The 230,686-nt window shown below is 48.9% G+C and carries 192 protein-coding genes, 1 tRNA gene and 4 pseudogenes (1 of these 197 cut by a window edge); 104 read left to right on the plus strand and 93 right to left on the minus strand.

Annotated features, from left to right (window positions below):
* The first annotated feature begins 224 nt into the window (after positions 1-224).
* From H6F93_RS16710 to H6F93_RS16720, 3 genes and pseudogenes are all read left to right on the plus strand, one after another.
* Positions 225-1,241, plus strand: a pseudogene (locus H6F93_RS16710) (IS701 family transposase).
* A 270-nt stretch (positions 1,242-1,511) separates the two neighbouring features.
* Complete coding sequence (nuoB, locus tag H6F93_RS16715) at positions 1,512-2,312, plus strand: NADH-quinone oxidoreductase subunit NuoB (RefSeq protein WP_190682884.1); 801 nt, start codon at positions 1,512-1,514, stop codon at positions 2,310-2,312.
* Between the two features lie 23 nt (positions 2,313-2,335).
* A complete protein-coding gene (locus H6F93_RS16720; RefSeq protein WP_199313775.1) occupies positions 2,336-3,505 on the plus strand; it encodes a PAS domain-containing protein in 1,170 nt (389 codons plus the stop codon).
* Between the two features lie 138 nt (positions 3,506-3,643).
* Here the strand turns inward: H6F93_RS16720 and H6F93_RS16725 are convergent, their stop codons facing one another.
* The 3 genes from H6F93_RS16725 to H6F93_RS16735 all read right to left on the minus strand — a co-directional run bounded on the left by H6F93_RS16725 (position 3,644) and on the right by H6F93_RS16735 (position 6,319).
* Complete coding sequence (locus tag H6F93_RS16725; RefSeq protein WP_190682887.1) at positions 3,644-3,946, minus strand: septal ring lytic transglycosylase RlpA family protein; 303 nt, start codon at positions 3,944-3,946, stop codon at positions 3,644-3,646.
* Between the two features lie 303 nt (positions 3,947-4,249).
* Complete coding sequence (locus H6F93_RS16730) at positions 4,250-5,293, minus strand: hemerythrin domain-containing protein (RefSeq protein ID WP_190682890.1); 1,044 nt, start codon at positions 5,291-5,293, stop codon at positions 4,250-4,252.
* A 507-nt stretch (positions 5,294-5,800) separates the two neighbouring features.
* Positions 5,801-6,319, minus strand: a complete 519-nt coding sequence (locus tag H6F93_RS16735; RefSeq protein ID WP_190682893.1) for a hypothetical protein — start codon at positions 6,317-6,319, stop codon at positions 5,801-5,803.
* 261 nt (positions 6,320-6,580) lie between these two features.
* Between H6F93_RS16735 and H6F93_RS16740 the strand changes: the two genes are divergently transcribed.
* Both H6F93_RS16740 and H6F93_RS16745 read left to right on the plus strand, forming a co-directional pair.
* On the plus strand, positions 6,581-7,651 hold the full coding sequence (locus H6F93_RS16740) for an S-layer homology domain-containing protein (protein ID WP_190682897.1): 1,071 nt from the start codon (positions 6,581-6,583) through the stop codon (positions 7,649-7,651).
* 188 nt (positions 7,652-7,839) lie between these two features.
* Positions 7,840-8,925, plus strand: coding sequence for a class I fructose-bisphosphate aldolase (locus H6F93_RS16745; protein WP_190642099.1), 1,086 nt, complete (start codon positions 7,840-7,842; stop codon positions 8,923-8,925).
* A gap of 44 nt (positions 8,926-8,969) precedes the next feature.
* Here H6F93_RS16745 and hisIE read toward each other — a convergent pair whose 3' ends face one another.
* The 3 genes from hisIE to H6F93_RS16760 form a co-directional block, all read right to left on the minus strand.
* The gene (gene hisIE, locus H6F93_RS16750) at positions 8,970-9,620 is read right to left on the minus strand and encodes a bifunctional phosphoribosyl-AMP cyclohydrolase/phosphoribosyl-ATP diphosphatase HisIE (RefSeq protein ID WP_190682901.1); all 651 of its coding nucleotides are present in this window, start codon (positions 9,618-9,620) and stop codon (positions 8,970-8,972) included.
* A gap of 100 nt (positions 9,621-9,720) precedes the next feature.
* Positions 9,721-10,053, minus strand: coding sequence for a KGK domain-containing protein (locus tag H6F93_RS16755; RefSeq protein WP_190682905.1), 333 nt, complete (start codon positions 10,051-10,053; stop codon positions 9,721-9,723).
* Positions 10,054-10,127: 74 nt separating this feature from the next.
* The gene (locus H6F93_RS16760; RefSeq protein WP_190682908.1) at positions 10,128-10,571 is read right to left on the minus strand and encodes an Rrf2 family transcriptional regulator; all 444 of its coding nucleotides are present in this window, start codon (positions 10,569-10,571) and stop codon (positions 10,128-10,130) included.
* Between the two features lie 738 nt (positions 10,572-11,309).
* Between H6F93_RS16760 and H6F93_RS16765 the strand changes: the two genes are divergently transcribed.
* Complete coding sequence (locus H6F93_RS16765) at positions 11,310-11,708, plus strand: AbrB/MazE/SpoVT family DNA-binding domain-containing protein (RefSeq protein ID WP_190642103.1); 399 nt, start codon at positions 11,310-11,312, stop codon at positions 11,706-11,708.
* A 417-nt stretch (positions 11,709-12,125) separates the two neighbouring features.
* Entirely contained in the window at positions 12,126-12,773 is a 648-nt protein-coding gene (locus tag H6F93_RS16770; protein ID WP_190682911.1) for a class I SAM-dependent methyltransferase, read from the plus strand.
* A 64-nt stretch (positions 12,774-12,837) separates the two neighbouring features.
* Here the strand turns inward: H6F93_RS16770 and H6F93_RS16775 are convergent, their stop codons facing one another.
* From H6F93_RS16775 to chlP, 3 genes are all read right to left on the minus strand, one after another.
* Entirely contained in the window at positions 12,838-13,728 is an 891-nt protein-coding gene (locus H6F93_RS16775; protein ID WP_347277312.1) for a 3'(2'),5'-bisphosphate nucleotidase CysQ family protein, read from the minus strand.
* A gap of 654 nt (positions 13,729-14,382) precedes the next feature.
* Positions 14,383-15,264, minus strand: a complete 882-nt coding sequence (locus H6F93_RS16780) for a sugar kinase (RefSeq protein ID WP_190682913.1) — start codon at positions 15,262-15,264, stop codon at positions 14,383-14,385.
* A 116-nt stretch (positions 15,265-15,380) separates the two neighbouring features.
* Complete coding sequence (gene chlP / locus H6F93_RS16785; protein ID WP_524537961.1) at positions 15,381-16,640, minus strand: geranylgeranyl reductase; 1,260 nt, start codon at positions 16,638-16,640, stop codon at positions 15,381-15,383.
* 209 nt (positions 16,641-16,849) lie between these two features.
* On the opposite strand from chlP, the gene H6F93_RS16790 reads away from it, so the two are divergent.
* The 4 genes from H6F93_RS16790 (at position 16,850) to fba (ending at position 21,534) form a co-directional block, all read left to right on the plus strand.
* Entirely contained in the window at positions 16,850-18,019 is a 1,170-nt protein-coding gene (locus H6F93_RS16790; RefSeq protein ID WP_190682916.1) for a DNA double-strand break repair nuclease NurA, read from the plus strand.
* 88 nt (positions 18,020-18,107) lie between these two features.
* Positions 18,108-20,018 (plus strand): ShlB/FhaC/HecB family hemolysin secretion/activation protein, encoded by a 1,911-nt coding sequence (locus tag H6F93_RS16795; RefSeq protein WP_206755738.1) that lies wholly within the window; start codon positions 18,108-18,110, stop codon positions 20,016-20,018.
* A 152-nt stretch (positions 20,019-20,170) separates the two neighbouring features.
* Positions 20,171-20,242: transfer RNA gene (locus H6F93_RS16800), tRNA-Lys, on the plus strand.
* 212 nt (positions 20,243-20,454) lie between these two features.
* On the plus strand, positions 20,455-21,534 hold the full coding sequence (gene fba / locus H6F93_RS16805) for a class II fructose-bisphosphate aldolase (RefSeq protein WP_190642108.1): 1,080 nt from the start codon (positions 20,455-20,457) through the stop codon (positions 21,532-21,534).
* Positions 21,535-22,043: 509 nt separating this feature from the next.
* Here fba and rbp read toward each other — a convergent pair.
* Positions 22,044-22,340 (minus strand): RNA-binding regulator, encoded by a 297-nt coding sequence (gene rbp, locus H6F93_RS16810; RefSeq protein WP_190642109.1) that lies wholly within the window; start codon positions 22,338-22,340, stop codon positions 22,044-22,046.
* Between the two features lie 322 nt (positions 22,341-22,662).
* Positions 22,663-24,933 (minus strand): transglycosylase domain-containing protein, encoded by a 2,271-nt coding sequence (locus H6F93_RS16815; protein ID WP_190682919.1) that lies wholly within the window; start codon positions 24,931-24,933, stop codon positions 22,663-22,665.
* Between the two features lie 293 nt (positions 24,934-25,226).
* Here H6F93_RS16815 and H6F93_RS16820 point away from each other — a divergent pair, with 293 nt between their 5' ends.
* From H6F93_RS16820 to H6F93_RS16830, 3 genes are all read left to right on the plus strand, one after another.
* Positions 25,227-25,880: a DUF4439 domain-containing protein gene (locus H6F93_RS16820; RefSeq protein ID WP_190682922.1), complete on the plus strand. Its 654-nt coding sequence runs from the start codon at positions 25,227-25,229 to the stop codon at positions 25,878-25,880.
* Between the two features lie 381 nt (positions 25,881-26,261).
* Positions 26,262-27,635, plus strand: a complete 1,374-nt coding sequence (locus tag H6F93_RS16825) for an HlyD family type I secretion periplasmic adaptor subunit (protein ID WP_190682925.1) — start codon at positions 26,262-26,264, stop codon at positions 27,633-27,635.
* Positions 27,610-27,777 carry a hypothetical protein gene (locus H6F93_RS16830; RefSeq protein ID WP_190682927.1) on the plus strand — a complete coding sequence of 56 codons (168 nt, stop codon included), beginning with the start codon at positions 27,610-27,612 and terminating at the stop codon, positions 27,775-27,777. The genes H6F93_RS16825 and H6F93_RS16830 overlap by 26 nt, the downstream gene beginning before the upstream one ends.
* Positions 27,778-27,789: 12 nt before the next feature.
* Here H6F93_RS16830 and H6F93_RS34690 read toward each other — a convergent pair whose 3' ends face one another.
* Both H6F93_RS34690 and H6F93_RS16835 read right to left on the minus strand, forming a co-directional pair.
* Entirely contained in the window at positions 27,790-27,912 is a 123-nt protein-coding gene (locus tag H6F93_RS34690) for a hypothetical protein (RefSeq protein ID WP_277882860.1), read from the minus strand.
* Between the two features lie 99 nt (positions 27,913-28,011).
* A complete protein-coding gene (locus tag H6F93_RS16835; RefSeq protein WP_190682930.1) occupies positions 28,012-28,893 on the minus strand; it encodes an SDH family Clp fold serine proteinase in 882 nt (293 codons plus the stop codon).
* A 197-nt stretch (positions 28,894-29,090) separates the two neighbouring features.
* On the opposite strand from H6F93_RS16835, the gene H6F93_RS16840 reads away from it, so the two are divergent.
* The 3 genes from H6F93_RS16840 to H6F93_RS16850 are packed head-to-tail and all read left to right on the plus strand — an operon-like array spanning position 29,091 to position 33,081.
* Entirely contained in the window at positions 29,091-30,878 is a 1,788-nt protein-coding gene (locus H6F93_RS16840; RefSeq protein ID WP_190682933.1) for an ABC transporter substrate-binding protein, read from the plus strand.
* 13 nt (positions 30,879-30,891) lie between these two features.
* On the plus strand, positions 30,892-32,676 hold the full coding sequence (locus H6F93_RS16845) for an ABC transporter substrate-binding protein (RefSeq protein ID WP_190682936.1): 1,785 nt from the start codon (positions 30,892-30,894) through the stop codon (positions 32,674-32,676).
* A gap of 51 nt (positions 32,677-32,727) precedes the next feature.
* Positions 32,728-33,081, plus strand: a complete 354-nt coding sequence (locus H6F93_RS16850) for a zinc ribbon domain-containing protein (RefSeq protein ID WP_190642117.1) — start codon at positions 32,728-32,730, stop codon at positions 33,079-33,081.
* A 219-nt stretch (positions 33,082-33,300) separates the two neighbouring features.
* Here the strand turns inward: H6F93_RS16850 and H6F93_RS16855 are convergent, their stop codons facing one another.
* Both H6F93_RS16855 and H6F93_RS16860 read right to left on the minus strand, forming a co-directional pair.
* Positions 33,301-33,768 (minus strand): hemerythrin domain-containing protein, encoded by a 468-nt coding sequence (locus H6F93_RS16855; RefSeq protein WP_190682939.1) that lies wholly within the window; start codon positions 33,766-33,768, stop codon positions 33,301-33,303.
* Between the two features lie 381 nt (positions 33,769-34,149).
* Positions 34,150-35,127, minus strand: coding sequence for an SDR family oxidoreductase (locus tag H6F93_RS16860; protein ID WP_190682942.1), 978 nt, complete (start codon positions 35,125-35,127; stop codon positions 34,150-34,152).
* Positions 35,128-35,372: 245 nt separating this feature from the next.
* Here H6F93_RS16860 and H6F93_RS16865 point away from each other — a divergent pair, with 245 nt between their 5' ends.
* A complete protein-coding gene (locus H6F93_RS16865) occupies positions 35,373-35,792 on the plus strand; it encodes an ArsR/SmtB family transcription factor (RefSeq protein ID WP_190642120.1) in 420 nt (139 codons plus the stop codon).
* A gap of 187 nt (positions 35,793-35,979) precedes the next feature.
* Here the strand turns inward: H6F93_RS16865 and petM are convergent, their stop codons facing one another.
* Positions 35,980-36,084, minus strand: coding sequence for a cytochrome b6-f complex subunit PetM (gene petM / locus H6F93_RS16870; protein WP_190642121.1), 105 nt, complete (start codon positions 36,082-36,084; stop codon positions 35,980-35,982).
* A 71-nt stretch (positions 36,085-36,155) separates the two neighbouring features.
* Here petM and pdxA point away from each other — a divergent pair, with 71 nt between their 5' ends.
* Positions 36,156-37,301, plus strand: coding sequence for a 4-hydroxythreonine-4-phosphate dehydrogenase PdxA (gene pdxA, locus H6F93_RS16875; protein ID WP_190682946.1), 1,146 nt, complete (start codon positions 36,156-36,158; stop codon positions 37,299-37,301).
* A gap of 391 nt (positions 37,302-37,692) precedes the next feature.
* Positions 37,693-37,914 carry a DUF4327 family protein gene (locus H6F93_RS16880; RefSeq protein WP_190682948.1) on the plus strand — a complete coding sequence of 74 codons (222 nt, stop codon included), beginning with the start codon at positions 37,693-37,695 and terminating at the stop codon, positions 37,912-37,914.
* A gap of 119 nt (positions 37,915-38,033) precedes the next feature.
* On the opposite strand, the gene H6F93_RS16885 is transcribed toward H6F93_RS16880, so the two are convergent.
* The 3 genes from H6F93_RS16885 to H6F93_RS16895 all read right to left on the minus strand — a co-directional run bounded on the left by H6F93_RS16885 (position 38,034) and on the right by H6F93_RS16895 (position 40,046).
* Positions 38,034-38,420, minus strand: a complete 387-nt coding sequence (locus H6F93_RS16885; RefSeq protein WP_190682950.1) for a hypothetical protein — start codon at positions 38,418-38,420, stop codon at positions 38,034-38,036.
* 98 nt (positions 38,421-38,518) lie between these two features.
* Entirely contained in the window at positions 38,519-38,866 is a 348-nt protein-coding gene (locus tag H6F93_RS16890; protein WP_190682953.1) for a hypothetical protein, read from the minus strand.
* A 124-nt stretch (positions 38,867-38,990) separates the two neighbouring features.
* Positions 38,991-40,046, minus strand: coding sequence for a YcbK family protein (locus H6F93_RS16895; protein WP_190642126.1), 1,056 nt, complete (start codon positions 40,044-40,046; stop codon positions 38,991-38,993).
* A 534-nt stretch (positions 40,047-40,580) separates the two neighbouring features.
* Between H6F93_RS16895 and cdf31 the strand changes: the two genes are divergently transcribed.
* The 3 genes from cdf31 to tilS all read left to right on the plus strand — a co-directional run bounded on the left by cdf31 (position 40,581) and on the right by tilS (position 43,659).
* Positions 40,581-41,471, plus strand: coding sequence for a CDF family zinc efflux transporter Cdf31 (cdf31, locus tag H6F93_RS16900; protein ID WP_347277313.1), 891 nt, complete (start codon positions 40,581-40,583; stop codon positions 41,469-41,471).
* An 87-nt stretch (positions 41,472-41,558) separates the two neighbouring features.
* Positions 41,559-42,590, plus strand: a complete 1,032-nt coding sequence (ccsB, locus tag H6F93_RS16905) for a c-type cytochrome biogenesis protein CcsB (protein ID WP_190682956.1) — start codon at positions 41,559-41,561, stop codon at positions 42,588-42,590.
* Between the two features lie 22 nt (positions 42,591-42,612).
* Positions 42,613-43,659 carry a tRNA lysidine(34) synthetase TilS gene (tilS, locus tag H6F93_RS16910; RefSeq protein ID WP_190682959.1) on the plus strand — a complete coding sequence of 349 codons (1,047 nt, stop codon included), beginning with the start codon at positions 42,613-42,615 and terminating at the stop codon, positions 43,657-43,659.
* On the opposite strand, the gene hmpF is transcribed toward tilS, so the two are convergent.
* Positions 43,654-45,420, minus strand: coding sequence for a pilus motility taxis protein HmpF (gene hmpF / locus H6F93_RS16915; protein WP_190682962.1), 1,767 nt, complete (start codon positions 45,418-45,420; stop codon positions 43,654-43,656). The genes tilS and hmpF overlap by 6 nt on opposite strands.
* A 547-nt stretch (positions 45,421-45,967) precedes the next feature.
* Between hmpF and H6F93_RS16920 the strand changes: the two genes are divergently transcribed.
* The 5 genes from H6F93_RS16920 (at position 45,968) to H6F93_RS16945 (ending at position 58,478) form a co-directional block, all read left to right on the plus strand.
* Positions 45,968-47,260 carry a response regulator gene (locus H6F93_RS16920; protein WP_190642130.1) on the plus strand — a complete coding sequence of 431 codons (1,293 nt, stop codon included), beginning with the start codon at positions 45,968-45,970 and terminating at the stop codon, positions 47,258-47,260.
* Between the two features lie 111 nt (positions 47,261-47,371).
* Positions 47,372-47,737, plus strand: coding sequence for a response regulator transcription factor (locus tag H6F93_RS16925; RefSeq protein WP_190642131.1), 366 nt, complete (start codon positions 47,372-47,374; stop codon positions 47,735-47,737).
* A gap of 41 nt (positions 47,738-47,778) precedes the next feature.
* On the plus strand, positions 47,779-48,309 hold the full coding sequence (locus tag H6F93_RS16930) for a chemotaxis protein CheW (protein ID WP_190642132.1): 531 nt from the start codon (positions 47,779-47,781) through the stop codon (positions 48,307-48,309).
* Positions 48,310-48,351: 42 nt separating this feature from the next.
* Positions 48,352-51,174 carry a methyl-accepting chemotaxis protein gene (locus tag H6F93_RS16935; RefSeq protein ID WP_190682965.1) on the plus strand — a complete coding sequence of 941 codons (2,823 nt, stop codon included), beginning with the start codon at positions 48,352-48,354 and terminating at the stop codon, positions 51,172-51,174.
* Positions 51,175-51,410: 236 nt separating this feature from the next.
* Positions 51,411-58,478: a response regulator gene (locus H6F93_RS16945; protein WP_199313777.1), complete on the plus strand. Its 7,068-nt coding sequence runs from the start codon at positions 51,411-51,413 to the stop codon at positions 58,476-58,478.
* A gap of 2 nt (positions 58,479-58,480) precedes the next feature.
* Here H6F93_RS16945 and H6F93_RS34695 read toward each other — a convergent pair whose 3' ends face one another.
* Entirely contained in the window at positions 58,481-58,615 is a 135-nt protein-coding gene (locus H6F93_RS34695; protein WP_277882149.1) for a hypothetical protein, read from the minus strand.
* Positions 58,616-58,807: 192 nt separating this feature from the next.
* Between H6F93_RS34695 and hslO the strand changes: the two genes are divergently transcribed.
* From hslO to H6F93_RS16960, 3 genes are all read left to right on the plus strand, one after another.
* A complete protein-coding gene (gene hslO, locus H6F93_RS16950) occupies positions 58,808-59,716 on the plus strand; it encodes an Hsp33 family molecular chaperone HslO (protein WP_190642134.1) in 909 nt (302 codons plus the stop codon).
* 228 nt (positions 59,717-59,944) lie between these two features.
* On the plus strand, positions 59,945-62,041 hold the full coding sequence (locus tag H6F93_RS16955; RefSeq protein ID WP_190682968.1) for a coiled-coil domain-containing protein: 2,097 nt from the start codon (positions 59,945-59,947) through the stop codon (positions 62,039-62,041).
* Between the two features lie 184 nt (positions 62,042-62,225).
* Positions 62,226-62,960, plus strand: a complete 735-nt coding sequence (locus H6F93_RS16960) for a TVP38/TMEM64 family protein (RefSeq protein ID WP_190682971.1) — start codon at positions 62,226-62,228, stop codon at positions 62,958-62,960.
* A gap of 33 nt (positions 62,961-62,993) precedes the next feature.
* Here H6F93_RS16960 and H6F93_RS16965 read toward each other — a convergent pair whose 3' ends face one another.
* The 3 genes from H6F93_RS16965 to crtD form a co-directional block, all read right to left on the minus strand.
* Positions 62,994-64,982: a toll/interleukin-1 receptor and WD40 repeat domain-containing protein gene (locus tag H6F93_RS16965; protein WP_190682974.1), complete on the minus strand. Its 1,989-nt coding sequence runs from the start codon at positions 64,980-64,982 to the stop codon at positions 62,994-62,996.
* Between the two features lie 139 nt (positions 64,983-65,121).
* Positions 65,122-65,811: a Uma2 family endonuclease gene (locus H6F93_RS16970; protein ID WP_190682979.1), complete on the minus strand. Its 690-nt coding sequence runs from the start codon at positions 65,809-65,811 to the stop codon at positions 65,122-65,124.
* Between the two features lie 151 nt (positions 65,812-65,962).
* Positions 65,963-67,486, minus strand: coding sequence for a C-3',4' desaturase CrtD (gene crtD, locus H6F93_RS16975; protein WP_242043499.1), 1,524 nt, complete (start codon positions 67,484-67,486; stop codon positions 65,963-65,965).
* Positions 67,487-67,915: 429 nt separating this feature from the next.
* Between crtD and H6F93_RS16980 the strand changes: the two genes are divergently transcribed.
* Together H6F93_RS16980 and H6F93_RS16985 are read left to right on the plus strand one after the other, a co-directional pair.
* Positions 67,916-68,512 carry a Uma2 family endonuclease gene (locus H6F93_RS16980; RefSeq protein WP_190682981.1) on the plus strand — a complete coding sequence of 199 codons (597 nt, stop codon included), beginning with the start codon at positions 67,916-67,918 and terminating at the stop codon, positions 68,510-68,512.
* Positions 68,513-68,730: 218 nt separating this feature from the next.
* Complete coding sequence (locus H6F93_RS16985) at positions 68,731-69,558, plus strand: hypothetical protein (protein ID WP_206755739.1); 828 nt, start codon at positions 68,731-68,733, stop codon at positions 69,556-69,558.
* A 28-nt stretch (positions 69,559-69,586) separates the two neighbouring features.
* Here the strand turns inward: H6F93_RS16985 and glpK are convergent, their stop codons facing one another.
* The 9 genes from glpK to H6F93_RS17030 all read right to left on the minus strand — a co-directional run bounded on the left by glpK (position 69,587) and on the right by H6F93_RS17030 (position 81,187).
* Positions 69,587-71,083, minus strand: coding sequence for a glycerol kinase GlpK (gene glpK, locus H6F93_RS16990; protein WP_190682988.1), 1,497 nt, complete (start codon positions 71,081-71,083; stop codon positions 69,587-69,589).
* A gap of 164 nt (positions 71,084-71,247) precedes the next feature.
* Positions 71,248-72,777, minus strand: a complete 1,530-nt coding sequence (locus H6F93_RS16995) for a bifunctional orotidine-5'-phosphate decarboxylase/orotate phosphoribosyltransferase (RefSeq protein ID WP_190682990.1) — start codon at positions 72,775-72,777, stop codon at positions 71,248-71,250.
* Between the two features lie 57 nt (positions 72,778-72,834).
* Positions 72,835-73,494: a hypothetical protein gene (locus H6F93_RS17000; RefSeq protein WP_190642144.1), complete on the minus strand. Its 660-nt coding sequence runs from the start codon at positions 73,492-73,494 to the stop codon at positions 72,835-72,837.
* Positions 73,495-73,799: 305 nt separating this feature from the next.
* Positions 73,800-74,717 carry a glutaminase gene (locus H6F93_RS17005; protein WP_190642145.1) on the minus strand — a complete coding sequence of 306 codons (918 nt, stop codon included), beginning with the start codon at positions 74,715-74,717 and terminating at the stop codon, positions 73,800-73,802.
* Positions 74,718-74,760: 43 nt separating this feature from the next.
* Positions 74,761-76,953: a polyphosphate kinase 1 gene (gene ppk1 / locus H6F93_RS17010; protein ID WP_190682993.1), complete on the minus strand. Its 2,193-nt coding sequence runs from the start codon at positions 76,951-76,953 to the stop codon at positions 74,761-74,763.
* Between the two features lie 132 nt (positions 76,954-77,085).
* Entirely contained in the window at positions 77,086-77,394 is a 309-nt protein-coding gene (locus H6F93_RS17015) for an acyltransferase family protein (protein WP_190683677.1), read from the minus strand.
* Between the two features lie 90 nt (positions 77,395-77,484).
* A complete protein-coding gene (locus H6F93_RS17020; RefSeq protein ID WP_190682995.1) occupies positions 77,485-78,219 on the minus strand; it encodes a PEP-CTERM sorting domain-containing protein in 735 nt (244 codons plus the stop codon).
* Positions 78,220-78,578: 359 nt separating this feature from the next.
* The gene (locus H6F93_RS17025) at positions 78,579-80,195 is read right to left on the minus strand and encodes an ATP-dependent DNA ligase (protein ID WP_190682998.1); all 1,617 of its coding nucleotides are present in this window, start codon (positions 80,193-80,195) and stop codon (positions 78,579-78,581) included.
* Positions 80,195-81,187 (minus strand): ligase-associated DNA damage response exonuclease, encoded by a 993-nt coding sequence (locus H6F93_RS17030; protein ID WP_190683001.1) that lies wholly within the window; start codon positions 81,185-81,187, stop codon positions 80,195-80,197. Before H6F93_RS17030 ends, H6F93_RS17025 begins: the two co-directional genes overlap by 1 nt.
* A 58-nt stretch (positions 81,188-81,245) precedes the next feature.
* On the opposite strand from H6F93_RS17030, the gene H6F93_RS17035 reads away from it, so the two are divergent.
* Complete coding sequence (locus H6F93_RS17035) at positions 81,246-81,395, plus strand: hypothetical protein (protein WP_190683004.1); 150 nt, start codon at positions 81,246-81,248, stop codon at positions 81,393-81,395.
* A gap of 146 nt (positions 81,396-81,541) precedes the next feature.
* Here the strand turns inward: H6F93_RS17035 and H6F93_RS17040 are convergent, their stop codons facing one another.
* The 5 genes from H6F93_RS17040 to H6F93_RS17060 all read right to left on the minus strand — a co-directional run bounded on the left by H6F93_RS17040 (position 81,542) and on the right by H6F93_RS17060 (position 90,231).
* Positions 81,542-85,162, minus strand: a complete 3,621-nt coding sequence (locus tag H6F93_RS17040) for a hybrid sensor histidine kinase/response regulator (RefSeq protein WP_190683007.1) — start codon at positions 85,160-85,162, stop codon at positions 81,542-81,544.
* A gap of 71 nt (positions 85,163-85,233) precedes the next feature.
* Entirely contained in the window at positions 85,234-87,747 is a 2,514-nt protein-coding gene (locus H6F93_RS34080) for a methyl-accepting chemotaxis protein (protein WP_199313779.1), read from the minus strand.
* Between the two features lie 53 nt (positions 87,748-87,800).
* Positions 87,801-88,385: a chemotaxis protein CheW gene (locus H6F93_RS17050; protein WP_190683010.1), complete on the minus strand. Its 585-nt coding sequence runs from the start codon at positions 88,383-88,385 to the stop codon at positions 87,801-87,803.
* Positions 88,386-88,537: 152 nt separating this feature from the next.
* Positions 88,538-88,903, minus strand: a complete 366-nt coding sequence (locus H6F93_RS17055) for a response regulator transcription factor (RefSeq protein ID WP_190642155.1) — start codon at positions 88,901-88,903, stop codon at positions 88,538-88,540.
* 53 nt (positions 88,904-88,956) lie between these two features.
* The gene (locus H6F93_RS17060; protein ID WP_242043500.1) at positions 88,957-90,231 is read right to left on the minus strand and encodes a response regulator; all 1,275 of its coding nucleotides are present in this window, start codon (positions 90,229-90,231) and stop codon (positions 88,957-88,959) included.
* Positions 90,232-91,175: 944 nt separating this feature from the next.
* Between H6F93_RS17060 and H6F93_RS17065 the strand changes: the two genes are divergently transcribed.
* Together H6F93_RS17065 and H6F93_RS17070 are read left to right on the plus strand one after the other, a co-directional pair.
* Entirely contained in the window at positions 91,176-91,760 is a 585-nt protein-coding gene (locus H6F93_RS17065) for a YdeI/OmpD-associated family protein (RefSeq protein WP_190683683.1), read from the plus strand.
* A 36-nt stretch (positions 91,761-91,796) separates the two neighbouring features.
* Positions 91,797-92,411 (plus strand): Uma2 family endonuclease, encoded by a 615-nt coding sequence (locus H6F93_RS17070; RefSeq protein ID WP_190683012.1) that lies wholly within the window; start codon positions 91,797-91,799, stop codon positions 92,409-92,411.
* Positions 92,412-92,629: 218 nt separating this feature from the next.
* Here H6F93_RS17070 and H6F93_RS34700 read toward each other — a convergent pair whose 3' ends face one another.
* On the minus strand, positions 92,630-92,758 hold the full coding sequence (locus H6F93_RS34700) for a hypothetical protein (RefSeq protein ID WP_277882861.1): 129 nt from the start codon (positions 92,756-92,758) through the stop codon (positions 92,630-92,632).
* A gap of 136 nt (positions 92,759-92,894) precedes the next feature.
* A complete protein-coding gene (locus H6F93_RS17075; RefSeq protein ID WP_190683014.1) occupies positions 92,895-93,158 on the minus strand; it encodes a hypothetical protein in 264 nt (87 codons plus the stop codon).
* Between the two features lie 205 nt (positions 93,159-93,363).
* Here H6F93_RS17075 and H6F93_RS17080 point away from each other — a divergent pair, with 205 nt between their 5' ends.
* On the plus strand, positions 93,364-96,033 hold the full coding sequence (locus H6F93_RS17080; RefSeq protein WP_190683017.1) for a COR domain-containing protein: 2,670 nt from the start codon (positions 93,364-93,366) through the stop codon (positions 96,031-96,033).
* A gap of 108 nt (positions 96,034-96,141) precedes the next feature.
* Here H6F93_RS17080 and H6F93_RS17085 read toward each other — a convergent pair whose 3' ends face one another.
* A complete protein-coding gene (locus H6F93_RS17085; protein WP_206755740.1) occupies positions 96,142-96,624 on the minus strand; it encodes a hypothetical protein in 483 nt (160 codons plus the stop codon).
* Positions 96,625-97,200: 576 nt separating this feature from the next.
* On the opposite strand from H6F93_RS17085, the gene H6F93_RS17090 reads away from it, so the two are divergent.
* The 4 genes from H6F93_RS17090 to H6F93_RS17105 are packed head-to-tail and all read left to right on the plus strand — an operon-like array spanning position 97,201 to position 101,538.
* A complete protein-coding gene (locus tag H6F93_RS17090; RefSeq protein ID WP_190683023.1) occupies positions 97,201-98,541 on the plus strand; it encodes an ABC transporter substrate-binding protein in 1,341 nt (446 codons plus the stop codon).
* A gap of 12 nt (positions 98,542-98,553) precedes the next feature.
* On the plus strand, positions 98,554-99,468 hold the full coding sequence (locus H6F93_RS17095) for a carbohydrate ABC transporter permease (RefSeq protein WP_190683026.1): 915 nt from the start codon (positions 98,554-98,556) through the stop codon (positions 99,466-99,468).
* A 3-nt stretch (positions 99,469-99,471) separates the two neighbouring features.
* A complete protein-coding gene (locus H6F93_RS17100; RefSeq protein ID WP_190642164.1) occupies positions 99,472-100,377 on the plus strand; it encodes a carbohydrate ABC transporter permease in 906 nt (301 codons plus the stop codon).
* 45 nt (positions 100,378-100,422) lie between these two features.
* Complete coding sequence (locus tag H6F93_RS17105) at positions 100,423-101,538, plus strand: ABC transporter ATP-binding protein (RefSeq protein WP_190683029.1); 1,116 nt, start codon at positions 100,423-100,425, stop codon at positions 101,536-101,538.
* A 97-nt stretch (positions 101,539-101,635) separates the two neighbouring features.
* Here H6F93_RS17105 and H6F93_RS17110 read toward each other — a convergent pair whose 3' ends face one another.
* The 4 genes from H6F93_RS17110 to rimI all read right to left on the minus strand — a co-directional run bounded on the left by H6F93_RS17110 (position 101,636) and on the right by rimI (position 106,726).
* Positions 101,636-102,148: a hypothetical protein gene (locus H6F93_RS17110; protein ID WP_190683031.1), complete on the minus strand. Its 513-nt coding sequence runs from the start codon at positions 102,146-102,148 to the stop codon at positions 101,636-101,638.
* Positions 102,149-102,187: 39 nt separating this feature from the next.
* Positions 102,188-103,120 carry a phosphoribulokinase gene (locus H6F93_RS17115; protein WP_190683034.1) on the minus strand — a complete coding sequence of 311 codons (933 nt, stop codon included), beginning with the start codon at positions 103,118-103,120 and terminating at the stop codon, positions 102,188-102,190.
* A 242-nt stretch (positions 103,121-103,362) separates the two neighbouring features.
* Positions 103,363-105,840 carry an ATP-dependent Clp protease ATP-binding subunit gene (locus H6F93_RS17120; RefSeq protein WP_190683037.1) on the minus strand — a complete coding sequence of 826 codons (2,478 nt, stop codon included), beginning with the start codon at positions 105,838-105,840 and terminating at the stop codon, positions 103,363-103,365.
* A gap of 178 nt (positions 105,841-106,018) precedes the next feature.
* A complete protein-coding gene (rimI, locus tag H6F93_RS17125) occupies positions 106,019-106,726 on the minus strand; it encodes a ribosomal protein S18-alanine N-acetyltransferase (RefSeq protein ID WP_190683040.1) in 708 nt (235 codons plus the stop codon).
* A 101-nt stretch (positions 106,727-106,827) separates the two neighbouring features.
* On the opposite strand from rimI, the gene lysA reads away from it, so the two are divergent.
* The 5 genes and pseudogenes from lysA to H6F93_RS35295 all read left to right on the plus strand — a co-directional run.
* Positions 106,828-108,231 (plus strand): diaminopimelate decarboxylase, encoded by a 1,404-nt coding sequence (gene lysA / locus H6F93_RS17130; RefSeq protein WP_190683043.1) that lies wholly within the window; start codon positions 106,828-106,830, stop codon positions 108,229-108,231.
* 172 nt (positions 108,232-108,403) lie between these two features.
* The gene (gene cdaA, locus H6F93_RS17135) at positions 108,404-109,324 is read left to right on the plus strand and encodes a diadenylate cyclase CdaA (protein WP_190683046.1); all 921 of its coding nucleotides are present in this window, start codon (positions 108,404-108,406) and stop codon (positions 109,322-109,324) included.
* Positions 109,321-110,073 (plus strand): undecaprenyl pyrophosphate synthase, encoded by a 753-nt coding sequence (gene uppS / locus H6F93_RS17140; protein ID WP_190683049.1) that lies wholly within the window; start codon positions 109,321-109,323, stop codon positions 110,071-110,073. Before cdaA ends, uppS begins: the two co-directional genes overlap by 4 nt.
* A 54-nt stretch (positions 110,074-110,127) precedes the next feature.
* Positions 110,128-110,244: pseudogene (locus tag H6F93_RS35290) on the plus strand (DUF4351 domain-containing protein); the annotation flags it as partial.
* A pseudogene (locus H6F93_RS35295) lies at positions 110,225-110,314 on the plus strand (DUF4351 domain-containing protein); the annotation flags it as partial. The pseudogenes H6F93_RS35290 and H6F93_RS35295, both read left to right, overlap by 20 nt.
* Before the next feature lie 36 nt (positions 110,315-110,350).
* Here the strand turns inward: H6F93_RS35295 and H6F93_RS17150 are convergent.
* From H6F93_RS17150 to H6F93_RS17160, 3 genes are all read right to left on the minus strand, one after another.
* Entirely contained in the window at positions 110,351-110,623 is a 273-nt protein-coding gene (locus H6F93_RS17150) for a DUF3143 domain-containing protein (protein ID WP_190642173.1), read from the minus strand.
* Between the two features lie 10 nt (positions 110,624-110,633).
* Positions 110,634-111,413, minus strand: coding sequence for a J domain-containing protein (locus H6F93_RS35845; RefSeq protein ID WP_524537962.1), 780 nt, complete (start codon positions 111,411-111,413; stop codon positions 110,634-110,636).
* Between the two features lie 128 nt (positions 111,414-111,541).
* The gene (locus H6F93_RS17160) at positions 111,542-112,387 is read right to left on the minus strand and encodes a hypothetical protein (protein ID WP_190683051.1); all 846 of its coding nucleotides are present in this window, start codon (positions 112,385-112,387) and stop codon (positions 111,542-111,544) included.
* Between the two features lie 218 nt (positions 112,388-112,605).
* Between H6F93_RS17160 and H6F93_RS17165 the strand changes: the two genes are divergently transcribed.
* Positions 112,606-113,664, plus strand: coding sequence for an NAD(P)/FAD-dependent oxidoreductase (locus tag H6F93_RS17165; protein WP_190683054.1), 1,059 nt, complete (start codon positions 112,606-112,608; stop codon positions 113,662-113,664).
* Between the two features lie 321 nt (positions 113,665-113,985).
* Here H6F93_RS17165 and H6F93_RS17170 read toward each other — a convergent pair whose 3' ends face one another.
* Both H6F93_RS17170 and H6F93_RS17175 read right to left on the minus strand, forming a co-directional pair.
* Positions 113,986-114,180 carry an Asl3888 family RNA-binding protein gene (locus tag H6F93_RS17170; protein WP_190642176.1) on the minus strand — a complete coding sequence of 65 codons (195 nt, stop codon included), beginning with the start codon at positions 114,178-114,180 and terminating at the stop codon, positions 113,986-113,988.
* Positions 114,181-114,385: 205 nt separating this feature from the next.
* Positions 114,386-115,753 (minus strand): CCA tRNA nucleotidyltransferase, encoded by a 1,368-nt coding sequence (locus tag H6F93_RS17175; protein ID WP_190683057.1) that lies wholly within the window; start codon positions 115,751-115,753, stop codon positions 114,386-114,388.
* A gap of 173 nt (positions 115,754-115,926) precedes the next feature.
* On the opposite strand from H6F93_RS17175, the gene H6F93_RS17180 reads away from it, so the two are divergent.
* The 7 genes and pseudogenes from H6F93_RS17180 to H6F93_RS35310 all read left to right on the plus strand — a co-directional run.
* On the plus strand, positions 115,927-116,175 hold the full coding sequence (locus H6F93_RS17180) for a Ycf34 family protein (protein WP_190642178.1): 249 nt from the start codon (positions 115,927-115,929) through the stop codon (positions 116,173-116,175).
* 58 nt (positions 116,176-116,233) lie between these two features.
* Positions 116,234-118,204 carry a WD40 repeat domain-containing serine/threonine-protein kinase gene (locus H6F93_RS17185; RefSeq protein ID WP_190683060.1) on the plus strand — a complete coding sequence of 657 codons (1,971 nt, stop codon included), beginning with the start codon at positions 116,234-116,236 and terminating at the stop codon, positions 118,202-118,204.
* Positions 118,201-118,707 carry a DinB family protein gene (locus H6F93_RS17190; RefSeq protein WP_190683063.1) on the plus strand — a complete coding sequence of 169 codons (507 nt, stop codon included), beginning with the start codon at positions 118,201-118,203 and terminating at the stop codon, positions 118,705-118,707. Before H6F93_RS17185 ends, H6F93_RS17190 begins: the two co-directional genes overlap by 4 nt.
* Before the next feature lie 43 nt (positions 118,708-118,750).
* Positions 118,751-119,719 carry a CobW family GTP-binding protein gene (locus H6F93_RS17195; RefSeq protein WP_190683066.1) on the plus strand — a complete coding sequence of 323 codons (969 nt, stop codon included), beginning with the start codon at positions 118,751-118,753 and terminating at the stop codon, positions 119,717-119,719.
* On the plus strand, positions 119,707-120,765 hold the full coding sequence (locus H6F93_RS35305; protein ID WP_190683068.1) for a WD40 domain-containing protein: 1,059 nt from the start codon (positions 119,707-119,709) through the stop codon (positions 120,763-120,765). Before H6F93_RS17195 ends, H6F93_RS35305 begins: the two co-directional genes overlap by 13 nt.
* A gap of 79 nt (positions 120,766-120,844) precedes the next feature.
* The gene (locus tag H6F93_RS17205) at positions 120,845-121,075 is read left to right on the plus strand and encodes a hypothetical protein (protein WP_190642183.1); all 231 of its coding nucleotides are present in this window, start codon (positions 120,845-120,847) and stop codon (positions 121,073-121,075) included.
* Positions 121,076-121,144: 69 nt separating this feature from the next.
* A pseudogene (locus H6F93_RS35310) lies at positions 121,145-121,336 on the plus strand (ParE family toxin-like protein); the annotation flags it as partial.
* A 68-nt stretch (positions 121,337-121,404) separates the two neighbouring features.
* On the opposite strand, the gene H6F93_RS17210 reads toward H6F93_RS35310, so the two are convergent.
* A complete protein-coding gene (locus H6F93_RS17210) occupies positions 121,405-122,001 on the minus strand; it encodes a hypothetical protein (protein ID WP_190683071.1) in 597 nt (198 codons plus the stop codon).
* A gap of 594 nt (positions 122,002-122,595) precedes the next feature.
* On the opposite strand from H6F93_RS17210, the gene H6F93_RS17215 reads away from it, so the two are divergent.
* The 5 genes from H6F93_RS17215 (at position 122,596) to H6F93_RS17235 (ending at position 129,412) form a co-directional block, all read left to right on the plus strand.
* Complete coding sequence (locus H6F93_RS17215; protein ID WP_190683074.1) at positions 122,596-124,659, plus strand: S9 family peptidase; 2,064 nt, start codon at positions 122,596-122,598, stop codon at positions 124,657-124,659.
* Between the two features lie 204 nt (positions 124,660-124,863).
* A complete protein-coding gene (locus H6F93_RS17220) occupies positions 124,864-125,913 on the plus strand; it encodes an ABC transporter ATP-binding protein (RefSeq protein WP_190683077.1) in 1,050 nt (349 codons plus the stop codon).
* A complete protein-coding gene (locus H6F93_RS17225; RefSeq protein WP_190642187.1) occupies positions 125,914-126,711 on the plus strand; it encodes an ABC transporter permease in 798 nt (265 codons plus the stop codon).
* A 177-nt stretch (positions 126,712-126,888) separates the two neighbouring features.
* A complete protein-coding gene (locus H6F93_RS17230) occupies positions 126,889-128,595 on the plus strand; it encodes a GldG family protein (protein ID WP_190683080.1) in 1,707 nt (568 codons plus the stop codon).
* A 13-nt stretch (positions 128,596-128,608) separates the two neighbouring features.
* Positions 128,609-129,412, plus strand: a complete 804-nt coding sequence (locus H6F93_RS17235; RefSeq protein ID WP_190683082.1) for a DUF4340 domain-containing protein — start codon at positions 128,609-128,611, stop codon at positions 129,410-129,412.
* A 407-nt stretch (positions 129,413-129,819) separates the two neighbouring features.
* Here H6F93_RS17235 and H6F93_RS17240 read toward each other — a convergent pair whose 3' ends face one another.
* The gene (locus H6F93_RS17240; protein ID WP_190683085.1) at positions 129,820-130,053 is read right to left on the minus strand and encodes a hypothetical protein; all 234 of its coding nucleotides are present in this window, start codon (positions 130,051-130,053) and stop codon (positions 129,820-129,822) included.
* Positions 130,054-130,504: 451 nt separating this feature from the next.
* Here H6F93_RS17240 and H6F93_RS17245 point away from each other — a divergent pair, with 451 nt between their 5' ends.
* Positions 130,505-131,803 (plus strand): M16 family metallopeptidase, encoded by a 1,299-nt coding sequence (locus tag H6F93_RS17245; RefSeq protein ID WP_190683088.1) that lies wholly within the window; start codon positions 130,505-130,507, stop codon positions 131,801-131,803.
* A gap of 69 nt (positions 131,804-131,872) precedes the next feature.
* Here the strand turns inward: H6F93_RS17245 and H6F93_RS17250 are convergent, their stop codons facing one another.
* The gene (locus tag H6F93_RS17250) at positions 131,873-132,364 is read right to left on the minus strand and encodes a MarR family winged helix-turn-helix transcriptional regulator (RefSeq protein ID WP_190683091.1); all 492 of its coding nucleotides are present in this window, start codon (positions 132,362-132,364) and stop codon (positions 131,873-131,875) included.
* Positions 132,365-132,476: 112 nt separating this feature from the next.
* Between H6F93_RS17250 and H6F93_RS17255 the strand changes: the two genes are divergently transcribed.
* Positions 132,477-132,932 carry a DMT family transporter gene (locus H6F93_RS17255; protein ID WP_190683098.1) on the plus strand — a complete coding sequence of 152 codons (456 nt, stop codon included), beginning with the start codon at positions 132,477-132,479 and terminating at the stop codon, positions 132,930-132,932.
* 38 nt (positions 132,933-132,970) lie between these two features.
* On the opposite strand, the gene H6F93_RS17260 is transcribed toward H6F93_RS17255, so the two are convergent.
* The 5 genes from H6F93_RS17260 to H6F93_RS17280 all read right to left on the minus strand — a co-directional run bounded on the left by H6F93_RS17260 (position 132,971) and on the right by H6F93_RS17280 (position 136,977).
* The gene (locus H6F93_RS17260) at positions 132,971-133,321 is read right to left on the minus strand and encodes a DUF952 domain-containing protein (protein ID WP_190642194.1); all 351 of its coding nucleotides are present in this window, start codon (positions 133,319-133,321) and stop codon (positions 132,971-132,973) included.
* A 10-nt stretch (positions 133,322-133,331) separates the two neighbouring features.
* Positions 133,332-134,006, minus strand: coding sequence for an HAD family hydrolase (locus tag H6F93_RS17265; protein ID WP_190683101.1), 675 nt, complete (start codon positions 134,004-134,006; stop codon positions 133,332-133,334).
* A 248-nt stretch (positions 134,007-134,254) separates the two neighbouring features.
* A complete protein-coding gene (locus tag H6F93_RS17270; RefSeq protein WP_190683102.1) occupies positions 134,255-134,548 on the minus strand; it encodes a hypothetical protein in 294 nt (97 codons plus the stop codon).
* Between the two features lie 325 nt (positions 134,549-134,873).
* Positions 134,874-136,208: a pentapeptide repeat-containing protein gene (locus tag H6F93_RS17275; protein WP_190683103.1), complete on the minus strand. Its 1,335-nt coding sequence runs from the start codon at positions 136,206-136,208 to the stop codon at positions 134,874-134,876.
* Positions 136,209-136,731: 523 nt separating this feature from the next.
* Entirely contained in the window at positions 136,732-136,977 is a 246-nt protein-coding gene (locus tag H6F93_RS17280) for a hypothetical protein (protein ID WP_190683105.1), read from the minus strand.
* A gap of 401 nt (positions 136,978-137,378) precedes the next feature.
* On the opposite strand from H6F93_RS17280, the gene H6F93_RS17285 reads away from it, so the two are divergent.
* From H6F93_RS17285 to H6F93_RS17300, 4 genes are all read left to right on the plus strand, one after another.
* Entirely contained in the window at positions 137,379-139,385 is a 2,007-nt protein-coding gene (locus H6F93_RS17285; RefSeq protein WP_199313781.1) for a hypothetical protein, read from the plus strand.
* A gap of 238 nt (positions 139,386-139,623) precedes the next feature.
* Positions 139,624-140,262 (plus strand): lysophospholipid acyltransferase family protein, encoded by a 639-nt coding sequence (locus H6F93_RS17290; protein ID WP_190683108.1) that lies wholly within the window; start codon positions 139,624-139,626, stop codon positions 140,260-140,262.
* A 93-nt stretch (positions 140,263-140,355) separates the two neighbouring features.
* A complete protein-coding gene (locus H6F93_RS17295) occupies positions 140,356-140,652 on the plus strand; it encodes a DUF2288 domain-containing protein (RefSeq protein ID WP_190642201.1) in 297 nt (98 codons plus the stop codon).
* A 117-nt stretch (positions 140,653-140,769) separates the two neighbouring features.
* Positions 140,770-141,846, plus strand: coding sequence for an AI-2E family transporter (locus H6F93_RS17300; protein WP_190642202.1), 1,077 nt, complete (start codon positions 140,770-140,772; stop codon positions 141,844-141,846).
* Positions 141,847-141,982: 136 nt separating this feature from the next.
* Here the strand turns inward: H6F93_RS17300 and H6F93_RS17305 are convergent, their stop codons facing one another.
* From H6F93_RS17305 to H6F93_RS17315, 3 genes are all read right to left on the minus strand, one after another.
* The gene (locus tag H6F93_RS17305) at positions 141,983-142,609 is read right to left on the minus strand and encodes a YdcF family protein (RefSeq protein WP_190642203.1); all 627 of its coding nucleotides are present in this window, start codon (positions 142,607-142,609) and stop codon (positions 141,983-141,985) included.
* Between the two features lie 456 nt (positions 142,610-143,065).
* Positions 143,066-145,042: a molecular chaperone HtpG gene (htpG, locus tag H6F93_RS17310; RefSeq protein WP_190683111.1), complete on the minus strand. Its 1,977-nt coding sequence runs from the start codon at positions 145,040-145,042 to the stop codon at positions 143,066-143,068.
* Positions 145,043-145,181: 139 nt separating this feature from the next.
* The gene (locus H6F93_RS17315) at positions 145,182-145,712 is read right to left on the minus strand and encodes a GrpB family protein (protein WP_190683114.1); all 531 of its coding nucleotides are present in this window, start codon (positions 145,710-145,712) and stop codon (positions 145,182-145,184) included.
* A 25-nt stretch (positions 145,713-145,737) separates the two neighbouring features.
* On the opposite strand from H6F93_RS17315, the gene H6F93_RS17320 reads away from it, so the two are divergent.
* Genes H6F93_RS17320 through H6F93_RS17330 form a run of 3 tightly spaced genes read left to right on the plus strand, consistent with a single transcriptional unit; the run spans position 145,738 to position 148,572 of the window.
* Complete coding sequence (locus tag H6F93_RS17320; RefSeq protein ID WP_190683116.1) at positions 145,738-146,556, plus strand: response regulator; 819 nt, start codon at positions 145,738-145,740, stop codon at positions 146,554-146,556.
* A gap of 41 nt (positions 146,557-146,597) precedes the next feature.
* On the plus strand, positions 146,598-147,305 hold the full coding sequence (ubiE, locus tag H6F93_RS17325) for a bifunctional demethylmenaquinone methyltransferase/2-methoxy-6-polyprenyl-1,4-benzoquinol methylase UbiE (RefSeq protein WP_190683118.1): 708 nt from the start codon (positions 146,598-146,600) through the stop codon (positions 147,303-147,305).
* 31 nt (positions 147,306-147,336) lie between these two features.
* Positions 147,337-148,572: a DUF445 domain-containing protein gene (locus tag H6F93_RS17330; protein WP_190642208.1), complete on the plus strand. Its 1,236-nt coding sequence runs from the start codon at positions 147,337-147,339 to the stop codon at positions 148,570-148,572.
* A 3-nt stretch (positions 148,573-148,575) separates the two neighbouring features.
* Here H6F93_RS17330 and H6F93_RS17335 read toward each other — a convergent pair whose 3' ends face one another.
* On the minus strand, positions 148,576-149,187 hold the full coding sequence (locus H6F93_RS17335) for a rhomboid family intramembrane serine protease (RefSeq protein WP_190683120.1): 612 nt from the start codon (positions 149,185-149,187) through the stop codon (positions 148,576-148,578).
* Positions 149,188-149,215: 28 nt separating this feature from the next.
* Entirely contained in the window at positions 149,216-150,922 is a 1,707-nt protein-coding gene (locus tag H6F93_RS17340; RefSeq protein WP_242043501.1) for a TM0106 family RecB-like putative nuclease, read from the minus strand.
* Positions 150,923-151,156: 234 nt separating this feature from the next.
* On the opposite strand from H6F93_RS17340, the gene H6F93_RS17345 reads away from it, so the two are divergent.
* The 6 genes from H6F93_RS17345 (at position 151,157) to H6F93_RS34705 (ending at position 160,446) form a co-directional block, all read left to right on the plus strand.
* Positions 151,157-152,353 carry an aminotransferase class V-fold PLP-dependent enzyme gene (locus H6F93_RS17345; protein WP_190683122.1) on the plus strand — a complete coding sequence of 399 codons (1,197 nt, stop codon included), beginning with the start codon at positions 151,157-151,159 and terminating at the stop codon, positions 152,351-152,353.
* A gap of 79 nt (positions 152,354-152,432) precedes the next feature.
* Positions 152,433-152,669, plus strand: coding sequence for a 50S ribosomal protein L28 (rpmB, locus tag H6F93_RS17350; RefSeq protein ID WP_190642211.1), 237 nt, complete (start codon positions 152,433-152,435; stop codon positions 152,667-152,669).
* A gap of 765 nt (positions 152,670-153,434) precedes the next feature.
* Positions 153,435-157,943 carry a hormogonium polysaccharide biosynthesis protein HpsA gene (gene hpsA / locus H6F93_RS17355; protein WP_190683125.1) on the plus strand — a complete coding sequence of 1,503 codons (4,509 nt, stop codon included), beginning with the start codon at positions 153,435-153,437 and terminating at the stop codon, positions 157,941-157,943.
* Positions 157,944-157,979: 36 nt separating this feature from the next.
* Complete coding sequence (locus tag H6F93_RS17360; RefSeq protein WP_190683127.1) at positions 157,980-158,738, plus strand: type II secretion system protein; 759 nt, start codon at positions 157,980-157,982, stop codon at positions 158,736-158,738.
* A 51-nt stretch (positions 158,739-158,789) separates the two neighbouring features.
* Positions 158,790-159,812, plus strand: a complete 1,023-nt coding sequence (locus tag H6F93_RS17365; RefSeq protein WP_190683129.1) for a type II secretion system GspH family protein — start codon at positions 158,790-158,792, stop codon at positions 159,810-159,812.
* Between the two features lie 55 nt (positions 159,813-159,867).
* Positions 159,868-160,446 carry a prepilin-type N-terminal cleavage/methylation domain-containing protein gene (locus H6F93_RS34705; RefSeq protein ID WP_199313782.1) on the plus strand — a complete coding sequence of 193 codons (579 nt, stop codon included), beginning with the start codon at positions 159,868-159,870 and terminating at the stop codon, positions 160,444-160,446.
* 78 nt (positions 160,447-160,524) lie between these two features.
* Here H6F93_RS34705 and H6F93_RS17375 read toward each other — a convergent pair whose 3' ends face one another.
* Entirely contained in the window at positions 160,525-160,692 is a 168-nt protein-coding gene (locus H6F93_RS17375) for a hypothetical protein (protein WP_190642216.1), read from the minus strand.
* Positions 160,693-161,253: 561 nt separating this feature from the next.
* Positions 161,254-162,324: an undecaprenyldiphospho-muramoylpentapeptide beta-N-acetylglucosaminyltransferase gene (gene murG, locus H6F93_RS17380; RefSeq protein WP_347277314.1), complete on the minus strand. Its 1,071-nt coding sequence runs from the start codon at positions 162,322-162,324 to the stop codon at positions 161,254-161,256.
* A gap of 194 nt (positions 162,325-162,518) precedes the next feature.
* On the opposite strand from murG, the gene H6F93_RS17385 reads away from it, so the two are divergent.
* Together H6F93_RS17385 and H6F93_RS17390 are read left to right on the plus strand one after the other, a co-directional pair.
* The gene (locus H6F93_RS17385; protein WP_199313783.1) at positions 162,519-163,370 is read left to right on the plus strand and encodes a DUF8623 domain-containing protein; all 852 of its coding nucleotides are present in this window, start codon (positions 162,519-162,521) and stop codon (positions 163,368-163,370) included.
* A gap of 4 nt (positions 163,371-163,374) precedes the next feature.
* On the plus strand, positions 163,375-164,154 hold the full coding sequence (locus H6F93_RS17390) for an SDR family oxidoreductase (protein ID WP_190683132.1): 780 nt from the start codon (positions 163,375-163,377) through the stop codon (positions 164,152-164,154).
* 22 nt (positions 164,155-164,176) lie between these two features.
* On the opposite strand, the gene H6F93_RS17395 is transcribed toward H6F93_RS17390, so the two are convergent.
* Positions 164,177-164,743 carry a hypothetical protein gene (locus H6F93_RS17395; RefSeq protein ID WP_190683135.1) on the minus strand — a complete coding sequence of 189 codons (567 nt, stop codon included), beginning with the start codon at positions 164,741-164,743 and terminating at the stop codon, positions 164,177-164,179.
* Between the two features lie 326 nt (positions 164,744-165,069).
* On the opposite strand from H6F93_RS17395, the gene H6F93_RS17400 reads away from it, so the two are divergent.
* Together H6F93_RS17400 and glsA are read left to right on the plus strand one after the other, a co-directional pair.
* Positions 165,070-166,719: a CHASE2 domain-containing protein gene (locus tag H6F93_RS17400; protein WP_190683137.1), complete on the plus strand. Its 1,650-nt coding sequence runs from the start codon at positions 165,070-165,072 to the stop codon at positions 166,717-166,719.
* 165 nt (positions 166,720-166,884) lie between these two features.
* Positions 166,885-167,919 (plus strand): glutaminase A, encoded by a 1,035-nt coding sequence (gene glsA / locus H6F93_RS17405; protein WP_190642219.1) that lies wholly within the window; start codon positions 166,885-166,887, stop codon positions 167,917-167,919.
* Positions 167,920-167,946: 27 nt separating this feature from the next.
* Here the strand turns inward: glsA and thiO are convergent, their stop codons facing one another.
* From thiO to H6F93_RS17420, 3 genes are all read right to left on the minus strand, one after another.
* Positions 167,947-170,022, minus strand: coding sequence for a glycine oxidase ThiO (gene thiO, locus H6F93_RS35315; protein WP_190683140.1), 2,076 nt, complete (start codon positions 170,020-170,022; stop codon positions 167,947-167,949).
* 36 nt (positions 170,023-170,058) lie between these two features.
* Entirely contained in the window at positions 170,059-170,613 is a 555-nt protein-coding gene (locus H6F93_RS17415; protein WP_190683143.1) for a RodZ family helix-turn-helix domain-containing protein, read from the minus strand.
* Between the two features lie 167 nt (positions 170,614-170,780).
* A complete protein-coding gene (locus H6F93_RS17420; RefSeq protein ID WP_190683146.1) occupies positions 170,781-171,119 on the minus strand; it encodes a 2Fe-2S iron-sulfur cluster-binding protein in 339 nt (112 codons plus the stop codon).
* 178 nt (positions 171,120-171,297) lie between these two features.
* Here H6F93_RS17420 and cimA point away from each other — a divergent pair, with 178 nt between their 5' ends.
* From cimA to H6F93_RS17440, 4 genes are all read left to right on the plus strand, one after another.
* On the plus strand, positions 171,298-172,932 hold the full coding sequence (cimA, locus tag H6F93_RS17425) for a citramalate synthase (protein WP_190683148.1): 1,635 nt from the start codon (positions 171,298-171,300) through the stop codon (positions 172,930-172,932).
* Between the two features lie 145 nt (positions 172,933-173,077).
* Complete coding sequence (locus tag H6F93_RS17430; RefSeq protein ID WP_190683151.1) at positions 173,078-175,129, plus strand: FAD-dependent oxidoreductase; 2,052 nt, start codon at positions 173,078-173,080, stop codon at positions 175,127-175,129.
* A gap of 180 nt (positions 175,130-175,309) precedes the next feature.
* Positions 175,310-175,636 (plus strand): ATP-dependent Clp protease adapter ClpS, encoded by a 327-nt coding sequence (gene clpS / locus H6F93_RS17435; RefSeq protein WP_190642290.1) that lies wholly within the window; start codon positions 175,310-175,312, stop codon positions 175,634-175,636.
* 67 nt (positions 175,637-175,703) lie between these two features.
* Positions 175,704-176,051, plus strand: a complete 348-nt coding sequence (locus H6F93_RS17440; RefSeq protein WP_524537965.1) for a DUF2103 domain-containing protein — start codon at positions 175,704-175,706, stop codon at positions 176,049-176,051.
* Between the two features lie 15 nt (positions 176,052-176,066).
* Here H6F93_RS17440 and H6F93_RS34710 read toward each other — a convergent pair whose 3' ends face one another.
* The 6 genes from H6F93_RS34710 to H6F93_RS17465 all read right to left on the minus strand — a co-directional run bounded on the left by H6F93_RS34710 (position 176,067) and on the right by H6F93_RS17465 (position 183,115).
* Entirely contained in the window at positions 176,067-176,195 is a 129-nt protein-coding gene (locus H6F93_RS34710; protein ID WP_277882862.1) for a hypothetical protein, read from the minus strand.
* 524 nt (positions 176,196-176,719) lie between these two features.
* The gene (locus H6F93_RS17445; RefSeq protein WP_190683153.1) at positions 176,720-177,286 is read right to left on the minus strand and encodes a Uma2 family endonuclease; all 567 of its coding nucleotides are present in this window, start codon (positions 177,284-177,286) and stop codon (positions 176,720-176,722) included.
* 209 nt (positions 177,287-177,495) lie between these two features.
* Positions 177,496-177,699 carry a phycobilisome linker polypeptide gene (locus H6F93_RS17450; RefSeq protein ID WP_045054192.1) on the minus strand — a complete coding sequence of 68 codons (204 nt, stop codon included), beginning with the start codon at positions 177,697-177,699 and terminating at the stop codon, positions 177,496-177,498.
* 268 nt (positions 177,700-177,967) lie between these two features.
* Complete coding sequence (gene apcB / locus H6F93_RS17455; RefSeq protein ID WP_190683156.1) at positions 177,968-178,453, minus strand: allophycocyanin subunit beta; 486 nt, start codon at positions 178,451-178,453, stop codon at positions 177,968-177,970.
* Between the two features lie 48 nt (positions 178,454-178,501).
* Entirely contained in the window at positions 178,502-178,987 is a 486-nt protein-coding gene (gene apcA / locus H6F93_RS17460) for an allophycocyanin subunit alpha (protein WP_190642228.1), read from the minus strand.
* 720 nt (positions 178,988-179,707) lie between these two features.
* Positions 179,708-183,115, minus strand: coding sequence for a phycobilisome rod-core linker polypeptide (locus tag H6F93_RS17465; protein ID WP_190683160.1), 3,408 nt, complete (start codon positions 183,113-183,115; stop codon positions 179,708-179,710).
* A 433-nt stretch (positions 183,116-183,548) separates the two neighbouring features.
* Here H6F93_RS17465 and H6F93_RS17470 point away from each other — a divergent pair, with 433 nt between their 5' ends.
* Both H6F93_RS17470 and H6F93_RS17475 read left to right on the plus strand, forming a co-directional pair.
* On the plus strand, positions 183,549-184,808 hold the full coding sequence (locus H6F93_RS17470) for a class I SAM-dependent methyltransferase (protein ID WP_190683163.1): 1,260 nt from the start codon (positions 183,549-183,551) through the stop codon (positions 184,806-184,808).
* A gap of 217 nt (positions 184,809-185,025) precedes the next feature.
* Positions 185,026-185,220 carry a hypothetical protein gene (locus H6F93_RS17475; RefSeq protein WP_190642231.1) on the plus strand — a complete coding sequence of 65 codons (195 nt, stop codon included), beginning with the start codon at positions 185,026-185,028 and terminating at the stop codon, positions 185,218-185,220.
* Between the two features lie 193 nt (positions 185,221-185,413).
* On the opposite strand, the gene H6F93_RS17480 is transcribed toward H6F93_RS17475, so the two are convergent.
* On the minus strand, positions 185,414-186,496 hold the full coding sequence (locus H6F93_RS17480) for a DMT family transporter (RefSeq protein ID WP_190683166.1): 1,083 nt from the start codon (positions 186,494-186,496) through the stop codon (positions 185,414-185,416).
* Between the two features lie 173 nt (positions 186,497-186,669).
* Here H6F93_RS17480 and H6F93_RS17485 point away from each other — a divergent pair, with 173 nt between their 5' ends.
* The 3 genes from H6F93_RS17485 to H6F93_RS17495 all read left to right on the plus strand — a co-directional run bounded on the left by H6F93_RS17485 (position 186,670) and on the right by H6F93_RS17495 (position 189,553).
* Positions 186,670-188,019 carry an SGNH/GDSL hydrolase family protein gene (locus H6F93_RS17485; RefSeq protein ID WP_190683170.1) on the plus strand — a complete coding sequence of 450 codons (1,350 nt, stop codon included), beginning with the start codon at positions 186,670-186,672 and terminating at the stop codon, positions 188,017-188,019.
* Positions 188,012-188,842: a pentapeptide repeat-containing protein gene (locus H6F93_RS17490; RefSeq protein WP_190642234.1), complete on the plus strand. Its 831-nt coding sequence runs from the start codon at positions 188,012-188,014 to the stop codon at positions 188,840-188,842. The genes H6F93_RS17485 and H6F93_RS17490 overlap by 8 nt, the downstream gene beginning before the upstream one ends.
* 510 nt (positions 188,843-189,352) lie before the next feature.
* The gene (locus tag H6F93_RS17495) at positions 189,353-189,553 is read left to right on the plus strand and encodes a hypothetical protein (RefSeq protein WP_190642235.1); all 201 of its coding nucleotides are present in this window, start codon (positions 189,353-189,355) and stop codon (positions 189,551-189,553) included.
* Between the two features lie 3 nt (positions 189,554-189,556).
* Here the strand turns inward: H6F93_RS17495 and H6F93_RS17500 are convergent, their stop codons facing one another.
* Positions 189,557-193,171 (minus strand): response regulator, encoded by a 3,615-nt coding sequence (locus H6F93_RS17500; protein ID WP_190642236.1) that lies wholly within the window; start codon positions 193,169-193,171, stop codon positions 189,557-189,559.
* A gap of 721 nt (positions 193,172-193,892) precedes the next feature.
* Between H6F93_RS17500 and H6F93_RS17505 the strand changes: the two genes are divergently transcribed.
* Entirely contained in the window at positions 193,893-194,495 is a 603-nt protein-coding gene (locus H6F93_RS17505) for a GNAT family N-acetyltransferase (RefSeq protein WP_190683174.1), read from the plus strand.
* Positions 194,496-194,662: 167 nt separating this feature from the next.
* On the opposite strand, the gene H6F93_RS17510 is transcribed toward H6F93_RS17505, so the two are convergent.
* From H6F93_RS17510 to argC, 4 genes are all read right to left on the minus strand, one after another.
* Positions 194,663-196,726: a dynamin family protein gene (locus tag H6F93_RS17510; protein WP_190683177.1), complete on the minus strand. Its 2,064-nt coding sequence runs from the start codon at positions 196,724-196,726 to the stop codon at positions 194,663-194,665.
* A gap of 1 nt (position 196,727) precedes the next feature.
* Positions 196,728-197,051 carry a hypothetical protein gene (locus H6F93_RS17515; protein WP_190683179.1) on the minus strand — a complete coding sequence of 108 codons (324 nt, stop codon included), beginning with the start codon at positions 197,049-197,051 and terminating at the stop codon, positions 196,728-196,730.
* 201 nt (positions 197,052-197,252) lie between these two features.
* Positions 197,253-197,729: a Cys-tRNA(Pro) deacylase gene (ybaK, locus tag H6F93_RS17520; protein WP_190683182.1), complete on the minus strand. Its 477-nt coding sequence runs from the start codon at positions 197,727-197,729 to the stop codon at positions 197,253-197,255.
* Between the two features lie 12 nt (positions 197,730-197,741).
* On the minus strand, positions 197,742-198,800 hold the full coding sequence (gene argC, locus H6F93_RS17525) for an N-acetyl-gamma-glutamyl-phosphate reductase (RefSeq protein ID WP_190683185.1): 1,059 nt from the start codon (positions 198,798-198,800) through the stop codon (positions 197,742-197,744).
* A gap of 230 nt (positions 198,801-199,030) precedes the next feature.
* On the opposite strand from argC, the gene ribBA reads away from it, so the two are divergent.
* Entirely contained in the window at positions 199,031-200,746 is a 1,716-nt protein-coding gene (ribBA, locus tag H6F93_RS17530; protein WP_190683189.1) for a bifunctional 3,4-dihydroxy-2-butanone-4-phosphate synthase/GTP cyclohydrolase II, read from the plus strand.
* 110 nt (positions 200,747-200,856) lie between these two features.
* On the opposite strand, the gene H6F93_RS17535 is transcribed toward ribBA, so the two are convergent.
* Entirely contained in the window at positions 200,857-201,981 is a 1,125-nt protein-coding gene (locus tag H6F93_RS17535; RefSeq protein WP_190642243.1) for a site-2 protease family protein, read from the minus strand.
* 258 nt (positions 201,982-202,239) lie between these two features.
* On the opposite strand from H6F93_RS17535, the gene psb28 reads away from it, so the two are divergent.
* Together psb28 and H6F93_RS17545 are read left to right on the plus strand one after the other, a co-directional pair.
* Positions 202,240-202,575 carry a photosystem II reaction center protein Psb28 gene (gene psb28 / locus H6F93_RS17540; protein WP_190642244.1) on the plus strand — a complete coding sequence of 112 codons (336 nt, stop codon included), beginning with the start codon at positions 202,240-202,242 and terminating at the stop codon, positions 202,573-202,575.
* 13 nt (positions 202,576-202,588) lie between these two features.
* Entirely contained in the window at positions 202,589-203,101 is a 513-nt protein-coding gene (locus H6F93_RS17545; protein ID WP_190642245.1) for a MogA/MoaB family molybdenum cofactor biosynthesis protein, read from the plus strand.
* A gap of 179 nt (positions 203,102-203,280) precedes the next feature.
* On the opposite strand, the gene ctpB is transcribed toward H6F93_RS17545, so the two are convergent.
* Positions 203,281-204,624 (minus strand): carboxyl-terminal processing protease CtpB, encoded by a 1,344-nt coding sequence (gene ctpB / locus H6F93_RS17550; RefSeq protein WP_190642246.1) that lies wholly within the window; start codon positions 204,622-204,624, stop codon positions 203,281-203,283.
* A gap of 670 nt (positions 204,625-205,294) precedes the next feature.
* Here ctpB and H6F93_RS17555 point away from each other — a divergent pair.
* The 3 genes from H6F93_RS17555 (at position 205,295) to ndhD1 (ending at position 209,932) form a co-directional block, all read left to right on the plus strand.
* Positions 205,295-206,017 (plus strand): YdcF family protein, encoded by a 723-nt coding sequence (locus tag H6F93_RS17555; RefSeq protein ID WP_190683191.1) that lies wholly within the window; start codon positions 205,295-205,297, stop codon positions 206,015-206,017.
* Positions 206,018-206,206: 189 nt separating this feature from the next.
* On the plus strand, positions 206,207-208,297 hold the full coding sequence (locus H6F93_RS17560) for an NAD(P)H-quinone oxidoreductase subunit 5 (RefSeq protein ID WP_190642248.1): 2,091 nt from the start codon (positions 206,207-206,209) through the stop codon (positions 208,295-208,297).
* 48 nt (positions 208,298-208,345) lie between these two features.
* Positions 208,346-209,932, plus strand: coding sequence for a photosynthetic/respiratory NAD(P)H-quinone oxidoreductase subunit D1 (ndhD1, locus tag H6F93_RS17565; RefSeq protein ID WP_190683194.1), 1,587 nt, complete (start codon positions 208,346-208,348; stop codon positions 209,930-209,932).
* Positions 209,933-210,171: 239 nt separating this feature from the next.
* Here the strand turns inward: ndhD1 and H6F93_RS17570 are convergent, their stop codons facing one another.
* Both H6F93_RS17570 and dapF read right to left on the minus strand, forming a co-directional pair.
* The gene (locus tag H6F93_RS17570) at positions 210,172-210,891 is read right to left on the minus strand and encodes a PD-(D/E)XK nuclease family protein (RefSeq protein WP_190642250.1); all 720 of its coding nucleotides are present in this window, start codon (positions 210,889-210,891) and stop codon (positions 210,172-210,174) included.
* Between the two features lie 27 nt (positions 210,892-210,918).
* Positions 210,919-211,776 carry a diaminopimelate epimerase gene (dapF, locus tag H6F93_RS17575; RefSeq protein WP_190683196.1) on the minus strand — a complete coding sequence of 286 codons (858 nt, stop codon included), beginning with the start codon at positions 211,774-211,776 and terminating at the stop codon, positions 210,919-210,921.
* Between the two features lie 236 nt (positions 211,777-212,012).
* Here dapF and H6F93_RS17580 point away from each other — a divergent pair, with 236 nt between their 5' ends.
* Complete coding sequence (locus H6F93_RS17580) at positions 212,013-212,240, plus strand: Hfq-related RNA-binding protein (RefSeq protein ID WP_242042115.1); 228 nt, start codon at positions 212,013-212,015, stop codon at positions 212,238-212,240.
* On the opposite strand, the gene H6F93_RS17585 is transcribed toward H6F93_RS17580, so the two are convergent.
* From H6F93_RS17585 to H6F93_RS17600, 4 genes are all read right to left on the minus strand, one after another.
* Positions 212,237-214,585, minus strand: coding sequence for a cation:proton antiporter domain-containing protein (locus H6F93_RS17585; protein ID WP_190683200.1), 2,349 nt, complete (start codon positions 214,583-214,585; stop codon positions 212,237-212,239). The two genes, H6F93_RS17580 and H6F93_RS17585, sit on opposite strands and share 4 nt — an antisense overlap.
* A gap of 153 nt (positions 214,586-214,738) precedes the next feature.
* A complete protein-coding gene (locus tag H6F93_RS17590) occupies positions 214,739-215,545 on the minus strand; it encodes a pantothenate kinase (protein WP_190683203.1) in 807 nt (268 codons plus the stop codon).
* Positions 215,546-215,580: 35 nt separating this feature from the next.
* Positions 215,581-217,248 (minus strand): radical SAM protein, encoded by a 1,668-nt coding sequence (locus H6F93_RS17595; protein ID WP_190683206.1) that lies wholly within the window; start codon positions 217,246-217,248, stop codon positions 215,581-215,583.
* A gap of 432 nt (positions 217,249-217,680) precedes the next feature.
* Positions 217,681-217,824, minus strand: a complete 144-nt coding sequence (locus H6F93_RS17600; RefSeq protein ID WP_190683209.1) for a hypothetical protein — start codon at positions 217,822-217,824, stop codon at positions 217,681-217,683.
* Between the two features lie 56 nt (positions 217,825-217,880).
* On the opposite strand from H6F93_RS17600, the gene H6F93_RS17605 reads away from it, so the two are divergent.
* The 3 genes from H6F93_RS17605 to H6F93_RS17615 all read left to right on the plus strand — a co-directional run bounded on the left by H6F93_RS17605 (position 217,881) and on the right by H6F93_RS17615 (position 219,516).
* Complete coding sequence (locus H6F93_RS17605; protein WP_190683212.1) at positions 217,881-218,897, plus strand: tetratricopeptide repeat protein; 1,017 nt, start codon at positions 217,881-217,883, stop codon at positions 218,895-218,897.
* A 135-nt stretch (positions 218,898-219,032) separates the two neighbouring features.
* On the plus strand, positions 219,033-219,191 hold the full coding sequence (locus H6F93_RS17610; RefSeq protein ID WP_190683215.1) for a YqaE/Pmp3 family membrane protein: 159 nt from the start codon (positions 219,033-219,035) through the stop codon (positions 219,189-219,191).
* A gap of 34 nt (positions 219,192-219,225) precedes the next feature.
* Positions 219,226-219,516 (plus strand): GlsB/YeaQ/YmgE family stress response membrane protein, encoded by a 291-nt coding sequence (locus H6F93_RS17615; RefSeq protein ID WP_190683218.1) that lies wholly within the window; start codon positions 219,226-219,228, stop codon positions 219,514-219,516.
* A gap of 197 nt (positions 219,517-219,713) precedes the next feature.
* Here H6F93_RS17615 and speA read toward each other — a convergent pair whose 3' ends face one another.
* On the minus strand, positions 219,714-221,687 hold the full coding sequence (gene speA / locus H6F93_RS17620) for a biosynthetic arginine decarboxylase (protein WP_190683221.1): 1,974 nt from the start codon (positions 221,685-221,687) through the stop codon (positions 219,714-219,716).
* A gap of 199 nt (positions 221,688-221,886) precedes the next feature.
* Here speA and ndk point away from each other — a divergent pair, with 199 nt between their 5' ends.
* Complete coding sequence (ndk, locus tag H6F93_RS17625; RefSeq protein ID WP_190642258.1) at positions 221,887-222,336, plus strand: nucleoside-diphosphate kinase; 450 nt, start codon at positions 221,887-221,889, stop codon at positions 222,334-222,336.
* Positions 222,337-222,436: 100 nt separating this feature from the next.
* Here the strand turns inward: ndk and H6F93_RS17630 are convergent, their stop codons facing one another.
* Entirely contained in the window at positions 222,437-223,228 is a 792-nt protein-coding gene (locus H6F93_RS17630) for a MeeY/MeeF family manganese export membrane protein (RefSeq protein ID WP_190683223.1), read from the minus strand.
* A 238-nt stretch (positions 223,229-223,466) separates the two neighbouring features.
* Between H6F93_RS17630 and H6F93_RS17635 the strand changes: the two genes are divergently transcribed.
* The gene (locus H6F93_RS17635; protein ID WP_190683226.1) at positions 223,467-224,306 is read left to right on the plus strand and encodes a slr1353 family protein; all 840 of its coding nucleotides are present in this window, start codon (positions 223,467-223,469) and stop codon (positions 224,304-224,306) included.
* Between the two features lie 60 nt (positions 224,307-224,366).
* Here H6F93_RS17635 and clpP read toward each other — a convergent pair whose 3' ends face one another.
* Together clpP and H6F93_RS17645 are read right to left on the minus strand one after the other, a co-directional pair.
* Entirely contained in the window at positions 224,367-224,975 is a 609-nt protein-coding gene (gene clpP / locus H6F93_RS17640; RefSeq protein ID WP_190642261.1) for an ATP-dependent Clp endopeptidase proteolytic subunit ClpP, read from the minus strand.
* Between the two features lie 137 nt (positions 224,976-225,112).
* Entirely contained in the window at positions 225,113-225,505 is a 393-nt protein-coding gene (locus H6F93_RS17645; RefSeq protein WP_242043502.1) for a hypothetical protein, read from the minus strand.
* Between the two features lie 611 nt (positions 225,506-226,116).
* Here H6F93_RS17645 and H6F93_RS17650 point away from each other — a divergent pair.
* From H6F93_RS17650 to H6F93_RS17665, 4 genes are all read left to right on the plus strand, one after another.
* Positions 226,117-226,947, plus strand: coding sequence for a photosystem II manganese-stabilizing polypeptide (locus tag H6F93_RS17650; protein WP_190683229.1), 831 nt, complete (start codon positions 226,117-226,119; stop codon positions 226,945-226,947).
* 446 nt (positions 226,948-227,393) lie between these two features.
* Positions 227,394-228,188 (plus strand): RNA polymerase sigma factor SigF, encoded by a 795-nt coding sequence (locus tag H6F93_RS17655; protein ID WP_190683232.1) that lies wholly within the window; start codon positions 227,394-227,396, stop codon positions 228,186-228,188.
* Positions 228,189-228,647: 459 nt separating this feature from the next.
* On the plus strand, positions 228,648-229,085 hold the full coding sequence (locus H6F93_RS17660; RefSeq protein ID WP_190683235.1) for a GNAT family N-acetyltransferase: 438 nt from the start codon (positions 228,648-228,650) through the stop codon (positions 229,083-229,085).
* 1,022 nt (positions 229,086-230,107) lie between these two features.
* Positions 230,108-230,686, plus strand: the beginning of a protein-coding gene (locus tag H6F93_RS17665; RefSeq protein WP_190683730.1) for a hypothetical protein. Its footprint extends 1,101 nt past the window's final position; the window shows 579 of its 1,680 coding nt (coding positions 1-579); the start codon lies at positions 230,108-230,110; its stop codon lies off the right edge, out of view.

Below are 230,686 nucleotides of genomic sequence, written 5' to 3' on the forward strand. Positions count from 1 at the left end.
ACTGCTGTTTTGATAGCGAGTTTTTAATTCCTCACGACTGAGGTGTTTTGCCAGTGTAATTGTACGTCCCATCCTTCTATCTTATAGTGTTACTCCACAGCCGGATTCCGTATGAGATGAAGCTGAGATGAAGTAAAGCTATTTCTCTGACTAATAGGACTTACGCAGATGTGAGAAATGGAAGGGGTTCGCTTATGGAATAAAAAGACGGTAGAGTCATCGGTATGAGTGATAAATTAACTCGTCTCGATTACTGCCAGTACCTGCTGGTAAGCCAGGCGAACTATAGCTTGACTCATTTTGCCGAGCACAGTGGGTGGAGCCACGATGCCATCAATCGATTCTTGTAACAGGAGCGCATTACCCCTCGCTTGGTCTGGGAGAATGTCCGCTCTCAAGTTGATGCTGACGAGTACGGCTACCTCTTGTTCGATGATACGGTACTAGATAAACGGCACGCCTTTGAGATTGACTTGGTACGTCGTCAATACAGTGGCAATGCTAAGCAAGTGATCAAAGGCATTGGTGTGGTCAGTTGCGTCTATGTCAACCCGAACACCAACCAATTCTGGCTGATTGACTACCGAGTGTATGACCCGGATGGAGATGGCAAAAGCAAGCTCGACCACGTCAACGACATGCTGATCAATGTGGTGCACCACAAGCAGTTGCCGTTCCATGCGGTCTTGATGGACACCTGGTATGCAACCAAGTCTCTGTTGCTGCTGATCGAGTCACTGCAGAAGGTGTACTACTGTCCATTGAAGTCGAATCGTCTAGTCGATGATTCAGGTGGGGTACATCCCTATCAACACGTGGTTAGTTTGCAGTGGCATGAGTCTGAGTTGCAATCAGGCAAAGTTATTAAGATTAAAGGCTTTCCTAAAGACCACAAGGTGAAACTGTTCCGGGTTGTGGCGTCTTCCCGCCGCACGGACTACATCGTCACCAACGATTGGACTCAAGATTCCACTGAGGCAACACAAGAGGTGTGTGGCTTCCGTTGGAAGATTGAGCAGTTACACCGAGAGGGAAAGCAGACGACAGGATGGGAAAAGTGCCAGTGTCGCCGTGGACGGATTCAGCGCAATCATATTGGTTGTTCCCTACTCGTCTGGGTGAGACTACATGAGTTGGCACTGCAAACAGGACGCTCTCTCTATCAACTCAAGCAAGGGCTACTGGATGACTATCTCATTGAGCAACTCAAAAACCCCTCTATCAAAATGACGCTTGCGTAAGTCCTAACTAAAAATTCATTCTTTAGATATAAAGTAGTTCGTTGAACTAGCTCTCAAGATAGACCATCTGACTGGCAGCGATCGCTTGCGTAAGTCCTAACTAAAAATTCATTCTTTAGATATAAAGTAGTTCGTTGAACTAGCTCTCAAGATAGACCATCTGACTGGCAGCGATCGCTAAGGTAGATCAGACTAGCCCGTTCTACTGAAACCCCATCAAGTTCAGATTAGTTGGGCTGAGGCTACTGAGCAGAATCTTTGGAGAGCGTCATGACAAGTTACATTCCTGCTTCGGCAAACCCTCCAGGCGATCGCCAATCGCTTGAGCAAGAGAGTGCAATCATCAACCCAATCGAATATCCAAGTGTCACTCAGCAGCTTTCCGAAAATGTAATTTTGACTACAGTAGATGACTTATACAACTGGGCAAGGCTGTCTAGCCTCTGGCCACTACTTTATGGCACAGCCTGCTGCTTCATCGAATTTGCTGCTCTGATTGGCTCGCGTTTCGACTTCGATCGGTTTGGCTTAATTCCACGCTCTAGCCCTCGGCAGGCTGACCTGATCATTCTGGCAGGCACTCTCAACATGAAGATGTCTCAACCTACAATGCGTCTGTATGAACAGATGCCTGACCCTAAATATGTGATCGCAATGGGAGCCTGCATGATTACAGGCGGTATGTTTAGTGCTGACTCACCCACTGCGGTAAGAGGAGCCGACAAAATTTTGCCAATTGATGTTTACATTCCGGGTTGCCCGCCCCGTCCAGAAGCGATTATGGACGCCATCATCAAGTTACGTAAGAAAATCTCAGCTGAATCTCTACAAGAACGAGGCGAACGAGAGCCAACGCATCGCTTTTATACCATTTCTCATCAAATGAAGCCGGTAGAGCCTCCGTTAAAAGGTGTTTATTTAAATTCGCCCTCTCGTCAAGCTCCACCCGCTGAACTGGCAGAGGCATTAGGAATACCTGTCTCAGATGCCCTTCAAGCAAGGCAAAATAAGAGTGTAGAGGCTGCTGAAGAACGACAGCGTAATTCTCCAGGCTCAATGGGGTCATCATAAAGTTATCAGTAACTTTAAAGAGAATGGGACACTATAAACTGCCAGTTGACGTTTTAGTTCGACAATTAGAAGCTGCGTACGAACGTATCTTTGCGCTCTATGATGATGTCAACTCTACGCTTGTGCCTAGCGCTAGCATCTTGCCCTCGGCTCTTAAGGAATTAGGAATTGCATCGGAAGAATTGCAGGTAGCCGCAGAGGAATTAAACCAGCAAAGCGAAGAATTGGTCGCGACTAGAGCCATTGTAGAAGCAGAGCGGCAGCGCTATCAAAACCTGTTTGAATTTGCCCCAGACGGTTATTTTGTGACTGATCTTCAGGGCATGATTCACCAGGCAAATCAAGCTGCCGCTCAGTTACTCAATTTGTCACAGCAGTTCTTAACAGGCCGACCCATAGCAGGCTTTGTGTTAGAAACGGAGCGTCAGGCTTTTCGCTCTAAGCTAAGTCAGTTGCATCAGTCAAAACGAGTACAAAAAATTGAAACTGTTGTTCAACCCCGTTTAGAAGAACCCCTTAATGTAGCTTTGACGGTTGCTACGATTCAAAATTCAACAGGTGAGCCTGTTTCTTTGTGCTGGCTGATGCGAAGACTTGCCAAGCGCAGTTCCTCACCGGCTCAGGAAAAGGGCTATGACCCTAGCCAAGATTATCCTATCCATAGTTATGCAAAGGGTGAGACTGTTCCACTCAAACCTCAGGAGATTTGCCTAGTTAATCAGGGGTTGGTCAAGCTAAGTACCTTTTCAGGCAATGGCAAAGAGGTTCTAATGGGTTTAGCAGGGGCTTCGATGGTGTTTGGCTCTACATTGACGTCTCTAAGCATTTACCAGGCGATCGCCATGTCGGATGTGCAGCTTGTCTACATTCCTCAGGAGCAAATCAACACATCTCCTCGTCTGGCTAACCTGCTCATGCCCAAGATTGCTCAGCGGCTCAAGCAAACAGAAAAGCTATTGTTGATTGCTGGACAACCACGCGTCAAAGATCGTCTATGGGAACTGTTATTGCTGCTTAAGCAAGAGGTTGGAGAACCAGTCGAAGACGGCGTTCGCCTGAATGTACGTTTGACTCACGAAGATTTGGCGAGTGCTTGTTGTACAACTAGAGTCACTGTGACTCGCTTAATCACTCACCTTCTGCAAACTGGACAAGTTAGTTTGAATAAACACTACATTGTTTTGCACGATTAGCTGAGATGGCAGTCTCTCCAGGTTTCAACCCCTATAAGGGTAGGTTTAGCGTTGAACCCTCAGATGGAACAACGTTTTATTGGCTAAACCCACCTCTAAACATCAAAGGTATCTAGCAAGCTTCAGTGCCAAGATCCTTTAATAGTAAAGACAGACTTCCAGACTCAGTTTATCCCCACCAGGATCTAGTGCTTCCATCACAGCGGGCGTAACGTCAATAATTCCCCAGCCTGGATTGTAATCATTAACCTCAACAGTCACTTCTAACCCATTATCCAGGTTCTGAACAACAACATAGGTGCCATTAGGAATGTAGCTAGAAGCTGCAGTATACGCACCCGGATCAAATGATTCACCGCTACTAGTCACTTCGCCCGTGTCGTAATAAGTTGCAGTGCCGCACTCCTCCTCATGTGCTTGGATTGGCTCTATTAGCAGCACAATAGAGCAAGTTAGAACACTACTGGCTAAGATCTTCCTGAGCAGTTTTCTTGATAGTGAGTGGAAATGAGACTGCCAGCTGCAGCAATGTGAGGGGCAAACGACTGTACTAAGTCTGTGATCCTGCTTCATATCCTGACTCAATATGACAACATTACAAAGGGCTGAGAGCTATAGTACATGACTTAGCTCTCAGCCCTAAATAATTTGGTTCGCACCGCAGGTGCAACTCTTCTAACCGTTCTTACCTTAAGCCTCTCCCGCAGGAGAGGAACTTAAGGGACTGCTATTGCTATGTAGCTACTAGCGAACAGAAGAGGCCATTCTGTCTTGAATCCGGCTCTTGGACTGCTTAAAGCGTGTTGCCATCTGCTCTTGCTGGTCTTCAGAGCAGTTGTTGCGAATCGCAGAAAACATAGTGCTCTCTTCCTGACGGACGTGATCCATCACGATTTCTCGGAGGTTCTCCACCTTAGACTTAAACTCAGGTGAGGAAGTACTGGTGCTCTTGATGTCATCCAGGATTGCCTTCATCTGAGCCTGCTCGTCATAAAGCTCCTGAGTGTCACCCTCCCCGTAGAACGGACGCACAGCGGGGTAGACAACCTCTTCCTCAGCTTCAGAGTGAGCAGTCAAGTCTTTGTAGAGCTGCCCAAAGTATTCCTGAATTTTCTGAGGATCGTTGCTGCCTGCGATCTCCATAAACAGGGTGTTTGTTTTCTGGTGATCCATCCGGATGATGTCCTGGATGTTCATGTCGGACTTGTCAGAGGTTTGAGTGACAGCACTGCCTACGACACCGCTAAAGGCAGCGATCGCATCTTGAACACGACCCCACAGTCCTTGATCAGGCTCTTTGCCAGTCAATTCACGCACACCGATTACTTCGATGATGCCTTTAAGTTGCTCTTGGTGAGCGCGGTTCTCAAAGTTAACAGTGTTGAGCGGGGCGATCGCCGCTTCGATGTCTGCACCAACAACCTGAGCGCACTTGTGAACCAACAAGCCCATCATAGTTTGAGCATGCTTCAACAACTCATGCTGAGCTACCTTCTCTAGCATGGTTAGCTCAGAGCCTTGCATCAGCTGCCGAGTTTTTTCGATCATTTGCTGAGTCGTTTGCTTGGGCTCTGCTTTGTTGCCATACTGAACAACAACAGTTTCCAAAATCCCTTTGTTCTTCTGGTCGTCCTCAAGCATGTTCTGAAAACGCTTGCGAAGCTCACCGTCAGAAGCAGCGGTTAAAAAGTTTTGTTCATTAGAAATCAATAAATCCTGCATAGCCAGCATTTCTGCTAGCTTCATAGCAATTGCAGAGCGCTTTGTATCTTCTAAAGATGTTACCATCGTTGTTCTCCTTCTCTTGCACAATTAAAATGTGCGTTCTTATTAAAAAGTGACATTTGCTGATAGTAACTTCATCATCCTTTTGACTGACTGTCTTGTCAGCCTTTAGTCTCCTAAGTAAATGCTGAAAAGATTAGCCTGGAGCTTGCGATCGCGCTAGGAAAAGGCATTGGATCGGGATCTCAAGGTCTTCCTGCTAAATGCTTTTCTCTCGCAGAAGGCATTTTCTACTGCTCAAATACCTTCTGATTGCCTCTGCACATCCTGCCACAAGAATTTGTAGAATAGAGCCTTTACTTCACCCTCATGACAGATGTAAAACTCATTGCCCGGTTCCAAAGTTGGAAATTGATTTATGCTTACAAGAATATTAAAGGCTAATTTATAACCTCTGAGTATCCTTGTTTACGCTGCTTTTAAGTTCTCGCAATAATTCATTAATTAGGTGACTCAAACATTGCAAGTATTGCAATGTTTGTAACTTGTATAACTTGTTACTGGTGCCCTTCAAACGTCTTTATCAAGTTTGTTTGTTTCTTTGTTTAATTCAACGCTAGATTGAATTTCTGCAACCTTGGTTTCTGTTTCATCTGCTTTAGCCTGAGCGTCATTCGCTCGCTCTTGGGCTTCATCTGCTCTAGCTTGAGCCTGACTTGCTTGCTCTTGCAGTGCGGCAGCCCGCTCTTGGACTTGCTTAACCTGACTGTCATCAATATCTAGGTCAGCAGATTGATCAACAGCCTTCTGCTGAACTTCGTTAGCTTTCCCCTGAATTACGTTGGCTTGAATTTGAGCTGCGATCGCCATTTCCTGAACTTTGTTGGCTTTGATTTCAGCCAGCGCTGCTCTCAACTGAATAGCATTCTGTCTAAGTTCTTCAACATTGGTTTCAGAAACTTCAGCCCTAGTCTTGAGCAGTTGAATTTCCTGTTGAAGTTTAATGATTTCGCTTCGGGTTCTCTCATCTTCTGCAATCATGGAGCCTAGTTCAGCAACGATCGCATCTAAAAAACTGTGGGTGTCCATCGTTGAAGTCCTCGCGCCTGTAGTTTCAATTAATCATCAGAAGGTACTGCCATGATTTTACAGTTAGGGGTGCGTGCCCGTAGATTAACTGTAAAAGCGACTCAATCGAGTGCCCACAACGACTCTGTCAACCAACTCTGCCATTAGAGTAATTGAGAAGTGCTTTTAGAAGATGGTTATATAGAGAACAGCATGCGAGAAATGTGCGGTAAATCGCAAAAATTGGCAAAAAACGACTCAATTAAATAGGCAGCACCAGCAATGACAAACTCTCCTCCCCCGCCTCCAGGTTCTACCCCACCTTCTGGCAGACCGCTTGGCTTTGATGAGCTGATCAGCATTGTGATTGCTTTTCTAGTGCTTGGCACCGTTTTCTTCTGGTCAACCAGTCGCCGAGAACAGAGTTTTGTGCTGCTAGATCCACAAATTTTGCCCCAGCAACCGGATGCTTCTGAAGGCGATCGCCAAGAAGAAGATTCTGCGGAAGAGGTTGAACCCGAGCGCTTGGTTCCATTTGGCGTAGTGCCAGGGCTGGAGCCTCAAGGGGGTCGCCAAACTAATGTAGTGGTGATTCCGGTACCTGCTAGAGAAGCCGCCGAGAGCCGTAGAGCCGTCGTGCCGTTGGATGCAAGAGAGCCTTCAGAAGACTTGGATACACCGCAGGCTGGGGGAATTGTTCCCCTTCCGGTTGATCCTTCCCCCACCGCCACAACTCCGGACGCTTTACCCGTTGGCGAACCGATTGAGTTTACGGATGTGCCATCTGACTTTTGGGCACGACCGTTCATTTCAGAAATGTCTGCGCGAGGCATCATTAGCGGGTTTGATGATGGCACCTTCCGCCCCAATCAACCCATTACTCGGGCAGAGTTTGCTGCTATGTTGCGGGAAGCGTTTGGGCAAGAACCTGATAAGCGATCGGCTCCTACCTTTGGTGATGTACCTGCTGATTTTTGGGCCGCTTCAGCCATCCAAAAGTCTTATCAAATTGGTTATATCGAAGGCTATCCAGGCAATGTGTTTCAGCCGACTCAGCAGATTCCCAGAGTGCAGGCATTGGTTGCACTAGCGACAGGTCTAGGACTCAATGCGCCTGCCGACTCGACTGGAATTGAGCAAACCTACCAGGATGCTGAGCAAATTCCTGATTATGCCACAGGCAAAATAGCCGCTGCGACAGAGTCTAGATTAGTCGTAAATCACCCCAATCCACAGACCCTAGAGCCAAACCAGAACGCGACCAGAGCCGAAGTTGCAGCATTCATCCATCAAGCCCTCGTTCAATCAGGAAGAGTTGAACCCGTTGAGTCGCAGTTCATCGTGCAGCCATAGCATGAGGGTTGCTAAATACAGCAGTAGTCACTTACTCCTTTCCCACTAAAAGATCAGGGATGCACTCTCGCGACGCGGGGGTGCCCTTCCATCTGTAGCCTCTTTATTAGAGAAACCTTATTAGACGCATGATCGGGGGAAGCTTGCGCTAGCCTGGAGAAAATATAGAAGCTGTCGAGGAAACTGTTGTGGTTACTAGCTTATCTGCACCCCAGTCAATTGAAGCGGTTTTGGGTGACGAAGCAGAAGATTTACTCACCCATCGTGCCAAGGTTTCTAAGGATATGCTGCATCTACCTGGTCCAGACTGGGTAGACCGGATTTTTGCTCAAACCGATCGCTCTCCCCAAGTGCTTCGCAGCCTTCAACAGCTTTACTCGTCCGGACGGTTGGCTAACACAGGCTACCTGTCGATCCTGCCCGTTGATCAGGGGATCGAGCATTCTGCGGCAGCATCGTTTGCGCCTAACCCCATGTACTTTGACAGTGAGAATATTGTGAAACTGGCGATCGCCGCCGAGTGCAATGCTGTCGCTACTACATTAGGCGTTTTAGGCAGCGTCTCTCGCAAATACGCCCACAAAATTCCCTTTATCGTCAAGCTCAACCACAATGAACTGCTGACCTACCCCAACCAGTTTGACCAGATTATGTTCGCCTCTGTCGAGCAAGCTTGGAATCTAGGCGCAGTCGCAGTCGGAGCCACCATTTACTTTGGCTCACCTGAGTCAGCTCGGCAGATTCAGGAAGTCAGCAGAGCCTTTGCCCGTGCCCATGAGCTAGGTCTGGCAACCATTCTCTGGTGCTATTTGCGAAACAGCAGCTTCAAGCAAAACGGCACAGACTATCACCTCGCCGCTGACCTGACCGGACAGGCGAATCACATTGGCGTGACAATTCAGGCAGATATCATTAAGCAAAAACTGCCCGAAGTCAATAACGGCTACGGTGCAGTCGTTGAAGCTACTGGTAGCAGCTACGGCAAAACCGACAAGCGCGTTTACTCAGAACTCACCACCGACCACCCAATCGATCTGACCCGCTATCAGGTACTCAACTGCTACGCCGGGCGGATGGGGTTGATCAATTCTGGCGGTGCCTCTGGCAAAAATGATTTCGCTGAAGCCGTGCGGACAGCAGTAGTCAACAAGCGGGCTGGTGGCTGTGGTTTGATTTCAGGGCGCAAAGCCTTCCAGCGTCCGTTTGAGGAAGGCGTGAAGTTGTTCCACACCATCCAGGACGTGTATTTGTCGCCAGAAGTGACGATCGCCTGACCCGCAAAAGCAAAACTGGGGATGCTGAGCATCCCCTAGTCACCTTATCGTCGCCGCTCTTGCAGCTTGCGGTAAACATCTCGGATGTCTACTTTATGATGCGCCAGAGCTACGAGCGTGTGATAGAACAAGTCGGCTACTTCGCCCGCGATCGCCTCTGGATCGTCATCCTTGCAAGCCATTACCACTTCCGCAGATTCTTCTCCAATCTTCTTAAGAATCTTGTTGTCTCCCCCTGCCAACAGCTTGTAGGTATAGGAGTCGGGGTTGGGATGATCGCGGCGATCGCAAATCACCTCATAAACCTGGGATAACGTATCCGCAGGTGGAGCTTTCACTTCGCTATCCACTTGATGAAAGCAACTGCGCTCTCCAGTGTGGCAGGCAATGTCGCCGATTTGCTCCACGCCAATTAACAGCGCATCACTATCACAGTCATATCGCAGCGATCGCACCTGCTGCAAATGCCCCGAAGTTTCACCTTTGTGCCATAGAGATGCTCGCGATCGGCTCCAAAACCAGGTTTCTTCAGTGTCTAATGTCTTTTGTAAAGACTCTCGGTTCATCCACGCCATCATCAGCACCGTTCCATCCAGATAATCCTGCACAATCGCGGGTACCAGTCCCTGCTCGTTGTACTGAATTTGTTCAACGGGAATCGCTAAGGCAGGAGAATCAGATTGGCTCGCTAACATGGGTCTGTCAAATTTGTACAAGCTACCGCTTTATTATCCAACGTTGACAACCATAAGTTGACACCATAAAGAGCTTGCACAAAACTGACCGTTTCCAGAATTATTCAACTGAGTTGAACAGAAGTTGCCAAACTTCATTGAGCAGGTCTTCTGAAAGGTTAGGAGTGGGCTGATGGTCGTCTTGTTCGAGCAATTCCAGCTCTTCGCCACAAAACTCTAAAGCAATCCTGACCTTACCTTTGTGCAACCCTCGGTTAGGGCTCAAAATTTCGCACTCTATGCCTTTAAACCAGTTTTCGCTTTGCCCAATTTGGTTTTGCATAGCTTCAACCAACTCAGAAACTTCAAAGGTGGTGTAACCAGAAATTAACGTATCGCTTTCATTGATATAGACAATTGCGTTTTGTTCAAGCGGCTCAAATTCTCGATTCATATCAATCCTCAGTGCAGATTTCCAGGCTGGTTGAATTCAGTATTCCCAAGCCCGAAGAGCGATAGCAGTTCCGCCTAAACGACAAAGCTCGTTGCTTCTCCCTGAGCTGCCTGCCAGCTTCGAGCATCGTAGTAGAGATCTTCGAGGGAAATGCCGTAGAGGGCATCTTTTAGCTTTTGATGGAGTCGATGCCACAGGCTAAAGGTGACCCAGTCTTCGGCTTGTTCGGCTTCGGGCGAGTGACGTGACAGTGGTTCGACTGTTTCACCGACGGCTTCAAGGATTTGACCCAGAGAAATCTGAGCCGGCGATCGCGCTAACCTATAGCCCCCTTGAGCACCCCGAATGGATTCAACCAGTCCTGCCCGACGTAGCTCAATCAGCAATTTTTCTAGATAGGGAGCGGGTAGCTCTTGGCGCTGTGCGATCGCTCTGACTGAGGTAGCCCCTCGTTCGGGCTGCAAGCTCAGGTCAAGCATTGCCTTGACGCTATAGTGTCCGCGAGTTGTTAGCTTCATGCTAGCTTTAAACCTTCACACATCCTTTCAATCGCTAAGTCCAGACTACTTGATCTGCTCGTTCACAAACTGAGAATACTGTAGCCTTAAATGATTTGTGCAATGCCGCAATGTGCGACTTTTTTGAAGCAGGATTTAACGCAAAATCAAGGGGTTTAGACTTTTAGTTGCACGTTGCATAAATGGGTGATGTGTATGAGAGTGAGTACTTTTACAGATTATTTAGGACTGTAGCAACAGCCCTATTGCTGAACATTTAGCTTTAATCTGAATAAAAATCGAAGCGATAGCAATCCGGAATAGTTGTGAAACTCACTGCACTAGGCTACATCAGGAACAAGAATGGAGCCAGCGCTACTCTGCTTAAACCTTTCAACATCGACAAATGAACCAGCAAAATAGGTTTGAAAAGCTTAATCTACTGGAGTGCAGTATTCATAACCTGACTTGCATTGCTATAGATGAACATTCTGTCAGAACGAATTCCTTACCAGAATGTAAGCAACAATGCTGAATTGTAGGATGGCTTGACAGTCAGGAGTACTTCACATTTATATTCGGTTTAAGAAGACTCATCAAAAAGACAGCATTCCAATATAAACTCAGTGAGAAAATTGACTCTAGCAGTGTAATATAGTTTCAAAAGCTGAGCTAAAGCTAGGTTTGTAAATTCCTTGGCGATCGCCAGCTAGGGTACTGCTACGCTAACTCCTTGTTGATTAATTCAGATTTACGTTGATGAGTAAAAAGAAAAAGATCGAACCTCTGACTGGTGAAGTGCTTCTTGCTAAAGTCAAGGAGCTAGAACATCTGAGCAAAGAAGAAAAGGCTAGAGAATGCGGCTATTACACGGTCACTAAAAACGGTGTAGAGCGGGTCAACATGATGAAGTTCCTGAATGCTCTAATTGATGCAGAAGGAATTCAGCTTGACGGTAAGCAGAGCAATAATGGACGAGGTGGACGTAGCGCTAGTTACAGAATCAGCGTCCAATCTAATGGCAATTTGCTGATTGGCTCAGCTTATACCAAGCAAATGGATCTCAAACCTGGAGACGAATTTGAAATTTCTCTGGGTCGTAAGCACATTCGTCTGAAGCAGCTAGACGGAGAGTTAGTAGAAGATTTTGACGAGTAAGTTTGTCCTCGCTAGAGGAGATAGCTCATGGAAGCTTAAATCTTCTGGGGTTGCTCAGAATCCTCTCTTGATGACAATTTGCGATCGCTTGATAGAAGATTGGAGTAAGTCAGCGATCAGTTACAATTTGGCTTTGCTGCTTCAAGAGATAAGCTTGGGCATAGAGACAAATTTTGCATTCGAGGTTATCCTCCTCAGCAACGCCTAAAATTTTGTTATTGCTATCTTTAGCACTTCGAGAGATAAAAGCTTTGCTTTTACGTCCTAGCAAAACTGCAAATCAGCAACGCTGCATTTTACAGCTGTAGCCGTAAAGGTTAGGGCAAAAAAGAGGGGAGGGCAAAGCCTTCCCCCTTTTTTTACGTGAAGTGGATAGATGTTTAAACTGGAAGTGTAACGCTATGTTTCTTCCACGCTATGCCCCTACAGCCTGTTCAACGCACAAAGTTAGATGATTCAGACGATACGCTGTTTTATGACTATCCGCGCTTTGTCACCCACGTCGATGACAGCTTTATTCAGCAACTAACCGACCTTTATCAGCAGCGGCTCAAGCCCCAGACCCGCATCCTTGATATGATGAGCAGTTGGGTTTCTCACCTGCCTGAAGCGATGAAGTTTGAGCATGTCGAAGGGCATGGACTGAATGCAGAAGAGTTAGCGCGTAACCCCCAACTAGACCATTACTTTGTGCAGAATTTGAACCAGACTCAGGTGTTGCCCTTGCCTGACCAATCTTTTGATGCAGTTTTGAATACGGTTTCTGTACAGTATTTGCAGTATCCAGAGCAGATTTTTGCAGAAATTTACCGGGTGCTTAAACCGGGTGGTATCTGCATTATTAGCTTTTCCAATCGGATGTTTTATCAGAAAGCAATCCAGGCATGGCGGGATGGGTCTGAGGGCGATCGCGTCGAGTTAGTCAAGGGCTACTACGCATCAGTGCCAGGATTTAGCCAGCCAGAAGTTATTGCGAATCAATCTTCAACGCCTAGCTTTCTGCAAATGTTTGGTATTGCTGGAGCCGATCCCTTTTATGCAGTGATTGCTTCGCGTCAGGCTTAAGCCATGTCGAGCAAGTAAGCGAAAACCCATTGTAGGGGCGTTTCGCGAAACGCCCCTACAATACCTAGTTATCTACTTCATTCAGGATTTGAGTGGCGATCGCACGCAATTCTGTATGAAAAGTGCCGTTGCTGGCGATTAGACAGCCCCACTGATTTACGTCACCCGTGTTGTATTGCAAGGGCGTACCGTCAGCGTGGGTGAATTGTCCGCCTGCCTCGGTCAAGATTAGCTCTGGCGCAGCCATATCCCAATCTTTGGGAGCCGATTTGCCTGAAAGTGAGAGATAAACATCCGCTCGTTGTTCCACAATTGCCGCAATCTTGCCGCCGACACTGCCCACATAAACCTGGTTCTGGCAAGGAAGCTGCTGAAGCAGATTATTGAAGCGCTCGTCTCGATGGCTACGGCTAACGACCAGTTTCAAATCTTCTATCCGGCTTTGCTCCGATACTCGTAGGGGGCTGGTAGCACCATCGGGCGTTTCAACAAATGCGCCACCGCCTAAAGTTGCGTAATAAAGCTTTTCTAACTCCGGGCAAGTCACTACGGTCAACACGGGACGCCCCTGATGAGTCAAAGCCAGGTGAAAAGCATACTCTCCCGTCTTATCAATAAAGTCACGGGTGCCGTCGAGTGGGTCAATGATCCACACCCATTCGTTGGCGATCGCCGCAGCTTTGGCTTTGTAGGTTTCCTCACTGAGGTAGCCAAACGATTCTGTCCCTAAAGCCGCCTGCAGGTTGTCTAAGATATAGCTGTTGACGGCAAGATCTGCTGCCGTCACGGGGCCATCCTTTTTCTCCTGGACTTCTAAATCGCGCTCGGTGCCATCTTGCCAGGGTTCACCCCGATAGTATGACCGCAAAATGCGTGAGGCTCCCCAGCCCAGAGAACGGGCGATCGCCAAAATATCTTCAACCGGAGTTCCCGCAATCGATTGTAGGCTCTGCACTCAAATTTCCTCAGTCAGTGTAAAAGGGTTAGTGGCGATCGCTACGCCATTAAGGGTCTGAACTGCATCATTCCAATTCAAAACTGCATCATTCCTGTTTTAAACCCCATCATTCTAATTCCAAACTGCATCATTCCTGTTTTAGACTTCACCATTTCAGTTCAGAACTGCATCATTCCTGTTTTAAGTCGCATCATTCTAATTCCAAACCTCATCATTCCTGTTTTAGACTTCACCATTTCAGTTCAGAACCGGATCGTTCCAACTCCAAAGTGGATCGTTCCAACTTCAAACTCCATCGTTTCAGTTCAAAACCTGGTTGCTCAATAAAACTCCAAAACCATCAACAAAAGTAAGTTGGGTGCAGCAAAGCAGAACTCAACAGAATCCAGGAAGGTGTTGGGTTCTGCTTTGCTGCACCCAACTTACACGAAAAGATTTGTCAGCAATCAGGCTCCAAACTCCATCACTGAAGTCCGGAACTGCATCCTTGAGACTCTAGACTGCATGATTAAAAGAACCATCCAAAATCTTGTCTCAACTGAACCCTAAACTCAGCCAAACATCGCTGACTATCAGCTTGCAATAAAGGCAGATGACTAAGGATAAAGGCTCATTCTTCATCTCTCCCTGCTTACCCAGCATCGCGCATCCTTACATCCAAGAACGGGTGCCAAATGATTCACAGGCTTTAGCAGCGACGTTTGCTGAAGCGGCGATCGCCTGCTCAAAACTGAGCTGTAAGATGTAATGACAAAATGCGCCGTGAAAAATGTCTCCTGCCCCCAGGGTGTCTACAGGACGAATTTCAGGCACTGGAATTGAGCTGGCAGTGCCTTCGCAAAAAGCCTGAATTGGTTCTCCGCCCTGAGTGATGGCAATGTGAGGAACGCCCAAATGAGTTAGATAAGCTAAAACCTCTTTAGCGCTAGAGCAGCCTGGGGGATGGAAATTGCTGGAGCAGATTACATAATCCGCTAGGGGCAAAACTTCCTCAAATCCAAGCTTCCAGCTTCCGCCATCAATCACAACAGGAATTTGAGAAGCTTTTGCCCGTTGAGCAATTTCTCGCCCGACTTCCATCTGGTGCCCGTCAATCAACACAATATCAATCCCGGATAGGCTATCTGGGGGAATGCGATCGCCCAACGCCTGCTCCATTTGCTCCAGACCAGCCTGCGACCGGACTGCGTTAAGGGAAACGACCGCACGTTCTCCAGTTGCCTGAGTAACGATAATCGAAGAAGTGGGCAGAGGTTCCGATTGTTTGGGATTCAGGTCAGCGATTGCCACACCACATTGCTCTAAATCCGCTAGCACTAGCTGATTAATTGGATGAGCGCCAAAAATACTGAGTAACGTTGGGCGATCGCCCAAATAGCCAAACGTAACCGCCGCGTTTGTTGCCGGGCCACCCGCTGCCACTGTGTAATCCAGCGCCACAATCTTCTGATTTTGGGTTGGCAATGCCTCTGTCAGATAAATTAAATCCAGAGTTGCCAAACCTACAAATAAACCGTGTTTGCTGTCGGTCATCTGTCCTTTATCTCGTTAGCCAATGACCCATGACTCAATAAAAAACAGGGGACACTTCCTGTATCACAGGAGGTATCCCCGTTTCTTGTTAATGGGCGCTCGCCCTAATGTCTCGCTTAAGGAGCCAATGCACTGCCGCGCAGCAAGCTACCAATCGTTTTGGCAGTAATTTTAAGCTGCGTGATTGGGTTCGCAGGAACTACCGTCTTGTACAGATAGCTGTCAAACGTGAGTTTCTGCACATCCATGTCGGCGCACATTTCCACAAACGCTTCACGAGTCGCATCGGAGCGATAGAAGACCGTTTGCAGCAGGTCAAGTACCTTGTAGGTCAAGCCGTACATCTTATCCCACCGCTTCAGGTACACCTTCAGGTCAGCTTCCGTGGGAATGCGCTCACCATTTCTGGAAAACTCCACGATCGCTTCAGCGCACATCCGAGCAGACTTAGCGGCAAAGTAAATGCCTTCACCCGAAGACTTGGTGACAGTACCCGCTGCATCGCCCACTAGCGCTACCCGACCAACCACTCGGCGAGGTCTGGGATGCTCTGGAATCGGATGCGCTTCGACTTTGATGATTTCACCGCCTTCCAAGCGCTTTGCAGCACGGGCGCGGATGCCTGCCTGGAGCTTTTTGATGTCGGCTTTGTTCACCTTCATCGTGCCAGTGCCAACCGCAACGTGGTCATATTTGGGGAAGACCCAGGCGTAGAAATCGGTGGAGACATCATCTCCCACGTACATTTCTGCCAAGTCCTGGTAGTACGCCATCTTGTCTTCGGGCAACCGGATGCGCTCTTGGAAAGCGATCGCATAGTTGTAGTCACCCGCATCGATCGCCTTAGCAATCCGAGAGTTAGCGCCGTCCGCACCAATCACCACATCGACTTGCAGGGTTTTAGCAATACCCTCCAAGTTGCCGTTGGAATGATCGGCATAGTGGAGCGTGTAAGGATCAGTGCTGTTTGACGGAATTTCTAGCGCGTGAACAGTCCCATTGATCAGCTTTGCGCCGAGCTTATGGGCGCGATCGCGCAAGAACCCATCCAACACTTCCCGCCGACACATGCCGATGTACTCATCGTCAGTCAGCGTGCCCCCAATATTGACCTCGACGTTAGACGGCGAGATCATCTTCATCTTGCGAACGCGGCGGTCGATGATTTCGGGTGGAAGATCGAATTCGCTCACCATACACAGCGGAATGGCTCCACCGCAAGGCTTAGCGTTGTCTAACTTGCGTTCAAATAAATAGGTTTCAATTCCAGCTTTTGCTAAAGTCTCAGCAGCGGAAGAGCCTGCCGGACCCGAACCAACAACAGCAACCCGTAGTGCCAAAGGTTTTTCTCCCATCTCTAAGGCTACGCGATGCATCGTATCACGGACTTCCAGACGATTTTTACTTCGTCCTGGAGATGTAAGCAGATTGCAATAGAGCTTAATATATCGAAATGGGGAGCTAGGGCTGGAGGCTAGGGGCTAAAGAGACTTTTGAAGACCTTTTCTCGTTACAAGTGTTCACCCCCCCAACCTCACAATCCCCAATTCCCACCCCCCGATCCACTCATTTCCATCTCCCGCTTATGCCTCTCAAACCTTCCCAAGTTCGCGATATCTTAGATGCCAAACGCGAGCAGTTCAATGCGTTTGATCGTGAAACCTGGCAGTTTTTGCAGCAGTATCAAGCTGCCCTAGCAGAGTTGATGAAATTGCCACCAGCCAAACTCGAAAGTATGCTGGACGATTTTCCGTTTGAGGTGGGGGCGCGATCGCTAGAGCCTTTTGATGGTGCATCTAATGGCGTTTTGCCCTGCAAGCTAGTTTGGCAAAGTCGAGAGCAAAGTCTGAACTGGGTGCGCGATCGCCTGATAGGAATTTCCACCTTTGCAGTAGATGGCTCTCAAATCTATCCCGGCAAAGATTTGTCAATTCCCGTAGCGCTGGTGCAGATAGGTTGGTTTGAGAATCCGCATTTGCCTAGCGGCAGCTACAACAAAGACATTGCCCTGGATGTGATGACACCCAGTGAATTGCAGGTCGGCAACAGCGGTGAACCTGCTGACCGTAAGGTCAACTTGCGCCGCTTTCAAATGGAAACAGAGCGGCTGATCCAATACATTCAGGAACACCCCAACTCCAATGACTGCCTCGTGTTTTTTGACGGATCACTGGTGGGCACGTTCGCAGATGCCTTCGACCGGGATTTGCGCCAAAAATATCTCGATTGCTTCCTGGAATTACTCCGCGCCAGCGAGAAGTGCCGCGTGCCGCTGGTAGGTTACGTTGATACGACCTATGCGCGTGACCTGACCGTGATGCTGCAAAAGCTCTACAAACTGCCAGAAGTTGGGGCAATTCACGATGCTCAGTTGGTTAATCCGTTTATGGAGTGGGGCGATCGCACCCCTCTATTTCTCTGTCAGCGATTCGGCATCCTTTCAGATTACCAGGAACAGCGTGACAAAATTGCTTTCACTTACCTCAAAACGACGCGAGAAGGCTACCCTACCCGCATTGAGATGCCGCTATGGATGTACGAGGCAGGCTTGCTAGAGCGCGTCATGGACTGGGTACGAGGTGAAGTGATCATCGGCAGTGGCTACCCTTACGTGATTGAAACTGCCGACCAAACCGCTGTGCTGCAAGCCGAGGACCGCCAGACATTCTTCCGAATTTTGCAAGATTGGGCAGAGGCAGCTCAGCTAAACCTGCGCTTCTCACGCAAGATGGTGAGCAAAGTCCGTCGCCGCTGATCACCCATATCCTGTATCACCCATATTCTGTAAATAAACAGAAAATTGGAGGATCTTCCGGAATGGAGTTTAATAACTCTGGTAGTCTTTGCATGACCTTTCCGAGAAATTGGAGACGCAGGCGTTTATGCGCTGGCATTTCAGGCTTTTGGCATTTTGGTGTGGGGTTTCAATTCCAGGGATAACAGCTTGCCTTGCTTCGAGCGCGGCAGCTGTACCAAGCCCAATTGAAACGGCTCTCAATCCCGACAATCCTCAGGCTGAAATTCCTCAGGCTGAAGCTCCTCAAATTGACAGTCCAGAATGGCTGCAACTGGGACAAGTTCCTGCTGGTCCAGAAACTTTGCCCGACCCGGACGATCGCTTCTTGCAGCCAGCTCCTGCTCCAATTCCGGTCACACCTGAGGAAGAAACTCCGGTCGCACCCGTTGAGGGTACAGAGACACCAGAACCAGAAGCAACGCCAGAACCAGAAGCAACGCCACCTGTGCCAGATAACTCCTCAGTTGAAATTGAGGTACGTCAAATTGAGGTGGTAGGCAGCACAGTATTTGATGAAAATGACTTTGCGCCCGTCGTAGAGCCGTTTGAAGGGCGATCGCTGACCCGTGAAGAACTGATTACCGTCGCAGATGCAATTACTCAGCTCTACCTTGATCAGGGGTACATTACCTCCAGAGCAGTCGTAGCAGACCAGACCATCACCGATGGAGTCGTGCAGATTGTGGTGGTAGAAGGTTCGCTAGAAAGCATCGAAATTGAAGGCACTGAGCGCGTTAACTCATCCTATGTGCGCAATCGCGTTGAACTCGGAGCCAGCACTCCACTCAACCAAGCAGAACTAGAAGACCAACTGCGCCTCCTGCGGCTAGACCCGCTGTTTGACAATGTAGAAGCCAGCCTCCGAGCAGGAAGTGGCTTGGGTCAAAGCATTCTCACGGTGAGAGTGACCGAAGCAGACCCGTTTGTCAGCAGTTTCAGCATTGATAACTTCTCTCCCCCTGGCATTGGTTCTGAGCGACTTGGCGTTGACTTGCGCTATCGCAGCCCGACGGGGTTGGGTGATGAATTAGCGGCTGCGTATTATCGCTCAACGACAGGCGGCTCTAACATTCTTGACTTTAGCTATCGGGTGCCGCTCAATCCGATGAATGGCACGCTTCAGCTTCGCTACTCACCGACTGACTATCGCGTGACTGACCCAGAATTTTCATTTCTGAACATTGAAGGAAATTCTGATTTGTACGAAATCAGTTTCCGCCAACCGCTGGTGCGATCGCCCCGCGAAGAATTTGCCCTCTCCCTCGGCTTCACCCACCAGGACGGGCAAACGTTTATTTCTGATATTCCTACACCCTTCCAGTTTGGACCTGATGAGCAGGGCAGAAGCAGCACCAGCGTTATCCGCTTTGGGCAAGACTACGTGCGACGAGACGTGCGGGGAGCCTGGGCACTGCGATCGCAGTTCAGTCTGGGCGTTGACCTGCTTGATGCCACCATCAACCCTGAGCCAATCCCTGATGGGCGATTCTTTAGCTGGTTGGGACAGGCGCAGCGGGTACAGGTGTTAAATCCCGACAACCTGCTGATCATGCAGGCAGACATGCAGTTAACCCCCGATAGCTTGCTGCCCTCTCAGATCTTTGTGATCGGTGGCGGGCAGTCGCTTCGGGGCTATCGCCAAAATGCTCGCTCTGGAGACAACGGCTTCCGGTTTTCAGTTGAAAATCGCACTGCGCTTCAACGCGATGAGGCAGGCATTCCCATTCTCCAGCTTGCTCCATTTGCAGAAGTCGGCTCAGTCTGGAATTCTGACAACAACCCCAACCAACTTCCCGATCAAACCTTCTTAGCAGGAGTGGGTCTGGGGCTAATTTGGGAGCCTTTGCCCGATTTCGCCATTCGGCTGGATGCGGCCCTGCCCCTGGTTGACTTGAGCGATCGCGGCGAAAACGCCCAAGACTACGGCTTTTACTTCAGCATCAACTTCCGACCTTGAATCTGCACCTCGACAAATAGTGCTATTTTTTGCCGAAACTTTTCATTAACCTATACAACTTGACCAAAGGATGTGATATGTTGGTAAACGGCAATCAGGGAAGTAAATTTAACGCGAAAACCGTTAGATTTAGCTGATAAGCTAGTAGCGATGGGTCGCTAACTCAAAGGTAGAGTACTCGGCTTTTAACCGATTAGTTCCGGGTTCGAATCCCGGGCGACCCATATTTCTGAATAGTGTTTCTTTGAATAGCGGAATGGCGAACTTCTAAGTCAAATTAGTTGAAATTATTGTTTCAGTAAGAGCAGCTAATCAGGATTCCTAAAATCCGTTTCGCACTCGTCTAAAAAGTGCCTTAAGATTATCGTAAGATTTGAGACTGTTAAAAACTGTCTAAAAGCGATTTGATACCGACGAAGTATTAGGAGGATAATCTATGGCGCTCGTACCAATGCGGCTGATGCTCGATCATGCCGCTGAGAATGGCTACGGCATTCCTGCTTACAATGTCAACAACATGGAGCAGATTCAGGCAATCATGCAGGCTGCCCATGAGACAAATAGCCCTGTAATTTTGCAGGCATCTCGCGGTGCTCGCAAATATGCTGGGGAAAATTTCTTGCGCCACCTGATTTTGGCTGCAGTTGAAACCTATCCTCACATTCCCATTGCCATGCACCAAGACCACGGCAATGAGCCTGCGACCTGCTATTCTGCGATGCGCCAGGGTTTCACCAGCGTGATGATGGATGGCTCTCTGGAAGGAGACGCAAAAACCCCAGCCAGCTACGAGTACAACGTTGATGTGACTCGTGAAGTGGTCAAGGTAGCTCACTCCATCGGCGTTAGCGTCGAGGGTGAACTGGGTTGCTTGGGTTCTTTGGAAACCGGTATGGGTGACAAAGAAGACGGTCATGGTTTTGAGGGCAAGCTGTCTCACGACCAGCTATTGACTGATCCTGACCAGGCTGTTGATTTTGTTGAGCAGACCCAGGTTGATGCACTGGCAGTGGCAATTGGCACCAGCCACGGAGCTTACAAGTTCACTCGTAAGCCGACCGGTGAAATTTTGGCAATCAGCCGCATCGAAGAGATTCACCGTCGTTTGCCTAACACCCACCTGGTAATGCACGGTTCTTCCTCCGTTCCTGAAGATCTGATTGCGATCATCAACCAGTATGGTGGCACCATCCCCGAAACCTACGGTGTACCTGTTGAAGAAATTCAAAAGGGCATCAAGAGCGGCGTTCGTAAGGTGAACATCGACACGGACAACCGTTTAGCTATTACAGCTGCGGTTCGAGAAGCTTTGGCACAAAACACTAAAGAGTTTGACCCCCGCCACTTCCTTAAGCCCTCAATCAAGTACATGCAAAAAGTCTGCTCCGATCGCTACGAAGCTTTTGGAACAGCTGGTCAGGCAAGCGGCATCAAGCAAGTTTCCCTGGATGATTTTGCTGCTAAGTACGCCAAGGGTGAACTCAACGCCATCACCAAGGCTACTGTTTCTGTGTAGTTTGTTGATGGGGGCGCATTTTGTGTTGCAGGATGCGCTTCTGTCGATAAGCTGTTTTCTTTAAGCTGCCATTACTTAAGCTAAAAGCAAAGCGTAGGGGACTTGCCTCTACGCTTTGCTTTCTTGTCCAATTCCAAAAGTTAGGGACACAGATGGAAGAGCACCCCTCCCATCTGTGTCCCATTTTCAGAGAAACGTTATTATGTAACAGCACCTAAAGCTTCTGTGCTCTCGTTAGCTTCCACTCAAGAATGGGAACTCTACCATAAGCTAGAGGCAAGCCAAGCAAGAGTATAAGATGCTAGTAAAAGGGTACTTTGATGGAAATCGCTCCTAGCAGGCAGCGCTCTCCGTCAGCAACAGTCTGTTGCTTGGAGTCTTCGTTAATTAAACAACGCAAGAAATCCTTAGCAGCTAGTGGAGCCGGACACCAGAGCCGGAAATCATCCTAATTCTGCTACTTAGGTTCTCTACTGCGCTCGGCTGTAGAAGATTGAAGGGAAGTAACTTTAGCTTCTAGAAAAGCTTCCGCCGTTCTTACGGCCCACGTTGCCTCCTCCGCCTTCACGGGGTTTAGCCTTGTTGACTCTAATCTCTCGACCTAGCCATTCGGCACCGTCAAGCTCAGAGATTGCCAAGTCCTCTTTGGATTCGTCCTCCATCTCCACAAAGGCAAAACCTCTTTTTCTGCCTGTTTCGCGGTCTGTAGGGAGGCTGATCCGGCTAACCTTACCGTATTCAGCAAATACTTCACGTAAGTCTTCTTCGGTAGCCTGAAAAGACAGGTTGCCAATGTAAATAGTCACGATCCTCTCCAAACCAAGTGATGTAAAGGTGCCATTCAGAGCGATTTAGGGTAGTGCGTTTAATTCGGACATACCCCAATTCTGCTATTGAACTTGTTTCGCTGTGATCATAGCTGATCTCTCAGTCAATGACAGCAGCATGTCATAAAATCCTACCTATCTTTTTTAGGAAAGATTGATAAGAAGTATATCCAAAAACAGGCTTCTGTAAAGATGCGATGAACACCTTTCTACAGAAGCTGGGCTTGTATATTTCTGTACAGCTTTGCCAAAATACTGTCTAAGCCGAGTTTGACCCAGTTTAGGAAGCGACTTACCTGGTTTACTGCCTGACTTGGCTCATATAGTCACCCCAAATTTGAGCTGCTTGAGCGCTACTGCCAGAAGTCGGTGTGTTGTCATCGTTTCCTAACCAAACCCCTGTAACTAGTTCTTGTCTGGGAATGTAGCCGATAAACCAGAGGTCTACGTTGTCATTCGTTGTCCCTGTTTTTCCAGCCTCACCTCGTCCTACGGCTGCTCCGCGTCCCGTGCCACTCTGGATCACACCCTGGAGCAAATCGGTCATTGTATCTGCGACTTGAGGGTTTATGACAGGTAAGTTAGATTCAGCATCCTGTGCGTAGTCGTAGATCACTCGGCAGGTGCTTAAGTCCTCAGGGTTGCCACAATCACTGCTGTCGAGGATACGACCAATCGTATGGGGACGGTTTCTTTGTCCCTGGTTGGCAAAGACGGCGAACGCGCCAGTCATTTCTAGCAGGGTCGCTTCACTTTGCCCTAAAACCAACCCAGGGACTGGATTAAGTTCAGAGTCAACTCCCATTCGCCGAGCGACAGACACTACGTTATCTAGCCCAACTTCTTGAGCAATTCGGAGCGCAACCGCGTTTTCAGACAGAGCTAAACCTGTGTACATATCCATGCTACCTGCACCCGAACGGCAACCTGCGAAGGTTTGACCACCCCAATCTAGAGGAGCACAGGAGTAGGACTGTCCGGGTGAAATTCCGCGCTCTAGGGCAGCAGCGTAGGCAAATACCTTAAACGTTGATCCGGGCTGTCGCAGAGCCTGACTTGCGCGATTAAACTGGCTTTCCTGGTAATTGGTGCCACCGACCAGGGCAAGTACCTCTCCGGTGCTGGAGTTGAGCGTGACGATCGCCCCTTGAGAAAAGCCATAGTTTAATCCATCGTTTCCCACTGCACCCTGAAGGCTAGTTTCCGCCTGAGCTTGAATTTGGGGATCAAGGCTGCTTTCAACGATGAAGTTTCCCTCTTGCGCCAACTCTGCCCCTAAAAGCGTCTCCAATTCGTTAAAAACTTGACCATAAAAGTAGGGCGCGATTGTGCTTTCCAGTTCTTCGATCGCCTCTGGATTAATCTCGATGCGCGATCGCCTGGCCCGCTGAGCTTCTTCCTGGCTGACCATGCCTTGAGCTGCCATGCGAGTGAGGATGCGATCGCGCAGTTCCACAGCGGCTTGATAGTCCTGAACCGGGTTAAAGCTGTTGGGTGCTGGCAAAATTCCTACCAGTGTGGCGGCTTCAGACAGCGTCAGGTCAGCGGCAGATTTTCCAAAATAAAACTGAGCCGCATCCTCAAATCCATAGTTACCGTTACCTAAATAAACCCGGTTTAAGTAGGTCAGCATGAGGAAATCTTTGCTATGGAAAGTTTCCAGCTTTAGCGCAACGATCGCCTCACGAATTTTGCGACCTGCCGAGTCTTCCCGCCCGACATATTCCTGGAAGATGCTGCGAGCAAGCTGCTGAGTAACGGTGCTGGCACCTTCGCGAATTTCACCGCTAGAAACGTTCGTCACCAAAGCACGCAGGATGCCGATTGGGTCAACGCCCAGATGCCAGTTAAACCGAGAATCTTCAGAGGCAATGACGGCATCTGGCAGATAGGGCGAAAAGTTGGATAGTTGCTCTAGCTCCAGGTGTGCCTCATTCCGAATCGGCTGTAGAGGGGTTTGACCGTCGCGGGCTAGAACAACGACCGGACCTTGAACCGATTCGGGCAGGGGGCGAACGGAGAAACGTTGCCATTCCACCCCAATCCACATCGCGACAAGAGCAGTTGCTCCGGTTAGTCCATATAGCCCATACTGCGCTGTTTTGATGTACCAGGGAGACGGATAAACGTATTGAACGCGCACAGAAGCCGCTAACTCTGGCGGCCCCAACGTAAAAACGTCGCCATGGCGCAGGGTCGTCTCGGTGACTCTGCGTTTGCCGCGATAGATACCATTAGTGGAGTTTTCGTCCTTAATCTTGAAAGCGGCGTTGCCCTGTTTGCTGTCACGCGTAAGGGAGAGGTGAATCTGGCTGATCACCGGATTTCGCACCACGATGTCGCAAGATTTAGAGCTGCGTCCCAGCAGGTAGCGATCGCCCAGCAGTGGATAAACCTCAGCTTTGTCTGCGTCTGCCTCCTGCACCCACAGTTCTGGTACCTTTGCGTCTGGCTTCAGCGCAAGTTTAGAAAAATCGACCCTTGCCTGAACAGTTTGCACAGCCTGAGTGATAGCACCCAGCAAAGTTTTTGGTGAATTGGGTGGTTTTTGAGGCGACTGAGGAGGAGTCATGCGACGTTAGGGCAAAAGTTATACAGAAGATAAAAACAGCTAAATCTGCGAGGGTTTCGGACTGCACTTCCAACCATTCTACTTGTTGTATCAGGGTGGGCAAATCCAAACTGCTCGGTGACGCGTATATCTTTCTAGATTGGCAAGGGTAAGTTGGCACTTCACCCTGAGGGAAGCAGCTTTGCGGCTGTTCCTCTGGTTTTTGCGTTCGTAGTCTAGCTTGTCGTGAAGCCTGTCGAGCCTAAATCAATTATTTGCTTACCTGCTGAGTCTAGAGGAGAACTGGATCTATTATGACGAAAGAGAATTTTTTGCTGATTGGACCTACTTCCCACCGCAGTATTTCTCGACGGGGTGTGCTATTTGGGGGAGCGCTCGCCGGAGTATCAGGCGCATTGGGGCTATCGGCTATTACGGCCCGCCCTGCTCAAGCTGGACGCCGCCGCGATAGGGAAGTTTTGAACGGCGCACTCTATTATGAGCACCAGGCAATTTGGGCCTATGGCTTTGCCGCAGGTGCTTTAAGTGACACTGAAGTCGGTCAGGCAGTTTTGGCACTGGCGCTGAAAAACCAGGCTGACCACATGGTTCACCGAGATACTCTAACATCAGTGATTACCAGCCTGGGTGGAACTCCCGTGATGGCTGAGGAAAGCTATGACCTGTCTTCTTACCTGGAAGCCGGAGAAGGTGCTTTGGACTCGGATGTGAATATTGCCAAGTTGGCGCTAGCGCTGGAAGTAGATGCGGCGATCGCCTATGCCAACGAAGTCGCTAAACTCGGTGCTCCTGAATTGGTGACGGCAGGTGCCAGCATTGGCTCTACCGAAACAGCCCATGCCACTGCAATTCGTGCTGCCTTTGTTTCCTTGGGCGTTGACATCCCCTACGTTCCTGCTCCGTTTGTCAGTGCAGACACTCGTGAAGCCTGGATTCTAAAGGTCTAACGTTGAGTTGCACCTAACCTCCGCGTAACTGGATTTCTACAGGAACAACGCTTCAATTTTTCTCTCCAAGATCAGGAGGCATACAGCAATGTATGTCTCTTTTTTTAACGCTAATTCTTTTCAAGTCCGGGTATTTTGAGCGCGCCCTGCGTACACGGAGCACTCAAAATACTCAGCTTTATACAAAAAAGCGTGAATGGCGATGCGACTTCGCCACGCCACCATTCACGCTTCAAAAAAGATTCATGCAGGAAGCCTGAAGGTAAGGTCATGAGATTTACTGAAAAATTGGGAAACCTTAGATGAAGAAATAAATCTATCTCCGGGATAGCCACTAGGATCTAAACGTCAGAAAATCTGTTTGAACGAGATTGCTTAGATATGGATTCTTCTCAGCCGACTTCCGCCGCTCAAACTCGCCAGACCCGCCAGCAGTTTGTCAACCCCGAAGATTACCTATCTTACGAGTTGGGTAAAGCCGTTCGCCAATTGCCGCCTCTTTACACGCGGCTGCTAGCCGGAAGTATCAGCATTTTAGTCGTAGGGGCGATCGCCTGGGCGCATTACAGCAGAGTAGATGAGGTGGCGGTTGCTCAAGGAGAACTGATCCCCTCTACTCAGGTACGTCCGGTGCGATCGCTCGAAGGTGGCGTAATCCGTGAGATCAAAGTGCAGGAAGGCGATGAAGTAAAACAGGGAGACATCCTGGTTGAGCAAGACCCCACCCTGTCTCAAGCAGAAGTCGATCGCCTGCAATCAGCCGCAGAGCTAGTTCGTCAAGATCTGGCTCGATTGGAAGCTGAGCGGACAGGTGAAACATCGACTGGCAATGCCGTGCAAGATCAGCTATTGGCGGCTCGGCTAGGAGACTTTGATACGCGTCGGGGAGCGGCGATCGCCGATGCAAATCGTCAAGCAGCGGCAGTGAATGAAGCCCGAACCCAACTGGCTCGACTGCAAGAAAATTTGATTAACGCTAGAGAAACGCTGGAAAATGCTCGTGAACGAGAAGCCAGTCTGCGTGGTTTGGTGGAGGGAGCCATTCCCCGATTTGACTATCTGGAAGCTAAAGATCGGCTGACCGAAGCCCAGGACCGAGTTGCCTCACTAGGGCAAGAAATCGCGGGTCAAGAGCAAGCCATCCAACAGGCACAGCAGGCTTATCAAGCGGCACAGCAGACTGCTGAAAGCCTGGAATCACAGCGGCGCAGTGAAATTTTGACTCAACTTACCCAACGCCAGGAAGAGTTGTCAAACATTGAAGGGCAGTTGAATGAAGCGACCATCAAAACCGATGGACAAACTATTCGTGCGCCTATTTCTGGCAGAATTTACAACATCGAAACGACACTGGCAGAACGCACCATTGAACCGGGTGAAGAAATACTGTCCATCTTGCCCGCAGGCGAAGACCTGATGCTAGAGGTCAAGGTGCTGAATCGGGACATCGGTTTTATTGAGGAAGGAATGCGGGCAAAGATCAAAGTCGCAACCTTCCCATTTCAGGAGTTTGGCACGATTGAGGGCGAAGTCATGCAGGTTAGCCCCAACGCCACACTCGACGAAGACTTGGGTTTGGTTTTTACGACACAGGTCAAGTTAAACCGCACTTCTGTGGCTGTGCAGGGCAAGCCCGTTGAGTTGGTTCCCGGCATGGCTGCCACCGCAGAAATCGTGACTCGCCAAAAATCAGTCCTGACATTCCTGATTGAGCCTGTGACTCGTCGCTTTGACGAAGCCTTTTCAACTCGTTGATGGGGTCTTGATGCGATCGCCGACATCCTTAAGCAGCGCAAGACCTAACCGATTAAGCAATCTGCAAGTGCCTGTCGGTTTGAGAATAATTTTCCTGGCGCTGCTTCGGCTATTTCCGACGCGATCGATTGGCGTATTTTAGTTTTCCTAAAGCTTACTGGGAAATAAACCCAGTCAACAGCAAGGGCAATAGCAACAGCCCCACCACAATCGCTGTTAACGTAACAGCGTCCACTCTAATGATGTTTTTGTCTTCGTTCTGATTTGAATTGCTCATATTAATATCTCCATAAACTAGATTTAACCAACAGCTTAACGAGAAATTTTATGTAGGGGCGATTCGCGAATCGCCCCTACAGGTAGGCAGGTTAAACTCCTAGCGCTGCGGCTGAGGTGAAGTGCCTCCGGGTTCTGGCAGGCGGGGACGAGGCTCATAGGGCATGGGAATGTATTGCACACTGGGGCGACCGCCGCGTGGCTGAGGATACAGATCCATCAGTTGATAAATTGAGGTGGGCATATCGGTATTGATCGGCAAACCCATTTCTTTGGCTTCTTCGACCGTGATCGGATAGTCGTGAGTGACACGCCCCGTGGTAATTGCTTCAATGATCGAATCTATTTTTTCAGGCGAAATTTTCCTTTTAGGCACTTCATCTTCTAGCAAGGTGCGGACAAAACGCTGTACCTGAGCAATCGCCTTTTGAGCAATATCCGCCATAATCAGCGTCTGGTCATCCACCTCACCGATCGGCTTGTCTTGCCTGACCCGCAAAATGCTAGCGGCTGGAAAGTTACCTAACTGGGGATCAACCGGCCCCAGCACCGCATTTTCATCCATCACAATTTCGTCAGCCGCCAGTGCCAGCATCGTGCCGCCACTCATAGCATAGTGCGGCACAAACACCGTCACTTTAGAAGGGTGACGAATCAGCGCTCTAGCAATCTGCTCAGTTGCCAGCACCAAACCTCCGGGCGTATGCAGAATTAGATCGATCGGAGTTCCGGGCGGAGTCAGGCGAATTGCCCGCAAAATTTGTTCTGAATCTTCAATGCTGATAAAGCGCGAAAGCGGAATTCCCAACAGGTTAATAGATTCCTGTCGGTGAATCAGCAAAATAACGCGACCACCTCGTTGCCGTTCAAATTCTTTCAGTGCCTGCATACGTCGCAGCTCGACGGTTTGCCGCTGCCACGCAGGTTGAACAGAGGCGATCAGTAGCAAAATCCAGAAAATGTCGGAAAAGTTAAAATTCATGGGAGCAGTGATGAAGTGAGAGGCTATTCTTCGTAACTGTGATTCGTTGCAACTATGGGTAGTAACATCTGCCTCATTGTTTCATTGCAACCGTTTTTGCTGATCTACCTTTAGAAGAATAGACCGCCGCAGAATAGGCAACACTCACTTCAAGCCTCAGCGTTTATGATGCAAAGAAGTTCCGTTCAATCTGTTGGATGATTTCTGCTGTGTGGTCAAGAATTTCCTGGCGAAAGATGCTGGTGGTGCTGCTATCGGTGGTGGCGATCGCCCTCAGTTCATGCAGTCTCAACTCGTTCAAAACCGAAGCAGCCCAGGTTCCACGAATTGTAGTCAGCAGCCTCAGCGACCCCAAAACCTTTAACCCAATTATTAACACCGAGTCCAGCGACGTCCTGGCTTACATCTACGAAGGGCTACTCTCCCAAAACGGGCTAACAGGTGAGCTAGAACCGGGAATTGCAGAAAAGTGGGACATTTCAGACGACCAGCAAAGCATTATTTTCACCTTGCAGGAAGATTTGAAATGGTCTGACGGCGAGCCTTTGACGGTAGATGATGTCGTCTTTACCTACAACAGCATTGTCTTCAACGAAAAGGTCCCCAGCAGTGTTCAAGACATCTTTCGGATTGGCGAGACAGGAGCTTTTCCAAGCGTTAGGAAACTAGATGAGCGTCGGGTTGAGTTTCGCTCTCCTGAACCCTTTGCGCCCCTGCTACGGTTTGCGGGGTTGGGCGAAATTTTGCCTCAACACGCCTTGCAGAACTCCATAGAACAGACGGATTCAGAGGGCAATCCTTTCTTTCTTTCAGCTTTGGGAACAGATACCCCTCCAGCTGAAATTGTGGGCAGTGGTCCTTACTACATTGCGAACTATGCGCCAACTCAACGGATTGTGCTAGAGCGAAATCCTTATTACTGGCGTAAAGATGCCCAAGGTAACCCGCAGCCCTACATTGAACGAGTTGTGCTTGAAATTGTTGAATCAACGGACACTTCTCTAATGCAGTTTCGTTCGGGGGGATTAGACGTTGAAGCCATTCCGCCGGAATACTTTGCGCTGACCAAACGAGAAGAAAGAAGGGGTAATTTCACTATTTATGAAGGTGGCCCAGCGCTCAGTACAACCTTTTTGACATTCAACCTGAACAAGGGCAGCCGAAATGGAACACCTTTGATTGATCCGGTTAAGTCACGCTGGTTTAACTCACTGGAGTTTCGACGGGCGATTGCCTATGCAATCGATCGCCCCACCATGATCAACAACATTTACCAGGGGTTGGGCGTTCCTCAAAACTCCCCCATTTACATTCAAAATCCTTACTACTTGTCGCCAGAGCAGGGCTTACCCACCTACGAATACGATCCAGCTAAAGCAAAAGAGTTACTCGAAAGCGCCGGATTTAAGTACAACAGCGCAGGGCAACTGCTGGATGCAGAGGGCAATCGGGTGCGCTTTAACCTGATTACCAATGCTGGAAATAAAGTGCGTGAAGCGTTGGGATCACAATTTAAGCAAGATTTGTCCCAAATTGGCATTCAGGTTGACTTTCAGCCAATTTCATTCAACACCTTGGTAGATAAGCTCGATAACAGCCTTGATTGGGAGGCACTGATATTAGGCATTGGTGGAGCCGGGATTGAGCCAGATGGCGGCAGAAATACCTGGTCGGTCGATGGCAGACTCCACGTCTTCAACCAGGCACCCGCACAAGGGCAAACTCCTATCGAAGGGCGTGAAGTCACAGATTGGGAATTAGAGATTAGTCGGCTTTATGTTCAGGGCGGTCAAGAACTGGACGACGAAAAGCGCAAAGTCATCTATGGGCAAACCCAGCGCTTGGCACAGGAATATTTGCCGTTTATCTATTTAGTTAATCCGCTGTCTTTGATGGCTGTGCGCGATCGCATTGAAGGCGTAAAGTATTCTGCATTAGGCGGTCCGATCTGGAATCTCTACGAACTTCAAGTCACTGAAAATTAAGTTTTCTAGCTCAATGTTTTTTTCTGTATTCTCAAAAATTTCTCTACGTCAAGCAAGCCTGGTGCTGCTGTCAGTGGTAGCGATCGCCCTCAACTCATGCAGCCTCGATCGCTTCAAAGCTGAAGCCACTCAGGTTCCTCAAATGGTTGCCTCCGTTGGCACTGATCCCTCTACCTTTAACTATGCGCTCAACCAAGCAGCTCCTAATGTATTTGGCTACATCTATGAGGGCTTGATTACCAGTGATGGCATGACTGGGGAAATTATTCCGGCTCAAGCAGAATCGTGGGAAGTCTCAGACGACAACTTGAGAATTACGTTTACCTTACGCGAAGGGCTGAAGTGGTCAGATGGGGAACCGCTGACAGCAGATGACGTAGTTTTTACCTTCAACGACGTTTACCTGAACGAAGAAATCCCGGCTCCCACGCGAGACGTACTGCGAATTGGCGAAAGCGGGGCGTTACCGACTGTGAGAAAGGTGGGCGATCGCCAAATCGAATTTGTCTCCCCCGAACCCTTTGCGCCCCTTCTGCTCTACGGGGGCGGCGCACCTATCTTGCCAGCCCACAAACTGCGTGAAGCCGTTGAAACAAAAAATTCAGCCGGGGAACCGTTATTTCTCTCCACTTGGGGCACTGGTACCGACCCTGGAGAAATCGTCGGCAACGGACCCTATGTCATGGTCAGCTATTCCCCCGCAGAGCGGGTCGTCATGCGCCGTAACCCCTACTACTGGCAGCAGGATGAGCAAGGCAATCCTAAGCCTTATGTTGAACGGTTTGTCTGGCAGATTATTGAGAACACCGACACAGCCCTGCTCGAATTTCGCTCCGGTGGCTCCGATCTAATTGAAATCTCAGCCTCCACCTTTCAACTGCTGAAGAAAGAAGAAAACAGAGGAAACTTCAGTATTTATCAAGGCGGTCCAGACACCAGTGCGCTCTATTTCTGCTTCAACTTGAATCAAGCCAGCCGTAATGGACAACCAATCGTTGACCCAATCAAATCGCGCTGGTTCAACACCTTGGAATTTCGTCAGGCAGTCGCTCATGCGATCGATCGCCCCACGATGATCAACAACATCTTTTTGGGATTAGGTGAAGCTCAAAATTCCCCAATTCCAGTGCAGAGCGTCTACTATCTTTCTCCACAGGAAGGCTTAAAAACCTACGACTACAATCTAGAGCAAGCAAAAGAGTTACTGACCAGTGCAGGATTTCAGTACAACAGTGCAGGTCAATTGCTGGATGCAGAGGGCAATCGAGTTCAATTCACCCTTCTAACCAATTCTGGCGGCAGACGAATTGCAACCATCGGTGCTCAAATCAAGCAAGACCTGGCTCAAATTGGGATGCAGGTCGATTTTCAGCCAATTGACTTCAACACTCTGATTAACCGACTGGGCAATACCTTTGAGTGGGACGCTTACCTAGGGGGTATCACTGCAAGCACTGAACCTCACGGCTGGTCAGCAGTTTGGGCTTTAGACGGCAGCTTGCATACCTTCAACCAGGCACCTACCGCAGGGCAACCTCCCGTTGAGGGGCAACAGTTTGCCGATTGGGAACGCGAAATCGCTAACCTTTATGTCAAAGGGTCACAGGTTTTGGATGAAGCTGGACGCAGGGAAATCTACGCTCAGGCTCAGCAATTAATGCAGGAACACCTGCCATTTATCTATTTGGTTAACGCCTTGGACATGGCTGCTGTTCGCAATACAGTCCAGGGCATAGAGTATTCTTCTCTAGGCGGACCTTTATGGAATCTGCCTGACCTCCGAGTTGCTGAGAATTAGCTGGGCTAGGATTGGGGTAGCCCGCGTCCATTGACTATCCAGAGTTTGTTGATGTCTGAGTGTCCTCGTTGTCATCAGCCCGTTGAAGTGCAGGCGATCGCCTGCCCCCACTGCCGCTTGCCGCTCAAAGCCTTCGGGCATCCCGGTATCCCCCTACATCGTGCAGACGGGGGAGACTATCTCTGTCCAACCTGTCTTTATCATGCCGATGACACCTGCAACTTTCCCCAGCGTCCCTATGCTAAGGACTGCACACTCTATGTTGACCAGTCCCAGCAGATTCGGCAGGTCACACCCTACAAGCCAAAATGGACTTCTCTAGCAAGAAGCTGGTTTAGTCGCAACGCAGTTTGGTTCGTTGTAGGAACGATTCTACTAATTAGTATCTTGATTGCTCTGTCTTGATACTTTCTGAGTCGATTTCCAGGGAGGATTTGGAAGGTCCAATCTGTCTTTTAAAAACATCTGTTGTCCAAAAATAGTAGAGGAGCTTAGCATTCGGGCAAGAGTCTTCGGGCTATTTCATAGCCCGTCTGCCGAATGCTAAGCCCCTACGGGGATTTTCTCTGCTTATACCGTTTCTATGTGCAGCCTTAAAGAAGGTTGGTATTGCAGGGGTTACTGCTACTTGATTGCAGCAACAACCTCTCCTTCCAACTTCGCTTTTGCGTCTTGAAACTCTTTGCCTAAAGACTTCAGTTCGTCATCCTCCATGCATTCTCGGACGGCTTCAAAGATTTCACTTTCCTCTTCTTCGACGTGATGCTGAACTGCTTTTTTAAGCTGCTCAATCTTCGTCTTGAACTGGTCATCACTGGGGCTCATTGTCTTAATTTCTTCTAGAAGAACTTCTGCTTCTTCATGTTCTTCTTCTGCCTCTTCAATGAATTCAGCAGTTTCATCATATTCCCGCATAGCTGGATAAAAAACCAGCTCTTCAGCTTTAGCGTGTAGATTCAATTCCTTGTAGATTTGAGTCAAACAGTCGTAGGTTTTCTTGGAGCTTTTGCTTTTTTCCAGTTCTTCAAATAGCTCTTCAACCTTACGGTGATCAGCTTCAATCAGTGTCAAAATGTCTTTTGCCTTAGCCATGATGTTCTCCTATCCCAAAAAGTTATGAAAACTGTTTCATTTTTTTTAATCAGGTTTTGAGCCCGACTCTCTCAGATCATGGCACGGGAAATTTTTAGACTCATCACTCTTCTGACTGAGTCAAGAATCTACTAGATTTTAGAGAAACAATTCAGACTTTGGAGGTAGAAGAAATTAATCTGATTGAATTCGAAAATTAAGCAAAATAACTTAGTGAAAGACAGATTAAGGAAGCGCTTGAATACTTGGATAGTAGAAAGTATTCACTAAAAAAGCGTGGCATTTAGACGAAAACTCTTGGACCGTTCCAGAGTTTATCTGCCAAATGCCACGCCCTTATACATACCTATAGCTGAATGCTTTTTCCTTAGCGGTTTGCACTCAACTTTGCTTTTTGAATGGAGTTTTCTTTTTTGCTTTAGCTTTTTCTTTTTCGTAGTCCAACTCCCGCAGCTTCTTCATAATGCGGTTGAAATATTCCTGCATATAAGCTTCTAGAGTAGTGATCTCTTTGGGCTCAATTTCAAATACTTCGTAAGTGCGATCCATTGAAGCCTGTAGTGGCTTACCGGTGGCGATGACTTCGGTGAAGGCAAGGCGATCGGACAAGTTCCAACCCCATTGGAAAAATCGAGCAATTCGGCGGACAGCCCGCAGCAAGCCGATGGGCATTCGAGACACTTTTGCTTCTTGCCCAGATAGCCGTTCACAAAGGCGAATGATTTCGTAAGCTCCCCACGCACGTGAACCTACAACCGGAAAAGATTGGTTTGCGGTTTCGGGAACTTTGAGCGATTGCACCGCAAACTTGGCGATGTCTTGGGTATCCATGTAGGCGATCGGGGAGGTGTCACCCATCACCCAGACAGACTGGCGTTCCAAGATGGGGATGGCATATTGACCGATTAAGCCCTGTAAAAATCCGCAGGGGCGCAGAATGGTGTAGTTCAATCCTGATTCAGCCAGGAAGGCTTCGGTACAGGACTTGATCTGCATCAACGGCACATCAGGATATTTTTCTGCATCCAGAATTGAGAAAAAGATGAATCGTTCGACGTTAGCTGCTTTTGCTGCCTGAATCAGGGATACTTTGCCTTCCCAGTCAACCTGACTGATGCTAAGTGAATCAGTCGGACGGGTAGTTGCAGCATCAATAACAGCCGTTACCCCCTTGAGTGCGGCAGTAATACTTTCAGGATCACGCAAGTCTCCCTTCACCAGTTCAGCGCCCCATTCCTTCAGGAAGGCCGCTTTCTTAAAACCTCGAACGAGACAGCGCACTTCGTATCCCTCATCGAGGGCGCGACGGGTCACTTGTCTTCCCAAGGTGCCAGTCGCACCTACGATCAATAGGGTCATGAGAGATTCAATAAGAAGATCATTAACTTTTTATAAGATTATCAGAAACTACTCATTTATTCCGCATTCATTTGCCTGGGGTGATGAATTGGCAATCGCCAGATTAGAAGCATAGCTCTTTGTCTCAGTAGACAGCGATGATTCAACTCTCAGAGCGATCGCCCTCCTGTATAAAGCTGATAGGGTAGGTATAGAGTAGGGACTGTCCTCCGACAGTTGCCCTTGTTCTTCCTTTTGTACTCTCTATGGCTATCTCGGATTCTTCTACGGCTAAAACACCGAAGGCAAAGTTATCTCAGGCAGACCGCGATCTCAACTGCACGGTTCAGCATCCAGTTGATTTGAGCAATGTTCGCAATCTGCATCGAGATATTCTCAGTGTTGAAAAGTCTCAGCGGATGGCGGAGTTTTTTAGCTTGCTGGGAGACGCAAACCGTCTTCGGATTTTGTCTGCTCTGGCAATTCAAGAGCTATGTGTATGCGATCTGGCGGCGATCGTCAAGATGAGCGAGTCAGCCGTTTCCCATCAACTGCGGGCGTTGCGGGCGTTGCGGCTAGTCAGCTATCGCAAGCAAGGGCGAAATGTTTTTTATTACCTGAAAGATAGCCACGTTCTGAATCTCTACCACGAAGTGGCTGAACATCTGGATGAGCCAGAAGAATAGCTTCAATTTTAGAAATAAGTACCTTAGATCTGAAGTTAAGTTGCCTATGAGATCCGATGCTGTTTTAGAGAATTTTGGTGAACAAAACGTCTGTGGGGGCCGGTTTAGCAATAATGCCGTCAGCCAAGGGCAAAGATAGCAAAACCTGCCCCCACCAGAAGATAAAGTTCTTTTCTACAAGATCTCCTTATTCTTCGCCGCCTTGAATTCTCAGCAGCAGGAACCCCATTCCCAGTCCTACCAGAATTAGGGTAGAAGCCAATATTGCAGCATTAAAGATTTCGCCGTTCACTCAAGTTCTCCTGTATGCAGATGAATCGGATTTTCAAACCTATCTGAAGTATTCTAAAGCAGTTTGTAGCCATGTTTCTCACACCTACAATTCCAGTTTCCAGTACAGCGGCTCCGCGTCCTCGATTGGCGATCGCCCTGGGTGATCCGGCAGGCATTGGGGCTGAAGTTGTATTAAAAGCGCTTGTCGATCCAGCAACAACAAACTGTGATGTGACTGTGATCGGCAGTCGCAGACTATTACAAAACACTTACGAAACTTTACAGAAGTCCCTAATTTTTCAGGGGCAATCAGGTAACGATTTAGCAGATCCGCAAAACTTAACCATCTTGGACGTGCCGCTAGCTGAGTCGACCGAGCAGCAGATTGTACTGGGAACGGGCAATGCGGCGAGTGGTGCAGCCGGGTTTAGCTTCTTGGAAACGGCGATCGCCCACACACTAGCAGGAGACTTTCAGGGCATTGTCACTGCCCCGATCGCCAAATCTGCCTGGAAGGCGGCTGGACATCATTACCCAGGGCAAACCGAACTGTTAGCCGAACGGGCAGGGGTTGAGCGATTTGGAATGCTGTTTGTGGCGCGATCGCCCCATACGGGTTGGCTACTGCGAACGCTGCTGGCAACAACCCACATTCCACTACGACAGGTGCCCGATGCCCTCTCGCCTCAACTGATGACCGCAAAGTTAGACCTGCTGCTGCTGTGTCTGCGGCAAGACTTTGGCATTGTTCAACCGCGAATTGCGATCGCTGGGCTCAACCCTCACAGTGGCGAACAGGGGCAATTGGGGCACGAAGAGCAGAACTGGTTAATTCCCTGGATCAAAGAAATGGGCGATCGCTATCCTCATATCCAGCTGGAAGGACCCGTTCCACCTGACACCCTCTGGACGCGTCCTGGTCAAGCCTGGTTCGGGACTACTCAATCGTCAGCGCATGATGCATACCTGGCGCTTTACCACGATCAGGGGCTAATTCCGGTCAAGTTAATGGCGTTTGACCGAGCCGTCAACACCACCATTGGGCTACCGTTTGTCCGCACTTCTCCTGATCATGGCACGGCCTTTGATATTGCTGGACGAGGGGTTGCAGATGCGACCAGCATGAAAGCAGCTTTGCAACTGGCAGCAGAGTTAGTACAGCAACGCACCACTTTGTATCAAAGTCGAGCAGTTAAGTTTAAGAATAGTATCAGTTCTAGCAAAAGCAAGCTTTGAGGATCTAGAGTTAACGAGTTTTCCAGGGCATAGGCTGAGTTAGTCGGACATACGACTTAGGGAAGAAATAGCAATCACGCAATTAAATCAGCTAAACCCCCTAATCCATCTCTACAAACCATTAGGGGCTTTTCGTTAGATTACAGGAGAAGGGGAAAATGTCAGGACTTGATGACTTCCGTAATTTTTATTAATATAATCAGATAGTGTTTAGCTTGAAGATAAAAAAGATTCAGTATAGAGGGCTACAAAGTCAAGAGCTTGCTAGCTGAGCTGTTCAATTTTGTCTATTAATTTTGCCTTAATACGGCAATCTTCCACTTTTATTCATTTTTCGGTCAAAGCTCTCGGTCGTCACAGTTAATACGTTGGTAAAGCAGAGGGTGAATCAATGCTCCAATCCATTCAATACTCCATGGACTTCATTCGGGATGAAGCTCGTCAACTCGTTCAACAAGGAGTGATCAGCCGTCATCAGCCCATTTATGTTCTTTGCCAGTACATTCCCGCCCGGGAGTGGACTTGGGTTGAATGTGAGTTAGAAAAAAGCAGCTTTCTGCTCCGCGATCGCATTGGTGATCTGCTGGGGCGGGAAGATTGGGATAACGATTAGTCACAAAGCGAAGCTACAAAACAATCAGTCACCCTGACACGCGCTTGGCGATACTAGGCGATCGCCAGTGCAGCAAGTGTCAAAGTGAGTCCAGAATGAGCGTCAGGGACTTTTCGAGACTAAGATGGTGAATCTTGCTCTCGTAGTCTCTCAAGCTCTGCCCGAATCGCAGCAATTTGTGCAGTCAGCTCTTCTAAATCAAGCTGCACATCGGGTGGAGCGGCCGTTGCCGTACTGGAACTGTTAGGAGTGCTAGGGGTATCGCTGGAGTTTGTTTGAGCAGCGCGTTGAGACAAAATTGTGTCCACAAAGTTTCGTGCTTCTTGCTCCGTCATCTCACCTTTTACGGCCCATTCTTCAGTGAGTTGACCTAGTTCAGCTCTTAGCCTGTAAAGGTTTTCGTCACGACGTTGCGGATCTTGCAAGGTTTCAATTAATGATGCAGTCGCGCCCAGGGTAACGCGAAATCCTTTTTGGACAATTTGGAGAAGAGTGTCTGAGTTCATTAAGGTTTTTAGAGGCTAGGCGTTCTGTTGCCCCGATTCTACGCTTTCCAGTGAGGCGATCGCAATTGCCGGGGGCTTCCGATCCTGGCTGCGCTGGTTCACTGCTGTTCTAAATATTGGTTGATATCTTCGATCAGACGCGTCAACTCGGCTTCTGTGCTGAGACGAATTCGTTCATCCCGCAGCGTGATCAAAACTTTTGCTGAAAAAGGGCTAGACCATATATTGGGGTTGCAAAAGATTTCTAAAAAGACATCTCCGGTATATTGGTATTCCATTGGTTTTTGGGGATTAGGCTTCCCCCCGCCCGAAGTAGCGTGAGAGGCAGTGGCTCTGAGGCTATCCATTAGAGTGGCGATCGCCGCCTGAAGCGCTTTTGCTGCCTCTGGTGAAAAGTTAAACGAAACAGATCCCTCAACAAGATTCAGCCTGAGTTGGGAAGACATACAGCACTCCTCAATAAGTTAGTTATTAATAGGTCAAAAGATAATTGCAGGCAGAACTGTAGGGTGTGTTAGCGCAGGGAACACTATCAATCTTGCAGCATCCTGCACTGCGCTCAACACTTGCTCAAAAGCCCCATTTGCGTCGTCCGCCCACATCAAGGTGAACAATATGTCTGCGGTTGCCAGGGTAGACTCCCACACCGCCTGGCCACCAGGACATCACCGCATTTGCAACCTGCCGCCCAGAATATCCAGCAACAGAAATATCTGCAGCTCTGCCGCTTAAGTGCTGACTGTTTCTCACCCCACCCACCCGAGTGTTATAGGGCTCGGGGCGATACCAGGATGTAATTCTAAACGGTCTACCAATCTGGTTTCTGGCCCGCTGAAGCTGCCTTGCTAGAGCCAAAATGTTACTGACTTCTTGAGTCGTTTTAGGAATACGAGTGCCGCTTTTAGTCGCTTCCCCCCAAGTAAAGCTACCCCCCGGAATAATGGGTTGATCGGTGTAGAAAGTACTCTGGTTGCCAGGGAGTTTAAAGCTTCTCCCTTGAAATGGTCGGGGCGCTCCTGCTCCAGGGCTTGGTGTAGGCGATGGGGTAGAACTGGGAACTTGAGGAATGGGGTAGACCACATCGTTGTCAAACTCGACATGGGCGTGCTGTTCGTAGACAAACCAGGAACTCAACCCTCGGATGTAGTCTTCTTGGTTTTCTAACGCAAATTTAATGTGATTGTTAAAGTCTCCCTGAGCATTGGCATAGGCATAGGACTGAAGCTCAAAAGACGCACCTTTGGCGATCGCCTGCACTTCTTCAGCACTCAACTGCCCTGATTGAAGGGGACGACGCTTAAAGAGTGTATTTTCTGTCACTTTCAAAATAAAGCTGGCTGCCTGCTCTTCTTGCGGATAGACCACCTTGCCATCAAACTCAACCTGAGCATGGCGATTGTAAACATACCAGGTGTTCATACCGCGAATGTAATAAGCTTGATTGGCGATCGCAAACTTGATGTGACCATCAAATTCTCCGTTTGCATCGGCGTAAGCATAGGATTGAATTTCTAACGTAGCACCCGCCGATACGCTGTAACTTTCCTCTGTTTCTAGCTCTGAAGCCGAAACGGGACGACGCTTAAAGACGGTGTTTTGGGTCACTCTTAAGACCTGACGCACCATAGGATGATCCTCACTAAAACGGTTATTGGGGTGATATTTTTGGCATCACTTAGGTTCTTTTCAAAAGCGGAATCTAAGCTGCGACTGCCTTGAATTCAATAGCCTTGAGACTAAATAGCCACGTAGCTCAAATCCTAATTTAATGACATTCAGCTTAAGCTCCTTGTCTATCGTTTATCTCAAGATGCCTAAATTTGAAGTCTGGCCGCGTAATGACTATTTCGCCAGATGAAATTCGCCTTTCGTCAAATACTGTCATGAATTGAGTCGGGGAGGCTGATAGTCTTCAATCATACAGTTGCTTTTAACCGTTTGAGCAACCGTTTGACCTGCTTAAACCGCCAGAATTCGCGCTCATCAATCTCATACCGTTTCTAGATGTAGCTTCAAAGAGGATTGTTGTAATGTTCAGTTGCCCTTACACAGAATTTAAGAAATTGGAAAGATAGTTTTTTGTACACAATCTGTTTTTCTTGAGATGCCGTGATTTCCGTGTGATTTTGGTGAAAAGCATTATTGAAGTGAGACAAAGCCGTGGACTACCGCGCTCAGGTGCGTCGAGTATTGCTGATCACATTGCTGCTTAACCTGCTGGTCATGTTGATTAAAGCAGGAGTAGGTTGGTCGACAGGTTCACTCAGTTTGATTGCAGATGCGCTGCATAGCGTCACTGATAGTGCTAGCAATGTTTTAGGACTAATCGCCAGTAGATTTTCTTCACCTCAACCCGACCGGGATCATCCCTACGGACATCAAAAATTTGAAGCCGTCGGCGCGCTAGGAATTGCCGCATTTCTAGGAATTGCCTGTTTTGAAATTTTGCAGGGAGCGGTCGAGCGGATCTTTGCAGGTGGGCAAGCCGTAGAACTGTCGGCGATCGCTCTGTGGCTCGTGTTGTTTGTATTAGGAGTGAATATTTTTGTTGCCTTTTACGAGCGGCGGGTAGGGCAACGGTTGGGTAGCAATATTCTGATTGCGGATGCTCACCACACCATGAGCGACATCTGGATCACCATCACAGTTTTGGTGAGCTTGTTGGGCGTTTGGTTAGGCTACCAATGGCTGGATATTTTCTTAGCATTTCCAGTGGCGCTGCTGGTGTTTCGCAGTGGGTGGATGGTGCTACGAGCAAACTTACCCTGGTTGGTGGATGAAATGGCGATCGCCCCAGAAGCAATCTACCAGGTCGTGATGCAGGTACCCGGTGTGATCAACTGTCACGATATTGCTTCTAGAGGTCTATTAGGACGGCAAGTGTTTATGGAAATGCATTTGATCGTAGATGCTGAAGACGTAGCCGCAGCCCACCAAATTACAGAAGCCGTAGAAGCCCATTTAGAAGAGAGATATGGCCCTGTTCGTATTAGCATTCATGTCGAGCCACCTAACTATCAGTCCAGCCAGATTAGCTACAGCAAAGAGTGAAAAATGGAGGTTTGGATCAATCCATACGCCTATAGGCAGAGGAAGACCGATAGGATAGAGAGAGAAGTTTAAGGGGAGAAGAAACGCATGGATTTGGTTTCGCTTCAGGGATGGCTTGATAACGCCTCATTTGCCGTTCTGTTTGTCACCATGCTGCTTTATTGGGGCGGTACGGCGTTTCCCCGAATTCCCTACCTGGCAATTTTAGGAACGGGGGGAATGGCGATCGCCAATCTTTGCATCGCGACCCTTCTAGCCTCCCGTTGGATCGAAGCAGGTTATTTTCCCCTCAGCAATCTGTACGAGTCACTATTTTTTCTGGCATGGGGCATTACTGCTGTGCATCTGGTGGTGGAGAACTCGAGCCGCAGTCGCCTCGTTGGTGCCGTAACGGCACCTGTGGCGATGAGCATTACGGCTTTTGCAACGCTGACTCTACCCTCTCAAATGCAGAACGCTGAGCCATTGGTGCCTGCTCTCAAGTCAAACTGGCTAATGATGCACGTCAGCGTCATGTTGCTGAGCTATGCCGCGCTACTGGTTGGGGCACTGCTGGCGATCGCTTTCCTGGTCGTCACTCGCGGTCAAAACATTGAACTGCGCGGCAGTTCTGTCGGGACGGGAGCCTATCGCGATTCGCGCCGTCAACTCCGCAAACCCAGTGAAGCTAACCAGATGGCAGTCGTAGTTGCTGAAACGACCTCAGCCATCGAGAGTCAGGCTGTAGGCGGCACGGCTGTATTAGATGCTGTAGCAACCTCTGCTCCTGTTGCTACTGAACCTTTGTCTCCTCAACGCTTGAGTTTGGCAGATACGCTAGACAACATTAGCTATCGCACCATCGGATTAGGATTTCCGCTGCTTACGATTGGCATTATTGCTGGAGCCGTTTGGGCAAACGAAGCCTGGGGGTCTTATTGGAGTTGGGACCCGAAGGAAACTTGGGCGCTAATTACCTGGCTCGTTTTTGCAGCTTATCTACACGCCCGGATCACTCGGGGTTGGCAGGGTCGCCGTCCCGCGATCCTTGCAGCATCAGGCTTTGTCGTGGTCTGGGTCTGTTACCTGGGAGTCAATATCTTAGGGAAGGGCTTACATAGCTATGGTTGGTTTTTCTAGGGTTGCTCGTGGGTTATGACGCATGACCTGGACAGCAATTCATGCGTCAGTGCATCAAATCATTCGGGCTAGAGGTTTGTTGCAGAAGGGTCAACATCTGCTAGTAGCGGTTTCTGGTGGACAGGACTCACTATGTCTGGTGCGGTTGCTGCTCGATTTACAGCCTAAATGGAATTGGACATTGGCGATCGCTCACTGCAACCACCGCTGGCGATCGGATTCCTCAGCGAATGCAGATTACGTTGAGCAATTAGCTCAACAGTGGCAAGTTCCCTATTTTGGGGCGGTGGCGATCGCTCCACCTAAAAGCGAAGCCGCAGCACGAGAATGGCGCTATGGGGAGCTTGCTGAAATTGCAAGAAAACACGGTTATAGTGCCATTGCAACAGGGCATACGGCTAGCGATCGCGCTGAAACATTGCTCTACAACCTGATGCGGGGCAGCGGTGCAGATGGGCTGCAAGCCCTGATCTGGCAGCGAGAGCTAAGTCCTGGGTTGCATCTTGTCCGACCGCTGCTCGAAATGACCCGGGCTGAAACAGCCCAGTTTTGTGAAACGGCTCAGCTTCAGGTTTGGCAAGATGCAACTAATCAGGATCTACACTACGCCCGCAACCGCATTCGCCGGGAACTGTTGCCTTACCTCAAAACTCACTTCAACCCCCGAATTGAGCAAGCGCTATCGCAAACGGCGGAGCTACTGCGAGGCGACATCAATTATTTAGAAACAGCTACTACTGCCCTGCGACAGCAAGCAACCGCACTAAAGCCTTCCGCATCAAACCAGTCCCCTTCAAAGGAAGATTGCTCAGAGCATCGACTCAACCGATTGGTGTTAAAGTCGGCTCACCCAGCCCTTCAGCGGCGAGTCATGCGGCAATGGCTGCAACAGGTTTTACCCGAAGCCCCTAACTTTGACCAGATCGAAAAGCTCACTGCACTTATCTCTGCGCCGAATCGCACTCAAACAGACCCTTTTCCTGGAGGAGCGATCGCGGTTGTCCGGGGAGACTGGATCTGCCTGCACACTAGCAATTCATCAAACAATCCACAAAATGGCTGCTTATGAAGTCGCAAACTCTGGAGTCGGATTGCTCGTCAATTGCTCAATGGTTTGCTGCATTTCTGCGATCGCCTGAAGCTGATAGTCGCTGGCTTCCTGGAACTGGGCGGTGAGGTTGGCGATCGCCTCCAGCTTTTCCTTTACGCTATTGAGGTTGTCCTGAGTCGGTTGCAGCGTCTCCTGATATAAGTTGACCCTACCCCACAGTTCTGCTGCCTGAGCTTTTTGGGTCTGCCACTGCTGCTCTAGCTGCTTGATTTCATTGCGCTTTAGCTCTTGTTCACCCGCCTGATGATCAACAGCGCCCTGAGCTTGCTCAATTGCCGTCTGAATCTGCTGAATCTGTTCCTGAAGTTCTTTTAAGTCCTCTGCTTGCTGCTGCCGTAGCTCTTCAAGCTGTGTGATAATCGGCTCTAAATTCAGATTCCCTTCCCCAGAAGGCGAGTTTTCTACCGTTTTACCTTGGCGACGGTCTAAAACTGTTTGGTGTTGCTGCAGCACCTGTTCTCGGTCTCGATAGTTACGCCGCTGACCAACCAGCGTTTCATTCAACATCTTGTAGCGATCTTGTTCCTCGGCTAGTTCCGTTTCTAGCGCCATTCGGTCGTACTCACTAGCCTGCTGCATTCGTTCTTTGAGGGCGTCGATCGCCTCTTGTTGCAGCGTCAGTTCCTCTTCCTGCCCGTTAACAAACCGAAAAACCTTTTCTAAATCTCGCTGCAAATCTTGTACAACCTTTTGCAGTTCGTCAATTGACATTTGCTCCAGGGTATCAACGTCAACCCTAGTTCCAACCAAGACCTTGTCTGATCCTTCTGCAATTCGGCAAATCTGCCGATGCAGATCGTCCTGGTTTTGCGATCGCACCATCAGCGCTTGTGCCTGTGCCTGCTTCAGCGTCAGTGCATTTTGCTGCACCAATAGCTCAGAGCGCGATCGCTCCAAAGCATCCTGCGCCTCATGCCAAGCCTGCCAGCGATTTTGAATATCTGGAGTCTGCTGGTCTACTTCCAACTGAAGCTGCTGAGCCGAATTGCGCTGTTGCTCCAGATTTTGCCAGTGATGGTCGAGCGTTTGCTGATACTGAGAAATTGCCTCAAAAGAAAAGTTGAGCTGTTCCCGCACAGACTCCGTTGGTGCAACCGCTCCGGACAATCGACTCAACAATTCTTGGATGTGTAGAGCCTGTTCTTCATCCAGTCCGACCGTCTGCTGTAGCTCTGCCTGACGCTCCTCCAGCCTATGCATCTCTCCGTGCAGCTGCGCCCACGCTCCCTCTAGCTCCTGGTTCTTGCGGTCAAACTCTTCCCGCAGTCGATTCACTTCTTCACGGGTTGCTTCAATTTCTTGCTGCTGCTGCTCTAGCTTCTCAAACTCTTGCTCCATCTGTTCGAGCTGTTCGCGGCGGGTTTCCATCTCCATCTCTCGGAGATTTAACTCCTGGCTCTGGTAAGTAAGAGACTGCTTCCACTGCTCAATTTCTTCTTCCTGGGTTTTAAACTTCTCTTGTAAACGCGAGAAGTTTTGCAGAATGCTAACGAGCTGGCGACCTGCTTCACTATGCCGCTGCACCTGCTTGCCATTGGTCAAATCCACCATGACCAGTGCGCCCGCGTTGTATCCAGCGTCATCCGGTGCTGGAATGATTTCATCTCCCGATACGGCAGTCCAACATTGCTCAGACCGCTGACAGGCTAACAGCTTAAACTCAGCCTTGCCACCTCCAATCACTCTAGCCTTTCTCTGTACTTCTGCCAGATACAGCACGCCGATAATCCCCTTCCGTGTCTTAGCTTGATTCTGTTTCTATTAGCTTATTTGCGAACTCAGCTATCCAGTCTAGTTGGCTTAAATCTAGTTGGCTCAAATTCGATTGGTTTAAATCTAAATTAATTGAATCCAGTTTAAGGAGACAACGCTAGCAAAACAACCTGCTATAGCAATTTCTATAGCAATTTCACTGATTCAATTTCGCTTTCGACACCACAGTGACACCTAAACTCCACCAGATTTGTTACAGCAACATTGCCAAACTGAACCAAATAGCACCCCTGGAATCCATCAATGGTATCGTCACTTTAGGGCGGATTGCCAACAACACTGCTTCTTTTCTGATTGATCTCATTAAAAGGGAACTGAAACTTCTAAGAGGAAGTTATAGTTATATGACACATATTGCACCCTTGCCGAGTCAGTTGCTTTAGGATTGCAGTGATTGCCACAGTCAGTTACTTGGAAGTTGTGAAAGTTAGAGCGATCAGGTAGGCAAGCTTGACCCAGGTTTAGGCTGTTTTCAGGAGAGCATTTTGGCTACATGCAGGGCAAGTTGAGCGAAATCGATATCCGCAGCATTTTACAGCTCGTTGAGTTGGGTCAGAGAACGGGTGAGCTGTTTGTGGAAGCGTATGGAATGGGAAGCATTGTGGGCGATGCGGTCGGTAGCTCTGCCTTGCGACGTGCCTCTAAACGAATGAGCGATCGCTCCTGGTTTGTTTTCTTCATCAATGGTCAAATCATCTACGCTGGCGACAGCGGCGGTAATCTAACTCGGCTGCGCGACCATCTGCGGCGCTACAAAAAAACAGATAACGTCCTTGATAACATCAGCGTTTCCTCAATTGCTACCGTCAACGCACCTGAATATGGACACCTCTGGGCACTGCTAGAAAACCACATTCTCACACCCGCTCAGGGACGCAGCATCATCCAGAGCATGGTGCATGAGACCTTGTTTGATCTGCTCAGCTTTCACCAAGGCTCTTTCATTTTTGAAATTGGACCCGCCCTCTCTCCTCAACTCACCACCCTGGAGATTGGTCCGCTGCTGGTCAAGATTATTAAACAGGTGCAGGAATGGAAGCAGTTTCATCCTCACATCCAGTCGCCGGATCAGTGCCCTGTAATTTCAGACCCTACGCAGTTGCGTGAAGCTTTGAATGAGAATGCTTTCAAAATGCTAGGCAGATGGGTAGACGGGAAGACCTCCATCCGGCAAATGGCGCGCTACCTCAATCGGGACATTCTCACCGTTGCCAAAGCTATCTATCCCTATGTACAGCAAGGGCTAGTGCAGCTCTTGCACCTCACTTCAGAAGAATCTCTGTTTGGCAGACGTAACTTTGACCTGCAGCAGCAAGACAAGGTGCCTCGCATTGTTTGCATCGATGACGGAGCAACAATCCGCAAAGCAGTGGAATTTATCTTGAACGAGCAAGGTTATGAAGCCACTGCGATTAGCAATCCAGTTAGGGCGCTGAGTCTAGTTTTTCAGCTAAAGCCCGACCTGATTTTGTGTGACATCGCCATGCCAGAACTAGATGGCTACGAAATTTGCGCCATGCTGCGTAAGTCTACTGCATTCCGGCAAACCCCCATCGTGATGCTGACGGGCAAAGAAGGCTTTATTGACCGGGTAAAAGCCCGCATGGTAGGAGCAACGGACTATTTGACGAAGCCGTTTGGCGAAAATGAATTATTGATGCTGGTAGAAAAATATGTTGGGTTGGGGTATCCCGATCGCCCCCGCCCTGATCGCCTTCTCGCAGAAGCCTTGGAAGATGAGCTAGAAATTGATATTCCTTCCGCTTCTACTTCATCAAAACCTTAAGGTTAAATCCAGTTAATTATGATAAGGAGTACTTTACTTAATTTGATTAGACTCCAAGGTAGATTACAGTAGTTCTTTCCGTTGGCGATCGCGGTGAGCAGGTGGGAAGTTATGAGTACAGTTCTAGTGGTAGAAGACAGTGTGACGCAGCGGGAGATGATTACAGATTTGCTCAAAGGCAGCGGATTAGACGTAACGGTCGCCAGCGACGGAGTCGAGGCACTAGAGCAAATTCAGGGAAAATGTCCTGATTTAGTTGTGCTAGACATTGTGATGCCACGCATGAACGGATATGAAGTTTGCCGCAGGCTTAAAGCTGATCCAAAAACTCAAAATGTTCCTGTGGTAATGTGTTCCTCCAAAGGCGAAGAATTCGACCGCTATTGGGGAATGAAACAAGGAGCCGACGCCTACATTGCCAAACCTTTTCAACCGACAGAGTTAGTAGGTACGGTTAAACAATTGTTACGAGGGTAGAATTATTGCGATAAAAGCCGTTTCAAAAAATAGCAGGTGTGATGATAGGCAACCCAGATTTCTTAACAGGTAGAGGTCAAGACCAAGTTCCAGAATTTCAGGAATTAGAGAGTCCTGAAGGTGAACTGCATCTGAGGTTTTTTGTGCCTTCAGGAGATGAATTTGCCTTACCTGCAACTGGAATTCGCGAAGTCATCTCATCTTCTTCCGACCGAATTACTCCCATCCCGAATGTTTCTCCCTTATTGTTAGGTACACTAAACGTTCGTGGAAGAGTAATCTGGGTCGCGGATCTCGGTCAATTTTTAGGAGATCCAACTCCTTTAAGCACAGATAGGCAAGACATTTCAGTGATCGCCGTCGAAGATCAAGACGCTATGCTAGGCTTAGCAGTTGACCGGATTTTAGGAATGGACTGGTTGGATGTTGATGAAATTCAAATACCAACCAACGTCCCAGACGGGATGGCTCCTTTTCTTCGGGGAGAGTGGTCAACAGGAAAAGAATCTAACCGATTTCTTAGACTGCTCGATCAGATAGCAATTCTTCGATCAGCACGGTGGGCAGCATGAACTTTTAGCATAAGCGGGTATTGCACGGGCAGGAGAAGGCAAATGGGATCAGGCACGGAGTACGCACAGGAATATCAACAGGCTGAGAAAGCCTACATGCAGGGCAGCTATGAGGAGGCCGCTGCCATTGTCGATCGCCTGGTTGAAGATTACCCAGAAGACCCAAACGTGCGTCTTTTACGGGGGCACATCTACTGCTATGGCTTACAGCAATACGAGGTGGCACTAGAGCAATATCAGTCGGTATTGGGACTCACCTCAGATGCAGAATACCTTGACTACGCCAATAACGGCATGGCTTATGCAGGGCAGTTCATCGGTGCTGGAGATCTCGATGAGGACGACATCGATGACTTTGCTGCCGATGGATTTACAGATATTGATGAGGACTTCGACAGCACCATGGAGTCTCAAGCGGCGTTTAATTCCGCTAACTTTGGTGCGCCTGCTGACAACTGGCAAGATTCGCCCGACCAAAATTTTGGTAGTGACTTTGACTTTGCCAGCCTTGATGTAGATAGCTCCGACGATGTACCAGTAAGTTCTGGCTATGCCGCTGCTAGCAGCACCTCCCCGTTTGACGACCCCTTTGCTAGTGGCGGAACAAGCCATGTAGCGGGTGAAGCCGAAGCCGAAACCTTTGACGATTTTGGTGATCCCTTTACAGTAGACGAAGACTCTTTTGACTTCTCAGGCAATTCGGACAGTGTTGATCCAGATGCAGCAGATATGCCCAGCATCTACACCAGCAGTTCGGGTTATGCCAGCGATTCAGGCTTTTCGACTGGCAGTAAGTTTGCTCCTCCCAGCGGCTTTGATGAATCTGACTATACGCCGCCTGATTTTCAGGATTCATCTGGGTTAAACACGCGTCCACCCACCGATGAAGAGACTCTGTTTATGGCTGCGGAAGAATCTGCGGCGACCTTTAAGCAAGAAGAAACGTTTGGTTACGCTGATCCAGACTCAGGCGAGTACAACGGTAGTTTCTATGACGATGACGATCGCACCTTTGTCTCTTCAGAAGGAAACGGCTATTCAGAAGGTTTCGATGAAAGTGACTTTGCTACCAACGAAGAGGTCGCGTTTGTCAGCGATTCCTCCGCAGGTGTAGGCAGTCGCAGCAATGTAGACTTTCTCGACGAATTTGACGAGTTTGATGACTTAGGCAGCATTTCCGACTTTGATTTGTCTGATAACTCTGCTGGCTTTGCTAGCCCCAACATCAGCTCTGGCTTTGGCAGTTCTAACAACAGCGATGGTGGCTTTGACTTTGGTGACAGTAGCGATCACTCGGTCATCCGAGAGGATGAGATCTTTAGTATCTCTGGCAGCTCCGAGCAGTTGCCAACGTTTGCCCATTCTGATAATCAAAGCTTAGATACCGAGGTCAATGTTGAACAGGGCGCTCTCAGTTTCCTGGAAAATACACCACTGGGTGGGAAGAAGCTGGTGGTGGCGATCGCCACCGGTGTCGTTTCCCTCTTAACCGTAGCCTTTATCCACTACGGCTTTAGACTCGTTACAACGAGAAATCAAAGCCTTGCTCAGGAAACCCGCGTCCAGATTGCTTCACAGCTTGATCGGGCAGCCCTGGCAGCGAGCCTGGCTGCTGGATTGGTCGGTGGCACAACTGCCTTTATCCTCGCTGGAGCAACCAACAAGCAAATCAAGCGCACAGCCGACGATTTACAGGCTCAGTTTGAAGCCGTATCCCACGGCGATTTGAGTGCGCGAGCAACAGTCTATTCTAAGGACGAATTTGGTCAACTTGCCGCTGGGTTTAACCAAATGGCGCGGGTAATTTTAACCACTACCAGCGAAGCGCAGCGCAAGGCAGAAGAGCAAGAACAGGCTAAAGAAGACTTGCAGCGTCAGGTGATTCGCCTGCTGGACGACGTAGAAGGCGCAGCTAGAGGCGACTTGACCGTACAGGCAGAGGTGACTGCTGACGTGCTGGGCGCGGTAGCGGATTCCTTTAACCTAACCATTCAGAACCTGCGAGACATCGTACAACAGGTGAAGATTGCGGCACGTCAGGTTAATAAAGGTGCAACGGAAAACGAAATTTTTGCGCGATCGCTTTCCTCTGACGCTTTGCGACAGGCAGAAGAGCTAGCCGTGACGCTAAATTCTGTGCAGGTGATGACTGACTCGATTCAGCGAGTAGCCGAAAGTGCCCGTGAAGCCGAGGAAGTGGCGCGTTCAGCATCAGCAACCGCCCTTAAGGGCGGCGAAGCGGTAGAACGTACCGTATCCGGTATTCTCGAAATTCGAGAAACGGTTGCAGAAACCACCCGTAAAGTGAAGCGACTGGCAGAATCTTCCCAAGAAATTTCCAAGATTGTGGCATTGATTTCTCAAATCGCTTCTCGTACCAACCTGCTGGCACTGAACGCCAGTATTGAGGCGGCGAGAGCCGGAGAAGCGGGACGAGGCTTTGCGATCGTGGCAGACGAAGTGCGACAGTTGGCTGACCGAGCCGCAAAAGCATCCAAGGAAATTGAGCAAATCGTCCTGCAAATTCAGAGTGAGACGGGCTCTGTAATGACTGCGATGGAAGAAGGCACGCAGCAGGTGATTGAGGGTACTCGGCTAGCAGAGCAGGCCAAGCGATCGCTCGAAGACATCATTCAGGTGTCAAACCGAATCGATGTACTGGTGCGATCCATCACCGCCGACACCGTTGAGCAGACCGAAACCTCCCGCAACGTGGCACAAGTCATGCAGTCGGTCGAATTGACGGCTCAAGAAACCTCTCAAGAAGCCCAACGAGTGTCTGGTTCTTTGCAAAGCCTGGTTGGCGTTGCGCGAGATCTGCTCACGTCGGTGGAGCGATTCCGAGTAGAGGCAGACCCCAAATAAGCCACTGTTTAGGAGTAGCTGAGAACCCTAGATATTAAGATTCAGGTAGTGCAAGAGTAGATTTACTTAGCTTTGATGTCGATTTAAATAGAATCGGGTAAAGTTAATCAAACAAAGACTGAATTTGAAGCTCAGTTAAAACTGGGGGCACACCACACCTGAGGTCGTCGCTTTGTCCCCATTGAAATGCACTCTAGTCGAGGGGCTTTGCCCAGATTAATCAGAGGGACACTGCTATGCTGTCTGAACAACAACAGCGGATTATGGGGTACTTCATTGAGGAGGCGAAAGACCACCTCAATACGATTGAGCAGGGTTTGCTGAATCTGCAAAGTACGATCGCTGACCCAGAAATGGTCAATGAGATGTTCCGAGCGGCACATTCCGTCAAGGGTGGGGCAGCCATGCTGGGGCTAAACGGAATCCAGCAAACCTCTCATCGCCTGGAAGATTATTTCAAAGTCTTAAAAGAATGCCCTATTCAGGTTGACCAAAAGTTAGAAACTCTGTTTTTGCGGGTGTTTGATACGCTTCAGGAATTGCTTGAACACCTGCAAGGACCGTTTGGCTTAACCGATGACAAAGCTGAAGAGGTGATGTCGGACGTGATGCCCGTATTCACAGCACTCAACGAACATCTGGGTCGGCTTGTTAGCCAATGTGGATCGGTGCCCCCAGAAGATGTTGATCTGGGGCTGGAACAACCTGTCGCCGCTGCTCCTGCTGCCCCCTCAAGGATGCAACCTGTCTCTGAGGAAAGCGCTCTGAGACTAGTATTTCAAAGTGATGTTCCGGCTCAGTTGCGAGAGATGTTAGGACTGTTTAAGCAAACAGACCAGCCTGTTAGCCGTGAACAGCTTCAGTTTGTATGCCGTAATCTGGCCCAAGCGGGAGAACAGTTTGAGTTAGCTCAATGGTGTGAACTGCTGGAACTTGCTCGGCGGGCGATCGCCCACTCCGACAACAGCTACCGCACCCTCGCGCCAACCGTTATCAAAGACATTAAGCAAGCCCAAGAGCTTGTTCTGTCTGGTCGTTCTGCCGAAATTTGCTGTAGCGAAAGCCTTAGAGCCTTATTGCCCGCTGAACCTGAACCCGCAGAAGGTCTGGACGACTTTGCAGACCTGTTGGCTTCAGTAGACTTTGACCGCAGCGATAGCGAACTGGAGCTACCCGACTTCGCGCTTGACACGGATGACGAGCCATTGACCGCTGCAGAATCTACCGAGCCAGACAATCTGTTTGACCAGGATGATAGCTGGTTCACCGAATCAACTTTCGTTGATGAATCAACTTCTGCTCAACAAGAGAGCAAGTTCTCGGAAGCTGACCTTGGGTTTGGGGAACCCGCTCCAGAGTACAACGATCCAGGTACAGATCTGAATCTAGGGCAACCTTCCAGTCCGTCACGATTCGCAGATCATACGGGTCCAGAAGTCGGTGCGGCTGAGCTAAACAGTTTAGCTGACCTGTTTGAAGGGGAAGTTCCCGATTTGGGAATGACCTGGCAGGAGGAAGTCGTGATTGTAGATGCATCTGGGGATTTCTCAGATGCGCTTGATGCAGATGCTTCTAGCGACTTTTCAGACCTGCTGTTTGACCAGGATGCTCTGGACGACGACCTGTCGCTGCAAACCGAAATTCAGGACGATGACGACCTGTCAGGACTATTAAACAGCAGTGAACTCTTTGGCGATAGTTCTGGAATGAGTCAGTCGTCAGCCTTGGATGATCCAGGCGACTTGATGAACGAAATGCCTGACCAGCCAGAGGGCGATCTAATCGCGAACCTCAATGTTGAAGCCATAGTTGAAGTCACAGACGAACTGTCTCTAGATTTCCTGGAAAGCGAATTTGAAAGTTCGGATCTGTCCGATCCCTTTGCCGATGTGGAAGTAGACGAACCAGACACCCAAAGTAGTCTGCCTAAAGCAAGCGGTGACCTGGAAAACCTCACGGATCTGTTTGCCGATCTGGATGAGGATTTCACGGCAGAAGCTTCTGACCCTTTCTCGTTAAACCATTTAGATCAGGCGTTTACGGCAGAAGAACCTGAACTAGAGCAACCAGATCAAGCTCCTGAACCGTTTGCTGAGTTCCCGTTTGGTGAACTCCCTGATCCCTTCTCAGACGAAGACGAACTTTCAGAAACCCTGTCTACTAATCAGACAGATCAGGCAGATGATCTGGTTCTGGAGTTGGACGACGTTGACCTAAGCAGCTTTGAGACAGATGATTTCTCGATAGACACAATGGAAATGGAGAGCGATCCCTTGCGGGTATCCCTCGGAGATCGCCCCTCCTCCGACTCCCCCGAATCTGCCGATGCCGCTCAAGACTGGGAAATATTGCAAGATTCCAGTGGCGACGATTCTCTCATTGATGCCTTCTTACACGACGATGCACCCGTTACCGCAGCAGCTCAACCTGCAGAGGATCTGCTAATTGAAGAAGATTTACCTCTGGAAGAGGAACTGCTGGTAGACACAGAAACGCCGATCGAAACCTTAGCCGATGATGCATCGCTATTCGTCTCAGAGCCGGATAATACGTCGCTGTTTGTCTCAGAGCCCGAGGCTCCGCCTGCCACAGATATACCCAGCGCAGAGCAAACAGCTTCTTCCGTATTTGATCCTTGGGACGAGGAATTTGAGGAATTTACTCAAACTCAGGGACAACCTTCCTCAATTCACGATTTCGATGCGGACGACGACTTTTTTGACTCATTCTCAGGAGTCTCTGTCACTCAAAGCTCGAAAAAGAATCAGGCAGATGCAGATCTGTTTGCCGATCCATTTGACGACCCTATTCCGGCTCAACCCGTGACGTCGTCCCAACAGGTCGTGCCGGCCGTACCGCAAGCAGAACCAGAACTTGATTACGCTACAGAAGATGAGGCAACCTCTGAGGCTTTTGATGACGAAGTACTCGAATCAATGGCCGCAACAGATGCCGCTGCCCTAGGAGGGGTTGTTGTAGAGGAGCTATTTGTAGAGGGCTTCGTCATAGACCTATCCGAGTCTGAGGACGAACCTGTTTCAGAGCCATCAGAGCCATCTAACTTTGTGGAAGGATTTACTTCCGACTCGTCTGACTTTGTAGAAGGATTTGTCTTTGACTCGTTTGACACAGAGGAAACTGAATCTGAAGCAGAGTTTGACGGACTGTTTGAACCTGAAGCCAACTTTGCAGCAGAATCACTGGATCTCACAGCCAACCCGTCTGACCTAGAAGAAACAGGGGAAGACCTGGAAGGACTTTTTGGAGAAGGGGAAGAAGCGATCGCTCCCTCTCCAACATCCGATCTTTCAGACGCTCCTTTAGACAGCGATACTGGCTTTGACAGCTTGTTTGAGCCAGAGATCACCGAATCGCTTGAGCCAGCTACCTTCGACCTTTCCTCAGAGGGGGAAGAAGCGATCGCTCCTTCTCCAACATCCGATCTTTCAGACAATCTTTCAGACAACGATACCGGCTTTGATAGCTTGTTCGAGCCAGAGATCACTGAATCGCTTGAGCCAGTTGCTCTCGACCTTTCCTCAGAAGAAGATACAGAGTTTTCTAGCCTGTTTGGCGAGACGGACGATGAAGCCGGTTTGAGCGACTTATCTGCTCCAGATTCATCTGGAACTGACGATGCCCTTTTCGATCTTGGCACCATCGAAGACTCAACAGAACCTCAAGGTTTCTCAGAAAACTTATTTGATCTGGAAGACACTACGGGACTAAATCTAGATCTGACGGAATCTGCCGCCGATTTAGACTTTGACCTGGGCACAGAAACGGCTGAAACAACAAACTTCAACCTGGATGCCGAAGAAACCGAAGATTTAGGCTTCAACTTGGATGCTGATAGTGCTTCGGATCTGGATTTCAACCTGGATACCGATGATACTTCGGCTCTAGACTTCAACCTGGATGCTGAAGAAACCGAGGATTTGGGCTTTAGTCTAGATGCTGAAGGAACTGAAGATTTAGGCTTCAACCTAGATGCTGATAGTACTTCGGATCTAGATCTCAACTTAGATGCTGAAGAAACTGAAGATTTAGGCTTTAACCTGGATGCTGATAGTGCTTCGAATCTGGATTTCAACCTGGATGCTGAGGAAGCTGAAGAAACCGAGGATTTGAGCTTTAGTCTAGATGCTGAGGATTTGAGCTTTAGTCTAGATGCTGAAGAAACTGAAGATTTAGGCTTCAATCTGGATGCTAATAGTGGATCGGATCTAAATCTCAACTTGGATGTTGAGAGCACTGAAGATTTAGGCTTCAACCTGGATACTGAAGGAACTGGGGATTTGAGCTTTGATCTGGATGCTGATAGTCCTTCGGACCTAGACTTCAACCTGGATACTGATAGCACTGAAAGTTTAGAAGCATTGGATGAAGCGATGCTTAGTCTTGATGACGGTGCAGATGAGCAGGAACAGGATTTTTCAGCCATGTTCGGTGAAGAATCTGGGTTAGATTTCGAAACCGAACTCTCTGCGGCGCAGGACGTAGAAACTGATGAGGCGTTTAGTTTTGATGAGATGAACGTCGGCGAAGACGCAGGCATTCTAAACGAGGAAACTTTTGACTTTGACCTGTTTGGCGCAGACGAGGAATTGAGTGAGGAGGCAATCACCTCCAACGATGCGCTCGCCTTTGATGAGCTAACAGACACTCCCACCACTGATGCCAACGACCTCGACCTCGGCGACCTGTCCTTTGGTTCAGAAACCGATCTGGAAGAAATTACAGGCGTTCCAGAAATCAGCGAAATGACTGAAGTAGACGTTTTGCCTGACCTTTCAGACTCCAGCCCGGAAGCAGTCGGGATTACTGAAGCGGACGACTTTACTGATTTGGATGCGCTGCTGGATGACGCTGATGAAGTGGATGAGGCGATCTCAGAGAGATACCCGCAGGGGGTCGCCCTTGATGCTGAACTCGATGCGATCGAGTCTGATGACTTCGCCGATTTAGATGCCCTGCTGGAAGAATCCACTGCATCCACTGACTCGGTTAAAGAATCAGTCGCACCTCTGCAAGACGATTTCGCCGACCTGGATACGTTGCTTGAAGATCAAGTAGCTGAACCCATCTCCCTCGATTTTGATGCTTCATCTTCAGAAGCGGTAGACGATTTCGCCGATTTGGACGCACTGTTGGGTGATGATTTTTCAGCCATATCGCCATCTACCCATTCAGCGAACCCAGCAGTAGAAGCCGTTGACGAATTCGACGACCTGGAAAAGCTGCTGGAAGATGCCGACCAAACTCTAGGCGGTTCACCGACTAGCAAGAACGCCCGCCGTCCTGCACTCGCGCCCAATCGCCGCAATACTCGTCGAGGCGGCGGAGTTCTTAGCGACCAGACGATGAGAGTTTCGGTGAAAAACCTGGACAACCTTAACAACCTGGTTGGGGAACTCGTCGTTAACCGTAATAGCCTGGAGCAAGGACAGGAACGCCTAAGACAGTTTCTCGATAACCTGCTCTACCAGGTGCAGCAATTGAGTGATGTAGGGCAACGGATGCGCGATTTGTATGAGCGATCGCTCTTAGAAAGCTCCCTGCTCTCCAACCGTAAAAGCTATCAGCTTTCCTCTCCTGGCAACGGCGGCTCCGCCATAACCCAAAACAGCCACTCCACAGGCTTAAGCTTTGATGCCCTGGAGATGGACCGCTTCACCGGCTTCCATACCCTTTCCCAGGAAATGATCGAACTGATTGTCAGAGTTAGGGAATCCGCCTCTGACATCGATTTCGTCGTCGATGAAACTGACCAGGTAACGCGCATGTTCCGTCAGGTCACGACGCAGCTTCAGGAAGGCTTAACCCGTTCCCGCATGGTGCCCTTCGCTCAGACAGCCGATCGCCTTCCCAGAGCCGTACGTGATATCTCTCTTAAATGCGGCAAGCAAGCTGAGCTAACCGTCGAAGGACGGGAAACCTTGATCGACAAGATGATCTTGGAACAGCTTTACGATCCGATGACACACCTGGTCAACAACGCTATTACTCATGGCATTGAAACCCCAGAAGAAAGGATTGCAGCTCGCAAGCCGCCCGTTGGACGAATCACCGTTCGCACCTTCCATCAGGGCAACCAAACCGTCATTTCGGTCACTGATGATGGCGCTGGCATCAATCCTCAAAAAGTCAAAGCCAAAGCACTGGAAAAAGGCTTAATTACACCAGCCGAATCTAGAGAAATGACCGAATTAGATGTCTATGACCTGCTGTTTCATCACGGCTTCTCCACCAAGGATAAAGCAGACGACTTATCCGGTCGTGGAATCGGTATGGACGTTGTACGTACCAGCTTGAATGAAATTCGCGGTGTAATTAACATTGATTCCACTGTAGGCAAAGGCACCACCTTCACCGTTCGTCTGCCGCTCACCCTCAGCATCTCTAAAGCGCTCTGCTGCATCAGCAACCGTGCCCGCATCGCCTTCCCAATGGACGGGGTAGAGGACATGCTAGACGTACCCAAAGAGCGGATTCAAACCGACAGCGAAGGACGCTCCTGCATCCTCTGGCGCGATACGTTGCTACCCTTCCAGCCGCTGTCAGAATTGCTGAAATACAACCGCAGCCTGGGTCGCGGTAGTGTGTACGGCGGCAATCAGGAAGAAGACATCGTTTCAGTGGTCGTGTTACGTAGTGCAGGCAACTTCCTTGCCCTCCAGGTTGACCAAGTGCTGGGCGAACAGGAAATTGTAATCAAGCAGCTAGAAGGACCAGTGCCCAAACCCGTCGGTGTTGCAGGTGCCACCGTGCTGGGGGATGGTCGAATCATGCCGATCGCCGATGTGCTAGAGCTAATCGACCTCTCCGTTGGACGGATTCGTCGTGAGGCAGGCAATGCCCTTTGGGAGAAAGAGCAAGAGCCACCCGCCGAACCGCTAGTCATCAAGACCGACCCAACGGTGCTGATTGTAGACGACTCCATCACCGTCCGCGAATTGCTCTCAATGACCTTCAACAAAGTGGGCTACCGAGTCGAGCAAGCGCGTGATGGTCAGGAAGCCTGGGAAAAACTCCGTTCTGGACTGCCCTGCGACCTGGTCTTCTGCGACATCGAGATGCCGCGCATGGACGGTCTAGAATTGCTCTCACGTATTCAGAAAGACCCTAACTTGGCGCATCTGCCGATCGCAATGCTCACCTCCAGAGGAGCCGATCGCCATCGCCAAATGGCCGTTCAACTGGGTGCCAAAGGCTACTTCACGAAGCCTTACCTAGAAGAAGCGCTACTAGATGCGGCACAACGGATGCTCAAGGGCGAGGTACTTGTCACCGGGGATAGCTAGTTTCATATTGCCTGATCAGGTTTAGGGGTGGGGCGATCGCTCCACCCTAAAGACACATCCACAAAAGCGATATTCATAGTTCCTAGTTCCCAAGCTCCAGCCTGAGAATTACCTAAAGAAGCTACAGCTTTGGCCATTACCTAAAGAAGCTACAGCTTTGGCCTTCTCCAAATTGAGAAGAAAGCCGGAGCTTCCAGTTCGGCATTACTAAGCTTCAGCTTGGCAACGAGTAAACGGATATCCACCCACACGTAGTCCGTCTGACTTCGGCTATCAAACAGACACCGTAGAATGGAATAAGGGACTATTAAGAAGTATTTAGGATTTTCATGGCGGATCAGTTAGTTCGAGCGACGGCAGCAGATGGAGGAATTCGCACCGTCGGCGTAATCACCACACGTCTTACAGAAGAAGCCAGACAGCGCCACAACCTTTCCTACGTTGCGACTGCAGCACTAGGGCGAACCATGTCAGCAGGGCTTCTGCTTGCCTCCAGCATGAAGCGACCCGAATCACGGGTGAACATTCGGATCAATGGTGACGGTCCATTAGGGGGCATCCTAGTCGATGCCGGATTAGACGGAACCGTGCGCGGTTACGTCGATAACCCAACCGTAGAACTTCCTCCTAGCCCAATTGGCAAGCTGGATGTGGGTGCGGCTGTAGGTCATAACGGCTACCTATATGTCGTTAGAGATGTGGGCTACGGCTATCCTTACTCCAGTACGGTAGAGCTGGTTTCTGGAGAAATTGGGGATGATGTCACTCACTATCTCGTTAGCTCTGAGCAAACTCCCTCAGCTCTCGTTTTGGGCGTGTTTGTCAGTGCTGAAGGGGTAACTGCATCCGGTGGACTACTGGTGCAGGTAATGCCCAAAGCTGCCAGAGATGAAGCCCTGGTGCAACTGTTAGAATCTCGCGTTGCTTCTCTAGCTGGATTTACCCCATTACTCAAAGAGGGTAAATCGCTGCAACAGATGTTTGAGCAACTGTTGGGCGATATGAATCTGGAAATTTTCCCAGAAACCCAAATGCTGCGCTTCCACTGCGGCTGTTCCTTCGACCGAGTCTTAGGAGCGCTGAAGATGTTGGGCAAAGATGAACTGCGAGACATGATTGAAAAAGACGACGGAGCCGAAGCCACCTGCCATTTCTGCAACGAAGTGTATCAGGCTAGCAGCGATGAGCTAGAGCAGTTGATTCGAGACTTGCAGGCAGAAGCAGGGGCTAGGGGGTAAAGGGGGTAAGAGACCAGGAACTAGGGGGATGCAGGAGCTTCGCTCTGCTAATGTCTGGGGACATTCAATCTTCCATTCTCTAGCCCCCAGCATCTAGTCTCTAGCCCCCAGCCTCTAGTCTCTAGCCCCCAGAAAGTGGCGTTTTCCTCCATTGAGGAGTAGGATTGCAACTATTGCGTACTGCTGCTCGACGATCTAGGTTGCTGCGCCATTGTTGTGGGCTGGGATATGAGTAAAGATTGGGGAACACCGGAGCATCGTCCAGATTTGGGGCGAGCACATCGAATTCCTAAAAAGCTGCCTAAAGTACCTGCGTCTCGCAAACGTCCGTTGCCTCGGCAGGGTCCACCTATGCCAAAGTTGCCTGCGCCTGAGTCTTCTTTGTTGCGTCCAACTGTCCAACCGATGCCGGGAGGGCGGCGATCGCCCCGTCCGATTCCACCCGCTGAGCAGTTGCCCTACGCCCAGCTTACGACAGCGCAATCGCCTCATCTTCCTGGTGCAGACTATCCAGAAGACCCTCAACAGGCAAGACAGCATAGATTACAGTTGCCCAAGCTGCGAGTTCCAACCAGTCTCAAGTTTTGGGCGATCGCTTCTGTAGTCACGCTGACTGGAGTTAGCATCGTTTCGGTTGCGCTATTGCTGAAGCTGCCTGCGGTACCAAACTGTCCGTCGATTTTCTGGCCGACTGCATCAGCATCTTTGCGGCTGTATTGCGCTCAACTGGCAGCAAACAAGCAAACGGCAAATGACTTGCTGGAGGCGATTGAGCTAATCAACAGTCTGCCTGCCGACCATCCCCTACGTCCAGAAATCAACCGCCACATTGAGGACTGGTCGCAACAAGTTTTGGACTTGGCAGAGGAAGCCTTTGATCAGGGTAAGTTTTCAGAAGCATTGGATATTGCCAACAAAATTCCTGCTGACACCTCTGCTCGTGCCCAAGTACAGGAACGGGTCGATCGCTGGAACGAAATTTGGGCAGAAGCGGAGAAGATTTACAAAGAGGCAGAAGCCGCCCTTCGGCAGCAGGATTTGCGAAAGGCATTTGATATTGCGGTTGGGTTGTTGTCAATCGATAACACCTACTGGAAGACCACCAAATATGACGAGTTGAACGGGCTAATTAATGCGACTCGTGAGGATGCAGCGAAACTCGCTGAGGCAAGACGGTTTATCGATCGAGGAGGTCTGTCCAACCTGAGCGAGGCAGTCAAGCTGGCAGAAGAAATTGGTGATGGCAGCTATGCCTATGGTGAAGCCCAAAAGGTAATTACTGAAGCGGGCAAAGGAATGCTGGAGCTAGCAGAATCAGCGTTAGATCGTCAAGATGCAGATGAGGCGATCGCCATTTTGCGTCGCATTCCCGAACGCGCCAACTTGGAGGCAGAAGCTCAAGATTTGACTCATCTAGCATCCGCTTATTCCCAATCGTGGGGCGGTACGGTTGCCGATCTGGAAGCTGCAATCGTTCAAGCACAGCGGCTGCAGCAGGGTCGTCCACTTTATGGCAGAGCACAGGAATTAATCACCCAGTGGCAGGCAGAGATACAAGACATCATGCGGCTGGAAACGGCAAGACAGTTGGCGCAACCTGGCTCTGTGGGAGATTTGCGAGCAGCGATCGCCGAGGCAGAGCAAATTCCGCGTGGCAATCCACGTCGGGCTGAGGCGAGAGAGGCGATCGCCGACTGGACTCGTGAAGCTGAGACGATGGAAGACAGACCCATCCTAGATACAGCCGATCGGTTTGCTAATAGCGGTGATCTGACATCAGCCATTGAGCAGGCTAATCGAATTGGGTCGGGTCGGGCCCTGTCTGATGAGGCTCGTCAGCGGGTGCGAGATTGGACAGATCAAATTCAGCGCACTCAAGACCAGCCTTATCTAGATCGGGCGAGAGAACTAGCTACCCTGGGCAACTTACCAGAAGCGATCGCCCTGGCAGAGCAAATTGGTCAGGGACGCGCCCTCTACGACGAAGCGCAGGCAGATATTCGCACCTGGCGTAACCAGACTCTGGGGCAAGAGCGAATGCAGCAGGCCTACGAGGCAGCTAGCATTAGCACAACGACTGGGCTGCTTGCAGCAATTCGTACGGCCGAGCAAGTTCCTGAGGACAGCCCAACTCGCCCAGAAGCTGAACAGATGATCAACCTCTGGAGTCAGCAGATTTTGCAGGCCGCCCAGCAGCAGGCTGGATACGATTTAGAGGGGGCGATCGCCACCGCTGAGAGCATTCCACCTCGTACTGAAGCTTATGACGCTGCCCAACTCCAGGCTCAAACCTGGCGACAACAGCTAACGGGTGAAGAGCTTTAGGCTGGGATAGTTTGTGCTTGGCACTTACCTTGGCACTACCCTTTGTGTTTAGCACTACATAGAGGCGAGGCATTTTGTCTCTGTGAGGAATACCCATTGGGTTTCCTTGAGACAGATGGCAAAGTTTTGTGTCGTAGACTAAACCTTTAAAAGAGGCGCATTTACAAGTCTCTTAAAGCATTTTATGAAGGCATGGTTACGTCAAAGAAAGTCTCTACTGTTGGTTTTGCTTGGAGTACTAGTTGCGATACTCGTAGCGACAAGTGCGCTACCGCTAAAGGAATGGTCAGTTGGGCTAAATGAGTGGCTGCGATCGCTCGGCTGGTGGGCAATTCCCGCATTTATTGTGATTTACGTGCTGGTAAGTGTTGCAGGCTTGCCCAACATTGCGTTGATTTTAGTTGCAGGAACCGTTTTTGGTTTAGTCGTAGGCATTGCGTCTGCGTCCGTTGCCGATACGTTGGGTGCCGTTGTTTGTTTTGGTCTGGGTCGAACAGTTGCTCGCAAACGGGTGAAGAAACTGATGCAGCGCTATCCTACCTTTGGGCAGCTTGATCAGGCGATCGCCAAAAAAGGCTGGAAAATTCTACTCCTCAGTCGCCTTTCGCCGATCATTCCCTCCAACGTGCTGAACTATGGCTTTAGCTGCACCAAAGTCAATTTCTGGCAGTACTTCTTCTTTACCTGGCTGGGAATGATTCCGGTGATCGCGCTGTATGTCTACATCGGCTATTTCGGCACATCCATCATCGGTGGCGACAATTCTCCTCGCTCCCTGATTCTCCAAGGTGGAGGGCTACTAGCAACAGCAGGGGTCGCTATCTACACCACCCGACTAGCAAAAACAGCATTGTCACAGCCAGACGAGCAGAAGGAGGGAGAGAATGAGAAGAATGAGGATAAGAAAGATGATGGATGAGGAATGACAACTTCCTGCCCTAACCCCCCGCCCCTAGTCTCTTCCACAAAGCTGGCGATCGCTCTCATCAATCGCAGGATTAGTGTTCAAGTAGTCTTTTAGCCAATCGCATCCTTGCTGTAGAAAGGTGGTTAGGTCGGTATTAGAGAGCGATCGCACCGAGTCATCTTGATTCCCCATTACGCTTTCATTAGCCCTTCTAACGCTTAGTTCCTCCTGCTCCACTTCAAGTCCTGAAGCTTGGCGGCTAGAATCCCACAATCGCACAGCGCCATCCTCTCCTGCTGTCGCAAGCTGCTTTCCGTCAGGGCTAAATCGCACGACATTTACACCGCTTTGATGTCCTATGAATTTGGCTAGTTGCTGTCCAGAGAGATCCCAGAGTTTGATTCTGCCATCTTCTCCGGCTGTCGCAAGCTGGGTTCCATCAGAGCTGAACTGAATACTCGTAACTTCAACCGGGTGAGCTTTGAATTCTCCAATCTTTTCACCAGAAATATTCCAAAGCCAGACCGTGCCATCTTCTCCTGCTGCTGCAAGTTGTGTTCCGTCTGAGTGAAAATCGACACTGCTAAACTCACTTCCATCTCCTCTAAATTCGACAAGTGGCTTTCCTGACAAATCCCAGAGCCGTATCGTGTCATCTCTCCCAGAGGAAGCAATCTGAGTACCGTCAGGGCTGAAGCTGATACTGCTGACTTCTCCTGTATGTCCTTGAAACTGTCGGGACTGACCTGAAAAGCTCCACAGTCTAACGATCCCATCTCCTCCGGCTGTAACCACTTGTCTACCACCGGGACTGAAACTGACATCAGTAAGTCCGGTTGGGTAAATTCTAAGGGCAACCAGTTGTTGCTCAGCCAGATCCCAAAGCTGTAACATTCCATTTTCTCCGGCGATCGCAAGCTGCATTCCGTCAGGGCTAAAACTAATGTTGCTGACTTCGTCTGGGTGTCCGGCAATCTCGGCTAGCTTTTCTCCTGTCAAACTCCAGATCCGGGTCACGCCATCCTCTCCGGCCGTAGCAATTTGACCCCCATTAGGATTAAAACTGATGCCATTCACCTCACCGGGATGGGCTGGAATTCGATTCTGTTCTTGAATATTTTGCAGAATGGTTTGCAGAGCCAGCACAGGACTGAGTGTTGGATATTGCTCAACAGAACGATTCTCCACCACCGACTGCAAATATCGTCCAGCTTTGATTGCTTTCAACAGACCATCTAATTGAGATGAGTCAAATTGCTCCAACGCATCGTCTGTTTCTTGCTCCAATCGGTTGACTATCTTGGTATGGAGCTGTTGTTGAAACGCCTGAACTGTGACAACTGTTGCCGCCGCTAAAGTCACTAGAGCAATGCCCATGACCAGGGTGGCAATTCGGAGTCTACGCTTTGCTGTCTCATTTGCCTGAGCAATTCGCTCACTAAAATCTTCTGCCTCTCGACTTTTGCTAATGTAGTTTTTTTGCTGCTCAGTTGGCTGAGGATCTTTATTGGCACTCTGTTGCAACCATTGCTCTGCATCTTTGAGGTTGCTGCCGCGCAATAAAAAGCTGTCGTTGCGACCTTTGTCTTCCCATTCCAAAGTGCGAACGAGAATTTGAGTGTGAGTATGCAAATGCTCCAGGTCAGTATCGATCGCCTTGATTAAAGCTTGAAAGGCAGTATCAAAGTCATCATTCTCTCGAAAAAATAACCAGTTGTGACTCGCTAACGCAGGATGCAGCAAGGCTTGATTCAATTCTTCTCGATGCACAATCGGCACTAAACGCTTGTTGTGCAGCACTGCGTGCTCAACTTCCCGCCGACAAACAGAAGAAGTAATGGAATCTGGGCTGATGATAAAGACAAAAGTATTTGCCCCTTCGATACCGCGTTTGATCTCTTGCCACCAGTCAGCAGTGAGGGGAATGTCCTGCCAATCAATCCAGGCTTCTCGTCCTGTAGCTTCTAGCGCAGCATGAAGTAATTGGGTAAAGACTTTATCCTTGCGGGAGTAAGAAATGAAGATGTCGGTCATGCTGCCCCTGCTAAAGCGAGATCTGAACACAAGATACCTGTGCTTTGAGAAAAATTGCAGAGGAGTTTACTAAATTTCTTGAGCAGATAGATGGCGTGAAAAAGGCGACCCCCTGCGGGTATCTCTCCGAGATCGCCCCTTATTCTTCTGGCTCAATGCCAGCGGCGCGTAGCTGTGCTGCCAGTCGCTCTGCCCGTTGACGTTCCTGTTCTGCCCGTTGGCGCTCCTGTTCTGCTCGTTGGCGTTCTTGCTTCAGCGCCTGTGCCAATTCTTCAGAAACTAGTAGCTTTTCACCCGTGTCTTCGCGATAAAAATTAAGTAGCTGTGCTTCAACCTGCAAGCGCAGGGCTAACGGCTCACTACGCCCATCAGTAATTGATTCATAAATCTCACCCCGGAGGCGATATCCTTGCAACTGCCCCTCAATCCATTCACCTTTGGGGTCAAACAGCCAATATTCTCGTACCCCCATCTGTTCATACAGAGTTTTCTTATGGACCTTGTCCTGCTCACGGGTGCCTTCTGATGTGATTTCAAAGATGACGGAAGGCACCTGACCTTCCTCCCAAGCTTTATAGTTATCGCGAGGTCCAGGCACTACATCGAATATCACCATGACATCAGGAGCAACGCGCAGCCGGGGAAATCCTTCAGCAAAATAAAAAAACTGGTTGCTCAACACGATGACTTGCTGACCTTCCAGATAAAGGCGCAGAGCAGTGATAATCGCAATGATTGCATCTACATGAGTTGAAGTCTCTGCCAAAGGTTCACCGTCAGAACTGGGGTAGATGATTGTGGTTGGCTCAGTCGGGATGTAGGCAGTCATAAGAATTGCCGATTCTTAGAATTAGGGCTGGTAGTTAATCATTAGTCACCGATCATTGTCGTTGACCACTGGCTATTAGTCGTTAGGTGTTGGCTTACATGAATGACTAATAGCTAAAAACCTTAATCTTATTTTGCCTTCATCAGATGTCCTATGCCTCAATCTGCCGAACAACGGTAAGAGCAGAATAGCTTACCCCTGCGGTGCCTTCACCGGGATGAGTAGAGTCTCCAACCAGCCAGAGGTGCTTGACTGGCGTACGATTGGCAAACCCAAAAGGGCCAAAGGTGGGGATGCGTTGACCAATGCCGCCGACAATGCCGCGATCGCGCCCTGTAAAGTGAGCAAAGGTGCGTGGCGTTGCCGCTTCAATGTGAACCAGGTTTTCAGGAGTGAGGTGAAAGAATTGGGATAAGCGGGCGATCGCCTCTTCCGTATACTGCTGCTTCAATGACTCATAGTTGTCGCAGTGTGACCAGATTGTTGGATCAGTGAATGAGGAAGCAATTACCGTAGCCTTGCCCTCTGGTGCACGCCCATCTCCAGGATGGCTAACCGAGACAAACAAAGAATTGTTCTCACCAATTGGTCCGTCGTAGTCGTAGAGAAACTGAAGATGTGGTGGACAGTCAGCAGGAATAGCAGACTGGTCAACACCCAGATACACTACAAATGCACCCGATGCTGAAGGCAATTTTTCTACTCGTCGCTCATAGCCTTTGGGAGCTTCTGTGCCCAATAGCTGCATCAAATTTTGCACAGTGACGTTAGCGACGATGTGGTCAGTGGTTTCTGTCCAGGTTTCGCCTGTTTTTTGATTGCGAATGGCGATCGCCTTTGCCTGCCCATTCTCTGTATAAATCTGCTCAACGATGTGACGCATCAGCAGTTTGCCGCCATCCCGCTCTAGAGATGCAACGAGGCGATCGCTCAATACCTGCATACTGCCCTGCAAATGATAAAGTCCCTGTGGCTCCTGAGAAACCCCTAGCGCAGTTGCTGCATAGAGTAGCGCCGTGTCTTCTGCATCAACTTGAGAATAAAGCTTGAGCTGAAGGTCAAGAAATGTTTTGAGACGGCGATCGCTCCCCAACCCATACCAGCGCAATACCTGACCCACCGTTGAAAAAGTATGTGGCAGAGTAAACAGCGTTCCTAGACGAACCGCCTGAACAAGCTGCCCAAAATCCCACAGGTTACGCGGCGGCAACACCGGATCGCGAGACTGAAAGGCCCAGCTATAGCGAAACAAGTCTGCCATCAGTTGCCAAAATGGTTCACTGCCTGGGAACTGCCGCTGTCGCTCAGCCTGCCAGCGATCGGGGTCACGCCAAACGCTGATCGGTTGAGTTTCTCCTGGCAAATACACTGCACAAGCCGGATCGCAAGGAGTTGCTTCTGGCAAATCAATGTCTAATTCTGCAAAGATCCGATGGTGAATTCCTCCGGGTTCTAACCCTGCAACTTGAGTCGCACCAACATCAAACGTAAACCCGCGTCGCTTAAACGTCGAAGCACACCCACCCGGCACCAGCGCCTGGTCTAGCACCAACACCTGATAACCCCGATGCGCTAATAGCGCCGCTGCGGTCAGTCCCCCAATACCCGCCCCAATCACGACTACTCGTTTAGCTTTGGAATAGGTACGACTCGACATTGGAAACCTGCCAACCATGATTTACATTCCTTAATACTCTTATCATATTTCACCCTTAGAACTTTTGCTTGATAAGGTAAGAGTAAGCAAAACCTTGGTACTGCTATTTCAATTTGAGCTTGAGTACAGCGTGAAGATAGTAGGCAGCTTGTTCAAATCTCGCTTCTCCAATTACCCAGAATTAGAGCCACTGTGTACTAGAAGAAGAGAAAGGTGAAATTAACTCAGATGACATATGACTAGGTTTACTGGCACTTAAAGCCATTTTTGGATGAGTAAGCCATAGCGTAGGGGCAGTTCGCGAACTGCCCCTACAGGGACTTGTGGTTTATCTAAGTGGAGATTGCTGTATGCTCTATTTTTCGAAAAGGCTGTGATAAAAAGGTAGTCCATCACCCAAATCAGAAATCCCGAGTTAAACCGGATTCATCAAGACTAGAGAATGTTATGACCCAAGCAATCATTGCTCCCACTAAAAAGGAAGAACCTCTGCTGTTTGAGCCACTGACTTGGAGGGAGTTCAAAGCTGTTGAGCAGTTGTTAGACCGTCCTGGCTACCGACTGTCGTTTTTAGATGGAATATTGGAGATCAGACGGATGCCAGGAGAACCGCATGAAACAATAAAAAAAAGAATTGCAGCCTTGGTAGAACTTTATCTACTGATGGCAGGATACGATTTCATCCCAACGGGGTCAATGACAATAGAAAATGAAGCGACTGCCGTTAAACGCGAAGCAGATGAGTCTTATAAACTGTCTCCCGACCGATCGCGCCCTGACTTAGTGATCGAAGTTGTGTTTACCAGTGGAGGCATTAACAAACTAGAGGCATACAAGCGGCTGAAGATTCCTGAAGTGTGGTTTTGGGAGGACGGTGTGTTACAGGTTTATCACCTGCGACCAGAAGAGGATAGGCTTCGCTATGAGAAGATTTCCAGCAGTGAGGAATTGCAAGGAATTGATCTGGATTTGTTGATACGTTGCATCGGTATGACAAATCACGTTGAAGCGGTGAAGACATTTCAGCAGTCACTTCAGAAATAGCTGAGAATTGGCGATCGCCCTCTATCTCTCGCTACACTTCAACACTCAAGACTAGTAGGGTGAAGGCAAACGAAGCTTCATAAGTTAACTTTCGGACTATAGAGAGTTAAATAGTACGAACAAATAGCTTCTAGCAAATGCGTCAACCCCATAAGAATCAAGGAAGCCAAAGTTTTTACCAGATAAACCGTTCCTTTTCAGGACTACTATCAACCCGATTGAAGCGTAGAAAGTTTTTAGCGGGTGCAGGAGTTTTACTTGGTTTAGGCACTGCTCGACAACAGGGCTGGGCAACTCCTAACTCAAATTTGATATGGCGATCGCCCTCAGAACTGGTCGCCGTTGGGTTTGAGCGATCGCCCGTTGTGATGATGAACGAAGCCCACAACGGAGCTACTAGAAACATTCGCAGCCGTGAAATTGGACGACAAATTCTACCTGTTGCTCATGCGGCAGGAGTTCGCTATCTGGCGATGGAAGCGTTAACACAATCTGTCGCAACCGAGGCAAACCAAACTCGACAGTTGCCCAGACTACCAGAAGATGAAGCAAACTACCTGACTCATCCTGAAATGAGAGCCTTTGTTCAAGCAGCTTTGAGTTTAGGTTGGACGCTAATTCCTTACGAAATTGATTTTGAGGAATATCCCTCGTCTGACACGCTTTCGCTAGAATTTACAAACTTACGGGAGAGAGTTCAGGCAGAGAATCTAGTCAACGGCTTACAAAATCTGCCCACTAGTGCCAAACTGCTGGTCTGGTGTGGCAACAGCCATCACATCAAAATCACAACTGATGAATGGACTCCAATGGGTTATCACTTTGTCCAACTCAGCGGAATTGAACACTTTGCGATTGATCAGTCAATCACAGTCAACTGGGACGACAATCCAGAACGGCTACGCCGATTAGGTGAGTTTATGCCTGATTTGGTGAAGCAGGGCGGCACGGCTGGTTTTCTAATTGAAGAAGCGCCAAGCAGCTTACCCCTCCAAGAGAGCGGCATAGATGCAGTCATTCTTTCAACGCAAAACAAACTAGAGTAACCCCGTTTCTACATAAAGCTCTAAAGCTTTACGAAGCAGGGCTTTGCCAGCGGGCACGGTCAACCGCTTGATGCCATGAGGCGAGTAGCGTATGTCGTTGGTCATCACTCATGTTGGGTTCAAATCGACGTTCGACCTGCCACTGCTGAGCAATTTCTGCTTGATCTTGCCAGTAGCCAACTGCCAGACCTGCCAGGTAAGCGGCTCCCAAAGCCGTTGTCTCAGTAATTTTGGGACGCACCACCGGAACACCTAGCACGTCTGCCTGAAACTGCATTAGCAAGTCGTTTCGGGACGCGCCGCCGTCCACCCGCAGTTCTGAAAGCTCCAGGTTAGAGTCTTGTCGCATGGCAGTGAGTACGTCTGCCGTCTGGTAGGCGATGCTTTCCAAGGCAGCACGGGCGATGTGGGCGCTGGTGGAGCCACGAGTTAGCCCGACGATGGTACCGCGAGCGTAGCTGTCCCAGTGGGGCGCACCCAGGCCCACAAAGGCAGGCACCAGGTAAACGTCGCCATTATCGGGAACACTCATTGCCAGCGATTCCACTTCTGCACTGTTGCGAATGATGCCGAGTCCATCACGCAGCCATTGCACAACGGCACCCGCAACAAAAATGCTGCCTTCTAGAGCGTAGTTGATTCGGTGGTTCAGTTTCCAGGCGATGGTGGTGAGCAGTTTGTAACGAGAGAGAACGGGTTCCTCGCCAATGTTGAGTAGCACAAAGCAGCCTGTGCCATAGGTGTTTTTAGCCATGCCGCGATCGCCACAGACCTGCCCAAAAGTCGCCGCCTGCTGGTCACCCGCGATGCCTGCGATCGCCACTCTTGCGCCCAAGATTCCTTCTGCGGTGTGTCCATATACTTCTGACGAGGAGCGAACCTCTGGCAACACCGAACGGGGAATATCTAAAATCTTTAGATATTCATCATCCCACTCACAGGTGTGAATGTTAAAGAGCAAAGTACGGCAGGCATTTGTCGCATCAGTGATGTGAAGTTCTCCATCGGTTAGTTTCCAAACTAACCAGGAGTCAATCGTGCCAAAGGCGAGTTCACCCCGTTCGGCTCTCTGTCGGGCATCAGGAACATGATCAAGCAGCCACTTTAGTTTTGTGCCACTAAAGTAGGAATCAATAATCAACCCCGCTTTTTGCTGAAAAGTTGATTCATGACCCGCTGCTTTTAGAGCGTCACAATGTTTGGCAGTACGACGATCTTGCCAAACGATCGCATTGTAAATTGGCTGTCCGGTTTTCCTATCCCAAACTAGAGTCGTTTCTCGTTGATTGGTGATGCCGATCGCCGCAATATCTTTAGCGCGAATGCCAATGTGGGCGATTGCCTCATTTGCAACTCCAAGTTGAGACGACCATATTTCATTTGCATCATGCTCGACCCAGCCCGGTTGCGGAAAAATTTGGCGAAACTCCTTCTGGGCAATGGAGAGAATATCGCCACTGGGGTTAAACACAATTGCCCGTGAACTGGTTGTGCCTTGATCAAAGGCGAGGATGTATTGGGTCATTGGTCATGGGTCACTAGTCACTGGTCATCACCTTACAATAGACCTTCTGCGTGAAGGGTAGTGCGGCAGAGCCGCGCTACCCTTCACGCTTCAAAAAGTGATTGATGGCAGTCTAATGAATGATGAACAACAAATGACGAATAATGAGTAACCAATAACAAAAATTAAGAGTCCTCGGCTTCTGCCAATGCCTCAAACTGCTTTTGACTGATGCGCCCTGATTGATAGAGTGCCTCAGTCACTTCCGACAGCGTGATTACCGAGTGGGCAGTATACCCATTACTCCGCAATCTATCCTTTACGCCGCCTTCGTGATCCAAAAACACAACGATGTCGCGGACTTCTAACCCGGCGGATTGCAGCTTTGCGGCTCCTTCCATAGCGCTGTTACCGCTGATCAAAATATCATCTACGACGACTACTGTTTCTCCAGGCTCAAAATTGCCTTCGATCAGGCGACGAGTGCCATGCGCTTTTACTTCTTTGCGAGGAAAAATCATGGGACGGTTTAGCCGCAGGGATAGCCCTGTTGCGGTTGGCAAGGAACCGTAGGGAATGCCTGCGATCCGGTCGAATTCAAGCGTTGTGAGAATATCTGCGTAAGCATTTAGAATCTGGTGAAAGATCTGTGGATTCGAGATGATCTTACGCAGATCAATGTAATAGGGAAAAGTTTCGCCCGACGCCTGAACAAATTCGCCAAACAGGATGCAGCCAATATCATAAAGCTGCAAGATGAGTTCCAGGTGGGGCTGTTGCTCCAGGGTGCAAACATCGGATACCCAGAGGTCACAGGTTGCTCCTTCACGCACAGCTTTGGCTCTGGCTAAATTAACCTGATCTCGCAGCGATCGCACCGCTGTAGACAAATCAGTCTGACCCAGCCAGTCTTGAGGGATAGGAATCAGTAACCCCTCCCCATTTACATCTAGACCTGCCGCTAGCATTTGGGAGAGATCTACCCCCTCCTGCCAGATGCTTCGTGCCAGAATTAAGCGCTCTGGGGCGATCGCCCGCACACTGCTCAAGACAGAGGGAAGTGTAGTTCCCACTTCTAATCCCAACTGTTCTGGTGTTCCCCAGTTTCTCGATTCCTTGGCAACCTGGAGGTAGAGTGGCAAACCTAGATTGGGCTGAGTTTGCACAGTTTGGATTTGTGCAGTTTGGACTTGGATAGACTCTTGCACCGCCAAAGCAGATGGATTAGACGTACAGCAAAGCAAAAACACTGCCTTGCCGGGATACACCAAAAAAGGAGCAACTAGATCTTGCCCAACATAAGGGTTGAGCGTCACAGCATCGACCCACCACTGTTCAAACAGACTACGGGCAAAGGGAGTGCTGGTGTTTAAGTCTCCATGCTTGGCATCTAAAATAACCGGAATGTGAGATGGAATTGCTTGCAAAACTCGCTGCAACAGTTCCATTCCGGGGACACCTAATGCCTGATAAAAGCCCAACGTTGGCTTGTAGGCACAGACCAATTCACTCGTTTCGGCAATGATGAACTGTAACCATTGCCATAACCCTTCAATGAGAGTATCGCCAGGGTAAGGGCTATCAGTCCAGCGATACTCTGATGTTGTGGCTCTGTTAAATTGAGCGGGCAACAGTTCTGGGTTTGGGTCAAGTCCGACGATCAGCAAACTGGAATGGTGTGCGATCGCAGACTCTAACTTATTAAAAAAATGCATGGGCAAATGCAGGGAGACTTCCCAATAGCGTAAATCACCACTGGGTAAATCACCAGGTTAAGAAGCTAGATCAGCATTTGCGGCTTCTTTGGAGAGGCTGTAGTGTCCAGTTTTACCCCGATACCACTTATTGCTTTTCAAACCGGTTGAGAGAATGTTAGCAATCCGGGTGCTAGCTTTGCTCCGCATTTCTCTTGGCGTTTCATAAACAAAGATAGAGCCAATTACTTCTGGAATGCTTACCACTCCATCTTTTTGTCCTTCCAATACAGTTAGAACGGCCTGTGTGAGAGATGAACCACCAAACTCCGATCGCATGTAATTCTGCAAATCTTGTCCTCTACGAGAACCTTTGCGAGGCGCGGCAGCCTTTGCTTGAGTTGCACGAGGGCGACGAGCTTTTTTAGTTTTTTCTGCGGGGGCTGCTCCGTTTGAACCGTTTGATTCAGAAGAAGCGACAGCAGTTTGAACAGCAGAAGTGAGCAATTCGAGATCAGGTTCAGCCTGCTTAGCAGCAGATTTTTTATTGGCAGTGTCGGAACTGTTTGCTGGAGCTGAATCTGGTGAAAAGATGTTGATCACAGATTGCAAGCTGCCACGCTTTTCACGAATCGTTTCAAGTTGAGCAAATAGTTGCGCTTCTTGAGCTGCCAGATCGGATTCAACCTCCATTAACTTAGACAGGGTTGGATCATCGACACGGTTTGTCTTCGGCATTGTTAGAGATTCCTTGATTGACTGTAGCTTTAAGACTGAAATTGGAAGGTTGAAAGTTTCATGCAGGGCTGGTTTCACAGAAAAAAAGAACCTGCAGTTACCGCACTGTTGCTTACTCTTTCAATCCTTTCTTTCTCTATTAAAGTGCGAATTGGATAATTTATCACACTTGTCACATACAAATGTATATCAATATTTGGTGATTTGTGCAAAAAAGGGAAATGTCAGTCACTTAAGTTAGCCAAAAAAGAGTGGCAGGACTGAGTATTGCTACCTTTTTTGGCTACAACTATAGAGATGATGGATTATCCAAATAGATTAAGCTGTAATTCTTTTGATAAAGCTTCGATGAAGGCAAGACCTGCAACAGAATTTCCTACACTATCCAAAGCGGGACCGTAACAGGCGATCGCCCCTTGTCCGGGTACGACTGCCAGCAGCGCTCCACTAATTCCTGACTTCATCGGCAGTCCTATCCGAATGGCAAAGCGACTGGATGCTTCGTATAAACCACAAGTCAGCATGACTGCATTCACGATCTGGCGATGGAGCGGCTTTAGCCAATCACTTTCAATCGCTAGCAGTTTACCCAAGCGCGCCAGGTCTTTCACTTGACCTGACAAACAGCAAATCTGTTCATAAGCATCAAGTGCCACTTCCAAATTTTCTAAATATCCTGCTTCTGATAGGTAACGAGCAAGGGATTGATTGACTTCTCTGCCTGCCAAACGAACTGAGGCAAGCATTTCCTCATCTAGCCACAGTTGAGCATCCGATCGCTCGTTTAACCAGTCGCACAGGTTCTGGCAGCGCTGACTTGCGTTGTCTCCAGGTAACTTTTCGGTGAGGGCGATCGCCCCACTGTTAATCATTGGGTTACGAGGGCGACCCCGATCGACAATCAGTTGCTTTAAAGAATTGAAGGGAGCATCAGAGGGTTGAACCCCAATCTGTTGAAAGACCTCCTGTTCTCCCCAGCGCTCCAACAGATAGAGCAGCAGAAATGGCTTGATCGCGCTCATCAGCGGAAAAGTCAGCGTTGTGTTGCCACAGCAGTAACTATTGCCCAGCCCAACCTCAATCTGAACGGCAAACCAGCGCGCATCGGCTTGAGCCAATTGATCAATACGCTCGATGACTCGCCCGTGAACTGCCCTCTTTTGGGCACTCTCTGCCCATCTGATCAGCTGATTTTGGGTTAATCGGGCTAGTCCTGTTGTCATGCCAGTTGTCATGATTGAGGGTTGGGCGATCGCAATATCCTGATTACACTGATTTCAATGTTCCTACCGATTGCAATGCTTTTTCCATCAAGATAGTTTGAGCGTTGCACTCAGGCTCATCCTTGGTAGGGCGGCGCTGCACATATTCACCGCTAGGCTGAAGTTCCCAAGCTTGACGGTTATCAGATAAGAAAATATCCAATAATTCCTTTAACGTTTTGGCAATCTCTGGATCATCGATTGGGGTAACGGCTTCTACGCGGCGATCGAGGTTACGAGGCATCCAGTCAGCGCTACCGATAAACGTCTCCGGCTGACCATTATTGTAAAAGTAGAAGATACGCGAGTGCTCTAAATAGCGCCCCACAACACTGATAACCCGAATATTCTCACTCATGCCTTTCACGCCTGGGCGCAGACAGCACATGCCGCGCACAACGACATCGATCTCTACCCCTGCCTGAGAGGCTTCATATAAAGCGGCAATAATTTGCGGATCGACCAGGGAATTCATCTTGGCGGTGATGCGTCCCTGATCTCCGTTGCGGCTATGTTGGGTTTCGCGGCGAATCAATTCAGTCATGCGATGACGCAAATTGACTGGAGCTACCAGTAGCTTACGATAAGCGCTCTGTCGAGAACAGCCTGTAAGGTAATTAAACAAATCAGTCAAATCTGCGCCTAACTCTTCTCGGCAGCTTAACAAACCTAGATCGGTGTAGAGTCTGGCAGTTTTGGGGTTGTAGTTGCCCGTGCCAACGTGAACATAGCGACGAATGCGCGGGGCTATGCTATTCCCTTTGGGATCGCCCTCCTGGCGCACTACCAGCACCACTTTGGTATGCGTTTTCAGCCCCACTAGCCCATACACCACATGCACGCCGGTACTTTCTAACCGCCGTGCCCAGAGAATGTTGTTCTCCTCATCAAAGCGGGCTTTTAGCTCCACCAGGGCAACTACCTGTTTACCATTTTCAGCCGCAGCAATCAGGGCTTTGACAATTGGGGAGTCTCCTGAAGTGCGGTAGAGGGTCATCTTGATCGCCAGTACGTTCGGGTCAGCCGCCGCCTGTGTGATGAATTGCTGTACCGATGCCGAAAAAGATTCATAGGGATGGTGTACCAGTAAATCGCGTTGGCGAATCACCGAGAAAAAATCTTCGTGAGCTTCCTGGCTGAGGAGGTCATCGTGGGAGGCGATCGCCGCCTGCAAGCGAGGTGGGGCAACGGGAGCCCAGGGTTTGTCCTTTAGCTCAGGCAACGGTAACCCCATGAGAGCCATCAAATCTTTTAGATTGAGCAGCCCGTCTACCTCATACACATCATTCTCAACCAAATCCATTTCTCGCATCAGTGTTCGTCGCACCCAGCCAGGCGTGGAGGTTTGGATCTCTAATCGCACCACAAATCCGCCCATTCGCCGCCTGCGGAGCCCCTGTTCGATCGCCAGCAGCAGGTCATCTGCCTCATCCTCCTGCACTGCGATATCGGCATCTCGCGTCACCCGAAACAGATAATATTCCTGGATATTCATCCCCGCAAACAAAAACTCCAGGTTGTGGGCAATCACCTGTTCTAACGGTACGCCTGCCCAAACGGTGTGCTGTCCGTTTTGCCGCTGCAACTCCTCCGGCAACACCACAAATCGCGGCAAAATATTTGGCACCTTTACTCTGGCAAAATGTTCGGTTCCCGTTTCTGGATCTTTTGCCACCACGGCTAAGTTCAAACTGAGATTAGAAATATGGGGAAACGGATGCCCCGGATCGACTGCTAGCGGCGTTAATACCGGAAAAATTCGCTCTTCAAAAAAGTGCCGCAGGTAAAGCCGCTGCTCTTGAGTCAAATCCATATAGTTCAGAATATGGATACCTTTCTCCGCTAGTTTTGGACGCAGTTCTTGCTCAAAGTGACGGTGTTGCTGAGTCACCATTGGACGCAGATGCGGACAAATCAGATCAAGCTGTTCCTGGGGAGTGAGTCCATCGGGGGTCAATTTACTGACCTGAGCTTCAATCTGTTCTTTGATTGCAGCTACCCGCACCATAAAAAACTCATCCAGGTTCGTGCTAAAAATAGCAACAAATTTGAGTCGCTCCAGTAGGGGAACGCGAGAATCTAATGCCTCATGCAGCACCCGCTTGTTAAACTCCAGCCAACTCAGTTCCCGATTCAGATAACGCTGAGATAGGTCGCTCAAGTTCACTTCTGGAGTAATATTCTTCGCGGTAGTCATAGCTCTGCCTGAGAAAAGTTATTTAGGATACTCCCAGAAATAACCCTAAAGCGAAAGTCTTCCTGCAAACATCTGACGCAATCAGCAATAGGGTGCTGGTCCTTTTTTAATCTACATGCTGCTGCAATATTGCTAGAGAATCGTGCTGGCGATCGGCAATTTTCGGAGGTAGTGGCTAGACACAAAACACAGAAGTACCCCAATCAGGGTCACTCCAAAAAATTTAAGCAACGGTGGAATTGGCAGCGGGGCAAACCCAACTTGTAGTCCAATTACAATCACGACGTGAATGAGATAAACCACGTAAGCGTTATCAGACAACCATTGTTCCCACTTGCCTTGCTTGTTGAGGTATTCACGGAACAGCACCAAGATGCCAATACACAAGCCAATGCAAATGGTGGTTTCCCAAATACTCCAAACGAGCGATCGCCCAAAAATTCAAAATCCTCAAATTCCAAGAATCTGAGGACTTTAAACTTTCGTTTCTACTTATTCAAGGAATACACGACTAACACGCAAGCTTTCCGACTATGCTTGGCACAGCTTGCGACGACGGGTTGCAAATACACTACCAATCAGGCTTAAGCCGAGGATAGTAGCAGGCTCAGGAACCGTTACCTCATCATCATCGTCACCCGGCGTTCCACCAAGCAGCTTATCGCTCCCTTCTCCTGCATTCACTTGCTGGAAGCGAGCCGCGATGTCAATTCCATCTTTGGAATTAGAGTAGGCAGCAAAAAAATCTGCTTCCAATTCTGCTGCTGTCTTTCCGGGAGTAAAGCCAGCTACCACAAAGCTAATTTGAGATGTTGCTCCTTGAGGTAACGCATCGGTGGCTTGACCACCTTCAAAGTTGTTGTTGTCAGCAATTCCAATGCTGAAGTTGCCCGCAGAGTTGCTGAAAGGAGTGAAGTTGACTTTAGTTAGGAAGGTATCAAGATACTGGTCGCCTACGAATGAACTAGCGGTCAGACCAGGCAATAGATCGAGAGCGATTCCGGTCAGCTTTGAAGTGGTTGCGCCAGCCCCAAAAATTGAGTCGCCTGTGGTGTTTTCAATCTTGAGGTCAACTTTGATTGCATTGGAGTTGCCAACTACCTCGCTAAAGTCGAAGGTCAGTAGGGCTGAAGCACCTGTTGTCTGAGGGTTAGAAGATTGGCTGCTTGAGCCAAATGAAAAGGTAAATGCTTGAGCTGGAAGTGAAGCGGAGAGAGCGATCGCCAAAGCACCTACAGTAGTAGGCAGAAATGCAGTCATTTTCATGTTTAAAGCTTTCTTTTGAAGAAGCGGCGAGAGGTTGTTCACCTGTTACTTCTTCAGTATGTAGCATTCGCTACGTGCCGCGCGGCACTTCACGCAGACTTTAGCAAAAGAGTAGCAGACTTTACCTTTCATTAAGAAATAATAGGCTTTACCTCTGTGAATTTATTGGGCAGTGCTGAAAAATAAACATTTTAGAAAACCTGGAAGCTCATGCTGTTAAAAGCTTTCGCCTGAAAAATGATGTCTCTCAAGAGAGCTAATCAATCCTAACTTCGTCTTCTCTAAGAACCGATACATCGTGTCCGTACAATCCGACTGTGTGCTCAGTATTTTTTCGGAGAATGAACTCTATGACCCAATTAATTAGATTGCTCTATCGTTTTAAGCAATTCAAAGGCAGTCTGGAGCGTGTCTATTTCTTCAACGGGCTTATCTTTACGCCAGCGCAGAATTCGCGGAAATCTAACCGAAATACCCGATTTATGACGCTTTGACTCGGTGATGCCCTCAAATCCAATCTCGAAGACCTGGATCGGCTCAACCGAGCGAACCGGACCAAACTTTTCGATTGTATGTCTGCGAATCCATTTGTCTAGCTCGTTAATTTCGTCATTGTCTAACCCTGAGTAGGCTTTGGCAAAGGAGACGAGTTCTCCGTTGTGCCAGAGGGCAAAGGTGTAGTCCGTAAACAGGTTTGCTCGTTTGCCCGTGCCTGCCTGAGCATAAATCAGGACTGCATCTAACGACATTGGATTGACTTTGTATTTCCACCAGTAGCCGCGCTTGCGCCCAACCAGGTAGGGACTGTCTTTGGCTTTGATCACTAGCCCTTCTGCCCCTTGCTGGCGCGATCGCTCTCTCAACTCCTGCAAATCCAAGAAAGACGAAAAGCTTAGTGAAGTGGAAACGGTTGTCAGACTAGTAGAAAGGGATGTTAACAGCTCAGCCAGAAGGTTTCGCCGTTCGAGCAAAGGTTTTTCTCGAATATCCTGACTGTTGTGTTCCAGCAGATCATAAGCAATAAAGTGAACTGGGTTTTCTGCCAGCAGTTTTTTGGTGACTGATTTTCGCCCCAGTCGCTTTTGCAGAGCATTAAAATTCATGGGACGGTCGCCCTCCCAGCACAAAATTTCCCCATCCACCACATGCCCATTGGGAAGTAGCTGAAACCCCTCCACCAATTCTGGAAACTGCTGAGTAATCAGATCTTCTCCGCGTGACCAGATAAATACCTCATCCGCTCGTTTAATAATCTGGGCGCGAATGCCATCCCACTTCCACTCGGCTTGCCATCTAGCGGGTTCTTCTTCCTGAAAGCGATCCTCATCTAGTGGAGAAGCTAGGAAGAAAGGATAAGGCTGACTGGGGGCAAGTTCCTCATTGTCTGTTTGAATCAGTTGACGATAGAAGTTTATCGACGGCTCAAAGTCACCCATCAGCCGATGAGCCAAGACCGATTCGGGTAAGTTGTACTCTGCTGATAATGCCTTCACCAGCAGTTTCTCAGACACGCCAACCCGAAATGCGCCCGTCAAAATTTTGTTCAAGACAAAAATTTCTGTGTCTTCCAGGGAAGCCCACCAGGACACCACTAAATCCCGCAATTTCCCCTCAGATTGAACCGTTTTAACCTGAGGAATTACCTTTTCCATCCACTCGTGTAAGGGACGATCCACTTTCTCCTGAGACTCTAGGGGGCTGTGGCGCAGCAATAGGGCGATCGTTTCTGCTGAATCTCCTACATGGGCGTAGCAATCTTCAAACAACCACTCTGGAATATCAGACATTTGCAGGAAAACATCCCTCAACACTCGGGAGGTAATCAGCCGCTTGCGAGTTTTGCCCAAAAACAGATAGATTGCCCAAACTGCATTCTCAGGAATTTCATCATAGAAATATTGCCGCAACGCTCTTACTTTTTCATTCGTCGAGGTGGTTGCGTCAACCTGCTGAAACAGTTGAGAAAACCGTTTCATTAAATATCTCCTTCCCCTTCAAACAAAGTCTTTAAGGGCTGAGCATTTAAGTCATAGGTTTCATGTAAGTAACGGGAAAGAACTTCGGACTGCCCATGAGTCACGTACACCGTTTTAGCGCCCGTTTGCAAAATCGTATTGACTAAACCTGACCAGTCCGCGTGGTCAGACAGCACAAATCCCCGTTCGTAACCCCGTCTGCGTCGGGCACCTCGAACCGCCATCCAGCCTGATGCAAAAGCGGTTTGGGGCTGCACAAAGCGTTTCATCCAGCTGGAACGGTGCGCGGAAGGAGGAGCCAACACCAGATCGCCAGTGTATTTGTGGCTGCGAGGCATCTCAGTAGTGGAAATAGTTTCTAGCATTTTCACGCCGACCTGTCTGTAGATTTCGGTCAAGACGTGAACTGCACCATGCACATATACGGGGCGATCGCTAAATTTGCACAACTCACCCAATATCCGTTGCGCTTTCCCAAAAGAGTAGCAGAACAGTAGCGAAGGTCGTTCTAAATCACTTTGCCACCACTGGTAAATCTGGCGGCAGGTTTCCTCTCCCGTATCCCATTCATAAATGGGTAAACCAAAGGTTGCTTCGGTGATAAACACATCACAGGGAATGACTTCAAACGGGGCACAAGTCGGGTCTGCACAACGCTTGTAGTCTCCTGACACAACCCAAACCTGATCGCCACATTCCACTCTAATTTGAGCTGAGCCAAGCACATGACCAGCAGAGTGAAAGGAAACCCAGGTATTCCCTATCTTTAGTTTTTCCCCATATTCAACTCCCTGAAGGTTGATCTCATCGCCCAAACGTTTCCTCAAAATCCCTTCAGAGATGTGAGTAGCGATATATTGATTTGCACCAGAGCGGGCGTGGTCAGAATGAGCATGCGTAATCAGGGCACAGTCTACCGATCGCCAGGGGTCAATATAAAACCCTCCCTGCTCACAGTACAACCCTTCTTGACGCGCAGTAATCAGTGACATGGAGCCAATGACTCTTTACTAAGACGAACAGTTTTAGCTTAGCGTTTACCTCCTAGACATGGCGGGTGCGGATGGTCGAACGCTTGCCTTGTTTCTCGCGGATGCAAGACATGAAGGGCGCAAAACAATTCTGGCTGAGCGGCGAAAGCCGTTGCAAGCTGCAGTTGATTCGCTTACGGCTGATGAATCGCGATCGCTGCCCCGTTGAACAGCAATATTGCCGGATGGTAAACCTATGAACTTTAATTCAGTGGGTAGGAACCGGATTGATTATTGCATCGTCTTATTTTGCCAACAAGCTTCAGACAGTGTAATCGACATGAGCAATGCCAATCGAGTTTAAGCCCAGAAGTATTAAGTGGATTGGGCGATCGCAGCTAGCGCCTTACCCGGCACATCCAGCATATTTTTCAGAGTGGTAATAAATTCCTGTTCCAGATAAGGCTTTGTGAAATAGGCGCTAGCTCCTAGCTGGTTGGCAAGCCAGCGATGTTTTTCATTGCTCCGAGAGGTAAGCATGACGATGGGAATAGCCGCCAATTTTGGGTCTTTGCGGCGCTGACTCAGAAACTCAAAGCCATTCATGTTGGGCATCTCAATATCACACACGATGATCTGCACCGTGGCATGTTGCAACTGGGCGATCGCCTCTCGTCCATCTCTTGCCTGCGTTACCCGAAAGCCTGCCCTTTCTAAAGAGATTGCCGCTGTTCGCCGCAGCGTTACAGAGTCGTCAATGATCAAAACCGTTGGGCTTTGAGCCGTTTTAATCACGGGCGGTTTTTTGGCAGGAGATAATGCCTGCGGCTGTATAGTAGGCATTGGCTCATATTCTTCTGTGATCAACGTTGCGGTTGTCGGTTGATTGAGGCTCAGCGCCAGGAGCGCTGCCCCGTCGATCACAGGAATCAGGCTACCATCCCCTAAAATGGTGCAACCGTAAGCATAGTTGGGAGGGGCGATCGCCAATCCAAAGGGTTTAATCACGAGTTCTTGCTCTGTCACTAGGCGATCGACTTCCAGGGCAAAGATTTGCTGCTCTTGGCGCAACACCAGCATCGGTAGCGACCAATCTTTGGGCAGTGAAATGGTGGACAGAGCCTTGCTGGACGGATTTTCGGGCAACGGGCAACTGTAGCTGAGCAAGTCTGCTAAACGGTAAGTGGGAATAATTTGTTCTCGCCAGTTCAGGTAGCGCTGAGTGCCTGACCGTCGCACTTGTCCCGGTTGCGGATTCAGAATTTCTTCGATGCTGTCGGCGGGCAATGCCACGGCAGTGGGGCCAATCAGACAAATCACCAGTTTGGCAATGGTTAAGGTAAGGGGTAGATATAGGGTGAAAATGGTGCTCCGTCCAGGCGTAGAGGTAACGGTGACCGTGCCTTTGATCAATCGCAATTGCGATCGCACCACATCTAACCCTACACCTCGCCCCGATAACTCTGTCACCTGACGGGCAGTGGAAAATCCTGGTTCAAAGATGAGTTCATACAGTTGAGCAGGGTCTAGGGTTGCAGCCTGTTCTGCATCTATCCAACCCAGGGCGATCGCTCGACTCCGAATCCGATTTAAATCTAGCCCCTGACCGTCGTCCCTGACCTGAATAATTGTTTGATTGCCTTTGTGATAAGCCCGTATCTCAATTTGTCCTTGCTCTGGTTTGCCTCGCTGCTGTCTTACGTTGACAGGCTCAATTCCGTGGTCAAATGCATTTCGGAGTAAATGCAGCAACGGATCAAACAGTCTCTCTAGAATCGCTTTATCCACTAGCACTCCTGCTCCCGACAGCTTCAGTGCGACGGGTTTGTGATAGGTCGTGGACAAGTCACGAATCATCCGAGGAAAGCGATTGATCACCTCGCCCAGCGGAAACATCCTGGCCCAGATCAACTCATCTCGAAGCTGAGTCAACATGCTTCGCTGTTGATCCAAAATTTGGTTAGAGTGTCCAGCAAATAAAGAAACGTCGTCTACGGTTTCTTCAAGCTGTGCGATATCTTCTAAAATTTCCTGGATTTGAGTATGTAAAGCCCCATAGCTATCCATCTCTAGCGGGTCAAACTCTGCCAGGGCAGAAGTGACAGACGTAGCCGGAACAGGGTTAAACGCACGAGTTGGAAACTTTTCTGTTGGTTCTGTATTGGTTTGGCTGGCTGACAACGATTCCCAGCGAGAGCTGCGGCGCTCTGGCTCCACCAACATTTGGTCAGACAATTCTCGCAGATGACTCACGGTGTCTCGAAATCGAGCAAAGCGGCTTAGCAATTCCTTGAGAGAGGTCTGAAGCTGCTCATTTTGTAGGGAAAGACCATCTCGGTTGATTGCCAGTTCACCGACCAGGTTATTCATTCGTTCAAGTCGTTCTGAGCCAACTCGAACGGTGAGATTTGGCGTGATCACCGCTTCCCCTTGCTGAATAGGGGGGTGGGGTCTTTTGCTGAGGTTGGTGGCGATCGCCGTTCGCCGATCAGCAGATTTATTGGGAGCGATCGCGCTACTTTGATGGGGCTGAATTTGACTCGGTTGAATTGCCCCAGGGAGATCTACTGGTGAAGGAACTTGCAGTGCATTCGTTGAGGAATTAGAAGTTGGATCTGGCAAAGATTGCTCAGAGGACTGCATCTGGGGAAAGCGATCGAAGATCTGTTCAATCGATTGAATAGCAGACTCTATATTTTCAGGTACATTATCAGAGATATCACTCCGGAGTAGATCAACATTCTGTAGCTCTGGCAGGATAGAAGTATTGACAAAACTCTCGGTTGAAGCCTCTTCAGATGCGGTTTCCGTCGGCGTGAGTATGTCAGAAGAAGCCAGCGTTTTTGCTGACTCTGATAAATAAGCAACCCACTCAACATTCAACGGTTCCTCAAGGTTCATGGGGTTGGGGATACTGCGGGTCACCAGTTCCGCTTCACCCATCAATAGATCAACTTCACGAATTGTTTCGTAGACTGTTACCGGATCTATTGCATGATCTGTCTCTTGCAGATCAAAGTGATCATGGGTTTGAGTGATATCTGAGCGATCGCCAATAGCCTCCTGATTTGTATCTTGTGACTGAATAGGCAGATCAAACGGGCTAACTCCATCGCCAAAAATATCTTGGAGTAAGGGGATTGCCGCATCAATGGTGAGAGACTCAGTAGTGGAGACCGATGACACAACTGGCGCAGCAGGAACCGTCAGCTCTATCAAAGCTTTAGAGGGAGCGCCTTGACCCGACTCCAACTGATTTACTCCGCCAGCCAACACAGCTTGTCTGCTGCGTTCAAAGTCAGCCATTGCTAGTTTGGTAATTTCTAGCACTCGGTCAGGGTTAGCATTCAAAGCCGTTTGTACTATTTCAGCGATCGCCTCAAATTCCGACAGATTCATCAACTCAGCGAAACCCGCAAAAACTTCTACCTGAGCGCGCAATTCACCTGCGACTTCATAGTTTTGGGGATTGGCGACAACTGCGGCAAGCCGCTCTAATCCTTGCGCTACATCGATTTCTAGAATTGAGGAAATCATATCAACCCCCAAATCAGAAGAACTAGGAATGTAGTTTTCCGTTTGGGTGAGGGCATCGCCAAAGCGTTCCTCAATTTGACTAAAAACGGGTTCAGCGATCGCCAGGGCTTGCTCAGCATCAAAGGAACCCATCGTAATCCGCAACATCAGGGGCAATCGCAGGCAATCATAAGCCTGGAGCAACTGGTCTTCTAGCTCAGCATCAACGATTAGGCTGTCGCTGTAGAGCGCTTTAAAGATGTTTTCTAGACGATGTGCCAGGGTGGCGATCACTTCCAAGCCCACGCTAGCAGCACCTCCCTTAATCGAGTGGGCCGCCCGCATTAAGTTATGAACTTTGGTTGTATTGCGCTCCTGCTGCAACGTCAGCAACCCAGATTCAATCACCTGCAACAGTTCAGGAGCCTCTTGAATAAAAAATTGATAGGCTTGGTCGCGGATATCAGGGTTGATTGCCATGATGCAGGGTTGAGAATTGGGGATTGGAAAGTAGGTTGGGTGAAGCAAAGCGAAACCCAACAGAATGAGGATTAGCTAACTCTGAACTGACTCACTTCAATCTGGAGATCCTGAGCCACCTGCCGCAGTTGCTCAAACGAAGCAGCCACCTGAGCCGCTTCCTCTGAAGTACGGTTGGCAATCAGCACCACCCCTTGCATTGTTTGCGTCACCGTTTTAGATGCTTCCGTTTGCATCGTTGCCGCTTGTGCAATTGCTTTCACCTGGCGACTAATTTGAGCCGTGGCAGCCGTAATCTTGTTCAAGCTCTGTCGCGTTTCATCCACTAGTCGGGTTCCACTGACAACCTGCTCGGTGCCCGACTCCATCGTCGCGACCACTTCATTCGTCTCTGCTTGAATGCTCGCGACCAGCTTCCTGATTTCTTCGGTTGCTTCTGCTGATTGTCTGGCGAGCACTCGCACTTCTGCGGCAACAACGGCAAAGCCGCGTCCTTCTTCTCCGGCACGAGAGGCTTCAATCGATGCATTGAGCGCGAGCATGTTTGTCTGAGCGGCAAAGCTGCTAATCAACTCCACCACTGCTGAGATACGTTGCGACGACTCCCCCAGGTGCTTTACCTTCTTGGCAGTTTCAGCGACAGTGGCTCGAATTGCTTGAATTCCATCAACGGTGCGGTTCATTGCTGCATCGCCTTCATCCACCGTTTGAGCAGCTTGTTGAGCAGCAGCTTCGGCTTGTTCGGCACTGATGGCGACGGCTTGCACCACTTCGGACATTTCTTCAATGCGATCGAGGGCGGTGCTAATTTCAGCGGATTGCCGCAATGCTTCTTCTGAGAGATTTTGCACCGAGGCTTCGTTGTCGCGTGTTGCCTGGTCTACTTGAGTGGCAGCGGCTTGCACCTGTGCCACAATCTTCTGCAAGCTTTCCACTGTCGCGTTGTAAGAGTCGGCAACAGTACCAATCTCGTCAGCAGTGACACGAGCGCGAACGGTCAGGTCGCCGTGTCGAATCGGGTCTACTTCTTGCAACAGTTGCAAGGCGCGTTGCTGTAGCTCTTCTTTGGTTTGTTCGGAGAGTTCTTTGGCTTGGTCGGCAGTTTCTCTGGCTTGCTGCAGTTCGACGGTGCGTTGGACAACTCGTGCTTCCAGGGCTTGGTTGGTTTCTTCTAGGGCTTGATTAGTTTCTTCTAGCGTGCTGAAGGAGTTTCGCAGTTGCGCTGTCATTTGGTTGAAGGAGTGGGCTAACTTGCTCAGTTCATCCACGCCTTTTACCTGCACAACCTGGTCTAGATCTCCTTGCGCGATCGCCCTTGATGCCTGAGTTAACTCCTCGATCGATTGCGTAATCCACCGCGAGGTAGCAAGACTAACGGCGATCGCCACCCCCAGCGCAGCCAGAGAAAGCAGTACCGTAGTACGGGTATTGGCATCAATTTGAGCAGTAAAGTCTGACTGGGGCAGAACAACTACAATCAGCCAGTCCAGTCCGCGTTCATCTTTAAAGGGCGTGACTTGGAGGAAGTGGCGATCGCCATCCATCTCAAAGCTGCTTTGCGTCTCTGCCTCAACCTTAGCTAGCTCACCAAACATCTCATTTAAATAAGTCGCACTAGCGCGAATTAGCGGCACCTCACTCTCCACTGCTGGAAGCCGCAGAACTTCTTCACCCTCATTGCTCACCCGAAATGGCTCTTCCTTGGTTGAAGAAGCCACAATGTCTCCAGAGCGTTCCACAATAAACGCCAGCCCAGACTTACCCACTTCAATTTCCTGCAAAAACTGATTTAGCGAAGAAAGCGTCAGGTCATTTCCCAGCACGCCCACCAGTTGACCGTTCGCCCCGTAGTAGGGCTGTACCGCAGTAATCACCAGCTTGGGCGACGCAAAATAAGAATAAATTTCACTCCAGGTTGGCTCACCTGCCTCCACCGAAGCGGTATACCAGGGGCGCACCCGTGGGTCGTGACTGCCGCTTTCATTTAACAAATTTGCCGAATTGCCCTGAGCATCCGTCGCATAAGTGCGGTAGTTAAACCCAGTAGATTCGTTGCTCAAATCTAGCCGCAAACTTCCATCTGCCAATCGCTCAAGACCGACAAATTCCCGTTGTTCTGAGCCGAACTGAATATAGCCAATCGAGTCAAACAGTTGAATCTGCTTCGAAAAATGCCGCCCCACAGCTGCCGGATCTTGTACATTCAACCAACCTGCTCGAATCGCGTCCGCATTCACCTGGTTAATCAAATGCGGCGTTTCCACATAATCCAAGAGGTTCTGCTCAATCCGGCTGCTGACCTCATTCTCAAGCTGTCCAGCCAGGTCATTCACTGCTTGCTGTCCATTTCGATAGGAGAGATAGCCCACTAACCCCACCGCACCGAAGATTTGCAGCACAACAGGCACAACCAGGAGCAGACGCAGCGAAATCCGACGCTTCCTTTCCAGTGGTGAGGGTTGGGTCGGAACCCGATCGCCTTTAGAGTCAGGAGTTAATCCCTGCTCAACCTGAGTTTCCTCAAGCACCGGAGTATGGACTTGGGTAGCATTCTGCCAACTGGACTGAGAAGGAGTCGGAGTCATGGTATCAACCTTGTCATCAAGAGAGCTTGGGAATTAGGAACTGAGTCCTGTTGCTAAGACTGAGGCATCGCCCGAATGATGGCTTCCCCATCCAAAACCGCCAACATATCGCCACCTGACTTCCACCAGTAGCCTCGCAAAAAAGGCGCTAGCTGCGGCGAGACGGCTGCGCGAGGTAGGGGCTGAATCATTTCTGGGTCGCACCACTCAATGTCTTCGACTCGATTAACGACTAGACCTAGCATTTGGTTTCGAGCAGAGCCTGCTTTGTGGTTACGAACCTGAAGGATTACAGCAGGAAAGGCTGAAACATTAGTTGCTTGTTGGTACCAGGGCATAAAGCCACACAGGTGCCCCAAGTCCACCGTCCATAAGATCTCACCTCGCCAGTTGTAAACTCCCATGACCCAGTCCGGCATATGCGGAATGGGGGTAACTCGTTCTGTTGGCAAGGTCAGCACTTCCGACAATTGCTGAATGGGCAAAAGAACGGTGGCATTTGGAAAAAGATATAGCCGCAAGAACTGCTCACTTGCGCCGGAACTAGCAGAAACAATATCTTGCGCTGGCGCAGATGATGCAAGCTGCAAATGAGCAGACGGTGACCCGGAATCTGAAATTGACAGAAAGTTAGACATTAATTTGTCCAGAATTCGTTCAAAGTTTGTTCAGAACTGAGCCAGGAATTACAGCCATTTTCGGATGGGTAAGCCATAGCGTAGGGGCAGTTCGCAAACTGCCCCTACAGGGACTTGTGGTTGATCGAAGTGGAAACTGCTGTAAGTTGCGATTAGGGTTTGATCAGTTGCTTAACCGTGCGTAAAAACTCTTCTTGATCAATGGGTTTGGATAGGTAGGCAGCAGCTCCCTGCTTCATGCCCCAAAACTTATCCATTGCACTGCCTTTGGTCGAGCAAATAATCACAGGAATATCGCTGGTGTCGGCTCTTTCCTTTAATTCTCGACAGACCTCAAAGCCGCTGCGTCCTGGCAGCACAACGTCTAAAACCACAACATCAGGTTTTTGTTTGGTAATTGTTGCTAAGGCTTCTTCTCCACTTTGAGCAACTAAGACATTTACCCCACCTTGCTGCAAACAGTGAATCAAAATCTGCATATCTGTTAGCGAGTCATCCACAACTAGCGCCGTACCCATTGCATTCACCTCAAGAAATAAGTTACAGAACTGTTAGTGTCAGTGGTCTAGTGTCAGTGGTCAGTAGCCACAGAAAAGCGGGCTGTATTGGGGTCACTAGATGCAGCACTGACTGGATTTTCCCTGGATGCGTCCCGGTCGGTGGGTGCATGGTTACTGGCCATACCCTGATTTAAGTGCTTACGAACTGCACCCAGTACTGCTTCAGCTTCTAAGGGTTTAGTGAGGAAGTCAGTCGCTCCAGCGGAGCTAGAGCGGAGACGGCTCACAAATCCGTCATTCCCAGTCAAGATCACAATCGGGGTGTCTCGAAAACAGGAAATTTTGCGCAACTTTTCGCAGATTTCGTAGCCATTCGCCGTTGGCATGACCAGATCTAGAAAAATCAGGTCAGGCTTGCGAGAGAGCAAAATGCTAATGGCTCTTAAGGGATCGTTAACCCCCACAAACTGATAACCAGCGGATGCAATAATTTTTTCCATCATGTTGCAAACCCAGAAGCTGTCATCAATGCAGGCGATTAGTGGATTTGCTACTGGTTCTTCTACAGGTTTTTTAGGAATTGCTGGAGCTAGTGCTTTGGGAGGCTGTTTCTGCAAAACAGGGGTAGGCAGGTCAGCGATGCTGATGAACCCAACCCAACCCATTCGGACGAAGGGCAGCAGCGAGGTTGCGATCGCCGCCACGTCTCGCTGCATCTTGACTGACAGGTCGCGCAGGGTTTGCTGTCCGTCCAGGAGTTCGACCAGATTTTCGTAAAAGCGAGCTGAACTGAGTTTTCGCAACTGTTCCTGCTGTTTGATCACGGGTGCTTTGTTGGGCGAATAGTCGCCGAGCTTTGCGTCTTGCCAGGTGCGCTGGAGTCTCTCAACCTGGGCGATCGCCCCTCCCACATCAACCAAACCCAGGTGTGCAAACGTGGACAAAGAACGGTCTTGATTAACCTGGTCGGTCAAATCTACTGCCTGAGTCACATCAAACAGCACCTCGATCACAATGTCGCGAATCACCCGTGCAGCCTGCTCGCGGATAATTTTTTGTTGAGTCACCCAAAGCTTTAACAGCGCATATTCCCAGCCAATCGTCAGATCAGCACTGCTGCGCTCGAATTCTGCATCGGGTGCCATGTCGCGATCGCCAATCCAGGGACAGTGAATCGCCAAATTTCTGCGCCATCGCCTGACCGGATGAGTGCCGCCTGTAGCGTACACAATAGAGCCTTGAGACAGATAAAAAGTCCACTGCTGACCTGCTGGCTCTATATGTACCAGCTGACCGCTGAAGTGAAGCTGCTGCAAATTTTTAAGAAACCAAATCGTATGTCTCAAAGCACTAAACCTCCGCTTAGACGGGAGGGAAAATTTGTTTATTTCAGGAAAGCCACGGCTGACAAAAAAGCTTGACCTGCTAAGTGCAGACAAGAATCTGAAATCACATCCAAAAAGCGGCGATCAATCCTTTAACCCGGTAAATTGCTAGCCCTGTTTGTGGAGGTAGATGAATTGTGATTTCTGCTACAGAAAATTGCTAATCTTGCAACTGGTAGTGCAACGGTTACAGTCTGACTTTGTTTGAAGATGATAGCTTGGAAATAAACGATTTGGTAGAACTTCTTGAAAGACAAGTTGAAACCTAAATACCTCTTGCCTGTGTTGCTTGTGTTGCACTCAAATCTGTCCACTACATGTGCATTATATAATCTTATACCTAGTTAGGCTTTTGCAAGGTGCAAAAGCAGAGTTAATAGAATCTTCAAAAATGTTATCGCAACGATTCATAGTATGAGCTGGTGCATTAATTCACTAAATTCTTGTGCGTTAAATGTGCGTATAAATCCGACTAAAATTATTTTGATAATCTACTCCAAAACTGATAGTTGTAATAATCTCAAAGCGTTTACGAGCCTAATCTTGTAGGGGATGACTTCTCACAATTCTATCGCCTTGCAACTTAACTTATATCTACTTATCTGGTCTTTTTTGGACTAGAAATCTGATGCGCCAGAACATTAATTGTGTTTCTATACACTGGATAGATTTCTTGCTTTAGACGGACATTTTAGATGTCAAACGAGTTGAAACCAAGCAAAAAATAAACAAAGAAACAGCTTAAATTAAAGAGAATCTAAATAGCAGTAGACGTTTAGAGAAACTCTGAAATTGCTATTTAATGCACTCGTGGCTCAAGTGCAGATTTTATAGGGGTGTTGCACGGTGCAATCTCCATTCCCGTTAAAATGAGCAGCAAGAAGCAAGTCGCCGACTGTACCGTCATGACTGAAGTGCCAGCAAACTCGACCCATCCTAAAACACGGTCAGAATGGCGTGCCTGGTTAGAACAGCATCACACGCGCGACAAAGGGGTTTGGCTCATCAGCTACAAAAAAGCAACGGGAAAGCTGCGATTTGACTATGAGGAAGCGGTAGAGGAGGCGCTGTGTTTTGGCTGGATTGACAGCAAAGGCAACAAGCTGGATGAGGAGCGATCGCTTCTCTGGTTTGCTCCCCGAAAACCTGGTACTGGCTGGTCAAAACTAAACAAAGAACGAGTCGAGCGATTAATTGCACAGAATATGATGATGCCTGCGGGACTGGCAAAAGTTGAAGCTGCCAAGCAAGATGGTTCGTGGAATGCCCTGGATGCGATCGAGGCGCTAGAAATTCCGCCTGATTTAGAAACAGCCTTGGCTAGCTATGCCGAGGCAAAACAGAATTTTGAAGCATTCCCACGCTCGGTTAAACGGGGCATTTTAGAATGGGTTGCTGCGGCTAAGAGACCCGAAACGCGGACTAAACGCATAAACGAGACAGCTCAATTAGCGGCTCAAAATCTGCGAGCGAATCAATGGCGAAGGTAATTAAGAAGAATTCAGCAAAGGAAATGAGGTGAGTTTATGCTCCAAGCATTACAGCAGCCAATCACATTTGATGAATTTTTCGAGTGGCTACCCGAAACTTCTGAATGCCGCTATGAGTTACACCGTGGGGCTATTGTAGAGATGCCAAAACCAACAGGCAAGCATTCAAAGGTATCTGGCAATTTAGCTTATGAGTTGGGCGCTGCGATTCGTCAGGCAAACTTACCCTACTTCATTCCCAGAGAATGCATTGTCCGTTCGGTAGATGGTAATTCTGGATATGAACCCGATGTCATTGTTTTGGATGAATCTGCACTAATAGATGAACCTCAGTGGGAAAGCGGTTCTATCATCACGTTGGGCAAATCAGTCAAAATTATTGTGGAAGTCGTTTCAACTAATTGGCGAGATGATTACTTCATGAAGCTTGGGGAATATGAAGCATTAGGCATTCAGGAATATTGGATTGTAGATCACGTCGCATTGGGTGGACGACGTTTTATTGGCAATCCGAAACAGCCAACAATCACAGTTTGCCAATGGGTAGATGGAGAATACGAGTTGCAGCAATTTCGAGCAGGCGATCGCCTAAACTCACCCACCTTTCCCAGTTTAAAACTAACCGTCGATCAGATTTTTGCGACAGGATAACAAATTCCCCGGTGCCCTAAAAGATCTAAAAGATGTAGGTTGGGTGGAACAACGTGAAACCCAACACTTGCGTAGATTCTGTTGGGTTCCGCTTTGCTTCACCCAACCTACGGTATATCAGTAGTTTTTAGAGTTTTGTTAGGCAACTAGGTCACTTCTTTGAATAGAGCGCGATCGCCCCCTCTCTTCAAGAGCGATCGCCCCTTCCCTTTATATCCTTATCCTTCTCGTCTGCGATCGCGAGTCAAGATACTCATCACTTCACCAGAACTGGGCGCAGGTAAAAGCGGGCTCCAGGCGCTTACTTCGGCAAAGTCGCGTCGATTTACATACAAGGGGCGTAGCATTCGGCAGATAAATCCTGCAATCAACCCAAAATCCTCGCCCGAATGCTACGCCCTTACAGAGGACATGCGTCACTTCTCAAATATCTTAATAGATCTGTATTTGGCGATCGCACTCCAAAAGCACTCTCGATTAAGCCTACTTAAGATAGCAAGAGCCGCGATAACGTAAAACCACCGTTGCATCGGGAACCCAGGATTGAGGCTGAGAACTCCGGGTGCCACCGCCATCGGTTCCGTTAGCTGTAGATGATACGTTTTCAGAGGTTGTAGGACGGCGGTAGGAGATACCTCGGTAGGTGAGGCGATCGCCCAAAACTTCTTCACTGATTGCGATCGGACCTGCCTCGAAACCTTGGTCAAGAATAGCTTGAAATAGGTTGTAGTGGTGAGAAAACAGCATGAGATTATTCTCCTTTTGGACTTGTTAAGAGATATACAAATGATGGAATTCCTAGCGCAGGTGCAATCTCTATCGTGATTTCATCGCGCTATATGTTTAAGTTAAGGCTGCTGCTGAGATTTGTCGGTATGAAAAAGTCAGTGAAAGTCAGCAGTGATAAACGGATTTATGGCTACAGTATTGGATAACGATTCAGTGATTACCGATGACTCAGGAAGAACTGCTGCAAGTAATTGAACAGGCGGCGAAAGATGGGGTGACAGAACTTGACCTCAGCCGCAATCGCTTGATTGATTTACCTGCTGACATTGGTCGATTGACTAATCTGCAATCGCTCAACCTCTTCAACAACCGCTTGATCAGTCTGCCTGCTGAAATTAGGCAATTGACTAATCTGCAATCGCTTGATCTCAGTTTTAATTTCTTGATTAGTCTGCCTGCTGAGATTGGTCAATTGACCAACTTACAATTGCTTGACCTTAGCAGCAATCAATTGAACAGCTTGGCTTCTGAGATTAGTCAATTGGCTAACTTACAATCACTCGACCTTGGAAACAATCACTTGGGCAACCTGCCTGCTGAAATTGGTCAATTGGCTAACTTACAATTGCTCGACCTTGGAAATAATCACTTGAGCAACCTGCCTGCTGAAATTGGACAACTTCAAGCGCTAGAAATTCTTAACCTTGAGAATAACTACTTTGCCAGTTTGCCTCTAGAAATGAGGCAGCTCTCTCAACTCACGAAACTAGATTTGCGGGACAATCCAATATCTATTCCTTCCGAAATTTTAGGCGGTTCCTGGAACAATTTAGGTCAACCTTCTGCTATTCTCAACTTCTACTTTCGCATACAAAATTCAAATGATGTTGAACTGCTATACGAAGCAAAATTATTGATATTGGGAGAAGGGGAAGTCGGAAAGACCTCTTTAGCTAAAAAGATTCAAAATGAGTCATACAATCTTCTGCCCGACGAGGAATCAACTCATGGGATTGGTGTAATTCAGTGGCACTTTAAACAACCGAACGGACAAGATTTTTGCGTCAATATTTGGGATTTTGGTGGGCAGGAAATTTACCACCATACTCATCAGTTTTTTCTCACAGAACGTTCTCTCTATCTTCTAGTTGCCGATACTCGTAAGGAAAATACCGACTTTTACTACTGGCTCAATATAGTAGAACTGTTAAGCAACAACAGTCCAGTTCTGCTCGTTAAAAATGAAAAACAAAATCGCCAGTGCGAAATTAACGATCGCCAACTGCGGGGAGAGTTTAGCAACCTCAAAGAAATTTTGGCTACAAACCTTGTTGATAACCGAGGTTTGAAAGAAATCAAAGATATTATTCAGTTTCACATCAGCAGACTACCTCACGTAGGCACTCCACAGCCTAAGTCATGGATAAAAGTCCGCTCTGCTTTGGAAAGCCGTTCTCACAATTACATTAGCCTCGATGAATATTATCGGCTGTGTCAGAGCAACGATTTAACTGACAAGCAAGACAAGCTATTGTTGATTCGCTATCTCCACGATCTTGGCGTTTGTCTCCACTTTCACACTGATCCTCTGCTCAAAAAGACCGTCATCCTCAAACCAGAGTGGGGCACCGCTGCCGTCTACAAAGTGCTGGATAACGAAACCGTCAGACGCAATCTCGGCTGTTTCACTCAGGATGAGCTTGCCGACATTTGGAGCGATGCCGAATACGCCGATATGCAAGATGAGTTGCTGCACCTAATGATGCGGTTCAAGCTCTGCTACGAAATTCCCGGTCGTCCCCACACCTACATCGCGCCCAACCTACTCTCAATCAACCAGCCCGACTACGACTGGGATGAAACCGACAACCTGAGTCTGCGCTATGAATATGAGTTCATGCCCAAAGGCATCCTCACCCGCCTGATTGTCGAGATGCATCCCTGGATTGAGCAGCAACTAGTCTGGAAAAACGGCGTAGTGTTACACAAAGACCAGACTCGCGCCGAAGTAATTGAGCATTACAACCAGCGAGAAATCAGAATTCGCGTCACCGGAAACCGCAAAAAAGAACTGCTGGCAGTCGTCACCCACGAACTCACAAAGATTCATCAATCCTACGAACGTTTGCAGTATGACACTCTAGTTCCCTGCAACTGTGAGAAGAAATGCAAAAACAGCCGAACCCCCTATTCCTACCCCCTAGAAACGTTACGTGAGTTTTTGGATGACCAGGCATACCTCATCCAATGTCAAAAAAGTCGGCAAATGGTAGATGTTCGCAGACTAATTGATGATGTTTTGTCCCAAGAACTTGAACTAGAGCAAAAGTATCTCGTCAGACCGGCTCGTCTGCCTACTCCCGCAGAATCCCTCCATCGAGAACTGGAGCAAGCACGAGAAAAGTCACTCAATCGTCAATCGAGGCAAACATCTATGACGGAAGCTAGCCGCAATCAGGTTTTTGTCAGCTATAGCCATCAAGATCAGAACTGGCTAAAACAGCTTCAAACCCACCTCAAACCGATGATTCGCAACCAAACACTAGACGTGTGGGACGATACCCGCATTCAACCCGGTGCAGAATGGCGAAAAGACATCGAGACAGCTTTATCGGCGGCAAAAGTTGCAGTTCTGCTGGTTAGCCCTAACTTTCTAGCATCCGATTTCATTGCAGATCAAGAATTGCCCCCACTTCTGAATGCGGCTGAGCAAGAAGGGTTGACCGTATTTTGGATACCGATCAGCTACAGTTCCTATGAGGAAACCGAGATTGCAAAATATCAGTCAGCCCATCCTCCCCAGCAACCTCTGGATAGCCTCTCTCCACCCGACCTAAACTTTGCCCTGGTAAACATCTGCAAGAAACTTAAAGCAGCATTTGTAGGAACGTAGGACGAGCAAAGAGCGATCGCTCGTCCCCATTTAATCGCTTATGTCCATCTGCTTGATTCGGGAGGAGTATGGGCTAATGGACTAGCTTTGCCCATCCCACGTTCAATGCTAGAGAGCGTTAAGTTCATTTTGAAGATTGGGAATTAACTCTTCAATCTCCTTGTCTGAAAGATGCTCCAGGATTTCAGACTTCCAAGTTCTTACAGAATCCTTGCAATTAAGCTCATGAATTAATATGCGTGCGCGCTCATAGGGACTCACGTATCTTGATTGTGCAACAAGATCTGCATAATCTTCCCATGTAGGGTGAGGCTCCCAGCGTTCAACCAACGCTTTAATGAAGCATTTAGTGGCATGGATTTCACTATTAAAGCGATCGCCGCAATGGGCTAACCACCCTGCATACCCAATTAGAGCTCTACATGCTGTTTCTAAATGATTTACATGTCCTTCGATCGCTTGTTGTAACGGAAGATAGTTTAAATCAACACCCATCACAATTAATTTATCTAAATAAAGTAGAAGCACTTCCAGGAGTTCTTCGTCCACATCAAGAGAAGATAAACTCTGCAAACTACTTTCCTTTCTCATAGCCCTTTGATCAATGCGTACAAACTTGGAAAGCACCATCTTCTCTAGAAGAAGGATGCCTGTAAGGATAGTAACAGATACATTTTGAGCGTAATTAAATACCAGAATGCGATCGCCTACATTAAACAGATATAAACACCTCATTTCTATTCATTAAATAGAGGTACATTTGTCAAGCAATAGATTGAATTATTAACTACTAAATTTGTTCAATAATGTTAACTTTTCTAAACGATTAGATTAAAAATATATCGACGGATAGGGGTGTCACACCAGTTAAAGTGTTACACAAGAAACAGACAAAAAATTGCTCCAGAAAGCAAAGATTAAAAGCGGTGGGAAGCTTGCAGCGTAGGCAGCCCCAATTTCTATTAGTAGACCGCCTTTTGGATCGAGTGAAGTGCGATCGCGTCAAAGTTACCGTTTCTTTATCTATTTCGTTTGCTCAAAATAAGCAACCTTTTGTCTGACTTGTTGCCTCGAAGCTGGAAGTTTGATCAACTCGCTGCCCTCACTATCTTCGCTTGTCATCTTCGCCCGACAATTTCCGACAATTTATAAATTACCTTAACAGATATGAATGTTAATCAGCAGATTCGCAGACTCAAACACTTTCTGCAAACACACCTTCTGCAAACGCTGTCATCCCGCCGTCTGCGCCTGTGGGGGATAGCGATCGCCGCTTTTTTAGGGGTGATTTTTTATGGGGTTGTGGTGTTAAGCCAGCAGCCCGTCACCATTAGTTTTCTAGTGAGTGCCCTGGAGGCAGAACAGTTTCAGCCGCTAGTTGAGCAGTTTGAATCAGAAAACCCAGACATTCGGATTCAAATTGCTCCCGCTCCCAACGCCTCCGATGCAGTTGAAGGATTGTACACCTCATCATTTTTATTAGGCGACTCACCCTATGATTTGGTGCTAGCTGACATTACCTGGATTCCTAAATTTGCGGCTGCAAACTGGCTGCTTCCACTTTCCGACCAGATCTCTGAAGAAGAGTTATCGGCTTTCCTCCCGGCCGATATTGAAGGTAGCCGCTACGAAGGTGAGCTATATCGGGTGCCAATGCGCTCCGACGTTGGCGTACTTTACTACCGCACTGACTTACTAGAAGAAGCAGGTTTGGAACCACCAGACACCTTTGAGGAGTTGATTGAAGTTTCCCAACAGCTAAAACAAGGCGATATAGATTGGGGCTATGTCTGGCAAGGCGCGCAATACGAAGGACTATCGGCAGACTTTGTCGAAGTGCTAGCCGGGTTTGGCGGCTTTTGGGTTAATCCTGAAACGCAAGAAGTGGGTCTTGACCAACCTGAGGCGATCGCCGCCGCTGAGTTTTTGCGCAATACCGTGACCGAACGAGTTTCACCCCCTGGTGTCACCAACTATCAAGAGGTTGAAACACTACGGGTATTCCAAAATGGTAACTCCGCTTTCATGCGAAATTGGCCCTACGCTTTCCCAGAAGTTAACCAGGAAGGCTCTCCCATCAATGGAAAGGTGGGCATCAGACCTATGGTTTCCAGTGCTGAAGGCGAAGGCGGTGCCTGCTTAGGCGGATGGGGATTTGGCATTTCTGCAAGTTCTCCCCATCCTGAGGAAGCCTGGAGAGTGATCGAGTTCATGACCAGTGAGGAAGCCCAAAAACTGTTTGTGATGGAGTATGGCTATGTGCCTAGCCGCGTCAATCTGTTCACCGATCCTGAAATTGTAGGTCGATATGGTCACTATCCACAGTTGTTAGAAATTGCAGAGCAGGCTGTGTTGCGTCCACCCGTGCCACAGTATACGCAGGTATCCGATATTCTTCAGCGCTACCTGAGCTCGGCGATTTCTGGACAAATTTCTCCAGAACGGGCAATGGAACGGGCAGCAGGTGAAACCCGTCGATTGCTCGGCAGATATAACAACAACGCATAGGGAGGCGATCGAATGACCACAACAACGGACCCAATTCGCGCCAGAGAGCAACGCACCGGTTGGATGCTGCTTGCACCAGCTGCTCTCATTCTGCTGGCGATTTACGCCTATCCAATTGGTCGTGCTTTCGTACTCAGCTTCTTCACCGAAAACTTGGGTACGGGCTTAGAACCTGTTTTTTCAGGTGTTGATAATTATGTACGAATGGCTTTGGATGGGCGGTTTTGGCTCAGTATTTGGAATTCAACCATTTTCACGGTTGTCTCCCTGATTCTAGAACTGATTCTAGGCATGGCATTTGCCCTGATTCTAGATCAAGCCTTTCGTGGCAGAGGCATCGTCAGAACGATCGCCATCTTGCCTTGGGCCCTACCCACTGCCATCATCGCCTTGGCATGGCGCTGGATTTTCAATGACCAATATGGCGTGTGGAATGACATGCTGGTGAATTGGTTCCACATTCTGGAAAATCCCGTGAACTGGCTAGGAAATCCCACCTGGGCAATGATCTGCGTAATTGCGGCAGACGTTTGGAAGACCACTTCTTTTGTCAGCATTTTGCTGTTGGCAGGCTTGCAGTCGATCTCTCAAGACCTGTATGAGGCTCATTCAATTGACGGTGCAACGCCCTGGCAAAGCTTCCGCCAAATCACGCTGCCACTGCTGATGCCGCAAATTTTGATTGCTAGCTTATTCCGCTTTGCTCAAGCCTTTGGTATTTTCGACTTGCCTCAGGTTATGACGGGTGGCGGTCCTGGTGGCGCAACGGAGATGGTTTCTCTCTACATCTACGCAACGGTGATGAACTATCTAGACTTTGGCTATGGGGCAGCACTAGTAGTTATCACATTCCTGGTGTTGGTTGCTGTAGTAGCGTTGTCTACTTTCTTCTTATCCAAAGTTCGTAACGCAACAGGAGTTCAGTAAGCCATGACCACTACAGCCCATGATACTCCTCGCCAAACCCCGCCTGCGGGTCATTCTACACCTGGAGCACAGAGTTTTCCGCTAAAAAAAGTGTTGCTTTGGGTTGCCATCATTGCCGTTGTCCTATTTAGCTTAGGGCCCGTGCTGTGGCAATGGTTAACCTCAATCAAAACCAATGATGCGATTACAGAATTGCCTGTAGTCTACTTTCCGGCTCCCAATCAGTACACTTTGCAGCATTACATTGAGCTGTTCACACGGGAACGGTTTGGCGCTTACATTTTCAACAGTGCGTTTGTGGCAATCACATCTACCCTGTTGTGTTTGGCGATCGGGTCGCCTGCGGCTTACGCACTAGCACGACTGCGGCTACCAGGAGAGCAATTCATTCTAGCAGCCGTGTTAATCGTCACACTGTTTCCTTACATTTTGCTGTTTTTAGGATTGCTGGAAATTGTTCGAGTAACGGGACTTGCCAACAATTATTTAGCGCTGATCATTCCCTACACGGCGATCAACTTACCTTTAACCATTCTGGTGATGCGAAGTTTCTTCCAACAGTTGCCTCGCGATCTGGAAGATTCTGCCAAGGTGGATGGATACAACACAGTGCAGATGTTGACTCAGATTGTTCTACCCATGACGCTCCCCGCATTGGTGACAACAGGAATTCTGGCTTTCATCTTTGCCTGGAACGAGTACATTTTTGCACTCACTTTCATGACCCGTGAGAACCTGAAAACGATTCCTGTTGCAGCAGCTCAGTTGGGTGGCACCACGTTATTTGATGTTCCGTTTGGTCCTCTAGCGGCTGCAACAATTGTGGGCACGCTGCCGCTGATCCTTTTGGTGCTGTTCTTCCAGCGCAAGATTGTTCAAGGTTTAACATCTGGTGCGGTGAAAGGATAGGAAAAACCTTTCGACATTGTCAACTGCTATCTCTATTTAAAAGTCATGGCTAAACTTGAATTAAGACATTTAAACAAGACCTACAGCCCGAAGATTGTTCCTGTGAAGGATTTGAGCTTGGCAGTAGAAGATGGAGAGTTTCTCACATTTGTGGGGCCTTCAGGATGCGGGAAGTCTACTACGCTACGAATGATTGCTGGATTGGAGCAGCCAACCAAGGGCGAAGTGCGAATTGGCGATCGCAATGTCAACGCCAAAGCACCGGGCGATCGCAACATTGCAATGGTGTTCCAGAGCTACGCGCTCTATCCGCACATGACCGTGCACGACAACATTGCTTCAGGTTTAAAGCTGCAAAAAGTTCCTTCCAGTGAAATCCGGCACCGAGTTGCCGAAACAGGACACATCTTGGGTTTAGAGGAACTGATGGATCGCAAGCCTGCCAAATTATCGGGTGGACAACGGCAGCGGGTTGCTTTAGCTCGGGCGCTGGTGCGTCGCCCCGATGTATTTCTGTTAGATGAACCGCTGAGTAACCTAGATGCATTGCTGCGAGAACAGGTGCGGGCAGAATTGAAGCAAATCTTTGATGCTCAAAGTACACCTGTGGTTTACGTGACCCACGACCAAACCGAAGCGATGACCCTTTCTACAAAAGTGGCCGTCCTCAACAACGGTTATTTGCAGCAGCTAGACGCACCCCATGAAATTTACAACAGACCTGCAAACCAGTTTGTAGCTGGATTTATTGGCAGTCCACAAATGAACCTTCTGACGCTTAAGTGTCAGGGTAATAACGCGATTCTGGGCGATTATAGAATCCCGATTCCAGGCGGATTTGCACCGCCACCCGAAATTGTGTTAGGCATTCGTCCTGAACACGTTCGTCTAGCTCGACCCGATGAGCGGCAAACAATTCAGGGTCAAGTCTTCCTGGTTGAAAACCTGGGTATGAGCTATCTGCTCAGCGTCCGGGTAAAAGGCGCAGAAAATCTCACCGTTCGGGCGCTGCTTTCAGCAGATCAGCGTTGGAATAACGAAGACCTTACCCTGGCATTACCATTAGAGTCAATTCACTGGTTTAATGCTCAAAATGGCGATCGCCTCCCCACCACCCACGAGGAAGCTCGCCTAGACCAGGGTATCCCGGTTAAGCGTTAAGTCCTTTATAGTAAACCACAAATCCCTGTAGGGGCAGTTCGCGAACTGCCCCTACAGGGATTTGTGGTTTACCCAAGCAGAAATGTAACGAGCTTTCTTATTGAGGATTTACATCTTCAACGGTTGCATCCCCTACACCTAGCAGTACTTCCAGAGAGTGTCCATCCTGACGAGCTCTAACTGCTTTGCGATAAACAGAGTGATCGGTTGGCAATGTTCGAGTTTGTCCGTCAGTCGTGTAGGTCAATGAGTATTCTACGGTTTTGAGCAGTTCTGGAGTGCCGATTTGTTCAAGCGATCGCTTCCTGCCCTCCAGCTCCTCTGTCGTTGGGCGCGGCGGCAACTCCGCCCACCACAGTCCCTGATCATCTGGACCAGTCACCGCACCATCAGGCTGTTCACCATTTTGATTGAGCAGTGAGGTCGAGGCAAATTCCTCGGTGCGAGTGCGGCGGCGATCGCTTGGATCGGTCGTATACTCAACTCGCCAAGTATAAGTCGTTAAAGCGGTTGCCTCATATTGGGTCGTTGCAACTGTCGTACAGCTTGAAACAATGCATCCTAAAGTAACTCCAGCTGCACCCACTAAAAACCGATGAATTGAACTCATAACAATTGAGCAATTTTTACTTCAATCCTAAAGTCGTTCCTACAGTTTGGCAGCTTTGAGCATGTGATAGGTAATTAAAAGCTGCGTTAGGGCCAGCGGATGACTTTGCAAAATCTCACCCGTCGTGCCAACGACTTTACCAATAGCTTGATTTCCATTCAAGCTACAAAACTGCCCCAGGTAAGGAACCTCATTACAGAGAATTCGTTCTAGCTCCCTAACCTGTTCCACAGTCGCGTGACCATCGATTCCTAAAACGTCTACAGGCTTACCCATATCTCGATCTAGCTCCAACCGAATGGCTGAACCCAAATGATTGCCATCCGGCTTGAGAACGTGAACCAAATCAGGGTGCGGAATCGTAGGTCGCAACACCAAGTGCACATTCAGCAGCAGATCGTCCTGCGATTCTTCGCTAGAAGGATAAAAGGTGACTATCACATCTGCCCACTGGCGCTGAGGTCGAATAAACGCTTCTGAATCAGGTTCCCGCTTTTGTAATTGCTCCAAAACCTGCTCGCTGTTATAACCCCGCTTGGCGGTATCTCGCTTAATTTTCCAGGTTGCTCGCAATGGTTCTGGCGGTGCTAGATAAACTTTGACATCATAGCTGTCTCGCATTCCACGAGTTGAGTAACCCAGCAAACCCTCAACAATTACATATTTGCTGGGTTTGATGTAAACAGGCGGGTCAAAAGTACCCGTCTTATGGTTATAAATCGGCTTTAGAATTGGCTGCCCAGCGCGAAGAAGCGCTAAGTGTTGTTGAATAATATCGAGATAGTTGCAGTCTGGATGCAGGGCTGAAATTCCCATTTCGGCTCTCTGCTGGCGATCGTAACGATGATAGTCATCGGTGCAAATCACCGTAACGTCTTCTTCTCCTAAGACTTGAGCAATACCTTTCGTCAGAGTCGTTTTACCAGCCGCGCTGTCGCCAACAATACCAAGGATAATAGGGCGATCAGTCATGGCTTCCTCCTGTTCAGGAATAGGGACAACGTCAATCAAAGATTGAATGCAATAATTTTAAGGTTAATTGGGGACAGCAATTCTTTTACTTAACATCAGTTCGATTTAGGGTGAGCAACCGTAGCCGTTCTTATTCTGTCTTAGCCCAACTAATCAGAGGGATCGCCCAAATATAAAAGCGGTGTAGGCACAGCCCACACCGCTATAAACCCATAATAGGTTTTCAAACTTTACTGTCGTGACTAGTCAACAGCTTGAGGTAACAACTCTCGCTTCTCACCTTGAAGTACCTGCACCTGCCCGTCATCGTTTACGTCAACGATAGCGGTATCCCCTTCTTTGACGCGTCCAGAGAGGATTTCCTCAGCCAGACTATCTTCCAAGAGGCGCATGATCGCTCGGCGCAGAGGTCTTGCACCGTAAGAAGGATTGTAACCTTCTTCCACCAGACGATCTTTGAAGCGCTCTGTGACTTCCAGAGTAATTCCCTGTTCTCTCAGACGACCAAAGACTTCGTTCAACAGAATGTCGGAGATTTCCTTGACTTCGTCCTTCGAGAGTTGACGGAAGACAATGATCTCGTCGAGACGGTTGAGGAATTCTGGGCGGAAGTACTGCTTCAGTTCTTCGTTTACCAGAGAGCGGATTCGAGTGTACTGGGCATCTGCTTGATTTTCCGAGGAAACCTCGAAGCCCAAACTGTTTCCACCCTTCTCAATCACCTTAGAACCGATGTTAGATGTCATGATCAACAGCGTGTTCTTGAAGTCCACTGTGCGTCCTTTGGCGTCGGTCAAGCGACCGTCCTCCAGGATTTGCAGCAACATGTTGAACACATCTGGGTGCGCTTTCTCAATCTCATCGAACAACACAACAGTGTATGGACGACGACGCACTGCTTCAGTAAGCTGACCCCCTTCGTTGTAACCGACATAACCGGGAGGCGAACCAATCAGTTTAGAAACTGTATGGCGCTCCATAAACTCGGACATGTCAAGGCGGATCATTGCTTCTTCGGAACCAAAGAAGTAAGAAGCCAGAGACTTAGCAAGCTCTGTCTTACCTACCCCGGTTGGTCCGGAGAAGATAAAGCTAGCGATGGGTCGGTTGGGGTTTTTCAATCCAACACGGGCGCGGCGAATCGCACGAGAAATCGCTCTAACGGCTTCTTCCTGACCAACAAGGCGCTGGTGCAGGGTGTCTTCCATGTGCAGTAGTTTCTCAGACTCGGATTCGGTCAGCTTATTAACCGGAACACCTGTCCAAGAAGCAACGATTTGAGCAATATCCTCTTCGTCCACAATCGGGGAAGTGTCTTCACCGTCTGCGGATTCTGTGGTTTTCTTGCTCTGAGCGATCGCCCGAATCTCAGCCTTGATCTCCATTTCGCGATCGCGCAGCTCTCCAGCCCGATCGAAGTCTTGAGAACGAACCGCATCGTCTTTATCCTTAAGGACTTGACGCAGTTCCTTATCTAGCTCCTTAGCGGCAGGAGGAAGCTGAGAATTAATCAAGCGAACGCGAGAACCTGCTTCATCAACCAGATCAATTGCTTTGTCAGGTAGGTAGCGGTCTGAAATATAGCGGTCGGAGAGCTTAGCGGCTGCTTCGAGGGCGGCATCAGAGATTTTCAGCTTGTGATGCTGCTCATAACGCTCTCGTAAACCGTGTAGGATCTCGATTGTCTCAGGTACGGTGGGTTCACCTACCATGACAGGCTGGAAGCGGCGCTCTAGAGCGGCATCTCGCTCGATGTGCTTGCGATATTCATCCAGCGTCGTTGCACCGATGCACTGAAGTTCACCCCGCGCCAAGGCTGGCTTGAGGATGTTAGCAGCATCGATCGCCCCTTCTGCGGCACCTGCACCGATTAGGGTATGAACTTCGTCAATTACCAGGATGACGTTCCCAGCTTGACGAATCTCATCCATAATCTTCTTCAGGCGCTCTTCAAATTCACCTCGATATTTGGTGCCTGCAACCAGCAGACCAATATCTAAAGTGACAACGCGCTTTTCTTCTAGGATGTCAGGGACATCGTTGTTAGAAATGCGCTGAGCCAAACCTTCAGCGATCGCGGTTTTACCTACTCCAGGTTCACCGATTAGAACAGGGTTGTTCTTTGTACGGCGACCTAGAATTTGAATAACTCGCTCAATTTCTTTTTGACGACCAACAACGGGGTCAAGCTTGCCCTCAGCGGCCATCTGGGTCAGGTTAGCCCCAAATTCGTCCAGGGTTGGAGTTTTGGTACGACCTTGACTGCCACCAGCAGAAACCTCTGCGGTTTCTCCTAGCATCCGAATGACTTGCGTTCGAACTTTGGAAAGGTCAACTCCCAAGTTCTCCAGAACCCGTGCGGCGACTCCTTCCCCCTCTCGGATTAAACCCAAGAGTAAGTGTTCAGTCCCAATGTAGTTATGCCCCAGTTGACGAGCCTCTTCAAGCGACAGTTCTAGGACGCGCTTGGCTCGTGGTGTGAATGGGATTTCAACGGCGACGAAGCCAGAGCCTCGACCGATGATTTTTTCGACTTCAATCCGAGCGTCTTTGAGATTGACGCCCATTGATTTCAGCACTTTGGCGGCGACGCCGGTCCCTTCTCCAATCAGACCCAGGAGGATCTGCTCTGTACCCACGAAGTTATGTCCCAGGCGACGTGCTTCTTCCTGGGCAAGCATAATCACCTTAATGGCTTTTTCTGTGAAGCGTTCAAACATGGCGTTTTTCCATCACCTGCTGCGTGCCGGTACTGCTGATTCTAGCATAGGGAAACGGACTGGTTGCCACCTGTACAACAACCAGCCCATAGTAGTAGTTATCAAAGCTTCAGCAGATTAATTGGCTAGGAATTTTTGCCTAGAGAATGTCGATTTTACTTCCCGAAAAGAAATCACATCATGAAGGTGTCCCCAAGTCAAGGGGTCTTTCGGGTTGATATAAACTTTCATCAGTTACGGGCAAACTCCATCCGGACTGGCATAAGCGATCCAAGATCTGACTTTGCCAAATCTTTAGAGTTTGCTGAAACTCAGGACGCTGTAAGCCATTGTGCCAAAGGATCAGGGCATCTTCCCCAGTGTCTTGATAGTAGCGTCGTCGTCTTCCCACCTCGCTGAAGCCAAATTTTTGATAGAGGGCGATCGCCGCTCGATTAGAAACCCGCACTTCTAAAGTTGCCCATTCTAAACCCCGTTTCCAAGCCGACTGCAGCAGTGCCCAGAGTAAAATTTGCCCTAACCCCTGTCGCTGATAGTCAGGATGAACTGCAAGGATAGTAATATGTGCTTCTTCTAGAATTGCCCAAAGGCAGGCAATTCCTAAGAGAGGGAGAGTAGAAGATTCAGGAGAAGTAGGTTGACTATTCCAGCCCCCCGTCTCCAATCTTTGCTCCTGTGCTTCCGACTCTTCTTGCCCCCGCCCCCCGCCTTTAGCCCCTAACCCCTCTTCCCCCAAATTTTCTAGTACTAGTAAATCACTATTGGGGCTGTCAAGTTCTCGCTTATAACCATCTAGTGTCCACAGACCTCCTAGAGCAAGCTGATCTAGCTCTACGGCAGCGGCGAGTTGGTCTGAAGTTAGAGACGCTATTTTGAGGAATTTCAAACAAACCTTGAAGGAATGACTTAAGGATGCACAGCCCTCAATTGTACACTAGGTAATAGAACGCAATAATTACTAATTTTCTTAAGGACATCGCAAACGCAATGGTATCGACTCCCGCTGTGGGGACAAATTCTGGTTGCCAGTATTTACCACATCCCACGACTGCTCAGCCTTCACCCAATCAGTATTTGCTGCCGCTGACTGCTCAAGTTAATTCGCAAGACCATTTGCAGATTGGTGGCTGCGATGTGCCTGCACTAGTTCGGCAATTTGGTTCACCACTCTACGTTTTGGATGAGCAGACGTTGCGAACGGCTTGCCGTCAGTACCGCGATGCCTTCAAGCGCTACTATCCGGCTGAGTCGCTGGTGATTTACGCCTCAAAAGCCTGGAACTGTTTAGCAGTTTGTGCGATCGCCGCGAGTGAAGGGTTAGGCATCGACATAGTTTCGGGGGGCGAGCTCTACACAGCGCTACAGGCTGGCGTTGATCCCAAACTACTTTATCTACACGGCAACAATAAATCGTTAGAAGAGTTGCAGTTGGCGATCGCTTCTGGCTGCACGATTGTGGTGGACAACTGGTTTGAGCTACAAACACTGGCAGAGTTGACGCACGGCAAAAATCTTCCATTGCCGATCATGCTCCGCCTTACTCCAGGAATTGAATGCCACACCCACGAATATATTCGCACCGGGCACCTGGACAGCAAGTTTGGCTTTGATCCTGACCAGCTAGATTCAGTCTTTCAGTTTATTAGTCAGCAGGAAGGACTGGAATGCATTGGGCTTCATGCTCACATCGGCTCTCAAATTTTTGAGCTACAGCCCCACCAGGACTTAGCAGGTGTCATGGTGCAATGGCTTAGCAAAGCCTCACAACATGGACTGCCTATCAGAGAGTTGGATATTGGTGGTGGCTTAGGAATTCGTTACACCGAGTCAGACGATCCACCCAGTATTGAGGAATGGGTGCGGGTAATTTGTGAAAGCGTCGTCAAGGCTTGTGAGGCGCAACAAGTTCCTCTACCGAAGCTGATTGCCGAACCGGGGCGATCGCTGATTGGCTCGGCCTGTGTCACGGCTTACACAATCGGTAGCCAAAAAGTGATCCCAGGTGTGCGAACTTACGTTAGTGTAGATGGCGGCATGTCTGACAATCCTCGACCGATCACCTACCAGTCGGTGTACCGAGCAGTTGTTGCTAACCGAATGTCGGCAGACTGTACGGAGACGGTGGCGATCGCCGGAAAGCACTGTGAATCTGGCGACATTGTAATCAAGCAAGCTCACCTGCCAAAAACTCAGCCAGAAGATATCCTCGTCGTTATGAACACAGGAGCCTACAATTACAGCATGGCTTCTAACTACAATCGGGTTCCTCGCCCAGCAGCAGTTTTAGTCAACCAGGGAGAAGCTAGCTTAATCTTGCAGAGAGAAACCTACCAAGATTTGATTCGACAGGATTGCATACCAGAAAGACTGATGTCCAAGGATGAGGGATGAAGGATATAAGGATGAAGGGTAAGCAAAGTCCACCTGTTTTCTGGCTACCTTCTGATTAACTGAAGCACCCCTATTCCGTTGCTAACAACAACAGAACTGCATTTGCGTTCCTTCCTTCATCCTTCCCAAGTCCCCTTCCAACCCGCGACGCAAGAATAACTAGATCAATCAGATGGGATCTCTGTTGGAGCAATGGCTGAAAAACCTGAGCTGGACTCAGTCCTTGCTTTCCGCGATCGACATTGGGTTGGTTCTGGTTTTAACCTACATGGTGCTAATCATCATTGGAGAACGACGGACTCTATGGATGGTAAGAGGACTAATCGTTCTTATGCTGGCAGCAGCACTTAGCAGTACGCTTAATCTCAAACTGCTCAGTTTTGTGCTGGAAAAACTGGTGATCGGCTCCGCTGTAGCAATGGCCTTTATCCTACAAGCTGAGTTTCGGCGCTTTCTAGAACAGCTTGGGCGGGGAGAAATCGTACAGCTATTTAAGCCCGCTCATGCAGCCATTCCTAAACCTGATAGCGTCATTGATGAAATTGTGGATGCTGTCAAAGAGCTTTCTCAAAATCGAACCGGTGCATTGCTGATTCTGGAAACAAATCGCCCGATTGACGAACGAGACTTTTCGGTACCAGGGGTTCGCATTAACGCAGAAGTTTCTAAGGAACTGCTGCAAACCATTTTTCAAACCACCACCCTGCTGCACGATGGGGCAGTCCTAATTCGAGGCTCTCGTGTTGTAGCGGCGGGAGTGATTTTACCGATTTCTGAGCGGACGGCCTCCCGCCAACTTGGAACTCGCCACCGAGCCGCTATGGGAATTACAGAACGAGTCGAAAATTGCCTGTGCGTTGTTGTATCCGAAGAAACAGGGTCAATTTCTTTAGCTGAAAGGGGTACTCTAAACCGACCCTTAACCAGCAGTAAACTGAGAGAGCTTTTGCGGGATCGCTTCTCTCAATCTGTAGAGCGCGAAGCAGTTGCCCCTCAACTGCGGAGCCTGGGTCGTCAGTTAAGTACCCAACTAAAAACATTGTTTTTGCGTTTAATTCGCCTTTCATCGTCGGCTTCTCGGGAGAAAAAATGACAGCCAAATCAACCCTTTTGCAACTGCCTGCTGATTTGGATCAGGAACGCTTACCCAGGCATGTCGCTGTAATTATGGACGGCAATGGTCGCTGGGCAAAGCGGCAAGGTTTACCTCGAATCATGGGACACCGCCGAGGAGTAGACACGCTCAAAGACTTGCTGCGTTGCTGCAAAGATTGGGGAGTTAAAGCACTGACGGCCTATGCTTTTTCAACAGAAAATTGGGGCCGCCCGTTAGAAGAAGTTGACTTCTTGATGACGCTGTTTGAGCGGGTTCTGCGCCAGGAACTGCGGGAAATGATGGCTGAGGATGTGCAGATTCACTTTGTCGGCAATTTAGATGCACTGCCGCGATCGCTTAAGGCTGAAATTGAACGTTCAATGCTAGAAACCCAGAAAAACCAGGGTATTCAGTTTACAGTAGCGACGAACTACGGCGGCAGGCAGGAAATTGTTCAGGCTTGTCGGGCGATTGCCACCCAAGTGCAGCAAGGGCTATTGCAACCCGATCAGATTGATGAGGCTGTATTTGAGCGTCATCTTTACACAGCTGGCATTTGCGACCCTGATTTATTAATTCGCACTAGCGGCGAGATGCGAATCAGCAACTTTTTACTCTGGCAGGTCGCATACGCTGAGCTTTACGTTACTGAAACCCTCTGGCCCGACTTTGACCGCGCTGAGTTTCATCGTGCCCTCTGTGCCTATCAACAGCGCGATCGCCGCTTTGGGAAAGTAAAGAGTTAGTTTACGATCCGATAGAGAGTTAATTTGCCAATTTTTTAGGGAGAAGGTCGTCAGGAAGGAGAGAGGGAACTACTTCTGCGTTTACTGCCTCGAAAGTTCGGGGCGATCGCCTCTCCTCTTCGACAGCAAATTCACTTGCTTTCCCTTAACCAGCCTAGAAAGTTTGAGTGAAGCACTCTTAGATTTTGCAGATGTAGCAAATTTGGTAGTTTGGTTAGAAGCAAATCAAAACTCTAGATGAGCGCCAATTTATTTCAACAGATCCAGTTTCGAGGGGTCATGGACCTGTAAAAATTGCTTCATCCAAATCCCTGCGGCTGAGGGAGTACTTGAATGAGCGCTGAATGTCTTGCCCATCTTCTCCCGCCCGGATGTAGCGTACATTTAAGGAGTCAACATCCAGCCAAAGCTCTGCTTTCCAGTTGAGCTGTTCAATGTGCCAACAGTGAATGTCCAGACTGTCCTGATGGCATCCCTGAGAAATGAGCCATTGTTCAATATCGGGTAAAGGGTGATTGTAAAGGGGAGTATCAGCCGAGGGAAGAGTCATAGCAGCAGAGTCATACATGAGCAGTTGCAAAAGAGTTTGGATCAACCAAGTTTGAGGTAGAAGTCAAATCAACAGAAGTGGATTGATTTGGGTTCAAGGGGGTCAGGATAGGAGTTTCTCCTGATTCTACAGAATTCGAGTCAGAAGCATTCGATTCGATCGCAGGCTGCATTTGAATCAATTCATCATCCACGGATGGAGCTTCTGGAGACGAATCTGACGAATTGTCCTGGGGCAAATCTACAGTTTGCTCTAGTTGAGGTATGGGATGAGAAATTTCCTGCTGAATCTGGGCTTGGCTAAACGGTCGAAAAGCTATCTCACCCCGAGTCAGACCAATAGTCACAACAAGAATTAGACAGCAGACAAAAGTTACACCGAGGATAAACAGAGCAAACACCTCACCAGGGGAAAGGGGCCGATCAGTAGGGTCAAGATACGCAGAGGAACGAAAGCTTTTTGACCGAGAAGCTGGACGGCTGAGGTCGGTTGAGGATTGAATTACGGATACGCGAGAGTAACCAATTTTTAAATCGTAAGCAAATCGCCGTTCGGGGCTACTTAGCGTAGCATAGGCTTCGTTCAACTCCTGAAATTTGGCGATCGCCACCGCCGCAGGCAGAGTCGTAGTGTCTGGATGATAAAGCTTACTCAGTTCGCGGTAAGCCCGACGAATTTGCTGAGCAGATGCTGAGGGAGGCAGCCCCAGCAACCCATAGTAGCTATTAGCCAGCCTTTGCTCTGGGGTTTCCTGGTTATTAGAGTTTGGGGTTGCTCCACTGCGAGTCACACAAAACCCTCTGCTGCTCGTTGCAATACGCTTACTGGTCTCGACTATTTTAACTGGGTTCAGCAGTTTGCTTAGAAACGGTAGGACGCATATCCTAAACAAAAATTTTTAAGCTCTAAACCCTACCTTTAGAACACGATTTCAAAACACTCAGTTCGGGTCAGGCGAATTTGCGCCAGGGTGAAAACAACCGGAATCACACGACCATAGTTAGTGGCGATCGTCCGCCAGCCCAAGTCAGCAAAAAACCAGGCCCACATGGCTGGTCCCAAGAGTGCAAAAATGCTGCGAACAGTTCCGTATCGAGCGGCACTTAAAGCCATGCCTCGATAAGCCGTCTGAAGTGCAGCCTGACTTTGAATTTGAGCAGCTACCGTTGCGCCGCCCTTGACGATTGCCTGCTTTGCCACATGATAGGTTGCAGCATGAAGTGCGAACTGACGAGCGACATGCTGGAGTAGCCAGGGACGAATCACCGAACTAACAGCAAGTGCTCCACCACCTTTTAGCAACAGACCCAGCGGGTCTTGCTGCATCGGAGCCGGAAGTTGTTTGGCAAGCTGCGATTGAGAGAGCGATCGCTGAATCTTCCCACTCAGAACCCTTTGCTCAGCAGCAGGCAGTTTTTTCCAAGCTCGGTTGAGCAGGTTTAGAAACAGTTCTGCCTCCAAATCCATCGTGGAGAAGTTTTCCCCGTAAGGAATTTTGAGGTAGCGGCAGACTTGAATGAGCACCTGTCGATAGTTAACTTGATTGGTCTGACCTCGCAAAACAGTCATGCCATCGGCAGCTAGAAAGCGGAATCTGTCTTCTAATGCATCCAACCAAATCTGGCGATCGCAGCTTTGCACATCTAGCGGATCAGGTGTGTAAACGTAATCGAGTGGATTAAACTTGCGGCGAAACAGAATTTCAGTTAAGACTTGCAGTTCTTCTTCTGTTGCCAACTCTAACCCTGCTCTCAGTTCATCCACCTTAAATTCCTCCCCTTTGTGCGAAGCCTAGATGTTTGGAAGATTCTTTGCGGCTTACAACTTCTACGTCCTATTGCGAACCTAACTATTGCAAGCCTAATTGTTTGCCAGCCTAATTGTAAGTGAAGCGTCAGTAGAGCTTTTCCTGCTCAAATTCTTCCCGCAATTTTCCTGCTTGTCCCATATTCTACTGAATTGCAGGCATAACAGGATTGCTCATGGTTGACATAGCGGTAATTGGGGCAGGACTGGCAGGGTTAATTTGCGCCCGACAGCTCCAGCAAGTGGGATATCAGGTTGTCGTCATCGAAAAATCGCGTGGCTTGGGTGGACGGGTTGCAACACGACGATTGCAGGACACCTGTGCTGATCACGGAGTCCGGTATTTAGAAGACCAAGGTGAACTGTCGCAGCAGTTGATCCAGATTTTGAGCGATCGCCAAATTCTACATCCCTGGCTCAAAACCCCTTATCAGTTAGAAGCTGAGACTTTACATCCGACATCCCCTTCCTTGCGATATGCAGCATCGGCGGGGATCACGTCTGTAGCCAAGTTTTTGGCGACGGATTTAGAAATTTGGCGAGGGCAACGGGTCATAGCGATCGCTCCTGCTACTGATCAGTGGGAACTTCAGCTAGAACCGACGGCGGGTGAATCGATCCCTAACTTTCGAGCCAAAGCCCTGGTTGTGGCGATCCCTGCACCACAGGCGTTGGCGTTGATCGAACCCCTGAGTTCAGTAGTACCTACTAATTTCTTAAAGAAGCTGCGTTCGGTTGAGTTTGAGCCTTGCTTGAGTGCGATCGCCACCTACCCTACCGTTCGTCAGCAAGACCTTGCAAACCTTGCAGAAGCAATTACTTTCCCCAAAGATTCAGACTTGACCTGGCTGAGCATAGAGAGCAGCAAACGCCCTGGCGATCGCCAACCCGTCATAGTCGTGCAGAGCAGCCCTGAATTTGCTCAACGTTATCTAGACACCACGGACCTACAGCCAGCAGGACAGCATTTGCTGGAGCAAGCAGCCAAACTGGGATTGCTCTGGCTGAATATGCCCGAAACTTTGCAGGTGCATCGGTGGCGCTATGCTTTTGCCAGTCAGCCTTTAGCTGACCAATATTTGGAAACCAATGCGCCGTTACCACTCGTATGCAGTGGTGATTGGTGTGGCGGTAGGCAAACTGAAAATGCCCTCCGTTCGGGTAGGGAGGCGGCGATCGCCATCAACCAGCAGCTAGAGCAGCGATCCATGCCGCCCATCAACCTGCTTTTATAGCGTGGGCTGCTTGCAGGCATCTGCGGATGTAAGCCTTAGTGTACGGGCAGTTCGCGAACTGCTCCTACAAGAATTTGTGGTTTATACAAGTGGAGATTACTTAAGCAAAGAGGAGAAGGTACATACCCCGATTCAGGCAGTAGTAAACAAAACAAAAGCCTAAATTTTTGGCGAAAGTAAACTTCTGCCAAAAATTTAGGCTTTTGTTAAGAAGAGGTTTGAAAAGTTTAGTTTGTTGCCCAAAAAGAGTAAGGACGTTGCACTTGGGCAAACTGCTGCACTCTAATCCAGGAGCTATCTGCTAAAAACTTTGCTACAGCGCTAGAGACTATCCGCAGCCCCTTCACTGTTGTCTCGGCTGGAATCTTGCTCAGACTCATCTGAATCTTGAGCCATGTTGCCACCACCATACCGTCTTCTACCAAACCGACCCGTGTTGGTACGCTTACGGAATTTGCGAGCGTATGCCTGATTACGAAGCGCTTTTTCTTTCTTTTGGTTACGGCGCTTAGCCATTCTTGACCTCTTTAGAGCAATGAACAAATAGTAAAACCATTAGCTGAACCTCCCGAAGTAGGGAACTCACACAAGATCATCAGCCATACCAACAGGTGGCTGATTTCGAGAAAGTGATCAACTATCTGAGGGATTTCACCCCAAACGGTTTGCAAGAAGTTAACTCTAACACAATCTCAGGACACTAATAATTTTGCTTGAGCGTTTAGGGCTGAAGCTTAGCAGCATCGGCCAACACCTGGGCAAATTGCAATGCCTCTTCTGGTGTAGAAATTTTGCCTTCCGCTTGAGCAATTTGAAGTGCTTCTAGAAGTTGACCAATTTGCGGCCCAGGAGGCAATTTCAACTTGGACATCAAATCGCGACCCGTGAGCAGTGGAGTGGGATGGGCAACGGGATCACGGGGATCAAGAAATCGCTCAATCAAAGGAGCGATCGCCTCGATTGAGATATCCATTGCAACAGCTAACACCACCAGCGCCGGAAAGATTGCTCCAACTTGCTGAAAGAAAAAATACTGTTCTCGCAAAGATGTCGTGGGCAAAACCAGAGATGGCATCTGGGGCAGAAATTTAAGTGCCATCAAAACTGCCTGGACTTCCGTGCGGCTGTATTTTAAGCGCCACAGTTCTGGTTCAGCAGTTTCTAGTGTCCCAATTAGACGAGTCAGCTTTGCCACCTTGAGCCAGCTCCGTCCAGCGCCAGAAAATTTTTGCTGGTCGCGGACCCAACCCAATAGCTCTAAACCCAGAGAAGGACAGGCATTGCTGAGGGCGATCGCCGCCTGATCAATTTTCTCAATTTGCGTTAACCCTTCTACAGTCGCATGAGGCAGCCAATATTGCAGTAACCCGTCCTGCCACGCCATCTTCAAAAACGGCGTCCCTTTAGGTGTGCTTAACAGATAGCTCAGTTCTGCCTGGACTCTTTCTGCGGCAATTTCCTCTAGCAATCCTGCTAGCTTTTGAATCGTCGTTTGGGTTTCTGGCTCCAGCTTAAAATCAAGTTGAGCCGCCTGACGGTAAGCCCGCAGCAGTCTCAGTGGATCTTCCTTTAAATTTTCGGGAGCGATCATGCGAATGAGTCGCTGCTGCAAGTCACCGTAGCCTTGCAGCGGGTCAAGCAGTTCCTCAGTGTGCGGATGGTAGGCGATCGCATTTACTGTAAAGTCGCGCCGTTGCAGGTCAGTTTCCAGGCTGTGACCGACCTGCTGGGCAAAGTCAACCGTCGCCATCTCGAACACAACCCGCGCAATTTGGCGTTCTGCATCAAGCAAGACAAATCCAGCCTTGTAGTGATTGGCAATCGCTCGTGCCGTTTCGACTGCCCTTTCTGGCAGTACAAAATCTAAATCTAAATACTCGGCGTTTCGTCCGAGCAGGGCATCTCGAACATTTCCCCCCACTAAATAGGTTGCCCTGGGTAGCCACTCTCGTCCAAAGGGCCAGGTCTGGGGAAACAAAACCGACGCAGCAGCAGGACATTCCTGCGGTGGGTCACAATCTAAGTGCAAATTTGTACAGTTCAACAGCCTAATCCAGGCAAAAAAATAACTTGGGCGCTTGTCTTTCATTTTGCAACATCACTCGATGGTCGGTGATGGCTTTGGCAAAACTTGAGCTAGAGTAGCAGAAAAGAGGCTAAACATTGCTTAGTCTTCTCAAAAAGGTATTTGTTTAATGCTGATTGGCTTCGCTAGGCAATATCAAATATCGCTCACTCGCGGATTGCACGGAGGAAACTAAGATGTGTATTTGCGTAAACTGCCACTACGTCGATCGCTGCACAACTTACCATGCGGTCGAAGGGCAGCATCAGCAACCCCATCTGACGGAATTTCCTACATTCGAGGCAACAGAACCAACCATCAACGTCAACATTCGCAATCACGGCGATGAGATTGAAATGGAATGGGATGTTGTAGGTTGCCTCAGTTTTAAGGAAGAAGCAGGCAAGTGGGCAAGGCTACGCCCAGGCGAACTAGTGCCAACTTGAGCAGGAGCGATTCGCCAAGGCAGGCTTACCATAGAACTACTGCCTGTCTCCAAAGCGTATGAGCTATTGCCTTAACCCAGTTTGTCAGCAGCCTAAAAATCCTGATAGTGCTAATTTCTGTCAAACTTGTGGGTCGAGGTTGCGGCTAGCAGAACGCTACAGAGCAATTCAGCTAATTGGGCAAGGTGGCTTTGGCAGAACGTTTCTGGCTATTGATGAGTCAGTTCCAAATCGGCCTTGCTGTGTGATTAAGCAGTTTTTACCGACCAACGCAGGTAGGAATTTGCAGAAAGCGGCAGAGCTTTTTCGTCAGGAAGCAGAGCGACTGGCAGAATTAGGGCGATACCCTCAAATTCCCAGGCTATTGGCGCATTTCGAGCAATCAGACGGACAATACCTGGTGCAAGAATTCATTGACGGGCAAAATCTGGCTGAAGTGCTGGCAGAGGAAGGTCCATTTAGCGAAACCGAAATTCGCGAACTGCTAGATGATTTGCTGCCCGTCCTGCGCTTTATTCACAGCTACCAGGTGATTCACCGCGACATTAAGCCTGAGAATATCATTCGTCCTAAAACGGGCAATCGCCTTGTCCTGGTAGATTTCGGAGCTTCAAAGTACGCGACCGGGACCGCTCTGAGCCGAACTGGAACCGTGATCGGCAGTGCAGGCTTTGTTGCGCCAGAGCAGGCGATCGGTAGGGCAGAATTTGCCAGCGATCTTTATAGTTTGGGCGTTACCTGTGTGCATTTGCTGACAGCGATGCATCCGTTTGACCTTTATTCGGTCAGTGAAGATGACTGGATCTGGCATCAGTATTTGGTAGAGCCTGTCAGTGCAGAGTTGGAGAGGGTTTTAGATAAATTGTTGCAGCGGGCAACCAGTCAGCGCTATCAGACCTCTACAGAAGTGTTACAAGATTTAAGCGCAAAGCTAGGTGCTGTGAAGATGGGTCGCTCAATAGCTGCCGTGAAGCAAGCTCCAAATAGAGTAACTGAATCGTCTTTAGCCTGGGCACGTCCTCCGCTATCAATTGAGCTAGGGCAGGAATTAGGTGAACCTGGCAAGCAATCTCGCAGCAGACAATCTACTCAAAATAGTCAAACGACCAATCGCCAGTTTGCTAACTGGCAATGCGTGCAAACGCTGTTAGGGTTTCCGGGGGGCGTGACGGCGATCGCCATCAGTCCCGATGGGCAGACCCTTGCTAGCAGCAGCACCGACAAAACAATTCGGCTGTGGAATTTGTTTACTGGAGAGCTAGAGCAAACCCTCGGGCGATCGCTCTGGTTTCGCACCGGACACACCGACCGCATCAACAGCCTAGTCTTTAGCCTTGATGGACAAACCCTGATCAGCGGCAGCGACGACAGCAGCCTAATTTTGTGGAATTTGCGTGATAGACGAGCTAGCGTTACTCTCGACAGTCCAAGCTGGATTGTGGGAGCGATCGCCCTCACGCCAGACGGACAGTTTCTCGCAAGCGGCAGCGGAGACGGCAAAATTCATCTATGGCACCTGCCCGACCAGGAACTCATCACCACGCTCGAAAAACATCGCGATCGTATCACCTCCCTCGTGATCAGTCCCGATGGACAAACTCTTGTCAGCAGCAGCTACGACAAAACAATTCGCCTGTGGGATTTGCAGCACGATCAGCTCAACAATACCTTACTCGCACACAGCGATCGGGTGAATGCGATCGCTATTTGCTCGGGTTGGCGCACGATGGTCAGCGGCGGCAGCGACCGCAATGTCAAAATTTGGGACTTAAATCCAGAAGAACCCTTTCGCACCCTTGCCGCCCACACCGACTCAGTCAACTGCCTTACCTTTCATCCCAATGGACAGCTTTTTGCCAGTGGCAGTGAAGACCGCACGATTCACCTGTGGGATGCAGAAACGGGCGATCGCCTTTCCACTCTCCGCCACGCTTGGGGAGTTAACGCTCTTGCCTTTAGCCCAGATGGAGAATTTTTGGTCAGCGGCAGTTCGGATGAGACGATTAAGATTTGGAGGCAGGCTGAATGATCGACCCGTCCTACTGCCAACTCATGTCCCAATATAACCACTGGATGAATCAGAAGCTCTACGCGATTTGCGCGGAGATTCCTGATGAGGAGCGGAAGCAGGATCGGGGTGCTTTCTTCAAGTCAATTCACGGTACGTTAAATCACTTGCTGGATGGCGATCGCACCTGGATGAAGCGATTTACCGGAAAACCCTTTTCATCCCGAAGGATTGGAGGAGAACTGTATTCTGATTTTGAGCAACTCCACCAGGAACGCGAGCAGGTTGACCAGGAAATTTTGGCATGGGCTAAAACACTTTCAGCCGAATGGCTTGCCCAACCCTTTGAATACACCAGCAACGTAGACGGCAGAACCCGAACTTTGCCGACCTGGACCCTGGTAACGCACCTGTTCAACCATCAAACGCACCATCGCGGTCAACTCACAACTTTGCTCTCTCAAATAGGGCACGATCCGGGCGTAACGGATTTACCCTGGTTGACTGAACTAAGTTTGCAGTGAGCGACAACAATTATCATTTTTGATTAACAAAAAGGTTTGAGCTATGGTCAACTCCTCCATCGAAGCCGTTCCTGTAACCGTGTTGACTGGATACCTGGGAGCAGGAAAAACAACGCTGCTAAACCGCATTCTGACTCACGAACACGGCAAAAAAGTGGCAGTGATCGTGAATGAGTTTGGCGAAGTGGGCATTGACAACCAGCTAGTGATCGATGCCGATGAAGAAATCTTTGAGATGAACAACGGCTGCATCTGCTGCACAGTACGCGGTGATCTGATTCGCATCATTGGCAACTTAATGCGGCGACGCGACAAGTTTGATCATCTAGTGATTGAAACGACTGGATTAGCTGATCCCGCTCCCGTGATCCAAACCTTTTTTGTAGACGAAGATGTCAATTCTCAGATGCAGTTGGATGCTGTTGTGACGGTAGTTGACACTAAGCACATTTGGGAGCATTGGGACAGCAGCGAAGCGCAGGAGCAAATTGCTTTTGCCGATGTGATTTTGCTCAACAAAACTGATCTGGTTGAGCCAGCCCAACTGCAGGAGTTGGAGCAGCGAATTCGGGGAATGAATGCGATCGCCAAAATCTATCACACCCAAAACTGCTCGGTTGAAATGGATTCCGTCTTAGGTGTAGGTGCATTTGACCTTCAGCGGGCACTAGAAATTGATCCGCAGTTTCTCAATGAAGATGCCCACGAGCACGACGAAACGGTTACTTCGATCGCGCTGGTTGAGTCGGGTGCAATTAACGGCGAAAAGCTGCAAGCCTGGATCAGCCAATTGCTGCAAACCCAGGGTCCTAATATTTTTCGGATGAAGGGAATTTTGAATCTGGCGGGTTCTGACCAGCGGTTTGTATTTCAAGGCGTACACATGATTTTTGACGGCAGACCCGATCGCCCCTGGAAGCCAGATGAAATTCGCAAAAACGAACTAGTTTTCATCGGTCGCAACCTGGACGAAACCAAACTGAGCGAGGATTTCCGGGCGTGTCTAACGTAGGTGCAGCTAATCGTCAGCTTGTAGAACCGTTCTGGCAAGGCAATCTAAATGACTACGTGACAGCGATCGCCTGGTCGCCCAACGGTCAAATTCTTGCCGCTAGTTCTGCTGCTGGAGAGGTTGTAATCGTAGATATTGAGACGCGATCGCTCCGGTCTATACAAACGGGCAATGGGCGATCGCTCAACTGCCTGGGTTTCTCTTCAGACGGTCAATTTTTAGCAACAGGCGGGCAAGAGGGATGGGCCAAAATCTGGCAGATTGAAGCTGGAGATTTCACATTAATCACGACGATTGAACCCCCCCCGGTTTGGATCGATCACCTCGCCTGGAATCCTAAACACAACGAGCTAGCGTTCAGTCTAGGACGCGATGTCCAAATTTGGGATGTGGAAGCTGGCAAAGTTACGGCTACCTTAAACTTTGAGGCATCGTCTGTTTTGGATCTAGTGTGGCATCCCCAGGGTGAATTTTTGGCAGCGGCAGGACATCGAGCTGTCAAGACCTGGAACCGTGAAGCTTGGCACAGCGACCCAACTACCTGGGAACTGATAGCCGCAAGCGTGGCGATCGCTTGGTCGCCTAACGGAGAATATCTAGCATCTGGCAACATGGATCGAACATTGCTGGTCTGGCAATGGGGCAATCCCTATCCCTGGCAGATGCAGGGCTTTCCGGGTAAAGTGCGGCAGCTTGCCTGGTCAGACCTGTTAACTAAAACAGGTGCACCACTGTTGGTGACCAGCAGTCAAGAAGGACTAATCGTCTGGGCAAAACATCCCGATGAGTCAGTTGACTGGGGCGCAAATGTACTGAATTTGCATGAGGGAACGGTGCAGGCGATCGCCTTTCAACCGGGCACCGCACTACTGGCATCTGCTGCTAACGACGGTTGGATCGGGTTATGGCAACAAGCCTCAAAAGTCGTCCAAATCCTGGAAGGAGCACCTCAAGGATTCTCTTGCCTGGCATGGCAGCCCAGCGGCCAAAAACTAGCCGCCGGAGGACAAAACGGCGAACTGCTGATCTGGTCGCAACTTGGCTAAGCAGAAGGATTTGGTTAGTTCACTACCTCTAGTCCAAGGTGCTAGTTTAAGGACAGAGCATTGTATAAGAGCTATTACTATGTCTTCTACAGCAGTCACTACAGTTGTCAAAATGCTGGAGTCGTTGCCGACTCAACTACAAGAGCAAGTTGCAGAGCATCTACGAGAGTACATCGACGACCTACAAGATGAAATTGCATGGAATGAGATATTCCAGAGAACACAGCCAAAACTTGTTGCTGCGGCGCAGCAAGCCAAACGAGCGATCGCTGAGGGACAAGCAGTCCCTATGAACTACGACAAGCTATGAAGTCCGCTAGTTCTACCCTCATTTTGGAGTGGATACCAGCAACTAGGTTATGAAACAAGACAAAGTGCAAGGAAAGCGTATCGATTGTGGGCAGAAAATCCCTTTCATCCGTCCTTGCATTTCAAATGCATTAACGCCGAAGAAGGGATTTGGTCTGTCAGAGTGACGCGGAGCTATCGGGCACTTGGAATCTTAGAAGGTGACACCGTGACTTGGTTCTGGATCGATAGCCATGACAACTATGAGCGTTTCTTCTCGTAGCTTCCGCTGGCTCAACCCCTTAACCTGTCCAGTTCCTGGCTAACAGACTTTCTGTCCTTATCTTGTCTCTAGTTCACCGCTTCTAGCTCAAAGTAGAAGTCCGTCTGATTGCTTTCAGCAGCCGAGAGTGCCTCGATCACCTCCGCCGGATCGCGGCGAAACTGACGCTGAACGACTGTCCAGCATGCATCGCGACCATCGGTTGTGACGGGAGCCAGGTTTCGCAATTGTCGCAGAGAGTTCATGCAGGCGGGGCAGTCACAACCGAACAGAGCAACGGCTGCATCGCTTTCTGCCTCGCTAAATGCCAGCATGGGATACTCAGCATTTGGATTCTCGTAAACTCTGGAGTCGTCGCTAACTGAGGCATTAGTAAACGTTGGAGCGATTGGAGCCGCAGCCTGAACCGAATCGCCAGTTTGCGCTGGACCAACAACCGGAATATTGACAGGAGCCGCAAGGCTAGCAACGTGTTGCGCTGGAGCTATCCGTGTGCAGCTAAACTGATTAGGCTGCAGTTGGGAGGGGCGGCACGTCACAGGCTCAACCGACTCAGCAGCAACAGGTACACCTGCATGAGCCGAATTCGTTACTACTAGCAAAGACAGCATCGCCCCAGTCAAACTGGGAAGGGATACTAGACTGAGGGCAATCTTACTTTTCATAACTCAATCTTTGAAAAGGGTCGTTCAACTGTAAATCTTGCGGCAGCCGCTACACGACAGATTTCTTGAAATCTGTACGTGTTATTCAGATGCTAAATATTTTAGAGTCTATGCTCAGATTACTCTAGCAGGCAAAACCTGCCGGTTCAGGAAAAATGCAATGCAATTTCTATTTTGGGCAAGAAATTACCCTGAACTTCGCCTAGCGAATGGCGTACAGCCGTAAAATTATTGTTAGAGTTTTCAAACGGTCTTCGCAGTTTTGCGGGAAGAAAACACTGAAGAATGGGAGCAGTCTTTACAACTCTTAAAGTACTTTAACTATTCCTCAGATAGGGCAGGCAGGGTGTTGCATCTATAGAATTTGTTTGCCTCCTCGATCCGTTAGGGCGAGGCTGTTTTTTTGCGTCTGGCGGTGCGAAGCAGTTCCCCTTTTGAGGTAATCGCTCTTCTTTCCTAAAACTCACAACTCCTATTCCTTTCCAATTAAGGCAAACTTGAGATCGCCATAATTTAAGAAGCGATTCAGGCTATTCATACAGCTAATCGATTAGAGTTCATTTACGGCAACTGCACAGGAGGTTTCTACCTAACATGAATCGAGCAATTTCCTTAGAGAAAACATTTCCTCCCGCAGCAGAAAAGCAGCCTTATGTGCATGATCTGCATGGGGATCAACGGTATGACGATTATTTTTGGATGCGCGATCGCCAAGATCCCAAAGTAATTGCTTACCTAGAAGCAGAAAATGCCTACACCCAATCCGTGATGCAGCACACGGAAGAACTGCAAACCATGCTGTACCAGGAAATGCTGGCTCGAATTCAAGAAACCGACCTATCAGTGCCCTATCGCAAAGGCGATTTCTACTACTATTCGCGCACTGAAGAAGGCAAAGCTTACTCGATTTACTGCCGCAAACGAGGTAGCCTCGACGCACCCGAAGAAGTGCTGCTCGACCAAAACCAACTTGCTGCAGAGCATGAGTTTTTTCAGCTTGGTTTATTGCAGGTTAGCCCTGACCATCAGCTACTAGCCTATTCCGTCGATACCAGCGGGTCAGAACGCTACACGCTATTTTTCATGGATCTGGAAACTCGCCAGCTGTTCCCAGAAGGCATTACCGAAACTTCGCCTGCTTTTGCCTGGGCGAATGACAGCAAGACCGTATTTTATACGCAAGTAGACGCGACCAATCGTCCGTTTAAGCTGTTTCGACATGAGGTGGGCAACAACACGGCGGAGGATGCGCTGATCCACCACGAAGCCGACGATTCGTACTTTCTAGGCGTTGGTAAGACTCGCAGCGAAGCTTACATTTTGCTGCATCTGGAGAGCAAAATTACTTCAGAAGTGCATTACCTGGAAGCTGCCAACCCGACGGATGAGTTTCGGTTGATTCATCCGCGATCGTCCGGGATGGAGTACGGCATTGAACATCACAACGACTCTTTTTACATTGTCACTAACGACAACGCAATCAACTTCAAGCTAATGAAAGCTCCGGTAGATGCACCCGCCAAGGAAAATTGGCAGACGGTGATTCCCCATCGCGAAGACGTGATGATATCCGGTGTGAGTGCCTTTGCGGATCATCTGGTGATTTATGAGCAAGCGGCAGGCTTACCGACAATTCGCGTTCGTCAGCTTTCCACAGGTGATGAACATGATATTGAATTCCCAGAGCCGACCTACGACGTTTCCCCTGGCGGCAACCCAGAATTTAACACGACAATTCTGCGATTTAGCTACACCTCTCTGGTGACTCCTAATTCGGTCTATGACTACAACATGGAAACACGAGAACGGGAGCTAAAGAAGGAAACTCCCGTTTTGGGTGGCTATGACAAAACTCAGTATGTGAGCGAACGCATCACTGCAACTGCTGCGGATGGCACTCAAGTTCCGATCTCGATTGTTTGCAAAAAAGGAATTGAGAAGAATGGCGCAAATCCATTCCTGCTGACAGGCTACGGCTCCTATGGCTTTAGCTACCCGGTGTCGTTTTCGTCTAGCCGACTATCGCTGTTAGATCGGGGCGTGGTGATGGCGATCGCCCACATTCGCGGCGGTGCTGAAATGGGACGCAAGTGGTACGAAGACGGCAAGTTTTTGAAAAAGAAGAATACTTTTACCGACTTCATTGCCTGTGCCGAGCACGTAATTGCAGAAGGTTGGACATCGAGCGATCGCCTCGCTATCTCTGGTGGCAGTGCAGGCGGCTTACTCATGGGAGCCGTAATTAACGCCCGCCCTGAACTGTTTAATATCGTGGTGGCTCACGTTCCCTTTGTGGATGTGGTTACCACCATTTTGGATACGTCCCTGCCGCTCTCGGCGTTGGAATGGGAAGAATGGGGTAACCCCAACAACAAAGCCTACTACGACTACATGAAATCCTATTCGCCTTATGACAACGTCGAGGCAAAGGATTATCCGCATTTGCTAATTACTGCTGGCTTAAATGACTCCCGCGTGCAGTACTGGGAACCCGCTAAGTGGACGGCAAAGTTGCGATCGCTCAAAACCGACAAAAATATCCTGCTGCTCAAGACCAACATGGGGGCAGGTCATGGTGGTGCATCCGGACGCTACGAGCGACTCAAGGAAATTGCTTTTGAGTATGCGTTTTTGTTGGATCGATGGGGGATGGTTTAGAAGAAAGGAGCTGATCAAGGTTGATTTTTTGTGTGCTGAGTACGCAAAAAATCAACCTTGATCAGCTCCTCATATCCCAGCAATATCTTTGTCATTTTGGCTACAACTGATTCTGGTAATCTATGATGTTGAATCAACTTGATTAAGTTGTAGCGGGTTAGATTAGGGTCGGTGAAATGAAAAGCGCCCTGGAGTAAAAGTTAAATGATTGAAGTTGAGCATTTGAGTAAGGTCTATGGCTCGACCCCGGCGATCCAGGATGTCACGTTTGCGGTAGAGCCAGGGGAAATTTTGGGATTTCTTGGCCCCAACGGAGCCGGAAAGACCACGACCATGCGAATTTTGACCGGATATTTGCCTGCGACGGGTGGTACAGCCAAGGTTGCTGGGTTTGATGTGCATGAAGACTCAATGGCAGTCCGCAAGCGAATCGGCTATTTGCCAGAAACGCCGCCGCTTTACCCCGACATGACCGTCGAGGGTTTTTTGTATTTTGTGGCGCGGCTCAAGGGCGTAGCGGCTGGCGATCGCTCCAACCGAGTCCAGTCTGCCCTATCTCGCTGCAATCTCCAGGAAAAGCGCAACGTCTTAATTCGCAAACTGTCCAAGGGCTTTCGGCAACGGGTAGGAATTGCTCAGGCGATCGTTCACGATCCACCCGCCATCATTTTGGATGAACCGACCGTCGGGCTTGACCCACGCCAAATTATTGATGTTCGCAATCTGATCAAAAGTCTGGCAGGAGATCACACGATTATCCTCTCGACCCACATTTTGCCAGAGGTCAGTATGACCTGTAGCCGCGTCGCCATCATCAATAAGGGGCGCGTCGTTGCGACCAATACCCCTGACCAACTAGTTGCACAACTCAGGGGTGGTGCAGGCTATGAGCTAGAGGTCGAAGGTAATTTTGAGGCAGTGCAGCAGCGGTTGCAGACCTTACCCGGAGTGCAGGCTGTAGAAGCGATCGCCGCCGAAATGCTGCCCGAAAATCATTACAAAATTCGTATCACTTCCACACCTGAAGCCGATCCGGGGCGAGATGTTGCAGCGGCGATCGTTGGGACGGGGCTGGGGCTCTATGAAATGAAACGGGTTCAGGTCAGCCTGGAAGATGTGTTCCTGGAACTCACTACTGAAGAGAAAACACCAGACGCAAGTTTGCCAGAACCAGAACTCACAGAATCAGACCCATCAGAGGTGACAGGCTCCTCACAGCCATCAGGAAATCCATCAGAAGGAGAAGCAGCTTAGATGCGTGTCATCTTAGGAAACGTTTTGGCGATCTACCGTAAAGAGCTGCAAAGCTATTTTGCTTCCCCCTTTGCCTACATCATCGCAGGGGTGTTTTGGCTGCTCAGCGGTATATTTTTTGCGATATTAATGCTTAGCCCTCAGGGGTTAATTGCTCAAATTGCCCTTCGCGATCAGATGGGTGTAACCGAACCAGTCGATGTTGCCTATGAATTCCTCAATGCTTATTTAGGAGTACTAGGTTCACTCTCCCTGTTTTTGCTGCCAATGCTCTCGATGGGGCTGTATGCCGAAGAACGCAAGCGCGGCACCCTGGAATTGCTTGCTACTTCCCCGATCACAAACTGGGCCGTGGCACTGGGTAAACTGCTGGGCGTGCTGACTTTCTTTATCACAATGGTGCTGCCGCTGCTGGTCTACGAGTCGATCGCCCTTAGCGCTGCCGACCCGCCCGTTCAGCCTACCGTTATGCTGTTGGGTCACGCAGGTTTGATTCTACTTGCAGCTGGAGTGTTATCCCTGGGCATGTTTGTCTCTTCGCTCACTGACAGCACCATTTTGGCTGCAATTCTCACTTTTACGCTGATCTTGTTTTTGTGGATTGTTGAGTCGATCGCCGGAAGCCTCAGCGGTTGGGCAGGAGAAGCCTTAGGACATCTTTCTCTCCTGAAACACTATACCGACCTGATTCAGGGCACTGTCAACACCAGTGGGTTGATTCTGTTTGCTAGCTATATTCTGCTAGGGATCTTTCTTACTGCTCAGTCGATTGAAACCTTCCGGTTCCAGCGCTCGTAGAAACTGTTTAGATAACAAATTGTCCTCGTAAGGGCGTAGCATTCGGCAGAAAGTCTCTGGAGAGCCACAAGTCAGCGCCCGAATGCTACGCCCCTACCCCTAGCTGGACAATCAATTCAATCTGGATTCTCCTATCTCCTAATCCTCAATTCCTAACTCCTAATCCCCTTCATTCCCATGAAAACCGCCATTAAATGGAAGTACATTAAATATCTATTTTGGCTAGGTCCAATATTAATCATCATGGGGCTTTCAGCCGGAGTGGTTGCTGGAAGTTGGGGTCCTTTACCTCTAGCTTTGATTATGGCTGGAGTTATCATTTCAGGGATTTGGCTGTTTTCTGAACCCGCTGTCCTGAAAGGATTTTTGGATCGTCGTTCGACTCAAGCTGGCACCAACGCCCTAGCTGCAACCCTGGCGGTTTTGGTGATCTTGGGACTGATTAACTTCCTGGGTGTGCGCTACTCCAAGCAGGTTGACCTGACGGAAAATCAGCTATTTACGCTCTCACCCCAGACCCAGGAAGTTTTGCAAAACCTGGAACAGCCCGTCAAAATTTGGGTGTTTGCCATTACGCCAAACCCAAACGATCGCAGGCTGCTCGAAAACTATCAGCGGCAGAGCAGTCAGTTTAGCTTTGAGTATGTTGACCCTCAGGCACGACCGGGACTAGCACGAGATTTCGGGGTACAGCAGGCGGGTGAGGTCTATCTGGAAAGAGGCGAAAATCGGACATTCCTTCAGCAGATTGCTCAAGAACCACTGTCAGAACGCAGAATTACCAATGCAGTTGGGCAAATCGCCAGCGATCGCCAACCCAAGGTTTATTTCCTTCAGGGACATGGAGAGCGAGCGCTAGAGCCGGGGCAGGGTAGCTTCTCTCAAGCTCTGGGCAGTCTGGGGGATGAAAACTTTGTTGCCGAACCGCTGAACCTGGCTGAAAATCCAGACATTCCTGAAGACACAACGGTTTTAGTATTGGCTGGACCCCAGCGAGCACTGCTACCACCAGAAGTCACCGCCCTGCGAAACTATCTTCAGCGCAAAAGCGGACTCCTGTTGATGCTCGACCCCGACACCGATCCGGGTTTAGGGGCACTGCTGCAAGACTGGGGCATCAGCCTAGACGATCGCCTGATTATTGACCCCAACGGACAGACAGCCGGAGTGAATGCAGCAGTCACCATCGTCACACAATACGGTGTTCACCCAATTACAGAAGAGTTTGGCGATGGCATTTCCTTTTATCCGCTGGCTCGACCGATTGGCGTAACTGAAACCCCAGAAGTAGAAGCCTCACCGCTGCTGCTGACGGGCGATCGCGTCCAAGCAAAGCCTATTCCCGAAAGTGGTGAGCTAAACTTTGACCCCAATCTTCCGCCGCAAGGTTCACTGACGTTGGGTGTGGCGCTGAGCCGTCCTGTACCCGACGAAGCACCACAAGCAGAAGCGAGCCCCAGCCCTGCGCCATCTCCCTCACCTGAAGCATCAGCGTCTCCTACGCCATCCCCTTCACCTGAGGCATCAGCATCTCCTACGCCATCTCCCTCACCTGAAGCGTCAGCATCTCCAGACGCAGATGAAGCTACTGAAGCGGAGGACGATGAAACCGCATCGGAAACCAGACTAGTTGTGATTGGCAACTCTAGCTTTGCGACAGACGGACTGTTTGAGCAGCAGCTCAATGGCGATGTGTTTCTCAACTCGGTAAACTGGCTGAGCCAGCAAGATACTCAGGTGCTTTCCATTCGTCCCAAAGAGGCAACCAATCGCCGCATCATCATGACACCTCGACAGCAAATCACCTCAGCCCTGACCGCACTGGTGATTTTGCCTGTGTTGGGCTTTGGGGCAGCAATTTTAGTTTGGCTACGGCGGCGATAAGGAGTTAGCGCAAATGAAGTTTAAGCCGACTACTTTGGCACTGGTGGCGATCGCCACTATTCTAGGTGGAGTTGTTTATTTCACCGAAACCCGCAATTCCTCCGACCCAGAAGCGACAGAAGAGGGAGACGGTAGCATCTTTGAATTTGAAGAAGACCAGGTGCAGTCCTTCACGGTAGAAACGCCAGAACGAACCCTATCTTTTGAGAAAGATGATGCAGGGCAATGGCAAATGCAGCAGCCGGAATCTGGTCTGGCGAGTGATGCCTCTGTTGCCTATTTGCTGAATTTATTAGCGACTGGGGAGAGCGATATCATTCTCACTGTCCCTGCTACCGATACAGCAGAATTTGGTCTGGATGAACCGACAGCAACGATTAATGTCGTGCTAGACAACCAGGAAACCCACCAGTTGATTTTGGGTAGCGCCAACTTTGACAACAGTGCGATTTACGCTCAGGCTGATCCAGAAGCTGACTCCGAGCCTGAACCAGCGACTGAGGAAGGGAATTCAGAGCAAACAGCCGACACGCCAGAAATCAGCGTCTTACAGGTTTCTCCAGACTTTGAGAATGCAGTGAATCGTCCATTAGAGGAATGGCGATCGCAGCCCGACGAACCACCTCCTACAAATTCACCTTCACCCTCCACAGCGCCACCTGATACGAGTGGATCGGGTGCTGCGGAACCTGAAGCGAGTCCACCCGCAGCAAATCCACCTGCAGCAAATCCGCCTGAATCAAGTGAACCTGAGGCGAGTGCCCCCGCAGTTAGTCCACCTGCAGCTGAATCAACACAACCCGCAGAAGGAAATTAAGCAGATTTCCGAGGAAGGGTAGAACTTGCGCAGGGGCGAACATATGTTCGCCCTGCTTAGCATTTTTAGCTCCTGATGAGGAGATTTTTGAAGAATTGTTTCAGATTTATATACCTACGGAAAGAAATTTACTGGCCTTGTTACTCTACGGAAAGAGATGAATTTACTCCTTCGCCATGACAAAAATTCCTGATAGCGTTAGCACTCTAGAACTATCTAAGCTCTGCATTTACAAAGCCCTGAAAGAGATAGAAGCTCAGCAAGAGCAGGATAGAAAAACCGAGAAAAAGGACTGATAGTTAGCAGTCCTCGGTCATTATTCCTGGGTCATTGGCTATTTGTCATTTGTGAGAAGTTGACTACAGAGTTAACTGCAAATGACAAAAAACAAATAACCAAGGACAAAGTTATAGATTTGTAACTAGTCTGGCTTTCCTTAGAGCGAACTGCAAAAAGCTCTCCTGGCGAGCAATAATATTTGCCTCTGCTTCCATATCTGCCTGTAGCTGACACTGGCGATTGCCAGTGGTTAGAACTGTCTCCTCCGGTTGAATCGTCACCTCACAAGAGTTTGTAGTGAATGCTGGTTCAGGACTGCCTGATGCTGGCGCTGCTGAACTTAGCGCGAGGGGCGACCGCATCCACCGAGATTACCATTACAGTCCCTCCAAGGGTGCCGTAGTTAGGGAAGGGGCAGGCATTAGCGTGTAAGCGAACGGGTTACTCTAGTTTCGCATCGTTAATGTCCTGGGTGGCGATCGCAATACCTATAGAACTCACCAAAACAATACCGTCCCTAGTTGTCCAACGGCTATAGGCGGTAAAAGTTCTTTTGCTCTGACCGAGCGCAAAGACAATGGAGAGCAGATTTCAAGCAGAGGAACTTTAGGATATGGAAGTATAAAAGCTGTAAACTCACTTTTAATTCTTCCACTCATTTTGACAGGGTGAAAATTAGGGCAGGGCGGCTGTCTGAAGTAGCCATTTGACAGGAATTTCTTGTAAAGGAATAGTGAATTGTCCAGGCGGAACCCCGACTTTTAGCAATGACGATTAAGATAGATGAAGAAACGGTCAAGCTAGAAAAACCTCATGACCCAAGCCCTATTCCAGTCTGCTGCTGTTCCCCGGCTAAATGCCCCTACCCTGCATCGCTTACCCAATGGTTTAACCATTGTTGCTGAGCGGATGCCCGTCGAAGCAGTCAACCTTAGCCTGTGGCTGGGGATTGGCTCAGCGGTAGAGCCTGACTCGATCAACGGCATGGCTCACTTCTTAGAACACATGATTTTTAAGGGAACGGCTCACCTGGAAAGCGGTGAGTTTGAACGCTTGATTGAGCAACGAGGCGCTGTCACCAATGCCGCTACTAGTCAAGACTACACCCACTACTACATCACTACTGCGCCCAAAGATTTTGCTGAATTGGCTCCCCTTCAGGTTGAGGTGGTGATGAATGCGGCAATTCCTGATGAAGCGTTTGAGCGAGAAAGGTTTGTCATTTTAGAAGAAATCCGCCGCGCCAATGACAATCCGCGCCGTCGCACCTTCTACCGTTCGATGGATCTTGGCTTTGAGCGGTTGCCTTATCGCCGTCCCGTATTGGGACCTACGGCTGTGGTTGAGCAACTGACCCCGCAGCAAATGCGCGATTTTCACTCAACCTGGTATCAGCCGCAGTCCATTACAGCTGTAGCGGTCGGCAATTTACCCGTTGAGGAACTGATTCAGACAGTTGCAGAGAGCTTTGCTAAAGCAGAAACCCGCTCTGAGCTGGCAAGCGACCACCTTCCAACGCTTCCTAACACAACTCCCGAATCCGCTTTCTCCACCATTCAGCGCCAGGAATATGTTGATAGCAGCCTGCAACAGGCGCGTCTGGTCATGGTATGGCGTGTTCCCGGTACGGTGAATCTCCAGGAAACCTATGCGTTAGATATTCTCGCTTCCGTTTTAGGACAGGGACGTACAGCCCGCCTATTCCGAGATTTGCGCGAAGAAAGAAAGTTAGTCACTAACATCTCAGTCAGCAACATGACCTACACGCAGCAGGGACTTTTCTACATCTCGGCTCAGCTTCCGGTCGAAAATCTGGAGACTGTGGAGCAGGCGATCGCCCAACACATCCGCACCGTTCAGACAGAGCCGATTAACGAAAGTGAGATTGCCAGAATCCGCACCCTAGTTGCTAACCGATATGTTTTTGCCAATGAGACACCAGGCGATCGCGCTGGACTTTACGGCTACTACCAGTCTGTTGTAGGCGACCTCACCCCCGCATTCAACTATCCCGCCCGCATTCAGGTGATCAATGCAGCAGAGTTGCAAACTGCGGCACAGCAGTACCTTTCACCTGATGCTTACGGTGTGATGACGATCAAACCTGCCTGATGCAGTTTTAACAAGCTGCTTCATTAAGAGAAAAAATGGGAGAGGGCAAAACCTTCTCCCATTTTTTGATCACTCCTCAAACGAAATGAGCAGCTTACGCAGCAATTGAGCGAGTTCTTTTCGTTCTGATTCCTTTAACCCGTTGAGGAGACGATGTTCATTTGCAACGTGAGCCTCAACTGCTCTTTCAATCAGGTCAAACCCTTTGCGGGTTAACTGAATTAACGTTCCTCGGCGATCGCCCGGATCAGGAATACGCTTCACGAGATCAGCCTGTTCCAGGCGGTCAATCCGATGGGTCATCGTCCCTGACGAAACCATTAGAGTGTTGAATAGCTCCGTCGGTGAAAGCTGATATGGCTGACCAGAACGCCGCAAGGTTGCCAGCACATCGAATTCTCCAGAGTGTAAGCCAAACTCTGAAAACGTCTCTTGAATTCCTCGATCTAAGTATTTCGAGAGCCGCTCCATTCTGCCGATGATGCCCATAGGGGATACGTCCAAATCAGGACGTTCTTTCTGCCATTGAGCCAAAATCGCATCGACTGGATCGCACTTCATTCTGCTGCTTACTCAACTGAATTCTCGACATCAACTATCTTAACATCAAGATATTTTGCTACAATCTTGGCATCAAGTATCTTGCCTTCGAGATAAACAAGGACTTTCACCCATGAATGAACGGACAATTTATCTTTTAGCTGCTCTAGCAGGTGGGGCAGTTCTTCCAGTTCAAGTTGCCTTAAATACCCTACTGCGGCGCTATGTAGGTGAACCGATGCAGGTTACGTTTATTTCTTATCTTGCAGGTGCTTTAGCATCACTTGCGATCTGTTTCGTTGCACGATATCCCCTTCCTGCTGCTGCTGCTCTGACTCAGACTTCCTGGTGGATGTGGATTGGTGGATGTTTAGGCACGTTTTATGTGTGGTCAACGATTTTCGCAACGCCTAAAATTGGAGCCGCTCTTGCCCTTGCACTCACGATCGCCGGTCAAATGATTGCAGCACTTTTCTTAGATCACTATGGTGCGATCGGGTTGACTCGATATGCTGCAAGCCCAACTCGCATTGCAGGTGTTGTATTAGTAGTTCTGGGTGTTTCCCTGGTTGCCTACGTAAGACGTTAATTCAACCATTTGGCAAAAGCATGAGCCCGATTATTGAATTAAGCGGACTCAATGCCCACATGATGATCAAAGGTTCCGTCGAGTCCTGGTTCAAACGAAGAAGTACGAGCGATCGCATCCAGATTAATAGGACCGTAGACATGAGGGAAAAGCTCGCTTCCTCCTTCTAGGTTTTCGTAAACGAGACGGGGGTGTAGCAGTTCAGTCTCGATGTGCAGAAGGATCAGACCTCGCATGTTTCTGAAGAGATGGTTAGCGACTCGAACCACCTGGTTAGCATCGGAACAGTGAATAAAACCTTCCGACCGAAAGAACTCAGCCTCGTATTGTCCTTGACCTTTGGCATCGTGCCACCGGCGCTCTGTAGTGATGTGGTAAATCGTCGTCATTAGATTTTTGTTAAACCGCTGTTGGTAACTTTAACAGACTGTTTATCTCCACCACATTGACTTGAGTACTCGATGTTCCCGTTCGGTTCAGCCATATGGACCTCATGCCAACAGATTGGCTTCCCAAAACATCAACTTCCAAGTTATCGCCCACGTAAACACAACCTTGTGGTTTGAGCGATGCTCTGCGGTACGCTTCTAGAAAGATTTGCGGATTGGGTTTGGCAACTCCAACCTCTTCCGAAATAACGACGACCTCGAACCTACTTTCTAATTCCAAACGATGCAGTTTCAATTTCTGTTGGTCTGTATTTCCGTTTGAGATGATGCCCAACCTGTGACCCGATAAAGCGGAAAGGCAAGGCAAAACATCATCAAACAATGTCCAGCTATCCTCATAACTCCGTAAATAAATCTCAAAACGCGCATCGGCTTCAGAATCCGAAAGGATAGGATTAACTTCTGCAAAAAGTTCTCGAATACGATGGCGGCGATGCTCTAAAAATGAGATTTCGCCTCTGGTAAAAGCGCCAAAGTACTTTAGCAGAACTGAATCCCACAATGCACAGAACTCATCTTCTGAATGAGGCAGCAGATGGTTGAATTGGCTGAGGAACAAGCGAGCCGCACGAATCTGAGCTTGCTTGTGATTGACCAATGTGTCGTCTATGTCAAACAGTATCATCGTTTGCAGTATGCCAAACGCAACCAAGCTGCGCGTGGCAGCATAACATTGCCCATTACCCGCCGCAGCTAACTTTTAATTTTCAACAGATAACTTCTCGACGGTCGGCGTGCAGGGGTGTTGTTAGAATGCGATCGCTTGCTTTAAGCATGAGCATGGTGCGTTCCCAAAAATCTATCAGTAGAGTAGCAAGAGTTGCATTAAGGAATGCACCCTACAAGATCGGCGATCGCACTGGGATGTACCCATCATTGAACTTGGATTTTCTCAATCAAATATTTAGCTTTTGCTAATACCCATGATTCAGTTCTCTCGCTCTCTGCAATTTTGTTCAGAGCATCTACGGCACGGTTTTCCCGAAAAATACGAGGAGACTGTGAAACTCTAGTTCTTGCCCCGCTTTCTTCATACCCCTCAATCTTCATCAAGGCTTCAATTAGATCATCATCTCTCTTTTCACGATCACTGAATGCCTCAAAGTATTTAACAAAGCATCCCATTCCAATTGACTGAATGCTTCTATATAGTTGGTCATCGTTCATCACCATACCCCCAAGCACTAATCTGCATAACGATTGAGATGAGCCGCCGTAGACAATCTTGATTTCAACAGATAACTTCTCGACGGTCGGTTTGCATGGGCGCTGCTAGACTGCAACGCTTGCTTTGAAAATTCATAAATACGATGCGTTCCTAAAAACTTATCCGTGAAGGACTAGAAGTTAGATTTGGGAACACACCCTACAAGATCGGCGATCGCACTGAAAGTTAAGCAGGCTAACGGCAAAGCTCATCGGACACAGTAGCCTCGAACACTCAACCAGCTCACTGCGTTCCGGTGCAGCGACGTGTTAGGCTACGATTGCCCTATCCACCAAACAATATGTGTGGATTTTGCTGGATAAGTTCTACCGGAATAGGAACATTCAGTTTTTCAGATAATTCAAGGACGTTGTTGCTAAAGTCCGTAACTCCTGCAATACCGACAGCAATAGCACAGGCAGCTAACCACAGCGAACGAATTCGTTTGCCTAGTCGCTTAGGATCTCGTTTCTGTTCATCAGCTAAGTCTGCCTGTAACTCCTCAATCTCAATCTCAATGTCTGCCTGCTGTTCTTTAGGAAATGTTTTAATAGCTGCCTTGAGAGATTGGATGAGTTTGGTTATCTCGTCTATATTTACACTGATTTGAATTGAATAGTCATTAAATTGCCCGCCCTCTTGGTAACCACCTTCTGCGGCAAATCCTCCGCCAAACTTCGATCCTCGTAGGTCATATTTTGATCCTTGACTCTCCGCCATAGTCTTTACAATTTCTACCAGTGTTGACTTCTCAACTTTCTCAGCTTCTACCAGCTTTGCATAATTTTCAACCTGTCTTTCAAGTTGCTTGATGTTTCGCTCATATAGTTCTTTAGCGGAGGCTTCGATAGCTGCACGATCAGCTTCAACTGATGCTCCTAGTGAAATAACAAATACCTGCCTATTGCAATTAATTCCCTGAATCGTAATATCATCATCTTGATATTTCGCTCTAAGTTCCATGAATGACTGAAAGAACGCTTTCCAGTCAATACCTTCAGTGAAGGTAATGTCGATTGTTTCTAGTGCACTTTCAATAATTTGAAACCGTTGGGTAAATTCACCGGGAGCAAAATTATTGTTGGGGGCAACCGGAAGACGAGACTCAAATTGATCCTTCTCTATATTCCATTTGCGGAAAATATATTTACATTCAATATCATCTAAATCAGTTGTATGCCCAATTTGCCAACTCTCGATGCAGGCTCCAGTAATTATCGCTCTATTAAAACCTGCATCCAGAACTTGAGAAAAGGAGAGGTTTGAATGGTGCAGGTCAGCATCTTGAAATTCAGCTGCACAGAGATTGGCGTAGCTGAGATCTGCTGCAACTATATCAGCCTTGAAGAGGTCAGCGTCGTTAAGTTTGGCATAAATAAGACAAGCCCCATGCAGATTAGCTTGTTTTAGGTTGGCGTAGCTCAGAATTGCAAAAGCAAGATTAGCCCCATGCAGATTGGCGTTACTGAGATTAGTGTCACTAAAATTGGCATAGCTCAGAGCAACACCGCTAAGATTGACGCTGCTCAAATCAGGCTCTGTATCGTTATTTTGCTCTCGCCACTGATTCCAAACTTTAACCCCTTGCATGAGAATTTCTAGATGTTCTGGGTTTGCCATTGCATATAACTTATGCCTGTCACATTTTTGAAAGTTTAGCAGTTGAGCTAAGCAGAACAACTATCAAAGTGCATGTCATTGATTCAAACGAAGTAGCCTAACAATTTATTGTACTGAAATTTTCCGTATAGCCCCTACCCCAGGCTATTATCCCAAAACTTTATGGATAAAGTGCTTTTCAAGCGCATCACCCGGAAAGTTTCCGTATAAAACCTGTTGTCTGGAGAATTATCTTGAAAGTTTCTGCATTATTTCAGAATTTAGCAGAGGGGTTTACTAGTGATATTTGTTACATAGACAAATGACATCTATGACAACTATGAATCTTTCCTTCAAGTTTTTCGATCGGCTAGAAATGTATGCGTCAGAGGCATTATTTCTACCAAGCCGAAAAAAGTTGTATTCAATGGAATAAACGCTTTGCTGCTTTTCATGACATGAAATCACGTGTTAAATCAAGGGGGACGAGGAATAAAGAGTCCACCGAATTAATGGGATATTCCCATCCCCCATCTTCTACCTTCTAACCTCCCCTTCTCCGATCGCGAGTCAAAATACTCATTACTTCACCAGAACTCGGTGCAGGTAACAAAGGACTCCAGGCATTGGGTTCAGCAAAGCCTCGATGATATAAGTCGTGGATCGTTTCAGTTACACCATCGCGAGAGCCAATGATGAGAACTCGCAGGCGATCGCGCTCACTATTTTGAAGCGCCGAAACTTCCCTCTCAACAGCGGGTTCGTTGGGAGATTCTAGGAATTGAGACATAAGTTGTGACTCCTTGAGGTTTTTGAGGAAACCCCAAAAACCTAGCCACCCCGCACTAATTCACACGTTGCAATGAGTGAGAGAACTAAAAGTGAGTTTACTTTCACTTTCATGTCCTAAAGGATCAGCAACGCTTTTTTGACATGACAAGTCGGGGTGGCTAAGGGAGTGTTAAAATTCACCGTTAGCCGCCAGACTGGTACCGCAGTTTGGGGGTTAGTCGCTCATTGCTGCTCGCAACAGCTTTGAGCGGCGCTAGATCTTTGGGTTTAGTCGGGTTGCCGTGAGTAAAAAAGACAACCTTAACGTGAGAGCATATCTGAGCGGACGGTATTTAGTCAAGGTGACAAGTTACAGAGTTTTTGAGCCAAGATAGAGGCGCTCTGTCTCCGCGACCTGCTATGAATCTTCTTTCAAAGCTCCGCTATGGATTGATAGCTGGGATGATGGTTGGGTTGATTCAACTGGGGGCGATCGCCTGCAATCCAGTCACTTCACCCGATTCTCCGGCTCCCTCAGTGCCCAGCCCATCCGTATCTGTCGCGGCAGAGATCTCAAATAGCGATGGATTGATTCGGGTAGACCCTCCATCTGTCGCGCCAGAGTTTCGCAACGAGTGGCCGGCAGAGCTAGAAGAAGAGTTTTGGCAGCGGGCAAATGTAGCGATCGAACATTACGCCGATGAGGGCTATGGCAATACCAGTGGTGAAAATGAGAAGAAATCTTATCCGCTAGCAATGTTTGACTTCCTTGCCGGAAATCGTGAAGAAGCGATCTCTTTTCTAGAAAATGATGATGCCGATGGGTCGGATCATGCCCATACCGAAGGCATTGATTATTACTTTGCCTTCACGCTAAAAGGGCAAATTCGCAAATACTTTTTCTTTGGACAGTGGCTCGATCCTGACTATCGGCAGCGTATGTTTGAGGGTGCAAAACGTTGGACAGAGGAAGACCCCAATGGGCGATCGCACCCCCTTTATGGCAACGGCACAGGAACCGGAGGTGATTGGAGCATCCAGCGGCGTGGCGGCTGGGTCGATGGTCGCAACACTGATAATCTCAGAGCCATGCGAGAAGTCGCCGTTTACCTGATGGCAGAGGAAACAGACAATGAAGATACCCGCCAGCTTTATAAACAAAAACTTCAGCGCTATGTTGAAGCTCTCTACAACATTGGGATGGGAGAGTGGGATTCAGAAAACTATCATGGTCACACCTTTTCTGCTTATCTCAACCTTTATGATTTCGCCAAAGATCCAGAAGTCACTCAGCTTGCCAAAGCAGCACTCGACTGGATGTCAGCCGCAGGTGCAGTGAAGTATTACCGGGGCGGCTTTGGTGGCCCAACCAAGCGGGACTACGGTTCCAGCAACGTGGTATATGGGTCAGCCGCAGCTCGATTGCTCTGGCACTATTTTGGCGATGCAGTTGGCGATAATCCTGAACCCGAACGAGATGCGATTCATGTAATCACCAGTGCCTACCGTCCACCGTTAGCGGTTGTGGCACTGGCGCGTCGTGAGTTTGACCGTCCTGTAGAAGTGCTAGCTACAAAACCGACTTATGAAAACTGGAAAGAAGGAGGTGATGAACAGCCTGCCTATTGGGAAACTACTTTCTTTGGTCAAACCTATCAAATGGGAAGCGTCGCGGCAGATTTTGCCGATGGAGATGTTGGACCGTTTAAGTTAATGGCGGATAACTCAGAGCGAGGAGTCAATTATTTTGTGGTGAATACGGGAGGCGATCGCGTCGAACCGGGTAAACGAGAAGGCGATCAAATTGGGCAATATCGTAACCTCCTCATCTGGCTCAGACCTGCCGCAGATACTCCCTTTCATTTTCAAATTCCCAAGACGGCTCAAACCGAAATTCGAGACAATATCTGGTTTTTCCAACTCGAAAATACTTGGCTGGCGATTCACCCGATTAACTTAAGTGCCTTTGAAGCGATTGATATTTCCGATGAAAAAGCCGCCGAACTCTACACCAACGAACAAACCCTCAGAGCCACCATTCAAGGTAATGGCTACGCCGGATTTGCCCTAGAAGTAGGAGAACCCGACTCTCACGGCAGCTACGCCGAATTTAAGCAAAACGTAGTGGAACGAAGCCAACTCACATTTAGGCAAACTCTCCCTCAAAACTTCTCGACCAACGCGCAAGACACCGTTCAATTCACCAGTAGCACAGGCAGCACCTTGGGACTGACTCATAATCCTGAGAACGAACTCCCTCAAATCACCAGAAACGGGGAAGAACACAACTGGTCAGATCACTTCGCCCTATACCAACCCACCGAAGGCAACGCCCCTATCTCTCTCGGCTGGAAGCAAGGCACTCTGCGCGTTGAAGCAGGTGGTGAAGTGTTTGAATCATCGGTCGTTGCTGGGAACGAAGGATAAAACCTTCCCTAACCTCTCCAAGAAAAGTCTTTAGGAGATTTCTAAGAAAAAATTTACCCCTGGGTAGGGGCAGGTTTTGACAGAATCTTTGCAGTTGACCGACAGCTTTAATGCTAAACCTGCCCCTACAGGTATCTTGTTTGCTAGAAATCTCCTTAGACGTGAATACAAACTGTTTGGAGTTAACGGTTAACAAGATGAAATGATATGAGATGTATCTTTTCATCTCCTAATTGCTATGGATCGCAAGCGTGAACCTGCCGTCAGTCTGTTGCTCTATCACGTGTTTAAGTGGTCGGTGGTTAGCCCGATGCTGCACGGCTATTTTCGAGGACGGGTCTATAATGCGGAGCGGGTGCCGAAGCAAGGGTCGCTGGTCGTTGTGGCGAATCATGCCAGCGATTTTGATCCGCCGATTTTGTCTTGCTCGGTGCGTCGTCCCGTTTCCTACATGGCAAAAGAGGAATTGTTTAAGGTGCCGGTGCTGAGCCGGGCAATTCAACTCTATGGCGCATATCCGGTAAAGCGAGGATCGCCAGATCGCAGCGCAATTCGGGCAGCCCTGGCGCAGCTAGAGGCGGGCTGGGCAGTCGGAATTTTTTTGCAGGGGACGCGCACTCCCGATGCACGCATTCCTGAGCCAAAGCTAGGAGCAGCGATGATTGCAGCCAAGGCTCAGGCTCCACTGCTGCCAGTAAGTTTATGGGGAACCGAAGCCATTACGACGAAAGGCGATCGCCTCCCTAATCCCGTGCCCCTAACCATTCGCATTGGAGAAGCGATCGCCCCTCCTGCGTCAACCAATCGGGCAGAACTAGAATCTGTGACACAGCAGTGTGTTACTGCAATTCACGCGATGCATGACTTAGGACGGTGAGGATTAAAGCCTGAGATGGAATGCGATCTGGGGTAGGCACGGTAGAATGAAGCCTTAACTTTTGTATAGAAATAGCATTCAGGGAATTGAGCCATGCAGGACTTACGCGCTGAGCTAGCAGAGATGGTCGATGAGGCAGAGCTAAGTTGGCTGTTGCCTCATGCCCGCAGAGGAGCACTGGTCGCAGTCAACCCAGAGCTAGATCTGCTGGATGTGGGCGTGGCGATCGCCAATGATAACGTTGCCTCCGTCCAAAATTGGATTGATGAACAGTTGATTTTTAAGCTCTCTGCTGATGAGTTAATTGAGCGAGGGAGTGATGGCGATCGTCGGTTTACCGCATTAATTGTGCAACCCTATGTTTTGATGCAAGAGCCAGCAACCGTTTAGAAAAAAGCAATTCAAAACACAGAAATAGTGACGACAAAGATTTTTAATTTTGAGCTTTGAGATAGTGATCTGTTCCATGACTGCCTTTACTCTTGATATTTTTTCAATCAAAAATACATGGTTGAGCCATCTGCCAAAAGTCTCTGGGAGCGTTTAAACAATCTAACTTTAGTTCGCCTTCTGTTGCTATTTGCTTCTGGATGGGCGATTGTACAGTTTTTATCCTATTTTGAGACCGTTGTTGTCATCTTCACTTCCGCAACAATTTTAGCTTTTTTGTTGAGCTATCCAACGCGGTGGCTTAGCCGCATGGTGCCGCGTGGTGCAGCAGTTATTTTAATATTTCTCATCAGCATGATGATCATTGGTGCCGCCAGCATCACGATTGGGCTAGGCATCTTATCTCAAGGGCAAAGGTTAGCAGAGAGCGTCACAGAATTCCTCAATTCTCTAGCCCCTGTGGTGGGGCAGGTCGAAGAGCTATTGCAATCTAGAAACCTTCAAGTTGATTTAGAAGGAATAGAAGAACAGCTACGAACTCAAGCACTTTCTGGAATTGGATCGGGTTTATCTTTAATTCAAATCTTTTTTGCTAATTTAATTAATCTGATTTTGATTGCCGTCGTTTCTTTCTTTATGCTGCTAGACGGAGAGCGGCTATGGAATTTTGTACTAAAGGTCTTTCCGTCTCATCTACGACGACGTTTAACAGTGACGCTACAGCGCAATTTGCTTGGTTTCTTTTGGGGACGTCTGTTGCTCTGCTTTTTTTATATTGGCTCTGCTTTTGTGGTGTTTCTCATCCTCAAAGTTCCGTTTCCTTTAGTGCTGGCGTTTATTGCGGGTGTGTTTAATCTAATTCCTGGAATTGGTGCAACTTTAGGCATTAGCCTAATTTCCCTGATTCTTTTGTCTCAAAGCGTCTGGTTAGCATTCAAAGTATTAGTGGTTTGCATAATCATTGAGCAAATCGAGGAGAATTTACTGTTGCCTCGAATTATGCAAAATTCCCTAGATATTAATCCTGTCGTTATGTTTTTTGCGCTACTGGTAGGCGCACGAGTTGCCGGAATATTTGGACTTTTCCTGGCAGTTCCAGTAGCAGGCGTAGTGGTCAGTTTATTAGAAATTGAGGAAATGCGCGGGCGATCGCAAGTCTCCCTACCCAGAGATTTGCCGCTGGAGGAAAAGTGAGGATATTAGACCTTCTGCGTGAATGGTAGCGCTTCAAAAAGTGATTTATGTAGGAGGTTTATCGCTTGGTCAAGTATGTTTTTGAACATGGAACCTTTAGTTCTACGTTCAAAAACATACTCAGATCTTTGACTTCTCAATGCCTCGTCTGCAAAAACTGCCCCATAGCTGAGCCAGTATATCCTGTCGTCACCCAAAGCAAAGAGCGGGCGGCATCTCGGATAGCTTTTTCTAGAGGTTCGGGCGATCGCCCCGACTCCACCGCAACAGGCTTAATGCTAATTCCCCGGCTACCAAAGACGATTTCGCCAATCACTCGAGCGCGACGCATGTGATCATCTGAGGTGATCAGGTAAACACTATCAATCTCCTGGTTCTGAAAATCTTCAACCAGGGTTGTGAAATTAGTCACGGTATCTTTGGCGCGGTAGTCTAAATGCACGCGCTCAGGTGCAACGCCTGCCTCTGAAAACACCCATTCTGAGTATTCGGGGTTGCTGCCTGATGAAACCCAGATGGGCAAGTCAGGATGCTGTTGAGCAAATTCTGCGGCAAATTCTTCGCGCTCGACGGCTCCGCCTAACACCAGCACGGCTTGAGGAGTCCGCAGATAGGCTTGCATTTGTTTGTACCCGATCGCCAACAAAAGCGCGATCAGCACAATTCGACAAAGCTGAAAGCGACGAGAACGAGGTCTAGACCGTACATTTCTCCTGGGGCTGGGTTGTCGTCTGGAAACGGAGGCGGGTCGTCGCGATTGCATAAACTCGAACAAAACTGAGATTCAGGAAAAGCACCATACTACCGTCTAAAACACTACCGCCTTAGAGGCAATTATTTGAAGAGCTAGAAGCTTGAATTTATCTGGAATTTTGCAACTTGTCGGTAAAATACTTGTCTTTCCACAAGCATCCGCCCATTTTTGTTTACGCTCCGGAGAATATAGCAATTCTCAATTGCACGGAATACAGCAGTGGCGCAGTGTGCCACTGCTGCATTCCACTCAGGCAAGAACCGCTATATAGGGCGATCGCCAGCCGAATTAAAAGATCCCTAGATTCTTTGAGAATTTAGGGATCTCACATCGGTTTAAAGTTCCGCGACAGATCAATTTCTGTAAAAAGTGTTGGGTTTCGCTTTGCTCCACCCAACCTACAGAGGCAGAACCGTAGGTTGGGTGAAGCGTAGCGGAACCCAACGCTTTAGATTTGCTGCGCTACTAGTTTTGGGTCAGCCGGGTCAACACCTGATTCGATCGCTCTACAAACGCCTTCATCCCGTCTGCGTCAAACCCTTTCTGCGCCATCAGCGCCAGATCATAAACGTGCTGGCAAATTAAGGTTGAGAGTTCGGCTGAGGGAGACTGTCCAGATGATTGCAGAACGCTGCCCTGGCTCAGCTTCGTCAAGTTCTGAATCAGTGGGTGAGCTGTATTCACCAGCAGCACATGCTCTTCGGGAAACTGAGCTGTTTGCTGTTGCAGCAGGGCATTGAGTTCCTGCATTCGACGCAGGGCTTCTGGCAGCAGCACCATTGCCGGAGGAGCGGCTTCGTTGTCCGTCTTGAGGGCTTCTGTGCGAATGGTGAGTTTGGGTTTGTTGAGTGCCTGCTGGAACAGTTCCTTGATCTGTTCGCCACGAGTTTTGTTGGTTGCAGGGTCAACAATCTCGCTGGACTTGTCTGAATCAATCAGCGTTTCGTCCAGGTCAGCGTCTACCCGTGAGAACTTCACCTCTGGATGCTCTCGCTCCAGGAAGCTAACAAAGTGGCTATCAATAAAGGAGTCCATAAACAAGACTTCTAGCCCCTGACTCTTGTGTAGCTCCACGTAGGTCGCCTGCGTTACCTCGTCGGTGCAGTAAAAGACACGATTTTCGTGACGTGATTGATTGCGCTCCAGATACTCTTTCAAGGTGGTGTAAGAAGGAGTGCCATCAGCTTCAGGTTTTGGGCTAACGTCCTGCCACGCATCGCCTTCAGCAGACTGTACTTGCACTTCGGGAGCGTCAGTGGATGCTTGATTTTCTGCGCCCTGCCAGGTGGTGCGGTAAATCAGAATATCTTCGACCTGCTTCTTGAATTTGTCGTCATTCAAAGAGCCAAATTTGACGAAGGTGCCGAGGTCTTGCCAACCGCGAACGTATTCCTGGCGATCGTCGCGGTAAAGCTCTTTGAGGCGATCGCCCACTTTCTTGGCAATATAATCGGCAATTCTGCGAACCGTGCGATCGTTCTGCAAGAAGCTGCGAGAAACGTTTAGCGGAATGTCGCTACTGTCGATTACCCCTCGCAACGGCAGCAGGAACCGGGGAATCACTTCCTCGCAGTTGTCGCTGACAAACACCTGATTGCAGAACAGCTTAATCTGTCCCTTGGTAACATCCACATCGGGCTTAAGTTTGGGGAAGTACAGGATTCCATTTACCACAAACGGATAGTCCGTATTCAAATGCACCCACAGCAGCGGGTCTTCCTGAAAAGGATAGAGGTAGCGGTAAAACTCCAGATAGTCCTCTTTAGTCAGACTGCTGGGCGACTCCTTCCAGGGTGCTTTCTGCTTGTTGATCTGCTCGCCGTCCAGCTTGATTGGAACGGGCATAAAGTCGCAGTAAGTTTTGACTAACTGCCGAATTCGAGACGCTTCGAGATAGTCCAGTTCTTCGTCCTGTAGCGTGAGCGTGATAGTCGTACCCCGCTCAGTTCGAGTTGAGTCACTTAGCTCAAACTGCGTTGAGCCATCACACGACCAGTGAACTGCCTGCGCCCCTTCCTGGTAAGACAGGGTGTCGATTTCAACGTTACTGGCCACCATAAAAGACGAGTAGAAACCTAAGCCAAAGTGACCGATAATTTGCTGGTCAGCGCTACTCTTGTACTTTTCAACAAACTCTTCAGCGCTGGAGAAAGCGACCTGGTTGATATATTTCTTGACTTCATCGGCGGTCATGCCAATGCCAGTATCTGAGATCGACAGTTTCTTTTGCTCTTTGTCGATCGCAATCTGAATTTCAGGCTCCAAATTTCCAGAATACCCACCCGAACGAGCCACCATATTTAGCTTCTGGATGGCATCTACCGCGTTAGAAATTAACTCACGCAAAAAGATTTCATGGTCTGAATAGAGCCATTTTTTGATAATGGGAAAAATATTTTCAGTATGGATACTGATGTTGCCCTGTTCCAGAATAGTCGTCATGGGTCTACTTCAGGTTCTTGAGGTGATGGGATTGCATTCTTAAGGATTTCTAAGAATACGTTATGCGATCGCATTCTATTCTAGAAATCTTTTACATGAAGAAATTGCCGCACCTGCTCAGATTCGGATTTCTCTACCTTTATTCTTGAACTTGTCGCTGCCATGCTCTTGCCTGAGACAGCATGACTTCAATCAAAGGCGTTTTGCGAGCTGCATAGGTTTTGCGATCGTGGCGAAACTGAGTGGCTAGCGATCGCTTTAAACAGACGTATTCCTGAGCCTGATCAGGATGTGCCCGAAGAAAGTCTCGAAACAAAATCTGCCTCTGCCAAAAAGCGCTTCCCGGTTGGGCAATATGCAGATGGAACAGGCGAGGCATTCCTTTTCGTAGGAAATAATGCTCAGGAATATTCAAAACCTGCCCTTCATATACGTAATTCAGTTGCTCAAGGCTGCGAATCTGGTCGTCTGTTGGAATAAGCTGTTGAAGCCCCATTAAAATGTCAACAATAGGTTTTGCCGCCAAGCCCGGAACAGAGGTGCTGCCAATGTGTTCAATCTGACTAATATCAGCTTGCAAAACCTGCAAAAGAAGCCGTTCTCGTTCAAATTTCTCTGCCCAACCAGGGTCATACTCTACAATCCAAACGACATCTTCCTCATCTTTCATCCCTTGTCCCTCATCTCTCAACTTTATGGATTCTGCTAGTCATCAGCCAACCCCTCAGAAACAGCTAGAAAAACTTAAGCTGCTAGTTGTAGATGACGAACCAGATAACCTTGACCTGCTTTATCGCACCTTCCGGCGAGACTTTCACGTCTTGCGGGCAGAGAGTGGTAAGAGCGCTCTAGACGTTTTAGCAACGGAAGGGGAAGTCGCGATTATTATCTCCGATCAGCGAATGCCAGAAATGAAAGGCACGGAGTTTTTGAGCAAAACGGTGCCCCAATTTCCCAACACCATTCGGATCATTCTGACTGGATTTACAGATGTAGAAGATCTGGTAGAAGCGATTAATGCTGGACAAGTTTATAAATACATCACGAAACCCTGGGACCCCAGTGAGCTAAGAGCAGTCGTCAAAACAGCCGCAGAAACTTATGAGTTGTCAAAGCGGCGTGCGGCAGAATTGCGCTTAGCCCAAACTCAAGCCCTGTTGCTCAGTACTATTGTTCAGGTTGTTCAGCAAGCCACTAGTTCACAAGCCTGCCTGAGGGCGATCGCCACTGCCTTTGCCGAAAGTTTTGCCGCCGATAGCTGTATCCTACAACCCGCAACTGAGAATGGCTCGGCTCCCCCTCTTCCATCTGAGACGGTAGACACTGCCGCGACAGTAGAACTCACCCATCTGACGATGCCGATTACACTCCAAGACGAGCGACTGGCCGTTTTGTCGCTCTATTGGCAGCAGCCTCGAAGCCTTACATCCGCAGAGCTATCGTTGCTGCATCTGGCAGTCCAGCAGGTTGCTCTGGCACTAAGTAGTACCCGCTACCGTCGCGCAGTTGTGTAGGATCAAGTTGATGCAGTTTGTCACTATCCCAACTTTTGTCCGTGAATACCCCACAGTCTCAGCAAATTCGTTCTCTGTTTGACCGAATTGCTCCAGTCTATGACCCGCTCAACAATTGGCTGAGTTTGGGACAGCACCGCATTTGGAAAAAAATGGCAGTGAAATGGTGCAGCCCCCAACCTGGAGATACTTGCCTGGACGTGTGCTGCGGCAGTGGCGACCTGGCTCGCTTATTAGCCCGACAGGTAGGTACGGCTGGGCAAGTGTTTGGCGTAGATTTTTCAACGGCTCAGTTGGCGATCGCTCATCAACACACTCAGCAAAGCTTTCACCCGCTTCCTGTCACCTGGGTTGAAGCAGATGCGCTGGACTTGCCCTTTGACTCCAATCACTTTGACGCAGCCACGATGGGCTACGGGTTACGCAATGTCATTGACATTCCAGCTAGCCTAAAAGAGTTATACAGAGTGCTCAAACCGGGTGCCAAAGTCGCAGTTTTAGACTTTCATCGTCCCCAAAGCCAGCAGATACGGATTTTTCAACAGTGGTATCTGAATACTGTAGTTGTGCCAATGGCAACCCAGTTTGGCTTAAGCGACGAATATGCCTACATCAGTCCCAGTCTTGACCGATTTCCCACTGGTGCTGAACAAATTGACCTGGCTCACCAAGCTGGGTTTATCAATGTGGTGCACTATGCGATCGCCGCAGGCATGATGGGCATCCTCGTCGCCACCAAACCGCTCTAACCTCCCTTCATCCCCAACCCCCAATCTCGCCTTGGACTTCTCCACACTCTGGTTACTGATCGCCCCTCCCGTCGTCGGTGGAATTATTGGATATTTCACCAATGATTTGGCGATCAAAATGCTGTTTCGTCCCTATCGCCCCCTCTACATCGGTGGACGAAAACTGCCACTCACCCCCGGACTAATTCCAGCTAATCAGGAGCGCCTAGCCAAGCGCGTCGCAGACACCATTATGGGATCGCTACTGACCCCAGAAGAACTGCAAAAATTGGCGCGTCGGCTGCTTCAAACGGAGCGGATGCAGGCTGCAATCCTGTGGCTGTTGAAATTGGCACTGACCCAGATCCAGGGAAGCAATGAGCAAAAAACCAGCAAAATTTTGGCAAAGGTGCTGAAAGATTTGCTAGGACAATCCTTGCCCCGACTAGTCAAAATCTGGGCCCGGCGCGAAGACTTTCTGGAGACTCAACTTAACCAAATTTTTGACCAGGTTTTGTTAGAGTTTCAGCTCACCGAAGCTCAAGCCAGCCAGCTTTCTGATTGGCTATTGCAGGTGGTTTTGCCGCCCGACGTCATTCGGCAAGCTCTTGTAGACTTCCTCACCGATCGCAACATTCAAGTAATCGACGAAGGCTTTCGCGAAAAAAGCAGCGGTACCTACTGGGTCGTCGCCAACCTGTTTGGGCTACGGAACACCCTGACCCGGCTGCGAACCTACTGCCTGGATGAAAAAGATGCCAGCAATGTACGCATCAAGGAACTCATTCAATCTCTTGGTGTACAGCCACGTCTGCGAGAGTGGATGCAAAACTTATCTTTGCAGAACTTGCCCGTCTCAACCGTACGCCAGCTTCGCAAAACCACACGAGACAGCATTCGCAGTTACGTCCAGGAGCGCGGTTCAGATCTGCTGCAAGGGCTAAGCAACTCGATTGATTGGGATAATGTTTCTCTGATGTTATTAAATCGTTTACGCACTTCGCCTGCGGTCAATCGTTCTTTAGAACCCGTCAGCCAGGAGTTGGCTTTAATTTTAGAGCGCTACCTGGAGCAAGACTTAGAAAACATTGTGGCGAAAGCTATTCCAATCTTAGACATCGACCAGGTGATCATCGAGCGAGTCAGAGCCACTTCAGCTCAAGAGCTGGAGCTAGCAATTCAGGGCATCGTCAGGAACGAGCTACAGGCGATCGTCAACCTGGGCGGCGTATTGGGATTTGTGATTGGACTGCTTCAGACAGTAATTTTGTTGGCTAGAGGGCTATAGGAACTAGCTAACAACCCCTAGCCCCTCAAAAATCTGCTGCAACTGAGGCAAATACTTTGCTGCCAACCCACCACCTGCAAAGCCAAATAGGTGTCCTTGCCAGGACATGCCTCGACGAATTGGTAAAATGCCCCAAATTAAGCTGCCGTAGAGCAAACCCACAATCACTGCCGTCAGAATAGCGATCGCACTTTGCTCAAAATAACCCCGCAGCAGCAAAAAGCCAAAGTAACCAAACACCAGTCCACTTGCACCAATGTGGTTGGTGCGAGGTGAGCCAAATAACCAGACTCCTAAGCCACTGACTAGCCAGGCAACAGCCGTGACGATAAAAAAGTCACTGGTTTGCCGCAGCATAATTAGCCATCCCAGAACAATCAGCGGAACAGTGTTGGTTGCCAGGTGACGTAAGTTGCCGTGCAGCAAGGGGGCAAATACGATGCCAAAGATACCCTCACTGGTACGAGGGCGAATGCCATAGCGGTTGAGTGCGCCTCTCAGGAAAATTGAGTCAAATAATTCTAGAATCCACAGTGCACCAACAAAGCCGATCAAAATGGTGGCATGGAGTTCTAGCTGGCGTGTTAGCCCTGCCAAATCATTACTGTTGAGCATTCCGCCACTTCAGTCTAGGTATTGGGGATTAAATGAATGGTCTGGGAGAGTGACCGTTTTGAGTAGGGCTATGGTGGAAGCGGCTATTTTGCGTGAACTCCACGAGCCAGTCCTTGACGCGGTGGGTAGCGCGACAGTCATCTTCGTTATATCGGAGAATGGCATCCAGAAAAGCGCGATCGCCCGTCGATAGCCATTGAGCATACCAGTAAATCGACTGCGCTCCATTTGCGTCGCGATCGCGCCAGTTAAACCCTAACCAGCGGGCGATCGGTTTTAGAGCATAGCTTTCAACCGGCAAAGTCGCAACCCGAGTTACCCGTTCATGCAAATCAACAAACCGATCGAGCAGCGGTAAAACCAGCGCTTCTGGGGTTTCGTAATATTCTGCTAGACGCTTTACAGTCTGCACTTCATAGGGGCAAAAATGAAAAATTGGCGCTGTCGGGTAGCGCCAAACTAAGTCAAGAAATTGTTGCCAGACAAACGCTTCATCTTCGGGGCGATCAGCCAGCAGGGGATAAAACTCAGCCTTAGTAGGAGCACTTTCCTCGTTTGTTTCAACTTCCGATGACCTCGTGCGATCGACCACCAAAACCCCATGCAGGTAAACTAAATTTTGTTCTGGTGCCGCTTCAATATCGAAATAAAGTTCTATAGGGGCAGTCGGCAGTTCCTCGATTGAAAGCAGCGGTTCATCGGGCAAGTCAGAACTGAACGGACTCGCCAATGCCTGATTTGAAAGGGTTACCTGCGCTTGTCGAACCAATTTTTGAGCAACCTGTGGACCAAATCCGGGCAAAGTTTCCAGATGTTTTGGAGTAGCGGCTGCTAGCGTTTCAACCGTTGTCAAATCTAAGGCTTGCAAATGAACATATCGACTCGGTGTTACTCCTGGCAACAGCGATAGGTGCTTATCAGCTTTAGCAAGCTCGTAACAGTGACTAAACCAATGACAGAGATCACAGCGATTGTGGGCAATAAAAACTTCTGGTTCTCGCTGCTCCTGAAGCATCTGGATGCACTCTTCCAAGATTGCTTCCATGCGGGGAATCAGCTCTGGCAAGTTGACTGCATAAGCTCCACGCTGTCTTAGAACCAGCCAACTTGTGTCGGGTAGAACGCCCTGAATTGCTGCAAGTAAGTGAGCGTGAAAGGCTGCCGTAATCTGGTAATCTAGCTTGGGGCGTTTGCCTAACTTAATCTCAGTGGGAACGTAGAGCCAATCTCCAAAAATGGATTCTCCAGGATGTTTGACCAACAAGTTAGGACGGCTGACCAGCTTAACTCCATCCGCACGAGTAAAGTGCAACACGCCATTGGTAATGCGTTCTACGCCTTGTTGCATTAGGGCTAACGTTGCCTCGGCACCTGCTTCCCAATCGCGGCGTGGATAACGGGGCTGATAGACAGTTTGGTTTTGAATGACTGCAATCTGGTGTTCTTGGCTGTCTTGACGCAGCTTTAGTAAATAGTCGCTGGGTGCATCTCGCTGCTCTGGGTTGCCGTACAAATCAAGAAAAGCTCGTCGCCGACATCGTTGATAGTTGAAGAGAATTTCGTCGGTCAGCCAAACCCCTTCTAAGGTCGCTTCTGGCGAGGAGATCGGGGCAGCTTGAGGCAGCGATCGCTGAAAGGGTATCGCTACAGAAGCAGCACAGGAATTATCCTCAGCCTCCATTGCGTTGAAGCTGTGGGAGTCAACGGATAGGTTTCCTCCAGTTGAACCAGACATTGACACAATCTAAGTCCTGTATCGAATGCACACCTGTCTTGCATTCGCAAGCGGTTTCACGCACCTGATTCTGTTATGACTTTAACGTGATTAGTCTGGTTTGGTCTAGCGATCGCTAAAATCGCTACAGCTACAGCAATTCCGAAGAGGCATGAGCGCACTCGGGAGGAGTGCACTCACAATCCACTCATCACGCAACTGATTTTCCTACCACTGATTTGACTTTTTGATTTTATGAGCAGTGCATCGCTAACCGTGGCGGATTTACAACAATACCGTCAGCAGTTTCCCAGCTTGAGCAATAAGCTGTATTTCAACTATGGCGGGCAGGGACCCATGCCGCAAAGCGCGATCGCCGCAATTCACCATTCTCAGGATTACATTCAAACCGCTGGCCCTTTTTCGGGTGGGGTGAATGCCTGGGTGACACAAGAGGCAAACCAGACGCGAAGAGCAATCGCTGCCGAGTTAAATGCACCTGTAGAAGCGATCGCCCTCACCGAAGATGTGTCAGTAGGCTGCAACATTCCGCTGTGGGGAATCGATTGGCGATCAGGCGACCATATCTTGCTTTCAGACTGTGAACATCCCGGCATTATTGCTGCTGCTCAGGAGATCGGTCGTCGCTTTGGCGTAGAGCTATCCACCTGTCCCCTCATGGCAACGCTCAATGCGGGCGATCCGGTAGCAATAATTTCAGAACACTTACGTCCGACCACGCGCCTAGTTATCGTTAGCCACATTCTCTGGAATACCGGACAAGTTTTGCCGCTAGCGGAGATTGTTGTCGCTTGTCGAAACCACATCACCAAAGCTGGGCCAGTGCGCGTGCTAGTTGATGCTGCTCAGTCTGTCGGCGTTTTGCCGCTTAACTTAACCGAATTAGGTGCAGATTTCTACGCCTTCACCGGACACAAATGGTGGTGCGGTCCAGCCGGAGTCGGTGGGCTATACGTTCGACCGGATGTACTAGAGTGCCTCAATCCTACGTTTATCGGCTGGCGTGGCATTACCAAAAACGCGACAGGACATCCCACAGGCTTGCTCTCGGATGCGCGAAAGTTTGAGGTAGCAACTTCCGATTTTGCCCTTTATGCCGGACTAAGGGAGGCGATCGCCATTCACCACCAGTGGGGCACTGCCACAGAACGATATCAGCGCATCTGCACCTTAAGCCGTTACCTCTGGCAGCGTTTGGGCGAATTTCCCCAAATTACTCGACTCAAAGCAACTCCTCCCGCATCCGGACTGGTTTCGTTTCAGGTCAACGGGATGACTCACAAGCAATTTGTCGATGCGCTAGAGCAGCAAAGCCTAATGCTCCGAACCATTCTCCACCCCGACTGCGCTCGCGTCTGCGTCCACTATTTCACCCTAGAATCAGAAATCGAGAGCTTGATTGAGGCGATCGCTGCTTTGATCAACAGCTAGAGTATGGACTTATGCAAGCTTCACCACTTTGTGTACAATAGAGGACTGTTGCTAAATTTCCTATTTCTCCTAAACCGCTATGGCTCGTAAATGTGAACTGACTGGTAAGCAGGCAAACAACGCCTATGCTGTTTCTCACTCTCATCGCCGCACCAAAAAGATCCAGGAAGCCAACTTACAAGAAAAGCGAGTTTGGTGGTCTGAAGGAAATCGCTGGATCAAGTTGCGCCTCTCCACCAGAGCCATTAAAACCCTCGAACACAAAGGGCTATCCGCAATGGCAAAAGAAATTGGGCTTGACTTAAACAAGTACTAAGGTGATTTCAGAGAAATATTTTACTTCTGTGAAAGCGTAAAGCGTAAGGGTTTTAGGGAAGCGAGGAGTGCATCATCATGAAAGTACATTCCTCGCTTTGCAATAGCCCAGAGATCCAGAATGGATTCAAGTTCATCAAAAGATCAAAAAGTTTTGATAAAGAAGGGGATGGCTCAATGCTGTCCTTTTTTTGTTGAAATCCAGCTCCATTGCCAGCTTGACGTTAAAATTTTGCCCTTCCCTGATCGTTTTGCTAAAACAAGTGGGTACCATAGGCTTCATGCAGTTGTTATAGAATCTTTACAAAGATATGCTTTGCCCAGTGTAAAGTTGGGATCAATCAGGCTAGGTCATTTTGAATATCAGGGCATTGAGTTCGATTGTGGCGAGTGTATCTACTTAGGGTGAACGGTAATTTTCGTCAGAAACGGTAAGCTATCGCAATGCGTCCAACCTTTAGGGCAGGCTTTAAACCTTAATTGGGTTTAACTTGTGTCACTTCTACTGAAGCTTAAATCTGACAGAAGTTCGTAATTTCACCGTTGATACAAAGTTGTCTGACTTGTTATGACAGTAGGCACCTCTCTGAGGCATTTATGAATTTTGAGTAAATTCTCCTGAGCCCTGGCACTTTAGCCGTATTGTCTCAATCTCATTTTCTTAAAATCTTTAAGTGACGGCTTTTTTGATATCAATATTCAGTTTTTAATTCCAAAACTCTAGTACCCACAACTTTCAGGCATCCCATTGATCAGGAAGGCAGTTATGTCAACCCGCGCATTAATTAGGGCGATCCAGCACCTCTTCTCACACACTAGTAGGCTGGCTCAACGCATCACCAAAAAGATCGTCACCGGCTTCCTGCGTAACTTGCTACTGGTCGGCAGACGACCCCGCACGTCTAAAGCAGGCTTTGTGTTGCCCACAACTGTGCTGCTGCTGCTGGTCGCTACACTGACCGTTGGCTCTATCACCTATCGCACATTTACCCGCACCACACAGACGATCGGCGATCGCCAACAGCGCGTCATTTACAACGCCGCCACCCCTGCCATTGACCGAGCCAGATCAAAGCTAGAGTATCTCTTCAACGCTCAGCAAGACCCTCGATTTCCTGGCGGTGTTCCGGGTGAGACTCAGCTTCTAGGGATGTTGCTCAATGATGAGAGGGAACTACCAGGCGGGCTTATTGTCCCTGAACATAAGCCCAATGACTATGATCCTTACACCTTTCCCGATGAAGATGACGATATTCCAGGAATTACCAAAATTAATGGACGCTTAGACATTAACGGAGATAGTCAAGCAGATAATGCCTGGGCTTATCGAGTAGATACCAACGAAGATGGCGAAGAAGATGCTACAGTCGCCTATTCCATTATTTTTCAAACCCCTAATACTGCTGCTGGTGACGCGCCTTTGACAAACCCTTCACCGCAGGCGATCGCTGCCAGAGCCAGCGATTTACAGGTACGCCAGGGACCTCTCAGTCTTATCGACCCACAGGGGCAGTGCCAGTTAGCCGAGGCAAATGTGCTTTCGCCTGAAGGTGGCTGGATTCCAGATGGCTCCAGCACATCAACTTTGAGAAAAACTTTTCAAATTGATTCCTTTGTCCTACCCGATGATCCAAATGGAACCGTCACAACTTTGGAATTTAACCAGGATCGCCAGGTTAATCGAGGCAACAAATGGGGAGCCTGGTTCCGCTACGATCTAGAAATTTATCCGGGTGCAAGCTTCAATTGGAATGGGGCAATGCATACAGAGGGCAATCTAATTGTTGGCAAACCTCAAGGCGGCATCTACAGAAGCTTTCTTATTAGCTCCCCTAATTCATGCCTTTACACCAAAGAGGCTTCCGAGATTACAATTGCAAACACCACTGAAAACACGCAGGGACTTCCGCCCTTTTTAGGACAGACCCTTGCTGGACTCACGGGCACAAACGTTTCGAGAGGAGAAAGCCTCTTTGACGTAGATAACGGTGGAACTCCACAACCTGGACAACAACTTAACCCAAGAACAGATTCCATTGATGGAGAAGGAGAAGCTGTCCCACCAGGAGCGTTTGCTCTTGATCCGGTTAAGCTCCTAACTAAAGACACTTCAGAAGCCAGAGTTTTAGATAACTCTGTCGCTGATCAGGATGCAGACTGGCAGGATAGCGTGTTTGTTGATAAGGGCCGAATTCGTAATGCTTCTGAGCCAGCGCCCTATGTGGACGATACATTCCGAGCAGATGACCGCTATGGACCTAAGCCCCGATATCAGGGTGAGGAGTTTCCGGCTAACACTAAAATTGGCGCGACAATTCCGCCGAGCGAAACTAGGCTCACCGGTAATACTTCGAACACCGACGATAACACAGGTGTAGGTTTAGATGGTTACTGGGAGAGACGTGCCCGCAACGAGGGAGCACGTATAGTCGTTGGACAGCGTTTGGAGCTAGGCAATCCTTTTCCTACCACTTGGGGCGTTGCTAGTGATCCTGATTCTGAGCCGATGCGCCCTTGGAAGGAATGTTCTCCAAATAATGCTGGCAGGTGTTACGAGGCTAGGCAGCGGCGCACCTTAAGAGATAACTTAGCCGCAGTTCAGGCAACAGCTGTTTACCACCGCAGTAGTCCTGATATTCCTCTTGCCTGTGTAGCAACGACAGTACATCCTGGTACCTCGCTGACTCTAGATAGAGGATCTACATTCGAGAATATTTTCGGCGACGTAACCAGACGTTCATCCCTAGTTGGTGGTGGGATACCCCTTGCAGTTAGTGATTTCTTTTCGGGTCGAGGAACCAACGGTTGGGAATATACCGCTCCAACCGCTGCTGACTTCAGTGCTGGTAGCCCTATGATGACAGCACTCACAAACCTGGCTTACTTCACCGGAGATCCTAATGGAGGAGCACCCTCATTCACACCTGTCCAGAATGATGGGGAGGTTCATCCTCAGCCGACGATGACGATGTGGGGCGACTTCTCGATGCTGCGACGGATTATAGATACAGGTGATGCCTACGACAGCCTCAGCCTTGCAGACAGAACGACTTACCATACGGCTGCTTGTACGTTGGGTATGTTGGCACACAATATCAACTATCTGGTAAGATTTGAACCTTCTCCAGGCGATATAACCCTTCTGACGGATGTACTTAACAGATTAAGTAGCGGAAATACTGGTAACAGCGGCATTAGAATGGCTGCTCCCCCTAACGGTCCAGGTTTTCCGCCTGAAGCCTATGTTGAAGGTTTGAAAAAGTGGCGTAACAGTACCACACCCAATTATGACCCTGTTCAATTGGACAGCGCTATTGCTCTAGCGCAGCTAATTATGGAGAAGGAACAGGTTGCACGCGATCGAGCATTCGGCTTCTCCCCTGCGACAGTGAATACTTGTCCTACAAGACTCGGCAGTTTAAGAGGGCTTTGTCCATCTCAACCTAAGTACCCTATTCTTTTCTCCATTTTCCCAGGTGATTACAACTCTGATACTGTACTAAGTTCAGACGATAACCACCCCGAACTAGGTGCACAGAGTCGAGGGGAGGTGGAGCCTACGGATGAAGCCTACATTGATGGAGAAAATGGTGCCTACTCCTACCAGTATGTAGATGTAGATACACCACCAGCAACCAATCTACATATTGCACGGGTCGTAAGACCTAAACGGATAGAAGAAGGTTGGGTACTTCAACCGGAGCAGATTGCTGGTGTCACTGGTGCTTACACAAACAGTAACGAGGAAGGGCGCATCAAAGTTTGTGTAGACGGGGTTTGTCTCGGAAGAAATGATGGCACCTTGTATCGAGTTTTAATGAAAGACTCTAGCTTGTTTAACGGCAGAGAAATGATGAGTGTTAGAGTTCTAGACTTGAATCTAGATCTGATGCGTAAGGCAAGCGTAGGAACGGGCGACTTCTGGCTCCCCACTTCAGGACTCATCTATGCATTCCGAGAAGATGCAGTTGCCGAAAATATGATCGTTAGACCTCCTTCAGCAGACTGGACTATCTGTAATACCAATGCCAGTTATGAGGATGAAGTAAATGCTTGTCATATGCAAAGGCTTGAAGAAGCAGCTTCATTAGGAACAGACCCTCCTGTTAGTGACGAACTTAGCATCAGCCCTAAACCTGTAGATTACTATCCTGATCCAGATCGCCGTCCTCATGGATTCCGTTTTCGCAAGGGTTCTTTTCTAGGACGCAATGGTGATGAAGGCCGTGGTCTGTCTTTCATCACCGATAATACGGTGTACATTCAAGGCAACTTCAATCTACACCAAGCTAACGAAGGAGCAGGTCAACCTCTAGAAGAATTTCTTGATATTCTACGCCCGGACTTTAATAACTTTTATGGCCGCGACAGATTAAACGTTGACTTTGCAAGAAGTTTAACGGATGTTTGGAGACCTACTGAGATTCTGGCAGATGCAGTCACAATTCTCTCTGACAACTTCTGCGATGGCAGTATTGAGGATGGCATACTTTCTGCTGGTTCTTCAAACAATCCAGACCTCAACGCTTTACTCACTGCAGCAAGACCTGGAGGTGGGGCTGCATCATATGGATGCACAACTGATGCAGGTGGTAGGCTTCGAACTTCCTACCTCAACCAAAACCGCCCCAATCCAAGTCCGGCCATCGCACAAAGTTTTTATCGTGGTATAGGGACTGGTTTAGGTCTACCTAGACAGCGTTGGTTACGCGAAAATCCTTACGATCTAGGTTCCCCAATTGCAATTTCCAGAAAGGGTAATCCGAAGATTGTTGCTGGCGGTACACCGATGGGAACCGAGTATGAGTCGGGATACTATACTTTTGACCAGAACAAGCCTCTGATTTCAGCTAGAGATGGAGCGCGTGTCAACTCGATCATTGTGAGTGGCATTTTGCCTTCTCGTCCAGGGCAAGGATATGGTGGAATGCACAATTTCCCTAGACTTTTGGAAAATTGGGAAGATCGTTCGCTGTTCATTTCTGGCGCATTTCTCCAACTCAACTTCAGCAACTACGCTACTGGACCGTACGACCAGGATGCTTTTGAGGTGGGTGATTCATCTAGTGTAGATGTTGAAAACCTTAAGTACTACGAACCTCCAAATCGGCGTTGGGGTTATGATGTCGGCTTGCAGTATGCTCCAGCCGGCCCAGTGGCGAGGCGATTTGTCACTGCTACATCAGTTCGGAGCGAGTTTTACAACGAGCCGCCTGCAAATGATCCTTACATTGCCAACTTGTGCAAAGCCATAAATGACAGATGCCCTGAATAGAGTTATTTCTGTCGGAGCCTTACGAGGAGTTTCTACATGTCCGTTATGTCTTTGTTACAGCAACAATTGAAATCCCTGGACAAAGCACTGCTGCCTGGGAAGCAAGGCGGCAATCCATCCAGGTTTGGCTCCTCAGAGCAGGGTGTAACTCTCTTGGAGTGTTTGGTGGCGATCTCAGTCATTGCTCTACTAGGGGCTATGATTACGCCGCCTCTGTTTGTTGCCGCTGCCACACGAGTTCAAAATCGACGGGCAGAGCAGGCATTTCAACTCGCTCAGTCAGAGGTTGATCGCATTCGGGCACTGGTGGCACGCGGACAACATCAAGTTGACAACTTACCTGTTGTAGTGGATAGTCTTGAGGCAAATGATGCAGATCCACCTACCACACCTTCAAGCTTCTTGAAGTCCATTAATGAGACCTGCAATACCTATGAAGGCCAGCAGATTCCAGCAAATCAGGTTTTGCCAATTGATATTACTGGAGATGCAGACTGTGAACCTGAGTTTTTGATGCAGGTTTACCGGACTAGATCACCCAACGAGGTTACTGAAGCAGCAGGACGACCTGACTATCGGCCGCTTAACTTTGATGTTGGTATTCGAGTTTATTCTGTCCGTGCCGAAGATAATTTAGGCAGCCTCAGCGCTGAGCCTGCAAGTTTGCAGTTCACTACGGGTGAAGGCAACCAACGCGAACGTCCTCTAGCAGTTCTGAATTCCGCCTTTAAATGGAGTGATCAAAGCGGGGCGCTTTGTAACTACCACACCAATGGCGGTCAGATCTGCAACTAATTTCTAGTAGTCAAGACTGTTTGAGTCTACTCCTAACTGGGTAAAAGCATCATGAAGGTGTCGCTTAAATCTCAATTAAATCGCCTTTTTCGCCGTAAGCAAAAGTCTAGTAGTGTTGGTGGCTTCACGTTCATTGAGTTACTAGTTGTCATATTTATTGCGGGTGGTATTCTCTCTGGTTTGTTGTACCTGGTAGTGGAGTTACTTGGTGTTGACCAGCGTGAAGCTTCCCGTAATGAGACTCAGCGGGAGATGCAGTTAGCGATGGATTACATCGCTACTGAGTTACGGGAGGCAGTCTATGTTTACAACGATTGTTATCTGCCGCAAGGGAATCGTAATGATCCTGACGGAGATCCAAATAATCCGAATGATGACTACTGCCCAGGATTAATTAACTTTTTACCCGATAATCTAACCAGCCCAGACAATATTCCAGTTGTTGCATTTTGGAAGCAGCAGCCTATTCCTACAGTTCTTAAGGAGCGGTGTGCATCTTCTGCAACTCCACCTGATGATATTCCCTGCCGCACTGCATCCTCCTATGCTTTGGTTGTTTATTCTATCAATACAGCCGATTCTGACATTTGGAAGGGTAAGGCCCGTATTACCCGCTATGCTCTAACCCAATTTCAAAGCAATGGTACTCGAGCTCCTGGGTATGCTCCTCCAGAAGAAGGAGTTAGTGTCCGCTTTGATCGATGGCCCATAGGAGATAACGATACTGATCGCCGAGTAGGTACCCCCCTAGATACATCGGCTGTACTAGTAGACTTTTTGGATGATGGTTCAGGTGCCGACTTCATCGATACTGATGAAACAGCCGATCTTGCCAGTTGCCCGGATGATTATTCAATGGTACCTAGCCAGGAAGTTCTTGACGCAGTTGGTGCTCCTGATATTAGAAGCTTCTATGCCTGTGTGGATCAGGGGCAAAGCAACACAAATAGAGATGTAATTCTTTACATTCGAGGAAATGCACAGGGTAGACCGGGAATTTCAGGAGAAGCTTCTTTTCTACCAACTCTAGAAACTAGGGTTCTAAGCCGAGGTGTGCTTGGCAGAGCCCCTTAATTCTAAGATGTGAATTCGTTACTGTTTCAGTCCTTGAGTATTGAGCCGAAGAAGAATGAAGAAGCTACTCTCTAAGCAAACGGTGCTATTTAGAAAAGCTGCTATAGGCAAGGACACAGGTTTCACCCTGATAGAGCTTCTAATTGTTGTAGTTCTGATAAGCATTCTGGCAGCGATCGCAGCTCCAGGCTGGGTAACTTTCCTAAATAGACAAAGAGCAAACGCGGCTAGAGACGAAGTCCTTCAAGCGATACGAGTAGCTCAAGCACAAGCCAAGCGTACGCGGCAAGCGGTATCAGTAGAGTTTAATACTGACGTAGATCCACCAACCTTAACCGTAAGAAATATTACTCAAGTGGTAGGTGAGGGCGAGGGAGACAATGGCTTGGTGGCTCTTAGTGCAGTGGATGGTGCTGGTATCGATTTAGCTTCGCTTACTTTTGGTTCTAGTGGAAACATAGACATTGACTCTGTTACAGGGTTAGACCCTGAAGATCCAGATAGGCCTATTGCGACTATTACTGTTGCTACCCCCGCTCAAGGTCCTGGAAGTGATAATCCTACACGACGCTGTGTTGTAGTTCAAACGCTGTTGGGAGCAACACGCTTAGGCGCTGATGACGAATGTGAGTAATTTCTAAGAATCACAGAATTTTTCTAACCTTTGAGGGGCAGCTTAATTTGAATGAGCTGCCCCTCAAAGGATTAAGCTTTACTTCTCTTTTGTCGTTACTTTCAGGTCAACCCACTCCGAGAAAGGTTCGCCATCAAAAGGTTGAACTCCGGTTTCAGGGTAATGATCATCTCTCGGACTAAAGATCCGGGAAACCCCTTCAGAGACGTACTGGATTGCATTAACCGCAAAGTCAAAAATTTTCATAGAATCGCCCTCAATGTGTGTCATTGACGTGTAATCGATAGGCGACATCAATGTATGCTTACACAGTGACCACTCGAAGCGAAATCCTGTTTCAACAGGTACGAACTTTTTACTGCGTGCCTCAACTGCGTTGAAATATATCTGAAACTATGTCGGAACCAATAATCCGCGTGGCACTTATTTGCTTACATTGATCTCGATACTTTTATCGTAGGAGATTGACCTGAGAGGCAATCAAAACTGCTGCGGAATCTTGATAAAAGGTATAACGTTCTTCATGTTAATTAGGACAAAGAAAGAGGGCGTGAGCTAAATCTACTTCCTCTTCTTTGTTCAAACCAAGATGGCGATCGCCCTAATTTTTCGGATTCAATACTTGTAGCCGTCGGGTTTGCTGTTGACGCGGTTGGGCTGTAGCGAAGAAATGGTTTTTGCGAAACTGTCCATTCTTTCTGACGAAGGCCATATCAACCTAGCAAAGCGCTCGTTGAAGGGGCGATTGTAGTTGCCAATTAGGTTGAAGGCCCTCGGGACAGCGGTTTTGAGAGGGCGTTTCATAAATTATTTGATCAAACTGCGAACCAGGTCAGCCAGACGCTCGGCACTGTCTGCGATCGCCAGTCCTCCCGCTGCGGCTGCCATTTGCTCAAGCTGATCGGGCGACCGCAGCAAATTTAGCACCTTATTTTGCAGCTTTTCGACCGATAGGTCAGCCTGACGACAAACTTGAGCCGCCCCCCCCGCCGCAAAGATAGCAGCATTGTAAGACTGATGATCTTCCGCCGCGTAGGGATAGGGGATCAAAATGGAGGGAGTTTTAGTGATTGCAAGTTCCGTTAGAGTGCCTGCTCCTGCTCGACTAATTGCCAGATTTGCTCGTTGCAGCAAACCCGCCATGTCGTCATAAAACGGCAGTTGCAAATATTGAGCGTGGCTTAAGCTGTTGGCTTCGGGATCATTTTCCCCAGTCAAATGCACAACCCAGGCTCCGGCGGCAAACCACTCCGGAGCACACTGACGCACTAAGCGATTTACTGCAACGGCACCCTGACTACCGCCAACCACCACAATCAGCGGCACATCGTCCGAGATATTCAAGCCAGTGGGCGAGGCATGGTCTAGCGCGGCTCGGAACTTAGAACGAACTGGTGTACCCACACATACCGTTTGAGCGCGGGGCAAATAGGGCATCGCCGCTTCAAACCCCAACGCGACTCGACTGCACCAGGGACTCAGCCAGCGAGTTACCTTTCCAGGCAGTGCATTAGATTCGTGCAGAATGGTCGGCAAACCCAGCGTTCGAGCCGCTACGATTGCAGGCGCAGCAATATAGCCCCCCGTGGTTAGTACACCCTGAAACTGTCCTTGTTGAAGTAGTTGGCGCACCTGGAGAATCGAGCCTGTTAATCTACCAAAAATTCGCAGCGTCCCCAGACCAAATCTCTGCTGAAAGCCTTCGACAGCGATCGCATGAAGTGGATATTGCTTAGGAACCAGTTGCGTTTCCAAGCGATCGGGTACGCCTAACCACTCAACTTCGTAGTCGGGCAGCTGCTCAGCCGTAGCAATCGCCGGAAATAAATGCCCCCCTGTACCGCTTGCCGCAATCAGGAGTCGGATCGGCTTTGTCACAAATCTACTTTCTCCCCCAGCATCTCAGGACAACCTAGAACTCGCAATTCAGAGCTTAAAGCTTCTACTCATGTCATCTTTAACTTCTAATTTTCGCTCATCTAACCCATTTCACTCAAATTCAGGTTAAAACTTCTGAAGTAGCGATTTGCAAAACGCTGCCTTCTCGAATTAACTATCCAAACTTATCATTTATGCCTCACGCTTCCACCAAACGCCCTACTTTTGCCAAGCCTCAACCGATCCAGTCGCGATTGTTGAACTGGATTCAAGCTACAGGGCGAGCTTGGCTAGTGCCGTCAGTTGTGGGATTGGCGATCGCCTGGGGAGGAGACATCAGCGCCCGAGCCGAAAGTTCAGCAACTGCGCCACCAGAACTGCGTGAAACTCTGACTCAAATTGATGCCGCTGCCAGTCAGGGCGACGTGGAAGCTGTAATGGAATTTTATAGTTCAGAGTTTACCCATGCAGACGGGCTAACTTATGAGACGATGCAGCAGGCTCTCACAGCTTTTTGGGAACGGTATCCCGACCTCACTTACCAAACAGCCTTAACCTCCTGGGAGTCGGACGGCGACGCAATCGTGGCAGAAACGGTTACAACCATCACTGGTACTCAAGAAGCAGAAGGTAGAACATTCAAGCTCGATTCAACCATTGCGTCACGCCAGCGTTTTGTCGGACAGCAGATGGTTAGCCAGGAAATTCTCACGGAGCGCAGTCAGGTGACTTCTGGAGAAAATCCACCCACAGTGACCGTTAGCTTGCCCGAACAGGTGACGACCGGGCAGGAATATCCATTTGACGCAATCGTGACAGAGCCATTGGGCGATCGCGTTCTTTTGGGAACCGCACTGGAAGAGCCAGTCAGACCCGAAGGCTACCTTAACCCGACAACACTCGATCTAACGCTCCTACCTGCTGGAGGACTCTTTAAGGTGGGTCAGGCTCCTGCTACGCCCGAAAGCCGCTGGGTTTCAGCCATCATTATTCGGGAAGACGGCATTACCGAGGTAACTCAGCGCCTGCGAGTGGTAGGGCAATAGGCACATGGCTTCGATTCAAAACCAAATTGTTTTAATTACGGGTGCTAGCAGTGGAATTGGAGCCGCCTGTGCTAGAGCCTTTGCAGCAGCAGGGGCAAAGCTGATTTTGGCAGCACGGCGGCTCGACCGCCTGGAAAGTCTGGCTGCCGATCTGACTGAAAGACATTCAGCTCAAGTTCATTTGGTGCAGCTTGATGTGGGCGATCGCACCCAGGTCGAATCTACCCTCAACGCCCTCCCCGATTCCTGGCGCACAGTTGACATTCTGATCAACAATGCAGGTTTAAGCAGAGGCTTAGACAAACTGCATGAAGGCAGCATCGAGGACTGGGAGGAAATGATTGACACCAATGTCAAAGGCTTGCTCTATGTCACTCGGTCCCTGGTGCCAGGAATGGTTGAGCGAGGACAGGGACATGTGATTAACATAGGCTCCATTGCGGGACACCAAACCTACCCCAACGGCAACGTGTATTGCGCCACAAAAGCTGCCGTTAAAGCCCTGTCTGAAGGTCTGAAGATGGACTTGCTAGGCACACCCATTCGCGTTAGTGCAGTCGATCCGGGAATGGTCGAAACCGAGTTTAGTGAAGTGCGCTTTCACGGTGACACAGAACGGGCCAGCAAAGTTTATCAAGGGTTAACTCCACTTACCCCTGAAGATGTGGCAGACACAATTCTCTTTTGTGCAACTCGACCGGCGCACGTCAATATTAGCGAGGTCTTGCTGGTGCCAACGGAGCAAGCCAGTGCCACCCTAGTTTACCGTCAGCAAAACCGATAGATGTAAAAGCAAGTCTTTAGCTTCAGAATCTCAAACCAACACCACCTTGAAGCGAAGCAGCCGTGCCGCCACCATCACGATAGGCATCAAAGGCAATAATCGCATTACCAAAAATGACTAGGTCGCTATAGGGCAAGCTGTAGTCCACCCCAGGCTGAATCACAAAGCTAGTTTGGTTACCGAGTGGGGAAGCGTTTCCTTCGCCACCATCTTGTAGCACCACGCCAGCGCCAATGTAAGCATCCGTCTGCCAGTTCAGCGGAATGTCATAGGAAACAGTGGGAACGAGCGCGGGCGTATCTCCAAAAACTAACGCCTGTGCCCGGAGTGAAATGGGCAGTTCTAGAAGGCGATAGCGCACGGCAATTACAGCGGCGGTGCTACTATCTGAATCGTCTCCTGAGCTTAGACCAAAGGAAGGACCAACTCCGACATAGCTACCGTAAGCAGCTTGAGCTGAAGCAGTTGATGAGGTCATTGGAATGATACCAAGTGAACCAATCAACCCTCCGACTAAACCGCCAACCAGACTGTTAAGTGCGATCGCCCTCAAGCGATTTGTCCAATTCTTGTTGCTAAGAAACTGCATCCCAAACTCCTCACTAGCTACAGAATTTACTTTTATAAGACAGACCACCGAGTCAATCAGCACTAAGCTCTGTTTGAAGTTATTTTTTCCCTGCATTTCTTCCACAGAAAAAATAACCTTTTCAATTGGTAATAACAGATCAATCAGTAGAACATAGCCCAATTATGAGCTAAAAGTCTACAAAATTCGCCTATTTTGTAGGTTTAATATGAATATTTCTCACTTACAACTGCCGTATCAGACCTTTGGTATTTTTATACATTTTCATCTCCATTCCTGCCACATAATCAAATCATCTTTGCCATTTCCTTCCTCAACTTTTTGCTATGGCTCCCCTTCTCCAAACCATTCGCTCAAAACTTTCTGAGCTAGGAAAACTTAATCCCAAGGCAGTCGAGATGGGGCGTTCTGTGCTGTTGCCCAGCCTGATCATGACAGCATTGCTGTTAGGGATGGGTCGGTTAGGCATACTGCAAGGGATGAATTTAGCAGCTTATGATCATCTGATTCGCTTACGACCCGACCAGGGAGAAGACGATCGCCTTCTCATTGTGGGAATTACAGAAGCAGACATCCAGACTCGCCAAGAATGGCCCGTTTCAGATCAGACACTAGCTCAACTTTTGGAGAAACTAGAAGCACAGCAACCGCGTGCAATTGGGCTAGACATCATTCGAGATGTACCCATTGAGCCAGGTCGAGAAGCTCTTTTGAATCAACTGCAACAGAGCGATCGCCTGATTACCGTCTGTAAAGTCAGCGCCCCCAATGATCCGGGTTTCCCGCCTCCGCCGGGAGTTGCGCCAGAATTTGTTGGATTCTCAGATTTAGTGATTGATCCTGGCGGCATTCTACGTCGCAGCCTACTCGTGATCATGCCGCCGCTGCCAGAGAATGGCGTTCCTTTAGTCCCTCACCTGTGCAGTCAGCCAACAACTCTAGATAATCAGCCCAATACCTTGCTTTCGTTTGGCTTTCAGCTAGCACTGACTTACCTGGCAGAGGAAGGCATTCAGCCTGAATTGACTGAAGCCGATGAGTTAAAGCTAGGTTCCACCTTACTCTCTCGGCTTCAACCCACCACCGGGGGATACCAGAAAGCAGATGCTAGCGGCTACCAGATTTTGCTCGACTATCGCTCGGCTAACCGTGCAGCCCCACAGGTCAGCATCACCGATGTATTGACCGATCGAGTGAATTCAGAACTGATTCGCGATCGCATCGTTTTGATTGGCTACACCACACCGCAAGCCAAAGATGAGTTTTACACGCCCTACAGTGCAGGAGCCAGCGATAGCCAAAAAATGCCAGGGGTCGTCGTTCATGCTCAGTCTGTCAGCCAAATTCTCAGTGCAGTGCTGGACGATCGCCCGCTGTTGTGGTCTTGGTCAAATGCCCAGGAAGGAATTTGGATTTTCGGCTGGGCATTATTTGGTGGGGTTGTAGCTTGGTATGTGCGCCATCCGCTGAAGTTTGGAGGAGCAATCGCGATCGCAGGCGGGATCATCTACGGCATTTGCTTTTTGCTGTTTTTGCAGGGTGGCTGGATTCCGCTGGTGCCGGGGGCGATCGCCCTGGTTGTCACCTCAGCCACAGTCATTTTGGTTGATCGCTTTAATCACAGCACCTATGGGCAAACAGTCTACCGCCAGGTTAAGAGCTTCCTCAAACTCGATATTGAGATTGACCAGGCAAAGCTAGAAAAACAAGTCGCTGAAATTACCGAATCTGAATACTTTCAGGATTTACAGCAAAAAGCAAAGGCTCTACGATCTTCAGCCGGAACCCACAGCCCCACAGATCCTCCGGAAGACTCCATTCCTACAACAGATCACAGAGCTGTCCCTTCACCAGCCGAGCCAGTTGTTAAGTCAGGAGATGAGGACGAATTGGACTATTTCCAAAAGTTGAGACTGGACGCTAAACGACTACGCGACCAAAGACAAGGGCAAAGCGACGACAAGGAAGGTTCGTAGCCAAAAGCTTCACCAGTGCAGAACTCTATACTCCACCTGCAGCAGCTCAGTCAGCTCTGGTAGATGTAGGTTGGGGAAGCAAAGCGTAACCCAACAGCAGTAGACGCTGGAGCTTGTCAGCTCGTAAGCAATGAAAGAAGTTTAACTCTGTATGAATCACTAAAAATGAACAACCAAGATGACGATAATCTAACAGCGCTGGTTCAGCAGTATAAGTCAGTTGCATCTCCTCTACAGGCTTTTCTCAACGAGCTACACCTCAAGTACAAACCTCTGCGAGACGGCGCTGTTGCAAATTACATCCCAGAATTAGCGAAGGCAAGCCCCGACTGGTTTAGCATTTGCATCGTCACGGTTGATGGACAGATCTATAAGGTGGGAGATTATGACCAACTTTTTACAATCCAGTCCGCGTCAAAGCCGTTTGTACATGGCTTGACATTGGAAGATCATGGGCGTGACTACGTTTTAACGAAAGTTGGAGTGGAGCCAACAGGCGATGCATTCAACGCCATTGTTTTAGATGAGGCATCTAAACGTCCCTATAACCCAATGGTGAATGCAGGGGCGATCGCCACCGCTGGCTTAATTAAGGGTGCAGACCCCACCGAACGCTTAAACCGAATGCTCGATATGTTTCGGCGTTATTGTGGGCGAGAAGTTTTTATGGATATGTCGGTGTTTACCTCCGAACGGGCAACAGGACACCGCAATCGAGCGATCGCCTACCTGATGCTTAACTTTGGCATGATCGATGACCACATTGATGAGACGCTGGATCTCTATTTCAAGCAATGTTCAATTATGGTTAATTGCAGCGACATCGCAGTCATGGCTGCAACGCTAGCAAACTGTGGTGTGAACCCCATCACGGGCGACCGAGCGATCGAAGCTCAATACATCAAAGATGTACTCAGCGTCATGTACACCTGCGGGATGTACAACTATTCTGGCGAGTGGGCCTACCGCATTGGTTTACCTGCTAAAAGCGGCGTAGGTGGCGGCATCGTCGCGGTTGTTCCTGGAAAAATGGGAATTGGGGTCTTCTCGCCGTTACTAGATTCACGCGGTAACAGCATCCGAGGCGTTAAGGTTTGCGAAGACCTTTCCTTACATTACGGACTGCATTCCTTTGACCTACAGACCCCCAACTCCAAGCTGATTGAAGCGCTTGCTCGCCCAAACTCTAAACCTGCGTAAGCCAAACAACCTACCATCAATGACCCTTTACGGCGCGATCGTTCCGGTTAAGGGTGAACTAGCGCTGGCATAGGTTTTCACTGGGATTCGTCCTGCTAAGTAAGCAAGCCGTCCGGCTTCGGCAGCCATTCCCATTGCTCGACCCATCAAGGCTGGGTTTTGGGCTTGGGCGATCGCCGTATTAATCAACAGCGCATCAGCTCCCATTTCCATCGCCTGAGCCGCTTCACTCGGGGCACCAATTCCTGCATCTACCACCACTGGAATGTTGGCATTCTCAATGATGATTTGAATGTTTGCCTCATTTTTGATTCCCTGACCAGAACCAATGGGTGAACCCAATGGCATCACCGTGGCACAACCCACTGCCTCTAATCGTTGAGCCAACAGCGGATCGGCATTAATATAAGGCAGCACTGCAAACCCTTCTTTGACCAATTGTTCAGCCGCTTCTAACGTACCGATGGGGTCAGGCAATAAATACTTTGCATCGGGGATCACTTCCAGTTTGACAAAGTTGTTGTCTTCCTGACCCAACAGCTTTGCCATTTCTCGCCCCAATCGGGCGACCCGAATCGCCTCTTCCGCAGTTTTGCAACCTGCCGTGTTAGGCAGCATCCAGAGTTTTTTCCAATCTAGCGCTTCTGCCAGTCCTTCATGACCTGGAGCGTTGGTCTGCACCCGGCGCACTGCTACGGTTATGATTTCACACCCACTGGCGGCAATGCTTTGGCGCATTTCCTCAAAGTTTCGATATTTGCCTGTCCCGGTCATCAGGCGAGACCGAAAAGATCTTCCAGCAATTACCAGCGGTTGATCTAGGCTATTTGAAACTGGTTCAGTTGTGTCAATTTCGGGGCGATCGAGCGGAGTAGAATACTGCTTCAACATTGCGTTTGAGTGAACTGTGTTGGAATCAATGGAGTTTGAATTCAGCCTTCCATTTGAATCGGCTGAAGGCTGAGCGGAATTAGAAACAGGCTTGATTGACGGACTGGCGATCGCTTCAGTTGAAGTATGGAAGCGCTCCCAAGAAAAACTTTGCAACAAGGGAGTAGATTGCTGTTGCGAGAGAAAATCTGCAATCAAGAGCGCTGTGACTGGGGCTAACAAAATGCCGTTGCGGTGATGTCCTACAGCTAGCGTCAAATTTTGGCAAAGACCTGCTCCCAGAATAGGAGCTTCATCTGGCGTAGTCGGACGAAACCCCCACCAGCATTCTTCAATTGGAAACTCTTGCAGTACGGGATAGAGGCGAATTGCTGCTGCTAGCAGCTTTTGTAGCCCTGCTGCAGTATTGCCAGGAGTAAAACCAACCGATTCACTCGTTGCGCCAATTACAATTCGCCCATCTTGGCGCGGCACAATATACACCTCAGCACCAAACAAGACACGCTGTAAGGGTAGGTTGGCTTGGTCAGAGGGAATACGAACCGAGAGCATTTGCCCTTTTCGAGGCTGTACCGGAACAGGAAGCAAAGCTGAAGACCAGGCTCCGGTTGCCAAAACGTACTGCTCTGCCTGCCACTCACCGGCTGTTGTTCTCAGACTTATAACCTGTCCGTGCTGCTGCTGAACTGCTTCAACCGTTACCCCTTCTCGCAAGTCAACTCCCAAAGTTTGAGCAGCAGCTTTAAGGGCTTGAGCCAGGGCACGGTTATTTACCTGAGCATCTTCAGGAAACCAAAAGCCGCCAATGACTTCAGAACTGAGTCCAGGTTGAGCATGGTGAACTGCGGTTTGGTCGAGCCAAAGAGCAGGAGAGGAACTGGAGCAAATTTCTAGGTTTCCAGGCTTTGGGCGTTCATACGAAGGGGCAAGAATGCCGCAAGTCCAGTATCCGGTTGATAGTCCGCTGATCTCTTCAATTTTTTGAACCCAGTTGGGGTAGAGCATCCGGCTTTTAAGACCCAGTTCGAGTAAAGCTGGCTCGGCGATCGCCTCTGCTTGAGGAGCCAACATCCCTGCCGCCGCATGAGTCGCAGCCTCGGCAAAGTCGCGGCTTAAAACTGTAACATTAGCTCCTCGCAGCTTTAACTCGATAGCGATCGCCAAGCCAATTACGCCACCGCCAATAATTAAAATGTCAGATGCAGTATTCATGAAAGCTACAGGAGGCTGCGAATCAAGTTAAGCGGCTTACCACCGTGCAGGGATAGGGCGTGGACGTTGAGCCGTTCCTCCGGCAGGCGTAGGAGACGCAGCAGGAGTCGGAGATTGAGCAGTCGTCGTTCCAGTACCCGTTACCGGAGCGTTGGCTGGAACCTGAGCGGGTGCGCTCGTTCCAGTTGTGCCACTAGCCCCCTGTTGAGGAACGGGTCGGCGTTCATTTGGAGAAGTCCCATTTTGAGTGGCAGTATTTGGAGCAGTGGTATTTGGAACCGTCGCAGTATTTGGGGCAGTGGCACTATTTGGAGCCGTCGCAGTATTTGGAGCCGCACTATTCGGAGCTGCGTTGTTTTGCGGGGCACCGTTTGGGGCCGCAGTATTGTTTGGAGCCGCAGTATTGTTTGGAGCCGCAGTATTGTTTGGAGAGGCGGTGTTAAAAGACTCAGATTGCTCTCCGTTGGCTTCTTCTTCGTCTGAACGCTGCCCAAACAGATTGGAGAGAGACGGTAAATTGTCGGTTGCCAAAGAACTAATCAGCAAAACAAGGGCAATTAGTATAACGAAAGAGCCAATAAGTCGAGCCACAGCCTCTACCTCCACAAGGTTCTAATTCCATCATCTCTTAGTCCATCAATTTTTAGGACAGCTATGAGCAGGGTTTCTCAAAAAATGTCTCTAAAATTAGATGAAACTGCTTCAATTTAACCTGCGATCGCAAGAGTTTAATCTTGCTAACGATGGGGTTTAATTGGTTAACCTTCTGGTGTCCAAATAGGTTGAGAACCTTGTCCCCAAAATCCATCAAACTTTGTCACTTTGACATCACCTAACACTTGAGTCTGGCAGGCAAGACGACGATTTCGCGTGGGAGAATGGGGAGGCAGTGACCGACGAGTGCGATCGCGCCAATTTGCCTCAGAAATTTCTCCTTGAATCTGTACAGCACAAGTACCACACGTCCCAATGCCGCGACAGTTAATTAAATTTGCCCGTCCATTGTGCAACTCAACTTCATGTTGCAGCAAAACTTGACGCAGGTTAGCGCCCGTCTCGCAATCAAATGTTTTTCCTTGAGCTGTCACTTTTGGCATGATTAATTTTTCACTCTAAACTTTTCCTAACCCTGAATTTCCACCCTTGAACCAGTTTTTGATCAGCAATCAGCAGCTTGCCTCAACTTTCAAGTTCTTAATAATAATCTAATTTTCTTTACTTCTTAAACCTACTTATTCTCTCGCTGACCTTCTAGCAATACCCACGCCTATACCCATGACTGAGACTTCTTCAAATCGGCTCTGGATCTACGACACAACTTTAAGAGATGGCGCTCAGCGCGAAGGGTTGGCACTTTCGCTCGAAGATAAATTGCGAATTGCTCACCAGCTTGATCGGTTGGGTGTTCCCTTTATTGAGGGTGGTTGGCCGGGAGCAAACCCCAAGGACGTGCAGTTTTTTTGGCAGCTTCAGGAAGAACCACTGACTCAGGCAGAAGTTGTGGCGTTTTGCTCGACTCGTCGTCCTGGTAAAGCCGCAGCCGATGACCCCATGCTTCAGCCCATTTTGGCTGCTGGAACGCGCTGGGTAACAGTATTCGGCAAATCCTGGGATATGCACGTAACGGAAGGGCTACAAACTAGCCTTGAAGAAAATTTGGCGATGATTCAAGACACAGGGGAATTTTTTCGTAGCCAGGAACGACGGGTAATTTATGATGCGGAGCATTGGTTTGACGGCTACAAGCGCAACCCTGAGTACGCCCTGAAAACTTTGGAGGCAGCGATCGCAGGTGGCGCAGAATGGTTGGTTCTATGTGATACGAATGGCGGCACGCTTCCCCACGAAGTCGCTCAGGTGGTGCAAACGGTGAAAGGGGCGATCGCTGCCTTCACCCCAAATCCTCCCCAAATCGGTATTCATACGCATAATGATTCCGGTACCGCTGTGGCAAACGCGATCGCCGCTGTGATGGAAGGCGCAGAAATGGTACAGGGAACGATCAACGGCTATGGCGAACGCTGCGGCAATGCTAACCTTTGCACCCTGATTCCCAATCTGCAACTAAAGCTGGGTTACGACTGCGTTAGCCAAGCACAGCTTGCTCAACTCACTGACTCCAGTCGTCTAATTAGTGAAGTCGTAAACCTTGCCCCTGACGACCACGCTCCCTTTGTCGGCTTATCTGCCTTTGCCCACAAAGGCGGCATCCACGTCAGCGCAGTCGAGCGCAACCCGCTCACCTATGAACACATTCAGCCAGACCTAATCGGCAACCGTCGTCGCATCGTTATCTCCGATCAAGCGGGGCTGAGCAATGTCCTGGCAAAAGCCCGCAGTTTTGGCATCAATTTAGACAAACAAGACCCCACCTGTCGCCAAATTTTACAGCGGCTGAAAGCGTTAGAGAGTGAAGGCTATCAGTTTGAGGCGGCTGAAGCTAGCTTTGAGCTATTGATGCGAGAAGCGCTGGGCAAACGCGAACCCTGGTTTGACCTGCGTGGTTTTCAGGTGCATTCCGACATGACCTGTCACACCCAAAGCTGCCAAACCCATTCCCTGGCAACAGTGAGAGTGTCCGTCGGCAATCAAGAGCTACTTGAAGTTGCAGAAGGAAACGGACCTGTTTCAGCGTTAGATGCCGCTCTACGGAAAGCTCTCATGAACTTCTACCCGGTCATTGCCGAGTTTCACCTGACTGACTATAAAGTGCGAATTTTAGACAGCACATTAGGCACCTCTGCTAAAACGCGGGTGCTGCTCGAATCCAGCAATGGGCAACAGCGTTGGACAACGGTAGGCGTTTCTCCCAACATTTTGGATGCCTCCTGTCAAGCAGTCGTTGAAGGATTGGAGTACGGCTTGCTGCTGCAAAACCAGGCAAAAACTGCACTGGAGATTGCAAATTAATTTTTTCTGGCAAAAGGAACTCTGAATTGCGATCGCCTCGTCAGGTCGTTCATTAGCATGAAGTCAATTGATACAGAAAGACTTAGCCTAGACAGTATTTCTGCGACTCTGACCCTCTCTACTGAACTTTAAGGTTTTTGGTGTGATGAAGCGATCGCCTGGTGTTTCTGGAAGCAAGCCTTCCTCCAATCGTAGTTTGAGCCATTTACTCTTTAGTCTGCTCTTGCTACCTGCCTTTGCCCCCGCTGCATTTGCCGTCCCACCTCGACAGCCCGATCAAGAAGTTGCCTGTGAAATTTTAGTCGTGGGTGGAGGACTAGCCGGAGTTGCCACAGCCTACGAAGGTTTGTTGGCAGGACGCACCGTCTGCCTGACCGAAATTACTGACTGGCTAGGCGGACAAATTTCCTCTCAGGGAACTTCTGCCTTGGATGAGCGCACCACTCAACGGGCACAGTTGTTCTACTCACGCGGCTACCTGGAACTGCGCGATCGCATTGAAAGTCACTACAAGCGAATGAATCCGGGTGAATGCTGGGTCAGCGAATCCTGCTTCTTCCCCTATGATGGCGACGAGATTTTGCAGGAAATGCTGGAAGATGCAGCTGACGAAGGCAATGGTAGATTGCGCTGGTTTCCTTCGACTGTCATTAAAGAAGTAGACATTGAAGGTGGGCAGATTCAAGGGGCGATCGCCATTCAACACAGCCCTGCCCCTGATGCGCCACCCCTCAACACCTTGCCGCTCTCTCAAACCATTGAAGACTCCTACCGCTACGAAGACTCTGATCAGTTTGAGAAAACCATTATTCGCTTTGTGCCTCAACCGTCTAATCAGCGATCGGCAAATGCAAACCAACCTCGTCCCACGAATTGGTACGTCGTGGACGCGACTGAAACAGGAGAAATCATCGGGTTAGCAGACGTTCCCTATCGTCTGGGAATTGATGCTCTCTCCTATCAAGAGCCATCTTCCTCCAGTGCCGTTCAAGATCCGTACTGCCCTCAGGGGTTTACCTACACCTTTGCAATGGAGGCGACCCAAGAACCGCAAAACCACGAAATGCCTTCCTTCTACCCGCAATACGAGCCTTACTACAGCTACGAGCTGCCTCGCCTCGCTAACTTTGGGCTGGTATTTAACTACCGCCGCATCTACGATGCCCGACCTCGAACCCAGGGCAGTAGCTACCAATTTAGCCCTGGCGATATCTCGATGCAAAACTGGACTTGGGGGAATGACTATCGTCCCGGCACCGCCGAAGATAACTTGATCTACAGCCGTGACCAGCTAGAGGCAACCGGACAGCTTGAATCAGGCGGTTGGCTTGGCGGTTTGCGAAGCGAAACGTTGCGCCGAGGAGAAGAAAACGCTCTAGGTTATTTCTACTGGCTAGTGGAAGGAGAAACCGACTCACAGCTTGGCGAAGGTGTAAAGCAGCCTAACCCCAACCATCGCTACCTGTCCGGGTTGAACTCGCCCATGGGAACCGCCCACGGCTTGTCAAAGTATCCTTACATGCGAGAAGGTCGGCGGATTTTAGGACGACCCGCGCCCGGATATCCAAACGGATTCTCGATTACAGAAATCGATATTTCTCGCCGAGACTACGCCGACGAATATTACCGTGAGGCACTGCCTCCAGCCATGTACCGCAGTCTGAGAACGGCGCTGGCAGGGCTGGAAGCAACTGCTGTGGTGGGAGGAGTGCGATCGCCTGACGACACCGCTCGACGCACCCGTTCTACCATCTACCCTGATGCAGTCGGAATTGGGCACTATGCGATCGACTTTCACCCCTGCATGGCGCTAACTCCACCAGAGCAACCTGATAACTATGAGCGTCCGGGTGAGCGGAGAGGCGCAGGACAGGCCTATCCTTTCCAAATTCCCTTGCGATCGCTGATTCCCCAGGAGATTGACAACCTAATGGTTGCTGGAAAGAGCATTGCCACCAGCCACATCGCGGCGGCAGCTTATCGAGTGCATTCATTTGAATGGTCATCCGGTGCAGCCGTCGGCAACGTGGTAGACTTTGCCCTCGATCGAGGCGTGTTGCCCTACGAACTGGTGGATCAAATTCCGCTGAGAGAACCTTTGCTAGAAGAGTTTCAGCAACGCTTACAGCGTCAGGGCAATCCCACAGCTTTCCCCAACACTTCAATCTTTAATGAAGATTGGGAGGAATGGCAATAATTGCTAAGTCATGCAGAATCATGTCGCCCGTACTATGGATGACATGATTCTGCGCGTCTGACAAATTGAGGTTGAATTCACACCAGAACTTGTGATACATCTTGCTCTCAGCAGTTAGACTGGTGGGGTAAAGTTTGCTTAACGCATACTTTTGTTAACTTCTCCCAGTAGCTAATGCTTATGGTGACGGCACTTCCACAAGTTCCTCATGCAATGGCAACTGCACCGGTTGTAACGCCTGATCGCACCAGCCAGACGGTTCGCAAAACATACCCCAACTACAAGGTGATCGTGTTGAACGACGATTTCAACACGTTTCAGCACGTAGCAGAGTGTTTGGTAAAATACGTTCCCAACATGACGGGCGATCGCGCCTGGGAACTGACCCACCAGATTCATAATGAGGGACAGGCGGTCGTTTGGGTGGGGCCACAAGAGCAAGCCGAACTCTATCACGTCCAGCTTCAACGAGCGGGGCTAACAATGGCTCCTTTAGAAGCGGCTTGAGTAACGGTGTTGATTTAGGAACTTTAGAGGGCATCGCTTAACAAAGGGATGCCCTTTAATTTTGGCGGTGCAACTAGGTAGAAAGTCCTACACTAAAGAGGCAGGCGATCGCACCCTCAACCTCATGCCCAAACCCGACAGTGGCAGACTCGTTTGGAATCATTCAACTCACCTTCCCGGACTCATCCCAATCTTAGAACGCCTGACCCAAGAACCTGGCATTCAAACGATTACACCCGCCGTCATCGGCAGCGTTAGATCCAATTCACCTAACTTGAAGCTAAAGGTATCCGTTCCCATTCGCGGTGGCTTCAAACTCATTGCCCGCAAAGGAAAAACGGTGCAGGAAGTGTTTATCTTGACTAGTTTGTCTCAGGAGGAACTGGAGGGGGCGATCGCTAAAGTCCTGCGTTAACCCGAACGCATATTCTCAAATAATGTGAACGCGCGATCGCTCCCTTTTGTAGAGATAGTGATTCATAGCGTCTTTACAGAAGCGATCACTTTCCTCATGACGTTTACTAGAAATCAGGCGATGTGCCTGCCGCATCTTTGGCATCTACCATATCCTCGCCACTGCTCCAATTTACATTGGGGACAAATGAAATACTCCGGGTCGATACTTGGAAGCACTATTGCAACACCTATTGTCTTTGCTATCACAATTGAACGGAATGCCAAAAACAGATAAACCCAGACTAGATAGACTAGGGCATTCAACCATAAACCAAGAGACAGCATCCGTTGAGCTTCTATAATTGAGACAAAAGACAGAGATAGAAATAATGCTGTCCAAAAGATACTTAAACCCTGTTTCTGAGAATTCCATATGAAGAGTGATACACAACCCGGATAGGGTTTGAGGATCAGAAAAAGAATCAAAACAATGAAAGGAAGGGCAGGAATTGCCCCAATCTGACCAATTGAAAGTGCGATAGATTGCCCGTCTGTATGGGTAGGAAGCTTACTAACTGCTTCAAAGTATGGGTCAATCAGGCAAAACCAACCTAGCAGCCAAAGCCCAATCGGAAGAATGTAGAGTGGTAATGCAAATGGGGGAGTGGTCATTACATCTTTACCTACTCACTCTGTTCTCATCTTCAACCAGCTAAATAACTGGTTTGCTGTCAGGTCTAACTCAACGCCCTTCAAAACAACCAGCTTGTCGTCTTGATGAAATAGCTCTGGTTGTTGCTGCGGTTGAAACACCAGAACTGAGCGATCGCCAGGGTCAATCAGCCAACCCAGCTGACAATCATGCTTTAGGCAGTGCAAGATATTACCCATGACTCGATTGGAGCTTTGATCGGGCGAAAGAATTTCAATCGTCCAATCAGGAGCGACAAGAACGCTATCTATAAGTTCTCCATTCTCGTCAAGCTTAATGTTCTGCCAACGAAATACTGCTATGTCTGGAACAACAGAGCGACTACCAAAAGTACAGCGCAACTCTGGAAAGGCATAAGCAATTTGCTGCACCTCTGTAACTTCATTGATCGCATCGATCAACTTAGCTTGAAGCCTTGAATGGCGCGTTTTCGGCATTATTTTTTGGATGACTTCCCCATCAATATATTCACTAGCAGGCTTTGTTTCTGGTAATTTCAGAAACTCCTCCAAAGTTAGAGATGCGGGTTTCGCAACAGTCATGCCTTTTACCGTCATGAAACGATTGCACCTAGTCTAGCAATGTATTGCCACTGATAAGTTGAGAGGCTAAACCAATAAAAAAGAGGCCTTACGACCTCTTAAACATTCAGCAGAGTATTGAATATTGAAAGCTTTAATAGCGACCTTCAGGCTGAGCAGCAGTGATGAGAGTCTGCTTCAAATCCTTCAGATAGGCGACCCTTCAGACACTAAGCTAGCCCTGTGTTCATTCCAGGCTTACCCGTTGCCAATTCAACCTTGACGATCTTGCCGCCCATTTTCATAATCCGCTGCTGTTCGCGGAACCAGTTGTCATAGGGAACTAGCTTGGTGAAGTAAGTATTTTGCAGTTCACGCTGAGTCCGAATTCGGGTTTGGCTGGGAACGCAAGCAGTAACTTTGAACATCCGCATGGGTCAATTTCTCCTAGATAAGCTTGAGAATTTTTAATCTCAATCAGAACCACAACGCCAAAATTTTTGATTGATATATCAAGTTAATTGCTTGAGGGCTGGAAGTCGAGAGCCAATCTTAAATCGTCACAGCCAGTGATGAAATAGCCATTGACCATCTAACACTCGCTCCAGATCTCCCAGACCTCAAAAGAAGCTATGAGTTATAAAGCTTGAGATTTGAATCCTTAGGACTCATTCCTCATCCTTCATGCCTCGTTCTTCCTAACTAGCTCAAACCAGAGCTGATGTAGTCGAGGTAAACACCCATTTCTTTACCTGCATCTGCACCAACCAAGCTAGCGGTAACTTCCTTCATTGCTTGGATTGCTTGCACAGTAGCAGCAATGGGTACACCCAGAGAGTTATAGGTTTCTTTCAAACCGTTTAGCACACGCTCATCCAGGATGGAAGGATCGCCAGCCAGCATTGCGTAGGTGCTATAGCGGAGGTAGTAGTCCAAGTCGCGGATGCAAGCAGCATAGCGACGGGTGGTGTACATGTTGCCGCCGGGACGGGTGATGTCAGAGTACAACAGGGACTTAGCAACTGCTTCTTTGACGATCGCAGAAGCGTTAGCGCTGATGGTGGTTGCCGCACGAACGCGCAGTTCACCAGTTTGGAAGTAAGCCTTGAGCTTTTCTAGGGCAGCGGTGTCTAGGTACTTGCCCTGAACGTCGGAGGAATTGATAACAGAAGTAATTGCGTCTTGCATGATCTTGATTCCTTAAAAATGGTCATTAAGTGAGGGACAAATGTACCCTTACTGCATTGCGCCAATCACGTAGTCGAAGTAGGAGCCTGCTTCAGAAGCATCTTCGCCAGACATCATGGAGGTTGCTGCGTTCTTCATTGCCCGCACACCTTCCGCCACAGCTTCGATGGGGGTGCCCAGAGACTTGTACATCTCACGCACGCCAACGATACCGATTTCTTCGATGGGGGTAACATCACCCGCAACGATTCCGTAGGTGACAAGACGCAGGTAGTAGTCGAGGTCACGTAGGCAGGTAGCAGTCATCTCTTCACCGTAAGCGTTTCCACCAGGAGAAACAACGTCAGGGCGCTTTTGGAAAAGCTGGTCGCCTGCTTGCTTCACGATGCGCTCACGAGACTCGGTCAAAACTTGAGCAATCCGTAGACGGCGCTCACCAGAAGTAACAAAGCCCTTGATCCGATCTAGCTCACCAGGGCTGAGATAACGTGCCTCAGCATCGGCATTCACGATTGACTTCGTGACAATACTCATTGATGGATTCCTCCGAAAAGCAAAATGTAACCGGATGTGTTTAAACCAACGTTCATGATTGAACGACTTAAGCCTTGAAACAAAGAGCCTCCAGGTTGAGCAGCTTTTGACCACTGCCTGGATGTGCATTTTTCACTCTACCCTAAGAGGCTTGATTACGCTTTAACGCGATCGCCCTCTTAAAAGTTCAGGCTCAAGTTGCGGTACCGCAAATATTTTCGGGCATAGGGTTCACATTCTTAGTAGACTCGCAATATTTTGTAATATTCACACTCATGTTTACTCTCGCTGGATCTTCGGGCATTTTGGCAGAATAAACATTAAGAAAAATTGCAATGCTTTGAGCAAAAGAGAGGGAGGGGCGATCGCCCCTCCCTCCCTCAACCAAGTTGGAAAATTTCTCAGCACAACACCTTGGCTGTCTTTCAGTTCTACAGCCAAGTTCAAATTTATGTCCAACGCAGGCTTACATGGAAATGTTATGAGTTGCCCACGCAAACCCAACAAAGTGCTTCTTGATACAAGAAGTCAGAGGGGTTAGCCCTATGCTGCATTCAATCGAGTCACAAGGTCGAGTCACCACCACTTGATGACGACTGGGGCACCCGGAAGGAGTGCCCCTTTTTGGGCTTTATTTGCGACTCAAAGCACAAATAGGTTTAGGACGCCGATTCACCTGTAGGAGTGTTTTTGAAACACCCCTACAAGATTTAAGCTCCTCTAGCTAGACTGCCCTGTCAGGTAAGAAGGCGACAGGTCAGACCAGGACTGCTTCACCAAGTCCGCATCTGCCTTAACGCTACCAATGTAGTTGCCAGCTGGCAGCGAGGGGAAGCGCTTATAAGGCACTACATCCTCGCCAAAGTAGCGGGCATACTCAGGGCTATCAACCATCGCCTCAACTGCCGCCTTTAAACCTTGGTCAGCCAACAGCTTGTTGTACTGGCGGATTTCAGACTGAGTTGCTGGCGCACGTCCCAGTAAGTGACGGAACAGGAATTCAATCACCTTGGTGTTGGGGTAGGGCGTGTAAAAACGACGACGGTAGATGTCAGAGCTAGCCAAAGTGCGAACAAATTCGCGCACTGAGATTTCGCTATTGCGGAGTTTGCTCTCCAGGTCAGAGCGGCGGAACTCTCCCGGCACCTGTCCGCTAAACACATCCAACACTTGACAGTAGATGGAGTTAATCACCAGCATCGTTTCGTCCTGACCCATACCAGGATTCATCCGATAGATGCGAGCTGGCTTACGGCGAGATGTACCAACACCCACCTCAACCGACTGACCATCACCATTGGTAAATGAGCGACCCAGTTCAATGAACTTAGGCTTGCTCAAGTCCATCTTACGAGCCTGAATTGCCATATCCGCCATAGCTAGCCCCATCAGCGGCAGCTTGGTGTTGTCCATGCGGGACTTGACTGGGTCAAAGCTGGGCACCACCAGGTCATCATTTTGCTTGGTAAGTTGGTTATACAACCGCTCTGTGTTGGGGAAATTCGCTGCAGGCAAGGTGGGGAAGCGACGGTAAGGCACCGTATCTTCGCCAAATACCTGAGCATATTCCATGCTGTTGACCATCGCCCCAATAAAGCCCTTCAGCCCGGACGATGCCAAAATTTGGTTATACTTGCGAATCTCTGCCTGATCTTGAGGCGCACGTCCAAGGAAGTGCTTGGTACCCAATTCGATCACTTTGGTGTTGGGATAGGGCGTATAGAACTGCTTAAGGTACAGGTCAGAAATGCCCAGCCCTTCAATAAACTCCTTCACGTTGATTTCGTTGTTTCCGAGCTTACTTTCTAGCTCAGAGAAATCATTCTTGAGGATGTAGGGTTCAATATCGCGCTCAAAGACTTGCCGATAAGCAGCACGAACCACCGTCTGCAACTGAGTTTTATCTTCAGTGCTAGTGAGTTTGAACTGTTTAGTCTGTTCACGCCGCTTGTTGACCCCTTGCAGAGAGCGGAACTGGACATCAGGTTCAGAGCGGTTTTCCTTGACTTGACCCAATTCTACAAAGCGAGGTGTTTCTTCCTGATCAACTCGCAGTCCTTTCTCATTGATGCTGCCAACTCGGTTAGTTCGTAGTGCCAGACCGCCAGGAGTGAGGTAGCGCTCGTAGGGAACCGTGTCTTCACCAAAGGTTTCATTGTACTCAAGGCTGTCAATGATCTCATCTACAACCGCATAGAAACCTTTCTTGGAGGCGATATCGAAGTATTTGTTAATTTCCTGGCGTCCATAGGTTGGGCGACCCAAGAGACGACGGTGGATGTATTCGATCGCCTTGGTCACATACAGCGAAGTCCAGTAGAGTTTACGGAACAAGTCAGACTTGGCAAGCTGACGGACAAACTCACGGACTGTAGTCTCGCCATTCTCTAGCTTGATCTCAGAAACCTTGAGCCGCTGCCCCTCATAGACATCACGCCCAAAGACTTGAAGGTAAGCTGCCCGAATGACAGCTTGAGTCGAGCTTTCCGAGAATTTAACGCTGATGCCCTGCGTGTTGGTTGTGCGTCTGCCCGTTTGGAGCCCAGTAAAGCTAGGAATCTGGTCATACTTGAACACCTTTGGACCCAACGAACCAGGTGCAACACCTCTAGCGCCAGGATTGCTTAACTGGTTGTTGATGCCTGCGCCCCGGTTAATCAAAATCCGGCGAGTATCTTTGCCAAAAGGCGCGGGGTTACTGCTGGGATTCTTGTTTTCTTTGGGGAAGATTGCGCCAAATTGAATCTCTAACGGATCGTTGCCAGAACCGTAGGGGTGCTGATCGGGCAGCGGCTGCTCGTAGGCGGCAAAGGTGGTAATGAACTGAGGCACCTTGCGGAAAGGAGCACTGTACTTAAACAGGTCTTGCTGAGGACCCCAGTTGCGGCACTCTTGTGCCTCTTGACCTAGACCACGCAAGTAAGGGACGGTTTCCTCACCGAAGTAGTCAGCGTATTCTTTGGAATCAACTAGCGCATCTACAAGAGCAGACAGACCACCGTTGGAAACGATGGAGAAGTACTTCTGCACTTCCTCGCGGGAGCTAGGTCCACGACCGAGGACATGACGGAATGCCAGTTCTAAAGCGCGGCTGTTGATATAGGGTTCAAAAAAGTTTTTACGATAAAGCGGCGATTTAGCAAGGCGACGAATAAACTCCTTCATGGAGATTTCGCCGTTTTTCACCTTTGATTCCAAATCAGAAATGGAGAGTGAATAGGCGCGGGTGATATCGCGCTCAAACACCTGACGATAGGCAGCTTTGACGACATCATTCTTCTCGGTGGAAGAAAGGCCCGGCTTCATGGCGTACTTAGGCCGACGCTCGGCAGCGTTGAAGTAAATCTGCGGCAGCTCTAAGCCTTGCAAGTCACCAGAAGGACGCTGACGCAGTTTGTTAGAGGGGGTTGGCGCTCTAAATTCAGTGATCAGAACGTCAAAGTATTGGCTGACGATCGCCTCTGCATCGCTGTCTTTGCGGAAGTAGCCGACCGCAGCCTGCTTCATCTCTTGCAGTGCAACAATCGTAGCTTCGCCAGAGCAAGCATTCTCGATAATCTCCCGCAAACCTCGGACGTTTACCGAGATGATGTTGGGGTCGCCTGCAACGATCGCATAAGTGACATAGCGTAAGAACCAGCTTAAATCGCGCAGAGACTTCTGCATGTTGCTGGGACCATAGCGAGCCACGTTGATAGGACGGAATCCGGCTGGGGTTGGACCGCCGCCTGAGGCGCTAAAGAGCGATCGCAATCCTTCTAGAAAACCGCCCCGGCTTTCCACATAGGTCGCGGTTCCCAGTTCCATTGCCCGTTTTACGTCCAGCCCTGCTTCTGCGGTGGCAAAGCTTTCTACAGGAATCCTGGGCTTTTCCAGATAAGCCATCGGGGAGCCACCGACGAAGATGCGGTTGGCAGCGCGCGAGACGATTAGCTCTGAGTTTTGCGTGATCGTTTGGGCAATATCCAGGCGCTTAATTCCTGAACTGAAATAGCTAGACAATTCACCCAGTTCTCCTCGCCCCAAGAAGCGATCTTGCTGTTCAGCCTGAGAAATTGTTGAAACGGGTAGGGTTTGGTATAGCTGCGGACGCGCAACAGAGCTTCCACCACTTGCCTTTACACTCATTGGATTTCAAAAGCTCCCTATCAATTGGATTGCATGTAATTACATGAGACCTGCCCAAAGCCCGATTGGATGAATATTTGTCGGGTGAATAATTCCAGATTGCTCTTGCATCAAGCGGCTTCCGGTCAAAAATCCACCAACGGCTGCCCAGGGTCAACTCGATCAGTTTTTAGATTAAAACGTTTCGGGGTTACAACATCGCTTTATTAAAAAGTGTGTAGCATTCCCAAAGGAGATTGCGTAGTCATTACAAAGGCAATCATAGAGGATCGCGGTAAGGAAGCTGAGAAAAAATTTAAGTTCTGTTACTTTCTCAAAACCAAGAATTTGCAAAACTCCTAAAAGTAACGTGATGGGCTGTACAAAATTGCTGCCCGACAACCTTATGAGTAGAACATTCGGTAAACTCTAGGTTGCTGCAATTTTGTCCATTATGTTAGATTCTCAGCCCTCCTCTCAACTACCTGCTCAAACTGCCTCGCAGACCGTCAGCGCTGCCGTTGCAAAACTTTATGACACTTACCCCTTTCCACCAGAGCCATTGCTCGACGCTCCACCTCCAGGCTTTAACTGGCGCTGGGATTGGTTAGCCGCTTACAACTTTTGCACCGGACAAAAGCCCATTAAGCAAAACATTCGCATTCTGGACGCGGGCTGTGGAACAGGAGTAGGTACGGAGTATCTGGTTCACCTTAACCCTTCAGCACAGGTGGTAGGAATTGACCTGAGTGCGGGTGCACTGGCAGTGGCAAAAGAGCGCTGTCAAAAGTCGGGCGTTGCAGCAGCAAATTCTGAAACTAACAGAGTTGAGTTTCACCATCTCAGTCTCTATGATGCTGACCAACTTGAAGGTGAGTTTGACCTGATTAACTGCGTCGGTGTGCTGCACCATTTGCCTGACCCAATTCGTGGAATTCAGTCTCTCGCTAAGAAACTGGCTCCCGGTGGGCTGATGCACATTTTTGTCTATGGCGAATTGGGCCGCTGGGAAATCAAGCTGATGCAGCAGGCGATCGCCCTCCTCCAAGGAAACCAGCGAGGTGACTACCGGGACGGCGTACAGCTTGGGCGAAAAATCTTCTCAGCACTGCCCGAAAACAATCGATTGGTCAAGCGGGAACAAGAGCGCTGGTCACTCGAAAATCAGCGAGATGAATGCTTTGCTGACATGTACGTGCATCCCCAAGAAATCGACTACAACATTGACACCTTATTCGAGCTAATCGATGCGTCTGGGCTGGAGTTCATCGGCTTTTCTAATCCTCGCGTCTGGAATCTAGAGCGGCTATTGGGCAAAGTGCCGGACTTGCTGGAGCGATCGCAAGGTTTGAGCGATCGCCAACTCTATCGCCTCATCGAACTGCTCGACCCGGAAACCATTACTCACTACGAATTTTTCTTAGGGCGGAACCCTTTACCTAAAAACGACTGGTCATCTGATCAGGCAGTTTTAGCCGCCATTCCAGAACGGAGCCCATGTATGGACGGGTGGGATAGCCGCTGTTTGTTTAATTATGATTACCAGATCATTAATTTGGCTGAAAATGAATGGCAGTTTCTTAAGGCTTGCGATCGCAACGCAGAGCAAGCTGAACAGCAAACTGTAGAACAGATTTTAGCCGAAGTGAATTTGGGAATAGAGGGGGTGCGATCGCTACTCAGTCAGCAGTTAATTTTGCTTACTCCTGCTTGAGGATTTTTCTAGCCTTGCGTAGAAGATCGACGGAGTAATAGGGGAACAGTAGGACAACGAAGCAAACTCTCCTTCACCTGCCCTCGGCTTTGCGAGAAGTTCACATAAATCAAAACAAAAACTGTATATCTTGATACTTTTTCTGAGAGGGCTTCATTACAATTAGTGAAACTACGGTTTTACGCAACCACAACGCAATTAACAGTAGAGGTCATTTATGGCAGAACTCACTTGTACTGTTCCTATCCCTCAAACCCCTCAAGAGTTGGAGCAGGCAATCCGCTATTACAGGACGAATGACTTAAGTAAAAACGATTTATTTTGCCACTGGCAGGCAATTCGTGATGCTTCCCTGGAGCAGCGTCTCCCGGAACCAGAAACAGTAGAAGTAGCAGGAGATGACAGCTACTAGAAGCTACTAGAAAGGATCGCTAGCCACTTAGCTTCGTCATAATCACAAAACTTAATACTCATTCCAAGAATTCGGACTACAGATGAAAGGGCACCCGCTCCAATCTGTAGTCCATTTTCATTGGAATGGTGTCGTGCAGCGAGCAAAAGCCCTTGATAGAAGCAATGCTATTTCGAACCAAAGCATAATGACTTTACGAGCTTTGATTTCGCGAATCTCGATTCATTGCTCCGGTGCCGATCGCCCCCACCCAAATTGTCACTAGCAAAATGCCAATTGCTTGAGCTTTGTCTTGTAACATTTCTTGAATCAGCAGCCAGCCCAGCAGTGTTGTGAAAACGGGACCACTTGCGCTAATGATGGCAGCCTGGACCGCGCCAACTCTGCGAATGCCGATGTTGTTGAGCAAAAAGCCTGCGATCGCCGTCAGTGCCAAAACAACGGTGCTTGCCCACAACCGTGACCACATCGTGGCATTGACAACAATTCTTAAGCTGGGCAGCCTAGCTGTTAGCCAGGGAATGAACGCGATCGCCCCAACCGTCAAGCTAGCCAGGAGCAGCATTATTACAAATACGCCGAGAGTAAAAGGCACCGGGTGTAGCCGAAAGCGCCGAGTGCAGATCTGAGTCAGAATTGTGTACGCCGCAAAGACAACTCCCGCAAGAGCCGCCATCGTTGCGCCCAGCCACACCTTATCTGTTGATTGTTCAGAACCGGGAATGGTGAGCAAACACCCGGCATAGATGGTGCCGACTGCTAAAGTTAGTAGGAAAGTGGGGCGATCGCCAAAACACCACCAGGCAAATAAAACGGTAACGGTCGGGTAGATAAAAAAGAGCGTTGTAGCAATTCCAGCAGGAATTACACTCAACGCCGTAAACATCAGTGGCAGGGACAAAAATAGCAAAAAACCGCTAGCTAAAACGCCCCCGATCAGGGCCGGGTTGCGCTCATTCAGTCGATTCTGGATATCCTTCCACAGTGGCGGATAAATCCAGGTGCCAATTCCAAATGCCATTAGTGGCACCACCACCACCATCCGCATCAGCAAAATGAGCAGCAAGTTGCCCACACTCGATTCAACAAATCCGCCAAAGCTGATTCCCAGCACGGTTTGTTGACTCAACACGATTCTGACAACAATGTTTTGAAATGACAGTATTAGTGAGGACAGCAAGACGATGGCAGCGCCCTGTAGATGAGGCGATCGCCCCCATCTATTCCAACCTTGAACAATTTGAACTAAAGTTTGAAGCTTATTCTTGGACTGCATGAGTAGCACCTGCAAAAGCAACAAACTTTGCGCTGCAATGGGGCAACTCCCAGCAACCCAATGCTGACGAGTGCAGACCATAAACAGGCAAAGTCCTACATACTAGCAAGACCACCCATAGATAAGACACACTAAGCTATAGATGTAGGTCATTCCACATAGGTGAGTGAATTGTGGGACGGACACAAACTTATAAAGATGTCAGTCTAGAACGTAGTCTAAAGCCCTCTAAAGCATTCCAAAAAGCTCATTTTTCGAATGCTTTAGAAAGGTCCAAATTCTCTATTTTAGGGAGTTTTGAGGACTACAAGGATTCGGCAGCGAAACCAGTAAAAGCTTTAAAGCACAGCCTGAGCTTCTGGACCGGAGCGATCGCAGCCACATTTGTGCTTTGTCATGGAACTGCTGAGGCGATCGCCACCGAACTGTCCCAACCTAACCTGGTTACAACAGAGTCGGGTAATCCAAACAGTGCGCCCCTACAGATCACACTGGAAAACTATCCCTCTTTTAATAGTCAGCGCCTCGACCAGCAATTGAGATTGTATGCCGATCATCTAAATACATTTGGCGTACCAGATATTCTCATTGTTGGCAGTTCTCGTGCTTTGCAAGGCGTTGACCCAGTGGCGCTGCAACAAGCTCTAACGGCACAGGGCTACCCGGAGCCCAATGTATTTAACTTCAGTATTAATGGGGCAACGGCTCAGGTAATTAGTGTGCTGCTGCGGCAAATTTTGACACCCGATCAATTGCCCCAACTGATTGTTTGGGCGGATGGCTCACGCGCGTTTAACAGCGGTCGAGCAGATATTACCCACAGCGGAATTTTGACATCCGAAGGCTACCGGGTTTTAGAGACTGGGGTTCGCCCCATTCGGTCACCGCAGCCACAGAGCTCTCTCACAGCAGAGTGCCTCAGTACACCGCTCACCAATTACGCAAGTTGCGATCGCCCCTCCACTTCTGTTAATCTGCTTGACCTGCCGCCGATCTACCCGATTCTGCCGGAAGTAGTGAGCGATCGCCCTACTAGTGACTTGGACTCGACAGGTTTTCAGCCTGTTGCGGATCGGTTTAATCCAACTACTTACTATCGAGAATTTCCTAGAGTTGCGGGACAATATGACAGCAACTACATTCCCTTTGAGCTAGGTGGGGAACAGCAAGAAGCGACAATAGCGATCGCTAACTTCGCCCAGGCTCAACAAATTCCGCTCATCTTTGTCAACCTGCCCCTGACGCGCGACTATCTCGACCCTGCCCGCCAAACCTATGAAGACCAGTTTCGGCAGCACATGCAGCAGTTAGCGGCGAGAGCAGGATTTATTTTTCACGATCTCAGTCAGCAGCAAGAGCTAATGCAAAACGAGTATTTCGCTGATCCCAGTCATCTCAACCGCTATGGTGCGAGTGCCGTTGCGGATCAGCTTGCTGCTGATCCGACGATTCCCTGGGCATTCCTGCTATCGGTTGGGGTAGGGACGGCAGATGCAGACGGGACAGAGGCAATTTATGAGTGAAGACTCACAAGAGCAACGTTACCAGTGGCTACGGCAAACTCAAGCTTGGATTGTCGATTGGCTAATTCGCATTCCAACGTCGCTCGAAGTGCTTTTCCTGATTGGGATGATTCGTCTATTTGACTTGACCCCAATCGGCAGAGCATTTTTGGAATGGTTGAGTATCAGGAGTTTCCTCGAAATCATCGAGGGAATCAGTGTACTGGTGGCAGTATTTATCTACATCAAAGAAACTCCAGAACGGCAAAAGCGATCGCATTACGAAGCCTGGAAAGTCATTGATGCAGCCTATGGCAGAAAAAACAGCTATGCCCGCATTCAAGCACTACAAGACCTGAACGAAGATGGCATCAGTCTCAAAGGGCTAGACATGCCCAGAGCGGAGTTGCGTGAAATTAATTTGAGAAAGGCAAACTTGCTAGGGGCTAACTTTCAAAAAGCTGACTTGCTTGAAGCGAACCTTTACAAAGCTGATTTGAGAGCTGCCAATTTGCAGCGATCCAATTTGCAGCGAGCGAACTTGAAAAAAGCTGACTTGCGAGCAGCGAATCTGCTAGAGGCAAATCTACTCGGAGCTGATTTCCAGGAAGCAAACCTCAAGGGGGCTGAGCTTCAGGGCGCAAAATTGCGGGCAGTAAACTTTAAGGATGCAAGCTTGTTGGGAGCAAATTTGCTCAATGCAGACTTACGAATTGCTGAGCATCTTACCCTGACGCAAGTTAAAGCTGCCCGTAACTGGGAACAAGCACTTTATGATGATGACTTTGCGCTTCAGCTAGAGCTAACCCCTGCCGCACCTTCTACCCAAATTACCCAGCTTTAGGGGGTCTTAGCCTTCTAGACCAATTCATCCTGAACGTTATAGTTTTTAGTTGTTAACAGTGTTGGATGCTTGCTTGAAATTAAGTAACTCAAGGTTTCAATCAGACAAGCAAACCTCGGTGATATTTCGCTTTTGCAGGACGCTTCTGGCTACTAGGCTAGGCTTAGTGGTCTGAACTGGATGGTTTATCAGCTAGGCATCTAACCACTCCACTGTTTGATACGCAATCAGTTTGAACGCGATCGACTCGATCCGTTCAATTCGACCTGGCTCTTTACTAAGTTTCAAAGTTTTCCAGTCCTCAAAACATTAACCTTTCAGTTACACCCCTTTCCATCTAAGAATCTACCTGATGATTAAACGGACCTGAGTGATATAAACGAAGGAAACCGTTAATCCGCCTGTTGTAGGGTGCAGCCAAGCCCGGTTGCTATGAGGTTCAGCAAAGCTGGTGAAATTTAGCAAAGCTTTCAACCTGCAAGGTTCTCAGATTGACGGAGCATTGTAGTTATGTATTTCGCTGAATTTGCCTTTGCGGGTACCACAGAGTTGGCTAGTCAACTCCTGATTCAAGCCCCCTCTAAAGTCGCTGCAAGTGACTTTGCTCAAGAATACGCTTCCAATTGGGGAGTTGAGCTATTTTCGCTGACTCCCGCCACAGAAAAGCAGGTCAGGCTCTATAGCCTTTTGAGTAAGCCAGTTGAGGTCTAAGGTTTAGCGGTACTCGCCCTCTTCCATGTCAGTACGAATAGCGAAGGTGAGTACCGTTTCGTCTACCCCTTTGAGCTCCAAGGGGCTACCTTTTGTGATTACGTGCTCTTCTAAATAATCTGCTACAGCAGCTGATACCAAAATGCTATCTGGACCTGCGGCTTCTTGAATCCGAGCGGCAATGTTGACGCTTGGACCGATCGCCGTGTAGTCTGCCCGTTCCACTCCACCAAACATGCCAACAACAGCTGTTCCCTGATGGATGCCACAGCGGAACTGGACGCGGCTAATGCCTTGAGTTTGCCAACGTTCGTTGAGTTTAGAGAGGGAGCGGTACATCTGCTGAGCAGCAGCGATCGCCCGTCTGACCTGCTCGTTTGGCGTAATTTCCTCCGGTGCGCCAAAGATGGCCAGAATTGCATCCCCCATGAACTTGTCAACAGTACCACCGTGGTCAAAGATGGCATGAGTCATCTCAGTCAGATATTCGTTTAAGAGTTCGGCAACTCGGCGCGATCGCAGCGTGTTCGACAACTGGGTAAAGCCAATAATGTCGCTAAACAAAACTGTGATCAGCCTTGGCTCTGGACGCAGATCAAGTGCTAGTTCACCGCGAGAAGCTTTTTCTACCAGCGAGGTAGGCAAAAACCGACGCAGCACTGATTCTGTTAAGTAGGAGTTGAGTTCTGCTACCCGTCGCTCATTAGCTTTCAGCGCTAGTAGATTACGGACTTCCGCCAACAATTCTCGACGGTTGAAGGGTTTTGACAAATACGCATCTGCGCCCTGTTCAGCCCCCTCGATGCGCGTGTCTTCGTCTGCTTTGGCAGTCAGCAACACAATTGGAGTACCTTTCAGGGCTTCGTCCTGACGGATCATTTGGATCATTTCCAGCCCTGATACCAGTGGCATCATCAAGTCTGTGACGATCAGGTAGGGACGCTGCGTCTGCGCCAGCTGGAAGCCTTCTGCCCCATTCCGCGCCGTTTGCACGAGATAGCCTGCTTGTTGCAGGATGCCAGCGACATAGTTCCGCAGGTCGGCATTGTCGTCTACAACCAAAACTTGAGCGGCATTTATCGGAGCTAGATCTGAACTGCCTGACGGTAATAGCTCGACCGGGTGGGAACCGTTGGGCAGATGGACGAGCGCTCCGCCTTCAGAAAAATCTGACTCAATGTCAGCCAACTCGACCGCAGCGCGAACAGGCTCTATCTCAGCCGGAATTTCAATTACCTGATTTAGCGGCAGATGGGCGATCCCAGTTTGCAGCCAGACGGTAAAGGTAGTGCCTTTGCCATAATCTGACTCGACCCAGACTTTGCCGCCATGTAGCTCGACCAGTTCCTTGACCAGCGCCAAGCCTAAGCCGCTGCCTTCATGACTGCGATTGGTAGAACCGTCTGCCTGATGAAATCGCTCAAACAGGTGGGGAAGCTGATCAGCACGAATGCCAACGCCTGTATCTTTAACTTTGAGTAAGCAGTGACTACCTGCGGACTGTAGCACCACGTCGATGCTGCCACCCGCAGCGGTGAACTTCATGGCGTTAGACAAAAGGTTGTAAAGGACCTTGTCGAACTTCTCTAAGTCCAGGTAAATGGACGGGCACTCAGACAAGTGAGTTGAGAGGGTAATCTGCTTGCGATCGCAATACGGTCGAAAGGTCTCCACAACCTGTGTGATGAAGTCCATCAGATTGCAGGGGCGAAAACTAGGCTGCATTCGACCTGCGTCTAGCCGCTGCAAGTCGAGCAGTTGGTTGACCAGCCGCAGCAGGCGGCGCGAGTTTCGCAGGGCAATGACAGACTGGTCGTAAGATATCCCCTCCTGCTGAGCGACGGCTGTTTCCAACGGACCAATCGTTAAGGTCAGCGGGGTGCGAAATTCGTGGGAAACATTCTGGAAAAATTCGGTTTTCTGCCGATCTAGCTCCATCAGTTGCTCAGCTTGCTGGCGAGTTTTTTGATAGAGCCGCGACTGCTGCACGGCGATCGCTGCCTGCGCCGCCACAGCCTGAGCTAGCTCAATTTCAGAGGTTTCCCACTTGCGTGGCTCCTGTATCTGACGCAGAGAAATACTGCCAATGATCTTGCCGTTATAGAGCAGTGGGACGACGAGTAGAGCACGAGCAGGCGATCGCAGCGGCACATCCAGCACGTTCATTTCTGGATATTGGCTCAAGTCATCAATGATGACTGGCTCTTGTGTGGTTAGCAAAAGCTGCAACACCGGATTTCCCTCAATCGGCACGAGTGACTGGGGCAAATGATGCCGATGGGGCGAACTGCCTTCCTCAACGAAGGGGGTAGCAGATGGGCTGATGGATGAGTTGACAGAAGGCTCAAACCCGTTTTTGGAATGATTAGAAGATTTTTGTTGAGTCGGAAGATTGTCAGAAGTTAACCAACCGTTCCAGTTTCGCTCTTCCATCGCAGGCAACAGGGCGATCGCTTGACTGGGTATCTCAATATCTTGACTGGCATCATGCAGCCCAACACACTGGACAAATTCGTCCTCCTCAGTCCAGAGTGACAAAGCACAGCCATCGGCATGAAGTGCCTGTCCCAGCTTTTGAGTAATTGCCGCAAAAATTTCCTGCGGGTCAAGGCTAGAGCGAATCGCTGCCGTAATCGTGTTGACCAGTGCTTCTCGCTTAGCCAGTGCCCTGACCTGTTCATAGGCTCGTGCCTGTGACAGCGCCAATGCAGCCTGGTCTGCGACCATCACCACCAACTGCACCTCATCACCTTGCCAAATGCGAGAATAGCTGCACTGATGGAGTGCCAACACTGCCATTAGCTCTTGCTGACAAATTAGCGGAATTACCAAGCTAGAACGAATTTGAGCCGTTTTATACGACTGCTGGCAGCGATCGTCAATTGCCTCATCACGAGGTGATTGCATATCTGCCTGAGCATCGTTCATCACATGAACTTCTCGCGTTTCCCAGAGCGTATTTGCCAGGTTGTCTAAATTCCAGGAATCGGAAGTAGCTGCAGTCAATTCGGGGGGACGCGCCGTGTAAACAAATAGCTCATCACTGACGCGATCGTCATGAAATGGACGCAGGATACAGCAGTCCACCTCAAACATGTGACCCACCGTTTCCACAATGGTTTGAAGAATCTGCCGATAGCTCAGGGCACTGCGAATCGTGTTGGTCACTGCATTGAGCAGCGACTCTTGCCGCAGCGTGCGACAAAGCTCTTGAGTACGAGTTTTTAGAACATTGTGCGTATCGACTGCCTGACGCACGACGACTTTAAGCTCTTCATCGTCCCAAGGCTTAGTGACATACTTAAACACCTTGCCAGAGTTGATTGCTTCTACCAAATCTTCGACATCGGTGTAGCCTGTTAAGATAATTCGAATAATATCTGGGTACTGAGTGGCAGTAAGGCTAAGAAACTCAGTTCCACTCATTGAAGGCATCCGTTGGTCAGAAATAATGACAGCAACGTCTCCTTCCTTCGCGAGAATCTCCAGCGCCACAGGCCCACTCTCCGCTCTCAGCACCTTAAACTCACGGTGAAAAGTACGGTAAAGCAGATCTAGATTATCTGGCTCGTCATCAACGACCAGAATTTTAGGCTTACTGTGATCTATAGATATCATGCACCGTCCTGCTTCAAGGGCAGTTAAGTTAATAGGAATGGACGGGGTTGGGACAAGGTTTTGGATGTGTTACTGAACTTATCGACAAAAGGCAACGCGACATCCTGATCTAGAATCTTGTCCATCTTTCGGTTATCTCGCGGTTAAATGTAGCTTTGAACCTGGAGATAGCGATCGCAACCTGAAAAGCATCCTAGCGTTCCCTTAGGATTTCAGCCTCACCTGTAGATACCCCTACCCAAATATTACCGCTGTGCGCGAGCCTAACCGTAAAGCCGCACCCTAAACTGCACCCTTCTAAAACCTATCCAATTCTACTCAAGCAGACAAAACTGTGCTTCTACACTTATTGTGCCTTGAGTGTTAGCAGAAAGTCTGTGGCAAAAGCTGCTAATTTTTCAAGCAGTTAAGCCAGGAACAGGTTTGAGCTGATTAACCATAGGTAGAGCTGATTAACCTTTGGCTAACTAGAAATTGCCTTCATTGCAGCAGCGTTAATTAACATTACTTCAAGACATAAAAACTTGCAAAATTTATTGTTGTAAAAATTATCTAAACAGTTTTCAACCCTGACCAACTTGAGATCTAGCCCCAAAATGTGAGTTGCCATTCTCTTAATACAATTCATACTGGGGAGTCTCAGGATTAAAATGAGAGGACATTCTATCTCTTAAGCGCAAAGCGCTAGTGTCCTTATCTCAACACAGGTGTTTTATCATCCTTGGTATTCAATCAATGGGAGTCTAGCGATCGCCCAAATGCCGCTCCAGTTTTAGTCCGAACGGCGCGGCAACAAGATCTAAACCGCCTTGCAGACGTACTTTCCAGTAGCTTTCACATAAAAGAAGGTGTAATCGGCTGGATTTATCCACTGTTTCGCATGGGCATTTATGAAGACCTGCGAAACCGCTTGCGGACAAAAACTGACCACTATGTTTGCCTTGTTGCAATCAATCAAGCTACCCCACAAGCGTCAAGCTACCCGCTAGGAGAGGAAAACTTAGTGGGAACGGTTGAAATGGGATTACGCACCCAATCGTTTTGGCAACCTCGCAGCAATGCCTACCTGTACGTGTCTAACCTGGCTGTACAGCGCGAATATCGAAGACAAGGGGTCGCTCAACAGTTGCTTTTGACCTGCGAACGGGTCGCTTTGGAATGGGGTTTTCAGGAACTATATCTACACGTGTTGGAAAATAACTTTCAGGCACGACGGCTCTATCGTAAGGCTGGCTACCAAATTAAACATGCTGAATCCAGCCTGAGCCACTGGTTTCTCGGACAACCCAGACAGATCCTCATGCATAAGCATCTGGGTGAATGAGCTAAGGACTATACGCGGGATCGTAGAGATGGCTTTTATGGTCCCTGTAAAGGCGATCGCTTCTCTGCTAGAGAACTCAACTTAAACGCTCCCCTGTAGTTGCGTTCCTACAAAGCAGAGGCGAATGGTTGTTGACCCTTGAAAGAAGCTGGGCAATGTACGCGAGATCAAGACAGTAAGGATTGATAGGCGACTTCAACTCTTTGAGACTGGTCGGCAATAGTTGCTTCTAGCGATCGCAGTCTTGCCAGTTCTGCATCTCGATTGATTTCACGAGTTTCTTTTTGTTGCAGCAGATTGTCCAGTTCTGCCTTGCGCGACTGAATGTCTTCATTGATTCGCTTGGCGACTTCTCGGTCATAGCTATCAAAGCACTCCTGCACGGCACTGTAGATGGGCTGCCACTGCTCTTGAGCAATTTGGGGCAAGTGTTTGACCAGTTCTTTTTTGATTGCTTTGGCAAACTGTTTACGTGCATCATTTGCCTGAAGTGCCCCAACCCCTAATCCAGCTAACAGAATACCAAAAGGACCCAAAATTGGCGCAAATAGCAGTGTAATTCCCCAAGTTGCAACAAGATTCAGCAAGATGCTTTTGAAATCAAACCCTGTAGCTGCTAGGGCTGCTCCAGCAAGATTGCCTCCCGCCAACGAGAAAAGGCCCATCGCCCATTTCGCCCAACCAGGAGTAGTGTCGTCCTCCCCCGATAGGTTCAGTCGAGTTTGAATGTCCTGTCCTGTGAGCTTTTCAGTAATTTGATCGGTTACTCCGGTGTAGGACGCGCCATGTCTTGCAGCACCTTGGGACAGTTCAGCGAAGGCAGATTCCAAATCTTTTTCGGCGGAGAGAGTCCACGCAGAAAATTTGTCGTTGACGTACTGCTGAAACCCTTGCTGGGCAGAGCGGTTAAACTGTTCCCGCTTGCTTTCGCTAAAGAAATCTAAAAACTGTAGGTCTGAGGGTTGGTAACGCAAAAAGTCCTGCTCAAAGGTATTTTCCAGGCTAAGCACGTAGGTGCGAAAGGAGTCAGCGATCGCCCTTGCTTTGCGATCGCGCATCCGTCGAATCTCATCGCAAAACTCATCGCGAATTTGGCTGAGCTTGGTAAATTCTGGCTCCACAGAGCTAATTCGCTGTTTCAACTCCTCCACATCTTGACCGAGGAGGGGAATACGGCGTTCTACAGCTTGCTTGACCCGAAGATTGGCTTGACGGGCGAGGGTTCTGGCTTGACGAAATTCGGCGATCGCCCGCTCTTGCGTCAGAAAAGTATTGAGTGCGCCCATGAATTCTGGAAAGCCTGTGCCCTCCAGTGAAGCGGAGGCATCCTTGATTTGTCGTCGCAGCGCTTGAATGGCGGAAATTTCAAACACCCGTTCATCATAAGTGTCCTGTCCGTCTACCTGGCAGTAATCCACCAGATTAGTGTGAAAGACTTTTCGCAGTTTGCTCTCTGCTTCTTCAAGTTCTTCTGAATCGTCGGGATCAATCAGTCCTTCCTTTACCTGATCCCAAGCGTTAATCAAGAAGAAAACCGACAGACCGCGATCTTTGATGTAGTTCTCTAGATAACGGCGTTCTGCTAGGGTGCAAGGCTGTGATGCCCGTAGGACAAATAGAATGGCATGGCAATTGTTGATGTAGCCAAGCGACAGTTCATTTCGAGCTTCGGTATCGTTTAATCCCGGACTATCAACAATTTCAACACCTTTTTCTAGTAACGGCAGCGGATATTCCACGACTGCGTGACTAACATCAGGAAATGCCTGCTGTTGCTGTTGTTCTAGCTGTTTTGCTTCTTGGGGATCAATTGTGTAACGCTGCTTAAACAGCTTGAAATCAATTTGCTCTGGTGGCTTGCCGTCATTAAAGTGAACCGTGACTCGTCTCTCAGCACCAAATTTAAGAATCGTTAGCAGCGCAGTACAGGGATTCACGTCGCTAGGCAGCAGGTTTTCGCCAATCAGCGCATTGAGAAATGTGCTTTTACCTCGTTTCATGTCGCCCAGAATGAGCAGTCGAAATGAACCCTGACGTAAATTCTTTCCGGCAATGCCAATATCTGCAATCTCCTGGGCTAAACCCAACTTGCCAGAGGCTTCTGCAGCTGCAGACTCTGCGGTTGTGAGCGTTTCAGAAATGGTTTCTAAATAATCGGCAATTTCTTGACGCACTTTGAAAATTCGGTCAAGGTCTTGCAAAAAACTGTGAGTTTCGACTTTGTAGCTCATGTCAATCGTTCTCAAAAAAGATTTTGTAAGCCAGCCAAACAATTCCGATTACGATAAATGTGCCTGCTAGCCAACTCGCAATTTGAATGCCAATAACTACCAACACCACGATTCCGATAAATTTGGCGACGTTCTCTAGCTTTCTGTAGAAGCGCTTGAGGAAATTGAGCGGTTGAGCATGGGGGGCAGCATTCTTGAGATGACTGTGACATGAAGAGTGCTGTTGGTTAATTTCTGCTTCTAACTCCCGCAAGCGAACTGCCAACTCGCGATCGCGCAACTCTTGCTCCCACTGCTGAAGTTGCTGTCTTTTATCAGAATTCATAGATGTCTTACCAGGGTGTCGCCAATGCTGGTGAATGTTCTACGACTTTAGCCTTCCTGACTCGGTACTGACCAGGATATGAATGTCTCCTGTAAGGGCATAGCATTCGGGCAAGAATTCTCGGCTTGTTCCGGGGTCTATCTGCCGCATGCTATGCCCCTACGGAACTTTGGGCTACAGGTTAGATTGCTCAAATTTCTACTAGAGCTTATTTTTGGCGATCGCCCCTACTGTTCCCTTCACCGCACTCAAATAGTCTGCTGGAGCTAGTAGAATCATCGTGCCGCGAACGCCTGCTGAGACGGCAACCTGGTGGAATAGCTCAACCGTCTCATCGACATACACGGGATAGTCTTTTTTGCAGGCTAAGGCAGTCACGCCACCTCGAATGTAGCCTGTGAGAGGCTGTACTTCTTTAAGGGCAACAGTGTCTACTTTGCGATCGCCCGTTAACTTCGCTAGTGCTTTCAAATCAAGCTGATCGCTACCAGAAATTACGGCAAGGCAAACTCCCTGGCGATCGCCTCGGGCAACAAGGGTTTTGAAAACTTGCTCAGGCGGTAGTCCAATTTTCTCAGCGGCTCGTTCGGCTGCTAGATCTTCTGGATCAACTTCGTAACTCCGGAGTTCATAGGCAATGCCTAAATTGTCCAGAATCCGTACTGCATTAGTTTTCATAGAAGGTGGAGCTTAGGGATAGAAGCTGAGTTGCGGTAAACCCAGTGTCTCTTTCCAGCCCATCATCAGGTTAAGGCACTGAATTGCCTGACCTGCCTGACCTTTCATTAGGTTGTCGATCGCCGACATGACGATGATGCGATCGGTACGCGGATCGACTTCAATACCGATATAGCAAAGGTTGGTGCCGCAAGCCCATTTGGTCTGGGGATAGGTGCCACTCGGCAAGACTTTTACCCAGGGGGAAGCCCGATAGAAAGCCTGGTAGATGGTAATTAGATCGTCCGTTACCAATCCAGGATCGCGCAGCGTTGCGTAGACCGTTGCCAGCAGACCGCGCACCATTGGGATCAGGTGAGGCGTAAACTGCACCATGACCTCGTGACCTGCCAGGGCGCTACAAACCTGCTCAATTTCAGGGGTGTGGCGGTGTCGCGCTACGCCATAGGCGCTGATGGAGTTATCAGCCTCTGCTAGGAGCAAATGTGTCTTTGCCTGCCGCCCACCGCCAGAGGTACCTGTTTTGGCATCAATTACAGCCGTTTCAGGAACAACTAACCCTTGCTTCATTAAAGGTGAGAGGGCTAACAGACTAGCAGTGACATGACAACCAGGACAGCCAACGAGTTGAGCTTCGGCGATGCGATCGCGATAAATCTCAGGCAATCCATAGACAGCAGTTTCCGCCACTGCCTGATCGGTGCGGTCGCCTCCATACCAGGCGCGATACGTTTCCAGGTCGTCAAATCGGTAATCTGCTGAGAGGTCTAATACCTTACAGCCTTTTTGCAGCAGTGTCGGAGCCATCTTGTAGGCTAATCCGTTGGGCAAGGAGAGAAAAACGACTTCGCAGCGATCGCCAATCGTCTCCAGGTCAAGTGCCTCGACAGTCAAATTTACCCGATGCCCCAGGTGCGGATAAAGGTCAGCAAAAGATTTTCCGGCGCTACTTTCACCGCCTAGATAAACTAGCTCAACTTCCGAGTGCTCAACTAGCAGTCGCACCAGTTGCACTCCACCGTAGCCTGACGCTCCTACAATCCCAACGGGCACGCGCCTGGAATCACCCATGATGTCTAAAGCTCTTACTTAAAAGGTTTTTCTAGAAGCGCAGTAATTCTAACTTGATCACTGTGTCTCTAAATGCAGCATTGTAGTACTAAAATCAGGTTTTCGGGGGATGGTTACAATTGTCTCTGTCTGCTCGTGATCACCGCTGATTCAACTCTTCAACCAAACGGGCTAGAATTGGATTAACGAACTTCAGAAAAGTTTACGTCGTTATCTATTGGGAATTTCCTGTGGAATCGCTACATCCGTCAGGTTTTGAATTTGACTCAATCGAGGCTGCCCTGGTTGACCTAAAAGCAGGCAAGTCCATTGTGGTAGTGGATGACGAGAACCGAGAGAATGAAGGCGATTTAATCTGTGCGGCTCAGTTTGCCACGCCAGATATGATCAACTTCATGGCGGTTGAGGCCAGAGGGCTAATCTGCCTGGCAATGACGGGCGATCGCCTGGATCAGCTCGATTTGCCGCTAATGGTCAGTGGCAGAAGTTTTGAAGATAGTAACGAGCAAACTGCTTTTACCGTCAGCATCGATGCAGCGCTACATCTGGGTGTGACAACTGGAATCTCAGCTGAGGATCGAGCTAGAACGATTCAGGTAACGCTCAACCCTGAAACAAAACCGGGTGACTTGCGCCGACCGGGACATATCTTTCCACTCAGGGCAAAAGAAGGGGGAGTGCTAAAACGGGCAGGGCACACCGAAGCCGGCGTAGATTTGTCCAGGTTGGCAGGGCTGTATCCGGCTGGGGTAATTTGCGAAATCCAAAATCCCGATGGCTCGATGGCGCGACTACCAGAGCTAATCGAATACGCCAAATTTCATCGTCTAAAAATCATCAGCATTGCTGATCTGATCAGCTATCGGCTCCAACATGAGCGGTTTGTCCAACGAGAAACAATTGCTGATTTACCGAGTGAGTTTGGCAAGTTTAAGATTTACGGCTACCGAAACCTGTTGGACAACTCAGAACATGTGGCGATCGTTAAAGGCGATCCCGAGACTTTCAAGGATCATTCTGTGATGGTGCGGGTTCACTCCGAGTGTCTGACGGGAGACGCGCTGGGTTCGCTGCGGTGCGACTGCCGAATGCAGCTTCAGGCTGCTCTCAAAATGATTGAATCTGCTGGGGCAGGCGTAGTGGTTTACCTGCGGCAGGAGGGACGGGGAATTGGGCTGGTAAACAAGCTCAAGGCTTACTCGTTACAAGATTTGGGTTTAGATACGGTGGAAGCAAACCAGCGGCTAGGTTTTCCTGCTGACCAGCGCAACTACGGTATCGGTGCCCAGATTCTTAACGATGTGGGAGTTCAGCAGTTTCGCCTGATCACCAACAATCCGCGCAAAATAGCGGGTTTAAAGGGTTACGGGCTGGAAATGGTGGACCGAGTGCCGCTGCTAATTGAGACAACTTCCCACAACTCAGTTTACCTAGCGACCAAAGCTGAGAAGTTAGGACATTTGCTGCTGCAAACCTTCTTGGTGACAGTGGCAATTCAGTGGCAAGATGATTTGCGATCGCCCACTGAGCGCTATGAGCGACTAGAAAAGCTGCGCTACATGGCAAGAAGCCACGACTTAATTTTGCAGGAAGAGGCGCGTCCAGTGGCGATCGCCCTCTTCGGCAAATCTTCTCTCACCTTCCATTTGGGATTTGATCAGCCTAGTGTTGCTGCGCCTGACTGGTATCAAGACGCAGGACATCCTTATGTGCGGGCGATCGCTGAAATTCTTGACAACCTCGCGACTTGGCAATCTGTCCAGCAGCTAGAGTTCTTGATTTCTCCAGGTGGCGACCCGATGACTACGTTGCAGGTACAGCTAGACCGGCAAATTTTTCGGTTAGACCAAGAACCAACGGCTGATTCAGTTAAGCCTTCGTCAATCTGCGATCGCCTGGAAACTCAGCGGGTCTACGTCTTTTCTAGCCACGCACCCAACAATTGAAAGATAGAGTGAAAAAGCACAGGGGGCATTACCCCCTGTGCTTTTTCACTCTATGGCAGTCAGCCTTGAAGAAACCCAGCGTCCCGCTATTCACTCAGCCAGCTAACGGATCAAGCAGCTTCAGCTTCTGCTTTCTTCTGGAGAAGTTGAACGATTGAAGCCTTTTCTAACAACCCAACCAGCACGCCATTGTCGCGAATTACAACTAGGGCAGGAAGCTTCTTCTCCTCCAGCAATCCAATCACTTCTAGCAGCGGCTTGTCTGAGGGCACAGTGTTAACTTGGTCAATGGGCTGCATCAGTTCCTTCACCTGCACGTCCCACCAGTCGTTAGTTGGAATGGTTTTCATGCTATCAACAGAAATTTCACCCACCAACTGACCGTTTTCGTCGGTTACTAGAAACTTTTGCCAGTTCTTTTCGTTGCCAATGATGTAGCCATTCGCAAACTCTCTAAGAGAACTGCTAGCTGACACAATAGGGCTGTCGGGATCAACTGCGTCTCCAGCAGTCAGCCCACTCAGCTTTTCCTGAACAGTTGCAGACTGAGCCGATCGCCCTGCATTCTGCAACAAGAACCAGCCGATCAGCAGCGTCCAAATGCTGCCCACGCTGCTCAGTCCCAAAACTGAGAGAATTCCTAGCGCAACTCCAACCCAACCAAAAAATTGACCGACGCGGCTCGCGAATGCTACTCCCTTATAAGGCTTGCCTGTAATCTTCCAGACTATTGCTTTAAGGACGTTACCCCCATCCAACGGCAAGCCGGGGATCAAGTTGAATACACCTAATGCAAGGTTGATATAGGAGAGAAGCGCCACGATTGCAGTTAAAGCATTCGGTAGGTCTAGTAGCAAGTTGACTGCTGTGAACAACCCAAAGAGGACAAAGCTGACTAGGGGTCCGGCAATCGCTACCTTAAAGGAACCCTCGGGAGTCTTTGACTCTTCTCCCAAGCTGGCAAGTCCACCAAAGATAAACAGAGTAATCGATTTCACCTCGATTCCCTGAGCCATTGCCACAAAACTATGTCCCAGTTCGTGCGCCAGAACAGAGGCAAACAGCAACAGAGCCGTCACAAGCCCCAATCCCCAGGCAGTAACACCTAACTCAGGAAACTGAGCCACTAGACCACTGCCGTAGCTCCAGGTAACTAAACCTAAAACGAGGAACCACGACGGGTTGACGTAAAAAGGAATTCCAAATAAATTGCCGACTCTTAAATTGCCGTTCATACCATTACCTCTGAACTAGGCGAATAAGCGCGCTTTTCTCAATCTTTCCATAGATGATCGTAACGAAATATAAATAATCCTTAAATCCATCAACTGATGTAATGTCCGTCCTAATCAGTTCGGTCAAGAGATAGAAATAGCCAAAACGTCTAGAAGCAGCTTGAACTGAATCTGTCCTCCTGGATGTGTTCCCTGGTGTTACGGATAATGGGAAGATGATAATTTAAGCCCACACTAAGCAGCCGGAATAGGAAGATTATGGCTCAAATTGAATTCTCTAGAGGAGTGATCGAAGAGGTCATTCCTGATGTTCGTTTGACTCGTGCAAAAGATGGCACAAACGGTACGGCCACGTTTTATTTTCAAAATCCTAAAGCTCTGGCAAATGACAGTACTACTGAAATTACCGGGATGTATCTGATTGACGAAGAGGGCGAGTTATCAACAAAAGAAGTAAAAGCAAAGTTTGTCAACGGCCAACCTGAAGCCCTTGAGGCGATTTATATCATGAGAAGCGCAGAGGATTGGGAGCGCTTCATGCGCTTTATGAATCGATATGCCGAAGAGAATGGGCTAGGGTTTAACAAATCCTGATTTTGCAAGCACTATGGCTGTTCCCCATCCTGATCCCCGTCCGATTGCAATTGGCTGTGCTGTAATCACGGTCAGCGACACTCGTTCCCCTGAGACTGATCGCAGCGGTCAGCTAATTCAAGAGTTACTTCAGGCTGCCGGACATCCTCTTATTCAGTACGTCATTGTTAAAGACGAACCGGAGCAGATTCAGCAACAGCTTAAGGCACTTTGTTTACGGGACGATTTGGAGGCTGTAATCTTAAACGGTGGTACCGGGATCGCACCACGGGATACAACTTACGATGCGATCGAGCGTTTGCTTGAAAAGGTTTTGCCTGGTTTTGGCGAACTCTTTCGCTGGCTGAGCTATCAAGAAATTGGCTCTAGGGCGATCGCCTCACGAGCAGTTGCTGGAGTTTATCGTTCTAAGCTAATTTTTTCCTTACCGGGTTCTAGCGGTGCAGTTAAGCTGGCAGTTGAGCGGCTGATTTTGCCAGAAATTGTCCATCTGGTCCAACAGCTTAATCCTGAAATCGGAAAGTAGCACTAGAGATTGCGGGATTTATGGCAATTGTCCTAACAGTTACTCCTTTTCTACTAAAAGATTCAGAGATGCATCCCTAAATCTTTTAGCACTTAATCTTCAACTGGGAAAAAAGTAAATGAAAAATGGGGAAGGATTTAACCTTCCCCATTTTTTGATTCAGCACTGATACCTGCGTTTTATTGGGGCGAATTCATCCGCTCTTGCCCAATGCTAATTGGTTGAACGGGCTGCTGATTTCGATTAGCTACGATGTCAGGCTGTAGAGCAGCGATCGCTCCTGCATACTGGGGATCAGCGTCCGTTGTCGCCAACAGCGTGGGTGTAGAAGCTAGCCTTTGCCGCTGTGAATCGGTCAAGTTGATCTCAACATCAGGCGTAATTCCGCGATGGCTAATATCGGTGCCAGCAGGGGTGTAATAGTGAGCAATGGTAACAGCCAAACCAGCACCGTTTTCCAGGGCGTGAACCGATTGCACTAACGCCTTTCCAAAGGTTTGGCTACCGACAACGGTTGCTCTACGATTGTCCATCAATGCGCCCGTGAGAATCTCGCTGGAACTAGCAGAGTTGTTATCTACCAGCACAGCCAAGGGCAGTTCAGTGAGAGCGGTGTGATTAGCGCTCGTTTCTCGGCTAGCTCCATTGCGATCGACCGTTCGCACAATGTCTCCAGCCTCAATCCACATCCGAGAAATGTCGATGCTGGATTGCAGCAAACCACCCGGATTACCTCGTAAATCTAAAACGAATCCTTCTGCACCCTGGTTTGATAAATCCCGAATGGCGCGACGCATCTGGTCGGCCGCGTGGCTGCTAAACTCGCCTAGGCGAATGTAGCCAATCTTAGTGTTTCCTTCCTGACGCAAACTGTAGCGAACCGTGGGCAACTCAATTCGGGCACGGGTCAGCGGAATGTCAAAGGCTTCAGAACCGCTGCGGCTAACTCGCAGAGTAATTTCGGTACCTGCTTCACCCCGAATCAAGCGAGAGGCATCTTCTACTGACATGCCACTGGTAGATCTGCCATCGATCGCCAAAATGCGATCGCCAGTTCTGATCCCCGCTGCGGAAGCAGGAGAATTTTGTAGGGGTTCAACGACCGTTAACGCATTCGTTTCTGAATTAAGCTCAAGCCGAATGCCGACTCCAGACAATTCTCCTGATGTTTGGCGAGTCAATGCCCGATACTGTTCAGGGTCCATAAAGCGAGTGTATGGATCTTCCAATCGCTCTAACGCATCCCGTAATGCCTCATAGGCTTCCTGCTCAGAGGCGTAGTCAGCACTTAGCAGATCTTGACGCACCGCCTGCCAATCAACCTGATTGAAGCTGGGATCGACATATTCCTGATAAACGATTTGCCACGCTTCATCCAATACTGCTTTGGGACTGTCTTGTAGAGAAGCTTGGACAGAAGGGCTAAACGTTGGACTGAGAAGTGAAAGGGTTGTTGTTGTCGCGATCGCCCCACTGAATAGGGCTGTATGCAGCAAGTTGGAGAGCCAGGAAGATTGATGCATTGAAGGGTATAGGACTAGGGTTGGATACAGGGTTTAAGTCAGACAGCAGGGTTCACGAAATGCACCGGCAAAAGCAGGTAGGGAACAAAAATTAGAGAGACAAAAGGAGCAGATAGGTAGTCAGAGCGAAAAAGCAGTAGCACCAAAAACTGAAGGATCACTGGAACCATCAAACTGTGAGGCTATTGCTCGGCTAGCAATTATTTAACCTTTTAATTCGATTTAGCCTATTCAACTGTTTACAAAGTCACTGGACTGTAGAGATTGCAGACTGACATGAGCTCCTAAAGTTGAAGCAACAAGTTTTACCTGGTTAATGCTTAGGTAATCTGTTGGGGGCAATCGCTAGGTCTTCTGAGCAGTTGGGGCAAAACTTCAGACATCTCCCTAAAGGCGTGCTTTTCAGCATACTCAAGCAGTTTAGTCAGGCTGTGTCAATCGTGTGACAGTTTTGTTTGGTGTCCTTAAATATTCAATGTCCTTAGGCAGGTTGGCGTTTTTAAGATAAAGCATCTTGAATAAAAAGCTTTTAATACTAAGAACTTGTGAAGCTGAGTTAAAGCAATGATGCTTCGCTGATTATTTCTCGCTAATTTAACCCCTTCTCCTCGACTAATCTGAAAAATCGTGAACAAAATTTACTAAATGCTGTTTTGATGTTGGACTTTCAATGCCAAAAGCCAAACGTTCGAAAGTGGGTCAGTCTTCTTTTCCTCATTCAAAAAAACGTTCCTGGCATAGAAAAATTGCCCATCACCCAATTCGTACTGCACTAGTAGGACTGGGACTGTTGTTTTGCAGTTGGCTGTTAGTGAATTTGATTACTTTACGTTCGGCTGCAACTGCCCCCATTGATGCCTACCTCGTTCTTGGAGGCAGCATTCAACGAGAAATCTATGCGGCAGAACTTACAAAACAGCATCCTGAAATACCGATTTTGATCTCTACTGGCTCTAAAGATCCATGCATCTGGCTAATTTTTCAACGCGCTAATGCTCCTATGGATCAGGTTTGGATAGAAGATTGTGCTCAGTCCACGTTTGGTAACTTTTATTTCGGCACACCCATTTTGCAGCAGTGGAACGTCCATAAAGTTGGGTTGATTACGTCTGGAAGTCATCTGCCTAGAGCAAAGTGGTTGGCTCAAATCTTGCTAGGAGCACACGGAATTTGGGTCGAGCCAGAAATTGTTACAGAGCAGGGTGTTCCAGGAAATCAAGAATCCTGGACGAAAACGGGGTTAGACGTAGGAAGAAGTTTAGTCTGGGCGATCGCCGGACAGTTTTACCAACCTAAATGTTCAGGAGTGCGATCGCTTTCCTCTGTAGACATCAATAGCTGGCGACAAGAAGGCTTTCGCTGTGAACATCAGGGCAATCTGGAAGAAAGCTAGAAAGAAGGAAGTTAAAAGATTCTCAATTCAGGTTCTTAATCCAAAGAGTTTCTTAAATGTCAAGGATATGTTTTGAGAATGCAACAATTGAACGGCTGTGCCTTTGGTGAGAAACTTCCGATACCAGTCTGTGTCACAATGAAAGCGGTTTTGCCAACTCAGTGAAGAAAGTTGAAGTAGGCGTGAGTCATGGAATTCATATATCAGTATGCGTGGCTGATCCCAGTGTTGCCTTTAGCAGGGGCAATGTTAATCGGAATGGGCTTAGTCTCGTATGGCAAGACAGTTAATAAGTTTCGGCAGGGTAGTTCTGTATTCATTGTCTCCCTGATTGGGGCAGCGATGGTTTTCTCCTTTGCCCTGCTGTGGAGCCAAATTCAGGGACATCCCCCTTATAACCGGATTATCGAGTGGGCGGCCGCTGGAGATTTTCACTTGACGATGGGCTACACCATCGACCATTTGACTTCTCTAATGCTGGTAATTGTGACAACGGTAGCTTTTCTGGTGATGATCTACACCGATGGCTACATGGCACATGATCCTGGCTATGTTCGCTTCTATGCTTATTTGAGTTTGTTTAGCTCCTCAATGTTAGGGCTGGTCATTAGCCCCAACCTGGTACAGGTCTATATCTTCTGGGAACTGGTGGGTATGTGTTCTTACCTGCTGATCGGTTTCTGGTATGACCGCAAGGCGGCTGCCGATGCTTGTCAGAAGGCGTTTGTAACTAACCGTGTCGGTGACTTTGGCTTGTTGCTAGGTATTTTGGCGCTGTACTGGGCTACAGGTAGCTTTGAGTTTAACGAGATTGGCGATCGCCTCCAGGAGCTCGTTCAATCTGGCTCCCTCAGTGTGGGTCTAGCTAGCCTTTTTGCTATCCTGGTTTTCCTCGGTCCTGTTGCAAAGTCAGCTCAGTTTCCACTGCATGTCTGGCTGCCTGACGCGATGGAAGGCCCTACTCCAATTTCGGCGCTAATCCACGCTGCAACGATGGTCGCCGCTGGAGTATTTTTGATTGCGCGGATGTTTCCGCTATTCGAGGGCTTGCCCGACGCAATGAATATCATTGCCTGGACGGGAGCTTTCACCGCATTTTTGGGAGCCAGCATCGCGATTACCCAGAATGACATCAAGAAGGGACTTGCCTACTCCACAATGTCTCAGTTGGGCTACATGGTGATGGCGATGGGCGCTGGTGCTTATGGCGCTGGGTTGTTTCACCTGATGACTCACGCTTACTTCAAGGCAATGCTATTTCTTGGCTCTGGCTCGGTGATTCACGGCATGGAGTCTGTCGTGGGACATGATCCCGTGTTTGCTCAGGACATGCGTTTGATGGGCGGCTTGCGGAAGTACATGCCTGCGACAGCAATTACCTTCTTGATTGGCACGCTAGCAATCTCTGGAATCCCCCCATTTGCTGGTTTTTGGTCAAAGGATGAAATTTTAGGTTCTACCTTTGAGGTGAACCCAATCCTCTGGGCGATTGGTTGGCTAACGGCTGGAATCACGGCGTTCTACATGTTCCGCATGTACTTCATGACCTTTGAAGGTGAGTTTCGCGGCAAGAACGATAGCATCAAAAATCAGCTTAAGAATGAGCAGCTTCAGCGTTTAGGACTAGCCTTTGGCCCTGGCGCAATGAACTCTAAAGAGTTGACGACGGATGTGCCTGAGCTACACGACCATGAAGCGCATGAAGGACATCACAGCGATACTCCTCATGAGTCACCCGCTACAATGACGCTGCCACTAATCTTGTTGGCGATTCCCTCGATCTTAATTGGTCTAGTGGGAACGCCTTTCGCCAACTACTTTGAAGCGTTTATCCACCCACCGGGAGAAGAAGCGATCGCCGGATTTCCTCCTCTCGAAATTCCAGCCGAGTTTGAATGGACCGAATTCCTGGTCATGGGCGGTAGCTCAGTGGGGATCGCGCTAATCGGGATCACGCTGGCTTCGCTGATGTATCTGTCCTTCAAGATTGATCCAGGAGCGATTGCCAAAACGATTCAGCCGCTCTACAACCTATCACTGAATAAGTGGTATATCGACGACATCTACAATGCTGTGTTCGTCAAAGGCAGCCGCCGTTTGGCAAGACAGGTTCTAGAAGTAGACGTGCGAATTGTCGATGGTATTGTCAACCTGGCCGGCCTCGTCACCCTGATTACAGGCGAAGGCCTAAAATATCTGGAAAATGGACGGGCACAGTTCTATGCCCTGATAGTATTTGGAGCAGTTCTGGGCTTAGTTCTGATCTCCGGTATTACCTAAACCCTCATCTCCCAACCCAAATCCTATCGCTGATAAAAAACTGAGCTAATGGATACTGCCAATTTTCCCTGGCTTACCACGATCATTTTGCTTCCTGTAGTTGCCTCCTTGCTGGTGCCCTTGATCCCAGATAAGGATGGCAAAACAGTTCGCTGGTATGCCCTAATTGTTGGACTAATCGACTTTGCAATCATTTCTTACGCTTTTTACACGCAATACGACCTCTCCGATCCGGGGATGCAGCTGGTTGAAAGCTATGCCTGGGTTCCTTCCCTCGACCTGAACTGGTCGGTTGGGGCAGATGGCTTGTCAATGCCGCTAATTTTGCTGACTGGGTTCATTTCTACGCTGGCAATTTTGGCATCTTGGCCTGTAACGCTAAAGCCGAAGCTGTTTTACTTCCTGATGCTGGCAATGTATGGCGGTCAGATCGCTGTCTTTGCGGTGCAGGATATGCTGCTTTTCTTCCTAGTTTGGGAGCTAGAACTCGTTCCGGTTTATTTTTTGCTCTCGATCTGGGGCGGCAAAAAACGCTTATATGCGGCAACCAAGTTCATCCTTTACACGGCTGGTGGTTCGCTGTTTATCCTAATTGCGGCGCTAGCGATGGCGTTTTACGGCGATACTGTCACTTTTGACATGCGATCGCTGATGTCCAAGGACTTCCCTCTCAATTTCCAGCTTCTTGTCTATGCCGGATTTCTGATTGCCTACGCCGTCAAGCTGCCGATCTTCCCGCTGCATACCTGGCTACCCGACGCACACGGTGAGGCAACTGCACCTGTTCACATGCTGCTGGCGGGAATTCTGTTAAAAATGGGCGGCTATGCCCTGGTTCGAATGAACGCAGAAATGCTGCCCGGTGCTCACGCTTACTTTGCGCCAATTTTGGTGATCCTAGGCGTGGTGAACATCATTTATGCAGCTCTCACATCGTTTGCCCAACGCAACCTGAAGCGTAAGATTGCCTATTCTTCTATTTCCCATATGGGCTTCGTGCTGATTGGGATTGCATCGTTCACCGATTTGGGGTTGAGCGGTGCAGTATTGCAGATGGTGTCGCATGGCTTGATTGGAGCGAGTCTGTTCTTCCTGGTTGGAGCAACTTACGACCGGACGCATACTCTGATCCTGGATGAGATGGGTGGTGTAGGTAAACAGATGCCGAAGATTTTCGCTATGTTTACCACTTGCTCTCTCGCTTCTCTGGCGCTACCGGGAATGAGCGGCTTTGTTGCGGAACTGATGGTGTTTGTAGGTTTTGCGACGAGTGATGCTTACAGCGTGACTTTTAAGGTTCTGGTAGTCTTCCTGGCAGCAGTAGGTGTCATTCTCACGCCGATTTACCTGCTGTCCATGCTGCGGGAGATCTTCTTCGGGCCAGAAAACAAGGAGTTGACTTCTCACGAAGTTTTGGTTGATGCAGAGCCGCGTGAGGTGTTTATCATTGCTTGTTTGCTGATCCCAATTATTGGCATTGGTTTTTATCCAAAGCTGCTGACTCAGGTTTACGATTCTAAAACGATTCAGCTTACTGCTCGTTTGCGGGATTCAGTCCCGACTCTGGCTGAGCAAGCTCAGGTAAGAGAACCGTTGGCGGCTCAAATATTTCGGGCTCCGGCAATCGCTAAATAATACAACGTCAATTCGTTGAGTAAAGAGGAAAGGCAAGTCCTTTCCTCTTTTTTTGTCCCCAATTTGTAGCGCAGCAACCACTGGAACAGCGATCGCCCAAGATTCCTTTAGCCGTGTCTTGGAATTGGTCAAGACTCTTCAGCTATGTCCATTCGCTAACTAGAAATTTTGCCTCAGCGCCCGCTAATATCTGCAGCAACATTTTGGTGAAGGCGTTTGTGTTTGGGGCATTTTTATTGTCAACTTTTTCCTCCCGCTGGTAATGTTCCAGGAATTGGGGATCGCCTGATTCGGTAGAACAGCTCTACTCGCGCCTGCCACTGCTGCCAGTAGTCCAGCAGTGCCTCTGCACTGAACCGGAATACTTCCGCGGGTTGTCCTGAAATCGCGACGACTAATAGCGCACTTCTCAGCTTTAAGTCCTGTTCTGGGTAGCAATGGTTTGCTGCCCCGCAGTAAGCGGCTAGCTGTAATGGGCCGTCGTGTAGCCGCTCGACTGAACCTTTGGGCTTGTCGGCAGTTTTCCAATCACAAACACAAGGCTCGCCTTGATAGCTAGCGATGCAGTCTACCTTCCCGGCGTAGCCCAAGTCATAGTGAAACACAGAGCTCTCAACCAGCCGCACGTCCTCAATATCTACCAGAACGGGTTGTAAACTTTCCCAGTAGGGCTGGGCGGTTTCTGGGCAATCGCTTTCCTCTCCCAGGAGATAGTTCTTAATTTGCTTGTGGGTGAGCGTTCCCCGGCGGCTGGCAGTGCTAGCGACACGGTTGGCTTCGGTAGTGCCCAAACGCGATCGCCACTGTGCCAGTGCTTCCCGGTCAGCTTGAGGTTTGGTGACGTTGAGAATAGTAGTAACGCTGGGCAAGCGTACTCCGTGGCTATCGACAAAGTAACTTTGCCCGCCTTCACGGACGGACTTAGCACGGTAAGTCGGGAGCAAGCGGAGGGTGGGCATTGGGGATTAGGGTTGGGAGTGGGAGGTTTAGAAGTTGGGGAGGGCTTCGCTGATGAAGACGCGAGTGGCTGGGCCGGTCATATAAAGGCGTTGGTCGGAGGCTGACCATTCGATTTCGAGGCACCCACCAGGTAGCTCAACGGTGGCGCGGCGATCGCACTTCTCATTCAACACTGCCGCGACCAGTGAGGCACAGGCTCCCGTACCGCAAGCTAGAGTAATTCCAGCTCCACGTTCCCAGACGCGCATTCTCAAGTAGTTGGGGCGGACAACCTCGATGAATTCGGTATTAATTCGCTTAGGAAAGACGGGATGATGCTCAAACTGGGGTCCGAGCTGCTCTAGAGGTACAGCCGCTACGTCTTCAACAAAGGTGATGCAATGGGGATTGCCCATGCTGACACAGGTCACTTGCCAGGTTTGACCAGCGACTTCTAGCGGCTGGTCAATGACCTTCTGGTCAGCAGCAGCCAGCGTGGTGGGAATTTCTCCAGCAAGCAGCTGAGGCAACCCCATATCAACGGTAATCTGCCCGTTTGCTTCTAGTTTGGGAGTTATAACTCCGCCTAGCGTGTGAATTTTAAAGGCAGGCTTGGAAGAACCGCTATCAGCAATTTCCAGGTCGGATAGAAACCTTGCTAGACAGCGAATGCCATTGCCGCACATTTCTGGCTCAGAGCCATCGCAGTTAAAGATTCGCATAGTGTAGTCGGTGCCGTCTTGTCCAGGCAGCGCAAAAATTACGCCGTCTGCGCCGATGCCAAAGTGGCGATCGCACCATTTCACCGCCTGCTCTGGTGTCAATACAGGGTCTACCTGATGACGATTATCAATCAGAATAAAGTCGTTACCCAGTCCGTGATACTTAGTAAATTCGATGGTCATACTTCTCTCCATGCCCTGATCAATTATTAGCGATATTAGAAAACTACGATGACGATAAGCGACTTTTTACCCATCCAGGAATTGCAGTGCAGGATTGCTATGGCACCCATCCGCCGTTCGCTGTAAGCTGAATCTGTGAGTTCTATAGCAGTTTTGGTGAGGGGTGTAGTCTTTTTGGTTCGTCGTAGTCACTAACGACCATGACCGATAGCTAACCTCCACCAACCTAAATTCCTATGGTAGAAATGATGGCAAACGAGTTAGAGACTGGGCTTCCTAGCATTCGGCAAATTCAAACCTTAATTCGAGAAGAGCGAGAAATTGAACTGAAGCTGGTTACCGATGATCTGATTGTGGGAAAGTTGCGCTGGCAAGACCAGCACTGTATTTGCCTGATGGATCAGTACGACCAGCCGACGATTGTTTGGCGGCAAGCAATCGTTTATATGAAGCCAAAGTTTTAATTGTTGGGTTCGCGTAGGCTATCGAGCGGCAAATATTCCTGAAGAGTTTCTCCGACTTGCACCTTAACGGTGGGAATCTGGAGATTGGGCAAAGGCATTTGTGAACTAATCACCTGCTGCACCCTCATCAAACTAGTGACGGTGCCGCAGAGGAGGAGACGATCGCCCGCTTGCAGATCCGCAGAGCCATCAGGGAAGCGCAGAAATTTGCCTTCCCGCCGAATCGCCTGTACCTGCACCTCGTATTCGCGACTGAGGTTGAGGTCCGAGAGGGTTTTGCCAACAATTGGGCTGTTTGCGGACAGCATGACCCATTGGCAGGACAACGCTTTGGTTGGAACGGGCATTTCTCCTTTTGCCAGTTCGTCAAATGCCCCTAACTCGTCTGATTCACCTACAACTAAAAGGCGATCGCCCGGTTTCAGTGCTGTTTGAGAGTCAGGATAGTCTAACTCTTCCCCTTCAGCCCGACGAATTGCCATCAGACTCACACCAGTCAGACGACGCAAATCGGCTTCTTCTAAGGTCATTCCCGTCAAAGGAGAATCTTGAGGTAGGGTGTACCACTTGTTGCTCATATCCTGAGCCGCAACCCGCAGATCTCGTGCCACCTCTTTGGATGACCGTTCTGGACGAAAATCGAGGTAGTGACTGTCACGAATTTGCTCGACCTCTCGCTGAATAAACGGCAGCGGTAAGCCCATCGTCACCAACAGGTGAGTCGAAAGTTCTAAACTGGCTTCAAACTCGGGCTGTACGACCTCTCTAGCTCCCAGTTGGTACAGTAGCTCGATGTCTTTGTCTTGATAGGCGCGGACGACTACATCCAGATCCGGTGCTAATTCTAGCGATCGCTTCAGACACAAGCGAGTACTCATCGGGTCAGGGAGAGCGATCGCCATTCCCGATGCCTGATTTACCCCAGCCGTTTCCAGCACATGCAGACTTGCCGCATTACCATAGACATAGGGAATTCCCGCTTCGCGGAGTTGCTGAATTGCCTGCTCTGACTGATCAACCACCGTTACCGGATAATCATGGTCTTGCAGCAGTCTTACAATATTGCGTCCAACCCGCCCATAGCCACAGACCACCACATGGTTTTGCAGCGGCAATTCTTCTGCCACTTCAAATGCCCGATCTGAACTTTCCATGTAGCGCTTGAGCCAGGGCACCATTTCCGCCCAAACAAATAGCTGCGGCACAAACCGCAGTACAAACGGCGTAACAACCAAAGTTACGGCTGTCGTGCCTAAAATTAGCAGGTAAACCCGTCGTGAAACTAACCCCAACATTTGTCCTTTGCTAGCTAACACAAAGGAAAACTCACCAATTTGAGCTAGTCCCAAACCTACAATGAGTGCAGTTTTCAACGGGTAGCGAAAGGCTTTAACCAGTGGCGTGATAATCAGAAATTTGCCCAGCAGCACCAGTGCCACCAGCCCCAAGATTAGCTCTAGATTATTCCAGAGAAAAACTGGGTCGATCAACATACCGATCGCCGCAAAAAATAGAGTCGCAAAAATATCGCGGATGGGTTCTACATAAGTCAAAGTCTGATCAGCGTACTCAACCTCCGAGATCATCAGTCCGGCGATGAACGCGCCCATCTCAATCGATAGCCCTAGTGATTCGGTGAGCAGAGCAATGCCCAGACAAAGCGCCACAACGCCTAGCAAAAACAATTCGCGGCTTTCAGTTCGTGCTAGAAATCGCAGTAATGGTGGAATTAGCCAAATTCCGGCAACAACAGCCGCCCCCGCCAATAGCGCAATTTTCAGTAGAGCCAAACCTACCGCTAGTCCGATCTCGTCGTAGGGCCGATCTAACGCAGGCAGCACCGCCAGCATTAAGCCCAGTGCCAAGTCTTGCACAATCAGAATACCCAACATCACGCGCCCGTGAGGAGTTTCGGTTTCGTTGCGCTCCATGAGGCACTTCAGCACGACTGCAGTTGATGAGAGCGACAAAATTGCTCCCAGGAACACGCCCTGTACAGGTGATGTCACCCAACCGATCGCCACCGATAGCAGTGCAGTGATTAGAATGGTCGATAGAATTTGCAGTCCACCACCGCCCAAACTAATTCCCTGAACTTTTTTAAGCTCTGTCAGAGAAAACTCCACCCCTAGGGCAAACAGTAGGAATGCAGCGCCAAACTGGGCTAACGTTTCGACTTGAATCAGTTCCTTGACTAGACCCAGACCTGCTGGACCAACGACAACGCCACCAACCAAATACCCAAGCAGCACGGGTTGCTTCAACAGGGAGGCTAGTAAGCCACCCCCTGCTGCTGCCGCTAAAACAATGACCAAATCAACAATCAGCCTGAAGTCTTCTTGCACAGAATTTCCGCGAAGAGAAAATTAAAAAAACTAGGAGGAAGTTTAAGTCTCTTAATCTACAGAATACAGAGTTTTTCTATTTGCTGGGAGACTTGACAAGATAGGGGATCATTCTCTACCAGCGCCTACAATGAAGGACAAATGACAACAAGATCAAAGGTGTTGCCGTTTGACAGCTTGCATTCCCTGAAAGATTAGGGCTGGAGCGACATCAATTTGGGTAGCAAGATTAGGAAATCGCTGTTGAAGGTGCGTAAAAAGTAGGGTACTGTCCCCACCCGTGAGGGCGATCGCACTTTTAGGGAATTTCTCTAGCCAATCTTCAGCAAAATCGCGTATCCCCGCCAAAAGGGTGTACAGGATACCGCTGTAAATTGCGTCTGCTGTATGGGTTGCCCAGCGGGTAGGAGCAGCAATTTGGGTATCGAGGAATGGTAGGGCTGCGGTTTGGGTAAGCGAGCGCAACTGTAATTGCAATCCAGGCAAAATTGCGCCGCCTAAAAATTGCCCTTCATTTGCACCAGTAAAGGTCAGAGCGGTCCCGGCATCAATGACAAGCGCAGGCAAGTTCCAGATTGTTGTGGCTGCCCAAACTGCTAAAGCGCGATCGATTCCTAAAGTGGGATAGGTTCCTCGTAGAGGAATGTGATCAAGGCAAATTGTCCAGGTTTTGGGGTAAGACTGCCAAAAAGTTGTCTGATTGGGAACAACGGAAGCAATTAGTAGAAGTGGCTGTTGACCCAGGAGTGAAGCGAGTTGTAGCGGAACAGCATTTTGCAGATTTTCAGGCAGGGGAAATTGCAGCGAGGGAGCGGTTAGGGTGGCGATCGCCTCAATCGACAAATGTGGCGTATCCCAAGTTTGCTTTAGCGCGTCGTCTTCAAACCAGGCCCAATGCAGCCGAGAATTTCCGATCGCCAAAGCTAACCAGGTACTTTCAGACAAACCAGTCACACCCATTCTTGACGTGTCCGCTCTGAGGGACAGAGATTATTCTAGGGCTGCGCTACGACTAATTCAGCATCTGCAATTTGAACATCCTTTGCTGAAGCGACCGGAAAATGCTCCATTGCAGAGTCTAAATGCTTGAGCAAAGTAGATTGAGGCAGTGCACCGTGCAGATGACTCCAGGGCAATACCTGCTCGGTTGACCAGTTTTCGTGAACATAAAAGTCTAAATCGGGGAGTTGCCCTTTTAGCTGCTTGAAAGCACGGCGGTAGCTGCCCAGCGAGTCGCCGTAGTGTCGGGCTAGTTCTAAAAGTTTTGAAAGACGGCGATCGCCCCTTGAAATAAGCGCTTGAATCACCGACCAGCTATAGCTTTCAGGGCGAAAATCAATCCCCTGTGGACGCAACTGCTTTTGCAGCAGTTTTAGCCGCTTTTCTGCTTGTGAATCCACCCCAAACCACTGAAACGGGGTGTGAGACTTGGGCACAAACGTACTACACCCAAAGGTCAACCGCAGTCCCGGAGCCGCCCGTTTTACCGCCCGCAACATTTCTACCGTCTGGTCAAGATCGTCCGGTTCCTCACCGGGAATGCCAGCCATGCCATAGAGCTTCAGCGCACTCAAGCCACCTGCCTTCGCATGGATTGCTGCTTGAGTAATTTCGTCATTGGTGAGCTTCTTGTTAATCAACTGACGCAGACGATCAGAGCCACTTTCAACCGCGATGGTAATGGAGCGAGTGTCATGTTTAACCAGCGTTTCGGCTAGCTTGGGCGTGACGGTGTTGGTGCGGACTGAAGCTAGGCTAAGCCGCACTGAATCATACTGAGGCTGATTGAGATGGTCTAACAGCGCTTCAAACTCGGGATGCTGCGTCACCGAGGCACCGAGTAGCCCCAGGCGATCGGTAACTTTCAAACCTCGCTCAATCGCCGGAATCAGAGAACCCTCTAAACTGGCAGTGCGAAAGGGCAACGTCAGGTAGCTAGCCAGACAAAAGCGACACATTTCTGGGCAGCTACGCACGACCTCCACCATGTAGATATTTTCCCAGGCGGCTTTTTCCGTTACGACCGTCGAAGCAGAAAGGGTCTTACCGCGATAGGTTTGCTTCTCGACCTGAGCTGGAATGTCTGACTCCATCGGCTGAATTGAAGCGATCGCCCCCTCTTCGCTGAGATAGCTCACCTCATACAAATTGGGCACATAGATGCCTGGAACCTTCGCCAAGTGCCGGAGTTGAGAGGGGCGATCGCTTCCTCTTACTTGCTGATAAGCCGCGATAAAATCACCCAACAGATTTTCGCCATCGCCCAACAAAATTAGGTCAAAAAAGTCGGCAAAAGGTTCTGGATTTGCCGTCAAAACGGGACCACCACCAAACACTAAGGGATGCTGAGATGAGCGTTCTGTTGCCCGAATGGGAATATCCAAGGCTTCTAGTAAACTCAAGACATTGCTGTAGTCGAGTTCCCAGGAGAGCGAAAATCCCAAGAGTTCTGGCTGAGCAGGCAGGGGCTCGTGCAGATCAGTAAATAGCCTGCTGACCTGCAAATCAGTTCGAGACGCAAGCGTCGCCCAAACGACCTGATAGCCCAGACTAGTAATGCCTACGCTGTACTCATTCGGAAAAGCAAAAATGGTAGGAATTGCGTCTGCGCTAGGAGTCGCAGGCGTAAACAAGAGGCGTTCGGCAGCAAAGCTGGAATTCACAGGCTGAAAGGCAGTTTGAGGGGCTTCTTCACTCTAAACAATAAACATGCTGCATGAGTGCTTTTGAGCAAGCCAAGACAAACCAGTAAAAAATTGGAACTACTCCACTGACTCTGCTGCTACCTCAAGCGTATCCTTGTCTCCGTAATTTCTAGGAAATTCTTATCAGAGCCAATGGGGAACAATACCACTGCAATTCCGGACATACACTGTGTACTTCCAGCAAGGTTTTATATTAAGAATGAATTGGACTGAGTGAAAATTCGGAGTTTCAGGGTTGACATCGCTTCGAGCTCATCCTCAGGAGTTAGGTGAATTTACGGTCTTTACGATAAGATTCGTCAGCATCGTGCTTTGTTTAAGCACTGCCTACTTTTGCTGCAAGGCTAGTTGGTTACCGCCAATGCATGGTAAATCTCTCAATTCTTTGATTCAAGGAGAATTGAGCGGTTTTGCCACAAACTTTAAAGTAAAAGAGAGTAAGTGCGATCGCTGAGGCAAAGGCTTGAAGATTAAGCTAGTTTCTGCTGGCAGTTTTCCTGGATAATAGCTCTCATGGGCTAAAATCACTGTCACAGCAGACAACCGGATGCACCGGATCGCTGAAGTTTAAAGGGCAAGCATTCAACTTTATGGCTAAACTGTCTGGCCATCAACAAAAAACCTTCGTTCCTTCTCAGGAAACTGTCGTACAGCCTGAGGACGCTGACGCTGAGGCAAATCGGGTGAAAGCTGGGACAGATCGGGTATTTGAAAAGGGCGTTGAGCAACACCAGGCACGCGAATTTAAGGTGGCGCTGCAAACTTTTCAGCAGGCGTTGATAGGCTACCGGCAGGCTCAAGACCTTCAAGGAGAAGGGAAATCGCTGAATAACTTGGGGCTGGTTTACTATGCGCTAGGCAACTACGCTGAGGCGATCGCCCACTCAGAGCTTAGCCTAGCGATCGCCCGCCAAATTGCAGACCGCCGTACGGAGCGTCAAGCATTAGGCAACCTAGGGAATGCTTACCGGCATCTCAATGACCATGTAAAGGCAATTGACTGCAAGCAGCAAAGTCTGAATGTCTCCCGAGAAATTCGAGATCAGCGGGGCGAAATGGCTGCGCTGAACAATTTGGGCATGGCTTACAAGGCAATTGGCGACCGTCAAACGGCGATCGCCTACTATGAGCAAAGCTTGACCCTGGCGCAAGTATTGCAGGATCGTCAAGTTGAAGCACAGGTGTTGCGAAACCTGGGAAACGCTTATCACTCGCTGGCAAACTACGCTAAGACGGTTGAATACTACGAACGGCTGCTGACGATTATTCGCCGTTCTGGAGATTTACAGGTCGAATCACAGATTTTGAAGAATTTAGCGAGTGTTTGCTTCACCTTAGGCGACCATCGCAAAGCCATTACCTATCATCAGCAGCGGTTGGCGATCGCCCGTGCCCTGCAAGATCACCAAAATGAAGAACAGGCGCTAGAGAGCTTGGGCGTGATCTATGAAGCGATTGGCGATCCGGGTCGGGCAATTGAGTACTACGAGCAACGGCTCATACTTGCCAAAACGACCTGCGATCAAAAGTTAGAGAAACAGGCGATCGCTACCCTTAAAACTGCTTACTGTGCGCTCGGTGACTATGTTAGAGCAAGCTTGTATTAAGCTATTAAGCTTTGTTTTCATTGCTTTGTTCACCTTCTTCTCTACATTCTGTCCTCTGATAGAAGACAGATCTTTAGAAGAACTGAGAGAGTAGTGTAGTAACTAAAGCACTCTAGAGCAATCTAGAACAAAATTATGGATATCATCCGACTAATTTGTGCAATTTTCTTACCTCCTCTGGGTGTGTTTTTACAAGTTGGTTTAACAGGGCAATTCTGGCTCAACATTCTCTTAACTTTACTGGGCTATATTCCAGGAGTTGTTCACGCAGTTTGGATCATTGCTAGAAGATAGGATCAACTTATCCTGTAACCCTTTGTAATTAAAAATGTCACTTATAGAGATTGGTATATTGCTGTTAATTGCAGCAATTTGTGGAGGAATTGGTCAATCTCTAGTTGACTACACCGCCGGTGGCTGCTTGGCTTCCATTGTTGTTGGAATCATTGGCGCTTACTTAGGTCTGTGGCTTGCCCGCGAACTGGGGCTTCCTGTGCTGTTTGAGTTAAACGTTGGCGGACAACCATTTCCTATTATCTGGTCTATTATCGGTTCAGCTATTTTTGCTGGCATTCTAGGATTATTTCGCAGAGCAACAGTGGGACGAGGTAGATATTAGCACCGCAAATCTACCCGTCAGCAAATGCTACCGCAGTTTAGAATAAGTAATTTGCGATCGCTGAAGTCTCTATCATCTCAACCTTACTTGTCCTCTAACAACATAGCTGTTTTCGTTCAGGACGGATTAAGAGAAGGAAAAAGACCTGTTTTCTTTTCCCTTCTCTCCTCGCAAAAATTGAATTTGATGGTAACAACCTATGGAGCGAGATAGGTATAGCGGCTAAGGCTACGTTCGTAATTTTGTAGCAGCAGTTGTGACTCCTGAATCGTGATTTTCTTTTCTTGTAAAGCTTGCTCTGCCTGTTGGCGAATGCTTTCAATCAAGTCTTCGGAGTCGTACTGCACATAACCCAACACTTCTGTCATCGTGTCGCCTTTGACCACATGTTCGATTTGATAGCCTTTAGGTGAGAGGTGAATGTGAACGGTATTAGTGTCACCAAACAGGTTGTGCAGATTACCCATAATTTCCTGATATGCGCCGCCGAGAAACATGCCCAGGTAGTATGGCTCTCCGGGTTTAAGGGAATGAAGTTCCAGAACAGATTTTACGTCGCGTAGGTCGATGAACTGGTCGATTTTGCCGTCGCTGTCGCAGGTTAGGTCAGCCAGGGTTGCGCGTTCGGTAGGTTCTTCGTCAAGACGGTGAATTGGCATGATCGGAAATAGCTGATCGATCGCCCAACTATCTGGTGCAGACTGAAACACCGAGAGGTTGATGTAGTAGATCGAGGCCATGATTTTTTCTAGATCTTCCAAGTCGTCGGGCACATAGTCTTGCTGACGGGCGATCGCCAATATCTTCTGACAACAAGCCCAATACAACCGCTCTGCCCTTGCCCGCTCAGTCAAACTGAGGTAGCCAAACCCAAACAGACTAACTGCCTCTTCCTTAAACTGGGTTGCGTCGTGATACATCTCCTGATAATTCTCAACCGTAATAGAACGGTAGGTTTCATACAGGTTGCGAATAATCAAATGCTCCCGTTCTTGCAGCGGTTCAGGCAGTTCTGACAGCACATCGCTAGTACCTAGCACATCGAATACGAGAACTGACTGGTGAGAAGCGATCGCCCGTCCACTTTCACTAATCAACGTAGGAACGGGCAGACTTCGCTCGGTACAGGCTTCTTTCACCTCTGCGACCACATCATTCGCGTAGTTTTGCATGTTGTAGTTTTTGGAAGCGTGAAAGTTGGTTTTAGAGCCGTCATAGTCCACCCCCAAACCGCCACCTACGTCAAGATATTGCATTGCTGCGCCCAGTTTCGCCAGCTCAACATAGACTTGGCTAGCTTCACGCAGGGCATCCTTGACGACGCTAATGGAAGAAATCTGAGAACCAATGTGGAAGTGCAGAAGCTGTAGCGACCCTAGCATATCTGCGGCTCGAAGCTGGTCTACGGCGCTGATAATTTCAGGAATGGTTAAGCCAAACTTAGCGCGATCGCCTGCCGAGGTGCCCCAGCGCCCAATTCCCTTGGCGCTCAGCTTAGCCCGAACGCCCAAGATCGGCTGAATGCCTAACTTATGCTGCGCTTCGATCACCAGCTGCACTTCTTCGATCTGCTCCAGCACAATAATTGGCGTATGACCTAACCGCTGTGCCAGCATCGCCGTTTCAATGTATTCCCGGTCTTTATAGCCGTTGCAGATCAGCAGTGCGCCCGGTGTTTTGAGCGTTGCTAGAGCGATCATCAATTCAGGCTTTGATCCGGCTTCTAAGCCAAACTGATGAGGTTTGCCAAAGCGCACTAGGTCTTCGACTAAGTGGCGCTGCTGGTTACACTTGACGGGAAACACACCGCGATACACGCCAGGATAGTTGTAGCGGGCGATCGCCTTACTAAAACAAGCATTCAGCCGCTCGATCCGGTCTTCGAGAATGTCAGAAAAGCGAATAAGCAGCGGTAAACCCAGATTTCGCAGCTTCAGCGCATTCACTAGTTCAAATAGGTCGAGGGAACCACCGCGATCGCCCCTGGGGGAAACTGTAATATGTCCCGCTGCGTTGATCGAGAAATAGGGTTCACCCCAGCCCTGAATTCGATACAGTTCCTCACTGTCCTCAATGGTCCAGGTTTGAGGTCGAGTCGTCTCTAGCTGATTGGGTAAATCGAGCAACGACTTCTCTAACTCAACCTGGACTGCTTTTGGCTGAATCCCCATTTCGCATCCCCCGCAAATATTTGTTAAATAGCCAGTTTAGCGTATCGTTTCTATAAACGAGCTACATCCGTGAGCAGGCAAGGGTTTCAGTTAAATTACGTTTAAATCTTGGGTAAGAATACAAAGTTTGCACTTTACAAACGATCACATTTTTCTGAGCATAGAGAAGGTCTAAGACACAACATGTAGGAGCAGATCTGTGGAACGGACATTTTTGGCAATCAAACCGGATGGCGTTCAGCGTGGACTCATCGGTGAAATCATCCGCCGCTATGAAGCAAAAGGCTTTACGCTCGTAGGCTTAAAGCTGATGAACGTTAGCCGCGAACTGGCAGAAAAGCACTATGGTGTTCACAAGGAAAAGCCTTTCTTTCCCGGACTGGTTGAATTCATCACCTCTGGTCCCGTTGTCGCAATGGTGTGGGAAGGAGAAGGCGTAATTGCCTCAGCCCGTAAAATCATTGGTGCAACCAATCCGCTCAACGCAGAGCCAGGAACAATCCGGGGTGACTACGGCGTTAGCATCGGTCGCAACATCATTCACGGCTCTGATGCTCCGGAAACTGCCCAAAGCGAAATCGCGCTCTGGTTTACCTCAGAAGAACTGGCGAGTTGGCAACCCACAATCAATCCTTGGGTTTACGAATAAAAGTAGTACCAGTTCCAAGAATTTGGGTATGACTGGAAAGGCTCCCTGCATTGCAGGGAGCCTTTCCATTTGTGCTTCTTTAGAGAACTGTACAAAAGTTCTATTCAGCAGAAACTTCCTGAGCTTCTTTTTCTGCTGCGATCGCCTCTACCGCCTCTACATTCATCTCAACCCCTAATCCAGCCTCTAAAAGTTCTTCAGACTGGCTTTCTTCAGGCTCAACTCGCTTGGAGAAGCCCCAAGCAAACAGCAGCGCAATCATAGTTACCATCAACCATTCGGGAGGCACAAGCTCGGGGTTAATTACTCTAGCTAATAACCGCAGCCCAACCAGGGCAACGGTTGTATATCCCGCATCTTCCAGGTGAACAAACTCGTCTAGCCAGCGAATAAACAGCCCTGCCATAAACCGCAGCGCGATTACGCCAACCGCCCCACCCGTTAGCACTAGCCAAGTTTCTCGGGAAATGGAGATTGCTGTCGTAACACTATCCAACGAAAACGCCAGGTCGGTAATAGCAATCATCGGAATGGCTTGCCAGAGCGAGGCAAAACGCGGACCGTGATGTTCCTTACCATCTTTATCGTCGTCTGAGCTGAAATACTGAAACACTAGCCACAGCAGATATGCAGCTCCCAGCAGCTCAAATTGCCAAAATTGAATCACCCAAGTTGCCGTCAGAATCAGAACAACTCTGAGTCCAAAGGCGACTACCAGACCAAAATTGAGGGCACGCCGCTGCATTTTCTCGCCTTCGAGTCCTTGAGCGATCGCAGCTAGAGCAATCGCATTATCAGCCGAAAGCACTGCTTCCAGTGCAATCAAAACGGGCAACAGCAGCAGGGTATCAACCCCAAAGTAGGGAGATAAATCTACCAGTTTGTCTAGCATTAATCAGTGATTTCTTAGTTCAAAAACCAACAAAATAGATGCTAAAAGCATCCATTTGAGGATAGCGATCCTCTCATTCAGCTTAACCTCATAATTCATATAATTCTCAAACCGGACAATTTGAAGGCAGTTTTGAGAAACCAGAGTTCTTAGCCATCCCTTAAAATAGAGAGATAGCCTGTAGCGCAAGCCTGCAATACTGGAGAGTCTGTACCGCTATTATCATTGCCTTCCTGTAATGCACCACCTGATCGTTCAACTGCAAAGCCGCTATCCCACCAGTAGCCTCATCGCTGAACTGCTTACCGTCCATGACGGGAATTATGTGGTGCGAGCGCTAATTCAGCTTGGAGGAACGACCTTAGCGAGCGGCATGGCAGCAGCATCCAACATTGAAGCTGCTGAAGATCGGGCTAAGGTGAGGGCATTAGAAGCTTTGGGAGTAGTGCCCACTCCAACAAACCTGCTTAACTCGCCGCTACCGGTTGCTTCAGACAAGCCCCTTCAATCTTTAGCCTCGACAGATCTGACAGCTTCTACGGCACGGCTGTCGCAAGTCGGTTCAGGAGCGATCGCCCCTTCCCCACCTCTAGCACTTGCCACCCCCGCTTCATCTCCCCCAGCTTCCAAAACTGCTGCATTCCCCAATGCGACTGTCAGTCTAGAATCGGATACTGAATTTAGTACTGAATTCAACATCGATAATACAGAATTCTACCTGTCTAATCCTGACGAAGATGATTCAAACGATTACCCTTTGTCCGACCCCGGAATGCAGGAAGAATCTCTACAGACAAGCAGTTCCGCCTCTATTCCAAGCTCCAAATCTTCTCGTGCCAAAAAGAATGGTAAGACAAGCGCTGAACTTAAGCCCGTAGAACCTCTCGCTCCACTGCTCGATCAGCCATTCGACAACTCTGATGTGATTGCTCAAACTGACGTGGAGTTGAGACGCTTGGGTTGGGGCAGAGAGCAGGGACGTAAGCACCTTGAGCAAACGTATGGAAAGCGATCGCGCCAACAACTGACCGACGCAGAACTGCTCGACTTTCTCCACTACCTTGAGTCGCAGTCGTAGATCTTAAAAGCAAAAGCGCGGCATTGCCGCGCTTTTGCTTTTAAGCATGAATCAGCAAACCTAAGCATTCACAGGCTCAGGACGGCTACCGATCGCTCGCTTGTCAATGACCTGGTCAATTAAGCCATAGTCCATTGCCTCAGCCGCCGACATAAAGAAGTCGCGCTCGGTGTCCTGCTCAATCCGCTCTAGTGGCTGTCCGGTATGATCAGCCAGCCACTGGTTAAGCCTGCTCTTGTGATATAAGATCTCCCTTGCTTGAATTTCAATATCAGCCGCCTGTCCCTGAGCACCACCCAATGGTTGGTGAATCATAATGCGGGAATGGGGCAGGCTCATCCGCTTACCTTTTGCTCCAGCGCTAAGCAAGAAAGCACCCATGCTAGCGGCTAACCCTACACAGATTGTGCAAACGTCTGGACGAATGTGGTTCATCGTGTCAAAAATGCCCAAGCCCGCCATAACCGAGCCGCCCGGAGAGTTGATGTAGAGGTAAATGTCTTTCTCTGGGTCTTCCGCTTCGAGAAATAGCATCTGAGCCACAATCAGGTTTGCTAGGTCAGAATCAACCTGCTGTCCCAAAAAAACGATCCGCTCTCGCAACAGCCGAGAATAGATGTCAAAGGCGCGTTCGCCCCGACCAGATTGTTCAATAACGGTAGGAATCATGTAGCTCTCTTTTCCACAGAATCTTTTCTCATTGTAGTGATTCACCGTCGTTCAGTAGCTTGGGGTGCAGTAGTGATTCCTCGAATTCCACGACCAATCGCCCCTTCTTAAAACGTACTGTTAGCCTGATAACTCTCTTAGCTGCTTTGAGAATGCCTCTGAGCCGAGTCATCGGCATCAACCGACTCTTTGAGCAGGTTAACTAAAATCTCCTTTAGCTTCATGCGATGGATATAGGGCCAGCCTCCCTCAGCTTCCATGTCTTTTAGCAATGCATACAGCGCTTGACGATTGTCCGGCAAGGATTCTTGAAATAATCCATCGCGAATTTCGCGGTGCAGCGCTTCTAAAAGACGCAAGAGTGCTAGAAGCGATCGCCCATCTCCCTGGCAGCGATCTGCTTCTCGTAGAACAAAAGCGGCGATCGCCTCCAGCTCAGTTGTTTCTGCAGTTTGTTCCTTCTCCGTTCCTACAGACTTAATACTGCTTAGAACTGCTGTACCTGGAGAAGGTTCTTCTTCCTCAGTCATACCCTTTACTTCCCTAGACTCAGCCAACACCATACCCCAAATGCCCCACAAGATAGTACGGAGAAACGCAACTTCAAAGCAGATTTGGTTAGAACTTAACTTGAAACCGCTGAGTTCCACTGTTAATCCTGCAACTGTTCAAGAATATTGGATCTCTGCAAACTTGTATCGATTGAGCTAGCAGATGATGAACTGTAAACAGAATGAATGGGCGATCGCAAATTCTCAACATTACTTCTTACGAATCATGAACTAAATGAAGCTTGATTGGTGGCTTTGGTAGAAATACATCCCTCTCAAAACAGGGATCGGGCTAATTTACAGATGATCCTTAGACTAGCTTAAGAAAAGGTGACAAGGTCTTGTAGAATTCAGTATGAGACTTAATCCGAGCGATTCCAGGCTGCTTCTAAGCATTTATTCCATCTGGTCAAGAGTTCGTTGAGTCTCTATTGGCGACAGCACCTTTTCCACACGCATAAGCAAACCTGGCGAAAGATTTCCCTCTTTGAGATGGCTTCAACTCACGCCTTCCCTGCTTGAATCGCCAAAACCTGCTCTCTCTTTAAGATGATACTGGCGGGATTTTTACATTTATATCGAGGTTGACCATGAGGTATCGCGCTTTAATCGTTGCATTCCTGGCAGTTTGCCTAGGATTTTTGACAGCTTGTAGCGAAGGCCCATCCGCTGCAAGCGGCCCGCTCACTTACGATCAGATCCGAGGCACTGGTCTTGCTAATTCCTGCCCTCAACTCGGAGAAACCAGCCGAGGATCTATTCCTATCAGCCCTGATCAAACTTTTTCCTTGACAGGTCTTTGCTTGGAGCCAACCAGCTTTTTTGTGAAGGAAGAGCCTATCAACAAGCGGCAAGCAGCAGCATTCATCGCAGGCAAACCCTTAACCCGCTATACCTCCACGATCGATCAGGTTAGCGGTGAGCTTAAAGTTCAATCTGATGGCAGCTTGAAGTTCGTCGAAGATGATGGATTTGACTTCCAGGCTATTACCGTTCAGCTACCGGGTGGAGAACAAATTCCTTTCCTCTTTAGCATCAAAGGTTTGGTAGCGCAAAGCCAGTCTGGACTGCAAAGCATCAACACGTCTACAGACTTTGAAGGCACATTTAAAGTTCCTTCATACCGCACCTCTAACTTCTTAGATCCTAAAGGTCGGGGTCTTGCTACTGGCTATGACACCGCAGTCGCTTTGCCCAGCCGAGGCGACAGCGAAGAACTGCTGCGTGAAAACATCAAGAGCTTTGACATGGGACAGGGCAGCATTTCTTTACAAGTTGCCAAAGTTGACAACGTGTCAGGTGAAGTTGCAGGTACCTTTGAGAGCGTTCAACCCTCCGACACCGACATGGGGACAGCAGCTCCTGTAGACGTAAAGATTCGAGGACTGTTCTACGCTCGGATTGAGCCTGCTCAAGCTTAAACTCAGCAGAGTCATCGAGTTCATCGGCTTCAGCATTGTTATCTGTTCGAAATTACGGATACTTAAAGGGGGAAGTTTCCCCCTTTTTTGTTCTCATCCAGGAACTCCCTGGTTTAAGCCAAGTTCAGTTAAGCCAGGTTCAGTAATAATGCCGTTGTTTCAAACCTTGCCGACCGAATAGGTTTGATCTATCCCTAAAAGCGACCAAATCCTAAATACTTCAGGAGCCTCAACCCTCCGCTTTCATTTAGGTTTTATTGATTTTTAAGTCTATTGCGGGTACCGTAGCAGTTTAGAGCCAGCCTCGAGTACCTTGATTAAATTGTTGATGTATTAGCCCTGTCAAGGACTTGCCTTATGTGACATCAGTCCTTAAGCTGTTTTGACATCGGGGAACCTATACAGACTTCTGTGAAGTAACGTGCTCTACCTACCTGAATCTCGTCATGTCTACCATCGTCATAAACGAATTGAAAAGTGAGAGTTTGCATCTGTTGCGGGAATATCAGAAGTCTCCTTCTGCGGAAATCCGTAATCAGTTAGTACAACTTAATTTTGGATTGGTCAGGAAGGAAGCTCACCATTGGATTAACCAATGTACGGAAAGCTACGAAGATTTACTGCAGGTGGGCAGTCTGGGGCTGATTCGAGCAATTGAACGGTTCGATATGTCCAAAGGTCATGCCTTTAGCTCTTTCGCGATTCCTTATATTCGCGGCGAAATCCAGCACTACCTGCGGGATAAGGGTTCACCGATTCGGATTCCTAGACGCTGGCAAGCTCTGCAGCATCAAGCAACCTGCGTAACCAGGGAGTTGCAGGCAAAGCTGCACCGGCAGCCAACCGATAGTGAAGTGGCGATCGCCCTCCAAATTCCCCTGTCAGAATGGCAAGAAATCAGACTAGCCTGCCGCAATCGAGCTCCGCTTAGCTTGGATGCTCCCATGCGAGACGAGGACGAAGGTTCCACCTGTCTAGGTGAAATCATTCCTGACCCGCGATATAAAAGCTTCCAGCTTGCTCAAGAAGACCAAATTCGATTACAGCAAGCTCTAATTCAGCTAGAAAAGCGCACTCGCGAAGTTCTGGAATTTGTGTTCCTGCATGACTTGACTCAAAAAGAAACAGCTGAACGGCTGGGTATCAGCGCTGTCACTGTTTCCCGCCGAGTTAAGAAGGGTCTGAAGCTATTAAAGAACTCAATGCTAGGTCTGCCTTCTGAAGTGGATGAGGCTGAATAAACGTTAACCGGCAAGTTCTTTACGCTTTAGGCACAAGTTCTGATCAGATCAATAGAGAGCCAAGGTTTGGGTAGGTGCAATGCGTCTACCCTAATTTTTGTTTGGGAGGATGTCTGAAAAGCTTCAACTTGTCCGGGAGATTTAATACGTGCTTGCCCAGTGTCTCGCCCATACGCAAGGCATGAGCTACTCCTCATACCAAATTGGCGGTAGCGGTGGGGGCGAATCATGCGGTTACAACCCTTGCAACTGAAGCACAGTTCTTTTGCCGAATGCTTCGCCTATTCAACCAATAGTGCTTCTTTACGAAACGGATTCTGCATCAGACATCCTCTAAAGTGTCCTGCCAGGAGTAGCCCTCTTTTAGAGAAACGGTATTAAACGATTTAATAATCATCTAGGCTAAAGTCCTGGGCATGGCGTGAGCTAAGAGCCTCAGAGCCAAAGGGAAGAGTGTAAATGAGCAATTTGGTAATTAGAGTTGTTTCCTATGCAGCGGAGAAATTCCTGATTCAGGCTATTCGCTACCAGGTGTTTCAGGTTGAGCAGGGAGTTGATACAGTGCTCGAATTTGACGGACAGGATGAAGCCGCCATTCACCTGCTAGCACATTTAAATAATGAGCCAGTTGGAACGGCTAGAATCCGTTTGCTTAGCGACCAACTTGCCAAGATTGAGCGAGTTGCAGTGCTATCAAACTGTCGTGGACAGGGTGTTGGGAAGCGACTGATGGAAGAAGCAATTGTCTTTTTAAATACAAAAAACATCCCTGAAATTAAAGTTAACGCTCAGCTTTATGTCAAAGACTTCTATCAGAAGCTTGGCTTTGAGCAGCGGGGTGAAGTGTTTGAAGAGGCAGGTATCCTTCATATAGAAATGAGGCTGCGATCGCTGTAAAGTCCGGCAATCCAAAAATAGTGTTTTGCATCACTTTTCCCCTTAAACCTAAGACTTAAAGTATCAGCTCAAGCCTTAATTATTCAAGAGGGGAAGCGAGTTTGGATGAGGAAAGGCTTGATCCCCAAGCCCAACTGACCTATTTTCCCTCGTTTTTAAGCTATTCCTAGAGAGTTAGCTAAACTCAGAACCGAATTACATCTCTAAACATTCGTTAACTTACTGGGCAGAGGCATATCCGCTTTGGACAAGGGATGGTTATTAGCTCAAACCTGCTCTATAAACTTTTGTGTTGACTTGTTCCGTTCTGGAAAAGAGTGAATAGGCTAGTAGAAACAAGCCCCTCAAACACATAAATGTTTCTCAAGTTAGATTCCTTGTTTTGTAGTTAAGACGACAATTTGATTAGGGTCTTTCATTTAGCTTGAACCTATTTGCTGCTCATCTTACTATCAGCAACTCCGCTTTTTTTAAGAATCGTGTTCCCAGACCGAATGATTAAGAAGTTTATCCTCACTTTGAACTCCCTTTAAAATATTATGAACACCTGCCCTTGCTGCTCTGAACAGTTGCTTCGTCACGCTCGCCACAATAGCATTTATTGGTTTTGCTCTCATTGCTGGCAAGAAATGCCTAATTTTTCGTCGACGATCGCTACAAATCAGCAACAGGTTAAAAAGTTAGAACGTTTAGTCGATGCACTCGATTTGGTCTGTCAGTAGTTTGTTAAGTAACAAAACCACTAGCAAATTTTGCGGAATTTGCTGGTAACTCAAATGCTGATAGTTGAAGGATTCTATCCTCTCCAGCGCTAAAAGCTATTTTTTAGGCTGTACAACTTTCACTTTTTTCAAAAAACATCCTTACAAAGAGGGTTTATTTATGACAATCTGTTATAAATAAACCCTCTTTTTTAGATTTAGACTTGTTTAAATAGACATATTTCTAGATGAGTTGTGCTATATATTACCCCATGCTTCAGTAAATCACTATTTGTTAGCTAAGTTGGGAGCTATTGAGGGATGAACTTACCTCTCGTCTTTGATATTGCTATCGGTTTAATTTTTATTTACTTAATCCTAAGCTTGTTAACTTCCGAAATTCAGGAACTTATTGCAACTCTATTGCAGTGGCGGGCTGAACATCTTAAAAAAGCAATTGATGTTTTGTTAACTGGAGAGGTTGAAACCGGTTCAATCCAGCAAAGATTTGTTGATGACTTGTATAGCAGTCCTCCGCTTAAAGCGCTTAACCAGGAAGCTAAAGGGCGAATCGCTAGATCTTTTCGCAAGCTCAGCCATGCAACTGGTGACTTTTATCGGTCAGTTACGGGCGTACAAAACGTGTTTGGTAGTCAGCGAAGTGGTCCTTCTTACATTCCTTCCCAAGCCTTTGCTACAGCGCTTTTGCAAAAGCTTGATCTAGAGTTATTGAGTCAGAAAGTCAGTGAGTTGACGGTTCAAAAATTCAATAAAGATAAGCTGGAATTGGTGAAGCAGGTTTTGCAAGACCTCAGAAGTAGTCTTGGCGATGATTCTTTATTGGTTAGCGAACTTCAAGCTTTGGAAAGCGAACTTGCTGATATTTTTGAAAATTTTGCT

Origin of the sequence: Leptolyngbya sp. FACHB-671, from assembly GCF_014695745.1 — a bacterium.
Taxonomy (GTDB): domain Bacteria; phylum Cyanobacteriota; class Cyanobacteriia; order Elainellales; family Elainellaceae; genus JAAUTN01.

What these genes read in the sequence shown, in the direction of transcription:
- nuoB (WP_190682884.1), top strand. Translation starts at nt 1,512, where the DNA reads ATGACAAGTTACATTCCTGCTTCGGCAAACCCTCCAGGCGATCGCCAA.
- H6F93_RS16720 (WP_199313775.1), top strand. Translation starts at nt 2,336, where the DNA reads ATGGGACACTATAAACTGCCAGTTGACGTTTTAGTTCGACAATTAGAA.
- H6F93_RS16730 (WP_190682890.1), bottom strand. Translation starts at nt 5,293, where the DNA reads ATGGTAACATCTTTAGAAGATACAAAGCGCTCTGCAATTGCTATGAAG.
- H6F93_RS16735 (WP_190682893.1), bottom strand. Translation starts at nt 6,319, where the DNA reads ATGGACACCCACAGTTTTTTAGATGCGATCGTTGCTGAACTAGGCTCC.
- H6F93_RS16740 (WP_190682897.1), top strand. Translation starts at nt 6,581, where the DNA reads ATGACAAACTCTCCTCCCCCGCCTCCAGGTTCTACCCCACCTTCTGGC.
- hisIE (WP_190682901.1), bottom strand. Translation starts at nt 9,620, where the DNA reads ATGTTAGCGAGCCAATCTGATTCTCCTGCCTTAGCGATTCCCGTTGAA.
- H6F93_RS16755 (WP_190682905.1), bottom strand. Translation starts at nt 10,053, where the DNA reads ATGAATCGAGAATTTGAGCCGCTTGAACAAAACGCAATTGTCTATATC.
- H6F93_RS16760 (WP_190682908.1), bottom strand. Translation starts at nt 10,571, where the DNA reads ATGAAGCTAACAACTCGCGGACACTATAGCGTCAAGGCAATGCTTGAC.
- H6F93_RS16765 (WP_190642103.1), top strand. Translation starts at nt 11,310, where the DNA reads ATGAGTAAAAAGAAAAAGATCGAACCTCTGACTGGTGAAGTGCTTCTT.
- H6F93_RS16770 (WP_190682911.1), top strand. Translation starts at nt 12,126, where the DNA reads ATGCCCCTACAGCCTGTTCAACGCACAAAGTTAGATGATTCAGACGAT.
- H6F93_RS16780 (WP_190682913.1), bottom strand. Translation starts at nt 15,264, where the DNA reads ATGACCGACAGCAAACACGGTTTATTTGTAGGTTTGGCAACTCTGGAT.
- chlP (WP_524537961.1), bottom strand. Translation starts at nt 16,640, where the DNA reads ATGCATCGCGTAGCCTTAGAGATGGGAGAAAAACCTTTGGCACTACGG.
- H6F93_RS16790 (WP_190682916.1), top strand. Translation starts at nt 16,850, where the DNA reads ATGCCTCTCAAACCTTCCCAAGTTCGCGATATCTTAGATGCCAAACGC.
- fba (WP_190642108.1), top strand. Translation starts at nt 20,455, where the DNA reads ATGGCGCTCGTACCAATGCGGCTGATGCTCGATCATGCCGCTGAGAAT.
- H6F93_RS16815 (WP_190682919.1), bottom strand. Translation starts at nt 24,933, where the DNA reads ATGACTCCTCCTCAGTCGCCTCAAAAACCACCCAATTCACCAAAAACT.
- H6F93_RS16820 (WP_190682922.1), top strand. Translation starts at nt 25,227, where the DNA reads ATGACGAAAGAGAATTTTTTGCTGATTGGACCTACTTCCCACCGCAGT.
- H6F93_RS16825 (WP_190682925.1), top strand. Translation starts at nt 26,262, where the DNA reads ATGGATTCTTCTCAGCCGACTTCCGCCGCTCAAACTCGCCAGACCCGC.
- H6F93_RS34690 (WP_277882860.1), bottom strand. Translation starts at nt 27,912, where the DNA reads ATGAGCAATTCAAATCAGAACGAAGACAAAAACATCATTAGAGTGGAC.
- H6F93_RS16835 (WP_190682930.1), bottom strand. Translation starts at nt 28,893, where the DNA reads ATGAATTTTAACTTTTCCGACATTTTCTGGATTTTGCTACTGATCGCC.
- H6F93_RS16840 (WP_190682933.1), top strand. Translation starts at nt 29,091, where the DNA reads ATGATTTCTGCTGTGTGGTCAAGAATTTCCTGGCGAAAGATGCTGGTG.
- H6F93_RS16845 (WP_190682936.1), top strand. Translation starts at nt 30,892, where the DNA reads ATGTTTTTTTCTGTATTCTCAAAAATTTCTCTACGTCAAGCAAGCCTG.
- H6F93_RS16850 (WP_190642117.1), top strand. Translation starts at nt 32,728, where the DNA reads ATGTCTGAGTGTCCTCGTTGTCATCAGCCCGTTGAAGTGCAGGCGATC.
- H6F93_RS16855 (WP_190682939.1), bottom strand. Translation starts at nt 33,768, where the DNA reads ATGGCTAAGGCAAAAGACATTTTGACACTGATTGAAGCTGATCACCGT.
- H6F93_RS16860 (WP_190682942.1), bottom strand. Translation starts at nt 35,127, where the DNA reads ATGACCCTATTGATCGTAGGTGCGACTGGCACCTTGGGAAGACAAGTG.
- H6F93_RS16865 (WP_190642120.1), top strand. Translation starts at nt 35,373, where the DNA reads ATGGCTATCTCGGATTCTTCTACGGCTAAAACACCGAAGGCAAAGTTA.
- pdxA (WP_190682946.1), top strand. Translation starts at nt 36,156, where the DNA reads ATGTTTCTCACACCTACAATTCCAGTTTCCAGTACAGCGGCTCCGCGT.
- H6F93_RS16880 (WP_190682948.1), top strand. Translation starts at nt 37,693, where the DNA reads ATGCTCCAATCCATTCAATACTCCATGGACTTCATTCGGGATGAAGCT.
- H6F93_RS16885 (WP_190682950.1), bottom strand. Translation starts at nt 38,420, where the DNA reads ATGAACTCAGACACTCTTCTCCAAATTGTCCAAAAAGGATTTCGCGTT.
- H6F93_RS16890 (WP_190682953.1), bottom strand. Translation starts at nt 38,866, where the DNA reads ATGTCTTCCCAACTCAGGCTGAATCTTGTTGAGGGATCTGTTTCGTTT.
- H6F93_RS16895 (WP_190642126.1), bottom strand. Translation starts at nt 40,046, where the DNA reads ATGGTGCGTCAGGTCTTAAGAGTGACCCAAAACACCGTCTTTAAGCGT.
- ccsB (WP_190682956.1), top strand. Translation starts at nt 41,559, where the DNA reads ATGGATTTGGTTTCGCTTCAGGGATGGCTTGATAACGCCTCATTTGCC.
- tilS (WP_190682959.1), top strand. Translation starts at nt 42,613, where the DNA reads ATGACCTGGACAGCAATTCATGCGTCAGTGCATCAAATCATTCGGGCT.
- H6F93_RS16920 (WP_190642130.1), top strand. Translation starts at nt 45,968, where the DNA reads ATGCAGGGCAAGTTGAGCGAAATCGATATCCGCAGCATTTTACAGCTC.
- H6F93_RS16925 (WP_190642131.1), top strand. Translation starts at nt 47,372, where the DNA reads ATGAGTACAGTTCTAGTGGTAGAAGACAGTGTGACGCAGCGGGAGATG.
- H6F93_RS16930 (WP_190642132.1), top strand. Translation starts at nt 47,779, where the DNA reads ATGATAGGCAACCCAGATTTCTTAACAGGTAGAGGTCAAGACCAAGTT.
- H6F93_RS16935 (WP_190682965.1), top strand. Translation starts at nt 48,352, where the DNA reads ATGGGATCAGGCACGGAGTACGCACAGGAATATCAACAGGCTGAGAAA.
- H6F93_RS16945 (WP_199313777.1), top strand. Translation starts at nt 51,411, where the DNA reads ATGCTGTCTGAACAACAACAGCGGATTATGGGGTACTTCATTGAGGAG.
- H6F93_RS34695 (WP_277882149.1), bottom strand. Translation starts at nt 58,615, where the DNA reads ATGGCCAAAGCTGTAGCTTCTTTAGGTAATTCTCAGGCTGGAGCTTGG.
- hslO (WP_190642134.1), top strand. Translation starts at nt 58,808, where the DNA reads ATGGCGGATCAGTTAGTTCGAGCGACGGCAGCAGATGGAGGAATTCGC.
- H6F93_RS16955 (WP_190682968.1), top strand. Translation starts at nt 59,945, where the DNA reads ATGAGTAAAGATTGGGGAACACCGGAGCATCGTCCAGATTTGGGGCGA.
- H6F93_RS16960 (WP_190682971.1), top strand. Translation starts at nt 62,226, where the DNA reads ATGAAGGCATGGTTACGTCAAAGAAAGTCTCTACTGTTGGTTTTGCTT.
- H6F93_RS16965 (WP_190682974.1), bottom strand. Translation starts at nt 64,982, where the DNA reads ATGACCGACATCTTCATTTCTTACTCCCGCAAGGATAAAGTCTTTACC.
- H6F93_RS16970 (WP_190682979.1), bottom strand. Translation starts at nt 65,811, where the DNA reads ATGACTGCCTACATCCCGACTGAGCCAACCACAATCATCTACCCCAGT.
- crtD (WP_242043499.1), bottom strand. Translation starts at nt 67,486, where the DNA reads ATGGTTGGCAGGTTTCCAATGTCGAGTCGTACCTATTCCAAAGCTAAA.
- H6F93_RS16980 (WP_190682981.1), top strand. Translation starts at nt 67,916, where the DNA reads ATGACCCAAGCAATCATTGCTCCCACTAAAAAGGAAGAACCTCTGCTG.
- glpK (WP_190682988.1), bottom strand. Translation starts at nt 71,083, where the DNA reads ATGACCCAATACATCCTCGCCTTTGATCAAGGCACAACCAGTTCACGG.
- H6F93_RS16995 (WP_190682990.1), bottom strand. Translation starts at nt 72,777, where the DNA reads ATGCATTTTTTTAATAAGTTAGAGTCTGCGATCGCACACCATTCCAGT.
- H6F93_RS17000 (WP_190642144.1), bottom strand. Translation starts at nt 73,494, where the DNA reads ATGCCGAAGACAAACCGTGTCGATGATCCAACCCTGTCTAAGTTAATG.
- H6F93_RS17005 (WP_190642145.1), bottom strand. Translation starts at nt 74,717, where the DNA reads ATGACAACAGGACTAGCCCGATTAACCCAAAATCAGCTGATCAGATGG.
- ppk1 (WP_190682993.1), bottom strand. Translation starts at nt 76,953, where the DNA reads ATGACTACCGCGAAGAATATTACTCCAGAAGTGAACTTGAGCGACCTA.
- H6F93_RS17020 (WP_190682995.1), bottom strand. Translation starts at nt 78,219, where the DNA reads ATGAAAATGACTGCATTTCTGCCTACTACTGTAGGTGCTTTGGCGATC.
- H6F93_RS17025 (WP_190682998.1), bottom strand. Translation starts at nt 80,195, where the DNA reads ATGAAACGGTTTTCTCAACTGTTTCAGCAGGTTGACGCAACCACCTCG.
- H6F93_RS17030 (WP_190683001.1), bottom strand. Translation starts at nt 81,187, where the DNA reads ATGTCACTGATTACTGCGCGTCAAGAAGGGTTGTACTGTGAGCAGGGA.
- H6F93_RS17035 (WP_190683004.1), top strand. Translation starts at nt 81,246, where the DNA reads ATGGCGGGTGCGGATGGTCGAACGCTTGCCTTGTTTCTCGCGGATGCA.
- H6F93_RS17040 (WP_190683007.1), bottom strand. Translation starts at nt 85,162, where the DNA reads ATGGCAATCAACCCTGATATCCGCGACCAAGCCTATCAATTTTTTATT.
- H6F93_RS34080 (WP_199313779.1), bottom strand. Translation starts at nt 87,747, where the DNA reads ATGACTCCGACTCCTTCTCAGTCCAGTTGGCAGAATGCTACCCAAGTC.
- H6F93_RS17050 (WP_190683010.1), bottom strand. Translation starts at nt 88,385, where the DNA reads ATGTCTAACTTTCTGTCAATTTCAGATTCCGGGTCACCGTCTGCTCAT.
- H6F93_RS17055 (WP_190642155.1), bottom strand. Translation starts at nt 88,903, where the DNA reads ATGGGTACGGCGCTAGTTGTGGATGACTCGCTAACAGATATGCAGATT.
- H6F93_RS17065 (WP_190683683.1), top strand. Translation starts at nt 91,176, where the DNA reads ATGACTGAAGTGCCAGCAAACTCGACCCATCCTAAAACACGGTCAGAA.
- H6F93_RS17070 (WP_190683012.1), top strand. Translation starts at nt 91,797, where the DNA reads ATGCTCCAAGCATTACAGCAGCCAATCACATTTGATGAATTTTTCGAG.
- H6F93_RS34700 (WP_277882861.1), bottom strand. Translation starts at nt 92,758, where the DNA reads ATGCTACGCCCCTTGTATGTAAATCGACGCGACTTTGCCGAAGTAAGC.
- H6F93_RS17075 (WP_190683014.1), bottom strand. Translation starts at nt 93,158, where the DNA reads ATGCTGTTTTCTCACCACTACAACCTATTTCAAGCTATTCTTGACCAA.
- H6F93_RS17080 (WP_190683017.1), top strand. Translation starts at nt 93,364, where the DNA reads ATGACTCAGGAAGAACTGCTGCAAGTAATTGAACAGGCGGCGAAAGAT.
- H6F93_RS17085 (WP_206755740.1), bottom strand. Translation starts at nt 96,624, where the DNA reads ATGAGAAAGGAAAGTAGTTTGCAGAGTTTATCTTCTCTTGATGTGGAC.
- H6F93_RS17090 (WP_190683023.1), top strand. Translation starts at nt 97,201, where the DNA reads ATGAATGTTAATCAGCAGATTCGCAGACTCAAACACTTTCTGCAAACA.
- H6F93_RS17095 (WP_190683026.1), top strand. Translation starts at nt 98,554, where the DNA reads ATGACCACAACAACGGACCCAATTCGCGCCAGAGAGCAACGCACCGGT.
- H6F93_RS17100 (WP_190642164.1), top strand. Translation starts at nt 99,472, where the DNA reads ATGACCACTACAGCCCATGATACTCCTCGCCAAACCCCGCCTGCGGGT.
- H6F93_RS17105 (WP_190683029.1), top strand. Translation starts at nt 100,423, where the DNA reads ATGGCTAAACTTGAATTAAGACATTTAAACAAGACCTACAGCCCGAAG.
- H6F93_RS17110 (WP_190683031.1), bottom strand. Translation starts at nt 102,148, where the DNA reads ATGAGTTCAATTCATCGGTTTTTAGTGGGTGCAGCTGGAGTTACTTTA.
- H6F93_RS17115 (WP_190683034.1), bottom strand. Translation starts at nt 103,120, where the DNA reads ATGACTGATCGCCCTATTATCCTTGGTATTGTTGGCGACAGCGCGGCT.
- H6F93_RS17120 (WP_190683037.1), bottom strand. Translation starts at nt 105,840, where the DNA reads ATGTTTGAACGCTTCACAGAAAAAGCCATTAAGGTGATTATGCTTGCC.
- lysA (WP_190683043.1), top strand. Translation starts at nt 106,828, where the DNA reads ATGGTATCGACTCCCGCTGTGGGGACAAATTCTGGTTGCCAGTATTTA.
- cdaA (WP_190683046.1), top strand. Translation starts at nt 108,404, where the DNA reads ATGGGATCTCTGTTGGAGCAATGGCTGAAAAACCTGAGCTGGACTCAG.
- uppS (WP_190683049.1), top strand. Translation starts at nt 109,321, where the DNA reads ATGACAGCCAAATCAACCCTTTTGCAACTGCCTGCTGATTTGGATCAG.
- H6F93_RS17150 (WP_190642173.1), bottom strand. Translation starts at nt 110,623, where the DNA reads ATGACTCTTCCCTCGGCTGATACTCCCCTTTACAATCACCCTTTACCC.
- H6F93_RS17165 (WP_190683054.1), top strand. Translation starts at nt 112,606, where the DNA reads ATGGTTGACATAGCGGTAATTGGGGCAGGACTGGCAGGGTTAATTTGC.
- H6F93_RS17170 (WP_190642176.1), bottom strand. Translation starts at nt 114,180, where the DNA reads ATGGCTAAGCGCCGTAACCAAAAGAAAGAAAAAGCGCTTCGTAATCAG.
- H6F93_RS17175 (WP_190683057.1), bottom strand. Translation starts at nt 115,753, where the DNA reads ATGAAAGACAAGCGCCCAAGTTATTTTTTTGCCTGGATTAGGCTGTTG.
- H6F93_RS17180 (WP_190642178.1), top strand. Translation starts at nt 115,927, where the DNA reads ATGTGTATTTGCGTAAACTGCCACTACGTCGATCGCTGCACAACTTAC.
- H6F93_RS17185 (WP_190683060.1), top strand. Translation starts at nt 116,234, where the DNA reads ATGAGCTATTGCCTTAACCCAGTTTGTCAGCAGCCTAAAAATCCTGAT.
- H6F93_RS17190 (WP_190683063.1), top strand. Translation starts at nt 118,201, where the DNA reads ATGATCGACCCGTCCTACTGCCAACTCATGTCCCAATATAACCACTGG.
- H6F93_RS17195 (WP_190683066.1), top strand. Translation starts at nt 118,751, where the DNA reads ATGGTCAACTCCTCCATCGAAGCCGTTCCTGTAACCGTGTTGACTGGA.
- H6F93_RS17205 (WP_190642183.1), top strand. Translation starts at nt 120,845, where the DNA reads ATGTCTTCTACAGCAGTCACTACAGTTGTCAAAATGCTGGAGTCGTTG.
- H6F93_RS17210 (WP_190683071.1), bottom strand. Translation starts at nt 122,001, where the DNA reads ATGAAAAGTAAGATTGCCCTCAGTCTAGTATCCCTTCCCAGTTTGACT.
- H6F93_RS17215 (WP_190683074.1), top strand. Translation starts at nt 122,596, where the DNA reads ATGAATCGAGCAATTTCCTTAGAGAAAACATTTCCTCCCGCAGCAGAA.
- H6F93_RS17220 (WP_190683077.1), top strand. Translation starts at nt 124,864, where the DNA reads ATGATTGAAGTTGAGCATTTGAGTAAGGTCTATGGCTCGACCCCGGCG.
- H6F93_RS17225 (WP_190642187.1), top strand. Translation starts at nt 125,914, where the DNA reads ATGCGTGTCATCTTAGGAAACGTTTTGGCGATCTACCGTAAAGAGCTG.
- H6F93_RS17230 (WP_190683080.1), top strand. Translation starts at nt 126,889, where the DNA reads ATGAAAACCGCCATTAAATGGAAGTACATTAAATATCTATTTTGGCTA.
- H6F93_RS17235 (WP_190683082.1), top strand. Translation starts at nt 128,609, where the DNA reads ATGAAGTTTAAGCCGACTACTTTGGCACTGGTGGCGATCGCCACTATT.
- H6F93_RS17240 (WP_190683085.1), bottom strand. Translation starts at nt 130,053, where the DNA reads ATGCGGTCGCCCCTCGCGCTAAGTTCAGCAGCGCCAGCATCAGGCAGT.
- H6F93_RS17245 (WP_190683088.1), top strand. Translation starts at nt 130,505, where the DNA reads ATGACCCAAGCCCTATTCCAGTCTGCTGCTGTTCCCCGGCTAAATGCC.
- H6F93_RS17250 (WP_190683091.1), bottom strand. Translation starts at nt 132,364, where the DNA reads ATGAAGTGCGATCCAGTCGATGCGATTTTGGCTCAATGGCAGAAAGAA.
- H6F93_RS17255 (WP_190683098.1), top strand. Translation starts at nt 132,477, where the DNA reads ATGAATGAACGGACAATTTATCTTTTAGCTGCTCTAGCAGGTGGGGCA.
- H6F93_RS17260 (WP_190642194.1), bottom strand. Translation starts at nt 133,321, where the DNA reads ATGACGACGATTTACCACATCACTACAGAGCGCCGGTGGCACGATGCC.
- H6F93_RS17265 (WP_190683101.1), bottom strand. Translation starts at nt 134,006, where the DNA reads ATGATACTGTTTGACATAGACGACACATTGGTCAATCACAAGCAAGCT.
- H6F93_RS17270 (WP_190683102.1), bottom strand. Translation starts at nt 134,548, where the DNA reads ATGAACGATGACCAACTATATAGAAGCATTCAGTCAATTGGAATGGGA.
- H6F93_RS17275 (WP_190683103.1), bottom strand. Translation starts at nt 136,208, where the DNA reads ATGGCAAACCCAGAACATCTAGAAATTCTCATGCAAGGGGTTAAAGTT.
- H6F93_RS17280 (WP_190683105.1), bottom strand. Translation starts at nt 136,977, where the DNA reads ATGTCTCAATTCCTAGAATCTCCCAACGAACCCGCTGTTGAGAGGGAA.
- H6F93_RS17285 (WP_199313781.1), top strand. Translation starts at nt 137,379, where the DNA reads ATGAATCTTCTTTCAAAGCTCCGCTATGGATTGATAGCTGGGATGATG.
- H6F93_RS17290 (WP_190683108.1), top strand. Translation starts at nt 139,624, where the DNA reads ATGGATCGCAAGCGTGAACCTGCCGTCAGTCTGTTGCTCTATCACGTG.
- H6F93_RS17295 (WP_190642201.1), top strand. Translation starts at nt 140,356, where the DNA reads ATGCAGGACTTACGCGCTGAGCTAGCAGAGATGGTCGATGAGGCAGAG.
- H6F93_RS17300 (WP_190642202.1), top strand. Translation starts at nt 140,770, where the DNA reads ATGGTTGAGCCATCTGCCAAAAGTCTCTGGGAGCGTTTAAACAATCTA.
- H6F93_RS17305 (WP_190642203.1), bottom strand. Translation starts at nt 142,609, where the DNA reads ATGCAATCGCGACGACCCGCCTCCGTTTCCAGACGACAACCCAGCCCC.
- htpG (WP_190683111.1), bottom strand. Translation starts at nt 145,042, where the DNA reads ATGACGACTATTCTGGAACAGGGCAACATCAGTATCCATACTGAAAAT.
- H6F93_RS17315 (WP_190683114.1), bottom strand. Translation starts at nt 145,712, where the DNA reads ATGAAAGATGAGGAAGATGTCGTTTGGATTGTAGAGTATGACCCTGGT.
- H6F93_RS17320 (WP_190683116.1), top strand. Translation starts at nt 145,738, where the DNA reads ATGGATTCTGCTAGTCATCAGCCAACCCCTCAGAAACAGCTAGAAAAA.
- H6F93_RS17335 (WP_190683120.1), bottom strand. Translation starts at nt 149,187, where the DNA reads ATGCTCAACAGTAATGATTTGGCAGGGCTAACACGCCAGCTAGAACTC.
- H6F93_RS17340 (WP_242043501.1), bottom strand. Translation starts at nt 150,922, where the DNA reads ATGTCTGGTTCAACTGGAGGAAACCTATCCGTTGACTCCCACAGCTTC.
- H6F93_RS17345 (WP_190683122.1), top strand. Translation starts at nt 151,157, where the DNA reads ATGAGCAGTGCATCGCTAACCGTGGCGGATTTACAACAATACCGTCAG.
- rpmB (WP_190642211.1), top strand. Translation starts at nt 152,433, where the DNA reads ATGGCTCGTAAATGTGAACTGACTGGTAAGCAGGCAAACAACGCCTAT.
- hpsA (WP_190683125.1), top strand. Translation starts at nt 153,435, where the DNA reads ATGTCAACCCGCGCATTAATTAGGGCGATCCAGCACCTCTTCTCACAC.
- H6F93_RS17360 (WP_190683127.1), top strand. Translation starts at nt 157,980, where the DNA reads ATGTCCGTTATGTCTTTGTTACAGCAACAATTGAAATCCCTGGACAAA.
- H6F93_RS17365 (WP_190683129.1), top strand. Translation starts at nt 158,790, where the DNA reads ATGAAGGTGTCGCTTAAATCTCAATTAAATCGCCTTTTTCGCCGTAAG.
- H6F93_RS34705 (WP_199313782.1), top strand. Translation starts at nt 159,868, where the DNA reads ATGAAGAAGCTACTCTCTAAGCAAACGGTGCTATTTAGAAAAGCTGCT.
- H6F93_RS17375 (WP_190642216.1), bottom strand. Translation starts at nt 160,692, where the DNA reads ATGAAAATTTTTGACTTTGCGGTTAATGCAATCCAGTACGTCTCTGAA.
- H6F93_RS17385 (WP_199313783.1), top strand. Translation starts at nt 162,519, where the DNA reads ATGCCTCACGCTTCCACCAAACGCCCTACTTTTGCCAAGCCTCAACCG.
- H6F93_RS17390 (WP_190683132.1), top strand. Translation starts at nt 163,375, where the DNA reads ATGGCTTCGATTCAAAACCAAATTGTTTTAATTACGGGTGCTAGCAGT.
- H6F93_RS17395 (WP_190683135.1), bottom strand. Translation starts at nt 164,743, where the DNA reads ATGCAGTTTCTTAGCAACAAGAATTGGACAAATCGCTTGAGGGCGATC.
- H6F93_RS17400 (WP_190683137.1), top strand. Translation starts at nt 165,070, where the DNA reads ATGGCTCCCCTTCTCCAAACCATTCGCTCAAAACTTTCTGAGCTAGGA.
- glsA (WP_190642219.1), top strand. Translation starts at nt 166,885, where the DNA reads ATGAACAACCAAGATGACGATAATCTAACAGCGCTGGTTCAGCAGTAT.
- thiO (WP_190683140.1), bottom strand. Translation starts at nt 170,022, where the DNA reads ATGAATACTGCATCTGACATTTTAATTATTGGCGGTGGCGTAATTGGC.
- H6F93_RS17420 (WP_190683146.1), bottom strand. Translation starts at nt 171,119, where the DNA reads ATGCCAAAAGTGACAGCTCAAGGAAAAACATTTGATTGCGAGACGGGC.
- cimA (WP_190683148.1), top strand. Translation starts at nt 171,298, where the DNA reads ATGACTGAGACTTCTTCAAATCGGCTCTGGATCTACGACACAACTTTA.
- H6F93_RS17430 (WP_190683151.1), top strand. Translation starts at nt 173,078, where the DNA reads ATGAAGCGATCGCCTGGTGTTTCTGGAAGCAAGCCTTCCTCCAATCGT.
- clpS (WP_190642290.1), top strand. Translation starts at nt 175,310, where the DNA reads ATGGTGACGGCACTTCCACAAGTTCCTCATGCAATGGCAACTGCACCG.
- H6F93_RS34710 (WP_277882862.1), bottom strand. Translation starts at nt 176,195, where the DNA reads ATGCCAAAGATGCGGCAGGCACATCGCCTGATTTCTAGTAAACGTCAT.
- H6F93_RS17445 (WP_190683153.1), bottom strand. Translation starts at nt 177,286, where the DNA reads ATGACTGTTGCGAAACCCGCATCTCTAACTTTGGAGGAGTTTCTGAAA.
- H6F93_RS17450 (WP_045054192.1), bottom strand. Translation starts at nt 177,699, where the DNA reads ATGCGGATGTTCAAAGTTACTGCTTGCGTTCCCAGCCAAACCCGAATT.
- apcB (WP_190683156.1), bottom strand. Translation starts at nt 178,453, where the DNA reads ATGCAAGACGCAATTACTTCTGTTATCAATTCCTCCGACGTTCAGGGC.
- apcA (WP_190642228.1), bottom strand. Translation starts at nt 178,987, where the DNA reads ATGAGTATTGTCACGAAGTCAATCGTGAATGCCGATGCTGAGGCACGT.
- H6F93_RS17465 (WP_190683160.1), bottom strand. Translation starts at nt 183,115, where the DNA reads ATGAGTGTAAAGGCAAGTGGTGGAAGCTCTGTTGCGCGTCCGCAGCTA.
- H6F93_RS17470 (WP_190683163.1), top strand. Translation starts at nt 183,549, where the DNA reads ATGTTAGATTCTCAGCCCTCCTCTCAACTACCTGCTCAAACTGCCTCG.
- H6F93_RS17475 (WP_190642231.1), top strand. Translation starts at nt 185,026, where the DNA reads ATGGCAGAACTCACTTGTACTGTTCCTATCCCTCAAACCCCTCAAGAG.
- H6F93_RS17480 (WP_190683166.1), bottom strand. Translation starts at nt 186,496, where the DNA reads ATGCAGTCCAAGAATAAGCTTCAAACTTTAGTTCAAATTGTTCAAGGT.
- H6F93_RS17490 (WP_190642234.1), top strand. Translation starts at nt 188,012, where the DNA reads ATGAGTGAAGACTCACAAGAGCAACGTTACCAGTGGCTACGGCAAACT.
- H6F93_RS17495 (WP_190642235.1), top strand. Translation starts at nt 189,353, where the DNA reads ATGTATTTCGCTGAATTTGCCTTTGCGGGTACCACAGAGTTGGCTAGT.
- H6F93_RS17500 (WP_190642236.1), bottom strand. Translation starts at nt 193,171, where the DNA reads ATGATATCTATAGATCACAGTAAGCCTAAAATTCTGGTCGTTGATGAC.
- H6F93_RS17510 (WP_190683177.1), bottom strand. Translation starts at nt 196,726, where the DNA reads ATGAGCTACAAAGTCGAAACTCACAGTTTTTTGCAAGACCTTGACCGA.
- H6F93_RS17515 (WP_190683179.1), bottom strand. Translation starts at nt 197,051, where the DNA reads ATGAATTCTGATAAAAGACAGCAACTTCAGCAGTGGGAGCAAGAGTTG.
- ybaK (WP_190683182.1), bottom strand. Translation starts at nt 197,729, where the DNA reads ATGAAAACTAATGCAGTACGGATTCTGGACAATTTAGGCATTGCCTAT.
- argC (WP_190683185.1), bottom strand. Translation starts at nt 198,800, where the DNA reads ATGGGTGATTCCAGGCGCGTGCCCGTTGGGATTGTAGGAGCGTCAGGC.
- H6F93_RS17535 (WP_190642243.1), bottom strand. Translation starts at nt 201,981, where the DNA reads ATGAACGGCAATTTAAGAGTCGGCAATTTATTTGGAATTCCTTTTTAC.
- psb28 (WP_190642244.1), top strand. Translation starts at nt 202,240, where the DNA reads ATGGCTCAAATTGAATTCTCTAGAGGAGTGATCGAAGAGGTCATTCCT.
- H6F93_RS17545 (WP_190642245.1), top strand. Translation starts at nt 202,589, where the DNA reads ATGGCTGTTCCCCATCCTGATCCCCGTCCGATTGCAATTGGCTGTGCT.
- ctpB (WP_190642246.1), bottom strand. Translation starts at nt 204,624, where the DNA reads ATGCATCAATCTTCCTGGCTCTCCAACTTGCTGCATACAGCCCTATTC.
- H6F93_RS17555 (WP_190683191.1), top strand. Translation starts at nt 205,295, where the DNA reads ATGCCAAAAGCCAAACGTTCGAAAGTGGGTCAGTCTTCTTTTCCTCAT.
- H6F93_RS17560 (WP_190642248.1), top strand. Translation starts at nt 206,207, where the DNA reads ATGGAATTCATATATCAGTATGCGTGGCTGATCCCAGTGTTGCCTTTA.
- ndhD1 (WP_190683194.1), top strand. Translation starts at nt 208,346, where the DNA reads ATGGATACTGCCAATTTTCCCTGGCTTACCACGATCATTTTGCTTCCT.
- H6F93_RS17570 (WP_190642250.1), bottom strand. Translation starts at nt 210,891, where the DNA reads ATGCCCACCCTCCGCTTGCTCCCGACTTACCGTGCTAAGTCCGTCCGT.
- dapF (WP_190683196.1), bottom strand. Translation starts at nt 211,776, where the DNA reads ATGACCATCGAATTTACTAAGTATCACGGACTGGGTAACGACTTTATT.
- H6F93_RS17580 (WP_242042115.1), top strand. Translation starts at nt 212,013, where the DNA reads ATGGTAGAAATGATGGCAAACGAGTTAGAGACTGGGCTTCCTAGCATT.
- H6F93_RS17590 (WP_190683203.1), bottom strand. Translation starts at nt 215,545, where the DNA reads ATGGGTGTGACTGGTTTGTCTGAAAGTACCTGGTTAGCTTTGGCGATC.
- H6F93_RS17605 (WP_190683212.1), top strand. Translation starts at nt 217,881, where the DNA reads ATGGCTAAACTGTCTGGCCATCAACAAAAAACCTTCGTTCCTTCTCAG.
- H6F93_RS17610 (WP_190683215.1), top strand. Translation starts at nt 219,033, where the DNA reads ATGGATATCATCCGACTAATTTGTGCAATTTTCTTACCTCCTCTGGGT.
- H6F93_RS17615 (WP_190683218.1), top strand. Translation starts at nt 219,226, where the DNA reads ATGTCACTTATAGAGATTGGTATATTGCTGTTAATTGCAGCAATTTGT.
- speA (WP_190683221.1), bottom strand. Translation starts at nt 221,687, where the DNA reads ATGGGGATTCAGCCAAAAGCAGTCCAGGTTGAGTTAGAGAAGTCGTTG.
- H6F93_RS17630 (WP_190683223.1), bottom strand. Translation starts at nt 223,228, where the DNA reads ATGCTAGACAAACTGGTAGATTTATCTCCCTACTTTGGGGTTGATACC.
- H6F93_RS17635 (WP_190683226.1), top strand. Translation starts at nt 223,467, where the DNA reads ATGCACCACCTGATCGTTCAACTGCAAAGCCGCTATCCCACCAGTAGC.
- clpP (WP_190642261.1), bottom strand. Translation starts at nt 224,975, where the DNA reads ATGATTCCTACCGTTATTGAACAATCTGGTCGGGGCGAACGCGCCTTT.
- H6F93_RS17645 (WP_242043502.1), bottom strand. Translation starts at nt 225,505, where the DNA reads ATGACTGAGGAAGAAGAACCTTCTCCAGGTACAGCAGTTCTAAGCAGT.
- H6F93_RS17650 (WP_190683229.1), top strand. Translation starts at nt 226,117, where the DNA reads ATGAGGTATCGCGCTTTAATCGTTGCATTCCTGGCAGTTTGCCTAGGA.
- H6F93_RS17655 (WP_190683232.1), top strand. Translation starts at nt 227,394, where the DNA reads ATGTCTACCATCGTCATAAACGAATTGAAAAGTGAGAGTTTGCATCTG.
- H6F93_RS17660 (WP_190683235.1), top strand. Translation starts at nt 228,648, where the DNA reads ATGAGCAATTTGGTAATTAGAGTTGTTTCCTATGCAGCGGAGAAATTC.